Source organism: Roseivirga ehrenbergii (assembly GCF_001593005.1).
Lineage (GTDB): Bacteria > Bacteroidota > Bacteroidia > Cytophagales > Cyclobacteriaceae > Roseivirga > Roseivirga ehrenbergii.
The window spans coordinates 115,344-346,029 of sequence record NZ_LQZQ01000001.1 but is presented as its reverse complement, the minus strand read 5'-3'; the positions used below and the strand labels follow the sequence as shown (position 1 = coordinate 346,029).

211 protein-coding genes, 2 tRNA genes, 1 other RNA gene and 1 pseudogene (2 of these 215 only partly in view) are annotated in these 230,686 nt (G+C 39.4%); 117 read left to right on the top strand and 98 right to left on the bottom strand.

Annotation, left to right across the window (positions count from 1 at the left end; translation table 11 throughout):
• Together MB14_RS01580 and MB14_RS01575 are read left to right on the top strand one after the other, a co-directional pair.
• Positions 1 to 815, top strand: the 3' end of a protein-coding gene (locus MB14_RS01580) for a GMC family oxidoreductase N-terminal domain-containing protein (RefSeq protein WP_062587978.1). It extends 940 nt beyond the left edge of the window; only the last 815 of its 1,755 coding nucleotides appear in the window; its start codon lies off the left edge, out of view; the stop codon is at positions 813 to 815.
• Positions 816 to 818: 3 nt separating this feature from the next.
• Positions 819 to 1,442, top strand: coding sequence for a gluconate 2-dehydrogenase subunit 3 family protein (locus MB14_RS01575; protein WP_062587976.1), 624 nt, complete (start codon positions 819 to 821; stop codon positions 1,440 to 1,442).
• A gap of 42 nt (positions 1,443 to 1,484) precedes the next feature.
• On the opposite strand, the gene MB14_RS01570 is transcribed toward MB14_RS01575, so the two are convergent.
• Genes MB14_RS01570 through MB14_RS01560 form a run of 3 tightly spaced genes read right to left on the bottom strand, consistent with a single transcriptional unit; the run spans position 1,485 to position 4,373 of the window.
• Positions 1,485 to 2,132, bottom strand: coding sequence for a response regulator (locus MB14_RS01570; RefSeq protein ID WP_062587973.1), 648 nt, complete (start codon positions 2,130 to 2,132; stop codon positions 1,485 to 1,487).
• Complete coding sequence (locus MB14_RS01565; RefSeq protein ID WP_084375920.1) at positions 2,125 to 3,882, bottom strand: tetratricopeptide repeat-containing sensor histidine kinase; 1,758 nt, start codon at positions 3,880 to 3,882, stop codon at positions 2,125 to 2,127. Before MB14_RS01565 ends, MB14_RS01570 begins: the two co-directional genes overlap by 8 nt.
• Positions 3,882 to 4,373 (bottom strand): hypothetical protein, encoded by a 492-nt coding sequence (locus MB14_RS01560; RefSeq protein WP_062587969.1) that lies wholly within the window; start codon positions 4,371 to 4,373, stop codon positions 3,882 to 3,884. The genes MB14_RS01565 and MB14_RS01560 overlap by 1 nt, the downstream gene beginning before the upstream one ends.
• A 210-nt stretch (positions 4,374 to 4,583) precedes the next feature.
• Between MB14_RS01560 and MB14_RS01555 the strand changes: the two genes are divergently transcribed.
• Positions 4,584 to 4,799: a response regulator transcription factor gene (locus MB14_RS01555; RefSeq protein ID WP_062587967.1), complete on the top strand. Its 216-nt coding sequence runs from the start codon at positions 4,584 to 4,586 to the stop codon at positions 4,797 to 4,799.
• A 290-nt stretch (positions 4,800 to 5,089) separates the two neighbouring features.
• Here MB14_RS01555 and MB14_RS01550 read toward each other — a convergent pair whose 3' ends face one another.
• Genes MB14_RS01550 through MB14_RS01525 form a run of 6 tightly spaced genes read right to left on the bottom strand, consistent with a single transcriptional unit; the run spans position 5,090 to position 10,856 of the window.
• Complete coding sequence (locus MB14_RS01550) at positions 5,090 to 5,896, bottom strand: 3-keto-disaccharide hydrolase (protein ID WP_375596892.1); 807 nt, start codon at positions 5,894 to 5,896, stop codon at positions 5,090 to 5,092.
• A gap of 1 nt (position 5,897) precedes the next feature.
• Positions 5,898 to 6,947 carry a sugar phosphate isomerase/epimerase family protein gene (locus tag MB14_RS01545; RefSeq protein WP_062587965.1) on the bottom strand — a complete coding sequence of 350 codons (1,050 nt, stop codon included), beginning with the start codon at positions 6,945 to 6,947 and terminating at the stop codon, positions 5,898 to 5,900.
• Positions 6,934 to 8,091 carry a Gfo/Idh/MocA family protein gene (locus MB14_RS01540; protein WP_062587962.1) on the bottom strand — a complete coding sequence of 386 codons (1,158 nt, stop codon included), beginning with the start codon at positions 8,089 to 8,091 and terminating at the stop codon, positions 6,934 to 6,936. Before MB14_RS01540 ends, MB14_RS01545 begins: the two co-directional genes overlap by 14 nt.
• A complete protein-coding gene (locus MB14_RS01535; protein ID WP_062587960.1) occupies positions 8,088 to 9,326 on the bottom strand; it encodes a nucleoside permease in 1,239 nt (412 codons plus the stop codon). The genes MB14_RS01540 and MB14_RS01535 overlap by 4 nt, the downstream gene beginning before the upstream one ends.
• 32 nt (positions 9,327 to 9,358) lie before the next feature.
• Entirely contained in the window at positions 9,359 to 10,135 is a 777-nt protein-coding gene (locus tag MB14_RS01530; RefSeq protein ID WP_062587958.1) for a 3-keto-disaccharide hydrolase, read from the bottom strand.
• Positions 10,136 to 10,190: 55 nt separating this feature from the next.
• Positions 10,191 to 10,856 carry a 2-C-methyl-D-erythritol 4-phosphate cytidylyltransferase gene (locus MB14_RS01525; protein ID WP_062587956.1) on the bottom strand — a complete coding sequence of 222 codons (666 nt, stop codon included), beginning with the start codon at positions 10,854 to 10,856 and terminating at the stop codon, positions 10,191 to 10,193.
• A gap of 94 nt (positions 10,857 to 10,950) precedes the next feature.
• Here MB14_RS01525 and MB14_RS01520 point away from each other — a divergent pair, with 94 nt between their 5' ends.
• Positions 10,951 to 11,259, top strand: coding sequence for a hypothetical protein (locus tag MB14_RS01520; protein ID WP_062587953.1), 309 nt, complete (start codon positions 10,951 to 10,953; stop codon positions 11,257 to 11,259).
• Between the two features lie 89 nt (positions 11,260 to 11,348).
• Here MB14_RS01520 and queA read toward each other — a convergent pair whose 3' ends face one another.
• Positions 11,349 to 12,395: a tRNA preQ1(34) S-adenosylmethionine ribosyltransferase-isomerase QueA gene (gene queA / locus MB14_RS01515; RefSeq protein WP_062587951.1), complete on the bottom strand. Its 1,047-nt coding sequence runs from the start codon at positions 12,393 to 12,395 to the stop codon at positions 11,349 to 11,351.
• 299 nt (positions 12,396 to 12,694) lie between these two features.
• Between queA and MB14_RS01510 the strand changes: the two genes are divergently transcribed.
• The gene (locus tag MB14_RS01510; RefSeq protein WP_062587949.1) at positions 12,695 to 13,939 is read left to right on the top strand and encodes an ABC transporter permease; all 1,245 of its coding nucleotides are present in this window, start codon (positions 12,695 to 12,697) and stop codon (positions 13,937 to 13,939) included.
• A gap of 77 nt (positions 13,940 to 14,016) precedes the next feature.
• On the opposite strand, the gene recA is transcribed toward MB14_RS01510, so the two are convergent.
• On the bottom strand, positions 14,017 to 15,045 hold the full coding sequence (recA, locus tag MB14_RS01505) for a recombinase RecA (RefSeq protein WP_062587947.1): 1,029 nt from the start codon (positions 15,043 to 15,045) through the stop codon (positions 14,017 to 14,019).
• A gap of 109 nt (positions 15,046 to 15,154) precedes the next feature.
• On the opposite strand from recA, the gene MB14_RS01500 reads away from it, so the two are divergent.
• From MB14_RS01500 to MB14_RS01475, 6 genes are all read left to right on the top strand, one after another.
• Positions 15,155 to 16,189: an aminopeptidase gene (locus MB14_RS01500; RefSeq protein WP_062587945.1), complete on the top strand. Its 1,035-nt coding sequence runs from the start codon at positions 15,155 to 15,157 to the stop codon at positions 16,187 to 16,189.
• Between the two features lie 47 nt (positions 16,190 to 16,236).
• On the top strand, positions 16,237 to 17,046 hold the full coding sequence (locus MB14_RS01495) for a DUF3108 domain-containing protein (RefSeq protein WP_157716526.1): 810 nt from the start codon (positions 16,237 to 16,239) through the stop codon (positions 17,044 to 17,046).
• A gap of 82 nt (positions 17,047 to 17,128) precedes the next feature.
• Positions 17,129 to 17,815 (top strand): response regulator transcription factor, encoded by a 687-nt coding sequence (locus tag MB14_RS01490; RefSeq protein WP_062587941.1) that lies wholly within the window; start codon positions 17,129 to 17,131, stop codon positions 17,813 to 17,815.
• Positions 17,816 to 17,817: 2 nt separating this feature from the next.
• Positions 17,818 to 18,906 carry a sensor histidine kinase gene (locus tag MB14_RS01485; RefSeq protein WP_062587939.1) on the top strand — a complete coding sequence of 363 codons (1,089 nt, stop codon included), beginning with the start codon at positions 17,818 to 17,820 and terminating at the stop codon, positions 18,904 to 18,906.
• A gap of 26 nt (positions 18,907 to 18,932) precedes the next feature.
• Complete coding sequence (locus MB14_RS01480) at positions 18,933 to 19,640, top strand: RluA family pseudouridine synthase (RefSeq protein ID WP_062587937.1); 708 nt, start codon at positions 18,933 to 18,935, stop codon at positions 19,638 to 19,640.
• A 9-nt stretch (positions 19,641 to 19,649) separates the two neighbouring features.
• Complete coding sequence (locus MB14_RS01475) at positions 19,650 to 22,007, top strand: TonB-dependent receptor (RefSeq protein WP_062587934.1); 2,358 nt, start codon at positions 19,650 to 19,652, stop codon at positions 22,005 to 22,007.
• A gap of 1 nt (position 22,008) precedes the next feature.
• Here the strand turns inward: MB14_RS01475 and MB14_RS01470 are convergent, their stop codons facing one another.
• The 13 genes and pseudogenes from MB14_RS01470 to MB14_RS01415 all read right to left on the bottom strand — a co-directional run bounded on the left by MB14_RS01470 (position 22,009) and on the right by MB14_RS01415 (position 35,303).
• Complete coding sequence (locus tag MB14_RS01470; RefSeq protein WP_062587931.1) at positions 22,009 to 22,515, bottom strand: hypothetical protein; 507 nt, start codon at positions 22,513 to 22,515, stop codon at positions 22,009 to 22,011.
• Positions 22,516 to 22,557: 42 nt separating this feature from the next.
• On the bottom strand, positions 22,558 to 23,622 hold the full coding sequence (locus tag MB14_RS01465; protein WP_062587929.1) for a branched-chain amino acid aminotransferase: 1,065 nt from the start codon (positions 23,620 to 23,622) through the stop codon (positions 22,558 to 22,560).
• A gap of 239 nt (positions 23,623 to 23,861) precedes the next feature.
• Positions 23,862 to 24,416, bottom strand: coding sequence for a cob(I)yrinic acid a,c-diamide adenosyltransferase (locus MB14_RS01460; protein WP_062587927.1), 555 nt, complete (start codon positions 24,414 to 24,416; stop codon positions 23,862 to 23,864).
• A 7-nt stretch (positions 24,417 to 24,423) separates the two neighbouring features.
• Positions 24,424 to 25,176 (bottom strand): ABC transporter ATP-binding protein, encoded by a 753-nt coding sequence (locus tag MB14_RS01455; RefSeq protein ID WP_062587925.1) that lies wholly within the window; start codon positions 25,174 to 25,176, stop codon positions 24,424 to 24,426.
• Positions 25,177 to 25,361: 185 nt separating this feature from the next.
• The gene (locus MB14_RS01450) at positions 25,362 to 27,944 is read right to left on the bottom strand and encodes a tetratricopeptide repeat protein (RefSeq protein ID WP_062587923.1); all 2,583 of its coding nucleotides are present in this window, start codon (positions 27,942 to 27,944) and stop codon (positions 25,362 to 25,364) included.
• A 5-nt stretch (positions 27,945 to 27,949) separates the two neighbouring features.
• Entirely contained in the window at positions 27,950 to 28,237 is a 288-nt protein-coding gene (gatC, locus tag MB14_RS01445; protein WP_062587921.1) for an Asp-tRNA(Asn)/Glu-tRNA(Gln) amidotransferase subunit GatC, read from the bottom strand.
• A complete protein-coding gene (locus MB14_RS01440; protein ID WP_062587918.1) occupies positions 28,224 to 28,964 on the bottom strand; it encodes a lysophospholipid acyltransferase family protein in 741 nt (246 codons plus the stop codon). The genes gatC and MB14_RS01440 overlap by 14 nt, the downstream gene beginning before the upstream one ends.
• Before the next feature lie 152 nt (positions 28,965 to 29,116).
• Complete coding sequence (locus MB14_RS19255) at positions 29,117 to 29,515, bottom strand: hypothetical protein (RefSeq protein ID WP_425466533.1); 399 nt, start codon at positions 29,513 to 29,515, stop codon at positions 29,117 to 29,119.
• A gap of 27 nt (positions 29,516 to 29,542) precedes the next feature.
• A pseudogene (locus MB14_RS19250) lies at positions 29,543 to 29,814 on the bottom strand (KilA-N domain-containing protein); the annotation flags it as partial.
• Positions 29,815 to 30,024: 210 nt separating this feature from the next.
• The gene (locus MB14_RS01430) at positions 30,025 to 32,226 is read right to left on the bottom strand and encodes a PepSY domain-containing protein (RefSeq protein WP_062587916.1); all 2,202 of its coding nucleotides are present in this window, start codon (positions 32,224 to 32,226) and stop codon (positions 30,025 to 30,027) included.
• Between the two features lie 15 nt (positions 32,227 to 32,241).
• Positions 32,242 to 32,736, bottom strand: coding sequence for a DUF2271 domain-containing protein (locus MB14_RS01425; RefSeq protein WP_062587914.1), 495 nt, complete (start codon positions 32,734 to 32,736; stop codon positions 32,242 to 32,244).
• Between the two features lies 1 nt (position 32,737).
• Positions 32,738 to 34,243, bottom strand: coding sequence for an ankyrin repeat domain-containing protein (locus MB14_RS01420; RefSeq protein ID WP_062587912.1), 1,506 nt, complete (start codon positions 34,241 to 34,243; stop codon positions 32,738 to 32,740).
• A gap of 172 nt (positions 34,244 to 34,415) precedes the next feature.
• Positions 34,416 to 35,303 carry a LysR family transcriptional regulator gene (locus tag MB14_RS01415; RefSeq protein WP_062587910.1) on the bottom strand — a complete coding sequence of 296 codons (888 nt, stop codon included), beginning with the start codon at positions 35,301 to 35,303 and terminating at the stop codon, positions 34,416 to 34,418.
• A 169-nt stretch (positions 35,304 to 35,472) separates the two neighbouring features.
• Here MB14_RS01415 and hutH point away from each other — a divergent pair, with 169 nt between their 5' ends.
• The 4 genes from hutH (at position 35,473) to hutG (ending at position 41,098) form a co-directional block, all read left to right on the top strand.
• Positions 35,473 to 37,041: a histidine ammonia-lyase gene (gene hutH / locus MB14_RS01410; protein WP_062587907.1), complete on the top strand. Its 1,569-nt coding sequence runs from the start codon at positions 35,473 to 35,475 to the stop codon at positions 37,039 to 37,041.
• On the top strand, positions 37,019 to 38,689 hold the full coding sequence (hutU, locus tag MB14_RS01405; RefSeq protein WP_062587905.1) for a urocanate hydratase: 1,671 nt from the start codon (positions 37,019 to 37,021) through the stop codon (positions 38,687 to 38,689). Before hutH ends, hutU begins: the two co-directional genes overlap by 23 nt.
• 194 nt (positions 38,690 to 38,883) lie before the next feature.
• Positions 38,884 to 40,125, top strand: a complete 1,242-nt coding sequence (gene hutI / locus MB14_RS01400; RefSeq protein WP_062587903.1) for an imidazolonepropionase — start codon at positions 38,884 to 38,886, stop codon at positions 40,123 to 40,125.
• Positions 40,126 to 40,129: 4 nt separating this feature from the next.
• Complete coding sequence (hutG, locus tag MB14_RS01395; protein ID WP_062587901.1) at positions 40,130 to 41,098, top strand: formimidoylglutamase; 969 nt, start codon at positions 40,130 to 40,132, stop codon at positions 41,096 to 41,098.
• A 4-nt stretch (positions 41,099 to 41,102) separates the two neighbouring features.
• On the opposite strand, the gene MB14_RS01390 is transcribed toward hutG, so the two are convergent.
• Positions 41,103 to 42,488 carry an HTTM domain-containing protein gene (locus MB14_RS01390; protein WP_062587899.1) on the bottom strand — a complete coding sequence of 462 codons (1,386 nt, stop codon included), beginning with the start codon at positions 42,486 to 42,488 and terminating at the stop codon, positions 41,103 to 41,105.
• A gap of 148 nt (positions 42,489 to 42,636) precedes the next feature.
• Between MB14_RS01390 and MB14_RS01385 the strand changes: the two genes are divergently transcribed.
• Positions 42,637 to 43,551, top strand: coding sequence for a YihY/virulence factor BrkB family protein (locus MB14_RS01385; RefSeq protein ID WP_062587897.1), 915 nt, complete (start codon positions 42,637 to 42,639; stop codon positions 43,549 to 43,551).
• A 4-nt stretch (positions 43,552 to 43,555) separates the two neighbouring features.
• On the opposite strand, the gene MB14_RS01380 is transcribed toward MB14_RS01385, so the two are convergent.
• Together MB14_RS01380 and dxs are read right to left on the bottom strand one after the other, a co-directional pair.
• Positions 43,556 to 44,329: an alpha/beta fold hydrolase gene (locus MB14_RS01380; protein ID WP_062587895.1), complete on the bottom strand. Its 774-nt coding sequence runs from the start codon at positions 44,327 to 44,329 to the stop codon at positions 43,556 to 43,558.
• Positions 44,316 to 46,253, bottom strand: a complete 1,938-nt coding sequence (gene dxs, locus MB14_RS01375) for a 1-deoxy-D-xylulose-5-phosphate synthase (protein ID WP_062587893.1) — start codon at positions 46,251 to 46,253, stop codon at positions 44,316 to 44,318. Before dxs ends, MB14_RS01380 begins: the two co-directional genes overlap by 14 nt.
• A gap of 150 nt (positions 46,254 to 46,403) precedes the next feature.
• Between dxs and MB14_RS01370 the strand changes: the two genes are divergently transcribed.
• Complete coding sequence (locus MB14_RS01370) at positions 46,404 to 47,156, top strand: segregation and condensation protein A (protein WP_062588165.1); 753 nt, start codon at positions 46,404 to 46,406, stop codon at positions 47,154 to 47,156.
• Entirely contained in the window at positions 47,156 to 48,205 is a 1,050-nt protein-coding gene (locus MB14_RS01365; protein WP_062587890.1) for a lysylphosphatidylglycerol synthase transmembrane domain-containing protein, read from the top strand. The genes MB14_RS01370 and MB14_RS01365 overlap by 1 nt, the downstream gene beginning before the upstream one ends.
• A gap of 48 nt (positions 48,206 to 48,253) precedes the next feature.
• On the opposite strand, the gene MB14_RS01360 is transcribed toward MB14_RS01365, so the two are convergent.
• Entirely contained in the window at positions 48,254 to 48,673 is a 420-nt protein-coding gene (locus MB14_RS01360) for a nucleoside-diphosphate kinase (RefSeq protein ID WP_053223610.1), read from the bottom strand.
• A 194-nt stretch (positions 48,674 to 48,867) separates the two neighbouring features.
• Here MB14_RS01360 and MB14_RS01355 point away from each other — a divergent pair, with 194 nt between their 5' ends.
• Genes MB14_RS01355 through MB14_RS01345 form a run of 3 tightly spaced genes read left to right on the top strand, consistent with a single transcriptional unit; the run spans position 48,868 to position 51,340 of the window.
• Positions 48,868 to 49,890, top strand: coding sequence for a DHH family phosphoesterase (locus tag MB14_RS01355; RefSeq protein WP_062587888.1), 1,023 nt, complete (start codon positions 48,868 to 48,870; stop codon positions 49,888 to 49,890).
• A gap of 47 nt (positions 49,891 to 49,937) precedes the next feature.
• Positions 49,938 to 50,837: an FKBP-type peptidyl-prolyl cis-trans isomerase gene (locus MB14_RS01350; RefSeq protein WP_062587885.1), complete on the top strand. Its 900-nt coding sequence runs from the start codon at positions 49,938 to 49,940 to the stop codon at positions 50,835 to 50,837.
• A gap of 11 nt (positions 50,838 to 50,848) precedes the next feature.
• On the top strand, positions 50,849 to 51,340 hold the full coding sequence (locus MB14_RS01345) for an FKBP-type peptidyl-prolyl cis-trans isomerase (RefSeq protein WP_062587883.1): 492 nt from the start codon (positions 50,849 to 50,851) through the stop codon (positions 51,338 to 51,340).
• 185 nt (positions 51,341 to 51,525) lie between these two features.
• Here MB14_RS01345 and MB14_RS18885 read toward each other — a convergent pair whose 3' ends face one another.
• Positions 51,526 to 51,738, bottom strand: coding sequence for a hypothetical protein (locus tag MB14_RS18885; protein ID WP_132644098.1), 213 nt, complete (start codon positions 51,736 to 51,738; stop codon positions 51,526 to 51,528).
• Between the two features lie 111 nt (positions 51,739 to 51,849).
• Between MB14_RS18885 and MB14_RS01340 the strand changes: the two genes are divergently transcribed.
• On the top strand, positions 51,850 to 53,502 hold the full coding sequence (locus MB14_RS01340; protein ID WP_062587881.1) for a M28 family metallopeptidase: 1,653 nt from the start codon (positions 51,850 to 51,852) through the stop codon (positions 53,500 to 53,502).
• Between the two features lie 60 nt (positions 53,503 to 53,562).
• Here MB14_RS01340 and MB14_RS01335 read toward each other — a convergent pair whose 3' ends face one another.
• The gene (locus tag MB14_RS01335; RefSeq protein ID WP_062587879.1) at positions 53,563 to 54,093 is read right to left on the bottom strand and encodes an FKBP-type peptidyl-prolyl cis-trans isomerase; all 531 of its coding nucleotides are present in this window, start codon (positions 54,091 to 54,093) and stop codon (positions 53,563 to 53,565) included.
• 140 nt (positions 54,094 to 54,233) lie between these two features.
• Positions 54,234 to 57,353, bottom strand: coding sequence for an efflux RND transporter permease subunit (locus MB14_RS01330; RefSeq protein WP_062587877.1), 3,120 nt, complete (start codon positions 57,351 to 57,353; stop codon positions 54,234 to 54,236).
• 189 nt (positions 57,354 to 57,542) lie between these two features.
• Here MB14_RS01330 and MB14_RS01325 point away from each other — a divergent pair, with 189 nt between their 5' ends.
• The 10 genes from MB14_RS01325 (at position 57,543) to MB14_RS01280 (ending at position 73,469) form a co-directional block, all read left to right on the top strand.
• Positions 57,543 to 58,664: a DUF4934 domain-containing protein gene (locus tag MB14_RS01325; protein ID WP_062587875.1), complete on the top strand. Its 1,122-nt coding sequence runs from the start codon at positions 57,543 to 57,545 to the stop codon at positions 58,662 to 58,664.
• A complete protein-coding gene (locus tag MB14_RS01320; RefSeq protein ID WP_062587873.1) occupies positions 58,664 to 59,110 on the top strand; it encodes a hypothetical protein in 447 nt (148 codons plus the stop codon). Before MB14_RS01325 ends, MB14_RS01320 begins: the two co-directional genes overlap by 1 nt.
• Positions 59,111 to 59,252: 142 nt before the next feature.
• A complete protein-coding gene (locus tag MB14_RS01315) occupies positions 59,253 to 60,314 on the top strand; it encodes an efflux RND transporter periplasmic adaptor subunit (RefSeq protein WP_084375917.1) in 1,062 nt (353 codons plus the stop codon).
• Between the two features lie 3 nt (positions 60,315 to 60,317).
• Entirely contained in the window at positions 60,318 to 63,365 is a 3,048-nt protein-coding gene (locus MB14_RS01310) for an efflux RND transporter permease subunit (protein WP_062587868.1), read from the top strand.
• A 464-nt stretch (positions 63,366 to 63,829) separates the two neighbouring features.
• Positions 63,830 to 64,534 (top strand): hypothetical protein, encoded by a 705-nt coding sequence (locus MB14_RS01305; protein ID WP_062587866.1) that lies wholly within the window; start codon positions 63,830 to 63,832, stop codon positions 64,532 to 64,534.
• On the top strand, positions 64,531 to 67,323 hold the full coding sequence (locus MB14_RS01300) for a TonB-dependent receptor (protein WP_062587864.1): 2,793 nt from the start codon (positions 64,531 to 64,533) through the stop codon (positions 67,321 to 67,323). Before MB14_RS01305 ends, MB14_RS01300 begins: the two co-directional genes overlap by 4 nt.
• A 5-nt stretch (positions 67,324 to 67,328) precedes the next feature.
• Positions 67,329 to 69,551 (top strand): hypothetical protein, encoded by a 2,223-nt coding sequence (locus MB14_RS01295; protein ID WP_132644097.1) that lies wholly within the window; start codon positions 67,329 to 67,331, stop codon positions 69,549 to 69,551.
• Positions 69,538 to 70,788, top strand: a complete 1,251-nt coding sequence (locus MB14_RS01290; RefSeq protein WP_062587860.1) for a DUF4249 domain-containing protein — start codon at positions 69,538 to 69,540, stop codon at positions 70,786 to 70,788. The genes MB14_RS01295 and MB14_RS01290 overlap by 14 nt, the downstream gene beginning before the upstream one ends.
• Positions 70,789 to 70,885: 97 nt before the next feature.
• Positions 70,886 to 72,139, top strand: a complete 1,254-nt coding sequence (locus MB14_RS01285; RefSeq protein ID WP_172796093.1) for a DUF4249 domain-containing protein — start codon at positions 70,886 to 70,888, stop codon at positions 72,137 to 72,139.
• A 46-nt stretch (positions 72,140 to 72,185) separates the two neighbouring features.
• Complete coding sequence (locus MB14_RS01280) at positions 72,186 to 73,469, top strand: DUF4249 domain-containing protein (protein WP_062587855.1); 1,284 nt, start codon at positions 72,186 to 72,188, stop codon at positions 73,467 to 73,469.
• A 17-nt stretch (positions 73,470 to 73,486) separates the two neighbouring features.
• On the opposite strand, the gene MB14_RS01275 is transcribed toward MB14_RS01280, so the two are convergent.
• Positions 73,487 to 73,987 carry a DUF4293 domain-containing protein gene (locus MB14_RS01275; RefSeq protein ID WP_062587853.1) on the bottom strand — a complete coding sequence of 167 codons (501 nt, stop codon included), beginning with the start codon at positions 73,985 to 73,987 and terminating at the stop codon, positions 73,487 to 73,489.
• A 190-nt stretch (positions 73,988 to 74,177) separates the two neighbouring features.
• Here MB14_RS01275 and MB14_RS01270 point away from each other — a divergent pair, with 190 nt between their 5' ends.
• From MB14_RS01270 to MB14_RS01255, 4 genes are read left to right on the top strand one after another with little or no spacing between them, the layout of a single operon-like run.
• A complete protein-coding gene (locus MB14_RS01270; RefSeq protein WP_062587850.1) occupies positions 74,178 to 75,377 on the top strand; it encodes an acetyl-CoA C-acyltransferase in 1,200 nt (399 codons plus the stop codon).
• A gap of 42 nt (positions 75,378 to 75,419) precedes the next feature.
• Complete coding sequence (gene truA / locus MB14_RS01265; RefSeq protein ID WP_062587848.1) at positions 75,420 to 76,166, top strand: tRNA pseudouridine(38-40) synthase TruA; 747 nt, start codon at positions 75,420 to 75,422, stop codon at positions 76,164 to 76,166.
• A gap of 4 nt (positions 76,167 to 76,170) precedes the next feature.
• The gene (locus MB14_RS01260) at positions 76,171 to 77,943 is read left to right on the top strand and encodes an ABC transporter ATP-binding protein (RefSeq protein WP_062587846.1); all 1,773 of its coding nucleotides are present in this window, start codon (positions 76,171 to 76,173) and stop codon (positions 77,941 to 77,943) included.
• Between the two features lie 2 nt (positions 77,944 to 77,945).
• A complete protein-coding gene (locus MB14_RS01255; protein ID WP_132644096.1) occupies positions 77,946 to 78,476 on the top strand; it encodes a hypothetical protein in 531 nt (176 codons plus the stop codon).
• 14 nt (positions 78,477 to 78,490) lie between these two features.
• Here the strand turns inward: MB14_RS01255 and MB14_RS01250 are convergent, their stop codons facing one another.
• The gene (locus tag MB14_RS01250) at positions 78,491 to 80,275 is read right to left on the bottom strand and encodes an ABC transporter ATP-binding protein (RefSeq protein WP_062587842.1); all 1,785 of its coding nucleotides are present in this window, start codon (positions 80,273 to 80,275) and stop codon (positions 78,491 to 78,493) included.
• A gap of 152 nt (positions 80,276 to 80,427) precedes the next feature.
• Here MB14_RS01250 and MB14_RS01245 point away from each other — a divergent pair, with 152 nt between their 5' ends.
• The 7 genes from MB14_RS01245 to coaE all read left to right on the top strand — a co-directional run bounded on the left by MB14_RS01245 (position 80,428) and on the right by coaE (position 85,536).
• A complete protein-coding gene (locus MB14_RS01245; protein ID WP_062588163.1) occupies positions 80,428 to 81,531 on the top strand; it encodes a Glu/Leu/Phe/Val dehydrogenase dimerization domain-containing protein in 1,104 nt (367 codons plus the stop codon).
• A gap of 100 nt (positions 81,532 to 81,631) precedes the next feature.
• Positions 81,632 to 82,777 carry a transcription antitermination factor NusB gene (nusB, locus tag MB14_RS01240; RefSeq protein WP_062587840.1) on the top strand — a complete coding sequence of 382 codons (1,146 nt, stop codon included), beginning with the start codon at positions 81,632 to 81,634 and terminating at the stop codon, positions 82,775 to 82,777.
• Between the two features lie 6 nt (positions 82,778 to 82,783).
• Positions 82,784 to 83,089 carry a YtxH domain-containing protein gene (locus MB14_RS01235; RefSeq protein WP_062587837.1) on the top strand — a complete coding sequence of 102 codons (306 nt, stop codon included), beginning with the start codon at positions 82,784 to 82,786 and terminating at the stop codon, positions 83,087 to 83,089.
• Between the two features lie 10 nt (positions 83,090 to 83,099).
• The gene (locus MB14_RS01230) at positions 83,100 to 83,621 is read left to right on the top strand and encodes a DUF1573 domain-containing protein (RefSeq protein WP_084375911.1); all 522 of its coding nucleotides are present in this window, start codon (positions 83,100 to 83,102) and stop codon (positions 83,619 to 83,621) included.
• Between the two features lie 15 nt (positions 83,622 to 83,636).
• Positions 83,637 to 83,957 (top strand): preprotein translocase subunit YajC, encoded by a 321-nt coding sequence (gene yajC / locus MB14_RS01225; protein WP_053223637.1) that lies wholly within the window; start codon positions 83,637 to 83,639, stop codon positions 83,955 to 83,957.
• A gap of 6 nt (positions 83,958 to 83,963) precedes the next feature.
• Positions 83,964 to 84,941: a YbbR-like domain-containing protein gene (locus MB14_RS01220; RefSeq protein WP_062587833.1), complete on the top strand. Its 978-nt coding sequence runs from the start codon at positions 83,964 to 83,966 to the stop codon at positions 84,939 to 84,941.
• Entirely contained in the window at positions 84,934 to 85,536 is a 603-nt protein-coding gene (coaE, locus tag MB14_RS01215; protein ID WP_062587832.1) for a dephospho-CoA kinase, read from the top strand. Before MB14_RS01220 ends, coaE begins: the two co-directional genes overlap by 8 nt.
• On the opposite strand, the gene MB14_RS01210 is transcribed toward coaE, so the two are convergent.
• Together MB14_RS01210 and MB14_RS01205 are read right to left on the bottom strand one after the other, a co-directional pair.
• A complete protein-coding gene (locus tag MB14_RS01210) occupies positions 85,526 to 85,786 on the bottom strand; it encodes a hypothetical protein (protein WP_062587830.1) in 261 nt (86 codons plus the stop codon). The genes coaE and MB14_RS01210 overlap by 11 nt on opposite strands.
• Positions 85,787 to 85,822: 36 nt before the next feature.
• Entirely contained in the window at positions 85,823 to 86,197 is a 375-nt protein-coding gene (locus MB14_RS01205) for a hypothetical protein (protein WP_062587828.1), read from the bottom strand.
• Positions 86,198 to 86,640: 443 nt separating this feature from the next.
• On the opposite strand from MB14_RS01205, the gene MB14_RS01200 reads away from it, so the two are divergent.
• The 3 genes from MB14_RS01200 to MB14_RS01190 all read left to right on the top strand — a co-directional run bounded on the left by MB14_RS01200 (position 86,641) and on the right by MB14_RS01190 (position 89,302).
• The gene (locus tag MB14_RS01200) at positions 86,641 to 87,417 is read left to right on the top strand and encodes a hypothetical protein (protein ID WP_062587826.1); all 777 of its coding nucleotides are present in this window, start codon (positions 86,641 to 86,643) and stop codon (positions 87,415 to 87,417) included.
• A gap of 258 nt (positions 87,418 to 87,675) precedes the next feature.
• Entirely contained in the window at positions 87,676 to 87,870 is a 195-nt protein-coding gene (locus MB14_RS01195; RefSeq protein WP_132644095.1) for a hypothetical protein, read from the top strand.
• A gap of 112 nt (positions 87,871 to 87,982) precedes the next feature.
• Positions 87,983 to 89,302 carry a tetratricopeptide repeat protein gene (locus MB14_RS01190; protein WP_084375909.1) on the top strand — a complete coding sequence of 440 codons (1,320 nt, stop codon included), beginning with the start codon at positions 87,983 to 87,985 and terminating at the stop codon, positions 89,300 to 89,302.
• Here MB14_RS01190 and MB14_RS01185 read toward each other — a convergent pair.
• The 3 genes from MB14_RS01185 to MB14_RS01175 form a co-directional block, all read right to left on the bottom strand.
• Positions 89,299 to 89,625, bottom strand: coding sequence for a hypothetical protein (locus tag MB14_RS01185; RefSeq protein ID WP_062587820.1), 327 nt, complete (start codon positions 89,623 to 89,625; stop codon positions 89,299 to 89,301). The two genes, MB14_RS01190 and MB14_RS01185, sit on opposite strands and share 4 nt — an antisense overlap.
• A gap of 117 nt (positions 89,626 to 89,742) precedes the next feature.
• Positions 89,743 to 89,818 (bottom strand) — tRNA-His (locus MB14_RS01180).
• 61 nt (positions 89,819 to 89,879) lie between these two features.
• Complete coding sequence (locus tag MB14_RS01175; RefSeq protein WP_062587818.1) at positions 89,880 to 91,217, bottom strand: dihydroorotase; 1,338 nt, start codon at positions 91,215 to 91,217, stop codon at positions 89,880 to 89,882.
• A gap of 70 nt (positions 91,218 to 91,287) precedes the next feature.
• Here MB14_RS01175 and MB14_RS01170 point away from each other — a divergent pair, with 70 nt between their 5' ends.
• The gene (locus tag MB14_RS01170) at positions 91,288 to 92,613 is read left to right on the top strand and encodes a DEAD/DEAH box helicase (protein WP_062587815.1); all 1,326 of its coding nucleotides are present in this window, start codon (positions 91,288 to 91,290) and stop codon (positions 92,611 to 92,613) included.
• 51 nt (positions 92,614 to 92,664) lie between these two features.
• A complete protein-coding gene (locus tag MB14_RS01165) occupies positions 92,665 to 93,540 on the top strand; it encodes a DUF4097 family beta strand repeat-containing protein (RefSeq protein ID WP_062587813.1) in 876 nt (291 codons plus the stop codon).
• 49 nt (positions 93,541 to 93,589) lie between these two features.
• Here MB14_RS01165 and MB14_RS01160 read toward each other — a convergent pair whose 3' ends face one another.
• The gene (locus tag MB14_RS01160; RefSeq protein WP_062587811.1) at positions 93,590 to 94,501 is read right to left on the bottom strand and encodes a hypothetical protein; all 912 of its coding nucleotides are present in this window, start codon (positions 94,499 to 94,501) and stop codon (positions 93,590 to 93,592) included.
• Positions 94,502 to 94,555: 54 nt separating this feature from the next.
• The gene (locus tag MB14_RS01155) at positions 94,556 to 96,034 is read right to left on the bottom strand and encodes a M28 family peptidase (protein ID WP_062587809.1); all 1,479 of its coding nucleotides are present in this window, start codon (positions 96,032 to 96,034) and stop codon (positions 94,556 to 94,558) included.
• 188 nt (positions 96,035 to 96,222) lie between these two features.
• Here MB14_RS01155 and gcvP point away from each other — a divergent pair, with 188 nt between their 5' ends.
• Positions 96,223 to 99,126, top strand: coding sequence for an aminomethyl-transferring glycine dehydrogenase (gene gcvP / locus MB14_RS01150; protein ID WP_062587807.1), 2,904 nt, complete (start codon positions 96,223 to 96,225; stop codon positions 99,124 to 99,126).
• A 167-nt stretch (positions 99,127 to 99,293) separates the two neighbouring features.
• On the opposite strand, the gene MB14_RS01145 is transcribed toward gcvP, so the two are convergent.
• On the bottom strand, positions 99,294 to 99,881 hold the full coding sequence (locus MB14_RS01145; RefSeq protein ID WP_062587805.1) for a hypothetical protein: 588 nt from the start codon (positions 99,879 to 99,881) through the stop codon (positions 99,294 to 99,296).
• Positions 99,878 to 100,219 (bottom strand): PadR family transcriptional regulator, encoded by a 342-nt coding sequence (locus MB14_RS01140; protein ID WP_053223653.1) that lies wholly within the window; start codon positions 100,217 to 100,219, stop codon positions 99,878 to 99,880. Before MB14_RS01140 ends, MB14_RS01145 begins: the two co-directional genes overlap by 4 nt.
• Positions 100,220 to 100,414: 195 nt before the next feature.
• Here MB14_RS01140 and MB14_RS01135 point away from each other — a divergent pair, with 195 nt between their 5' ends.
• From MB14_RS01135 to MB14_RS01110, 6 genes are all read left to right on the top strand, one after another.
• Entirely contained in the window at positions 100,415 to 102,424 is a 2,010-nt protein-coding gene (locus MB14_RS01135; RefSeq protein WP_062587803.1) for a BatA domain-containing protein, read from the top strand.
• 1 nt (position 102,425) lies between these two features.
• Complete coding sequence (locus MB14_RS01130) at positions 102,426 to 103,682, top strand: dihydroorotase (RefSeq protein WP_062587801.1); 1,257 nt, start codon at positions 102,426 to 102,428, stop codon at positions 103,680 to 103,682.
• Entirely contained in the window at positions 103,675 to 104,208 is a 534-nt protein-coding gene (locus MB14_RS01125) for a DUF4199 domain-containing protein (RefSeq protein WP_062587799.1), read from the top strand. Before MB14_RS01130 ends, MB14_RS01125 begins: the two co-directional genes overlap by 8 nt.
• 119 nt (positions 104,209 to 104,327) lie before the next feature.
• Positions 104,328 to 104,837 (top strand): DUF4199 domain-containing protein, encoded by a 510-nt coding sequence (locus MB14_RS01120; protein WP_062587797.1) that lies wholly within the window; start codon positions 104,328 to 104,330, stop codon positions 104,835 to 104,837.
• A 6-nt stretch (positions 104,838 to 104,843) separates the two neighbouring features.
• Positions 104,844 to 105,809, top strand: a complete 966-nt coding sequence (locus tag MB14_RS01115) for a glycosyltransferase family 2 protein (protein ID WP_062587795.1) — start codon at positions 104,844 to 104,846, stop codon at positions 105,807 to 105,809.
• Complete coding sequence (locus tag MB14_RS01110; protein ID WP_062587793.1) at positions 105,806 to 106,786, top strand: glycosyltransferase family 2 protein; 981 nt, start codon at positions 105,806 to 105,808, stop codon at positions 106,784 to 106,786. The genes MB14_RS01115 and MB14_RS01110 overlap by 4 nt, the downstream gene beginning before the upstream one ends.
• Here MB14_RS01110 and MB14_RS01105 read toward each other — a convergent pair.
• Positions 106,765 to 107,532 (bottom strand): class I SAM-dependent methyltransferase, encoded by a 768-nt coding sequence (locus MB14_RS01105; protein ID WP_062587791.1) that lies wholly within the window; start codon positions 107,530 to 107,532, stop codon positions 106,765 to 106,767. The two genes, MB14_RS01110 and MB14_RS01105, sit on opposite strands and share 22 nt — an antisense overlap.
• Positions 107,533 to 107,857: 325 nt before the next feature.
• Between MB14_RS01105 and MB14_RS01100 the strand changes: the two genes are divergently transcribed.
• The 3 genes from MB14_RS01100 to MB14_RS01090 are packed head-to-tail and all read left to right on the top strand — an operon-like array spanning position 107,858 to position 112,291.
• Entirely contained in the window at positions 107,858 to 109,372 is a 1,515-nt protein-coding gene (locus MB14_RS01100; RefSeq protein ID WP_062587790.1) for an efflux RND transporter periplasmic adaptor subunit, read from the top strand.
• A 9-nt stretch (positions 109,373 to 109,381) separates the two neighbouring features.
• A complete protein-coding gene (locus MB14_RS01095) occupies positions 109,382 to 110,764 on the top strand; it encodes an ABC transporter permease (protein WP_062587788.1) in 1,383 nt (460 codons plus the stop codon).
• Positions 110,765 to 110,779: 15 nt separating this feature from the next.
• Entirely contained in the window at positions 110,780 to 112,291 is a 1,512-nt protein-coding gene (locus tag MB14_RS01090; RefSeq protein ID WP_062587786.1) for a TolC family protein, read from the top strand.
• 28 nt (positions 112,292 to 112,319) lie between these two features.
• Here the strand turns inward: MB14_RS01090 and purB are convergent, their stop codons facing one another.
• On the bottom strand, positions 112,320 to 113,663 hold the full coding sequence (gene purB / locus MB14_RS01085) for an adenylosuccinate lyase (RefSeq protein ID WP_062587785.1): 1,344 nt from the start codon (positions 113,661 to 113,663) through the stop codon (positions 112,320 to 112,322).
• Between the two features lie 204 nt (positions 113,664 to 113,867).
• Between purB and MB14_RS01080 the strand changes: the two genes are divergently transcribed.
• From MB14_RS01080 to egtD, 3 genes are all read left to right on the top strand, one after another.
• Positions 113,868 to 114,983: a ferredoxin--NADP reductase gene (locus tag MB14_RS01080; protein ID WP_062587783.1), complete on the top strand. Its 1,116-nt coding sequence runs from the start codon at positions 113,868 to 113,870 to the stop codon at positions 114,981 to 114,983.
• Positions 114,984 to 115,101: 118 nt separating this feature from the next.
• Complete coding sequence (egtB, locus tag MB14_RS01075; RefSeq protein ID WP_062587781.1) at positions 115,102 to 116,376, top strand: ergothioneine biosynthesis protein EgtB; 1,275 nt, start codon at positions 115,102 to 115,104, stop codon at positions 116,374 to 116,376.
• Between the two features lie 3 nt (positions 116,377 to 116,379).
• Entirely contained in the window at positions 116,380 to 117,345 is a 966-nt protein-coding gene (egtD, locus tag MB14_RS01070) for an L-histidine N(alpha)-methyltransferase (RefSeq protein ID WP_062587780.1), read from the top strand.
• Here egtD and paaD read toward each other — a convergent pair.
• The 5 genes from paaD to MB14_RS01045 form a co-directional block, all read right to left on the bottom strand.
• Positions 117,342 to 117,839 (bottom strand): 1,2-phenylacetyl-CoA epoxidase subunit PaaD, encoded by a 498-nt coding sequence (gene paaD / locus MB14_RS01065; protein WP_062587778.1) that lies wholly within the window; start codon positions 117,837 to 117,839, stop codon positions 117,342 to 117,344. The two genes, egtD and paaD, sit on opposite strands and share 4 nt — an antisense overlap.
• Positions 117,840 to 117,951: 112 nt before the next feature.
• Positions 117,952 to 118,707: a 1,2-phenylacetyl-CoA epoxidase subunit PaaC gene (gene paaC / locus MB14_RS01060; protein ID WP_062587775.1), complete on the bottom strand. Its 756-nt coding sequence runs from the start codon at positions 118,705 to 118,707 to the stop codon at positions 117,952 to 117,954.
• Positions 118,708 to 118,709: 2 nt separating this feature from the next.
• On the bottom strand, positions 118,710 to 119,327 hold the full coding sequence (locus MB14_RS01055; protein WP_062587773.1) for a 1,2-phenylacetyl-CoA epoxidase subunit PaaB: 618 nt from the start codon (positions 119,325 to 119,327) through the stop codon (positions 118,710 to 118,712).
• A 9-nt stretch (positions 119,328 to 119,336) separates the two neighbouring features.
• The gene (paaA, locus tag MB14_RS01050) at positions 119,337 to 120,323 is read right to left on the bottom strand and encodes a 1,2-phenylacetyl-CoA epoxidase subunit PaaA (protein WP_062587770.1); all 987 of its coding nucleotides are present in this window, start codon (positions 120,321 to 120,323) and stop codon (positions 119,337 to 119,339) included.
• A gap of 1 nt (position 120,324) precedes the next feature.
• Positions 120,325 to 120,909, bottom strand: coding sequence for a TetR/AcrR family transcriptional regulator (locus tag MB14_RS01045; RefSeq protein WP_053223671.1), 585 nt, complete (start codon positions 120,907 to 120,909; stop codon positions 120,325 to 120,327).
• Between the two features lie 69 nt (positions 120,910 to 120,978).
• On the opposite strand from MB14_RS01045, the gene MB14_RS01040 reads away from it, so the two are divergent.
• Both MB14_RS01040 and MB14_RS01035 read left to right on the top strand, forming a co-directional pair.
• Positions 120,979 to 121,473, top strand: coding sequence for a hypothetical protein (locus MB14_RS01040; protein WP_062587768.1), 495 nt, complete (start codon positions 120,979 to 120,981; stop codon positions 121,471 to 121,473).
• 26 nt (positions 121,474 to 121,499) lie between these two features.
• Positions 121,500 to 121,760, top strand: a complete 261-nt coding sequence (locus MB14_RS01035) for a hypothetical protein (RefSeq protein WP_062587766.1) — start codon at positions 121,500 to 121,502, stop codon at positions 121,758 to 121,760.
• Positions 121,761 to 121,798: 38 nt separating this feature from the next.
• Here MB14_RS01035 and MB14_RS01030 read toward each other — a convergent pair whose 3' ends face one another.
• The 6 genes from MB14_RS01030 to MB14_RS01005 form a co-directional block, all read right to left on the bottom strand.
• On the bottom strand, positions 121,799 to 122,746 hold the full coding sequence (locus MB14_RS01030; RefSeq protein ID WP_062587763.1) for a hypothetical protein: 948 nt from the start codon (positions 122,744 to 122,746) through the stop codon (positions 121,799 to 121,801).
• A gap of 30 nt (positions 122,747 to 122,776) precedes the next feature.
• Entirely contained in the window at positions 122,777 to 123,658 is an 882-nt protein-coding gene (locus tag MB14_RS01025) for an outer membrane beta-barrel protein (RefSeq protein ID WP_062587761.1), read from the bottom strand.
• Positions 123,659 to 123,669: 11 nt separating this feature from the next.
• Positions 123,670 to 124,437 (bottom strand): hypothetical protein, encoded by a 768-nt coding sequence (locus MB14_RS01020; RefSeq protein WP_062587760.1) that lies wholly within the window; start codon positions 124,435 to 124,437, stop codon positions 123,670 to 123,672.
• A complete protein-coding gene (locus MB14_RS01015) occupies positions 124,427 to 125,008 on the bottom strand; it encodes an RNA polymerase sigma factor (RefSeq protein ID WP_062587759.1) in 582 nt (193 codons plus the stop codon). The genes MB14_RS01020 and MB14_RS01015 overlap by 11 nt, the downstream gene beginning before the upstream one ends.
• Before the next feature lie 179 nt (positions 125,009 to 125,187).
• Positions 125,188 to 127,695 (bottom strand): PspC domain-containing protein, encoded by a 2,508-nt coding sequence (locus tag MB14_RS01010; RefSeq protein ID WP_062587757.1) that lies wholly within the window; start codon positions 127,693 to 127,695, stop codon positions 125,188 to 125,190.
• 10 nt (positions 127,696 to 127,705) lie between these two features.
• Entirely contained in the window at positions 127,706 to 128,041 is a 336-nt protein-coding gene (locus tag MB14_RS01005) for a PadR family transcriptional regulator (RefSeq protein ID WP_053223678.1), read from the bottom strand.
• Between the two features lie 239 nt (positions 128,042 to 128,280).
• Here MB14_RS01005 and MB14_RS01000 point away from each other — a divergent pair, with 239 nt between their 5' ends.
• Positions 128,281 to 129,480 (top strand): putative type IX sorting system protein PorV2, encoded by a 1,200-nt coding sequence (locus tag MB14_RS01000; protein ID WP_246032628.1) that lies wholly within the window; start codon positions 128,281 to 128,283, stop codon positions 129,478 to 129,480.
• A complete protein-coding gene (gene porU2, locus MB14_RS00995; protein ID WP_062587756.1) occupies positions 129,464 to 134,548 on the top strand; it encodes a putative type IX secretion system sortase PorU2 in 5,085 nt (1,694 codons plus the stop codon). Before MB14_RS01000 ends, porU2 begins: the two co-directional genes overlap by 17 nt.
• Positions 134,549 to 134,561: 13 nt before the next feature.
• Here porU2 and MB14_RS00990 read toward each other — a convergent pair whose 3' ends face one another.
• Complete coding sequence (locus MB14_RS00990) at positions 134,562 to 135,629, bottom strand: acyltransferase family protein (protein ID WP_062587754.1); 1,068 nt, start codon at positions 135,627 to 135,629, stop codon at positions 134,562 to 134,564.
• Positions 135,630 to 135,656: 27 nt separating this feature from the next.
• Complete coding sequence (locus MB14_RS00985) at positions 135,657 to 136,244, bottom strand: ankyrin repeat domain-containing protein (RefSeq protein ID WP_062587752.1); 588 nt, start codon at positions 136,242 to 136,244, stop codon at positions 135,657 to 135,659.
• 239 nt (positions 136,245 to 136,483) lie between these two features.
• On the opposite strand from MB14_RS00985, the gene MB14_RS00980 reads away from it, so the two are divergent.
• Entirely contained in the window at positions 136,484 to 138,568 is a 2,085-nt protein-coding gene (locus MB14_RS00980) for a helix-turn-helix domain-containing protein (protein ID WP_062587750.1), read from the top strand.
• A gap of 3 nt (positions 138,569 to 138,571) precedes the next feature.
• Complete coding sequence (locus MB14_RS00975; RefSeq protein ID WP_062587748.1) at positions 138,572 to 138,829, top strand: hypothetical protein; 258 nt, start codon at positions 138,572 to 138,574, stop codon at positions 138,827 to 138,829.
• Between the two features lie 106 nt (positions 138,830 to 138,935).
• On the opposite strand, the gene MB14_RS00970 is transcribed toward MB14_RS00975, so the two are convergent.
• The gene (locus tag MB14_RS00970) at positions 138,936 to 139,151 is read right to left on the bottom strand and encodes a (4Fe-4S)-binding protein (protein ID WP_053223683.1); all 216 of its coding nucleotides are present in this window, start codon (positions 139,149 to 139,151) and stop codon (positions 138,936 to 138,938) included.
• Positions 139,152 to 139,263: 112 nt separating this feature from the next.
• Between MB14_RS00970 and MB14_RS00965 the strand changes: the two genes are divergently transcribed.
• Positions 139,264 to 139,788 (top strand): hypothetical protein, encoded by a 525-nt coding sequence (locus MB14_RS00965; protein ID WP_062587746.1) that lies wholly within the window; start codon positions 139,264 to 139,266, stop codon positions 139,786 to 139,788.
• A gap of 204 nt (positions 139,789 to 139,992) precedes the next feature.
• Here the strand turns inward: MB14_RS00965 and map are convergent, their stop codons facing one another.
• From map to MB14_RS00945, 4 genes are all read right to left on the bottom strand, one after another.
• Positions 139,993 to 140,757: a type I methionyl aminopeptidase gene (gene map, locus MB14_RS00960; RefSeq protein ID WP_062587744.1), complete on the bottom strand. Its 765-nt coding sequence runs from the start codon at positions 140,755 to 140,757 to the stop codon at positions 139,993 to 139,995.
• A gap of 109 nt (positions 140,758 to 140,866) precedes the next feature.
• Positions 140,867 to 140,950 (bottom strand) — tRNA-Leu (locus MB14_RS00955).
• Between the two features lie 121 nt (positions 140,951 to 141,071).
• Positions 141,072 to 141,368: a putative quinol monooxygenase gene (locus MB14_RS00950; protein WP_062587742.1), complete on the bottom strand. Its 297-nt coding sequence runs from the start codon at positions 141,366 to 141,368 to the stop codon at positions 141,072 to 141,074.
• The gene (locus MB14_RS00945; RefSeq protein WP_062587740.1) at positions 141,368 to 142,135 is read right to left on the bottom strand and encodes an SAM hydrolase/SAM-dependent halogenase family protein; all 768 of its coding nucleotides are present in this window, start codon (positions 142,133 to 142,135) and stop codon (positions 141,368 to 141,370) included. Before MB14_RS00945 ends, MB14_RS00950 begins: the two co-directional genes overlap by 1 nt.
• 94 nt (positions 142,136 to 142,229) lie before the next feature.
• Here MB14_RS00945 and MB14_RS00940 point away from each other — a divergent pair, with 94 nt between their 5' ends.
• The 4 genes from MB14_RS00940 to MB14_RS00925 all read left to right on the top strand — a co-directional run bounded on the left by MB14_RS00940 (position 142,230) and on the right by MB14_RS00925 (position 148,347).
• The gene (locus MB14_RS00940; protein WP_062587737.1) at positions 142,230 to 143,201 is read left to right on the top strand and encodes a PhoH family protein; all 972 of its coding nucleotides are present in this window, start codon (positions 142,230 to 142,232) and stop codon (positions 143,199 to 143,201) included.
• Positions 143,173 to 143,607 carry a GNAT family N-acetyltransferase gene (locus MB14_RS00935; RefSeq protein WP_062587735.1) on the top strand — a complete coding sequence of 145 codons (435 nt, stop codon included), beginning with the start codon at positions 143,173 to 143,175 and terminating at the stop codon, positions 143,605 to 143,607. The genes MB14_RS00940 and MB14_RS00935 overlap by 29 nt, the downstream gene beginning before the upstream one ends.
• 137 nt (positions 143,608 to 143,744) lie before the next feature.
• Complete coding sequence (locus tag MB14_RS00930; protein WP_062587733.1) at positions 143,745 to 146,927, top strand: TonB-dependent receptor; 3,183 nt, start codon at positions 143,745 to 143,747, stop codon at positions 146,925 to 146,927.
• Between the two features lie 79 nt (positions 146,928 to 147,006).
• Positions 147,007 to 148,347: an alkaline phosphatase family protein gene (locus MB14_RS00925; RefSeq protein WP_062587731.1), complete on the top strand. Its 1,341-nt coding sequence runs from the start codon at positions 147,007 to 147,009 to the stop codon at positions 148,345 to 148,347.
• A gap of 89 nt (positions 148,348 to 148,436) precedes the next feature.
• On the opposite strand, the gene MB14_RS00920 is transcribed toward MB14_RS00925, so the two are convergent.
• A complete protein-coding gene (locus MB14_RS00920) occupies positions 148,437 to 149,036 on the bottom strand; it encodes a Crp/Fnr family transcriptional regulator (protein WP_062587729.1) in 600 nt (199 codons plus the stop codon).
• A gap of 149 nt (positions 149,037 to 149,185) precedes the next feature.
• Here MB14_RS00920 and MB14_RS00915 point away from each other — a divergent pair, with 149 nt between their 5' ends.
• The 10 genes from MB14_RS00915 to MB14_RS00870 are packed head-to-tail and all read left to right on the top strand — an operon-like array spanning position 149,186 to position 161,369.
• Positions 149,186 to 151,267, top strand: a complete 2,082-nt coding sequence (locus tag MB14_RS00915; protein ID WP_062587727.1) for a ComEC/Rec2 family competence protein — start codon at positions 149,186 to 149,188, stop codon at positions 151,265 to 151,267.
• The gene (locus MB14_RS00910; protein WP_062587725.1) at positions 151,255 to 152,037 is read left to right on the top strand and encodes an enoyl-CoA hydratase/isomerase family protein; all 783 of its coding nucleotides are present in this window, start codon (positions 151,255 to 151,257) and stop codon (positions 152,035 to 152,037) included. Before MB14_RS00915 ends, MB14_RS00910 begins: the two co-directional genes overlap by 13 nt.
• Positions 152,038 to 152,086: 49 nt before the next feature.
• A complete protein-coding gene (locus MB14_RS00905; protein WP_062587723.1) occupies positions 152,087 to 154,021 on the top strand; it encodes a RecQ family ATP-dependent DNA helicase in 1,935 nt (644 codons plus the stop codon).
• A 6-nt stretch (positions 154,022 to 154,027) separates the two neighbouring features.
• The gene (locus MB14_RS00900; protein WP_132644094.1) at positions 154,028 to 154,624 is read left to right on the top strand and encodes a hypothetical protein; all 597 of its coding nucleotides are present in this window, start codon (positions 154,028 to 154,030) and stop codon (positions 154,622 to 154,624) included.
• Between the two features lie 10 nt (positions 154,625 to 154,634).
• Positions 154,635 to 155,003, top strand: a complete 369-nt coding sequence (locus MB14_RS00895) for a hypothetical protein (RefSeq protein ID WP_062587720.1) — start codon at positions 154,635 to 154,637, stop codon at positions 155,001 to 155,003.
• Positions 154,993 to 155,547: an NUDIX hydrolase gene (locus MB14_RS00890; RefSeq protein ID WP_062587718.1), complete on the top strand. Its 555-nt coding sequence runs from the start codon at positions 154,993 to 154,995 to the stop codon at positions 155,545 to 155,547. The genes MB14_RS00895 and MB14_RS00890 overlap by 11 nt, the downstream gene beginning before the upstream one ends.
• Before the next feature lie 56 nt (positions 155,548 to 155,603).
• Entirely contained in the window at positions 155,604 to 158,444 is a 2,841-nt protein-coding gene (locus MB14_RS00885; protein WP_062587716.1) for a T9SS type A sorting domain-containing protein, read from the top strand.
• A gap of 52 nt (positions 158,445 to 158,496) precedes the next feature.
• Complete coding sequence (locus MB14_RS00880) at positions 158,497 to 159,213, top strand: tetratricopeptide repeat protein (protein WP_062587714.1); 717 nt, start codon at positions 158,497 to 158,499, stop codon at positions 159,211 to 159,213.
• Positions 159,213 to 160,169, top strand: a complete 957-nt coding sequence (locus tag MB14_RS00875; RefSeq protein ID WP_062587711.1) for an L-threonylcarbamoyladenylate synthase — start codon at positions 159,213 to 159,215, stop codon at positions 160,167 to 160,169. The genes MB14_RS00880 and MB14_RS00875 overlap by 1 nt, the downstream gene beginning before the upstream one ends.
• A gap of 15 nt (positions 160,170 to 160,184) precedes the next feature.
• Positions 160,185 to 161,369: a phosphoglycerate kinase gene (locus tag MB14_RS00870; protein WP_062587709.1), complete on the top strand. Its 1,185-nt coding sequence runs from the start codon at positions 160,185 to 160,187 to the stop codon at positions 161,367 to 161,369.
• Positions 161,370 to 161,457: 88 nt separating this feature from the next.
• Here MB14_RS00870 and MB14_RS00865 read toward each other — a convergent pair whose 3' ends face one another.
• From MB14_RS00865 to MB14_RS00840, 6 genes are all read right to left on the bottom strand, one after another.
• Entirely contained in the window at positions 161,458 to 161,943 is a 486-nt protein-coding gene (locus MB14_RS00865) for a hypothetical protein (RefSeq protein WP_062587707.1), read from the bottom strand.
• Positions 161,944 to 162,005: 62 nt separating this feature from the next.
• A complete protein-coding gene (locus MB14_RS00860; RefSeq protein ID WP_062587704.1) occupies positions 162,006 to 162,623 on the bottom strand; it encodes an ABC transporter ATP-binding protein in 618 nt (205 codons plus the stop codon).
• Position 162,624: 1 nt separating this feature from the next.
• Positions 162,625 to 163,407 carry an acyl-ACP--UDP-N-acetylglucosamine O-acyltransferase gene (lpxA, locus tag MB14_RS00855; protein WP_053223703.1) on the bottom strand — a complete coding sequence of 261 codons (783 nt, stop codon included), beginning with the start codon at positions 163,405 to 163,407 and terminating at the stop codon, positions 162,625 to 162,627.
• Positions 163,404 to 164,792 (bottom strand): bifunctional UDP-3-O-[3-hydroxymyristoyl] N-acetylglucosamine deacetylase/3-hydroxyacyl-ACP dehydratase, encoded by a 1,389-nt coding sequence (locus MB14_RS00850; RefSeq protein WP_062587702.1) that lies wholly within the window; start codon positions 164,790 to 164,792, stop codon positions 163,404 to 163,406. Before MB14_RS00850 ends, lpxA begins: the two co-directional genes overlap by 4 nt.
• A 24-nt stretch (positions 164,793 to 164,816) precedes the next feature.
• Positions 164,817 to 165,836: a UDP-3-O-(3-hydroxymyristoyl)glucosamine N-acyltransferase gene (gene lpxD / locus MB14_RS00845; protein ID WP_062587701.1), complete on the bottom strand. Its 1,020-nt coding sequence runs from the start codon at positions 165,834 to 165,836 to the stop codon at positions 164,817 to 164,819.
• Between the two features lie 17 nt (positions 165,837 to 165,853).
• Positions 165,854 to 167,083 carry an HD domain-containing protein gene (locus tag MB14_RS00840; protein WP_062587699.1) on the bottom strand — a complete coding sequence of 410 codons (1,230 nt, stop codon included), beginning with the start codon at positions 167,081 to 167,083 and terminating at the stop codon, positions 165,854 to 165,856.
• Between the two features lie 50 nt (positions 167,084 to 167,133).
• Here MB14_RS00840 and porX point away from each other — a divergent pair, with 50 nt between their 5' ends.
• The 3 genes from porX to MB14_RS00825 are packed head-to-tail and all read left to right on the top strand — an operon-like array spanning position 167,134 to position 170,352.
• The gene (gene porX, locus MB14_RS00835; RefSeq protein WP_062587697.1) at positions 167,134 to 168,699 is read left to right on the top strand and encodes a T9SS response regulator signal transducer PorX; all 1,566 of its coding nucleotides are present in this window, start codon (positions 167,134 to 167,136) and stop codon (positions 168,697 to 168,699) included.
• Entirely contained in the window at positions 168,699 to 169,133 is a 435-nt protein-coding gene (gene tsaE, locus MB14_RS00830) for a tRNA (adenosine(37)-N6)-threonylcarbamoyltransferase complex ATPase subunit type 1 TsaE (RefSeq protein WP_062587695.1), read from the top strand. The genes porX and tsaE overlap by 1 nt, the downstream gene beginning before the upstream one ends.
• Complete coding sequence (locus tag MB14_RS00825; RefSeq protein ID WP_062587693.1) at positions 169,126 to 170,352, top strand: alanine dehydrogenase; 1,227 nt, start codon at positions 169,126 to 169,128, stop codon at positions 170,350 to 170,352. Before tsaE ends, MB14_RS00825 begins: the two co-directional genes overlap by 8 nt.
• Here MB14_RS00825 and MB14_RS00820 read toward each other — a convergent pair.
• Positions 170,349 to 170,756 (bottom strand): BLUF domain-containing protein, encoded by a 408-nt coding sequence (locus MB14_RS00820; protein WP_157716524.1) that lies wholly within the window; start codon positions 170,754 to 170,756, stop codon positions 170,349 to 170,351. The genes MB14_RS00825 and MB14_RS00820 overlap by 4 nt on opposite strands.
• Positions 170,757 to 170,900: 144 nt before the next feature.
• On the opposite strand from MB14_RS00820, the gene MB14_RS00815 reads away from it, so the two are divergent.
• Complete coding sequence (locus MB14_RS00815) at positions 170,901 to 171,353, top strand: GreA/GreB family elongation factor (protein WP_062587688.1); 453 nt, start codon at positions 170,901 to 170,903, stop codon at positions 171,351 to 171,353.
• A 9-nt stretch (positions 171,354 to 171,362) separates the two neighbouring features.
• On the opposite strand, the gene MB14_RS00810 is transcribed toward MB14_RS00815, so the two are convergent.
• The 7 genes from MB14_RS00810 to MB14_RS00780 form a co-directional block, all read right to left on the bottom strand.
• The gene (locus tag MB14_RS00810; protein WP_053223712.1) at positions 171,363 to 171,572 is read right to left on the bottom strand and encodes an alkylphosphonate utilization protein; all 210 of its coding nucleotides are present in this window, start codon (positions 171,570 to 171,572) and stop codon (positions 171,363 to 171,365) included.
• 62 nt (positions 171,573 to 171,634) lie between these two features.
• Complete coding sequence (locus MB14_RS00805) at positions 171,635 to 173,230, bottom strand: M1 family metallopeptidase (protein WP_062587686.1); 1,596 nt, start codon at positions 173,228 to 173,230, stop codon at positions 171,635 to 171,637.
• Between the two features lie 44 nt (positions 173,231 to 173,274).
• Positions 173,275 to 175,185, bottom strand: coding sequence for a DUF3858 domain-containing protein (locus tag MB14_RS00800; protein WP_157716523.1), 1,911 nt, complete (start codon positions 175,183 to 175,185; stop codon positions 173,275 to 173,277).
• A 59-nt stretch (positions 175,186 to 175,244) separates the two neighbouring features.
• Positions 175,245 to 177,116, bottom strand: coding sequence for a DUF3857 domain-containing protein (locus tag MB14_RS00795; protein WP_062587681.1), 1,872 nt, complete (start codon positions 177,114 to 177,116; stop codon positions 175,245 to 175,247).
• Between the two features lie 98 nt (positions 177,117 to 177,214).
• The gene (locus MB14_RS00790; protein ID WP_062587679.1) at positions 177,215 to 178,417 is read right to left on the bottom strand and encodes a type IV pili methyl-accepting chemotaxis transducer N-terminal domain-containing protein; all 1,203 of its coding nucleotides are present in this window, start codon (positions 178,415 to 178,417) and stop codon (positions 177,215 to 177,217) included.
• Positions 178,418 to 178,461: 44 nt separating this feature from the next.
• Positions 178,462 to 178,914, bottom strand: a complete 453-nt coding sequence (locus MB14_RS00785) for a DUF1569 domain-containing protein (protein ID WP_062587677.1) — start codon at positions 178,912 to 178,914, stop codon at positions 178,462 to 178,464.
• Between the two features lie 25 nt (positions 178,915 to 178,939).
• Positions 178,940 to 180,364 (bottom strand): amidohydrolase family protein, encoded by a 1,425-nt coding sequence (locus tag MB14_RS00780; protein ID WP_062587675.1) that lies wholly within the window; start codon positions 180,362 to 180,364, stop codon positions 178,940 to 178,942.
• Between the two features lie 92 nt (positions 180,365 to 180,456).
• Here MB14_RS00780 and MB14_RS00775 point away from each other — a divergent pair, with 92 nt between their 5' ends.
• Positions 180,457 to 181,311: a sterol desaturase family protein gene (locus MB14_RS00775; protein WP_062587673.1), complete on the top strand. Its 855-nt coding sequence runs from the start codon at positions 180,457 to 180,459 to the stop codon at positions 181,309 to 181,311.
• Positions 181,312 to 181,869 carry an MOSC domain-containing protein gene (locus MB14_RS00770; protein WP_062587671.1) on the top strand — a complete coding sequence of 186 codons (558 nt, stop codon included), beginning with the start codon at positions 181,312 to 181,314 and terminating at the stop codon, positions 181,867 to 181,869.
• Here MB14_RS00770 and MB14_RS00765 read toward each other — a convergent pair.
• Entirely contained in the window at positions 181,793 to 182,104 is a 312-nt protein-coding gene (locus tag MB14_RS00765; RefSeq protein ID WP_062587669.1) for a hypothetical protein, read from the bottom strand. The two genes, MB14_RS00770 and MB14_RS00765, sit on opposite strands and share 77 nt — an antisense overlap.
• Positions 182,105 to 182,291: 187 nt before the next feature.
• On the opposite strand from MB14_RS00765, the gene ssrA reads away from it, so the two are divergent.
• Together ssrA and MB14_RS00755 are read left to right on the top strand one after the other, a co-directional pair.
• Positions 182,292 to 182,661, top strand: a transfer-messenger RNA (tmRNA) gene (ssrA, locus tag MB14_RS00760).
• A gap of 250 nt (positions 182,662 to 182,911) precedes the next feature.
• The gene (locus MB14_RS00755; RefSeq protein ID WP_062587667.1) at positions 182,912 to 183,145 is read left to right on the top strand and encodes a GIY-YIG nuclease family protein; all 234 of its coding nucleotides are present in this window, start codon (positions 182,912 to 182,914) and stop codon (positions 183,143 to 183,145) included.
• Positions 183,146 to 183,153: 8 nt separating this feature from the next.
• On the opposite strand, the gene MB14_RS00750 is transcribed toward MB14_RS00755, so the two are convergent.
• Genes MB14_RS00750 through MB14_RS00740 form a run of 3 tightly spaced genes read right to left on the bottom strand, consistent with a single transcriptional unit; the run spans position 183,154 to position 184,748 of the window.
• The gene (locus tag MB14_RS00750; protein WP_084375906.1) at positions 183,154 to 184,209 is read right to left on the bottom strand and encodes a type II toxin-antitoxin system HipA family toxin; all 1,056 of its coding nucleotides are present in this window, start codon (positions 184,207 to 184,209) and stop codon (positions 183,154 to 183,156) included.
• Positions 184,202 to 184,531 (bottom strand): HipA N-terminal domain-containing protein, encoded by a 330-nt coding sequence (locus tag MB14_RS00745; RefSeq protein WP_062587665.1) that lies wholly within the window; start codon positions 184,529 to 184,531, stop codon positions 184,202 to 184,204. Before MB14_RS00745 ends, MB14_RS00750 begins: the two co-directional genes overlap by 8 nt.
• A 4-nt stretch (positions 184,532 to 184,535) precedes the next feature.
• Positions 184,536 to 184,748: a helix-turn-helix transcriptional regulator gene (locus MB14_RS00740; RefSeq protein WP_062587663.1), complete on the bottom strand. Its 213-nt coding sequence runs from the start codon at positions 184,746 to 184,748 to the stop codon at positions 184,536 to 184,538.
• A 117-nt stretch (positions 184,749 to 184,865) separates the two neighbouring features.
• Here MB14_RS00740 and MB14_RS00735 point away from each other — a divergent pair, with 117 nt between their 5' ends.
• Entirely contained in the window at positions 184,866 to 185,198 is a 333-nt protein-coding gene (locus tag MB14_RS00735; RefSeq protein ID WP_132644093.1) for a hypothetical protein, read from the top strand.
• Between the two features lie 135 nt (positions 185,199 to 185,333).
• On the top strand, positions 185,334 to 186,596 hold the full coding sequence (locus tag MB14_RS00730; RefSeq protein WP_062588157.1) for a replication-associated recombination protein A: 1,263 nt from the start codon (positions 185,334 to 185,336) through the stop codon (positions 186,594 to 186,596).
• 162 nt (positions 186,597 to 186,758) lie between these two features.
• Here MB14_RS00730 and MB14_RS00725 read toward each other — a convergent pair whose 3' ends face one another.
• From MB14_RS00725 to MB14_RS00715, 3 genes are read right to left on the bottom strand one after another with little or no spacing between them, the layout of a single operon-like run.
• Positions 186,759 to 187,535: an SGNH/GDSL hydrolase family protein gene (locus tag MB14_RS00725; RefSeq protein WP_062587659.1), complete on the bottom strand. Its 777-nt coding sequence runs from the start codon at positions 187,533 to 187,535 to the stop codon at positions 186,759 to 186,761.
• Between the two features lie 3 nt (positions 187,536 to 187,538).
• A complete protein-coding gene (locus MB14_RS00720; RefSeq protein WP_062587658.1) occupies positions 187,539 to 187,796 on the bottom strand; it encodes a hypothetical protein in 258 nt (85 codons plus the stop codon).
• Entirely contained in the window at positions 187,783 to 188,292 is a 510-nt protein-coding gene (locus MB14_RS00715) for a DUF4494 domain-containing protein (protein ID WP_062587656.1), read from the bottom strand. The genes MB14_RS00720 and MB14_RS00715 overlap by 14 nt, the downstream gene beginning before the upstream one ends.
• Positions 188,293 to 188,448: 156 nt before the next feature.
• Here MB14_RS00715 and MB14_RS00710 point away from each other — a divergent pair, with 156 nt between their 5' ends.
• From MB14_RS00710 to MB14_RS00690, 5 genes are all read left to right on the top strand, one after another.
• Positions 188,449 to 189,645 carry a THUMP domain-containing class I SAM-dependent RNA methyltransferase gene (locus tag MB14_RS00710; protein ID WP_246032627.1) on the top strand — a complete coding sequence of 399 codons (1,197 nt, stop codon included), beginning with the start codon at positions 188,449 to 188,451 and terminating at the stop codon, positions 189,643 to 189,645.
• A gap of 45 nt (positions 189,646 to 189,690) precedes the next feature.
• Positions 189,691 to 191,832, top strand: a complete 2,142-nt coding sequence (locus tag MB14_RS00705; protein WP_062587653.1) for a patatin-like phospholipase family protein — start codon at positions 189,691 to 189,693, stop codon at positions 191,830 to 191,832.
• Between the two features lie 111 nt (positions 191,833 to 191,943).
• Entirely contained in the window at positions 191,944 to 195,324 is a 3,381-nt protein-coding gene (locus MB14_RS00700) for a methylmalonyl-CoA mutase family protein (protein ID WP_062587651.1), read from the top strand.
• Positions 195,325 to 195,398: 74 nt separating this feature from the next.
• On the top strand, positions 195,399 to 197,807 hold the full coding sequence (locus MB14_RS00695) for a hypothetical protein (protein WP_062587649.1): 2,409 nt from the start codon (positions 195,399 to 195,401) through the stop codon (positions 197,805 to 197,807).
• Positions 197,808 to 197,865: 58 nt separating this feature from the next.
• A complete protein-coding gene (locus tag MB14_RS00690) occupies positions 197,866 to 198,363 on the top strand; it encodes a hypothetical protein (RefSeq protein WP_062587647.1) in 498 nt (165 codons plus the stop codon).
• Between the two features lie 286 nt (positions 198,364 to 198,649).
• Here MB14_RS00690 and MB14_RS00685 read toward each other — a convergent pair whose 3' ends face one another.
• The 6 genes from MB14_RS00685 to MB14_RS00660 all read right to left on the bottom strand — a co-directional run bounded on the left by MB14_RS00685 (position 198,650) and on the right by MB14_RS00660 (position 204,116).
• Positions 198,650 to 199,519, bottom strand: a complete 870-nt coding sequence (locus MB14_RS00685) for a hypothetical protein (protein ID WP_062587645.1) — start codon at positions 199,517 to 199,519, stop codon at positions 198,650 to 198,652.
• Between the two features lie 305 nt (positions 199,520 to 199,824).
• Positions 199,825 to 200,724, bottom strand: a complete 900-nt coding sequence (locus MB14_RS00680; RefSeq protein ID WP_062587643.1) for a hypothetical protein — start codon at positions 200,722 to 200,724, stop codon at positions 199,825 to 199,827.
• A gap of 170 nt (positions 200,725 to 200,894) precedes the next feature.
• Complete coding sequence (locus MB14_RS00675) at positions 200,895 to 201,575, bottom strand: LytR/AlgR family response regulator transcription factor (RefSeq protein WP_062587641.1); 681 nt, start codon at positions 201,573 to 201,575, stop codon at positions 200,895 to 200,897.
• Positions 201,572 to 202,591, bottom strand: coding sequence for a sensor histidine kinase (locus MB14_RS00670; protein WP_062587639.1), 1,020 nt, complete (start codon positions 202,589 to 202,591; stop codon positions 201,572 to 201,574). Before MB14_RS00670 ends, MB14_RS00675 begins: the two co-directional genes overlap by 4 nt.
• On the bottom strand, positions 202,588 to 203,460 hold the full coding sequence (locus MB14_RS00665) for a hypothetical protein (protein WP_062587637.1): 873 nt from the start codon (positions 203,458 to 203,460) through the stop codon (positions 202,588 to 202,590). The genes MB14_RS00670 and MB14_RS00665 overlap by 4 nt, the downstream gene beginning before the upstream one ends.
• Positions 203,461 to 203,567: 107 nt before the next feature.
• Complete coding sequence (locus MB14_RS00660) at positions 203,568 to 204,116, bottom strand: D-glycero-alpha-D-manno-heptose-1,7-bisphosphate 7-phosphatase (protein WP_246032626.1); 549 nt, start codon at positions 204,114 to 204,116, stop codon at positions 203,568 to 203,570.
• 116 nt (positions 204,117 to 204,232) lie between these two features.
• On the opposite strand from MB14_RS00660, the gene MB14_RS00655 reads away from it, so the two are divergent.
• Positions 204,233 to 205,015, top strand: coding sequence for a polyprenol monophosphomannose synthase (locus MB14_RS00655; RefSeq protein WP_062587635.1), 783 nt, complete (start codon positions 204,233 to 204,235; stop codon positions 205,013 to 205,015).
• A gap of 17 nt (positions 205,016 to 205,032) precedes the next feature.
• On the opposite strand, the gene MB14_RS00650 is transcribed toward MB14_RS00655, so the two are convergent.
• Positions 205,033 to 206,247 carry an ABC transporter permease gene (locus tag MB14_RS00650; RefSeq protein WP_062587633.1) on the bottom strand — a complete coding sequence of 405 codons (1,215 nt, stop codon included), beginning with the start codon at positions 206,245 to 206,247 and terminating at the stop codon, positions 205,033 to 205,035.
• Positions 206,248 to 206,298: 51 nt separating this feature from the next.
• Here MB14_RS00650 and MB14_RS00645 point away from each other — a divergent pair, with 51 nt between their 5' ends.
• Genes MB14_RS00645 through MB14_RS00625 form a run of 5 tightly spaced genes read left to right on the top strand, consistent with a single transcriptional unit; the run spans position 206,299 to position 210,538 of the window.
• On the top strand, positions 206,299 to 207,465 hold the full coding sequence (locus MB14_RS00645; RefSeq protein WP_062587631.1) for an exo-beta-N-acetylmuramidase NamZ family protein: 1,167 nt from the start codon (positions 206,299 to 206,301) through the stop codon (positions 207,463 to 207,465).
• On the top strand, positions 207,462 to 208,277 hold the full coding sequence (locus MB14_RS00640) for a hypothetical protein (protein WP_062587629.1): 816 nt from the start codon (positions 207,462 to 207,464) through the stop codon (positions 208,275 to 208,277). Before MB14_RS00645 ends, MB14_RS00640 begins: the two co-directional genes overlap by 4 nt.
• Positions 208,274 to 209,191 (top strand): methionyl-tRNA formyltransferase, encoded by a 918-nt coding sequence (gene fmt, locus MB14_RS00635; protein WP_246032625.1) that lies wholly within the window; start codon positions 208,274 to 208,276, stop codon positions 209,189 to 209,191. The genes MB14_RS00640 and fmt overlap by 4 nt, the downstream gene beginning before the upstream one ends.
• Complete coding sequence (locus tag MB14_RS00630) at positions 209,188 to 209,691, top strand: dihydrofolate reductase (protein ID WP_062587627.1); 504 nt, start codon at positions 209,188 to 209,190, stop codon at positions 209,689 to 209,691. Before fmt ends, MB14_RS00630 begins: the two co-directional genes overlap by 4 nt.
• Before the next feature lie 55 nt (positions 209,692 to 209,746).
• Entirely contained in the window at positions 209,747 to 210,538 is a 792-nt protein-coding gene (locus MB14_RS00625; protein WP_062587625.1) for an SDR family oxidoreductase, read from the top strand.
• Here the strand turns inward: MB14_RS00625 and MB14_RS00620 are convergent.
• The 3 genes from MB14_RS00620 to MB14_RS00610 all read right to left on the bottom strand — a co-directional run bounded on the left by MB14_RS00620 (position 210,516) and on the right by MB14_RS00610 (position 212,996).
• Positions 210,516 to 210,935 carry an RDD family protein gene (locus MB14_RS00620; protein WP_062587623.1) on the bottom strand — a complete coding sequence of 140 codons (420 nt, stop codon included), beginning with the start codon at positions 210,933 to 210,935 and terminating at the stop codon, positions 210,516 to 210,518. The two genes, MB14_RS00625 and MB14_RS00620, sit on opposite strands and share 23 nt — an antisense overlap.
• Before the next feature lie 150 nt (positions 210,936 to 211,085).
• Positions 211,086 to 211,430, bottom strand: coding sequence for a YciI family protein (locus MB14_RS00615; RefSeq protein WP_062587621.1), 345 nt, complete (start codon positions 211,428 to 211,430; stop codon positions 211,086 to 211,088).
• Positions 211,431 to 211,523: 93 nt separating this feature from the next.
• Positions 211,524 to 212,996: an aminotransferase-like domain-containing protein gene (locus tag MB14_RS00610; protein WP_062587619.1), complete on the bottom strand. Its 1,473-nt coding sequence runs from the start codon at positions 212,994 to 212,996 to the stop codon at positions 211,524 to 211,526.
• A gap of 82 nt (positions 212,997 to 213,078) precedes the next feature.
• Here MB14_RS00610 and MB14_RS00605 point away from each other — a divergent pair, with 82 nt between their 5' ends.
• From MB14_RS00605 to MB14_RS00595, 3 genes are all read left to right on the top strand, one after another.
• Positions 213,079 to 213,750 carry a pyridoxamine 5'-phosphate oxidase family protein gene (locus MB14_RS00605; protein ID WP_062587617.1) on the top strand — a complete coding sequence of 224 codons (672 nt, stop codon included), beginning with the start codon at positions 213,079 to 213,081 and terminating at the stop codon, positions 213,748 to 213,750.
• Positions 213,751 to 213,775: 25 nt separating this feature from the next.
• A complete protein-coding gene (locus MB14_RS00600; RefSeq protein WP_062587615.1) occupies positions 213,776 to 214,252 on the top strand; it encodes a GNAT family N-acetyltransferase in 477 nt (158 codons plus the stop codon).
• A gap of 84 nt (positions 214,253 to 214,336) precedes the next feature.
• On the top strand, positions 214,337 to 215,755 hold the full coding sequence (locus MB14_RS00595; protein WP_084375904.1) for an amidohydrolase family protein: 1,419 nt from the start codon (positions 214,337 to 214,339) through the stop codon (positions 215,753 to 215,755).
• 622 nt (positions 215,756 to 216,377) lie between these two features.
• Here the strand turns inward: MB14_RS00595 and MB14_RS00585 are convergent.
• From MB14_RS00585 to MB14_RS00575, 3 genes are all read right to left on the bottom strand, one after another.
• Positions 216,378 to 217,181, bottom strand: a complete 804-nt coding sequence (locus MB14_RS00585; RefSeq protein WP_084375903.1) for an SUMF1/EgtB/PvdO family nonheme iron enzyme — start codon at positions 217,179 to 217,181, stop codon at positions 216,378 to 216,380.
• A gap of 81 nt (positions 217,182 to 217,262) precedes the next feature.
• Complete coding sequence (locus MB14_RS00580; protein ID WP_062587607.1) at positions 217,263 to 217,652, bottom strand: VOC family protein; 390 nt, start codon at positions 217,650 to 217,652, stop codon at positions 217,263 to 217,265.
• Between the two features lie 158 nt (positions 217,653 to 217,810).
• On the bottom strand, positions 217,811 to 218,344 hold the full coding sequence (locus MB14_RS00575; RefSeq protein WP_062587605.1) for a YfiT family bacillithiol transferase: 534 nt from the start codon (positions 218,342 to 218,344) through the stop codon (positions 217,811 to 217,813).
• A 90-nt stretch (positions 218,345 to 218,434) separates the two neighbouring features.
• On the opposite strand from MB14_RS00575, the gene arsC reads away from it, so the two are divergent.
• Entirely contained in the window at positions 218,435 to 218,776 is a 342-nt protein-coding gene (arsC, locus tag MB14_RS00570; RefSeq protein ID WP_062587602.1) for an arsenate reductase (glutaredoxin), read from the top strand.
• A gap of 127 nt (positions 218,777 to 218,903) precedes the next feature.
• Here the strand turns inward: arsC and MB14_RS00565 are convergent, their stop codons facing one another.
• On the bottom strand, positions 218,904 to 220,289 hold the full coding sequence (locus tag MB14_RS00565; protein ID WP_062587599.1) for a type III PLP-dependent enzyme domain-containing protein: 1,386 nt from the start codon (positions 220,287 to 220,289) through the stop codon (positions 218,904 to 218,906).
• A gap of 361 nt (positions 220,290 to 220,650) precedes the next feature.
• Here MB14_RS00565 and MB14_RS00560 point away from each other — a divergent pair, with 361 nt between their 5' ends.
• From MB14_RS00560 to hemN, 10 genes are all read left to right on the top strand, one after another.
• Positions 220,651 to 221,625 carry a deoxyhypusine synthase family protein gene (locus MB14_RS00560; RefSeq protein ID WP_172796092.1) on the top strand — a complete coding sequence of 325 codons (975 nt, stop codon included), beginning with the start codon at positions 220,651 to 220,653 and terminating at the stop codon, positions 221,623 to 221,625.
• Between the two features lie 16 nt (positions 221,626 to 221,641).
• A complete protein-coding gene (locus MB14_RS00555) occupies positions 221,642 to 222,592 on the top strand; it encodes an arginase (RefSeq protein ID WP_172796091.1) in 951 nt (316 codons plus the stop codon).
• A 2-nt stretch (positions 222,593 to 222,594) separates the two neighbouring features.
• On the top strand, positions 222,595 to 224,400 hold the full coding sequence (argS, locus tag MB14_RS00550) for an arginine--tRNA ligase (RefSeq protein WP_062587594.1): 1,806 nt from the start codon (positions 222,595 to 222,597) through the stop codon (positions 224,398 to 224,400).
• A gap of 1 nt (position 224,401) precedes the next feature.
• Positions 224,402 to 224,914, top strand: coding sequence for a glutathione peroxidase (locus MB14_RS00545; RefSeq protein WP_062587592.1), 513 nt, complete (start codon positions 224,402 to 224,404; stop codon positions 224,912 to 224,914).
• Positions 224,915 to 224,920: 6 nt separating this feature from the next.
• On the top strand, positions 224,921 to 225,814 hold the full coding sequence (locus tag MB14_RS00540; RefSeq protein WP_062587590.1) for a 1,4-dihydroxy-2-naphthoate polyprenyltransferase: 894 nt from the start codon (positions 224,921 to 224,923) through the stop codon (positions 225,812 to 225,814).
• 67 nt (positions 225,815 to 225,881) lie between these two features.
• Positions 225,882 to 226,601, top strand: a complete 720-nt coding sequence (locus tag MB14_RS00535) for a Crp/Fnr family transcriptional regulator (protein ID WP_062587587.1) — start codon at positions 225,882 to 225,884, stop codon at positions 226,599 to 226,601.
• A 98-nt stretch (positions 226,602 to 226,699) separates the two neighbouring features.
• Positions 226,700 to 227,491, top strand: a complete 792-nt coding sequence (locus tag MB14_RS00530; RefSeq protein ID WP_062587585.1) for a hypothetical protein — start codon at positions 226,700 to 226,702, stop codon at positions 227,489 to 227,491.
• Positions 227,488 to 229,899 carry a heavy metal translocating P-type ATPase gene (locus MB14_RS00525; RefSeq protein ID WP_062587583.1) on the top strand — a complete coding sequence of 804 codons (2,412 nt, stop codon included), beginning with the start codon at positions 227,488 to 227,490 and terminating at the stop codon, positions 229,897 to 229,899. The genes MB14_RS00530 and MB14_RS00525 overlap by 4 nt, the downstream gene beginning before the upstream one ends.
• Positions 229,900 to 229,901: 2 nt before the next feature.
• A complete protein-coding gene (ccoS, locus tag MB14_RS00520) occupies positions 229,902 to 230,072 on the top strand; it encodes a cbb3-type cytochrome oxidase assembly protein CcoS (protein WP_053223764.1) in 171 nt (56 codons plus the stop codon).
• Positions 230,065 to 230,686 carry the start of an oxygen-independent coproporphyrinogen III oxidase gene (gene hemN, locus MB14_RS00515; RefSeq protein ID WP_062587581.1) on the top strand. It continues 722 nt past the right edge of the window, so 622 of the gene's 1,344 nt are visible here — the first part of the coding sequence; it begins with the start codon at positions 230,065 to 230,067; the stop codon falls past the right edge of the window. The genes ccoS and hemN overlap by 8 nt, the downstream gene beginning before the upstream one ends.

Sequence of the window (230,686 nt, the reverse complement as noted above, 5' to 3'; positions counted from 1 at the left end):
TATGTGCTTCGGCCATTGCTTCGGCAGCCATTTTAATGCAATCGAAAAGCGAGCGTTTCCCCAATGGCTTAGGAAATGATAGCGGAGAATTAGGCCATAACATTATGGACCACCACCTTGGTGTTGGAGCGAGCGCAAGGGTAGAAGGCTATGAAGACAAATACTACAAAGGCAGAAGGCCTAATGGGCTTTATATTCCTCGGTTTAGAAATTTGGGAGGAAGTTCCGATGTTAAAAACTTTGTTAGAGGCTATGGATATCAAGGCAGTGCTTCTCGCCAAGGTTGGGGCAGAAACATTGCTGAAATGAACAATAAAAGAGTTGGAGGAGCGGTAAAAGATGCTTGGATGACTCCCGGAGGCTGGACGATTGGCTTTATGGGCTTTGGCGAAACGCTTCCGCAGCATAAAAACCATATGCGATTAGATTATGAAAACCTCGATGCTTGGGGTTTACCACAAGTGATTTTTGATGCGGGTAATTTTCATGAAAACGAATACGAAATGCGAAAAGACATGGCGGCCTCTGGCGCTGAAATGTTAGAAGCAGCAGGTTTTAAAAATGTAAGCACTTATGACAACGGGCCAAATATGGGCTTAGGAATTCATGAAATGGGAACAGCAAGAATGGGGCACGACCCTAAAACTTCGGTACTGAATAAGTGGAATCAGATTCATGCGTGTAAGAACGTTTTCGTAACGGATGGCTCATTTATGACTTCATCGGCATGCCACAATCCATCTTTGGGCTATATGGCCTTTTCGGCTAGAGCCGCCAATTACGCTGCAGATCAAATTCAAAAAGGAAATTTATAAACCATGGAAAGAAGAGAAGCATTAAAAAACTTAGGATTCGGATCGATGGCTTTGTTTACCTCTACGGTTTTCTTTGGCGCATTGCAGGGTTGTTCTTCTGCCGCTGAGCTAGATTGGAAACCTGTGTACCTCAGCCCCGAAGAGGCAAGCCAATTGGGGAAGGTTTGTGAAGGAATTATGCCCAAAACGAGTACGCCAGGCGCTATTGAAGCCGGAGTGCCAAGTCACTTGGATTCAGCTTTAGCCAATATTTACAGAAACCGTGAAGCGGAATATTTCAAGAGAGGACTCAATGTTTTTGTGGCTAATTTTAACGCAAATCAGGAGGTGAGTTTTGATAAGGCAACCACCGAACAAATGACGGAGGCTATTAATAGCTACTTTGACAAGTATGAGGCTGACAAGGATATTCTGAGAAACTACCGAGCTGAATTCAGAAAAGAAGGAGAGAAAGACGATGTATTTGTGGAAACCTATTTTGTGACGAACGTGGTGGATTCTACCATTTGGAGTTATTTTTCTTCAGAATTAGTAGGGAAAGAAGTGATGGCATATGATCCTATTCCTGGTAAATATGAAGGCTGTATTCCTTACGAACCCGGTCAAAAGGCTTGGTCGAATGTTTAAGAATTTAATTCCGCTCTTTTTGGGGCGGAATTTTTTATTCCATTAAAGCTCAATCACCTCGTTTTGAATCGCCCATTTTACAAGGCCGACTGAGTTTTTGAGTTCTAACTTCAGCATAATATTTCCTCGGTGACTTTCTACGGTGTGGGTACTGATAGAAAGCTCGTCAGCTATTTCAATTGTGGTTTTTTCTTGGCATATCAGTTGAATGATCTGAATTTCGCGCTTGGTGAGTAAGTCCTTTTTTGAAAAACTGCTCGATGTTTTTTTATTATCCGCATCAAAAAAGGTAGACATCAGCATAGGATCGAAGAAATTTCGTCCCTGCATTACTTCCGATATAGCTGTTAGAATATTGGCTTTGCTCGAATTCTTGAGCAGAAAGCCAAAGGCTCCATTTTTAATCATGCGTTTGGCAAGCCTAGGGTTGTCATGCATGCTCAATGCAATTACCCTAATGTTAGGGTAGTTTTTGCTGAGGTATGCTGTGCATTCCAAACCGTCCATTTCAGGCATGTTGATGTCCATCAATATTAAATCAACAGGCTGAGATTTTACTTTAGAAATCACTTCTTTTCCGTTCGATGCCCCGCCTATAAACTCAAGATGCTCGGTAGTGCTAATGATGGCTTCTAAGCCGTCAATAATTACTTGATGATCGTCTGCTACTAAGATTTTAATTTTATCCATGTTGTAACGGAATATTTATTTTGAAGCTTACGCCATTTCCTTCTGTACTATCAAATGTGAGCTTCCCTTTTAAAATATCAATTCGAGAAGCGATGCTCTTGAGTCCAATTCCATTTTTAACTTTGGTTTTGTCAAAGCCAATTCCGTTGTCTTTGTACTCAATAATATATTCGTCTTTGATTTTTTTCATTTCAATTTGAATGCTAGAAGCCTGTGCGTACTTAAGAGTGTTGTTTACTAGTTCTTGAATTACTCGATAAATTAGTACTTCACTAGACTCTTCAAAATCGCCTTCTTCATAACTTAACTTTTCTTGAATTTCAATTTGAGATGAAGCGGTTACATTGTCAAAAAGATCGAGCATGGCTTCTTCTAAGCCTAATTTGCTTAAGCTGGCAGGAACCATATTGTGCGAAATTCTGCGTACTTCCGAACAGGCATTATCAATTTGGCCTAGCGAGTTTTGAAAAGCATCTTTGTCTTCTACCTTATCTTCAAAATTACTTAAACGCATTTTTACGCTGGTAAGCAGAACACCGATTCCATCATGTAAATCTTTGGCTACACGCTTTCTTTCATTTTCTTCACCCAAAACCATTGCCCTTAGGTTTTCCAACTTTTTGCGTTGAATGGTTCTTAAGAAAAGAAGGTAGCTGATAATCAGAAGCATGATTAAACCGATGGCAATTCCTCCGAAAATTTTAGCCCTTTGGGTAGCCCATATGGCTGTTTCTTCTGCCTCATCCAGCTGTTTATCGGTTCTGTAATCTTCCGTGATTTTGGCTACGGACTCTGTTCTTTGTTTTGCTAAAAATCCTACTACAGTGTCGTACCGTAATTTTTGATATGCCAATGCATTTTTATAATCCTCTAGCCCTTCGTATGCTTTAGAAAGCTGTGAGTAGGCGGCCATGTATTTCTGCCAATCTCCGTTTGACGCTAGCAGCTTAATGTTATTTTCCAATAAAGGAATGGCTTCGGAAAATCGTTGCTCATTAATCATGGCTTGAGCAATGGAGTTTGCCGTATTGATTTGAGAAACTACCTGATTGGTTTGGTCATAAATGGTTTTGGCCTTAAGAAGAAAATATATGGAGCTATCATTTTGCTTCAATATGTTATAGGCGGTACCCATCATGTAGTTTAGGTTTGCCTGAAAATTGATATCGCTTTTCTCGTTTAATAGCGTTAAACTCTTACGGTAATTATCGACTGCTTCTCTGCTTTTTCCGGTTCTGAATAAGAAGTTCCCCAGCGAGTAGTGAGATTTGTAAAGTTCAGATGCTAGTCTGTTTTCTTCCCTGATTTTTTTAGCCCGATTGATAAAATCGAGTGATTGGTCGTTTTCTCTAAGGGTTAGGTAAACTCCACCAATATTATCTAAAATATCGGCCTCTAACCCTATGTGTTCCGGCTTTCCTTCCAGAATTCTCAATAAGCCAGTATAAACCAAAACAGCGCTGTCATACTGGCTAGTAACTGTAAAAAATCTGCCTTTTACCTTTTCGAAATGAATTCTGTCAACTTCAGAAAGCGATCTTTTATCTACCTGTTGTAGAAAGTAAAGTGCAGAATCGGTATTGGTTAGTGTAAATATTTCAGCCAATTCAATGGCGGTACTTGGCTGCTTATTTTGGGTGTAATTTTCCTTTAGGCTGTCGGTTTTTTGCGATTGGCCAAAAGAAAGGAAGGGTGTAATCACCATTAAAGCGATTACACCTATGAATATCCTATTTACAAATCTAGACATTAGGCTGTTGGTGGAGGGGGAATATTAACATCACACTCCTCTGTAAAGAACTCAGGCATAAATGCCATCGAAACGCCATTAGCTAAAGGCAGTCTGTTATCTCTATTGGCTAAGTTGTATTTGACTTTATCCGATTCGCTTATGTTCATCTTAAACTTTAGGGTTTCACGCCCAAGTTTTACATTGAAATAATAAGTCATTCTAATTACAGAATAACCTACTTCTTCATTAAATTTTGACTTAAAAGTTAGGGTGGAGTCAGGAGGCATTTCATCGAAAACATGGCCATTTTCATAACCTTCTTGACTAAATACATCTAGGTTTTTGAAAATGTACAAAAAATGCATTGGAACATAAACTTCACCGCCAATTACAGGTCTGTTTGGGGCGAAAATAATAAAAGGCATATGGGTGATAACATCTTTGGGCAAATCCTTGAATGTTTCCATTTCATACCCCATTGGAATTTTGGGTATTTTCTCAGCTTTCATGTTGAATAGTTTTGGTTGATTTTCAGTGTTTTAGCGAATGATTTTACTAGAAGATATTTTCATACACTTGATATACATACAAGTTGAAGTCATTCTTGAACCCAATATAAACTTCGTCTAGCGGAAAACCACTAGTTTTTTTTTCAGTCTAAAACCTTGATAGAATCGGGCAGAGGTTTGGTGTACTTTGAAATACTAAATCAGAGACTTATGCACCACCTAGAACTACGTTTGGATTTCACGGCCAGGGAATTCGAGATTATTAACCTTTTGGCTGAGGGAAATAGCGCTAAAGAAATTGCTGATGAATTGTTTGTGTCGGTAGACACGGTGAAAACTCATCGGAAAAATATTCTGAGGAAATCGGAAGCACGAAATACAACCGATTTGGTAGTGAAATGCATGAGGACAGGAATTATACAATAATAATATTATGACTGAGTCACAATCGATTTTTACGGGAAAGAAAACCAATAATTCCAATGGATCGAAGGAGTTGCGAAAGCAACTTGCTCCGTTTGGAAATATTATAAAGACGGTTAACGCCAATTTTGAACTGTTTTTATTAATAACAGTGCTTGTCTCAATCTTGGTGACTTCGATTTTTTAAGAAAACTATTCTTAGTAGTGTGAGAATAGGGAGCCGAGGTGTTTGACAGGACATCCTCAACCAATCAACCACAGAGGGCATTTTCTTCCGAAGATGCCCTCACTTTTTATAGTTCTCTTAGCCAAATATTTCGAAACCTTACTGGGTTTCCGTGGTCTTGCAGAATAATAGCGCCATCGCCATGGGCTGGGTTTTTAGGAAAGCCAATGTATTCTGTAGTGCCCAAAAGTCTTTGATGGTTTTGGATTACAACTCCATTATGGATAACGGTCACATAACCATCGGCCACTTTCATGCCGTCCTTATTGAACTGTGGAGCTTTATAGATGATGTCGTAAACATTCCATTCGCCTGGGGCTGCAGTAGCATTTACCAACGGAATGCTCTGTTTGTAAATTGAACCGGCTTGTCCATTTGAATAGGTTTTGCTTACGTAACTGTCTAAAATTTGCACCTCGTAGCGCTCCTGTAAGAAAACACCAGAATTTCCTCGGCCTTGGCCTTCGCCCACTATTTCGGTAGGAGCACTCCATTCTATATGTAATTGAATATCACCAAACGCCTTTTTGGTCATAATGTCGCCAGCGCCCCTTGCTACTTCCATATAACCGTTTTCTACTTTCCAGCCTGCTGGTTTATCTTCGTTGCGAGATTTCCATGCATTGAGGTTTGAGCCATCAAAAAGCACAATGGCATCGGAAGGAGCGCCTCCATTTTTTGCTGGGTTTACTTTTTGAGGAACGGGCTCCCACACTTCTGTGGCTTTTGGGTCGGTGATTTGCGCAGAAGCCGACATTTGTGTCAGTAAAAAGATAATCACTGCAAAGGCATGTGTTCCTACAAATGCTTTGGTAATCCATTTTTGAGAAAAAGCCAAAATAGGATAAGGAGCGTTGGTTTGGGTTCTTTTCATGTTATTCTAGACCTAATAGTTTTTTAAATTCTTCATCGCTAATTCCAGAATCTGCGAAATCATCAAAGTTTTTTTCTGTGGCTTCAATAATGAATTGATCAATGTATTGAGCGCCTTCTCTTGCGCCTTGCTCAGGCGATTTAATGCAGCACTCCCATTCTAATACTGCCCAGCCATCATAGCCATGTTGGGTCAGTTTGGAGAAAATGCTTTGGAAATCTACTTGTCCATCGCCAATCGAACGGAACCGTCCTGGTCGTTCTCGCCAATCTTGATAACCGCCATAAACTCCTGATTTTCCTGTTGGGTTAAACTCGGCATCTTTTACATGGAACATGCCAATGAACTCATGGTAATGGTCGATGTAAGTCAAGTAATCCAATTGCTGAAGCACAAAATGAGAAGGGTCGTAAAGCATTTTTACACGGCTGTGTTTCCCGGTAGCCTCGTAAAACATTTCGAAGCTAATACCATCATGAAGATCTTCGCCAGCATGCACTTCATAGCAAAGGTCGACTCCGTTTTCATCAAAATGATTCAGAATAGGCAACCATCGGTTAGCGAGTTCCGCAAACCCTTTTTCGATTAAACCAGCAGGACGTTGCGGCCAATTATAGAAATAGGGCCAAAGCAATGCGCCTGAAAACGAAGCATGAACTTTTAACCCCAAATTCTTAGAAGCCACAGCCGCTTTTTTCACTTGGTCTATTGCCCAAACATTTCGTTGTTTGGCGTTCATTCCTTTTGGTGCAAAGCCCTTAAAGAGTTCTTCATATGCAGGATGAACGGCCACCAATTGTCCTTGCAGGTGAGTAGAAAGTTCACTGACTTCTAAGCCATGGTTGGCCAAAGTGCCTTTCAGTTCGTCACAATAAGTTTTGCTTTCGGCAGCTTTGTCAAGGTCAATCAAGCGTGCATCCCAAGTAGGAATCTGAACGGCTTTATAACCTAAATCACTCGCCCATTTCGCAATGCTATCTAAAGAATTGAAAGGGGCTTTATCGTCTGCAAATTGTGCCAAAAAAATGGCGGGTCCTTTAATTGTCTTCATGCTCATCCACTATTTCTGTCCAACTATTTCCGTTTTGGGTAGATTCCAAAACCGCTTCTATAAATTTCATTCCTCTTACGCCATCATGAATCGTAGGGAAAGCACCTTTTTGATATGCCTCAGCTCGAATGGCTTTTGCTGCTCCGTTGTAAATATTGGCCATAGAATCAAAAATTCCTTCTGGGTGGCCAGGCGCCATTTTTGTGCTTTCTTTGGCGAAATCACTATTATAAACATGACCCGGTTTGAAAACCTGAACGGGCTTGTCTTCTTGTAAGAAGTAAAGGTAATTGGGGTTTTCTTGCTCCCATTTAAGCGCTCCTTTTCGACCGTAAACCGCAATTTTGAGATTGTTTTCTTCTCCCGTAGCAATTTGACTAGCCCTTACCATTCCTCGAACGCCATTTTCAAAACACAATAAAGCCGTTCCGTCAATATCTAAAGGGTTGTCGTTGTAGAGTGTGCTTAAGTCAGAAAGTACTTTGGTGGTTTTTAAACCTGTGGTGTATTCAATCATGTTGAAAGCATGTACCCCAATATCGCCCATGCAGCAACTTTGTCCCGCTTTTTCGGGGTCTAATCGCCAAACGCTTTTGCGTTTTTCCTTATCGTGGATGACAGGGTTGATCCAACCTTGGTAATATTGCGCATCTACTTTTTGAATGTCACCAATCATGCCTTCAGCAATCATGGTTTTCATTTGGCGCACCATAGGGTAGCCTGTATAAGTATGCGTTAAGGCAAAGACTACTTTATGTTTGGTTACCAACTGCTCTAATTCAATAGCCTGGGCAGCAGTATTGGTTACTGGTTTTTCGCAAATAACGTGAAAGCCCGCTTGAATTAATTGCTTGGCCATAGTATAGTGAAGGAAGTTGGGCGTGACAATCACAACCGCTTCAATTCTGTTAGACTTTGGTAAGGCGTTTTCACCCGCAATAAAATCGTCAATATTCGCATAGCACCTTGACAAATCAAGCCCTAAGGTTTTGGCAAAATCCAGTGCCTTATTATGGTCTCTTTCGAAGGCGCCCCCAACTAGAGTGAAATTTTCACCCATAGTAGCCGCTATTCGATGCGTAAGGCCAATAAAAGAGCTGCTACCGCCCCCAATCATGCCTAGTTTGATTTTATTTTGGCTCATTTTTCTTCGTAGTGTATTTCTTCGTTTTTGAAAGTGGCTGCAAAAATCAAGAATACCAATACGGCAAAGCCTGCTGGTAATAGCCAGATGTTCTTCCACTCATGCACATCGCCAACGGTATAGAATTCAGAGATTTGACCAGCCACCCAAAAGCCGATCAACATACCTACACCATAAGTGGCCAAGGTAATAAGGCCTTGCGCTGAACTCTTGAATTTCTCTCCCGCTTTTGAATCGGTATAAATTTGACCCGAAACAAAGAAGAAATCGTAGCAAATACCATGTAAGGCAATTCCAGTAATCAGCATGAAAACAAGCTCTTCTGAGTTGCCGAAAGCAAATAGCACATAGCGTAGCGCCCAAGCTAACATTCCGAAAAGTAAGGTCTTTTTGATGCCATATTTTTTAAGAAAAATCGGAAGCAGGAGCATAAATAATACTTCTGAAATTTGGCCAATGGTCATTTTTCCCGTTGGGTTACTTACTCCAATTTCGGCCAGAAACGGATTGGCGTTTTGATAATAGAAGGCCAGTGGAATACAGATAAGCACAGATGAAAAGAAGAATACAGCGAAGTTCTTATTCGTTAAAAGCTTAAGGGCATCTAGCCCGAGAATTTCTTTTAGGGTTATTTTCTCACCTTTTTCAACTCGTGGAGGTGTTTTAGGTAATGTAAAACTGAATACTCCCAAAATGGCCGATGCGATTGCCGTCATCAGAAAAGTGTTTTTCAACATGCCTTCAGCAATTGCTTCTTGCGAATCCCAAGAAAACACAAAGCTGATTACGAGTCCTGCTAAAACCCACCCAATTGTTCCCCAAACTCTAATTCTAGAAAACTGCTTTGAAGGATCACTCATAGTTCTGAAGGCTACTGAGTTTACCAAAGCCAATGTGGGCATGTATAGTACCATATAACCGAGTACATAAGGATAGAAAACTTCGAATTCGGTCGTTTCTGCCATTAAATACATTAATACGGCTCCGGCTAGGTGTAGCAGGCCCAGAATTTTTTCAGCATTAAAATATCGGTCTGCAATTAAGCCAATGATAAATGGAGCTATGATTGCTCCCCACGATTGAGTTGAAAAAGCTTGGGCAATTTGGCCGTCTGTGGCATTAATATTATTGCCTAAAAAAGTGCCGAGGGTCACAAACCAGCCTCCCCAGATGAAAAATTGTAGAAACATCATAACGCTGAGGCGTGTGGTGATGCCAGAATTGCTTGTATTCATAGTTGGTAAATTAGATTGAGTAGTACAAGGTATTAATCTTTCGATAAATCTTTAATGCTCACTTTCCTGAATTGAATGGGATGACTTTCGCTTTGTAGCGCGATATAACCCTTGGTCAGTGGAGTGTCATTTACTTTCGCTTCTGGTTTAAAGCCAGTCACCATTCCATCACCTACAATGGGCTTGGAGTATTGAATGACCGTATCGCCTTCCACAATATGCGCAATGTATTCATCGCCCATTACCAGCAAGTCTATGCTTACCCATTGGTCGCCATCAAATGTGGGGCCTTCTATGGTTTGGCAATGTCGAGTGATCAGCTTGCCTTCCATTTCTACATGAGTACCAGGAGTACAAAGGTTGCCGGTTGGGCGAGGGCCGTTGCCTAGGCCGCCCAAAAATTGGGCTTCTAAAGAAATCGGGAAATCCTGATTGAGGCCCATACTTTCGGCAGATTGAGAGTGGAGCATCACACCACTGTTTCTGGTGGCCCAACCTTCTCCCCCATTAGCTTGCTCGCCAATAAATCGGTATTCGATATGCAATAAATATTTTGAAAAGGGCTTTTCGTAGAACAGTACGCCAAATCGATTATTAAAAGTATCATATTCATCGTAGGCCACGGTTATCATTCCGTCCTCTACCCTAAAAGTATTTCCGAAATTGTCACCAGCCTCGTAGCCCCGAATTTTGGGTGTCCAGCCTGTTAAATCTTTACCGTTGAATAACTCGATCCATTCTTCTTCTTTTTGGCAAGAAGATGCGATGACAATAATGGCGAGTAAAAGTGTTAGTTGAAGGTGCTTCACATCGAAAAAATTAAGCCAATAAGTTAATGATTTTCTACACCATTTCAACCGGAAATTATCCGTTCAGAATGGCGTTTGCCATAATTAAATCTTCAGTGGTGGTGATTTTGATGTTCTTATAATCCCCCTCAATCAGGTTGATTTTTTCACCCATGTGTTCTAATACTGAGGCATCATCCGTAAATGCGTGGTCTTCTTTTACTTCGAAAGCCTTTTTAATCAGTTGAATCTGAAAAGTTTGAGGGGTTTGAATAAGTTGAAATTGGCTTCTATCGACAACCTTGTTGTTTTCACCTTCTATAAATCGAATGGAGTCTTTCAGAGGAACACTGGTTATTGCATTTCCTTTATCTGCGGCTACTTTGAATGATTCTTTAATGATTTCGGTGGAAACAAAAGGGCGGACTCCATCATGAATCGCTACCAAGCCATTACCGTGAATCGCGTTAAGCCCATTTTTTACAGATTGAAAACGGCTATTGCCTCCATTGACAATTTGATGCTTGATAGTGAATTTATGCTTTTCACAAAGCCCTCTCCAAAACGGAACTTGAATTTCGGGCAGCACTAAAATCAACTTTAAACTTGCAAAGGCCGAAACGTAAGCTTCAATGGTGTGCATCAGAATGGGCTTGTCACCAATATCAATAAACTGCTTAGGAATATCAGACTTCATTCGGGTACCACTGCCCCCAGCTACTATGATGGCGTATTTTTGCATATCTGAAATTTACGAAAACGAATTAATTGCTCATTAACTCAGAAATGTTTATCTCTGTATCAATGGGTTTATTCAAGGGCAGAATTTAGTGAATATGATTACAGATAAAAAACTTCGTCAATTACTTTTAGAGAAAAGGCAAAAGAGCAAATGGCCTTTGCAGTTGGTTGTGTTTACAATTGTGTTCGCTTTGATACTCGGATTAATAGAGTTTGCCTTTTACGGATTCACTATGGAAGGGCATACGGCCAATGATTTGTTGAAGGTTATGGCTAGGGGTGCGATTGTAGCTTTTCTTATGACAGTGGTTCGCTTTGGCAGAACCAATTACCAGCTCAAAAAATACAAAGGTGAGTTGGACGCCTTTGAAAAACAGCAAACCGAAGTAGACAAGCTCTTTTAATAATAGAAAAGCCTTCCTTGGTAAATACCAAAGAAGGCTTTCATGTTTTATCTAGAATCTAAAATCTAGCGTCTAATATCTATTTACTATCAAATAATCAACATGGCATCGCCATAGCTGAAGAATCTATACCCTTCTTTTTGAGCTACTTTGTAGGCGTTCATTGTTTTTTCATATCCGCCAAAAGCTGCTGCCTGCATTAGCAAAGTAGATTCTGGCAAATGGAAGTTTGTAATCAAAGCGTTACAGATCTTAAATTCATATTCTGGGAAAATGAATTTGTCAGTCCAGGCTTCATTGGCTTTTAATCGACCACCAGCTGAAACTGATGATTCCAATGCACGCATTGATGTGGTTCCTACTGAACATACCCTTTTCTTATTGTCTAAAGCCTTGTTTACTGCATCGGCTGTAGATTGAAGAATGGCATAGTTTTCAGAATCCATTTTGTGCTTTGTTAGGTCTTCAACATCAACTTGACGGAAAGTACCTAAGCCAATATGGAGTGTTATTGAAGCAATATCAACACCTTTAATCTCTAAGCGTTTCATTACTTGTTTTGTAAAATGCAAGCCTGCTACCGGAGCCGCTACCGCACCTATATTCTTAGCGTATATAGTCTGGAAACGCTCTCTGTCTTCAGGTTCCGTTTCTCTCGGAATGGTTCGCGGAAGCGGTGTTTCACCTAAAGTATCGATGGTTTTGTAAAACTCTTCATCTGTTCCATCAAAAAGGAAACGAATCGTTCTACCTCTTGAAGTAGTGTTGTCGATTACTTCGGCCACTAATTCGCCCTCGCCAAAATAGAGTTTATTACCTACTCGTATTTTTCTCGCAGGATCTACAAGAACATCCCATAGATGCATTTCTTGATTAAGTTCTCTTAGCAAGAAAACCTCAATTTTAGCCCCTGTTTTTTCTTTTTGGCCATAAAGGCGAGCAGGAAAAACTTTGGTGTCGTTGTTCACCAGCACATCACCTTCGTCAAAATAGTCCACAATATCCTTGAACATCTTGTGCTCGATCTCTCCTGTATCGCGGTGCAAAACCATTAATTTTGACTCGTCTCTGTTTTCGGTAGGATACTTTGCAATCTTATCTTCAGAAAGCTCGAATTTAAATGCTGATAACTTCATTCTTTATATACTAGCGTTAATTGCGTTTTTTCAAATAGCTGGCAAAGATAATAATAAATGGCTGAGTGTCATAGGTGAGGTGCGTATATAATTACGTAACCGTATATACGACCGAGAAGCAACTAGCTCTTTTTACTTTTGCTCAAATAGGTCTGGCCATTCAGGCGCACAAATGTCCGATCACTAACAAGAATGATCTTTTTAACCAAAATGCGTTGATAGCTGTTTACTTTTTTCGATTCTTTGCGTTTGTTAAGAAACTACAGAAGTCACTAATTTAAAATAAGCAACACGTGGGAATGTTTTTAAAGCTACTTGGGGAAAGCATTAGGTTCGCTTGGCAAGTACTGTCAACCAACTTACTTAGAACAATGCTCTCCTTATTGGGAGTAACTATTGGTATTATGCTGATTATAGCGGTGTTTACAGTAGTAGATTCTCTAGAGAAAAATATTAAGGACAGTTTTTCCTTTTTGGGTTCGAATGTAGTGAGTGTAGATAAAATGAATTTTGTGGAGCGCGACCCTAACGTTCCGTTTTATATCTACTTCAGAAGGCCTTCAAATACTTATGACGAGTTTGAGTTTTTAAAGTCGAATTTAAAGAACGCCAGTCATGTTACTTTTTATGGTACACGAAGTAGCACCATGAAGTATAAAAGTAGCAGTATTAATAGCATCAACATTTATGGAATTAGCAACGAATACAAAGATGTATATGAAGTTGATATTCTAAATGGGCGTTATTTTACTTCACAAGAAATTGAAGGAGGGCGGAATGTAACCATTATCGGAGATGAGGTGGCAAAATCGCTATTTCCTTATGAATCCCCCATTGGTAAGAGCATTACTACCCGAGGTCAGAAATTGGTAGTAATTGGTGTATTGGCCAAGGAAGGAAAGAGCCTTTTGGGTACGCCTAGTAGCGATGAAAGAATTTACATTCCTTATAAAATGTTTACCAAGATGTTTTACGTGGGAAGGTTTGGTGTGAGCCCAACAATAGCTGCCAAAGGGTATGTGGAAGATATTGGCTTGGTTGAACTTCAGAATGAAATGGAAGGGATGCTAAGAAAAGTAAGAGGTTTGAAGCCGAAAGAAGAATCTAATTTTGCGTTAAACAGGCCAGAAGCCATTGCCGATGCCATCGGTCAAGTATTTGATATTGTAGGGTATGCGGGCTGGATTATCGGTGGTTTCTCAATTCTGGTAGGAGGCTTTGGTATTATGAATATTATGTTCGTTTCGGTACAAGAACGGACCAAAATCATTGGAATTCAGAAGTCGTTAGGGGCAAAGAACTATTTTATCCTTTTTCAGTTTCTGTTTGAAGCCATTTTCCTCTGTCTGATTGGAGGAGTCACGGGGGTTTTAATTGTCTACCTGCTCACCTTTATTCCAACTGGTGGATTAGAAATTGCATTAAGCTTTAAAAATATACTACTTGGTGTAGTGGTGTCGTCTGTTATTGGTGTAGTGTCTGGTATTGTACCATCCGCCAAAGCAGCTCGATTAGATCCTGTAGAAGCCATGAGAGCTGGGTAGTCACTTGAAAATTAAGATATAAAAAAAGGCCGAATTGCAAGATGCAGTTCGGCCTTTTTACTTTTAGTTTTCTGATGTTATTTTTTTGTTGGAGCAGTTTCCTCTACATCTTCACCATTGATTCTAGCTTTGATTTTTCTTTCTAGCTCGTCCATTAACTCTGGATTATCCTCGATTAAGGCTTTAACAGAGTCACGGCCTTGTCCAAGTTTTTCTCCATTATAAGAGAACCAAGAGCCTGCCTTTTTAACAATCTCCATTTCTACGCCTATGTCGATAATTTCACCAGCCTTAGAAATTCCTTGGCCGTACATAATGTCGAATTCCACTACTTTGAACGGAGGCGCTACTTTGTTCTTCACTACCTTAACCCTAGTTCTGTTCCCTAGAATATTATCGGCACTTTCTTTAATCTGCCCAATTCTTCTAATATCAAGTCTTACAGAAGCGTAGAATTTAAGCGCGTTACCACCCGTAGTCGTTTCTGGGTTTCCGAACATTACCCCAATTTTCTCTCTTAATTGGTTAATGAAAATACAGCAGCAACCTGTTTTGTTAATTGCTCCCGTTAGTTTTCGCAATGCTTGAGACATCAATCTGGCTTGAAGCCCCATCTTGCTATCACCCATTTCGCCTTCAAGTTCTGCCTTAGGAACCAAAGCGGCCACGGAGTCAATAACAATAATATCTATTGCGCCAGAACGAATAAGGTGTTCAGCAATTTCTAAAGCTTGCTCTCCATTGTCTGGCTGCGAAATCAGTAGGTTTTCAGTATCAATGCCCAGCTTTTCAGCATAAGCTTTGTCAAAGGCATGTTCCGCGTCAATAAAAGCAGCAAGTCCTCCTTTTTTTTGCGCTTCTGCAATACAGTGCATTGAAAGGGTAGTTTTACCAGACGATTCTGGGCCATATACTTCAACTACTCTACCACGAGGAATTCCTCCAATGCCAAGGGCTATATCTAGCCCCAAAGAACCAGTTGAAATAGAAGGTAAATCAACCACCTTTTCATCACTCAGTTTCATTACAGCACCCTTCCCGTATGACTTCTCGAGTTTATCTATGGTTAACTGTAATGCTTTTAATTTTTCAGACTTATCACTCATTATTGATTGGGTATTTTGTTCAGAATAGTTTGTGAAGATAGTGGGAATGCTTTCAATTCACAACCCAACTTTTTAATAAATAAGGCTTATTTTCGTATGATTATTTGGTATGAAGAAGTGGCTAAAAAGGATTGGTTTAGGAGTGATCGCATTGATCATTGTTTTTTGTGTATGGAATTTTCAGTTGATCAGATATGGCTTATTTCAATTGAAAGGCCAATTACATGTAGTAAATAACACTGTTCCGCTCGATGAATTTATTGACAATCCACAAACCCCTGATTCTCTTAGGCAGAAGGCACTTTTGGTAAATCAAATCAGGTCTTTCGCTTTCGATTCACTTGGAATCAATTACTCAGAAAACTATACTGAAATATTTGACCAACAAGGCAAGGCGTCTATGTATGTGGTTACCGCTTGCGACCCTTACAGTTTCACACCTAAAACATGGAAGTTCCCAATTGTAGGTAGTTTTCCTTATAAGGGCTTTTTCGACCGACAAAAAGCAGTGGATTTGGCCAATGAAATTAAAGCGCAAGATAGTTTAGATGTTGGGGTGAGAACTGCAGGAGGCTGGTCAACCTTGGGCTGGTTTAAAGATCCCATTCTTTCAAACATGTTAAATCGATCTGAAGGTGATTTGGCCAGTTTATTAATTCATGAACTTACTCACGGCACCTTGTTCGTTAAAGACTCGGTTACTTTTAATGAAAACTTAGCCTCGTTCATTGGTGATAGAGGTGCAATAATGTATCTCAGTTCAAAATATGGAAAGAATTCTCCTGAGGTAAGTCAATATCAAAGCGAAATTGCAGACGAAGAACTCTTCAAAGCATATATTCTAAAGGCTGCAAAGGCGCTTGACTCTCTTTACACTTCCATCAAAGATTTACCGATTTCTGAGAAAAAGGAGCTGAAGAAAAATAGAATTGATCAGATTAGAACCGACTTTGATACTCTGGGTTTTAAATCGGAAGTATATAAAGGCTTTTTCGAGACATATGTGCCGAATAACACCTTTTTCATGTCTTATTTAAGGTATAATTCGCAGCAACAAGTGTTGCAAGACGAATTAAATTTGAAGTACAACGGTGATTTAAAACGTTATCTTGAGTACCTTAAATCAAAGTATCCCTCACTGTAATTAGAGTTTTTGGTATGGCCTTTGTCAAAGAGAGTATAAAACATGTAATGAAGCACTTTCTATTAATACTTTTCTTAACCACTTTTTCTTTACAGTTAGCCGCTCAAGGGTATCCTTTAGCTAAAGAGAAGCCCTTTAATTCGGGTGAAGAAATCGAATTAAAGGCCACAGTTGGCTTTATAAAAGCTGCTGAGGCGCAACTAAAAGTGAGTGACATAATTTATACAATGAAGGGCAGGCCAACTTTTAAAATAGATGTCTTTGCGAATACATCGGGTATTTTTGACTTCTTTTCCCCTGTGCGCGATAATTGGGGAACGTATTTCGATACCACTCGTTTTGTGCCGCATCAATTCTACCGCTATATTTCTGAAGGCCGATTCCGTAAAAACGAGATTCTTTATTTCGATCAGAGTGATAAGAGAGTGACCGTGGCCAAACTTGAGAAAGAGAGCAGGCAGCTCAAAGAAAAAATTGAGCACGACATGACCACTGATGAAATGCAAGACATGGTGAGTGGTTACTATTATTTACGGATGATTGATTTTGATAAAATCAAAGTAGGGGAAATTATTACCATCAACACGTTTTTTGATGACAAGGAAAAACCTTTTAGTATCAAATTTATGGGTAGAGAAGTGGTGAAAACCAAACTAGGAAAAGTAAATGCCTTGATCCTTGTTCCCATAATGAAAAAGGATGGGCTGTTTGAAGAAGATAACACTTTGAAGGTTTGGCTGTCGGATGACTATAATAAAATCCCATTAAAGTTTCAGGCCAAAATATTCGTTGGCTATTTAGAAGTTGACGTCAAGAGTGTAAAGAACCTGCGACATCCTTTGTCAATTGTTCAGTAAATCTGATTTTTTTAAGATTAGGCTCTTTTTTTTTAGATATATTTGCTCATATCGAACTGAGGTAAATACTAATTTTTGAATTATGGGTGCTAAGCAAAACCACCGAGTGCTAGTGGTAGACGATGATCCGGATATCCTTGAACTACTTAAATACAACCTTGTAAAAGAGGGCTACGAAGTAAAAGTAGCTGAAGACGGCAAAAAGGGAGTGCAAATTGCAAAGACATTTCAGCCAGAATTGGTTTTGTTAGACATTATGATGCCCCACCAAGATGGGGTTGAAACGTGTAGACAAATTAGAGAGCTACCAGAAATGGTAAATGCCCATATTACTTTTTTGACTGCTAGGGCAGAGGAGTATTCTGAAGTAGCGGCATTTGATGCAGGTGCTGACGATTACATTACCAAGCCTATTAAGCCTCGTGCTTTAATGAGCCGTATTAGTGCTCATTTTAGAAAGGAGAAAAAAGGAAAGTCTATTCCAAAAGTATCAATTGGAGATCTTACAATCGATAAAACCAGTTATACGGTAACCATATTAGATAATCAATTCACCCTTCCAAAAAAGGAATTCGAATTGCTTTATTTCCTTGCTCAAAATCCAAACAAAGTTTTCAGTCGTGATGATTTATTGCAGAACATTTGGGGGACGGATGTTTATGTATTGGCCAGAACGGTAGATGTACACATTAGAAAGGTACGCGAGAAAATTGGAGATGGATATATCACTACCGTTAAAGGGGTGGGTTATAAGTTTGAATCTAATTAAAAATGCTTTTTAACTCTAAGGCAGTTGCATTGCTTTTGGCTTTCGTTGTGGGACTTATTACCACAGCGTTTCTGTCTTTAGTTTCAGAAATACCTATTCAGGCGCTCATTATTGGGGGCCTGATTTCTTTTGCGGCCAGCTATATTTTTACCTACATAACTTTTGAGTTTTTGGTTTTTAGAGAAATCAGTAAAATTTATGAGGTGCTCAATAAAATCCGTAGAAAAAACTTTTCTTTTATTGAAGACGAAGAAGAACGCAAGTATCTTAATCCGCTAAAAAGAATAAACCAAGAGATTTATACTTATGCTGCGGGTCGTCAGCGCGAGATTGAAGAACTGAAAAAAGTTGAGGCATTTAGAAGAGAATTTTTGGCAGATGTTAGCCATGAGTTAAAGACTCCAGTATTTGCTGCTCAAGGTTTTGTTCATACGCTTTTGGATGGCGCTATTGACGACAGTAAAGTAAGGATTAAGTTCTTGAAAAGGGCTGCAAAAAGTCTGGACAGCCTAGATGCACTGATTCACGACCTATTAACACTCTCTCAAATTGAACTGGGTGAAACCAAAATGCACTTTGAGCATTTCGATATTGTTGAAATGGCCAATGAGGTTTTAGATCAGTTTGAAAACAAAGTAGAAAAGAAGGGCCTTTACATTGGTTTCGATCAAGAATACAACCATCCGATTTTTGTATATGCCGACTCTGAAAAGATTTACCGTGTACTTACCAACTTAGTGTCGAATGCCAATAAATACACAGATGAGGGCGACATAATCCTTGGTTTTACGGTTTCTTCGGGCGGCCATGTAACTGTATCGGTAAAAGATACGGGAATGGGTATTCCGCCAGAAGATTTAGGGAGAGTGTTTGAACGCTTCTTTAGGGTAGAAAAAAGTAGATCTAAAGGAAGAAAGGGCGGTACAGGGCTAGGTTTAGCCATTGTGAAACACATTATGGAAGCCCATAATTCTAAAGTATCGGTGATTAGTACCTTTGGTAAGGGGTCTACATTCAGTTTTAAATTACCTTTGTCGAAAGAAGAAGACTTAGATTCGACAGATGATGACGAATTCGAGTCTGAGGATTAATTCCATTATTCAGACTTTACCCATCCATGAAAATTAAATTTGAAGATTTAATCTGCTACGAAAACGATCATTTTTTGGTAATTAACAAGCCAGCACATATGGCTTCACTTGATGATCGGAATGACCCAAAGAATGTTCAAAAGCTTGCTAAGGACTATTCAGAGCACCTTTCGGTTTGTCATAGACTAGATAAAGATACTTCTGGTTGTCTGTTGCTGGCCAAGGGTGCAGAAGCATATCGCCATGCTTCTATTCAATTTGAGAAAAGAAACATCAATAAGATTTACCATGCTTTTGTAGACGGACTTACAGAGTTCAGGGAAGAGCGAGTAGCGTTATCAATTTTGCCTTTGGATAAAGGAATTGTGGTGATTAATAAGGAAAAGGGAAAGGAAGCTGAAACCTATTTTACTACGCTTGAAAATTTCAAATCAAACTCACTGATTGAGTGCAGGCCTATTACAGGTAGAATGCACCAAATCAGAATACATTTAGCCACTCTAAAGGTGCCAATTATTAATGATGAAATGTATGGTGGAAAGCCGTTGTACCTTTCGCAGCTCAAGAAAAAATTCAATTTAAAAAGAGAAGAGGAAGAAAGGCCAATTATACAGCGTTTCGCACTTCATGCTTACGCACTCTCTTTCAATAATTTTTCTGAACAAATTACCGTCAAAGCAGATTATCCTAAGGATATGCAGGTGTTATACAAACAGCTGAAGAAATACAGGTAACAGATTATTATGAAATCAGGTTTTTTTGCTTTCCTTCTTTTAGGAATAAGTTTTTCTATTCAACTTCTAGGTCAAACACAAGCAACAGTTCAAGGCTATGTTTATTCGGCTAAAGACCAACTGCCTTTAGTTGGGGCAACGGTAAGTTTGGCGGAAACTAGTTTGGGTGCGGTTACGGATGCCAATGGTTTTTTTAAAATAGAAAAGGTGCCCACACAAACCTATAAAGTGGAGGCTCGGTTTGTAGGCTTTCAACCTCAGGTTAAATTCAATGTGATTGTCCGTTCTGCTGGTAATGCCGAATTGATTTTTCAACTCGAAGAGATTCAAGATGAATTGGGCGAAGTGGTGGTTACGGCAAGTCCGTTTCCGTCAAGGATAGAAAACCCAAATTCAATTCAGAATTTATCTAGGGAAGAGATAGCTACATACCCTGGTGGCAATAACGATATCGCCAAAGTAGTTCAGTCTTTGCCAGGTGTTTCTGGTTCTGTAGGTTTCCGGAACGATATTATTATTAGAGGAGGAGCACCGAGCGAAAACGTCTATTATTTAGATGGTGTTGAGATTCCTAATATCAATCATTTTGCCACCCAAGGCAGTGCAGGTGGACCGGTAGGTTTGCTCAATGTGTCGTTTATAGAAGATGTAACACTGAGTACTAGCTCGTTCTCTGCCAAGTATGATAATGCCCTTTCTGGAGTTCTACAATTCAATCAGCGTAACGGAAACTCGCGAAACAGAAACCTTAATTTTAGACTTGGCGCTAGCGAAGCCGCACTAACTTTTGAAGGGCCACTGGTACTGCCAAAAGAAGATGAGCAAGCGAAAACTACCTTTATTGTTTCTGCTAGAAGATCTTACCTGCAATTCCTTTTCAAATTGATAGACCTTCCGTTTTTACCCGATTACTGGGATTACCAATACAAAGTCGATCATAAAATTGATGATAAGAATGAAATATCATTGATAGGCGTTGGTTCTATTGATGATTTTAGCGTAAATATTCCAGATGATATTACTGAAGAACAGCGTGCTACTTTAGATCAAATTGCCATCATCAAACAATGGACTTCAACTTTAGGGTTTAGCTGGAAACACAAGATGAATAATGGTTTTTTAAGAACCACGTTAAGCGCAAATGTATTGAACAATGATTTTGTGAGGTACCAAGATAATATCAACGAAACGGGTTTATTGTTCAGTAATAACTCTAGAGAAACCGAACAAAAACTAAGGATTGAAGCCACCAAGTTTTTAGGAGATTGGTCTTTGTCTTATGGCTTGAACCTTCAAAAGTCGGCTTATGAAAACACTACTTTTGACAACGATAATGGACTTAGTTTTAATTCTGAGATTGACTTCTTTAAGTATGGGCTTTTTGTACAAGCTGCTAAAGCATTCTTTGACAATAAGTTAGAAGCCTCATTTGGAATTAGGAATGATGCTGATTCGTTTACCGATAATGGCTTTAATAACATTGCGCATCTTTCGCCTCGACTATCCTTAGCTTATCGTTTGTCGGAAAAATTCACATTGAACGCTGCCACTGGGCGCTATTTTAAAATCCCTCCATACACCATTTTGGGTTTCCAGAATAATGCAGGTGAGTTGGTGAATCAAGATGCCGACTACATTCGAACAGACCATTATGTATTGGGTTTGGAGTATTTACCAAGGCTATCTACCCGATTTACGATTGAAGGCTTCTACAAACGCTATGCAAATTATCCTGTATCCATCAGAGATGGAGTTTCTTTGGCTAATTTGGGCGGTGACTTTGAGGTGTTTGGAAGTGAGAATATTTCTAGCATCGGGAAGGGGCGTGCTTATGGTGCGGAGTTTTTATATCAGCAAAAGCTGAACAAACGATTCTACGGCATTTTGGCCTATACGCTGTTTTGGAGTGAATATACTGACTTGAATGATACGGGTTATCGCCCTGCATTATGGGATAACCGTCATTTATTGACCTTTACTGGTGGTTATAAGCTTAATAACAATTGGGAACTAGGTATCCGAAACCGTTTTTTGGGTAGAGCACCTTTTGTGCCTGTAGATATAGAGGCAACGGAAGATTCATACCCCACTATTATAAACGATTACGATAGGCTTGGCAATGAACGCCTAAGGGCTTACAACTCTTTGGATGTAAGAATTGATAAGAAATGGAATTACAGTAAATGGTCATTGAACTTGTTTATTGAAGTAACCAATCTGTTAGGGAGTAGATTGCCTCAATCTCCTCAATACGGTCTTGACTTAGACGATAACGGTGAAGTGATTATGCCGCGAAACCTGATTGAAACTCCCGATACCAATAATGGTTCTACCATACCCACTTTTGGAATAGTGATTGACTTTTAGCCTATTTTAACCCAACAATGTAGACTTCAAACTTGGGGTTAGTGAGGTCTACTTTTTTTCTTCTAGCAATCTTCATGGTATATCCTGTGAGCATGAGTATGCCTGCTGTCGTTGTAGTGCTGCGGTCAAGAGAGAATTTTTGACCGTCTACAACGGTATGATTAAACAAATCAATGGCCATCAGTCCAATCCCTACCGTGGGTAATAATGTTTCGGATGCGCCTAGAAATTTTGAGCGATTAGATTCAGCACCTCTTACGTCAATCTCTGTAATTTGGCTTGTATGAAGAATATTGTTATCTAAAACTAAAGTGCTGTCTGCAAATTCTGTAATTCGGTCGGTAAAGAATACCTCTTGACCCTTCTGTTTGTACACAATCTTAGAGCCTACAAAGTACTCGTATTTACGCATCGAACCTTTCTTTCTCACTACAAGGTAGGTTTGAGAGAAGGCTGCCTCAGACAGAAGTAAAAGGCATATTATAAGGAATGGCCATTTTGCTTTCATAGGCCTGCAATTAAAGAAAAAAACTGGTTAAGGAATGTTAAATTAAACCTTTAGCATCCAATTAAATTTATCTTCTGCCTTACCTGTTTTAATTCTATCTAGTTCGAAAAGTACTTTATTTGAAAACTCTCTTTCTTCGATTGGCCCCAAATCGTAAACTTCATCTTCGAAACCAATGCGGGCTATATGAGCAATAGTAGCGGCAGTACCTACACCAAAAGCTTCTTGAAGAGTGCCGTTTTTAGCTGCCTCAACCACTTCTTTCACTGTTACCTTACGCTCTTCTACCTTCATGCCCCAATCGCGAGCCAGGGTCAATACACTGTCTCTAGTAATTCCTTTAAGAATAGTGCCGCTGGCTGGTGCAGTAATAATTGTATTGTCAATAATGAACATTACGTTCATGGTACCTGATTCTTCAATGTACTCGTGTGTTTCGGCATCTGTCCAAATCAGTTGATCAAAACCTTGAGCTTTGGCTAGTTTAGCTGGATAAAGGCTGGCAGCATAGTTTCCACCTGCTTTAGCAAAGCCAGTTCCACCAGGCATAGCTCTAGAAAATTTCGTTTCAATTTTTACATTGACAGGGGCAGAATAATAAGCGCCTACCGGACAAGTAATAATCATAAACTTGAAAGTGTCAGAAGGTCTAATTCCGATATATTCGTCTGTTGCGAAAATGAAAGGACGAATGTATAAAGAAGTGCCAGGTACTGATGGCACCCATTGGCTGTCAAGTTTAATTAAGGTTGTTAAAGCCTCCATGAAAAGCTCTTCGGGCAATTCAGGAATACACATTCTTTCTGCAGAAATATTCAACCTTTTCGCATTGGCCTCTGGTCTGAAAAGCAATACTTCACCAGCGTCATTTTTGTAAGCTTTCATGCCTTCAAAAACTGTAATAGCATAGTGCAAAGTGTTATTTGCTGGGCTTATTGAAATGTTTTGATAAGGTACAATTCTGAAGTTTTTCCATTCCCCGTCCCTGTAGTCCGCTTCAAACATATGGTCAGAATAAATCTTCGCAAATGGGATATTGTGAACGTCAAGAGTGCCAATATTTGATTGGTTTACCTTGTTTATCGAAATATCAATTGTATCTGTCATGTACCGATGGGTTAAGGGGAAATGAATTCAAATTTACGAAACTTCAGGGTTTGAGCAAACAAGTTGAAACCGTGAGATATTCTAAATACGAGAATTACGACTTCTGAATTCAGTATAATATTTCGTAAAATAAATTATTTAAGAATATTGTTTCAGTAAATGTAGATGTCTTCTAATAAGAAATCTGTCATTCTAAGTATTCTCAGAATGATGAGTAGGGTTATTTAATTGGTAAATACTTACTTGATTTTTCTAGGCTCCCACTTTACTTCTTCAATACCAAGCTCTTGTGCCATTTTCCTTCCCAACATAAAAAAGAAATCTGAAAGGCGATTGAGGTACTGAATCACTAAACCGTCCACGGGTGATTCGTCATTCAGGGCAATGCAAATACGCTCGGCTCTTCGGCAAACGCAACGAGCTACATGGGCGAATGAAACTGATGGATGACCACCAGGAAGAATGAAATTCTTTAATGGCTCAAGATGCTTTTCCATCTCGTCCATTTCGTTTTCAAGCAACTCAATGTCTGAAGGAAGAAGGTCGGGTTTTACCACTTTGTCTTTCCCTGGTTCTGTGGCCAGTTCGGCTCCTAGCGTGAAGAGCCTGTCTTGAATTTCTTTTAAAAGATCGAGTCTTTTTTCATTCACGGGCTGATCTCTCAGTACACCCAAGAATGAGTTGAGTTCGTCTACCGTTCCGTATGCTTCGATTCGGAGATGTGCCTTAGAAACACGAGCACCACCCAATAATGAGGTGGTGCCTGAATCTCCTGTTTTTGTATAAATTTTCACAATTCAATTAATGAGCAGCTGCTTCTGCTGCGGCCTTAGCAGCTGCTTCTTTCATAGGATTACCTCTTGTAGGGCTTTCGTTGATTGTGTCAGTTTCAACCAAACCATCTCTCATTCTAATAATTCTGTGAGAATATTGAGCAATATCGTCTTCGTGTGTTACCATGATAATGGTGTTGCCTTTGTCGTGTAGGTTGGCAAACAAGTCCATAATGTCATAAGAAGTCTTGGTATCCAAGTTACCAGTTGGCTCATCGGCCAAAAGGATTGAAGGGTTGTTTACTAACGCTCTTGCAATTGCAACTCTTTGACGCTGCCCTCCTGAAAGTTCATTAGGCCTGTGATGTGCTCTATCTTTCAAACCAACACCGTCAAGAGCGGCTAATGCTTTTTCTTCTCTTTCTGCTTTGCTATAGCCAGCATAAATTAAAGGAAGCGCAACGTTTTCTAATGAACTAGCACGTGGTAAAAGGTTGAACGTTTGGAAAACGAACCCAATTTCTTTGTTTCGAACTTCTGCCAATTCATTTTCGGTCATGTCACTTACGTCCATCCCGTTCAGAACATAGCGTCCACCAGAAGGTGTATCAAGACAGCCGATCATGTTCATCAAAGTTGATTTACCAGAACCAGACGGCCCCATGAAAGAAACATATTCTCCTTGCTTGATTTCAATGGTTACCGATTTTAGGGCGCGAATAGTTTCGCTTCCCATTTGATAGATTCTAGATAAATCTGTTGTACTGATTACTGTTTTCATATTCGTATGACGGATGTATGTTCAATAAAGTTTAAATCAAGACTAAAAAAATAATCAAAAGTTTAATCCCGACTCGATTTCTGTTGGGAATCAACAAACAAAACAACGCAATCTAGAGCGGCTAACAATATTTATTCCTTGAGCGGATACTCAAATGGATTGAAGGGTTTATTGGCGAGTCATTTTCAGTCGTTTAGGTTTAAAGCCCTTTGCTGAATTAGTTTTTCCTTTTGCTCAAATTGATTTTTAATCCTCTCAAACTCCTCTTCATTCGTAAACCTAGATAGCGTTTCTAAAGCAGATTTACCAAAAAATGGGAGCCCTACCTCTAAGGTTTGATAAATGTAGGCTTCATATAAGAGTACACTTCTTTTATTGACGGATATTGCTTCCTGAAGTAATTCATAGATTTCTAGGGGAGTGGTAGTGTCCATAACTCTAAGTGAGTCAACTGCCTTTAGAGTTCCTTCCTCATCAAAGCTGTTCTGGCGGGCTATGTCGAATAAGAATGCTTTTCTTTCTTCCTGATTCAGGTTTTCTCTTTCACTCTCATATGTTTTCCATTTTTGCAGAAGGCCGGAAGAGGGTTGATCAACGGTTTTTGCTAGAAAATCTGAATAGGTAGTAGAAATAATGTTTCTGTCGAAATTATAGGATTGTGCCTCGCCCAGAAACACGAAGCTGAGTTCATAGGCACCCTGTTGGTATGCCCAAATGGCTTTCATGTAACTGTAAAGCCCCGTATTTTGGCCATAGGAAGCAATGAGCTCATCTAATAAGTTAAAGGTTTCGTTCACTTCGCCAGAATTATAAAGTTGGACTACCTTCCCTAACATGAGGTAATCCTTTATGGCTATGTTTCTTGGGTAGGCAATGTATCTATCGAAAGTCTCGATAAGTTCTTTGTTGCTCGTTTTTGAGTTGAGCGCAGCGTTATACAAATAGTAAAGTTCATCGAGTAATAAGAAGGAGTCGGTTGGTGTTTTTAGCTTTAATTCAGGCTTTATGTCAACTGAGTTTGCAAATGCTTGACGGTTGGTAAGTGTATGAATATCTTCAAAATGAGCTGTGCTTTGTAAAACCGAATCGATATCAAGGTTATTCTTTATGGATAAATCTAAAGCCAGAAAATTACTGGTGTTTTCGGGAGTAGGTTTGTTTTGATATGCCTTTTCCAACAGTAGTAAAGCTGTATCTAAATGGCCGAATTCATAATGTGCTATGGCTAGGTTATTAAGAACTCTTTGGTCATCGGGCCCGTTTTCTATCTCTTTTAAGGAAAGTAATTTATTGAAGAGTTGATCCTGATCAGAATAAAACCTAGCCAAGCCTAATGCTGGTTTATGGTTTTCACTTCTTAAAATGGCCTCTTTAAATCTTTTAGTGGCCTGAGCAGGATTTCCGTTGGCTTTTTCAATCATGGCCAAGCCATAGTTTGCCCTAACTCCGTAGTAATCATAAAACAACGATTGCTTGTAGTATTGTTCAGCCAATAAATCATTTTCAACTTTTTCAGCCAGCGCTCCTAAAGTATTGTATTGCCCTGCTTTGATTTGGTAATAGGGGCGATAGTTTAAATAGAATAATACCCCTACCAGAAAGAAAATAACTCCTAGTCTAGCCGTCAATAATGGAGCTCTTTCGCCTCTAAAAAAGGATTTCCAGGCGGGAGCATTTGCCAATAAAGCAGGGGTGAAATTCATGAAGCAATACACATAGTACACCACAGCGAAAGCTAAGTGCGAGGCTACAATTGTCATTTTAATGGCCAATGTCAATGAGTCGTTAGCAGTGATTTCAGCATAGGCTATTACCGCCAATGAGATGGCGGCCAAGGCAGGGTAAAGCAATTTCTTAATCAACAGAATGGGAATTTGTGATTCTACAACCGCTAGCTTGGTTTGTAAAACGAAATAACCCGAGATTACCGAGACGAAAAGAATTGTGTAAGGGTTAATCAGGATGATATTTAATGAAATCTGACCCGTAAGATTCAAGAATAATAAGGCAAGCACGAGGATATATACAGCGCCAATCATTAAGAAATGGATTAATGCGTTTTTGCCAGAAGGTGCATTTTGTGTGGCAATCTTAAAGAGGTAGAAAAAGTTATCTCCAGCCACAAAGAAAATGAACAACGCTGCTAATATAAGCGGAGCAAGTATGCCATAAGAAAACCAAACTAGTGTAGGGCTTGGTACTGGTGAAAGAAGAGCGGCTGCAAGGGTAAAACTACTTATAAGAATGAGTATAGAAATTAGCCTTGTTGCAAAACCAATATTGGTTTTAATGCTTTGGAAATAGTAGCTCAAGAGCAAAAGGCCTCCAATAAAGGCGTATCCGAAGTACTGATTGCCTATGGCCAGTTCGTCTAAGCCAAAATTAATAGATATAAATACCAAAATTCCTGCGCAGACCAAGTACCAGAAGCGCTCCAAATAGGTAATGGTTACTGTACAAATTACAAAACCAATAAGTGTTAATGCAAAAAGTAAATATTCAGGCCATTCTAGAAAAAGGTAACGTCCTGTTTTAAATTGCTGCCAAATTAAGATTTGATCAAGCTCAAAACCCATTGGCTTTCCGTTAATTGAAAAGTACTCTAAAAACAGGGGTGATTTAACGTATTCTGTATCGGTAATCCATGGTAAAACCAAACTATCGCCTATAAAAAAAGTAGAAAGCAGCAGTAATCCGGCAATGGTTACAGTAGCCCAATTGAAAAGGCTAAAATACTTAATAAGAAGGTGCCTCTTTTGATTTTCCAAGGGTGCTATTTTAACACTTTGGGTACTTTGAAAAACTTAGAATCTTTTACCGCAGCGTTTTTTAGCGCCTGTTCCTGACTGATACTGATTTCCGCTTTGTCTTCCCTAAAAACGTTAACTTCTTCTGTAATATGAGTTAAGGGTTCAACGCCCTCAGTGTCTAGTTCATCCAGTTTCCCTACCCAAGTTAGTATTTCGCTCATGTCATTCAAAAGCTGAGTTTCTTCCTCGGGCTTAATGTTGAGTCGGGCTAAATGAGCCACTTGATGCAATGCTTTTTTATCTACCTGCATGGTGTGTCAGTTTCAGTTCTTCATCTATTACCAAACGTACTTTAGCCATTAAATCGTGCACTGCAAAATCATCGGTGCCTGTTGGCCAAATAGGTTTGTGCACTTTAAGCGAAATAAGGCCTGTGTGCATCATCAAAGGTTTTTTGTCAGGTAAAAGTAGATGATTGTTGTGAATTGTTACCGGTACAACTGGGATTTGTTCTTCCACAGCAATTTTAAAACTGCCCTCTTTAAAACGGGCCAATTCAGGTGGGCTTTTGCTTAAAATTCCACCTTCAGGGAAAAAGGTGATACTATAACCATTTTCAACAGCTTCTTTACACTTTAGCCAGCTTGCATGTCGATCTCTTAAACTATTACGATCTACCAAAATATGGAGCTTGCTGTACATATAGCCCCATAATGGAATTTTTCTCAATGAGCTTTTACCGATAAATTTGAAGTTATGGTTAATAAGCCCCATGGTTGGGATATCCAGAAATGAGAAGTGATTGGCGCAGAAAATATAGCGTTGTTTTCGGCTCAGTTTTTCTTCGTAAACAATCTTAGAACGGTTTAAAAAGAGAAAGAAGAAAAGCAGTCTGGCCCAAATATGATTGAGAAAACCAGCAGTTTTTTCTAAAGGCTTTACAAAAATAGCCAACAGAAAAAAAGGCAATAAGACAATGAAAACCAAGGCAAAAATAACGAGGCCGTAAGCGGAATAAATTTTGAGTAGTGTTTTCATCGCGTTTAAGCTGCGAAGATAAAATAAAATGAGTTGCTGCTTAGGTAATTACCGTTAAGATTAAAAGAATGGCTGAGGATTGGATGATGAGAGACGCGTAGAGCTTAATTGTCATTCTTTAATTTCTTGAGCGAGGTACTCTTAAGCAAAGATTACATTTGTGTAATGGCCATTTTATTTAGTTGAACCAATCGCTCGCTTTGGGATAAACCTTGGCTTATAAATACAGCATTTATACTCTCCATATTGCTTAATACTACCAGCTGCTCTATGGTGGCTTCATCCCTTATGTTTCCATCTGCAGTTGGGTTTTCGGTTCTCCACTGCTTAGCTGTTTTACCAAAGAGCGCCATATTTAATATGTCGGCTTCACTAGCGTATACCAAGTTAATTTGGTTTTTTGTTAATTCTGTTGGTAATAAGTTCGCCTTTATCGCATCGGTATGAATTACATAATTGACCTTGGCTAAGGTGCGCTGTAAGTCCCAATCAAGCTTTAGTCGGTTATTTTCATCAGCCTTTAGGCGTTGAAACTCTTTGATGATGTACAACTTAAATTCTATGGAAATCCAGGAGGCAAACTCGAAAGCAATGTCTTTGTGGCATAGGTGCCTCCATATCTACCTGCTTTTGAAATTAGACCAATAGCACCTGTGGTTTCTATCCACTTTTTTGGTGTAAGTACAAAACTGTTGAGCCCCGCTTGTTTTTTAAACCCCTCGAATTCGAGGGGTTTAAAATCAACATTGTACATGGTTTCCCAGAAGCCTAATAATTCTACTGTATTTCTGTTTCGAAGCCAATTTTGAATAATCGTATCTGTACTGTTAGCATCTTTATATCTCGCCATATCGGTGAGCGAGATATAATCATTGGTCGAATCGGAAATCAGTGCGATTTCTTTTCCCTGAACATTCAGCGTTTTTTTCTTGCACATCTCTCCTTATTGGTTTTTATGAATACCAGTATAAGTTAAATAGACTTCAGTTTTAATACAATTCCTGTTCTGAGTTTCTAGAGATAATTAGAAGGGTGAGGTTTTCGTCAGAGCGAAGTCAAACTAATAACAATCCAGCTTAATCTGCTTTCGGTTTTGGTAAAAGCTTAGGCTTTGATTATTATGCTTTTGGCAAATTTGATCGAGTACTTGGGTTACTCCTTTTTGCATGGTAATGGAGCCGCAAATCATAATTGTACCATTTTCTTTCAACGTTTTGGCAATAAATGGCGCATCTTTTTCTATGAGGCTTTGCACGTAAATCTTATCACAGCAACGTGAATAAGCTGGTTTGAACGCTGTCAATTGATTGTTGGCCAAGGCGTCTTCAATGGTTTCTTTATAAATGTCGAATGAGTTGCCTGTTCGCCCACCCCAATACAAGTGAATTTCATGTGCTTTACCTTTTCTGTTAATCATGCCCAAGAAAGGTGCAATGCCAGTTCCATTACTGATCATAATGGTGCGCTTTGCCTTTTGAGGGAAATGAAAGGCTTTATTCTGAAGTAGAAAACCTCCGAGTGAATCGCCTATTTTTAATTCGTGCAAAAGCGTAGAGCATAACCCAAGTTCATGTTTTTTTACACTGAGGAGGAGATTACCATCTTTAGATTTCCCCAGTGAATACAAACGCTCGCGAGTACTGTTTTGTGGGTAAATGGCCAATAAATCTCCCGATTCAAACTTCTTATTCCCTTCTTGCTTTAGCTCTATAAGTGCAGTGTTGTCTTCCACATTAGATGAAATGGCACGGTTGACGACTGTGAATTTCTGTGTCTTTTTTCGGGCAATAAGGTTATCTGGTTTGGGTAGTTCAATCGTTAGCCCCACTTTTTCTGCCCAAGGATTTACCCAGCTACTAAAAGCTTCAAAAGACTGATTATTGACCGTATGTACTTCCAGTAATTGAGTACTTAAAGGGTGTTTTCCTAGCAAATCATCAGTATCAAAAGCGAATTTGCAAAACTCTGGGTAGGCCAATGACCCAAAACCTACTACTGAAAAAGTGAAGTCATTTTTTGGTCTAAAATCTTTAATAAAAAGCTTCTTGAATTGAGCCGCATTGCTTGGTGCTTCGCCTTGGCCATAAGTAGCTGTAATCACCACCAAATGCTCCATTTGCTTGAAATGGCTCAGTTTGTTCATGTCTGTGAGGAAAGAAGTCTGCCTGGCAGCCAGTAGTTGATCGTGCAGTAACTTGGCATACTTGCGTGTGGTTCCTCCTTCTGAACCTACAAGAATTACATACTTACACTGATCTTTTGAATAAGGGTTTTTAATTCTGGCAGCCTTTCTTTTTAGGGTAATGGCAAAGCCAGAATAAATAAAGAAGGGCAGTGTTAAGCTGGCCAAACCAAGAACAACAGACCATAGAATTGTTCCTTGCCCAGTGTGCAATATCATGGCCAGTTCAGAAAACAAGGCCACAAAAGGGTAGGGCTGATCGCTTAACGTTTCACCCGTGAATTGATTTACAATAACTTCTTTTTTCTTCAGCTTTAAGAGGAAGTAATCTTCAACATCATCACTAAACGGAAATTCAATTGACCTGAAATTCTCTAAAGTGCTTTGATTGAAAATCTCAAAGTTGGCAGTGCTGATTTTTGGGCTGGCTTCAATGGCATCATAATCTACAGCATGACTAATGTTTTCTTCAGGAATTATAGAGAATCTAAGCAGCGATAAGTAAGTACCTGAAAGCGAAATAACGATTAATGGGATAAGTGCCAGCCTACCTAAAATTGTATGATAGTCATGGAGAAAACTGGTTTTTACCAGCTTGTTAAAGAACTGTTTAATTCCGCCTTGGCGCCTTAAAATTAGGGCTACGCCAGAAGTAGCCATGAGGAAAAGTAAGAAGGAGGCCAAACCGATAAAGAACCTACCTACCGTACCCAAAAAGAGCGAACGGTGTAGGCTGGTAGCAAAGTTGAAAATGGCTGCTTTTTCCTTCAGCTCACCAATTTTTTCTCCGGTAAAAGGGTCAATGTAGAAATTCTCACTTCCATTTTCTCCAATCACAGAGGCTGTGATAAAACCATTTTTGTCTGATGAAATACTGAGCACTTCTTCGTATTTCCCTTCTATATTACTGAGCAATTCTGCGATAGTAAGCTCAGAAGCCCCACTGGGTTGGTAAGGTTGCGCCTTTTCGATAATGGGTTCGAAGGCCAAAATTACCCCGGTAAGGGAAGTGATAAGAAGGAATAAAGATGAAGATATAGCCAGAACAAGGTGGCTATATCTCCAAAAAGAAATGGTCATAAAGACTTGTGGATATTAATTTGGGATGATACGCACGTAACGGATGTACCCTTTTCCCTCGATCTTACTGTTTACGCTTTCTGCATTTAAGCTCAGTTCTGCATCGGTGACATGATAATCCTGGTTTTCCACAGCCGACTCAAACCTGATTTTATAGCCTGCATCAATTTTTGTTTCGTCAATTTCGAAAGCCAAAACCTGACGCTCTCCATTACCAATGCTGGCGCCAGTAATGCCGTCTAGCTTTTCGTTTTTCCCTGAAGAAAAAGCCCACCAGTTTTTAATATCGCTGTACCATTCGCTATCATCGCCTTGAACGTATAGAGTGCGCTCGTATTCGCCTTTTGGGTTCATTAATGAAATAGCAACATAAGCGTCTTCACCAGTGTAGTTAATCATTTGCACCAAGCATTTGTACTTTACACTTCCAATATCTGAGGTGAAAGCCATTGCTAAAACTGACCCGGCAATCAATAATATTTTCGTTCCGAATTGCTGTATATTCAACATCTTACTTCGCTTTTAAGAATCCTAAATCCACTTTATTGTTGGCTAGCTTTTCGTTTTCCTGAGCCAAATCGAAAGCGGTTTCTTCAAATTCAGTAGTACTGTTCTTATCCGCTCCGATTGAAATTAGGTATTTCAAAATCTCGTCATCCGCAGCTTTCATCGCAGCAAGGTGTAAGACGGTTGCTCCTTCATTGTTTTTTGCGTTGACATCAATTTTCAAAGCATGTACCTTTTTCAGTAAAGCCAAGTCGTTTTTGTCAATCGCCAAATGGAAAAGGGTGCTTTTGTCACCTTGCTTTTTGCTAAGGTCAAGCCCTTTTGCTTGAAGTGATTTCAATTTTTTGTCGAAGTCAGCACTGTTATTTTTGCTGTACGCACTAATCAAGTATTGACCTAAGGTGTTGCCTTTTTCATCGGTTACCTTCACATCAGCACCTTTAGAAATAAGGTAATCTACCACTTCAGCATTATTGCGCATTACCGCCATTGTCAGGGCAGAATGTCCTTCTTTATTAACATGGTTAATGTCCTTAGTTTTTTCTGCCAAGAAGGTTACCATTTCTAAGCTGTTTCTGCCTGCCGTATTGATTAAAGGAGTGTTTCCGTTTGAGTCTGCATCGTTCACATTCAATCCTTTGCTTAAGAAGTAATTGTAAACATCTAGGTTGGTATTTGAAGCAGCGATTCTGTGTAAAGCAGAAACGCCTTCGTTTGTTTTTACTGCGGGGTTTAAGCCTAAGCTTTCAAGGTATTTGAAGTATTCCACCGTGTTTTCTCGGTTACTGCTCGCCATCAAAATGGCGTTTTCGCCTGTTACTTTGTTCTCACCGTATTTTACACCGCGGTCAACCAATTCTTCCAATAACTCGATGTTTCCGCTACGGGCTGCATAGTTGAACAAGCCGTTTCCATTTTCATCTAGGTCGTTCAAGTCAAAACCTCTCAATTGGAAGTAATCCAACATGCCATAGTTGGTCAAACGAGGGATAAGAATGTGAAGGATGTTTTTTCCTTCCGCTGTCTTCTGGTTTTTTAAATCTACGCCATTGGCTTCAAAGAAATCGTAGATTTCTGGTGACTGCTGACCGCCTGCTGCTGCAAATTGAGCTACAGTGTAATCATGTGAATCTCGAAGGTCGGTTTTTGCGCCTTGGCTCATAAAGTATTCCATGGCCTCAATATTGGCACGAGAAGCTGCCCAAAAAATGTAGGTTCTTGAATCGTGTGTTCTCTTGTTTACAGAGTTGCCTTGTTCAACCAAAAATTGAATTGTGGTCAATGGGTTGTTGTTCAGAATAGCATAAGTAGTGGCATCAAAGCCACCACTATTGGCTTCAAGTACTGAATGACCTTTGGCCATGTCGGCTTGAATCGTTTCTATACTTGGTTTGGCCGCCCAGTATTTAGATTGAATAAAGGGATTGTCATCTTGCGCAGCGGCAAAGTTTATATTTGCCATCAGCAGTATGGCCAAGGTGATGGCTTTTACTTTATTAAGGATTCTCATGGGTTGTATTTTTTGGTAGAAGAAATAAGCTTTCTTCTCCCTGTTCTTATTTAGACTTATTATAAATAGGTTGCAAATATAAAGTCCAGATTTGATGAACCAAGGAGAAACTGTGGCATAATTAAAATTTCACTAGTACTAGTGATTGGAACGGGCTTTGAATGTTAAAAAATTACTCCCCAAACCACAATTCCTTCGCCTTCCACATGGCGGGGTTGCGGTTTTCCTTTTTCCAGATTACGGACAGCGTAGTGCGTTGAGGAATGTTCTTCAATTCAATAAACTTCACCTTTAAATCGAAGCCATATTGTAATGAAGTAGGTATTATGGCCACACCAAGCCCACGCTCTACCAGTTTAAAAATGGTTTGGGCATGAACGGACTTATGAGATACCGTGGGGGTAAAACCTTGATCTTCGCAAATACTCATGATCATGTCGTAATAAAGCGGACTGTATTCGCTGGAGAAAAGAATGAAATGCTCGTCTGCTAATTGAGCTACATTCTTAAATTGCTTTTCATTCATGGGGTGGTTTTTGGGCAGTACGATAGAAAAAGTGTCTTCCAAAACGGGGTGCATATGAAACTCTTCAGGCACCCTGGAGAGCCGTACAAAACCAAAATCAAGCTCACCCTTTTCCAGTTTTTCTACCTGAACCTTATTCGACATTTCCTCCAAATTTACCTTTATTTCGGGCAACTGGGCATTCATTTTTACCATTAAGTCGGGCACTATGTTCTGCATGGCTGAGCCAATAAACCCTATTTTTATTTCGCCTTGTTCACCCGAATCAATTCTTTTTAATTCTTTTTTAACCCGTGCTAAATGGTTGTTTATAAATAGCGTTTCGTGCATTAAATGTTCGCCAGCAGTGGTTAAGCTAACCTTTCGTTTGGTGCGTTCAAATAACTTCACACCCAAAACTTCTTCCATTTGGCTGATTTGCCTACTCAAACCGGGCTGTGAAATAAACAATTTTTCTGCCGCCTTTCTGTAATTAAGCTCTTCGGCTACGGCCATAAAATACTTGAGGTGCCGAAATTCTAATTGATAACTCATGGTTATTAAGTGTTGATAAAAATGGTATTTCTAATTATTAAAAGTAAGGCTTACTTTCGTATTAGAAAACAGGTTTCTGATACGCCCCTAAGGATCTCCTATTTTACATTGCTCTAAACTACTAGCTGTGTAGATTCCTTAGCGGGTTTTTTTGTTTAACACATCATTCATGGAAAGAGGAATATTTTTATACGGTGAAGAACACTTGACCGTAGGCAAGGCGCTTGCCATTTGTGCTGGAGAAATTGCTGGAGATTTGAGTGCAGAAACTAGGGTCAAGGTGGTGAAAAGTCAGCAGACCGTTGAAGAAATTGTAGCCAAGGGAAAGGCAGTATATGGAATTAATACTGGGTTTGGACCGCTTTGTACCACTCTTATTTCAGAAGAGAAAACAAGGCTGTTGCAAGAAAATATTCTCAAAAGCCACAGTGTGGGTGTTGGCGAATCGGTGCCAGATGACATCTCAAAACTGATGCTCATTCTTAAAATGAATTCTCTAGCACAAGGTTATTCTGGTATTGCCGAAACTACTTTAGATCGCATCAAATGGCATATTGATAATGATATTATTCCGGTAGTGCCTAGTCAAGGCTCTGTAGGAGCATCAGGAGATTTGGCCCCATTATCTCACCTCTTCCTTCCCTTAATAGGTTTGGGTGAAGTAATGGAGAATGGCAAAAAGCATGATACGCTGAGTGTATTGCAAAAGCACGGTTTAGCACCATTAGAATTGGGCCCGAAAGAAGGTTTGGCACTGATTAATGGCACGCAATTTATTTTGGCCTATGCAGTGAAAGTGGTGGACAGGCTGCATAACTGCCTAGATCATGCCGATTTGATTGGTGTCATGATGGTAGAAGCACTGTTAGGTTCTTCGAAACCATTCAGGCCAGAGTTGCATGAATTGCGTCCGTTTAAAGGAAACCAACATGTGGCCGCCCGAATGACCGCTTTGCTCAGCGATTCCGAAGTAATGACTTCACACGCTAACTGCACTAGGGTGCAAGACCCTTATTCTTTGCGCTGTATTCCACAGGTACATGGGGCTTCGCGAAATGCTTGGTTGCATTTGAAAGAGTTAGTTGAAATTGAACTCAATTCAGTGACCGATAATCCTGTGATTTTCGATGTAGATTTGACCATTAGTGGAGGGAATTTCCACGGTCAGCCTTTGGCCATGGCTTTAGATTACGCCTGTTTGGCCGCTTCGGAAATCGGTAATATTTCCGACCGAAGGATCTACCTTTCTCTTGAAGGGACAGTAGACAATGTGCCGAAATTGCTGATGAAGGAAACAGGAATTAATTCAGGTTTTATGATTCCGCAGTACACTACAGCGGCTTTGGCCAGTGAGAATAAAGGTTTGTGCTTTCCTGCCAGTGCAGATAGTATTCCAACTTCTTTGGGTCAAGAAGATCATGTCAGTATGGGCTCTATTGGAGGAAGAAAGGCCTACCAAGTGATAGGAAATGTAGAAAAAATATTGGGCATCGAATTGCTTTGTGCTGCGCAGGCACTTGACTTTCATCGTCCGCTAAAATCAAGTAAAATTATTGGCGAAATGCACGGCTTGGTCAGAAAGCAGGTGACGCATGCTGCCGTGGACAGGGTTTTCGCCCTAGACATAGAAAAAACAATTAACATGGTGAAGGATGGCGTATTGCTTTCTGTCGTTCGCCAAGAAGAAAACTATAGTACACTCAAAACTAACCATCATGAATTATTCGAAGTTTATTGAGCAATACGCCAACCATCCGTATTATAAAGCACCAACTGGCAATCAGCTTCATGCTAAATCGTGGCAAACTGAAGCGCCATTGCGCATGCTTCTGAATAACCTGGATGCCGATGTGGCTGAAGATCCTTCAAAATTGGTGGTATATGGTGGGAACGGCCAAGCAGCTAGGAATCCAGAAGCACTGAAAAAAATTATTGAATGCTTGCTGAAACTGGAAGACGACCAAAGTCTTTTGGTGCAGTCTGGCAAGGCGGTTGGTATCATTCCAACCCACTCTCAAGCGCCTCGCGTGCTGATTGCAAACAGTAATTTGGTGCCAGAATGGGCCAATTGGGAGCATTTCAATGAATTGAAAGAACGCGGACTGATGATGTATGGCCAAATGACAGCTGGAAGTTGGATTTACATCGGAAGCCAAGGAATTCTTCAAGGAACCTATGAAACATTTGTGGCCTGTGGCATCAAGCATTTTCAAGGTGACTTGAAACATAAACTGGTGGTGACTGGTGGTTTAGGTGGAATGGGTGGCGCTCAGCCTTTGGCGGCTACTTTGGCCGGAGCCACTTTCTTGGGGGTTGACAAAGACCCTGTTCGAATCAAGAAACGTTTGGATACACGCTACATCGATAAAATGACCGATTCCTATGAAGAAGCCAGAGATTGGGCTTGGGATGCGAAGGAAAAAGGAGAGGCCATTTCAATCGGTTTGGTGGGGGATATTGGCGATGTGCTCGAAAAGCTTTTGGCTGATAACGTGATTCCTGAAATCCTTACGGATCAAACTTCAGCCCACGACCCAATCAACGGTTATATTCCTAATGGTTATACCTTGGAAGAAGCGGATCAGCTAAGAGTTGAAGATTCTAAAACCTACAAAGCCAAGTCGCTCAAGAGTATGGCTAGGCATGTTGGGTTTATGTTGGAAATGCAGAAACGAGGTTCAATTACCTTCGATTACGGTAATAACTTGCGTGAATTTGCGCGCCAGGGTGGAGAGGCCAATGCCTTCGATTTCCCAGGTTTTGTGCCTGCTTATATTCGTCCTTTGTTTTGTGAAGGAAAAGGCCCTTTCCGTTGGGCTGCGCTTTCTGGTGACCCGGAAGATATTTATACCACCGATCAGGCTTTGATGGAAGCCTTTCCGGACAATCATCATTTGATCAATTGGCTGAAGCAAGCCAGAGAACGTGTCGCCTTCCAAGGTTTGCCATGCAGAATTTGCTGGTTGGGCCTAGGCGAGCGTAAAAAAGCGGGACTTATTTTCAATGAATTGGTAAGAACAGGAAAGGTGAAAGCCCCAATAGTTATTGGTCGCGATCACTTGGATTGTGGCTCGGTAGCTTCGCCAAACCGCGAAACCGAAGGTATGCTAGACGGTAGTGATGCCGTATCGGATTGGACATTGTTGAACCTGATGGGCAACACCAGTGGAGGTGCCACTTGGGTGTCTTTCCATCATGGTGGAGGCGTTGGAATGGGTTATTCACAACATGCAGGTATGGTAGTTTTGGCCGATGGCACCGAGCGTGCAGAAAAATGTTTGGAGCGCGTGCTTCACATTGATCCGGCAATGGGCGTTATTCGTCATGCAGATGCAGGCTATGACCTCGCGCAAGAAAAAAGCGATGAGTTTGGCTTGACGCTTTAATCTTCAATTTTGGAGTGATGAAACTTAATATTTCAGCTTTTTATCCTGAGTGAAACGAAGGAACTCCTAGACCCTTCGTTCCTCAGGGAAAGAAAATAACTTAGAGTGAATTTGAACATAGAATCAATAAATATGGAGTGTTACTTTTTAAGAGTGACTCAAACTCAAATCGATTCGTGCCTAATTGTTTTACAATGAACACCTACAAACTAATCGGCCCATTTAAGCAGGTTTTGCCCATGACGGGTTTGCCTTTGAATGGTGCTTTGAAAGACGAGCAACTCAATGTTTTTGAAGGCAAAGTCGGAATTCTTCTGCAAGGAGAAACCATTGCCAAAACAGGAGATTTCGATACACTTTTAAACGAAACCAAAATTATTGGTGCCGAAGTGGTGGAACTCGATGGCGATTTTGTGGCCTTGCCAGGCTTTATCGATTCGCATACCCACATCTGCTCTTCGGGCAGTAGGGCACGAGATTATGCTTTTCGCAATTCAGGAAAAACCTATTTAGAAATGGCTGAACTGGGTGGCGGCATTTGGTACACCGTTACCCAAACGCGAAATGCTTCGCAAAAGGAATTGGAGGCTGGAATTGCCGAACGTGCCAGTCGCCATTTGTCGGAAGGGGTAACCACGATAGAAACCAAAAGTGGCTATGGACTTACGGTAGAAGAAGAGTTGAAAATGCTTCGCGCCATTCAGGCAGTGAATAAAAAACACGCAGCCGATTTGGTGGCCACTTGCTTAGCAGCCCATATGCATCCAAAAGATTTTGAAGGTTCGAAAGCAGAATATTTAGAAGAAATTGGTTCAAAGCTATTCCCAATTCTGAAGGAAGAAAAGCTGGCGAACCGCATTGATATTTTTGTGGAGTCGGGTGCTTTTTCACCCCAAGAAGCAAAGCCTTATTTAGAAAAAGCCAAGGCAATGGGCTTCTCCATTACCATTCATGCCGATCAGTTTTCAACGGGAGGAAGCCAATTGGCGGTAGAAGTAGGGGCAGTAAGTGCTGATCATTTAGAAGCCAGCACAGACAAAGACGTTGAAATACTCGCAAAGAGCAACACGATTGCCACCGCACTCCCTGGCGCTACTTTGGGATTGGGTTGTGCTTATACGCCTGCTCGTAAATTATTGAATGCGGGGGCTTGCTTGGCCATTGCCAGCGATTGGAATCCAGGCTCGGCTCCTATGGGTGATTTGCTCATGCAAGCTGCGGTTTTGGGCGCTGTAGAAAAACTAACCAATGCCGAAGTATTGGCAGGTATTACGGTTCGTGCAGCAGCGGCTTTAGAATTAACAGATCGTGGAACTTTAGCGGAAGGTGCATTGGCCGATTTGGCCATTTTCCCTTGTAATAATTATCAAGAAATTCTTTACCAACAAGGCAAACTAAAACCTGCAATGGTTTATAAAAGAGGTCAAAAAATCTGAACCTATGAACGCACTGAAGCCCGCAGACCTATCGCTTTGGAAAGGCCGAAAAGATGAAAATCTTGGACGACCTAACTATTGGTATGAAATGGTGGAAGCGTCCTCGTTAGAGAAGTTAAAGCCTTCTGTCAATAAACAATTGGCCATTTTAGGCTATGCGGTGGATGAAGGTGTAAAGCGAAATCAGGGTAGGGTTGGAGCGATTGATGGGCCAGATGCCATCCGTAAAATGCTGGCCATTCTTCCAAACCATTTTCAAAGCCCAACTGATATTCTGGATTTTGGAAATGTAGTCTGCGCTGACGAAGATTTAGACGCAACGCACGGCCATTTAAGCATGGCTGTAAGCCAGTTGTTGAACCAAGGTGTATTCCCTATTTTACTAGGTGGAGGCCATGACATTGCTTATGCGCATTATACCGGAGTTCGTCAGTTTTTAGATGGGCAGGGGGAAAACCAAACCATCGGAATTATCAATCTCGATGCACATTTCGACCTAAGAAATAATAAAAACGGGAATACTTCTGGAACGCCCTTTTTTCAAATTGCACATGATTGTAAGGCCAAAAATCAGGCATTCGAATATTGCTGTTTAGGTATTCAGCGGTCTGCGAATACACAAACGCTTTTCAGTACGGCCGATGAATTAGGGGTTACTTATTTAGAGAATACGGAATATACCACAGAGCATTGGGCTGAAGTAAAAAACTGCTTGAATAGCTTTCTTCAAAAGGTAGATAAGGTCTATTTGACAATCGACTTGGATGGTTTTTCATCGGCTTATGCGCCCGGAGTAAGTGCCCCTTCACCAATGGGATTCTCACCTGATATTGTACTCAAAACACTCGATGTATTGATTGAATCTCAAAAACTAATCAGTGTAGATTTAGCCGAATTGAGTCCAAAGTATGACCAAGATAACTCTACTGCAAGACTGGCGGCTAGGTTGGTGCATTATTTGGTTTCACGTTAACGACTTATCGCTGATTTTCTAAAGGAACCTCCAAGGGTAGAATCCATTCAGCGTGACCGAAGAATGGTTTTTCCTGCGCTGCTAAATCTACATTCGGATCGATGATGTACTGGTATGCTCTTCCGTTAAGCGAAGCCAAAGCTTGTGCGTAAACTTCAACATCTACACCCATTCGGCCATACTCTTCTTTCAAAAACTTAGCAAACTTCCAGATCATTTGTGGGTTTCCGTCCATTTTTCGCTCCTGCCAATCTTGTAGGTAACCTCCAATATTGACTTCAATGAGCTCATCAGTAGCCTTGTTTTTCACCATAAACTCGGTACTCCCATCTTTGCTTCTCAATTTCATGTGCCAAGCATATTTATGGCCTTCTTCCGTCCAGTGAACATTTCCTTTAATAAGCAAATGGCGCATGGGTAGAAAAACCTGAATAGCGAAGAAAATTCCCAATCCGTATAAAATTACTTTCTGGTATTTTGGGTTAGGATTGAAGGCATTGGTTCCCTGAGTTTCATCGCCTTTGAACCCGATTTTCTGAATAAGCTTTCTTGGCCAATTGGGACTAAAGTATAAGCTTGTAGCGGCAATCATAAACCAAGGGAAAATACCGATTTCGAATAGCTCTACATTCATTAAATGGAAGAGGCAAATGGCAATGAAGCCAATTACTCGGCTGCGTTTGAATAGTAGAACAGGCACAACTGCTAAATCGAGTATTAGGCCAGAGTACGACATAATCATGACCATCCAATGCTCTGTAAAGTACTGCCCTATGACTGGAAAATTCTGGTCGCCTAAAAGCCAATCTTTGAGCGGATAGCCCCTAAGCCAGTCAGGATTTATTTTAGCAATCCCACCGAAGAAGTAAGGAATGCCCACTGTAAACCGAATTAACCACAGATTCCAACTGGCATTGTAGGGGCTTTTTATGCCCTTAAATATTTTAGAATCAATAGAAAAGCTACGGTGGGCTGGAATAAAAATGAGAATAAAACTGACGATAATAACCAAATAGAAATGGTTGAGGTAACGTGCCTGCTCTAAAAGAAAAGTATAAGTAAAGAGCAAGAAGAACAGAACGGTGCTGATTCTATACAGAAAGCCTATAGTGATGAAAATGGCCAATGCACCCAAAACATACCAAAGTATATACATTCCATTTTCAGACAATGGGCTTAGGTTGAATGGTGTGTAAGCAAAATTGAAATAGGGAGTGACCCAATAGCGCTCAATCCAATTGTACCCAAAATAACGAGTAACTTCCCATAACATAATGAGTCCGAACATTATTCTGAAAAGCACAATCGAAGCATTATCAACGGGAGCGAAGAGGTTTTTGAGTTTTCCCTTTCCTATAATTTCGAATATTTCTCCTTTACAGATTTGCATTGAATGAGATTGGATTGTACTCGGAGAGCAAATCCTAAAATATGTTTTGGAACTCTAAAATACAGAAGCTTTTCTAATTCACCCATTTAACCACCGCTTTCTAACATTATGGGCGGAAACGTGTTTCTATTACATTATCTGATTTTTTATGATGGGAATAAAAACATGGTGGAAACTACTGAAGCAGGCATTTAAAGGCTGGAACGAAGATGAAGCTTTTCGTCAAAGTGCAATTGTGGCGTATTATTCGATTTTTTCTCTTCCGGGACTTTTGATATTGCTGATCTCGATTGGAGGTGCGGTGTATGGTCAGGAGGCTGTTCAAGGCCGTTTGGTAAATGAAATTTCTGGAATGATTGGTTATGAAGCTGCACAGAGCATTGAAAATATGGTTGTCAGTTCTTACAGGAGTGACTCAGGCTTTATTATGCGAGCTGTGGGAATAGCTATACTATTATTTGGTGCTACAACGGTTTTCTTTCAATTACAAAAGTCGCTCAATAATATTTGGCGCGTTGAACAAAAGCCTGGTAGTGGAATTAAGAGACTTGTTTTTGACCGTGCCTATTCTTTGGGGCTCATTTTGGCCATTGGTTTCTTACTGTTAATATCGTTGGTGATCTCTGCTGTATTGGCTGCCATTAGCGAATGGATGAGCCGTCAATTTCCGGAATACTTGCTCGTGTTGGTGAAAGTGACGGACTTTGCCATTACACTGGGGATGGCCACCATACTTTTTGCCTTGGTGTTTAAGGTATTGCCTGATGTTAGTGTGAACTGGAAAAGTGTTTGGTCTGGTGCGTTTTTTACCGCCATATTATTCATCATTGGTAAGTTTGTTTTGAGCTTTTATTTTGGTCAAGCCGAGCCAGCTTCATCCTATGGGGCGGCAGGAAGCGTTGTGCTTATCATGCTTTGGATCAATTATACCTGCTTAATTATGTTTTTTGGAGCCGAGTTTACCCAAGCTTTTGCCGAGCACAAAGGTTATCGATTTAAACCTGCAGAGCATGCCAGATGGAAAGCACGGTACGAGAAAGATAAAGAGAAGTCTGGCGATTAAAAGTTTAGACCACTTTTAATAAATAGTCTTGAATCATTTGAATCGTTTCCGTTGGACGTTCATGCATGGCCATATGAGCGGTTTCTGGTAAAATGTAACCGTCAACATTTACTCGTTCTTCAATATGTTTTTCGGCCATTTCTAAAGGAACACGATTGTCGTTAGCACCACCAATAAATAAAGTTTGAAAAGGAAGGCTCTTCCAAAGTTCAAACCTGTCTTTTCGGATCTTCATGGCTTCGGTGTAAGCGATAATGGTGTCTAAAGGGCTTTGTAAGCCAATTGAAGTGGACAAATCGATTTCTTCCTTTAGCTCCTCTTTTCGTTTAGAATAAAAAAGTGAAGGAATAAACGGTTCAATGAATTTTGAAACCGGATGCTTTTTCAGAAATAAAATTGATTTATTTCTTCTGTGCTTTGCTTCTTCATCATCGGCCATGGCGGTTGAGTTGAATAAGCCCAGTCCTTGAATAAGGTTAGGATGTCTTTCTGCCAAAGCCAAGGCCACATATCCACCCAAAGAATGGCCAACAACTACGCATTTTTCCACCTGGATTTCAGATAGAAATCCAGCTAATTCATCAGCGACTTCCTCTAAAGTAATGTCTTTCTTCGGTAGTGGAGATTCGCCAAAACCGGGTAAATTGGGACAAATGATTTGAAAGTGTTCTGTTAGCTTATTGGCATAAGGAAACCACATGGATTTGTTTTCGCAAAAACCATGAATGAGAATGACTGGAAAACCTTTGCCTTGTTTTGTTGTCTTAATTGCTGGCATGAACTGTTTTAGCAAGCTTAACACCCATCATTTCGCGCACTGCATTGGCAATTCCTGCCTCATCAAAATTACATTCGGCATGTAATTGCTCTTGAGTTCCATGCTCTACAATGGCATCTGGAATACCCAAACGCTTAATTTGAGCACTGTAGTTATTGTCGGCCATAAACTCTAAAATGGTACTGCCAAAACCACCAACCAAACAACCATCTTCTACAGTCACTACTTTCTTGAAGTTTCTGAAAATGTCGTGAAGTAATTCTTCGTCTAAAGGTTTTACAAAACGCATGTCGTAATGTGCTGGGTCTAAACCTTCTTTGCACAACATTTCTCTTACCTTATATACGTAGTTGCCAATGTGGCCAATTGTAAGTATCGCTATATCTTTGCCATCGGCTATTTTTCTGCCTGTACCAATGGTGATTTTCTCCATTTTGGTACGCCATTCAGGCATTACGCCTTGGCCTCGTGGATAACGAATAGTAAAAGCTTCACCCTCTCTAGGAAGTTGAGAAGTAAACATTAAGTTTCTTAATTCTGCCTCATTCATTGGGGCAGCAACAATCATGTTTGGAATGCAACGCATGTAGGCGATGTCATAAGCGCCATGGTGAGTTGGGCCATCGGCACCCGCAAAACCAGCTCTGTCTAAAAAGAAGTTTACAGGCAAATTTTGAATACAGACATCATGGATTACCTGATCGTAAGCGCGCTGCATAAACGAGCTGTAAATATTACAGAAAGGAATAAGCCCTTGTGTAGCCAGTCCAGCTGAAAAAGTAACAGCATGTTGCTCTGCAATTCCTACATCAAAAGCCCTGTCTGGCATGGCTTTCATCATAATGTTCATCGAAGAACCAGAAGGCATTGCAGGCGTAATGCCCATGATTTTGTCGTTCTTTTCAGCAAGTTCCACCAAAGTATGACCGAAAACATCCTGGTATTTAGGTGCTTCGGGCTTATCGCTAACTTTTTTGAAAACTTCGCCTGTTACTTTATCAAACTTGCCCGGTGCATGCCAGGTAGTGGCATTACCTTCTTCGGCAGGTTTGTAGCCTTTTCCTTTTACGGTTACGCAATGTAAAATCTTTGGACCTGGAATTTTCATCAGATCGGTCATTACACTGGTAAGGTGATGAACATCATGGCCATCTACTGGGCCAAAATATCTGAGGTTGAGCGACTCAAAAAGATTGCTTTGTTTTAAAAGCATGGTCTTCATCGAGTTTTCAACCTTAGAAATAATCTCTTGTGCACTTTTTCCGAATTTGGAGAACTTACTTAGTAACCTCCAAACGTCATCTTTTACCCTATTGTAAGTTTGAGAAGTCGTAACATCCGTCAAGTAATCTTTTAAAGCCCCAACATTTGGGTCGATTGACATGCAGTTATCATTGAGGATAATTAGCAGGTTACTATTAGAAACCCCAGCGTGGTTCATGGCTTCAAAGGCAAGGCCTCCTGTCATAGCACCATCGCCAATTACGGCAATATGATGACGGTTATCTTTTTTGTATTGGTTGGCCATGGCCATGCCCAAAGCGGCAGAAATAGAAGTAGAAGAGTGGCCTACTCCAAAAGCATCATACTCGCTTTCTTTTCTTTTTGGGAAGCCCGAAAGGCCTTTATAAATTCGGTTTGATTGGAAAGAATCTCTTCTTCCAGTTAATATTTTATGTCCGTATGCTTGGTGTCCAACATCCCAAATGAGCTGATCTTTTGGTGTGTTAAATACATAATGGAGAGCTACAGTAAGTTCTACCACGCCTAATGAAGCGCCAAAATGGCCTCCGTAAACAGATACGTTGTCAACAATAAATTGTCTTAATTCATCACAAACCTGAACAAGGTCAGCTTGATCTAATTTTTTAAGATCATCAGGTGAATCAATTTTACTAAGCAGCTTTCCCGGTTGTATCAGCATTTGATTTTGGACTAAATGAATTGAGAACTTAAATACGCACGAATTGTTTGAGCCGGATTTTTTTGAAGGAACAAAATTAGAAAATATTTTGAGTTAGTCGGCTTCATTCTCTTAATCCTTATATATTTGATTCACAACAATTCAGAATCTTTGAGTTTCGAAATCAAACTACCGCTTTTTGAGGGTCCATTCGATCTTTTACTCTTCTTTATTCAGAGGGATGAGCTTGATATTAATGACATCCCAATCCACAAGATAACCAAAGATTTTTTGGATTACCTCCATCATTTAGAACAATTGAATGTGGAGGTGGCGAGCGAGTTTATTTTAGTGGCGGCTACTTTAATGCGTATTAAAGTGAAAATGCTTTTACCACGCCCTGTATTAGATGAAGAAGGGAATGAGGTTGACCCTAGAGATGAGTTGGTCAGGCATTTACTTGAGTACAAAAAGTATAAGTCTGTGGTGGAAAGTCTGGCCCAAATGGAGAATGACCGCATGCAGATGGAGTCGCGAGGCAACGTTGTAGGTGAGCTCAAAAAATTAGCGGAAGGCAATAATGTTGAATCCGAAATGCAAGATTTGGATCTCTATAAACTGCTTAAAGTTTTCCAGAAAGTGATGAGCCGCTATGAGGTAGAGCAGAACAAACCTAAGCATGAGGTAATTCAATATCCTTATACCATTTCATCGCAGAGAGACTTTATCATGGCTAAGCTTACCGAAACTCCTCGAATTTCATTTGTGGATATTATCCAGTTAGAACCAAACAAAATCGCGGTAATTTTTAACTTCCTCTCCATCTTAGATCTACTTCAAATGAGAGAAATCACTATGCATTTGGGTGAAGGCTTCAACAATTTTTGGATTGAAAAGGTTGAAGAAGAGTTGGTAGAAAAATAATGGAAGTAGATTCTAAAAAAGCACTTCGCACCCTGAACCCTAGAAATGTCTGGCTTCCAGTAATCATCGGATTGGCAATCGTTACCTTTATTGCCTTTCGTGATGATAAACTCAATGACGAATCCTTGCAGTCCATGTTAAGGATATCTGTTTTGGCTATTGTTTTGGCTTTCGTTTTTCTAATTTCTAAAGACCTTTTAAATACAGCCAGAGTAAAGTTAGTTGGAGGAAAATCGTTTACCACTAAGAAAGCACTGCGGATTGTTTTTCTCTGGGAATTTGCCGTTGCGGTTGTCCCTCCCCTTATCGGCCCCATTGCTGTGGTGGTTTATATCATTCATAAACATGGTGTAGATGTAGGTAGAGCTTTGGCTTTTGCCCTGCTCTTGGCTATGATGGATAACATATTTTTTCTGACCGCTTCTCCTATTGTCTTACTCTTAACCAATGGTGCTGCCTTGCCTCAGTCCGAATTGATTCAAAATGAATTGGGCGGAAGTCTGTCGTATTTCTTTTACCTAAGTTATGGCCTCATTGCTTTTTATATATCGTTTAAAATTTCGGCTTTGCTTCTATTTCCTTCGGTAGTAAAAAATCTTTTACAGCGAATTGCTAAGTGGTCATTTTTAAAAAAGTGGGGAGAACGCTTATCGAATAGAGCCGATGAGCTTTATGAAGTATCAAAGGAATTAAGGGGTAAGTCTGTTGCCTTTTGGCTAAAATTAATTGGACTCACTTATGCCATTTGGCTTGTTAAGTTCGGGGTGTTGAATATGCTAGTGGTGGGCTTTGTTCCTATTAGTATAAATGAACATTTTATGCTTCTGAGCCGACATCTGATCATGTGGTTGGTGATGCTTGTTTCGCCAACGCCTGGCAGCGCAGGAACAGCCGAATACATTTTCCCTGCTTTTTTCGAGGAATTTTTAGGTGAATACACCTTTGTGGCTAGCTTGATATGGCGCCTGATCAGTTTTTATCCTTATCTAATTATTGGTGCTTTGATTTTGCCCGGCTGGATAAAAAAGTTAGTGGTGAAAACTAAATAAAAAAAGCGGCCATTAGCCGCTTTCTTATTCTGAATAGGAAGTTAAACCTTAGAATCTTTCGAATTGAGAGAAGAAGAAGCTTCCTTCAATTGCTGCGTTTTCATCAGAATCTGAACCATGTACTGCGTTAGCAGAAATTGATGTTGCATATTTTTTTCTGATTGTACCTTCTTCTGCATCAGCAGGGTTGGTTGCGCCTATTAGCTTTCTGAAATCGGCAACAGCATTGTCTTTTTCAAGAATAGCAGCTACGATTGGCCCAGAAGACATGTATTCGCAAAGCTCACCATAGAAAGGTCTTTCACTGTGTACTTCGTAAAATTTACCAGCGATTTCAGCGCTTAATTTTACATATTTCATTGCTACGATTTTGAAGCCAGCTTCTTCAATCATATTCAAAATTCCACCAATGTTACCTGCTTCTACAGCGTCAGGCTTAACCATTGTAAACGTTCTGTTTGTTGCCATTCTAATTATGTGCTTGTTGTATTTTCTTAATTTGGCTGCAAAAATAGAAGATTAATTCGGATGCTCTAACCTGATTCTTAATATTTTAACTTATTTAACAATAGGTTAATCACTGTTAAATCATTGTTTTAGAAGCTTATTCTTATCAACTTTGCCGGCTGACTGGTATACTGCTTTGGCAGTATTTGTTGTTAATGGGAGATATAAATTCTTTAATCAAACAGCTGAATACCTCGAATAAAATTGTGATTACTACACATCACAAGCCTGATGCCGATGCTTTAGGTTCTTCTTTGGGGATGGCTAACTACCTTATTAAAAAGGGACACAACGTTAAGGTGATCACGCCAAGTGACTACCCGGGATTCTTGAATTGGATGAAAGGGAACGATAACGTTTTGGTTTATTCTGATGAGAATTCAGAGCAAGTTCAACGCTTTATTAACGAGGCCGATACTATTATCACACTCGATTTTTCTGTGTTACACAGAATTAACGAAATGGGAGAAATGGTGAGGAATGCAAAAGCCTTTAAAGTAAATGTGGATCACCATCTAGAGCCTGAAGATTTTGCAGACTATAGACTGTGGGATACTAAAGCGGCTTCAACCTGCGAACTTTGTTTTGAGTTAATTGTGATGTTGGGCGATAAGGCCTTGATTGATAAGGATATTGCGGAATGTCTTTATGCGGGAATCATGACCGATACTGGTGGTTTCCGTCACCCAAATACCACTCAAAATGTTCATGAAGTGGTGGCTGAATTGATAGGTATAGGGGCCGATAATGCCAAAATTGCCAAGGAAATTTATGACACCAACTCTCTTAACAGGCTTAAGTTTTTGGGTTTCGCACTAAGTCAAAAACTTGAGGTTCTCCCCGAATTTCATACGGCCTACTTTGCCATTACAAATGATGAACTCAACCAGTTTGAGTCGAAAACTGGAGATACTGAAGGTTTAGTGAATTATGCCCTTTCTCTTGAAGGAATTGTTTTGGCGGTTTTGTTTAAAGATAGTGGTGATGGCATAAAAATGTCATTCCGATCCATTGGCGAGTTTCCTGCTAATGAAATTGCTTCTAAATATTTTAATGGAGGAGGGCATAGAAATGCGGCTGGTGGTAAAACCGAAGGAACATTAGAAGAAACGGTAGATAAATTCAAGTCGATTTTGAAAGATTATAAACCTTTGCTAGATAGCGAAAAGAATGAATAACCACTTAATTGAGGTAAAACACAAGGATAGAATTAGATATGAATAGGATGAATAAATACATTGTGGTAATGATTGCCCTTATTGGGTTCTCTGCCTGTAAGTCTGAGGTGAAATTTGTTGAGTCAGAGCCAGGTGTTCAGTACAGGTTAGTTGACGAACGAGATGGAAAAAAACTTGGGCCAAATCAAGCAATGTTACTTGACCTTAATAGTGTGTATAAAGACTCCGTAGTCATTAACCCTAAACCAGTTGGTGGTTTCTTCATCAACCCAGTAACGGGTGTTCCCCCTATGTTGGGTAAAATTCTTCAGCCTTTGGGCGAAGGAGATAGCGTACAAATCAAGTTTGATTTAGCACAGTACTCAATGTTGACTGGTATGCCTATTACTCCAGATTTAGATACTGCTGAATCTGTCTTCATGAATATTAGAGTTCTAGAAATCAACGATGAACAAGCTTTCGTTGAGCGAGCGCAGACTGAAATTGAAAGAGAAAGTGTAAAGCAGCTAGAAAAGGACAAAGCAATTATTGAAGAGTACTTAGCAGAAAATAACTTGACGGCTGAAAGTACTGAAGAAGGCCTTTATTACATTATTAAAAAGGAAGGTAACGGATCGAAACCACAAGCGGGTCAAACGGTTTCGATAGACTATGTAGTTCAATTATTGGACGGAACGTATATTGATACAAGCCATAAATCCGTTGCAGAAGAGCATGATTTTTACAATCCTCAAAGAGAGCCTTACGAACCATATACATTTCCTTTAGGGCAACAAGCCGTAATTGCGGGATGGGATGTAGGTATTCCTTATTTGAATAAAGGCGCAAGTGCCATTTTCTTTGTTCCTTCGGGATTGGCTTATGGCCCAGAATCAAGACCTGGTAGCCCAATTCCTCCAAATGGAATTTTGATGTTTGAGGTTGAGTTGGTTGACATTAAGAATTAAAAAATAAACTGATGAAAACGATTAGAATTTTCTTGGTGTTGGGCATTGTAGCCTTGGCTTTTAGCGCGTGTAAGCCAGAAGAGGTTTTCGATACAGAAGAGCAATTTGTTAGAGATACTGTTTTAATTGAGCAGTATTTAGCTGATAATAATCTTGAGGCAGAAGTAGATGAAAGCGGTATTCGCTATATAATTACCGAACAAGGAACAGGAGATAATGCCAAATTTGGATCAACTGTATTGGTAAAGTATACAGGTTACTTATTGGATGGTACCACATTCGATACCAATGTTGGTGGTGCAGATTCTTTTGATTTTGTGATTGGTCAAGGCGCTGTAGTGCAAGGCTGGGATATTGCTTTTAAGCTATTTAATAAAGGAACTGAAGCTACAATATTTATTCCATCAAAATATGGTTATGGAAATGTTGGAAACTTGTTCATTCCCGCCAATTCAGTATTAATCTTTGAGGTACGTGTAGTAGATATATTGGGCAACGATTAAGGTTTTGTTGCCGAAGAATTTGTAAACGGGGTCGCTTTCTAAAGGCGCCCCGTTTTTTATTTGTAGTGCTTAACTCTTCTTGAAATAGAGTTTCATAAGTTCATTTCCCATTGGGCGTTTCCAACTCATTTCGCTATTACTAACTTCTATTTCCCAATTGGTTCGAGTGTTCTTTTCATTGCTGATTATAGAAAGCGTAGGTAAGTAAACATCCCTTTGGCGGTTGGGCTTAGATTTTTGTCGTACACCAAAACCTTCTCAATTACCCATAATCCTGTAATGGGCGGAGGAGTGAATGAAATATTCTCTGTTTTCTCATTTACAATTTGTGAGACATTTTGTGCATTGCATGGCCTAATAAGAATAACAGATAGAAGCAGAGTCAATAAATATTTCATTAGTGCCAAGAGTAAATAGATGTATAAGTGAAATTAGAGGATTTGCCTTGTCCTTCAAAATCCATTTCATGCCTTTAAATTTTCTTATCTTCGTTTTCAAATTAAAAGAATATGAAAAGAAAGAATATAGCACTTTTCGCTTTGTTGGTCATGGGCTTTTGGGCTTGTCAATCGGGAGAAAATGTAACTGAAGAAAAAGTATTTATTGATACGCTCACCATTGATCGGCATTTGAGTGTATTGGCTTCCGATGATTTTATGGGCAGAAAGCCTTTCACCGAAGGAGAAGAAAAAACGATTCATTACTTAGAATCAGAACTAAAAGCGATGGGCTTAAAGCCTGGGAATGGCGATAGTTATTTTCAGGAAGTGCCTTTGGTGGAGATTACAGGAACGCAATCACCAACCATGACCGTAACAGGGCAAGGAAAAACGATGAGTTTCGAAACTGGTAACGATGTAGTAATCTATACCGAAAGGGTAGAGGAAGAGGTTTCTGTTAAAGATTCTGAGCTTGTATACGCAGGTTTTGGTATTGTGGCACCTGAATATGGCTGGAATGATTATGAAGGTTTAGACGTAAAAGGGAAAACGGTAGTCGTTTTGGTAAATGACCCTGGCTTTGGGTCGGGCGATAGCACCTTCTTTAAAGGGGATCAAATGACTTACTATGGCCGATGGACATACAAATATGAAGAGGCAGCCCGACAAGGAGCGGCTGGGGTTCTGATTGTGCACGAAACCGTTCCGGCTGGTTATCCATGGTTGGTGGTTCAAAGCTCTTGGACTGGCGCAAAGCTAAATTTAGACGATGCCAATCCTCCATATAAATGTGCAATTCAGGGATGGATTACTAGAAATACTGCCGTTCAATTGTTTCAAGCGGCTGGAATTAAGGATTACTCTAGCTTGGCCAAAACAAAAGGGTTCAAACCTGTGGCTATGGGCTTGAAAGCCTCTATGAGTGTTAAGAATGAAATCAAAAGAGATATGTCGCACAATGTGGTGGCCATGGTTGAAGGAACAAAACGTCCTGATGAATATGTGATTTATTCTGCCCACTGGGATCACTTGGGAGTAGGGGAGCCAGTAGATGGCGATTCTATTTATAATGGTGCCCACGATAATGCCAGTGGAACTGTAGGCTTGCTTACTATAGCCGAAACTTTTGCTAAAATGGAAACCAAGCCAGAACGTTCTGTGGTGTTTTTATTTGTAACGGCAGAAGAACAAGGTTTACTAGGCTCAGCTTATTATGCTCAAAACCCAATATTCCCAGCCAATCAAAGTGTAGCGAACATTAATATTGATGGACTTCCGGCCTATGGCGAAATGAAGGATTTGACCATAACGGGCTATGGACAATCGGAACTAGATAATTACGCCAAGGCCGAAGCTGACAAGCAGGGGCGTTATGTAATCCCCGATCCTGATCCAGCAAAAGGTTATTTCTTCCGTTCCGATCATTTTAATTTTGCCAAAATTGGTATTCCAGCCTTGTATGCTTCGGGTTCATATGAGTCGAAAGAAAAGGGAGTGGAGTTTATTGAAAGGAAAACGCAAGAGTATTTAGATATTCGATACCACCAGCAAGCCGATAATTATTTGCCTGAAGAGTGGGATTTGAAAGGGATTGCCCAAGATGCTGTGCTACTGTTTAATGTTGGCAATAAGTTGGCGAATGAGACCTACTTTCCTAAGTGGAATGACGGGTCGGAGTTTAAAGCGAAACGAGATGAGGATATGAGTTTAAAAAAGAAGTAATTCCTTTTTCACAATAAAAACGAAGGCCGATTGATTATTCAGTCGGCCTTTGTTTTTGCTTTACTTTTTCACTTCCAGCAGTTCAATTTTAAATTTTAAGTTGGAGTTAGGAGGAATTCGAGTCGACCCTATATTTTGATAACCATAAACAGAAGGAATAAAGAAAGTGCCACTGCCGCCCTCTGTTAGTATTTGTGTGGAAATATCGAAACCTAAAATCACCATGCCCCGGCCAGCTATAAAACCAAAACGTTCATAAGTTCTGTTTGGGTTAAAAATGCCATTGTTTGTGGCTACTTGTTCTAAATTGGTGTCTACAAGGGTGCCATCTAAAAGGTAGAGTTCATAATTAACATAGACAGTATCGTCTAGGGCTACTGTTTTTCCATTTCCCTCATTAATAATAATATACCTAATGTCCGTTTCGTGAATTTGAACGGTTAAATTATTGGTAGCAATATAACTGTCGATTGTAGCAAGATCGATTGGCAATTGTACATTGGGGTCGTATGAGGGGCCAAAATCATCTGAACACGATTGTGTTATGGCCATTATAGCAAGTGCTCCCAACAAAACTTTTATTCCTTTCATAGTCTGATTATTTGCTCAATTCGAGCGGTCATTAATTTTTGTGTTGTCTAAGGCCATTAGACCCCCAATTGAAATCAGAGGTTGGAATAGCGCTTGTTAAGGACGCACAAATATATTGGAAGCAAACAAATAAGAGGAGTTTATGCTGTTTTAACTTTTTTGGTAAGAAAAACTGGTAAGCATACAAACACCGCTATGGTAGAAAACATAAGTCCACCTATAGTGCCAATGGCCAATGAAAACCAGAAAGCCTCGTTTTCTCCTTCAAGTAAAAAAGGAATTAAGCCAAAACAGGTAGAAAGTATAGTGAGCATGATGGGCTGCGCTTTACCCATTACTGCCCTTAAAACTGCTCGGTTATATTTTTGCAACTTGGTGTTATTAAGGTCATTCACGATAAAAATGGCTGCGTTTACTACCAAGCCCCCAAGCATTACGAAAGATGCAAAACCACCTTGGTCGAAAGGGAAATCGAATAAAGAGAAAATTAGAAAAAGGCCAATGAAGGAAATAGGGATAGTGACAATAATGTAGAAGGGCTGTTTTAGGTTTTCGAACAAAATGGCACAAATCACAAAAATACCAATAATCAAATAGCCTAATAAACCATATTGCTTTGCTTCTTTATCGAATCTATATAAGCGATCTTGGGTGTCTATTTGATACCCAAGAGGAAGGGCCAACTTCATTTCTTCAATCATTTTGTCGCGGTATTCAGCGCCAAATTTTGCTGACCCTAAATACTTGAATCCTAACTGCCTTAAATATTGTCGGTCCACTTTATGGATTTCATTAGCTCTTTCTTCAAAAGCCATTGTAGCGTAGTTGTTGATTTTCACTAAACGACTGGTGTCAATAGGTAGCGCTTCTTCCATTAAATCATATTTGGAAAAGGCTTTGGCATTCATGGCCTTCACAAAAACTGGAGTGAGTTCGTTGTTTAGGTTGGCAAATGCCTCTGATCTGTCTGGTAATGTAAAGTCAGTAAGCACATTGGTAACAGCCCCTCTATTAATACCTGCCTTGGCCATTCTGTCCACATCAAAATAGAGTACATATTCATTTCCTTTTACGGCACTGCTATATCCATAGCTAATTTGCTCATTGGTTTTTACTTCCTGTATCCTCTTATGGTTTTCAAGTTTTTCAGCTAAAATGTCTGCTTGTGTACTTAACTGGTCGTAATTATAACCTCTCATTCGAATGGAAAACTCCTGATTCTCTCCATTTTCTCCACCTATACCAAAATATCGGCCTACACCAGAAATAGCCCACTTTACCCCCGTTAAATCAACCGATCGGGCTTGTAACCGCCCCTTGAGTTGATAAGGCAATGCAGAAAATTCATATTCTGGTTTAAAGGTAATTCGTACTGTGCCTGTTAAGTTATTAACACTGGTAATGTATTTGTCGATACCCTTCACTCCATCAATGTATTCCTCTACTTTTTTGATGACATCGTTTGCGTCTTCCAGTGTGGTGCCCATAGGGAGCGTGGCCTGTACTATTATTTGGGTTTGGCTATTTTCTCTATAACCTGATCTTCCGTATACTTCAGTTTTAAATTTGCGGTAGGCGCCACCTAAAATTTTATCCGTGATTGGGCGGATATCATCTTGGTATTTATCGCTACCAATGGTTTTGTTATACCATTCATGTCCTTCCCATTGCAGGGGAAGCTGGAAAACGGGTAAACCAAATCCTAAAATAATAACCACAATAAAAGCTTTTCTGTACCGAACCATAAAGCCTATGGATTTAGAATAGCCTCTAAACCATTTTACTTTTCTTCGCAGTTGACCTACATTAAATGACTTGCTCGCGCTCATTTCTTTTTTGAATAGCAGCTGATAAAGTGCAGGGGTGAAGAACAAAGCAATCACTAAGGAAACGGCCAAATTGATGGCTACCACAATCGAAAAATCAGAAAGGTTTCTCCGGTCTTCTTCTGGTAAAAGTAGCACCATTAAAAGTGCCATAATTGTAGTTAAGGAAGCCGCTAAAAGTGCTACAAAAATGCCTCGGTTTTTCTTACGGTACATATGATCCATCATTACAATGGCATTATCTACTATCAACCCAAAAGAAATGGTGAGCCCAGCAATTGAATACATATGGAGCTCAACATCAAGAACATATATAATGATGGCTGTAATACATAGGTTGACGGTAATGCCCATAAAAAGGGTGACTAAGTACCTTGGGTTACGGTTAATTAGAAAGATGAACAACAATAGAATAATAATTGAAAGAGAGGTTCTTTTGTAGATTTTGTCCATCTCTTCATTTAAAAACTCGGTGTCGTCTTGTTCTAAGAAAATAGAAATATCGGATTGCAGGGTAGCTTGTAACTCCTCAATTCGATCACGGATTTGCTTAGCGAGCACAATTTTATTCACACCCTCTCGGGCGTAAATGCGTAAATTAATCGCGTTGCGACCATTAATTCTGCTATACCTTGTAGGTTCTTGTTCTTCAATGTAAACCTTGGCTACATCTTTTAAGTAAAGTTCCTTGCCTTCAATATTGCTGATAACGGCTTGCTCCAAATCTTCCAAACTAGTAAGTTCAGACGAGCTTCTGAAGTAGAACTGCTGACCCGCAGGATTTTTGATCATTCCTGGGTAATTTCTGTCTTGAAAAAGCCTTAAGCTACTTACTATATCGCTTTTCGAAAGACCGTACCTCATTAATAGCAGGGGGTCAAAATCAACTGTTATTTGTAATTCGTTGGCGCCTGTTAACTCGGTACTCTTAATCTCATTGATGTACGATAGCGGCTTTAGGATGTACTCATCTACATCCTTTTTGATTTTGTAAGAGGCATAGGGGCCGTTGATGGAATAGAGTAATATCGGAGACTCAGTTTTGTTCTGTACTTCTCCGCCACGCTGCTCAACCATCGGGTAACTCATGTTTTCGGGTAACTTCTTATAGAGGTTCCGAATCAGTGAATTGATTTCGAACTTACGGAACTCCATATCTTCTCCTTTGTCAAAAGATAATTCGATGCTTCCGCTATTGTCTCTAGAAACACTGGTGACCTTGTTTACCCCTTCAATTTGAGAAATTGCGTTTTCAAGTGGTGAAGTGGCCAAACGTTCCACGATGTCTGGTGATGAATTTGGCAAAGTATAAGAGATAGTAATAGCCGGCTTTGTATAGCGTGGTGTGAAATTAACATTCAGCTTTGGGATAAAAGCGATACCGATCATCGCTAGAACCACAAATACTATTACCATTCGAAAAGGTCGCTTCATCTTGAAAAATAATAAGCTCTTAGATATTCAACTTTAAATAAGTCTTTATTAGGTTGAAATGAAAATAAAAAACATCTTAAATTTAATAAACTTTAATTTAAAGCAAATACAGACTACTATAAATTTAGGTGTATGACTTTTTTATTAGTTATAACTACTATATTTGGTTGAACCAACCTCAGCTACTCTATGATGCTCAAACTTAGATCACAATTATTGGCCATTAGCTTTATGCTAATGTGCATGATGTCTTGTAATTCGGTTAAAGATGAGAGCACCATTGTTTTTGGTGAATTAGAACCAGAAGAATTTAGTGCTTTTTTATCGAGTTCGGAACTCGAAGTTATTCCGTTGGCTACTGATGAGGTGGTGATTGGTGATTTCAGCATGGCGAGAAGTGCCGATAATGAATACTTTGTCTTTTCTGGTCAAGAAGGTAAAGTGCACCGTTTTGGTAGTTCAGGTAATTTTATAAATACCATTGGCCAAATTGGTGACGGCCCAACGGAATACAGAAGCCCAGCTGGTTTTGTGGTCTCTAACGATAGTTTGGTAATACTTACATATAAGAAAGGCTCATCCTTATTTTATTATTCAAAACAAGGCGATTTTCTTAAATCCATGGATTTTGAAGAAAGCAGTTATGTGTCTTTTGAGCTGACCGACTACGGTTACATGTTTTCTACAGGAGCCAATAAGGTGTTTGAGAATAAGCACAACTTACATAGCCGTAATTTTAAAGGCGAATTGATCAGTAAGTTCTATCCTATTATTGACAGAGCCATGTTTTCTACAGGAGCTAATAATTTCGGTAGAGGAGAAAATGGAAGTCTTTACTTCGAGCCATTTAATAATCAGGTATATAAAGTTGAAAAGGATAGCTTAATTCCTACCCATAAATTCGATTTTGGTGATTTCAACCTAAAAGAGAATGCCTTTGATAGCGAGGATCCTTTTGAGAATTATGAAAGAATTATGAATAATGGTACGGCCTTTATTCTGGCCTATTCTGAATCAGAAAACTATGCCTACTTCAATATAATGCTTCAGAAAAACCCTGATAAGCCTAAAGCATTTCATTTATTGTTGAATAAGAAAACAGGAGAGTCTAAGCTAATAATGAGTTTGGAAGAAACTGCTCCAGCCTTTCAGTTTATGGATGGAGATCGTTTGCTTTTTCTTTTTCATGAGGGTGACATGCTGAATTTAGAGAAGGGAAACCCTGGGCTTTTTGGAAAACATCAACAGGTGATCGACAACATTCAATCAGATGACAATCCAATAATCGTAATTGCTAAAATTGATTTCTGATGAAAAAATCCACGCCCTTATTTTTCGTAATTGTTGCCTTGATGTTGTCCTGCTCTTCAGGTCCAAGAAAGCTTGTGCTCCCAGAACTGCCTGTGGTTTCTACCCAACCCGAAGCCGAAAACGCAAAATCTCCTTTTGACCTCACACGAAAAACATATGTGGCTTACATTTATAAGAAGTGGCAAAAAGATAACCTTTATAGAATCGAGTTGGCAGTGGCTGATTGCATTAAGAAGAATATGGATTACCTCATTTATGTGGAAGCTGACTCAGAAACTGAGGTAAAACAGTGGTTGACAGAATTGGACTACAAATACTCGGTAGTTCTAGATAAGGAATCTCTTTTTAGAGAAGCCAATGGAGAATCCATAGAGGGGTACAATGGCTATATTATAAATAAGGATAGGGAAATATTAGGTAGCCCGACCATTCAGTACCGCAAATAAATTTATAGTTAATGTAAATCAAGACCAATTAGAGTTTGGTCGACACATGTCGACCTCTATTGAGAATTAATTTTTGTGAGAAACTTAAATAACTAGTCAATTAGTTTTTTGAAATCATATTTTAGCATTATTTTGGACTATTATGAAAAGATTTTTTTTGATATGCACCTGTTTCCTATTGTGTTTAGCTTGTAAAGACCAAAAGGTAGAGGTTGAAGAGGTAGACCAAGAAGCCTTAAGAAAACAAGTGCAACCTACTGAGGTAAAAGTGGCAACGGCAGAATACAGACCCTTCGAATTTTTAGTGAGCGCTACAGGTACCATCGAGTCCGACTATGAACTGGAAATTATTTTTGAAACGGGTGGTTACTTAGATAAACTCAGTATCGAGAATGGGCAAAGGGTAAAGAAAGGTCAAGTTATAGGTCAGCTACAAAATGAGAAAGAGAAGTTCGCTATTGAAAAGGCGCAGGCCGCTTACAATAAGGCTTTGGTGCAATACACAGATGACTCATTAGGTTATAGTAAGCATAATGAGGTGATGTTGAGAAATTTATCTTTGAAATCAGGTCTTGTTGACGCTGAAATTAATCTTCGCGAAGCTCAAATTAATTTAGATAATACCATTATTAAGGCGCCTACTGATGGTGTAATTGTTGATTTAGAAACTAAAGAAGGAAGCCTTGTTTCGGCAGGAAAAGTACTTTGTTCAATTTACAATGATAAAAACCTTACACTTACGGCTAAAGTTCTAGAGCCCGATTTCGGTTATATCAAACGTGGCCTTCTAGCAGACGTTTATCCGCTAGCGCGAAGAGATCAATCTTTTTTGGCCACTGTTAATGAAATTAACCCAAGGGTGAATGAAGAAGGAATGGTGCAGATAGAGTTAAAACTGAACCAATCAGAAGGGCTTTTACCAGGGATGAGTGCTAGCGCCATTATACGTGTACCTCAGGAATTACATATCATCGTACCAAGAGAAGCGGTGGTAATTAAGCAAGGGAAGCCAGTTATTTTTACTGTGGTAAACGGAATGTCTCAGTGGAAATATGTAGAGATAGGCCTTGATAACGGAACGGATGTAGAAGTGCTAGATGGTCTTAAAGAAGGCGACCAAGTAGTATTGACCAACAATATTCAATTAGCGCACGATGCTAAAGTTAGCATTGCCGAAGAAGACCTCACCAACTCTAACCAGTAAGCGATGGTTAAATTTCTGATCAATCGACCTGTTGCGGTATTCCTCAGCTTTATAGGCTTTTTGTTTTTTAGCTTTTTAGCCTTACAAAGGTTGCCGGTTTCTTTATTACCCAATATTGAAGTGCCTGCTATTATAGTTAAGGTAAACTATCCTAATAACCCGCCTAGTATTATTGAGAATAGCATCCTCAGCCCAATCCGTACTTCGCTAAACACGCTAAATAACCTAAAGTCTGTTGAAAGTATTGCTAATAGTGAAACGGGAATGCTCAAGTTGCAATTTGAGTTTGGCACTAGAATGGACTTGGCCTATATCGAGATCAATGAAAAAATTGATAGGCTTCAGGAAAATCTGCCGCGCGATATGGATAGGCCACAAGTGGTACGAATCAATACTTCAGACATTCCAATTGCTAGAATTCAGGTAATTCCTAAAGAAGGAAGTGACTACACACAAACCTCAGAACTAACCGACCGAGTTTTAAAGAAAAGAATAGAGCAAATTAGTGGGGTGTCCATTGTAGACGTTAACGGTTTTCAAGGTCAGTTCATAAGCATTACACCAGATTTAGACAAGATAAGAGCACTTGGTCTTTCCGAACAACAAATTGATCAGGTTTTACAGGGTGCCAATCGCGATTTAGGTAGACTTTCGGTAAAGGATGGTCAGTATCGATATTTTGTCCGAATTGCCAACCGCTTAGATAATATTGATGAGATTGAACAACTTCCAATTATCAATAGAGAAGGCGATGTAATTAAGTTAAGTGCAATTGCTGAAGTTAAGTTTCAGTCCGATAAAAGGCAGGGCTATCACTTGAGTAATCAAGAAGAGGGCTTGGTGGTAACCGTTCATAAGCAGGCCAAGGCCAAAATGACGGAATTGACACCATTGCTTTATGAAGCAGTGGAGGAGTTTAAAAAGGATTATCCGCAAACGAACTTTGAGCTTACTCAAGATCAATCAATTTTGCTCAATGCTGGAATCGATAACTTAAAAACCAGCCTTATCTATGGGGGCATCTTCGCCTTCGCAGTACTTTTCCTTTTTATGGGAAATGTACGCATGCCAATTATGATGGGAATTACACTTCCCATTTCACTTCTGATAAGCTTTTTGTTCTTCTATGCTTTTGGCCTTTCTGTAAATATTATTTCACTTAGTGGCTTAGCGCTTGGTTTAGGAATGCTGATCGATAACTCAATTATTGTGATCGACAACATTACTAGAAAAAGGAAGGATGGATTAGATATAGTTGAAGCCTGCGTGCAAGGAGTAAATGAAGTAATGACCCCACTTATTAGTTCTGTATTGACCACCTTGGCAGTATTCGTTCCCTTAGTTTTCCTTAATGGACTTTCGGGAGCATTGTTCTATGATCAGGCGCTTTCCGTGGCCATTATCCTAGGTACATCATTAATGGTAGCTTTCGTGCTATTGCCATTGCTTTATCGTAAGTTTTTTGAAAATCTGAAAAGGCCAATAAAGGAAGATAGTCTTTTTTTTAAAGGGATTTTGAAATTGTACAAAGCCATTTTTAGTGTGGTTTGGCGATTTAAAACCGTAAGCCTTATTCTACTGATTGCCTTAATTCCTCTGGCCTATTTTATGATTATAGGCGCTCATAAAGAGGGCTTGCCGGCCATCGAGAAAACAGAAACTTTGGTAACTATACAATGGAACGAACCGCTAGATGCTGAGGAAAATAAAAGAAGAGTGTTAGACCTCATAGCTAAAACGGCTGGTTCTACTCAAAGCGAATCTGATATTGGGCTCAAGCAATTTTTATTGGCCGAACAGAGTAATTCTATTGAAAGTGCTGAAGTGTATTTTAAGTCTGAGTCTACCGATGCTAAATTAGATTTGGAGAAAAAACTGACGGCTTTTATAACGAATAACTATAGAAATGCTTCCTTTCAAGTAGAGGATGCTCCAAACGCTTTCGATCAAATTTTTAGTTCAGATCAAAAATTCTTTATTGTAAAGTGGAAACAACTTTCTGGTAATGAACGTCTTGACGAAGAAATGCTTGCTAAGCTTGAAAACGATGTAGCAGAAATCGTAAATGAGCCACCGCGCCCTGGAAATGGTTTTCAGTTTGGTGAGTCTATGGAGGCCGTGATTGATAATAAAGCTTTGTCTTTTTATGGTATTTCTGAAAACGCCATGAAAGATGCACTTTCAAAAGCTTTGGATGGTTATATGGTTACTGAAATCAGACGTTTTGGTGAGGTGACACCAATTTGGATTCAACGCGGATCAGAGGATTTTAGAAGTAAACTAAATGGCATATCCGTACAAGGAAGAGGTAATCAATCGTATCCGCTTTCGAGCTTTGTTAAATTCGAGTACATTAAAGATATCAAGGCGGTAACCGCTGATAAAACGGGGATCTATCAGAGTTTAGAATGGGAGAACCTTGATGATGCTTCTATTGAAAAGCTACAAGCGCAATTGCCGGCAAAGGCAGCTCAATACGGTCTGTCTGTCGATTTTGATGGCGCTTATTTTCAAGGACGAGAAAACCTTCAGCAGTTGATTTTCATTTTGATGATTTCTGTACTCCTCCTTTATTTCATTTTAGCCGCCCAGTTCGAATCATTAGTTCAACCTTTAATTGTCATTTTCACTTTACCACTTGGTATATCGGGTGCGCTTTTGGTATTAATGATTTCTGGAGGAACGCTCAATGTAATGTCGGCCATTGGTATAATTGTAATGCTAGGAATTATGGTGAACGATGCCATTCTAAAAATTGATACCATAAACAGGTTAAGGGAAGAGTTTTCGTTAAGCGATTCTACAAATACCAAACGCCAAATATTACAGAATGCCATAGCAAAAACTGGTCAAATAAGGCTAAAACCTATATTAATGACCTCGATTACAACCATTTTGGCATTGTTGCCTGTAGTCTTCTCTAGTGGAATTGGTGCAGACCTTCAGCGGCCGCTGGTTTACACGGTCATTGGCGGTTTGACAATCGGTACTTTTACAGCCCTTTTCTTTGTTCCACTTTCTTATTGGGTAATCAGTAAGAAGAAAGATTAAGTTTTCGGTTACAACGATCAATTATCGAACAGTTTTTTTATAGCTAAGGGCTTAATATTCATTTTTAAACTCTCCTAACTTTTGGGGTTGCTCGCATTTCTCTCTAGTTCTCTTCAAGCTCAGTTTTCAATAGTGGGTTGAAAAATATCTAGACTTAGAAAGTAACCTATCTAAAGTTTAGCGTTTTGCTTTTATCTATCTAGGAATTCAAAGTTTGTAAAAAGACAGATAAGGCCGATCATGGAAAATTATGCCCACCTAACGCAACCTATTGAGGGTAAGCGGTGTCTTGATTGTTGAACAACAGATACCAGTAAGTAATTAATTAATAGAGCCCTCATAAATATACTTGCAATTGATCTTATATCTTTTATATATTTGGCGCGGCAGATTCTATTATTTAAATATTTGTAGTTAAAATATTAAATTATGAATAGTGGTCAGTTTTTTTTTAGCCTTACATTATGAAGCGTCTTACTCTTATAACTCTCCTTATACTTATTCAAATTAAGGTGTATGGACAGCAATACAGCCTAAAGGATTTTAACTTAGAAGGAGATATAAACTCTTGGTACAGTACACGTTTCGATTCGGTAAATATTAAACCGATGACAGGAGTACTTGCTAGTTTGGCTTCACAACGCCCAAAGGTCAATGCTTTTTTTACAGAGAATACGCTGGACTGGATGAAGGCCAGCATTATGTATGATAACCAGCGCTACGATAATGTTCGCATTAAGTATGATATAGAGCAGCAGCTTGCGTACATCTCGCATCCATTGAATAAACAAACCATTACCCTAGATCAAAAATTAGTTAACTGGGTTAAAACCCCTGCCGGAGTATTTAAACCAAAGAATGACGCAACAGGCTACTACCTGATAATCTTTGAGGGAGAACAGCTTTCACTTGTTAAAGAAAGCTCAAAGCGTTTGGTTATCCAAAACCGTGAGTTTGACTATGCACGTACGGATGAACTCTATTTATTGACTAATAATGAGAAGGTGCGCATCAAGAATAAAAAGTCTTATCTAAAACAATTCCCAACACACAAAAAGGATATAAAAAAGTTTATGCGATCACAAGAATCTCGTGAAATAAATAGAATGGGTAAGGAAAGTTTCCTGATCCACTTGGCCAAGTACTGTGATAACCTTTCTATCCAATGAGAAAAATAATCGCAATTAGCTTATTGGTATTAAGCCTCAATGGCTTTGCCCAGCAAAATCAACCAACTTTTTCTGGAACTTATGAAAGTGCTCCATTTGAGAAGGTTGTTTTGGATATGGAAGCCAGCTTGGCTTATACTTTTTTCTACAAAAAAGAGTGGATTGATTCGTTGCAATTCACTGGCGTATTTAGTCAAACACCTTTAGAAACTGCACTAAACAAGCTTGTTGAAAATACTTCTTTACGCTTTTACTTGGAGGGGCAAAAAGTATATTTAACTAACGGAATTACCATTATTACTACACCTGAAATAGTTAGTAATGTTTTGGCTCAAGCGAATAAGCGAAAGGAAGAGCCAAAGGCAGATGAAGCAAAAGAGCTTCTTTTTACCAAAGAGTTTAAGGGCGAAACACAGAACAGCAAAGACCTAGAAAATTATGTTTTTGAAGTGGGAAGTAGAGCCCAGTTCAAAGCGGGAAGTAATTCAACGCTGGTAGGTTATATTAAAGACAATAGTACTGGAGAACCTGTGGAAGGAGCGCTTGTGTATACCCCAGACGGAAATAAGGGGTCAATTTCGGGCAAGGATGGATTTTATTCTTTGAATATTCCGAATGGAAAACACGAGTTACAAGTGCAATTCACAGGAATGAAACGAGCCAGAAGAAATATTATTCTCTTTTCAGATGGTCAGCTTAATATCGGAATGGATGTAGATGTAATTGCTTTGAATGAAGTAATTGTAGAAGCCAATAGAGGAGCCAATATTGAGCGATTAACTACGGGGGTTGAGCGACTCAATGTAGAGCAGTCTAGAACAGTGCCTGTGGTTTTGGGTGAAAAAGACATTTTAAAAGTAGCCACTACCTTTGCTGGTATTCAAACTGTAGGAGAAGGCGCAGCAGGGTTTAATGTTAGGGGAGGAAAGTCTGATCAGAACCTATTCCTTTTCGAAGGCGCTACAGTATATAATGCATCACACTTTATGGGCTTCTTTTCAGTATTCAACTCTGATGCCCTTCAGGGAATGGATATTTTCAAAAGCGGTATTCCTGCCAGCCGTGGAGGAAGATTGTCATCAGTTTTTGAAATCGCAGCCAAAACAGCCAATAAAGAAAAACTTGTTGTGGAAGGCGGGGTGTCACCAATTACATCTAGAGTAACGGCTGAAATTCCTATAATAGAAGGTAAATCGTCTCTTTTGGCCAGTGGAAGGGTTACTTATTCTGATTGGATTCTTCAGAGTGTGGCCCATTCGGATTTCAAAGGTAACAAGGTTTCTTTTAGTGATTTTATAGTTAAGTACGATCATGAAATCAATCAAGAAAACAAATTGTCACTTTCGGCTTACCTGAGTAAAGATGACTTTAGGTTGAGTTCCGATACACTGTTTTCATTCTCTGATTTCTCTTATATCAATGAGATGGCTTCAGCCAAATGGCTACACAGAGTAAACGAAACTATGGATGCTTCTCTAATAGCTACATACAGCAAATATGAGTATGACTTCGAGTCAACTCAGCTGGTGAAAAATGCTTTTGGACAAGATTTTGGAATAAAAGAGTATGGAGCAAGACTTGATATTAATAAGGATTTGCAGGCTGCTCACCAGCTCAATTTTGGATTGGAAGCAAAAAGATATGACATCAACCCCGGTTCTAAATCACCTATTGGCGAAGAGTCTATAGCCGCTGCGGTTCAACTAAGTCCAGAACAAGGAATTGAAGGGGGGCTCTATGTTTCTGATAAGCACGAAATCAATGAAAAGCTGAGTTTTAATTATGGTCTTCGATATAGTTTTTTCACATATTTAGGCCCAGGAGTTACCAGCCTTTATTTGGAAAATGCTCCTAAGAATGCCGACACCCAGACTGGTCAAATAATCCATGGAAAAGGTGACTTTATAAAAACATATCAAGGCCCTGAGTTACGATTGGCCGCGAGGTATATGCTAGGCGATAGTCGTTCTGTAAAGCTCAGCTACGATAAAAGTAGGCAGTATTTACACGCGCTATCTAACAGTTCATCCTTGTCACCCACTGATATTTGGAGGCTTTCAAACAGTTATATAAAACCTCAAACTGGCGATCAAATATCGCTTGGTTATTATGAAGACTTCCTAAATAGTGAACTAGAAACTTCACTAGAATTATATGCGAAAAAATTAGATAACCTGCTAGATTTTAAAACAGGAGCTGATTTTCTATTAAATGATAGAATTGAATCTATTGCGCTTCAAGGCCCTGGAAAATCATACGGTTTAGAATTGTCTTTGAAGAAATCCACAGGTCGATTGAACGGTTGGTTTAACTATTCATATGCACGTACTTTTATAAAGTTAGATGGAGAGTTTGATGAGGAAACGGTCAATAACGGCAAGTTCTTCCCTACCAATTACGACAAACCGCACACCATCAATTTGGTGAGTAACTATGAAATTACGTCAAGGTTTACTGTATCGTATAACCTTGCTTACAGCACTGGCCGACCTATTACTTTCCCTACAGGACTTTATAAGTTGAACGGGGTTGAAATTCTAAACTATTCTAACCGGAATGAATACCGAATTCCAGACTATTTCAGAATGGATTTGGGCTTTACTTTAAAATGGGGGCATAGAATAACTAAAGGGGCTCACTCTTTCTGGTCTGTCTCAATTTATAATCTTGTTGGTAGGAAAAACCCATTCTCTCTTTACTTTGATTTAGAAGATGGGGTAGTAAAAGGCTATAAACTATCTGTATTTGGCTCGCCAATCCCGACCATCTCTTACAACTTTAAATTCTGATGGAGATGAAAATAACTCACATAAGAACAAACCGATTTTTGGCTATAATTACCCTGTTTTTAGTAGCCACTATAAATACTATTGCCCAAACGGAAAACGTAAGAGAGCGAGTGTTTATCGATGTTAATACTCACGATTTACTTGTTGGAGAAACTCTTCAGTATTCAACTTTCTGTTTAAGTAATACAACAAACAAACCTTCGGCTCTTAGTAAATACCTTTATGTTGAATTAATAGGTGAAGGAGGAGTTGTTTTTCAGCGGAAACACCAGCTGGAAAATGGAAAGGCCAGTGGAGAGTTTTTTATTCCATCCAATACGGAAACTGGTCAATATTACCTTGTGGCTTACACTCGCTGGATGCGAAACTTCGATGATGTAGCTCAAGCACCACTTGTATTTATTAATCCATATAAAGGGCATACAAATGCAGATGTTTTAACCGAAGATGTAACGGTAGATTTTAATACAGTTTCAGGTGTTTTAATAGCAAACGCTGCCAATAATGTGGTTTTTAAAGTGAGCCAAGGCAATAAACCGCTGATAAGGAAAGGCCGAGTAATTAGCGAAGATGGAAAGCAAATAGTAGATATTAATAGCGATGCCAACGGCTTTGGCGCTTTTGAGATTAGCCCTGAAATGGGAAAGTCTTACCAAATGCTTATAGAAAACCCTGAAGGAGGATTTAAGTTCTTTGATCTGCCATCTGCTACAGACACAGGTGTGGGGCTAAATATTTTGCATAGTGATGCTGAAATTGAATTGAAGCCGTATGGTGATGTGAAAGGTGGTAGGCTTTACATTGAGCATCAAGGAAACGTAGTTTTAGAGCGCGATGTACAGAGTACCTACCCAATTAGAATAAAAAGAACAGAATTACCTTATGATGTTTTAAGGGTTTCTTTCAAAGATAGCCGAGGAAGGTTAAGCTATTTGGTTCCTTTGTTCAATACAAAACTTGGTTTAGAAACATCACCAACTATTCTTGAAACCCGATCGCCAGCCGTAATTGAGCAACAGCTCGCTAAAGGAAATTATAGTGTTTCTATTCGTAAATCATATGGCAACCAAACACCGCAAATGTATGCGGCTTTCTCTAAAGAAGGCCTTAGTTTACCAGAAAACCTTGATTACACTGAACTACAAAATGCAGCAAGTTTTTATCAAATAGACGAAAAAGAATTACCTACCAGCATTTCATTTTTACCAGAGTACCGTTATCAATTGCTTGAAGGTGTCTTGAAAGCAGAAAGTGGTTCAGCTTCTGTGGAAAATAAAAATGTTATACTTAGCCTGACCGGTGAAAAAATTCTGAATATGTCTGTAGCAAGAACAGACAGTGAGGGGCGATTTTTGCTCGAGTACCAAACAATGAATCGAGGAAAGCAAACGGATGCTCACCTTACCATGCCTGAGTTTGAAAGCGAATATTCCTTTGAGATTAACGATAACTTTAAGAAGCAACATCAGTTGGATTTCTCTCCAGTGATTATTGATACAACTCAACTTGCAGAAATTAGAGAGCGTAGTATCATCAGCCAGCTAGAAAACGCCTATTTCACACCTCTTGTTGATTCTTCAGAAACAGAAAACAATATTTTACCAACAATGAGCGCCTTTAATGCTCATTACGAATTCGATGATTATGTAAGGTTCCGTACTCTCAAAGAGCATTTAGTAGAGTACATTTCTGTGGCGGGTGTAAGAGAGAAACGTGGCGTGAAACGTTTTGTGGTCTACGATTTAGATTCAAATTTTGATTTTGAGTTGGAGTCATTGGTGTTGCTAGATGGTGTGCCGGTTCACGCCCCCGATTTATTAGAATTCAGTCCATATAGAATAAAAAGTGTAGACATAGCCAATAAACGCTATTTTTTAGGCTCTTATATCGCAGATGGAGTACTAAGTTTCAAAACTATAGAGGGCAACCTTGGAGGCTTTGAAATAAAAAACAATCATATGGCTTTCAGTTTGTTGACGCCTGAAGCAGAACCAAAAACTGCAGGAGGAAACCACTTAGAAGACCTGAGAATTCCAGACGCTAGAATTCAATTGTTATGGGCGCCTGAATATGAGGTAGCCGAAGACGGAGTAGAACAAATTCAATTCAACACTTCAGATGTAGAAGGGGATTTTGAATTGGTGATTGAAGGTTTTACAGAAGAAGGAATTCCAGTTTCAATAATTAAAAAAATCAAGGTAAAAGAGCGTACGAATGAAAAAGGTTAATTACAAGACATTAGCCAAACTCTGGTTGTTAATGTTGGTGGTGTTTGCTACTACTTCTTGTATTGAAGAGATAGAAACAGCTTCTTTTACTTATGATAAACTTTTGGTAGTAGATGCCAATATATCTGACCAAGCAAAAGCTCATGAAGTACGTTTGTCTTATACTACTCCAGTAGATGGAGACGTAGATGATATTTTCAATGCAGTTTCAGGAGCAGAAGTTTGGATAGAAGATGACCTTGGCAGTCGTATTGATCTCTATGAGCAAAGTGCGGGTGCTTATTTTACCGCTGACACTTATGCTGGCGAGGCAGGCAGGAGCTATTCGCTGTTTATTACAACCAACGAAGGAAAGCGCTATCAATCCTCATTCGAAAAATTGGTGGCAGCACCAGAGGTGAGTGACATCTACAATCGTTTTGCAATTGAATCAACTGACCAAGAGGGGGGTGCTACACCTGGAGTTCAGTTTTTTATCGATGTTAAAGAGGCAGACCAAAGCACTCAGTTTTATAGATACGAATGGACTGATGCTCATCAAGTAATGGTTCCCTTTGTCAAAAAGTGGGAAGCCACTCCGTATTATGTAGGCTTAGCTATGTACTATAGAATTACTCCTTTTAATGAAGATGTGCAGGAATGTTACAGAGAGAATCAATTTAAGGAGCTGATACTGGCTACATCAGCTACGAATATTAATGGAGAGTTGAGTGAAATACCAATTAGTTTTTCTCCAGCTACTGATTTCGATGTCACCACCATGTATTCTATTGAAATTACACAGCGAGCTATAAGCCCGCAGGCTTATAGCTACTACCGAAAAATTAAACTCTTCAACGAATCAAACGGTTCGTTGTTCGATAAGCAACAAGGTATAATTGTAGGGAATATTCGGTCTATTGACTCTCCTGATGAGCAAGTGTTAGGTTATTTCGAAGTGGCTGGCGCAAGTAGCAAAAGGGTTTTTTTAGATCCTTTTGAGTTAGATCCTGAAGTTTATGAATATGTAACTAAGCCTTGCGAAACATATTCAGCTATGGATTTTGACGGATCATTGACCACCTTTTATGAAGCTACCGACCTTCCTGAAGATTTGAGAGGTACTGTAATTCCTATACGTGAACTTTATGAGCTTTACGATTACGATCAGTATACTGGTACTAAATTCTTGGCTCATCGCCTTTGTGCAGACTGTAGAAAGAGAGGTAGTCTTGGAAAACCAGAGTGGTGGCAATAATATGGATTGAAAGGAATGTAGTTATTCAATGTAGAGTTATTTCAATATGGCTCTTCCGGTCTTACATGATTTAAAGAAAATGGAAAAGAGGTTCAGAATGAAAGGAATAACACAATGGGCATTGACTCGCATTTACTTAATGTTGCTGGTGTTTTTTGCAACCTCCTGCATTGAAGAAATAGATACGACCTCTTTTACATATGAAAAACTACTGGTGGTAGATGCCAATATTTCTGATCAGGCAAAAGCCCATGAAGTTCGTTTGTTTTACACCTCGCCCATCGATGGAGATGTGGATGATACCTTCAATGCTGCAACAGGCTCCACAGTTTGGGTAGAAGATAATCTGGGAGTTCGTACATACTTTACAGAACAAAGTTCGGGTAATTACCTTTCTTCAGCCTCTTTTGCTGGAGAAGCAGGAAAAAGTTATACACTTTTTATTACTACTCGTGAAGGAAAAAAATATCAATCATCAGTTGAAAAACTTGTACCTGCGCCTGAAATCACAGAGATTTATAATCGTTTTGCTGTTGAACCTGTTGGTCAAGAAGCTATTTCCATCCCAGGGGTTCAGTTTTTTATTGATGTAGAAGATGACAGTCAAAGCACCCAGTTTTATCGTTATGAATGGACTGATGCCCATCAAGTTATAGTTCCTTTTCCAAAAAAATATGAGACAACAATTATATACCCTGGTGGAATGTCAGATCCCATTTATATTCTTGATCCCTTTAATACTGATGTAAGCGAATGTTATAGAGAAAGTAAATTTGATGAAGTGGTATTAGCCTCGTCTGCTAGCAACAGTAATAGGGAACTACGTGAAATTCCAATCTTCTTTTCAGAAGCGTCCAATTTCGATGTCACTACCAAATATTCTATTGAAGTAACTCAACGGGCTATAAGTGTTCAGGCATATGGTTACTATCGAAAAATAGAACTGTTTAATGAATCCAATGGTTCATTGTTTGATAAACAGCATGGTGCAATTGTGGGGAATATTTTATCAATGGATTCACCAGACGAAAAAGTATTGGGTTATTTTGAGGTTTCTGGAGCGAGCAGCAAAAGAGTCTTTCTAGAGCCTTTTCAGTTAGATGAAAAAGTAATGGACTATGTAGTTCGCACTTGTGAAGAGTATGATGTCCTAGAGTTTGAAGGAGACCTGAATTCATTTTATAAAGCCAATGGCGTTCCAGAGATGTTGTTGGGAGACGAACTGGTAAAACGAGCTTTTTATGAAGTTTATGATTATGACCCACTTAATGACACGAAGTTTCTTGCCCACCGCCTTTGTATAGACTGTAGACATAGAGGTAGCCTCGAAAAACCAGAATGGTGGCAATAATATGAATTGAAAGAAATGTAGTTTTTCAATGTAGAGTTATTTCAATATGGCACTTCCAATCTTACATGATTTAAAGAAAATGAGAAAGAGGTTGAGAGTCAGAAGGAAAGGGGCATTGACTCGCATTTACTTAATGTTATTGGTGTTTTTTGCAACCTCCTGCATTGAAGAAATAGATACGACCTCTTTTACATATGAAAAACTACTGGTGGTAGATGCCAATATTTCTGATCAGGCAAAAGCCCATGAAGTACGTTTATTTTACACCTCGCCCATCGATGGAGATGTAGATGATACATTCAATGCCGCAACAGGCGCCACCGTTTGGGTAGAAGATAATCTGGGGGTTCGTACATACTTTACAGAACAAAGTTCAGGTAATTACCTTTCTTCAGCCACCTTTGCTGGAGAAGCGGGAAAAAGCTACACGCTTTTTATTACTACTCGTGAAGGAAAAAAATATCAATCATCAGTTGAAAAACTCGTACCTGCGCCTGAAATCACAGAAATTTATAATCGTTTTGTAATAGAATCAACGGGGCAAAAGGCAACTTCAACACCCGGGGTTCAGTTCTTTATTGATGTAGAAGATGCACAGCAAAGCACGCAGTTCTACCGTTATGAATGGACTGATGCCCATCAAGTTATAGTTCCTTTTACTAAAAAGTATGATGCCGTGTTTGCGGGTTGGGCAGGTTATGTGATTTCTCCATTTAACGAAGACGTTAAAGAATGCTACAGAGAAAACAGCTTCGATCATCTAATACTGGCCAACTCAGCCAGTAGTTCTAATGGCGAGTTACGCGAAATACCAATTAGGTTTTCAGCAGCGTCTGATTTCGATGTTACCTCTATGTACTCTATTGAAATAACGCAGCGTGCAGTCAGTGCCGAGGCATATAGTTATTACAGGAAAATCAAACTTTTCAACGAATCCAATGGTTCACTTTTCGATAAGCAGCAAGGTATTATTGTAGGAAATGTTTCATCAATAGACACTCCTGATGAGCAAGTACTTGGGTACTTTGAAGTTTCAGGAGCAAGCAGCAAGAGAATCTATATAGGGCCTTCTGAATTGGATGAAGAAGTTCTGGAATATGTAGTCAGACCATGTGAGAGATATTCTGAAATGGGATTTGAAGGTTCATTAAACACTTTTTATGAGGCTGAAGATCTTCCCGAAGACCAAAGAGGAGCAGTGATTCCTATTAGGGAACTTTACGAACTATACGATATAGAGCAAGGAACTGGAATGAAATTACTTGCCCATCGCCTTTGTTCTGACTGTAGAAAAAGAGGTAGTCTTGAAAAACCAGAATGGTGGCAATAGGCTTTTGCTGTTTTCTGCTACCTAATTCTATCTACCGACTTTACCAATTTTTCGTCTTTACGAATAAAACGGTTGGCCAATGCATTTAAAATTAAGGCTCCAGCAGGCAACATAAAGCCAAGGTGAAAACCGCCCTGCACTTGTGGCATTACGATCTCTTCAAATTGGTTTACCTTAAAAAAGCAAACACCTAAATAACTAACCATTAAAAGTGAGTTAAGTGCTCCCAATTTCATTTGGTTTAACCTATTATTGAACTGGAAAATAGAAAACAAAGCCACTAAAGAAGCCGCAACAGCCAATGCTGCTAAATACCAAGTACTTTCAGTTTGCGTGATTACATCGTCAGAAGAATCTTGAGGCATTTCCCCCATGTCAATTACTTTCATTTCCATAGGTGAAAATAAAATTCCCGTTGAAGTTTCAGGGTTTACTTCGCTCCAAATGTAAAAGGCCAAAACCATACCCATACAAATAGAAACGCCTAATAAAAGAATGCTCTGAATTCGCTGTATCATGTCTTTTTTGAATTATGGTGCAAATATAACCAAATCACTTTGAGTTGGAAGCCATTTAATTCATGAAGAATTAGGCTAATGATCTCCATCTAAAAGAATGTAGTTGATTTGTCTATTCTGGTAAATCTTTTCCTTGCTATTTAATTTGAGTTAAATTCGTGTCTCGAAAATCACAAACCCAAATTTGTTTATGGAAACTGCTTATATCGTTGATATCGTAAGAACCCCAGTAGGAAAATTCGGAGGCACATTGGCATCAGTTCGCCCTGATGATTTAGCGGCTCATGTTATTAAAGCTTTGATGGCACGAAACCCTTCTTTCGATCCTAAATTTGTGGAGGATGTGATTTTTGGAGCAGCCAATCAAGCTGGAGAAGATAACCGAAACGTGGCTAGAATGGCGCTACTTTTGGCTGGCTTACCTATTGAAACAGGTGGAGTTACCGTGAACCGTCTATGCGCTTCTGGGCTTCAGTCAATTATGGATGCTTCTCGCGCGTTGATGTTGGGCGAAGCGGGTGCGTATATCGCTGGCGGTGTAGAAAGTATGACGCGCGCTCCTTTCGTTTTGGGCAAATCTGAAACAGCATTTGGTAGGGCTACCGAAATGTATGATACTACAATTGGCTGGAGATTCATTAACCCCAAGCTTTCAGAGTTACACTATCCATACGGTATGGGCGAAACAGCTGAGAACGTAGCTGAAAAATGGAAAGTGAGCCGTGAAGCACAAGATGAATTTGCGCACCATACACAGTTGAAATATCAGGCGGCTCATGAGGCTGGAAAATTTAAAAATGAATTAGCACCAGTAGAAATTCCGCAACGAAAAGGTGATGCTATCATCTTTGATAAGGATGAACATCCTAGACTTTCTTCTGTAGAAAAACTAAGTACTTTAGCGCCTGCTTTTAGAAAAGGGGGCTCTGTTACAGCGGGCAATTCTTCAGGAATTAATGATGGAGCTGCCGCAAGTTTAATTGTGAATGAAGCCACTTTAAAGCAATTCAATTTACAGCCAATGGCGCGAGTAGTTTCTATGGCCATTGCAGGTGTTTCTCCTGACTGCATGGGTGTAGGGCCAATTCCGGCTACTCAAAAAGCATTAAAAAGAGCAGGACTTACTGCAAACGATATTGATTTGGCCGAGGTAAATGAAGCATTTGCGGCACAAGCCATCCCTTGTGTTCAAGAACTCGGGTTGAATCCGGACATTGTGAATGTAAACGGTGGATCAATTGCCATCGGTCACCCTCTAGGCGGAAGTGGAACTCGTATTTCGGCTACTTTGCTACACGAAATGCAGAAACGTGAAAACGTGAAATACGGCTTAGCAACCATGTGTATTGGTGTAGGTCAAGGCGCAGCCATTATTTACGAGAAACTGTAATTTAGAACTACTTCTGACTTCGGTCTTCCGACTTCGTGCTCAATGAGATACTTCATCGATATAAGCTACAAAGGGACCAGCTACCATGGTTGGCAAATCCAAAAGAATGCTCATACGCTTCAGGTTGAGATTGAGAACGCGCTTTTCAGATTATTAGGTGTCCAAACCCCCATTATGGCAAGTGGTAGAACGGATGCTGGTGTGCATGCTAAACAGCAAATTGCTCATTTCGATACCGCAGAAGCAATTGATATTGAACGATTGAAATATAGGCTGAATCGTTATTTTGCCCGCGATATTGTGATTAACAGCATTGTAGAAGTCAAACCCGATGCGCATGCAAGATTTAATGCTACCGAAAGGGCTTATGAATACTATGTAAACCAAAACAAGAACCCTTTTTTACAAGAGTTGAGTTATTACTTTCCCAAACCATTGAATGTAGATTTAATGAACCAAGCGGCCTCTAAATTATTGGGAGTTCAAGATTTTGAAAGCTTTAGCAAAGTAAAAACCGATGTGAATAACTTTATTTGTAACATAACCAGAGCGGAATGGCAAATCGAGAACGTTTCTTTGGTCTTTCACGTTACTGCCAACAGGTTTCTTAGGGGTATGGTGCGAGCCTTGGTCGGTACTTTGCTCGAAGTAGGCCTCGAAAAAATAACAGTAGAAGATTTTAAAAAAATTATAGAGCAAAAAGATCGAACTGCCGCAGGTGATGCAGCTCCACCAAAAGGCCTGTTTTTGTCGAAAGTTACGTATCCTAGTTCTATATATAGCAACTAATCCTTTGGAAAAAGAACAAGTTAAAAGCGGTAATATTGTTGATTTTAAAGTGCTTAAGCGGCTTTTCCGCTTCGCTAAGCCTTATCTTAAGCAATTTTATTTACTCGTATTTCTTACCGTTTTGCTCGCTGTTTTGGTACCTATCAGGCCATACATCGTGCAGCTTTCCATCGATACTTATGTGCCGCAAGGTGATTACGCAGGCCTAATGACCATGCTGATTATTTTGGTCATCCATTTGGTCGTTTTGGCCATTGTACAATACGCCCATACCTATCTTTCGGGCTGGGTGGGGCAAACCATTATTAAAGACATACGGATAAAACTTTACGAGCACCTTCTAAAACTGAAGTTGAAGTTTTTTGATAAAACTCCAATTGGAAGGTTGGTAACTCGAAATGTTTCGGATATTGAAACACTTTCAAATGTATTTAGCGAGGGTATTGCAGCCTTGATTGGCGACCTGCTTCAGCTCGTTTTCATCATGGGCTTTATGTTCTACCTCGATTGGCGATTAACGCTGATCAGTTTAGCCACTTTGCCGCTGCTTATTTTCAGTACCTACATTTTCAAAGAGAAAATCAAAGTCACTTTTAACGATGTTCGGAACGCAGTTTCTAACCTTAATTCTTATGTACAAGAGCATGTAACGGGAATGAACATTGTTCAGATTTTTAATGCCGAAGAACGCGAATACGATAAATTCAAAAAGATCAATAAGGAGCATGAAAAGGCACATATTAAGTCGGTGCTTTATTATGCTATCTATTTTCCCGTGGCAGAAATTATTCAAGCAGCGGCCATTGGTATGGTGGTTTGGTACGGTGCAAGGGGCATTTTGAATGACTCTGGTATTGGGCCTGGCCTTATCATTTCTTTCATTATGTATCTTCAAATGTTCTTCCGCCCAATAAGGATGATTGCCGATAGGTTTAACACCCTGCAAATGGGAATTGTAAGTTCGAACCGAATTTTTACACTTTTAGATAGCAATGAAAACATTGCCGATGAAGGCACTTATATGCCTGAAAAATTCAAAGGAGATGTGAAATTCAAGAAGGTTTGGTTTGCTTATAATGATGAAGAATACGTTTTAAAAGATATTTCTTTCGAAGTTAAAGAAGGAGAAACCATTGCTTTGGTGGGAGCAACGGGAGCTGGAAAATCTTCCATCATTAATCTTTTGAGCCGCTTTTATGAAATCAATAAAGGCACCATTGAAATTGACGGTCATGATTTGAAAGAATATGACCTTTCTGCTTTGCGTGAAAAAATAGGAGTGGTTTTGCAAGATGTTTTCTTGTTTTCAGATACCATTCGCTATAACATTACCATGGGTAACCCTGATATTTCGGATGAGAAAATTCAGGAAGCAGCAGCCTTGGTTGGTGCAAAAAAATTCATTGAAAGGCTGCCTGGTGGCTACGATTATAATGTAATGGAACGTGGCGCTACACTTTCTGTAGGTCAGCGCCAATTGATTTCATTTGTTCGCGCCATGGTCTACGATCCGCAAATCATAGTGCTCGATGAAGCCACTTCTTCTGTAGATTCAGAAACGGAGGAAATGATTCAGCATGCCATTGAAAAACTGATGACAGGAAGAACAGCTATTGTGATTGCGCATAGGCTTTCTACCATTCAGAATGCAGATAAAATAATCGTGCTCGATAAAGGAGAAATTAAGGAAGTTGGTAGCCACCAAGAACTTTTAGACAAAGGTGGATTCTACGCCAATTTGTATAAAATGCAGTACAAAGAAGTGAAAACAGTATAGATATGAAAAAGTATGTCATAATCGCTTTAGCGGTGGTGGTAATGGGTTTAGGTGTATTGTATGTGTATTTGGGTGGACTCAACAGTATTGAATACACAGTTGAAAATGTAAACAATTACCATCTAGTGGGTAGAATGTTCCAAGGCCAAGCAGATGCCAAAGAAATTGAGGATTACTTTTTTGAGGCCAAAGATTTTGCCATTGGGGGCATTATTGACGGTGAATTGACCATTCTACATTACAACGATACCACTTTAGCGAAAAAGGAGATCAAACTTTTTATTGGGGTTTTACTCAATAACGCAGCCGATACACTTGATTTACCTGCTGGTTATGCCTTAGTAAAAGTGCCTGCCCAAAAAGCAATTCGCGCCACTATTCTTGCGAACAATGCGGTAATTCCTGGTCCAGAAACCATCGAGGCTAAATTGAAAGAAAAGGCAGAAAAAACTGGACTCACCCCTCAATCCTTTACAATCGAAAAATACCTTTCTGAAACGGAAATGGTAATTGATATGCCAGTGAAGAATTAAGCTTTCCGCAGCTTTTAATCCACCTCTTCCTGCTGTAACTGCTTATCGTAAAGCTCTTTGTACACCCCGTTTTTGGCAAGTAGGGTTTCGTTGGTGCCTTGTTCTATGATTTCACCATCGTCTAGTACAATGATTTTATCGGCCAGTTTGGCTGATGAAACACGGTGAGAAATAATGACCGAAGTCCTACCTTTCATTATTCGTTGAAGGCTATTAAGAATCGTGTTTTCGGTATTGGTATCCACAGCCGAAAGTGCATCATCCATAATCAAGATTTTAGGATTCCGCACAATAGCCCTGGCAATGGATGCCCTTTGTTTTTGTCCACCAGAAAGTGTGATTCCACGTTCGCCTAGCATGGTTTCAAAACCTTTCGGGAAATCCATAATGTTTTCATACAAATCAGCATCTTTAGCGGCCTGAATAATCTCTTCTTTAGAAATGTTGTCCGCACCAAAAGCAATGTTACTTCCAATAGAATCGCTAAAAAGGAAGACATCTTGTGGCACATAGCCCGTTTGAGACCTTAATTTCGAAAGGCGATAATCTTTAATGCTACGGCCGTCAATAGATATTTCGCCACCTGTGGCATCATACATTCTTCCAATCAAATTGGCAATGGTGCTTTTACCAGAACCCGTAGTGCCAATAATGGCAATCGACTCTCCGGCTTTCACCTCAAAGCTGATATTCTTCAAGGCCTTAGTGCCAGAATCTGCATAGGTAAAGCTTACATTTTCAAATTTGATATTCCCATTCAACTCTACATCTAAGTTCTTTTCAGAAACTATATCATTTTTCTCTTTCAAGAATTCGTTGATTCTCTTTTGCGATGCAGCAGCCATTTGGATAATACTGGTGATCCAGCCCAAGGCAGTTACTGGCCAAGTGAGCATGTTTACATAAATCACAAATTCGGCTATGTTACCATAACTGATCTTTCCATCGATAACTTGATTACCGCCCACATAAATGGTAAGGATAACGCTCAGGCCAATCAAAGCCATAATTAAGGGGTGAAAAAGCGAGTTAACGAAAACTAGTCGAAGCGATTTGTGCTTATAATTTTCGCTTTCTTTCAAGAAGTTTTTAACGGAATCCTTCTCGCGTACAAAAGCCTTGATTACACGTATTCCGGAGAATGCTTCTTGCGTAAAGGTAGACATACTCGAAAGGCTCTGCTGAATTTCTTCCGACCTTTTGTTGATCACATTATTCACGAAGTAAATGCTTACAGAAAGTAAAGGAAGTGGCAATAGTGCGTAAAAAGTGAGTTCTGCATTCACTTTCAGCATTTCGTAAATTACCATGGGGAAGAGCACGAGCAGGTTAATGCCATACATAATTCCAGGCCCCAAATACATGCGCACACGACTCACATCTTCCGAAATACGGTTCATTAAGTCGCCTGTATTATTCTTTCTGTAAAAGCTAAGCGGTAGATTTTGGTATTGAACATAGACTTCGTTCTTCAAGTCGTATTCAATTTTTCTAGACATTACAATAATGGTTTGCCGAACCAAAAAGAGAAAGAAACCTCTAAGTAAAGCCATTACAAGAATGATGATTCCGAGAATAACCACCCCAACTTCAAGCTTATTGAAAAGAGTACCGCCCAAGCTGCCCCCTTCAAAAACATGATAAAGCGCAAAACTCTCTGTAACATAATCAATTGCGTAGCGCACCACCTTGGCAGGCCAAATGGCGAAATAGTTAGATACGATCAAAAAGATGATTCCTAAAACAAGAAGCAGCTTATACTTGAGAAGGTATTTATTAAGGTGGCTTAGTTCTTTCACGTTTTGCTTAACAGAACAGGTTGCAATAAGGTTGCCTGTCGTCAGTTATTCTTTAGAATTCTTCACTTTTTCGCTTACTTTTGCCCACCAGTAGAAAAGGCCAAATCAGCGAAGGATGTGGCAAATATAACTTAAACTACAAATTGACAATAATGGTAGAGGTAAACGGAACAGAAAAAGTGGGGAGCATCTCAATTTTCGAACAAGCTGCCAAGCTAGGCCATGAGCAAGTGGTTTTTTGCCACGATGAACCAACTGGTTTAAAAGCAATCATCGGTATTCATAACACAGTATTGGGTCCAGCCTTAGGCGGAACCCGTATGTGGAACTACGCAACTGAAGAAGAAGCAGCCATAGATGTTTTAAGGCTTTCAAGAGGAATGACCTACAAGGCGGCCATATCTGGGCTTAATCTTGGTGGTGGAAAAGCTGTAATTATTGGCGATCCTGCTAAATTAAAGAATGAAGCGTTTCTTCGCAGGTTCGGTAAGTTTGTAGACAGCCTAAATGGTAAATACATCACTGCCGAAGACATGAATATGAAAACCAGCGATATGGAGCATATCGGTATGGAAACAAAACATGTAACTGGTTTACCTGTTGAAATGGGCGGTAGTGGAGACCCTTCTCCGGTTACAGCTTATGGTGTTTATGTTGGTATGAAAGCCGCAGCAAAAAAAGCATATGGTTCTGATTCGCTAGCGGGTAAGAAAATATCTGTTCAAGGTGTTGGTCAAGTAGGAATGTACTTGGTTGAGCATTTAACAAAAGAAGGTGCTCAAGTTTTCATGACAGACATCAACCAAGACAGGTTGAAAATGGTTTCTGAGAAAACAGGTGCAACCGTAGTAGGAATGGATGAGATTTACGGTTTAGACGTAGATATATATGCACCATGTGCTATGGGAGCAACCATTAATGACGACACACTTTCGAAACTTAAATGCTCAGTAATCGCTGGAGCAGCTAACAACCAGTTGAAAGATGAAGCACGTCACGGCAATATGCTCATCGAAAAGGGTATCGTTTACGCTCCTGATTTTGTAATAAATGCGGGTGGTATTATAAACATAACTGGCGAACTTAGAGGTTCGTATAGTAAAGACTTGGCTTATATGTGGACTGAGAAAATTTACGACACATGCACTAGTATTCTAGCGAAAGCCGATCAAGACGGAATCCCTTCTCAAAAAGCAGCCATGTTATTGGCTGAAAAGAGAATTGAAGACGTAGGTAGAGTTAAACTTTCATATTAATATAATGCAAGGGAGTTGTTAAAACTCCCTTCTACTTTTTATTTTTACCGTTCTTTAAAATTTTGAAATGCTTAACAGGAGATCACTAAGAGTAAAAGCGATGCAGTCATTATTCGCTTATGGTCAATGCAAAGAAGCTAACTATAACCTAGGTTTGGCTGAAATTGATGAGGCTTTCCTACCCGACTTAAACTCGATGGAAGTTCAAGACCGTGATTTACTAAAAACACAAAGGCAGCAATGTAAGCGTGTTTATGCCAATAAAATCAATGGTACGGCATTAGATCCATCTGAGGTAATCGCAGAGGTAGCCCAGAAAGAGGCAAACAAGGCTTATAAAAGCTATTTGGCAAGCCAAAAAAAGGATTTCGATCATATGCTGTCTTCTATGATTCTCGATGCAGAATCTTTAGTAGATCGATTCTTAGAAGTAGTAAGCTTGCTAATTGCATGGTCTGACTACTCAAAGGTAGAAGCAGATAAAAAATCTAAACTTTCTCCTGAAAAGCTCATTGTGGGCGATTATAACTTTTCTAAAAACAAGGTGATTGAGTTTTTTAGAAACTCTTCAAAGGTTCAGGTAGCCTTGGTGAAAAGAAACATCGGGTGGGAAGACGAAGAAGAGAATGTAAAGAACTGGTACAAAGAAGTTCTGAAAAAGGATGAGGTGTACAACGAATACCGTAGAACAGCCAATCCTTCATTTGAAGAGGATAAAGCAATTGTAGACCACATTGTTAAGCAGGAGGTTTTTAAAATTGATATGATTTTATCCTTCTTCGAAGAAAGAGATATTTTCTGGCAAGAGAACAAGGCAATTGCTCGTAGTTTGGTGAGTCGCTCCATTCGCGACCTCGAAGAAACCAGCTCGCCAAAAGAGTTTGACCTGCCAGATTTCTCTAACAACTGGGAAGAGGATAAATCCTTTTTCGAGAAAATATTTAGATCAGCTGTAGAAAACGATGAAGAATACAGCAAAATTATTGGTGCAAAAACAAAGAATTGGGAAGTTGACAGGTTGGCAATTACCGACCAAATCATACTCAAAATGGCAATTGCCGAAATGCTGAATTTCCAAAGTATACCTGTAAAGGTTACTATAAATGAGTATATTGAGCTTTCGAAAAACTACAGTACTCCAAAGAGTAAACAATTCATAAACGGAATACTTGATGTGATCAGTGTAGAACTAAAAACATCAGGAATGTTGAAAAAGAGTGGTAGAGGTTTAATGGATAATAAATAAACATTAATGGGTAAAGGATCAAGCAACGTATTAGCATTTGTAATTGGCGCAGCCACGGGTGCTATTTTGGGTATTTTGTATGCCCCAGATAAAGGATCGAACACAAGAGACAAACTTTCGTATCAGCTAGATAAGTATAAGAAACAGCTAGAGGATTTATTGGAAGATCTTATCAACGGAAAACATGAAATTGCCTCTGAAGCTAAAGCTGAAGGAGAAAAAGTGGTTTCTGAAGCACGTTTGAAAGCAGAACAATTATTAACGGATGTAGACAATCTGATAGGTCAGATTAAGTCTGGAGACAAAAACTAAATATAGAATTATGAAAACTAAATTATCTCTATTGAGTTTAGTAGCGTTGTTTTTTATCGCATCTTCTTGCGGTAATGCCGACATGGAAAAGCGACTGGCTACTTTGGAAAGAAGAGTCAATCAACTTGAGAATGGCGGTGTAGTAAGAAATAACGGTACGTTACCAGCTCAAACTGTAGTGAATAGCCCAGAACAAAACCTTAGTGCTAATGCAGCCTTTAAGTGGGATCAAACACTTTATAACTTTGGTACAATTCAGCAAGGAGAAGTGGTGAATCATACATTTAAATTCACAAACTCTGGAACTGAGCCATTGTCTATTCAAAGCGCGTCTGCTTCATGTGGTTGTACAGTACCTAGTTATTCTAGAGAGCCAATTGCGCCAGGAGGAACAGGTGAGATTGTTGTTAGATTTGACAGTAAAGGAAAAACTGGCCAGCAAAGCCCTGTGATTACCATTGTAGCCAATACCAATCCTAAACAAACTAGATTAAGCTTAAGAGGTTTTGTTCAAACATCTACAGCTCCATAATTTTTAAATAACACAATGTTAGAAGGTATTTTATTACAAGCCAACGCACCTGCTGGTGGAGGTTGGATGCAACAGTTGCTTCTTTTTGGAGGTATTGCTTTAGTGTTCTATTTCTTTATGATTAGACCACAACAGAAGAAGCAAAAAGACCAGAAGAACTTTATTAATGACATAAAAAAGGGTGATAGAATTGTTACTATTGGTGGTGTTCACGGAAGAATAGCCGAAATGGATGAAGACACTATTACCTTGGATGTTGAGAAAGGGGCAAAAATCAAGTTTGAAAAAAGTGCCATTTCTTTAGAAGCAAGTAAAAAAGTGGCCGGTAAAGCTTAAGTGTGATTGAAAAGTGCTGAAGAAATAATTGAAATTCTAAAAAGGTCTTTCAACACGCCCAGTACAAAGGACGAAAAATTGAAGGTGGTAGTATTATGCATAATAATATCTACCACCTTTTGGTTTTTTAGTGCCTTAAATAAATCAGATTACGTTACCCAAATTAACTACCCCATTAAGGTAGTTTACAACGACTCTCTTTACGTAGCCTTGTCAGAAATTCCAGATAAGCTTCCGCTTGAAGTTACTGGCGGAGGTTGGGACTTAATGACCCGTTCTTTTGGTTTTAGTATGAGTCCGTTGGTTATAGAATTAGACAACCCCATTCGAGATAATTACCGATTGGCCAATAACTTGAGGCAAGACATTGCTCCTCAATTGGATCCAGTTTCGATTAATTATATTCTTAAAGACTCGCTAATATTTAACCTTGATGAGCGCGCTACAATCGATGTGGAAGTGGTATTCGACTCCACCCAGATTAAGCTAGCTCCAAACAGGAAAGTCACTTCTCCCATTTTAGTGGAGCCCAATCGTTTGAGCATTACTGGACCTAAAAGTATGTTGGACACAATTAAACGACCTATCATAATCAGTGCTGGAGACTCAGAGTTTAGTAAAAATGTAGACCAAAAATTCAGCATAAAAAACTTTGGCACAGACTTAATATCTACCAACATAGAGGAAATAACGGTGAAGTTTGAGGTTACTGAGCTTATCAGAAGAGAAGTGGAGCTTCCTATAAGCTCAATTAATTTTAAGAGCACAAACGATTCAATTGAGCCTAACCGGGTGATTGTTTCTTACCAGATTTTGGCCAATGAAACTCGTAGCGTGGATTCACTCAATTTGATATTAGCTGCGGATTATGTAAATCTGAAAAATAGCGATAATACTATTCCTATTAGGGTTGCAAAGAAACCTCCTTTCATTCTGAATCTTGAGTTATCTCAAAGCAGTGTTAAATTGAAAGACAATGACTGATTCGCTGATTGTTGGAGTAACAGGAGGGATAGGCTCTGGCAAAACCACTGTGTGTAAAATTTTCCATCAGCTGGGTGTACCTATTTATTTCGCAGACGATCGTGGTAAATACCTCTTAAGCAATGATGAGTTGCTTAAGAGTCAGGTGATGGATTTGTTTGGTGCAGAAAGCTATTTACCTGACGGTTTGCTTAATAGAAGCTTTTTGGCAAATAGGGTTTTTTCAAATACAGAAGAGTTGAGTAAGTTAAATGGCTTAGTTCATCCGGCCGTGGCAAAGGATTTTTTACAATGGGCGAATAATCAAAATGCTAAGGTGCTGATTAAAGAAGCTGCATTGTTAATCGAAAACGGATCTTATACAGCATTAAATAAATTGATCTCTGTACTTGCTCCTGAGGATGTTCGAATAAACCGTGTGCTTATGCGTGATATACAAAGAGATAAAGCACAGGTGTTAGACATCATGAGTAATCAAGTTGATGATAAGGGAAGAAGAGAAGTGTCGGATTATTTAATTGATAATGGAGGTAGTAAATTACTAATTCCTCAGGTACTCAAAATCCATAAAGAACTTCAGCTTATTAAGAGTTGACAAAAGAAGGTAAGGAAATTTGATCCGCATAGAACTTCATTCTGCTATGCGAAAAGTCGAGTAAGTCTATTTTTTCAATCTTGTCTAATTTGTGGTTATAGAATACCTCTAGGTAATAATCTTGAAGCAAATAGAGGTTTACTTTGTAGCCATAATAGCGAATACCAACAATAAACTTACCATTTTGATAAAGTTCTTTTACCTGTTCATGGGTGTTCAATTGTAAGAAATCGAAAAAGGTATTTGCCATAACCCAATATAATCAATTCATAGAAATCGAATGATCTTAGGTATGTAAAGTGTGAAATAATCTACTGTCTTCTGGAATTATAGTTTTGTAGATAAACACATAGGAACCTTTCGATGAGTAATCATTATAAGGCGATTTAATAACGTTTGGAGACTTGTTTAACTTACGCAAGGTTTCCATGGCATCTTTAAAGCTTTCGTTGTTCCAGTATCGCCAATGCTTACATGTCATATCGTGGCGAACAGTAGATTCGATATTAAGTAGATTCTCGGCATTGGTAACTCCGATATTCCAAATTAGATGCTGTTTTGTATAGAACGTATTGCCGTCAATCCATTCCTTTATTTTTTGAGCACAGTGGAGGCTTTGAGGCGATTGAAAAACGTCCGATATAGTCAGAGCTGTATTCATAGGTTGGGCCTAATTAATGGTACTAATAAAATGAGTCTCTCTATGTTAGTAGTATGGGCACTAACATAATGGGAATTAACAGGTTAAAAAGTTAAATATCAACTATTTATAGACTTAATTTATAGGTGGTCTATTCTTTGAAATCCACCATCTGTTATCTGGGCTATGTTTTCAGCAAAGAATAGTTTCCCAATAACATTTAGTTGAGGGTATAAAATTCTAAAAATTGGATGAACGGAGACCTTCGACTTAAACTTTAGTTGTTTTTAACTATTTCCTTTTATACCTTCATATTCGTAAACAAAGTCATTTTCTGAGTTTACAAATGAACAGAGACACATCTATATTGAACTTCTTAGAGAAGTTGGCTTCCTTCCTTAATATACAAGGGTGCTTTTGGTATATACATGCCTATCCTTAATCTGTAGTTTAAACTGTTTTGCATGAGAGCTCTGAGCCAATCGAATTTTTTGAAAATAATCGAAGGAAAAGATTACGATTTTCTCATTAATGGATTTGCATTCAGCTTAAAGGAATCTGTTCATTTATCCAATGGCCAATTTCACTCTCCACACATATATCATTTTAAAAATTGTAGATTCCCTGAGTTGGTGGTCTCAGAATCAGATATTTCATCACACTGGATTTTTGAAAACTGTCAGTTTAATGAAGTGGCAATTGAATCTAGTAGAGTAGCCAATATTGAGTTTGAGAATTGTGTGATTAGTGATTTGGTGTACAAATTCAATCCAGATGCTGGAGCTTTAAGAATACATGCCTGTAAGATCGATCATTTAGAATACCTCTCAAATTCTAAATTCCACTCCCTCCATATTGGATGTAATAACCTCTTGGACAAGGTGAATATTCTAAATAATGGAATTGACAACACAAGCACATCGGAGTTTTATTTGTGCCCAGAAAAATTTAATGCCATAAGGGTTGAGAGGCTAACAGCATCTAAAATGGAAATAGGAACGTTTGGAGAGTATTCAAATTTGTTCTTGAATGAAATTCACGCAGATCATTTATTGTTGAGAAACTGTCACAGTAAAAATTCGAAGGTTGTTTTTAAAAAGATTAAGCCGAAAAGTGAGAGCGGAGGGCTACTTCAATTATTAGATTCAACAATTGGTGCTTCTGTGTTCGAGGATGACTTTTTTAAATCTTTCTTCTCAGTAGAATATAAGAACAGCACCATCGATAATTATGCTCTGTAAAACCCTTGATTTTTTGCACTTTGAATAATTCTTATTATCCAAGCTCTAATAATGAGTAAACTTACATGGATATTTTTAAGCCCTCTCTCTTCATTCGTACTGAGAATAATTTATCTATATATCGTTATAATTTCATTCAAACAAAGAGTTTTATAATATAATTCGGTTATACTAATAGTAGAATTAAAAATTGTTATACTATTGATGCTGAGTGGAATAGAAATCATATATTCGGGTCTAAACACTAAACCCTACATTATGAAAAAGTTAACCATTCTATTTGTGTTTGTATTATTTGCTATGGGCTGCGCTGACAACATGGACACTGTTCCACAACCTGTCGATCCAGATACTACTATTGATGTGAACTTGGATAGCCCTAAAAACTCAACTCCTGAAGAAGAAGAAGATAAAACTGCTAAGGGGCCAAGGCTACCTAAGACTAACGGTTAAGCCTTTTAATCAATAAGGCTTTTTGTATTTATGCCTTTTTGTTTTGTTTTGACTTGAAATAATACCGATATTGATGCGGTAAAATTTCTTGTCTGGCTTTTTTGTGCCTAAAATGAAAAGACTATTCCTACTGATAACTATGCTTTTTCCCTTGACTCTCACCGGGCAAGTAAAGGAGTATAATGATTTAGTGGGTAAGGCGTTCGATGCATTAAATAATGAAAATACGCCTGAGGCAATTGATTTTACCCAGAAGGCCTTTACATGGGCCTCAAAACGAGGAGATACGTATCGCATGGTGATTGCCAAAAGCACCATGGGGTATATTGGTATGCAGACAAGAGACTATGAAGCATCATACTTAAATTATTCCGATGCGTTGACTTATCTTCAAAAGTCTGATACTGTTGATCTTTACAATAAAATAGATATTCTTCAGAACTTAGCAATCATTAAATCTAGGTATTCAGATTATAGAATGGCTGCTGCTTTTTATAAGGAGGCCTATGAAACAGCAAGGACTTATGTGAGAAGGTATCCGGAACTAGCAAAGGAAAATGGGGATTTAAGCTTTTTAATTGATCTCCCATATTTCATGGCAATGCAAATGAAGAATAGTGGAGATTATCAAGGTGCTGGTGATATTTTACTGGATCTTTGGGAGGAATCAGAGTACAAGGGTGATACGGTATCTTTGGCTAGAGCACTCAATCAGTTGGGGATTATCAAATTGACCAATAAAGATTATCTGGAAGCCCAGAACTTCTTTTCCTATGTGGCCTTTAATGAAGCTATAGAACCAGATACTAGGGCTATGGCTCTTCAGAATTTGGGGGTTGCTTATATGGAGTTGGGAAACTTTGAAAAGGCTGAAAAATGGTACTCTGAGGCTTTGGCTTTAAAACTAGAACATTCTAGTGCGCGCTCGCAGTTTATTACCCTCTTGGATTACGGTGAATTAGAATTTAAAAAGGGAAATAATACCGCGGCAATTGAGAAATGGGAATTGGCATTGAATACTTTTGATAAGTTAGATGCGGAACCTGATTTTTTTGTAATCTATGATTGGTTACAAAAGGCGTATTTACAGATTGATATTACCAAAGCGGCTCGCTATGGGGATTTATATACCTCAAATATCCGTAACTGGATGGATATACAGCGTAACCAAAAGGACAACCCTAGTTTACAAGCGTTCAATACTAAAATAGATCAAGTCTTAAGTAGTAGAAGAGAAAAGGCTGAACAATTGGCTTTGATTAAAGAATACTGGCCATTGGGTTTGGGAGTGGTTTTGCTACTTACCTTTATATTGTATCACTTACAGTTATTCCTAACGAAACAACGTAGAGTGTTGATAGAAAAACGTGTTAGAGAAGTAAGAGCGGCTAAGGCTCAAGAGATCTTGGATAAAATCAGAAGAGATCTTTAATTGTTTCCTTCTACATAAACCGCATAAAGCGACTTAATACCCTCACGAAGTCTATGATTTTCTTCCAAAATGTCCAACTCATTATCTTGTAGTTCTCTCTGAATTGGACCTTGGTTTAGAATAAACCAGTGCAAATTAATTTGAGAGTAAACCCTTAGTATTGACTGAATAGCATCATATCCAGGTTTTGTTTTTTCGTCAATATATGATTTAACTGTGGGGCCAGATAATGCCACCTTTCGAGCAAACTCTGCCGAATTTCCTTTCTCATAATTGTCGATAATCCACTTTATCTTTTTGCCTGGGTGTTGGTCGAGATCCATCAATACGAATATAAGTTATTTATCCTGATTGATGGATTCACTTGTACATAAAATTGTTCTGAGTGATGCTAAGGCATAAAAAAAAGAGAGCTACTTAAGTAACTCTCTAAATTTTCTGGGTGGAAGATGGGACTCGAACCCACGACCCTCGGTACCACAAACCGATGCTCTAACCAACTGAGCTACAACCACCATTTAATTGGGTTTGCAAATGTAAGAGTTCGGTTTGAATTTGCAAATACTCTGAACTCATTTTATCGATCAAATTCTAATCTATTTCCTGAACCTACATTATTTATTTCTCCATTAGAGAATACCCTTTTGCCAGAAACGATAGTATTTGTAACACTTGATTTAAACTGATGCCCTTCAAATGGCGACCAACCGCATTTTGAAAGTACATTCTGCCTGCTTACTTGCCAAGGCTTATTCAGGTCTACAATAACAATGTCTGCATGATAACCTTCTCTTAAATAGCCTCTTTTATCAATATCAAATAAGTCTGAAACCGCATGAGAGGTTTTTTCTACAATCTTTTCTAAGCTAATTTTACCTTGATGGTACAGATCAAGCAATGCGACTAAAGAATGCTGTACCAATGGGCCACCTGAAGGAGCTTTGAAATAGCTGTTTTCTTTTTCCGCCAAGGTATGCGGAGCGTGGTCCGTAGCGATTACATCAATCCTGTTTTCTATTACCCCTTTTAAAATTGCATCTCGGTCCGAAGCCGTTTTAACTGCTGGGTTCCATTTAATAAAGGATCCTTTTTCAGCGTAGTCCTGATCTGAAAACCAAAGATGGTGAACGCAGGCTTCTGCTGTAATTTTTTTCTCCTTCAAAGGAATGTCGTTTCTGAAGAGTTCAAGTTCCTTAGCGGTAGAAATATGTAAGATATGGAGCCTTGCGCCTTTCTTTTTGGCTAGGTCAACAGCAAAAGATGAAGAAGCGTAACAAGCCTCTGCGCTTCTAATAATTGGATGTTCGCTCATTGGAACATCTTCGCCATATTTGGCTCTCGCTTTGGCTGTATTGGCCTGAATTATTTCTTCCGATTCGCAGTGGGTGGCAATAAGTGTTGGGGAATTTTCAAATATATTTTCCAGCGTCTTCTGATTATCAACCAGCATATTCCCAGTAGAAGAGCCCATAAATACTTTTACACCGCATACCTTTCTTGGGTCAGTTTTCAGAACTTCGTCCAAGTTGTCGTTTGATGCACCCATAAAGAAGGAGTAATTGGCCAAGCTGTTTTTGGCCGCGATCTGATATTTATCTTCGAGTAACTTCTGGGTCAAAGTGTTGGGTACTGTGTTGGGCATTTCCATAAACGAAGTAATACCACCCGCCACAGCTGCTCTTGATTCTGTATAGATTTCTGCCTTATGGGTAAGACCCGGTTCCCTAAAGTGAACCTGATCGTCAATTAGTCCAGGCAATACATATTGACCGCTGGCGTCAATCACTTCATCCGCATTTAAGTGTTGAAGATCCTTGTCGATTTTTTTAATCAAACCATTTTCTATAAAGATGTCGGCTTCGAAAATTTTGTTTTCATTGATCAACTTTCCGTTGAGAATCAGTATTGAAGACATGCTAGTGTTTTTTATTGTGTAATGGGTTAACGTAATTGCAAGTTATTACCAAATAACTCCTCTGCAATTTATGGCCGAAGAAAACATTTCGTTCGAAGAATTAAAATTGAGTCGCCAGTTCCTCAATGCCATAGATGATCTTAGGTATACCGAACCGACACCAATTCAAAAAAAGGCCATTCCAATCGCTTTGGCAGGGCATGACCTATTGGGCATAGCACAAACGGGAACGGGTAAAACTGCTGCTTTTGTACTGCCTATCCTTATGAAGTTAAAATATGCTCAGGGAGATCATGCAAGAGCATTAATATTGGCTCCAACTCGTGAGTTAGTCATGCAAATCGAGGATAACGCTAGGGAATTGTCTCGTTATACCGATTTAAGAATCGTGAGCTTATATGGAGGTTTGGGGCCAAAGCAGCAAATAGAAGCTATTGAAAAAGGTGTGGATATAATAGTGAGTACGCCACAGCGCTTTTTAGATATTTATTTAAAGGGAGTAATTCATACTAAGCTTATCAAAACGATGGTATTGGATGAAGCCGATAAAATGATGGATATGGGTTTTATGCCTCAGATCAAGAATGTGCTAGAAGTAGTTCCTAGAAAGCGCCAGAATATGCTTTTCTCTGCTACCATGCACGATAAAGTTATTTTGTTGACTGAAGACTTTCTGGAATTTCCTGAGAAAATTGAAATAGCTCCACAGGCTACCGTAATTGATACCATTGAACAACGGCTCTACGAAGTGCCTAACTTTAAGACTAAGATTAACCTACTAGAATATTTTCTGAAGCGAGAAGAGTTTCAGCGGGTGATTGTTTTTACCAAAACAAGAACCAATGCCGATAACGTTTCTAAATTCATTGAGCGAAAGCAGCTTGGGCCTGTTCGAGTGATTCACGCCAATAAGGGGCAGAACTCTCGAATCAATGCCATGTATGAATTTAAGGAAGGAGATATCAGGGTATTGGTTTCAACCGATGTTACAGCGCGAGGAATGGATATTAGTATGGTGAGCCATGTGATCAATTTTGATGTGCCTTTAATAGATGAAGATTATGTGCACAGGATAGGAAGAACTGGTAGGGCTAATAATTCCGGAATTGCCATCACTTTTGCCAATGAATTGGAAATGTTTTCGGTAGCTAAAATCGAAGCACTAATTCAAAACACAATTACTCGTCACAATCTTCCTTCAGAAGTATTTGTAGAAAAAACTCCTTTTATAGAGTCACAAGAAATTGCTCGGGCAATTGATGACCTTAAAAAGAAAGATGATCCAGATTTTAAAGGGGCATTTCATGAGAAAAAGAAGAAATTCTCAACCAAGGGTGGAAAGTCATCTTCGAGTAGAACGAAGGGAAAAGGACAGCGTAAAGGAAAGAGAAAGTAGAAGTCTGGTCGAATTCTATTAAATTTATATTACATCAAAACTCAAACAACAATGAAAAAAATGATTACATCTGTTGGAATAGGGCTGGTTTGCCTTATTGCAGCACCAAAGGCCAATGCCCAGAGGGATGGCGAATTCCATTTAGATAAAACTTATAGCATTGGTGCTTCGGGAACGCTCTATCTAAATTCAGAAGATGCTGAAGTAAGAATTACAGGAAGTAGTAGAACTGATGCTCATGTTAAGATTGACCGAACGCAAGAAGTAAGAGGCTTTTCTTCTGGTAGGTCAGAATTCAATGTGATTGTAGAAAATCGAGGTGATGACTTACATATCACTGAGCGTGAAAGAAGTGGCGTTAGAATTCAAATGGGTTCTATTAGAACAGATTATCGGATTGATATTGAATTACCCGAGTCGGTTTCTATTCGTGTGAAAGGCGAAGACGATGACTATGTAGTAAGAAATGTAAATGGTAAAATTTACATGGAAACCGAAGATGGAGATATTGAAATTATTGATTGCAAAAGCAGTGATTTAGAATTTAGACTTGAAGATGGAGGCCTTAGAATTGATGGAGGAAGTGGGGCTTTAACTGTCGAGTCTGAAGATGGTGATGTGGAAGTGAGGGCTGGAAATTTTAGCGACATTGATATTGATATTGAAGATGGAGATGTGATGCTAGAAACCTCATTGTCAGATAATGGAAGGTATATTGTTCGGTGTGAAGACTCTTCAATTGAATTTGTAGTCACTAGCGGTGGTGGAGAGTTTTCAATACTTAAGGATGATGGTAGTGTTCGCACTTCAAGTGCATTTGAAACTGTTAGAGAATCAGACCATCGTTCGGAATTCAAGTTGGCTGGAGGTAAGGCCAATGTGGAAATTAGAACCGAAGATGGTAGAGTGAGACTTAGTAGAAATTAATCTACTCACAAAAAATAGAATGACAGGCGTAGCGAGAGTTGCGCCTTTTTTAATTTAGTGGCCTTGGTTTTAATTCTTGGTCTTCTTCATTCCACTCCCAATCGCTTACTAATGCGCCCCCAAGAAGATAATTTCTGTCAATCTGTGCTGAACGGTAATTCTCTTTTATCGTGATGGTTTGATTTATGTCTAGTATTGCACTCAACCGATGCAGGTAATTTATATACTGAAGATCTCCAAATCCATAGTATTCTTGCCATTGAAGTAAAGCTCCAATGAGTGTTCTTTCAGTATCTTTTCCCGATTTAATAATTTTAATAATTTCTTGCTCGATCAAATTGAGCCCAGATTTTGAAGAAGGAAAACGCATTAAGTGTGCTTGAAGTGCTTTGGCCAAATAAGGGAATTCGTTGGAGGGAAGAAGAGTGAAGTTCTCCAAATCTCTAGGGTCATTGGAGCAAAAGGCTTGGTAAGCATCAGAGGCAAAATTGAAATCATTCCTACCTAAAATCCTTCTTTGTTCAAATAAGCTAGGATACATTTCAGCCGGTAATTCTCCCAACCCCATTAGTTTTTCATAGCCACTTACTTGCCCTACACAAACTAGAGAAATTTTGATATCACCTCTGTCTTGTTGTTTAAACCAATGAAGTAGTGCTATTAAATTCACTTGGCAGAATAGGTCGTATTCAAACCAAAGAACCACTTCATTATAGGTTTCGAATTTTTGGATTTTCTTAAACTCATCAATAACCTTTTCTTCATAGTCACTTGAACTGGTTTGAGTAAAAGAAGTCATAAAAGCTTCTCTGGCTCGCCAAAACTCATCTGTTCCGAAGGAATTAAGCGCAGGGCCATCGCTTAATACTTCGCGCCAAACCGCGGTGTCTCCGCTAATGCCAGACTTAGTAAGAAGATAAAGGCTGTTATCGCCATTGAGAATATGTAGAGTGCTAGGCATAAAAAAAGGGCTACTCTAAAGTAACCCTTTTCAATTAGATTTCAATCGTTAATCTTAACGATCGTAAGTCATATCATCTGTTCTATCAACAGGTACTCTTTGATCGCGGTTAGCCAAAATCCAAGCAGTATGGAATACCAACTGACCTCTTTGAGCCATTACGTCAAATTCAATTTTGTCAACCGTATCTGTTGGTCTGTGGTAATCAGCGTGAACTCCGTTGAAGTAGAAAATGATTGGAATACCTTTCTTAGCAAAGTTGTAGTGATCTGATCTGTAGTAGAAACGGTTGGTATCAGCCGGATCGTCAAATCTGTAATCTAGGTTTAAGCCAGTGTATGTAATGTTAGCATACTCAGAAATTACTTTTAAGTGGCTAGAAAGTTTTTCAGAGCCAATTGCATAAACGTAGTTTCTATCGTTTTCATGCTCAGGATCAACACGACCAATCATGTCGATATTTAGGTTAGTAACCGTTTTTTCAAGAGGGAAAATTGGGTTGTCAGCATAATAAGCCGAGCCTAAAAGCCCTTTTTCTTCACCAGTTACATTTAAGAAAAGAATGCTTCTACGTGGTCTGTTACCTTCTTTAGCTGCTTGAGCGAAAGCCTCAGCAAGTTCCATTACGCCTGTAGTTCCGCTACCATCGTCATCAGCACCGTTGTTGATTACAGTTCCATCTTCATTCTGACCAATGTGATCATAGTGAGAAGAGATTACAATAACTTCGTCTTTAAGGTCGGTACCCTCTAAATAAGCCATTATGTTCTCAGTAGCGATTTCAGCAAGTTTCTCTTTTACTTGAAAGCTTACACTTTTCTCTTTAATTGAAGAAGGAGAGCTAGCAGCTGCGTCCAATTTTGCAGGAGTTGACCCTAAAAGATCAGCAGCCATTTGCTTAGTGATGTTAAATACAATACTCTCGTTGCCAGTGTTTTCTTTGTTCGGACGAAGTCTTCCCTTCATTCTGAAAGCGGCCTGACGAGGTAAGGTTTGCATAAACTGCTCATCATCAGCGCTAACTACAAAAATGGCTTTTACACCAGCCTGAAGTAAGTTTCTTTGAACCTCTCTTGAGTTTCCTGTTACAATAACACCTTTGTCTTTAATGTCCATTCCAGAAATGGCAGAACCATCACCAATATAAACAGTAGGTAATTTTATTTCTTTGTCCATGTTGGCATTTCCAGAGAAGATGAAATCTTTACCATTCATTTTCTTTTTGCCTTTTACCTTCACATAAACATCAGACCAGTCTGACTGATACATGCTGAATTTCTGACGGTAAGTACCATTTACAGGCCCTACCAAACCAATTTTTTTGTAGAAATCCTCTAGGAATTTAGCAGCCATTTTTTGGCCTTCAGTTCCTGTTTCTCTACCCATAAACTCATCAGAAGCCAAAACGCTAAGCTTTGCCTTCATGTCTTGTGGAGTGATTGTATTCCCGTACTTCATGGCAGTTTTATCTTGCGCCACTAAGCCTTGCGAAAACAAACAAACCACCACCGAAAGTGTTAATAATCTCCTCATTGGAATGTATTGTTTAATGTTGCAGTTTTATTAATTCACCAAAGCTAAAAAAATATTTAAAAGTACGGCTTAACTGTTACTCAAATGGTATTCTTTTTTAGCTGTGAACTAAGGGTTTTCACAGCTAGACTCTTACATTTGTGCTTCTTTTCAAAAGTGAGAATTTACACCCTATTGGAATACTGGATATGACTAAGATTGATTTAAGGAAAACCCAAAAATTTGAAGATCGACACAATGGTCCTGATCAGCAAGATGTAGCGGAAATGCTTAAGGTAATCGGATTACCAAGCGTAGATGCATTGATTGATGAAACGGTACCTGCAGGCATTAGAATGAAGGAGCCGTTGAACCTGCCTCTCCCTAAATCGGAGTTCCAGTTTTTAAAGGATTTGAGACAGGTTGCTAGCCATAACCAACTGTTCAAATCTTACATTGGAATGGGTTATTACGACACCATTGTTCCAGGTGTAATTCAAAGAAATATTCTTGAAAACCCAGGATGGTATACTGCTTATACTCCTTATCAAGCAGAAATTGCTCAAGGTAGATTAGAAGCCTTGATCAACTTCCAAACTATGGTAATGGACCTTACTGGAATGCCTATCGCAAATGCTTCTTTATTAGATGAGGCTACCGCAGCGGCTGAAGCCATGTTCATGTTTTCAGGTTTGAAAAAGAAGGAAAAGAAAAATGCGAATACTTTCTTTGTAGACGAAAATACTTTCCCCCAAACCATTGATCTTTTAAAAACACGTTCGATTCCTGTCGGGATCAATTTGGTCATTGGCAAGATTGAAGAGCTTGATTTAACCAGCGAAGATTTATACGGTGTGCTTTACCAATACCCAGCAGGTGACGGTAGCGTAAGAGATTTCAAATCTTTTATTGAAACAGCACAAGCCAATAATGTATTTGTAACCGCTGCTGCCGACTTAATGTCGCTAGCGCTATTAACTCCTCCGGGAGAAATGGGGGCTGATGCGGTAGTAGGTACCACTCAAAGGTTTGGTGTACCAATGGGTTATGGTGGGCCACATGCTGCCTATTTTGCTACGAAAGACGAATTCAAGCGTCAGATTCCGGGTAGAATTATTGGAGTTTCTATTGATAGCCAAGGCAACAAGGCCTACAGAATGGCGCTTCAGACCCGAGAGCAACATATAAGAAGAGAAAAAGCAACATCTAATATCTGTACCGCTCAGGTTTTACTTGGGGTAATGGCCGGAATGTATGGTGTTTACCATGGCTCAAAAGGTATTAAGCATATTGCTCTTAAAATTCATGGCTTCGCGAAGCTATTAGAGAAAGGCTTGACTTCATTAGAGTTTAAGCAATTAAACGAAGTGTATTTCGACACTTTAAGAATTGAAGCAGAATCTTCTGTTTCAGATAAAATTAGAACGATTGCCGAAGTAAATGAAATCAACTTCAGGTACTTCGAAAACGGAGATATTGGTATTTCTGTAGATGAAACCACCAGAGTTGACGACATTCAACTGATACTTGATGTATTTGCAGAGGCAAGCGGTCAGGTAGTGAAATTTGATTTGGATGCTGAGGCAGCTGGTCTAGAAGTTGAACTTCCGAAAAACTTAGAGCGTACATCTGATTTCATGACACACCCAGTGTTTAATCAGTACCACTCTGAGCACGAAATGCTTCGTTACATCAAAAAATTAGAGAACAAAGATTTGTCATTGGTGCATTCCATGATTTCTCTGGGTTCTTGTACAATGAAATTGAATGCTACGGCTGAAATGGTGCCAGTAACTTGGCCAGAATTCGGTGGTATTCATCCTTTTGCTCCTTTAGACCAAACTAAAGGATACCAAATGCTCTTCAACGATTTAGTGGATTGGCTTTCTGAAATCACTGGTTTTGACGATGTTTCTTTGCAACCAAACTCTGGTGCGCAAGGAGAGTACGCTGGCCTTATGGTGATTCGAGCTTACCACGAAAGCCGAGGCGATATGCAGCGTAATGTGGCTATTATCCCAACTTCGGCACACGGTACCAACCCAGCCTCTGCAGTGATGGCAGGTATGAAAGTGGTATTGGTCGCTTGCGATGAGCGTGGAAACATTGATGTAGAAGACCTTAAATTAAAGGTAGAACAAAACAGCAATGAGCTTTCTTGCTTAATGGTAACTTATCCTTCAACCCACGGTGTGTTTGAAGAAAGTATCAAGGACATTTGTCAGATTGTGCATGACAATGGCGGACAAGTCTATATGGATGGCGCTAACATGAATGCTCAAGTGGGCTTAACTAGTCCTGGTCTTATTGGTGCAGACGTTTGTCACTTGAATTTGCATAAAACTTTCTGTATTCCTCACGGTGGTGGTGGGCCTGGAATGGGACCAATCGGAGTGAGATCACACCTTGCACCGTTTTTACCAGGTAGCCCAGTTGTAGAAAGTGGAGGAGAGCATGCAATTACTGCGGTTTCTGCAGCTCCTTGGGGTAGCGCTAGTATTCTAACAATTTCTTACGCTTACATCGCGATGATGGGCGCTGAAGGATTGACAAACGCTACCAAGTTGGCCATTTTGAATGCAAACTATATTAAGGCCATTCTTGAGAAGGAGTACAAAATTCTATACGCTGGATCGAAAGGACGTTGTGCACATGAAATGATTGTGGATTGTCGTGACTTTAAAGCTAGTAAAATTGAGGTAGGTGATATTGCCAAGCGTTTGATGGACTATGGTTTCCATGCGCCAACGGTATCATTCCCAGTAGCGGGTACTTTGATGATCGAACCAACAGAGTCTGAATCGAAAGTAGAATTGGATCGTTTCTGTGAAGCCATGTTGAGCATTCGTCAGGAAATCAGAGAAGTAATGGACGGAATTGCTGATGAGAGTGATAACGTTCTTATCAATTCACCACATACTCAAGCCATGGTATTGGAAGGAAACTGGGAAAGACCTTATTCGCGTGAAAAAGCAGTTTATCCTGCTGAATATGTGAAAGAAGCCAAGTTCTGGCCAACAGTAGCCCGCATCGATTCTGCCTATGGCGATAGAAACTTGATGTGTAGCTGTATTCCTGTTTCAGATTATGCTCCAGAAGAAGCTGCGGTATAAACCAGCTTTGATTTAAAACACAAACGACTCGTTACGAAAGTAGCGAGGCGTTTTTTTTGTGTGCTGAACAAACGAAATTTCACCCCTTAAAATCACAAACTTTTGGAGGGTTTTTGTAGCTGCTTCAGATTGGGTTGGTAACCCTCCAAAAGTTAAGCTAACTTCATTTATGCTTGCTGAAGCGATTCTTCGCTTCGTTGATACTTGCTATAGAATTGATAAGGGAGGTAAAGGCTTGCAAAAAGAATAAAAGAGATAATTAAGAAGGTCTCTGCTAGGTCAAACTTCAGGGATGACTCAACAGCATTTTCTAATCGTATGGTATTCATTTGTTGTTCCAAGCCGTATGGACTTATTGTGCCATCCGGATTGGCAGAGTAGTACTCTGCTTGTATGGCTTGCATTTTAAATTCAGAACCTTTAGAGCCTAATAGCGATTGACTGAAGAATAAAATGGCAAAGCACAGACAAACTGCACTTGCGTAGCCTCCAATAAATGCGAGTTTTTTGATCATAGTGTTATATTTTTTGGTGGTTAAAAATTTTAAGTCGTTTTCAATCTGAATAGCATAATCGGGCATTACTTTTTCCTTGGCATTTGAAAATGCCGTAGCAAAGTCCATTTGTTCATCCTCTATCAGTAATTCTATTTCGCACGAAAGGTGGTCTACTAAATCATCGATTAACTCGGGGTTTGTAAAGCCTTGCTGAAGCAAATAGCTTCTGATTTGCTGTGTTTGGCTAGCATTAATCATGATACAGCTGGTTTTTGTTTTCCAAAAAGTAAGGATAGTGTAGACTGAAAGTCAGATAACTCTTGCATGGTGGGAGCCACTAATCCAGTTCCCTTCTTTGTGAGTGAGTAATATTTTCTGGTTCTATTGCCCACTAGTACGGATTCAGTGGTCAGAAAACCTTCCTTCGTTAATGCGTGAAGCGTAGGATAGAGTGAACCTTCCTTAATTAAGATTCTGCCCTCCGTTTTCTCTTTTACCTTCTGCACAATCTCATAACCATACATTCTTTCTTCTTCCGAAAGCAGCTTTAGAATAATGGGTTTGAGTATGCCTTTTAATAATTCTCTTGAATACATAGAACAATAATACATCATAATACAATGTATTCAAAATTCTTAGAGATTTTTTTGGAAGAGGGTGGTTATTCTGACCAAACGAGGCTCCACTTCTTGTATATTAGCAACCATTCGAATAAATTTTGAGCAGAACTACATATTCAAATCAATTTTTACGTAGTTATGTTTTTGAAGCCATAGAATAACAAATCCGCTTTGACGATATTCACTGTTTTAACATTTGCCAATCCAGCAGTACTGTGGGGGCTTTTAGCTTTGGCTATTCCCGTAATCATTCACCTTTTCAATTTCCGAAGGGTGAAGCGTGTACAGTTTTCCAACATCGCCTTGCTGAAAAGGGTGAAGGAAGAAAGTTCTTCTAAACGCAAACCAGTAGAATTGCTGATTTTACTTTCAAGGCTCTTGTTTCTTGCCTTCTTAATTCTTGCTTTCGCGCAGCCCATTTTCAAAGACAACGCCAACGATCAGGAATTGTCTGATGAAGTGCTGATCTATCTCGATAATTCACTGAGTATGGATATGCCAGTAAGTTCGCAGCAAAGTGCCTTCGATCGTGCTTATTCATTATCTGCTGGTGTGGTGGATGCTTATCCTGAGTCGGCCAAGTTTAAATTCCTCGAAAACGGCTATGGAAATTCTTTAAACACCAGTTATACGGCTTCTACTATTAAAGACAGGTTTACCGAATTGGAATTATCTGGGGTAGGAAGAAGTATGAATGAGATTCAGTCGCGAATTGCGGCCAGTGGCTTCCGTGGAGATGTCTACTTGATTTCCGATTTTCAGAAAAGTAAGGGAAATGAATTGAGTAGCATTGCCAGCGATAGTCTTCGCAACTATTATTTAATGCCTATTGAAGGTGAAAATAACAGCAACCTTTATTTCGATACGGCCTATTTAGAGAATAGCTTTTTGCTAGGGGCAATGAAAAACAACCTCAAGGTGGTGCTCAGAAACGAAGGCACAGAGGATTTTGAAGATGTGAATATTAGGTTGTTTTTTGACGACCAACTGTCCAGTACTGCTTTGGTGAATGTGCCTGCCAACGGAATTAAAGAACATGTTTTTGAGGTAGAACAATCTGCCACTGGACTTAATAAAGCAAAGGTCACGCTTGACGACTCCAAAGTTCTATTCGACAACGAATACTTTTTAACCCTGAATAATATTGAAAGGGTGATTGTGCATGAAGTGAAAGGGCCTGGCTCTAATGACTTCATAGAACAGCTTTATGCAGATAATGAGTTGTTCAATTATCAGGCTTTCAACGCCAATAACATTGACAATAATGAATTACTGCAAAGTGATATTATTATACTGAACCAACTTTCAGATTTTTCAAATCAATTGATTTCAGCACTAAAAACCTTTTTGGAAAGGAATGGTACAGTGTTGATCATTCCATCTGCCGAAAGCAACTTTCAGACTTTCTCTCAATTAGGCCTTACCATAAGGTTTGATTCTGATGAGCGTTTAGGCTTGGGACAACCTAATTTCCAAAACCCATTTTTTGATGGCGTTTTCGAAAACACAAATGAGGCCATCGCCATGCCAGAAGCTTCTATTACTTACCGATTGATCAATAGCGAATTGGGTATGCTGAATTTTAAGAATGGGAGAGAATTCCTTTCTAAGGCCGAATTACCTTTAGGAAACGCCTATGTTTTTTCAAGTGATTTCAGTGCAGAAGCTACAAGCTTCCCGAGTCACTCCCTTTTTGTACCCGTCATGTATAAGCTGGCTTTGGGCAGTAAAGTCAATCTTTCCAAACTCTATTATCTCACAGATGAGCAAACTATGGTATATCCATTGGAAGAAAATTTAACTGCTAACGATATTGTAACACTAGCGGATGGAGAGAATAGAATCACACCAGACCAACGTATTTCTGGTAAAAACTTGATGATGGAAATCCCTAAAGATGAATTGAGTGCTGGGCATTACACCATTATGAAGGGGGAAACGGAATTGGGCACCATTGCTTTCAATCAATCAAAAGCAGAATCGTCTGTGGAACGCCATTCTATTGATGAATTGGAAACCATAGCGCAAGCGAAGAACATCAATGTAATTCAGGCAGAAGATGGAATAGAAGTGAACCGCGAATTGACAGCAGGAATTAAAGGAATCAATCTTTGGAAATATGCTTTAATGCTTGGGCTTCTTTTTCTTTTTGCGGAAGTAATTTTAATCCGATATTTGTGATATGGAAATTTTAATCCGTGCTGCCAAGGTAATAGACCCTTCCTCTCCGCATCATAATTCGATCAAAGACATCCTTATTCAAGATGGTGTCATTAAAAAAATTGAAAACCAGATTAGTTTTGATGGAACTGTAATTGAACATGAAAACCTGATGGTTTCACCAGGTTGGTTCGATATGCGGGCTCACTTTACTGATCCGGGAAAAGAACACAAAGAAGATTTAGAGTCGGGTTCTGCGGCTGCCGTTGCTGGCGGTTTTACCGATGTATTGCTACTGCCCAACACCGATCCGGTCACTTCTAATAAAAATAGCATTAGCTATTATTTAAAGTGGAACAAAGGTGCGGATGTGAATTTACACCCCGCTGCTGCAGTAACTTTGGGTTGCCAAGGCAAAGAGCTTACAGAAATGATCGACTTGCATACTGCTGGTGCAGTCGCTTTTACAGATGGCATTGAACCGATTTGGCATACGGACATCCTTTTAAAGAGCTTACAATACCTTCAAACTTTTGATGGAGTATTGATCAACCGACCTGAAGACAGAATGCTAACCGCTTTTGGCACCATGCATGAAGGACAGGTGAGTACCATCTTGGGAATGAAGGGCATGCCTGAATTGGCAGAAGAAGTAATGATCGACCGAGATTTGGAACTGTTGAAATATGCAGGAGGAAAAATCCACTTCAGTTTGATTTCTTCAGCTGGAGCAGTAGAAAGAATTAGAAGAGCTAAGGCCGAAGGGCTAAAAGTAACAGCCGATGTCGGTATTCACCATTTACTTTTCACAGATGAAAACTTAATGGATTACGACACTAGCTTCAAAGTAAACCCTCCTTTCAGAAGCGAAAAAGATAGACTTGCCCTAATCGAAGGTTTGAAGGATGGAACCATCGATGTGATAGTAAGCGATCATCAACCGCACGACCAAGAGAGTAAGCAGTTAGAATTTGATTTGGCTGATTTTGGAATTATTGGGCTACAAACTTTTTACCCCGCTTTGCTTAGTGTTTTAGGAAAAGAAACTGAGAACTGCTTAGAAAGTATAATTGCAGCTCCCAGAAAGATTTTGGGTCTTAAGCAGGCATCCGTTAAAGAAGGTGGTGATTCACTAACTATTTTCTCACCAACTGTGAAATGGACTTACAACGGAAAAACGAATAAGTCTAAATCAGTAGCTTCTCCATTCTTCAACCAAGAAATGACAGGAAAAGTGGTTGGAATAGTGAATAACGGAAAGTTTATTTCTAATGATTAAAGTAAATCCAAAGCTTACCCGTTTATCGTTTAAATATGGTGCTGTAACGGCTCTTTTCACCATTATCGCATTTTTGGTGTTCTACTATATGGGGCTTCAACCATGGCGAAATTTGCTTTCTTTCCTATTGGATATCATGGTTATCGTGATTTTCCTTTTTTTGGCATTAAAGGACTATAAAGATAATGTTGGTGGTGGGGAGTTTAGATTTTACCACGGAATGACCATCGGGTTTATTGTTTACGTTACTACTGCGGCCATTTTTGCCCTTTTCTATTTGGTTTTTATTTACTGGGGAAATCCAGATTTTTTAAGCGAGTTTATTATTACCGCTCAAGAAGATTTAGTGAATAGAAAGGATATGATTGTAGCTGCATTAAGCGAAGAAAGTTATTTAGAGCAATATGAAATGATCACAAATACCACAAGAAGTACGTTGGTATTCGATGTTTTTATTAAGAAGTTATTGATTGGTTTAGTGGTTACGCCAGTGTTCAGTATTATTTTAAGGTCTAGTCGAGCTTAAAATAGTTCGCTAATCCTCAAAATGATTCGCTTAAGTAAATTGAATCTTAACATTCATTATTTCTCTATTACTTCCTAAAAATTATTAATTTCAATTCATCAACCTTAAAATTAGAAATTATGGAAGAACAAGTAACAGGTCGCCAGATAGGGATTAAGTTCGGAGTTATCTTTGGCCTTGTAAGTACGTTATACACCTTAGCCATGGCGATGGCACGAATACAGTTGCCATTTGTAGGAATGTTTATTCAATGGGGTATTGTAATTGGAGTCTTTGTTTTTGCTTGTAAGGAATTCAAAGCAAACAATGGCAACATTATGTCATTCGGAAAGGGTTTTGGAATTCTGATGATGGTGTCTCTTATAGGTGGGTTAATTCGCTCTGTAGCCAGTTATGTTTACTTTATTGTAGACCCTGCGTATTTAGACTTCATTAAAGACGCACAACAAAACAGCCCATTCGGTCCTCCGCCAGATCAAGGAAATGCCGCGGATGTTGAAGGAATGATGGCATTCTTTACAAGCCCAGAGTTTATGGCCATCATGTCTTTTATTATGGCTATTTTCGCAGGATTGATCTTTGGCTTGATTGTTTCAGCCATAATGAAAAACGAAGAAGACGAATTCTAGAAAACATTGGTACAAGTTTCAGTAGTAATACCGCTTTATAACGAAGAAGAGTCGTTGCCTGAACTAGTAAATTGGATAAGCCGTGTCATGATTGAACACGGCTTATCTTATGAACTGGTAATGATAGACGATGGCAGTAGCGATAGTTCTTGGGAGCAAATCCAAAAGCTGTCTCCGAATTTCCCCATCAAAGGATTGAAATTCAATCGCAATTATGGAAAGTCGGCTGCCTTGAATGTAGGCTTTAAGCATTGCGAAGGTGATGTGGTAATTACTATGGACGCTGATTTGCAAGATAGTCCTGACGAAATTCCAGGCCTATATACCATGATCAAAGAAGGATATCATTTGGTGTCTGGCTGGAAGAAAAAGCGCCACGACCCAATTTCTAAAACCATTCCTTCTAAATTTTTTAATCGAATTACCCGAATTTTATCGGGTATCAAACTCCATGATTTTAATTGTGGTTTAAAAGCTTACGACCATAAACTGGTTAAAACGCTTGAGGTGTATGGCGAAATGCATCGTTACATTCCAGTAATCGCTAAGCGCAATGGCTTTACTAAAATTGGTGAAAAAGTAGTAGAGCACAGGGCGAGAAAATACGGTACTACCAAGTTTGGTTTGGAACGCTTCATCAACGGTTTCCTCGACCTAATTTCTATTTCTTTTGTGTCGCGTTACAAGAAAAGGCCAATGCACTTTTTTGGTACTTTGGGTACACTTTCTTTCCTCATTGGGTTTGTTTTTGTGGGGTGGATCTCATGGCAGAAAATTCATGCGATTTATATTCAAAAGAGTAATGTGTATAGAGATGTGGTGGATCAACCACTTTTCTTTTTAGCCATTGCGGCTATCATTATAGGTGTCCAGTTGTTTTTAGCAGGTTTTTTAGGCGAAATGATGACGATGAACTCGCAAAACAAAAACGACTATATTCTTGAAGACCAAATTGGTTTAGATAAGAAATGAGGTTTTATTCGGTAATCATTCCTGTTTACAATCGTCCCGATGAAGTAGATGAACTGCTCAAGTCTTTGACATTTCAAACCTACACTCAGTTTGAAGTAATTATTGTAGAGGACGGTTCGACTGAGAAATGTGACCAAGTGGTTGAGTCATATCAAAACCAACTTTCTATTCAATATTTCTTCAAAGAGAATTCAGGACAGGGCTTTTCAAGAAATTATGGTTTCGAAAGAGCCAAGGGAGATTACTTTGTAGTTTTTGATTCAGATTGCCTCATTCCCGCAGATTATTTTGAAAAAGTAAATCAGTTTTTAGATCATACTCCATTAGATGCTTTTGGTGGCCCTGATAAAGCGCACCCTTCATTTTCCCCATTACAGAAAGCCATTAGTTATTCTATGACTTCGCCTTTTACTACGGGTGGAATTAGAGGGAATAAGAAACATGCTGGCACTTTTCATCCGAGAAGCTTTAATATGGGTATTTCCAAAGAGGTGTTTGAAACTACAAAAGGCTACAAAATCACCCGAATGGGGGAAGATATCGAGTTTAGTATTCGAGTAATTGAAGCTGGTTTTAAAACAGGTTTAATTCCTGATGCCTTTGTTTATCATAAACGCAGAACCAGTTTCTCTCACTTTTATAAACAGCTACACTTTTTTGGCAGGGCACGGATTAACGTAAATCGTTTCTTTCCGGGAGAACTAAAAGCGATTCATGCTTTGCCTGCTGTTTTTGTGCTTGGGTTGTTTGTTTGGCTGACTACTATTTTCTATTCAACACTTCTATTTACCCTAGGAGGGGCACTGCTCACCTTATTTATATTCGCCATTTTCATCCATTCTTCTATACTGAATAAAAGCATGGATGTAGGTTTATTAAGTGTAACGGCAGCTTTCACCCAACTTACAGGTTATGGTATGGGTATGATTTCAGAAATATTGAAGCCTAGAGGCAATCAACCTTTCTCGCAGAAATAAATAATTTCATTAGCTGGAAGCGCATATTTTTTCACAGTTTCAGCTGGTAATTCCATCACAAATCGATCTTCTGTTACTTTAAAACCGGCCTTTTCCAATCGCTTGCCATAATCTAAACCAAATAACCGTACGTGGTCATTTTGCCAATAAACACGTTCACGCTCTTTAGGGTCGGTAATGGTGGGGTCTTCTAATGTTTCTTCTCGGCTATAATCTTGCGGAGACTGAATAATAGCCCAGCCGCCTGGTTTTAATACCCTATGAATTTCGCTCATGGCTTTGATGTCATCATCCACGTGCTCCATTACATGATTACAAAAAACCACATCAAAGGTATTGTCTTCAAAAGGGATATCATGAACGTCCATTTTCACATCGGCCAAAGGGGACTCTAAATCCGCAGTGGTATAATCAATATTTGACATTGCTTTAAATTTGTCGATAAAGCATAGTTCTGGGGCAATGTGCAGAAGTTTATGAGGGGCGGTAAAGAAACTCGTTCTTTCTTTTAAGTAGAGCCACATTAAACGATGCCGTTCTAACGAAAGCGAATCGGGGCAGAGGGCATTTTCTCTGGGGTTTAGTCTTCCGTATGGTAAAAATTTACGGTAGCTTATTTCACAAATTGGGCAGGTAACATTGTTGCCACGCATAAAAATGCTCACCACCTTTAACAGGTGATGACTAAAGAGCTGGAGGTATTTTCTAGGTACCTTTCTAATAACAAAACTGATGAATCTTTTCATTCGAACGATTTGCGCAAAGATAGAAGATAAGATTAAAAGCATGGCTTGCCACTGAAAGGAACATGCTGTTGTCTGCACTGAATATTTACCGTTTTTATAATTGAACCGTAGTCCGGTTAAACTAAACGTGTGTTAAAATCATCTAAGATCGACAGAAGGGGTTCGAGAAACTCATTGGTTTAAATAAACGTAATTCAGTGATTTTTAAACATATCGAGCCTTTTTGGCTTTTACTTTAGTGGCTGCATATTTCTATATATGGAATTGCAGAGACAGTTAATAGCCCTAGTTTTGCACATATTTTAAAACAATTATAAAAAGAGTCATGAGAAAAAAACTCATTATTATCGGTTTGGTTGTCGTTACAGCTATCGTTGTTGCCCTCACCGTATTTAAGACGGATGCCATTGAGGATACAGCATCATTATTTGCTACTGCTGAAAAAGGAGATTTTACTGTAGAAGTAACTACTACGGGAGAACTATCTGCCGAAAAGTCTACGAAAATCATGGGGCCAACTGCCGCAAGAGATTTCAATATTCGAAATATGACCATTACAAAATTGGTTGAAGAAGGCACCATTGTAAAGCAAGGCGATTACGTTGCTGATTTAGATAAAGCTGAACTTTTCGAAAAAATTCAATCAGAGAAGGATCAATTAGATGCTCAAATTGCCGAGTATGAGAACGCCAAGATAGATACGGCTCTTACTTTAGGTAGTGAAAGAGATAAGTTGATCAACTTAGATTACTCAATTGAAGAGAAACAATTACAAATTGAGCAATCGCAGTATGAGCCACCAGCAACGGTTAAGAAATATCAGAATGAATTGGAGAAGCTTTTGAGAGATAAAGAGCGAGCAATTGATAACTACGAACTTAAAGTTTCTCAGGCTAAGGCCAATATGATTGAAGAGACTGCGGATTTGAACAGAAGGAGAGCACGATATAATAGCGGATTAGAGTTATTAGAAAGCTTTACCATTTATGCACCACAAGATGGAATGGTGATTTATACAAAAGGATTTGGAGGAGAACGTATCGTTGAAGGATCTTCACTTAGCGGCTGGAGTCCTGAGGTTGCTGAACTTCCGGATTTATCGAGTATGATTTCAACTACTTATATTAATGAGGTTGATATTAGAAAAGTAAAAATTGGACAGCCTGTTCAGATTGGCTTAGATGCATTTCCTGATAAAAGACTTACTGGGAAAGTAACTAGAGTGGCTAGAGTGGGGCAGCAAAATCCAAATTCAGACGCTAAAGTGTTTGAGGTAATTGTAAGGGTAAATGAAAGTGATACTGAATTGAGACCATCAATGACCACTAGTAATGTTATTGTAACTCAAAAACTTACAGATGTAATACATGTGCCTTTAGAATGTCTACATGTTTACAATGACTCTATCAACTATGTGATTAAGAAAAACGGTACGCTTCAAGAGGTTAAGGTTGGTTTGACCAACAGTAACGAGGCCGTTATTGATTTGGGTGTTGAAGAAGGTGATGTATTATATTTAAGCAAACCAGAGTTTGCTGATGGAAAAGAGCCAGAATTAATTCCTGAGTTGAACGGTACAAGAATGCAGAAGTATGAAATCAATCCTAATGAAAACACTTTAGAAGATAACAGTAAATGGGTAATGCCTGACGGAACTCCAATGAGCCCAGAGATTATCCAAAGATTGAAAGATCAAGGAATAACAGATCCTTCTCAAATGCAAAACATGCAACGTGGGAATAGAGGAGGAGGAACTCGTGGTGGTGCAGCAGGAGGCGCTCGTGGTACTGGCGCTGAAGGAGCTACTAGAGGTGGGACTCCAAGTACATCACAGAAGTAATTATCCGATATGAACAAGCAAAGTTTATTATCTAATTTCTATATCGCACTGGAAGCAGTGCTTGCCAATCAGTTGCGCTCTTTGCTCACTGCCTTGGGGATCATCTTTGGGGTAGCCGCTGTAATCGCTATGCTGGCCATTGGTAATGGTGCCCAAAAGGAGATCTTAGAGCAAATTGAGCTGGTAGGGGTGAATAATATCATTATTCAGCCAGTAGTAGAGCAAACTGAGCAACGAATAGGAGAGTCTGATGAGAACGATAAAAAGAAATTCTCGCCAGGTTTAAAGTTGCTTGACGTTGAAAGCATTCGTGAAAGTGTTCCAGGTATTTCAAGGCTTAGCCCTGAAATTCTTTTAGAAACATACATTATTAAAAACGGGATAAGAAGGTCTTCAAAATTAGTTGGGGTAGAACCTAGCTATTTTCAGGTTGCCAACTTTGAATTAGATGCGGGTGATGTTTTTAATGAAAAGCAATTGAGAGTAGGTGCCCCAGTAGCTATTATTGGTAAAGGGATTCAAAGTAAATTCTTCCCTCAAGAAAACCCTATTGGCCAAAAGATTAAGGTAGGCTCTCAGTGGTTAGAGGTAATTGGCGTGCTTAAAGAAAGATTTATTTCAGAAAAAGCCATCTCTAACCTTGGTATTCGTGATTATAACATGGATGTATATGCTCCAATACAAACAGTTCTGGTGCGGTATATTAACCGAGACTTGGTGACGGGCTCTGGTTTGAAGAAGAGTTTTGGAGGCATAAGTGCTATGAATTTTGGAAGAGGTGGGCCGAGTATTACTATCTCTGGTGCTTCAACTGAGTCTGAAGATTCAGCACCTAAAAACTATCATCAAATTGATCGTTTGGTAGTTCAGGTTAGTGAGTCTGCTAAATTGAGCTCCACGGCTGAAGTACTTTCGAGGATGCTAGAAAGAAGGCATTTTGGAGTGATTGATTATGAAATTACTATTCCCGAGTTGCTCTTAAAACAACAACAACGGACACAGAATATTTTTAATATCGTGTTAGCAGCCATTGCCGCTATCTCACTTCTAGTAGGAGGGATTGGAATTATGAATATCATGTTAGCATCTGTAATGGAGAGGATCAAAGAAATTGGTCTGAGACTTTCAATTGGTGCAAAATCTACTGATATTGTTTCACAATTTTTATTTGAAGCTGTGTTAATTTCAGTAACAGGTGGTATTATAGGTGTGATTTTGGGTATTGCATTAGCCTTTGCGGTCTCATCCTTAGCTGACTTCCCAACCGAAATTAGCTTTGCTTCTATTGCAATATCATTTGGTGTGGCTGCTACTGTAGGACTTATTTTTGGGATTACTCCCGCTAGAAGAGCTGCAAGTCAAGATCCTATTACATCATTAAGACACGAATAAGATTCTAAAAACATTATGAAGAAGGTCATATTATTATCATTACTATTTATAGGTCTGTCTCAAGTATCCTTTTCCCAACAAAAAAGAGTCTTAACTCTGGAAGAGGTGATTCAGTTGGCAAAGGAAAACTCTAGAAGTGCTAAGAGAGCAGAAACACAGAGAACTTTAGGCTATTGGAGTTACAATGTTTATAAATCCCAATTAAAACCTCAATTGAGACTACAAGGGACATTACCAAATTACACTAATAGATCTATACCAGTTACACAGAATGATGGTTCTGTAGTATTTCGTAAGGTAAATCAGAATAATTCGGATTTAAGTCTTGGCTTAGAGCAAGTGTTGCCTTGGACTAACACTACAGTCTCATTCGAAACTAACTTAGCAAGGTTTGATGATTTTGATGGTGACAATAAATACTATCAAGGTGATCCCGTTGGTATTTCAATTACTCAGCCTTTGTTTAATGTAAACCCTTTTAAGTGGGATAGTAAGATCCAACCGTTGGAGTATGAACAATCAAAAAGGTCGTATGTCCAGTCTATGGAGCAAGCATCTCAAACCGCAGCGAACCTGTTTTTTAGATTGCTTGTTGAGCAGAAGAATCTACAGATCGCTTTACAGAATGCTCAGGCCAATGATACTGTTTTTAAAGTGGAACAAGGTCGTTATAACATTGGAACCTCGACTGAAGATCAATTATTACAAACAGAGCTTGATTTGTTAAACTCAGAAAGTGATGCTCAGCAGGCACAGTTAGAAGTTCAATCACTTTCACTTGAGTTAAGAAACTTTATTGGTCTTACGGAAAATGTTGATTTGGAGCTAATAGCACCCATGGAAGTCCCAGTTTTTGATATTGACTATGAAACGGCTTTGCAGTATGCTAAGGATAATAGAGCGGAGTATTTAGACTTTCAATTGGATAGACTACAGGCTGAACGTAATGTCGCGTCTGCACGGGCAACTCGCTTTAACGTGTCAATATCTGCTTCATATGGCTATAATAGTGCGCAAAGAGATGAGCTAAATGAAGTTTACCAATCAAGTAATGTAGCTGCTGGTTCACAATTCAGGTTGAGTTTTAATTTGCCTATCCTTGATGGTGGTAGAAATAAAGCTAGAATGAATCAGGCATATGAGCAGCAGAAGCTGACTGAGTTTACGATAGATCAAAATATGATTACTTTCGATCAGGAAATTGCAAATGCGGTAAGAAACTTCCAGCAAATTATTGAGCAAATAGAGTTGGCTAAAAAGAGTGAGGAAATAGCCTTGAAGCGTTTTGAGATTACTAACGGAAGGTATTTGGCGGGTAAAGTTGATATTCTTACGTTGACCAATGCTAGAACCAGCAAAGATAGTGCGATACGAAACTATGTTGCTGCTTTACAACAATACTGGGATGCTTATTATGAGTTAAGAACATTGACCTTGTATGATTTCAAAGACGATGTGCTTCTTTATAATGAACTATTGGAATACGATCCAAAAACAGATTCAGTAATAGAGAGAGCGAAGAAATAAAAAAAAAGCCCCGTAAGGGGCTTTTTACTTATAGGCCAGTATAATTAAATGGACTGATTTGTATCAGTTCATTTTTTATTTCTGCTGAAACTTCTAAAGTTAGAATAAACTCTTTCATTACTTCAGCAGTGATTTTTTGATTGGTTCTGGTCAAGCCTTTTAGCGCTTCGTAAGGTTTAGGGTAACCTTCTCTTCTAAGTATGGTTTGAATAGCCTCGGCAACAACTGCCCAGTTATCATCCAAGTCTGCATCAATAGCCGCTTGGTTTAACTCTAACTTCTTAATTCCTTTTTCAAGCGATTTTAAAGCGATAAGCGTATGGCCTAATGGCACTCCAATGTTCCGTAATACCGTAGAATCCGTTAAGTCTCTCTGTAGCCTTGAAATTGGTAGTTTGGCAGAAAGGTGTTCGAAGACTGCATTGGCAATTCCCAAGTTTCCTTCGGCATTTTCAAAGTCAATTGGGTTTACTTTGTGTGGCATGGCCGAAGAGCCTACTTCACCTGCTTTAATTTTTTGTTTGAAGTAATTCATAGACACATACTGCCAAACATCACGAGAGAAATCGATCAAAATGGTGTTAATCCTTTTCATATTATCGAAAAGGGCTGCAATATGATCGTAATGCTCAATTTGTGTGGTAGGGTGGCTGCGCTGTAAGCCAAGTGATTCTTTCACAAACTCATTACCAAAGTCAATCCAGTCGATGGCTGGGTAGGCCACGTGATGTGCATTAAAATTACCAGTAGCACCACCAAATTTTGCCGCAAAGGGTATGTCACCCAACAGAATCATTTGCTCTTCAATACGATTGCTAAACACCTGTATTTCTTTACCTAACCTGGTTGGAGAAGCAGGTTGACCATGCGTTTTGGCAAGCATAGAAATGTTTTTCCATGTTTCAGCCATTTCATTAATAGTGTTCTTCACCTCCAAAATAGAAGGTTCAATCACCTCGTGCATGGCCCTTTTTAAAGACAAAGGAATTGCGGTGTTATTAATATCCTGCGATGTTAACCCAAAATGAATGAATTCGATGTGTTTTGTAAGACCAAGTGCTTCAAACTTGTCTTTCAAAAAGTACTCAACCGCTTTTACATCATGATTCGTGGTTTTCTCAATTTCTTTGATGCTCAAGGCATCTGCCTCGGTGAAATTTATGTAGATAGCCCTAAGCGCATCAAAAACTTTGGGGTCCACATCTGATAATTGCGGAAGAGGAATTTCGCATAGAGCGATGAAATATTCTACTTCTACTTCAACGCGGTATTTAATTAGCGCAAATTCAGAAAAATATTCTGTGAGCGCATTGGTAACTCTTCTATAGCGACCGTCAATTGGCGAAATTGCCGTGAGTGTATTCAAATCCATTTTTTCGGTTTAAAAAGAAAGGGCAAAGATACTAAAATGTACTGGCTTGAACCTCCATTTTTGTAACTCTTCCATGGTTTCTGCATCTAAATTGGCAGAACAATTCATAGTTCAGCAGATGATGATTACTTTTGCATTCTTTTAAACTACTTTCTACGCATTGGTGTTGTTACACTGACAATTTCTATAAACAGAATTTAAAGCATGGCATTCGGATTATTCAAAAAAAAGCAGACAGAGAAAAGTGAAATTCCTTCGGTAAAAGCCGGACATTTAAACTTAACAGTAAAAGAAGTAGTAAACGAAACTGCTGATGCCATTAGCATTTACTTTGAACAACCAGCTTCTGGAAATATTAAGTACAAATCAGGTCAGTTTTTCACGCTTATCGCCAACATTAATGGAAAGCAAGAACGAAGAGCATATTCACTTTGTACTTCACCATTTGTAGACGATTACCCAGCTGTAACAGTAAAGCGTGTTGAAGGTGGTTTGATGTCAAATCATTTGGGTGATAACTTGAAAGCAGGTGATGTAATGGAGGTCTTAGAGCCTATAGGAAACTTTACTACTACTTTCGATTCCAATAACGAAAGGCATATTGTTCTTTTTGGTGGCGGAAGTGGAATTACACCTTTAATGTCGATTGCTAAATCCGCGTTGAATCAAGAACCAAAATCAAAGGTTTCTCTTATTTATGCCAACAGAGATGCTGATTCAATTATTTTCAAATCTGCTTTGACGCAAATGGAAATTGATAATCCAGAGTGCTTTAAGGTAGTACATGTGCTAGGCGAAGCACCACCTGAATGGAAAGGTTACAAAGGCTTGCTCACTCAAGAAATTATTAAAGAAGCGCTGGATATGTTGCCTAAAATGGAAGAAGGGCAAACAGAATTCTTTATGTGTGGCCCAGGTCCAATGATGGATATTGTAGAGTCATCATTGTCTAATCTAAATATTCCGAAGACTCAAGTTCATAAAGAAAGTTTTACTTCGGATGCGGCTAAGAAGAAGGAGAATGAGCCTGTGAGCAATGAGATTATTGCGCGCGAAGTAACCGTCATTTATGACGGTGAAGAATTCAAATACATTGTTGAACCTGGCGAGACTATCCTTGAAAAAGGTTTGGATGAAGATATTGATTTGCCTTTCTCTTGCCAAAGCGGATTATGTACAGCATGCCGTGGTAAATGTGTGTCTGGAAAAGTGAAAATGGATGAAGATGAAGGGCTTTCTGAAGCCGAACTGAACGAAGGTTATGTGCTTCCATGTGTGAGTCACCCGCTTACCGATGATGTTGTTATTGAAATTGGTTAGTCCTTTCTGAAATTTTTCAGAACTTTTAGCAGGGGTTATTGGTCTTATATTAGTGCGGATTGAAAAAAGTAAATGCGTACTATTAAAATGATTAATTAAGAAACGCCCTTGCTTCATTATGAGTTCTTCAACAGATCAGGTTTTACTTCTTAATACTCTTTTAGACAATTACCTAAAGGTAAGAGCACTAACCAACGAACTTTGCGAGCCTTTGCAACCAGAGGACTTTGTGGTGCAGCCTGTGGTAGATGTTAGTCCTCCCAAATGGCATTTGGCGCATACCACTTGGTTTTTTGAAAACTTCGTTTTGAAACCTAATATGGTTGATTACAAAGTCTTCGACAAAGATTATCATTTCCTGTTCAACAGCTATTATGAAACTGAAGGCGAGCGCTGGATTCGTTCCGAACGAGGAGCATTATCACGTCCTTGGGTAAACGAAATTATGGCTTATCGTTCGTATGTAGATGAGCACATGAAACATTTTCTTTCTGCAGAAGAGGAGGTTGATGATGAGGTTATCGAAGTATTGAAAATTGGTCTCCATCACGAACAGCAGCACCAAGAATTACTGGTTTACGACCTCAAACATATTTTGGGGATCAATCCATTATTTCCAGTTTATAAATCCTTTCAGGCGGAAAAACATCAGCCGAATCTTGCAGAGAATTTTCTTGAAGTAGAAGAAGGTGTTTATACCGTTGGCTATCAAGGGAATGATTTCCATTTCGATAATGAGAAAGGTGTGCATAAGGTTTTTCTTCACCGCTATCGAATTCAAGATCGGTTGATCACCAATGGTGAGTTCATGGAATTTATTGAAGCTGGTGGTTACCAAGACTTCAATCATTGGTTGATGGAAGGTTTTGAATGGGTGAAGAGGGAGAATATTCGAGCTCCATTTTATTGGCTTAAGCAAGGTGGGGCTTGGAAGCATTATACCTTAGCGGGCTTAGAAGATATTAACCCAGATGAACCTGTAAGCCATGTGAGCTTTTATGAGGCAGATGCTTTTGCCAAATGGAAGGGCAAACGTTTGCCTACAGAGTTTGAATGGGAAGTAGCTTGCAAATTGCACGAACCTGAAATTCCAAAATCGGCCAATTTTGTGGACGACCGAAATTTTAGGCCTATGCCTCGCCAGGGTAAAAACACTCAATTCTACGGAGATGTCTGGGAATGGACAAATAGTGCTTATTTAGCTTATCCGTTTTACGAAAAGCCAGAAGGAGCGCTAGGGGAGTATAATGGTAAGTTTATGATTAATACCATGGTACTCCGAGGTGGTTCATATGCTACAAGTCGTAACCATATCCGTCCCACATACCGAAACTTTTTTCATCCACACCTACGTTGGCAGTTCACAGGAATCCGACTAGCAGAAAACTTTTAACCTATGAGCGATACTACCGCTACACTTTCCACCTTTGCAAAGGATATTCATTCAGGACTTGCTTCAAACCCGAAATATCTTTCCTCAAAATACTTTTATGACGAAAAGGGCGATCAGCTTTTTCAGTCTATTATGAATTTGGAAGAGTATTACCTGACCCGTTGCGAATTCGAAATATTTGATCAGCAGAAGGCAGAAATTCTAAAAAGTTTCTTGGCTAATGATACGAGTTTCAAACTTGTAGAGTTAGGCGCTGGAGATGGTACAAAGACGAAAATATTACTAAAGCATTTTACAAACGAAGGGGTAGATTTTTCCTATTCACCAATTGATATCTCGCAACATGTGCTGGATATTCTCTCAGATGATTTAAAGAAGTCAATTCCAAAACTACAGGTAAATGCTATTCAGGGAGATTATTTCGATGCCTTAGCTAAACTTAATGAAAACCATTTTCAGAAAGAGGTGGTATTATTTCTAGGCTCAAATATTGGGAATTTCTCCAACGGGTCAGCACCGAAATTTCTAAAAAGGTTGGGTGATAACTTAAGTTCTGGAGACCTTCTTTTTATTGGGTTTGATTTAATGAAAGATCCTAACGTGATCTTAAGTGCCTATAATGATAAGTTAGGGGTGACTAAAGAGTTCAACATTAATTTACTCAGAAGAATCAACAACGAACTTGGTGCTAATTTCAATTTAGAGAGTTTCGAACATTTTCCAACCTATGACCCCATAACAGGCGAAACTAAGAGTCATCTAATCAGCAATAGAGCACAAGAGGTTTTTATTGAAGCTACAGGCGAAACTTATTCATTCGATGCTTGGGAAGCAATTCACACGGAAGTGTCACAGAAGTATAGCTTGAAAAGTATTCGTCAGTTTGCTGAGCAAGCAGGCTTTAAGGTAGTGAGGAATTTTACTGATAAAAATAATTACTACGTAGACTCGCTTTGGCAGAAAATCTAAAGTGGTTTAAACTGTTCAAAAGCCTGATTACAATTGTGACAGAAATGTAAGGAACGACAAAGCGCTGGGCCAAAAGGCGTTTTCATTTCTGTATTGGTGCTATCGCAATAAGGGCATTTTGAGTGCTCTAATAAATCAATATCGACAATCAAATTGTGTTTTGGAGGAGGAGCAAGACCGAACTTCTTTAGGGCAGCTCGGCCTTTATCAGAAATCATGTTAGAATTCCACTGAGTTTCAAAAGAAAGATGGACATCGAAATCGTCAATTCCATTTTTTTGGAGTGTTTCTTCAACGTCCCGTTTCATGTAGTCCATGGCAGGGCAACCTGAGAAAGTTGGTGTCATATTTACTTTAACTTTCCCAGATGCCTGAATTTCAATTCCAGTAATTACTCCCAAATCGTTGAGCGAAAGCACAGGGATTTCAGGATCCATAACTTCATCTAGCCATGTCCTAATTTCTTCCACTGATATGTCCTTCGTTTTGCTCATTGTGCTTTCACAACATTATGTCCGATCAAAAGTTTCTCCAAATGACAAATGACAAATGACAAATGACAAATGACAAATGACAAATGACAAATGACAAATGACAAATGACTTCTTACCAATCAGCCGTAGGATCCATTTTAAATACTTCCGACATCTCGTCTAGTAAAGGCTGAAGGTGCTCGGTGTGCTTCCCATAACGGCCGCCATACACTGGAGTGATGCTATTTAAATCCGGCATTTTTAAGCTTGTTTCTTTCAGAATCGCGCTAATCTGTTCGATCCACTCTTCTTTGATTACTTCTTCGCCACGGAAAATATCTTCCTTAATTAATTCGGCTTCGAACTTAGAAGGTTCAAAAATCCCCAAAGCATAAGGCATGGCTTCTTCTAGCGAATTCTGAAGTCTAGAAACACTTTCTTCAGTAGCAGAACCCAATTGCTTCATCCAAATTTTGGCGTGCATCGTATGATACTTGATCTCGCCCTTAATCTTCTTGGCTAATAGCGACAATGGCTCATAAGATGAACTCGCCAAATGTGTAAACCTGATTTGCTCGGCCATATCAAATAAGAAATGCCTGATTAAGCTAAAATCATATTCACCGTTCGGTAATTCTACCAACTGGCAATTGTGGAACTGGTCGGCATTTCGCATAAAAGCAACCATGTCTGGTTCTGATTCTCCCAACTCTTCGAGTAGTTTATAAATCTGCCAACTTTGACCCACCTTATCTTGTGCCATAGAAGAAAAAGCAATGTCTTCTTCTAACAGAGGACCAAAACCTGTCCATTCAGAGTTACGATGACCTAAAATGAGCTGATCGTCAGCGATTTTATAAAGTAAATCTTTTAATGCTTCTGTGTTCATCTCTAAGCTTGTTGTTCTTTAAATGCTTTGATTTTGTCGCTTGCTTTATAGTCAATCGCGTCACGGTATTTTTTCTCTTTCAGGGTATCCCAAATGTCACGATCGTCTTCGTCAGAAGCTAAAACATGTTCAGACTTCACTACCCAAACATTGAATACTGGTTTGTCCGATTGAAAGTCTTCTTTCGCTTTCGCTAATGCATCTTCATAGTCCTTGGCCATTACGCTTCCCGCATACTTATGCTGCTTGCCACGTTTAGCCAAATGGAAAATCTCGAAACTTTCGCGTTCTACTCCAGAGGCTCTATTATTTACCAGATTGTAAACATCCTCATTGTTATCAGTATACTCCGACACCTTTATGTTTTCGGTTTTAATTACGCAAAGCGCATTGCAGAACATGCCTCTTCGGCTAAACTGTTCTTTCGCGAATAGGAAAGCCATTTCCTCGTTAGGTGCGTGAACAGGGCCAGCGTGCTCAAAAGGCTTGCCTTCTTTGGTTTCTATAAAAGCCTCATAGGTCTCAAACTGGTCGAGGTTTCCTTTTTCAATAATTTGAGTGTCGGTGGATTCGTCAATACCAAGACGGGTTACCCGTGGGTCTAATGATTTCAAATTCATAGGAATGTATTAAGCTAACGGAGCTACGTATTTGGTTTTTGGAGCCAATAAAGCTTGACGCACCCAAGCACCTCTTTCTTCGGCTACGCGCCTAACCGCCAAACGCTCTTTGTTACATGGGCCATCTCCATTAATTACTCTTTTGAATTCCTCCCAATCAGGCTCGGTAAACTCCCACTGACCTGTTTCAGGATCTTTTCTCAACTTATCATCAGGTACGGTTAAGCCAAGTTCCCAAATTTTAGGTACATACATGTCTAAGAATTGCTGGCGACATTCATCGTTAGACGACATTTTCACTTTCCAGCGCATCAAAATTTCTGAATGAACCGAAATTTTATCTGAAGGACCAAAGAAGTGCATCATTGGCACCCACCAGCGGTTAAATGCAGCTTGCATCATTTCGCGCTGTACTTTTGTGCCTGTGGCCAAATGTATTACACAATGGTGACCGTATTTTAAGTGGAAGGATTCTTCGGCACAAATTCTTTCTAAGGCGCGGCAATATGGGCCATAACTTCCTTTAGAGTTTGCTATTTGATTTACAATTGCTCCTGCATCTACCAACCATGAAATAAAGCATGAGTCGGCCCATGTAAAGGCTGGGTAATTAAATATATTCGAGTATTTCGATTTGCCATTAATCAAATCGGCAATCATATCCTCTCTTGATTTGCCTAGCGTTTCAGCCGCTGAATATAATAATTGAGCATGGCCTACTTCATCTTGCACCTTTGCCATAAGGGCAAGTTTTCTTTTAAAACCAGGCGCACGGGTAATCCAAGTACCTTCTGGTAAAGCTCCGATAATTTCTGAGTGAGCATGCTGCTCAATCATTCTAATCAGTTGCTTTCTATACAATTGAGGCATCCAATCCGAAGGCTCGATTTTCTCGCCTCTGTCGATTCTTGCTTCAAATTCTGCCAATTTCACTGGATCCTCGTCAGTGAGGGCAGTAGCTTTCATGGCTTCGAATGAGTTTCCACCTCCGTACATATCAATTCTTTTTTAGTCCGTTTAACAATAGGCCCGATAGTCTTTTTCCTACTTCTTCTGGACTCAAGCTACCATCAGGCTTATACCAATTGTGAGTCCAGTTTAACGAAGAGAGAATGGTAAGCATCATGAATTTTTCATCTACTAGCTTGAATTCGCCAGAAGCCATACCATCTCTTAATATTTTTTTGAACCGCCCTTCGTAGTCATCGCGCATGGCTAAAAACTCACTCAGGTGGGGTTCGCTTAAATGCCTCCATTCATTGAAGAAAACGGCAGAGGCGTTCGTATCTTTTGTAATTACTTTTACATGAGCGATCATGGCTTTTTCCATTTTCGCTGCATTACCACTGGTTTCTTCGTCTACTTCCTGCCAAGCGCTATAAAATTCTTCGGCCATACGAAAGCATATGCGTTGCAAAATTTCTTCCTTTGACTTGATGTGAGAATAGAGACTTGCGGCCTCAATGCCCAAATCTTGCGCTAAATTGCGCATTGAAGTAGCAGCGTAGCCTCTAGACTGAAAAAGAGTGGTTGCTTTTTCTTCTATTTGTTGCTTTCTGCTTTTCTTTACGACAGTTTTCATTTGCTGCGAATATAAACATACTAACGTTCGTTAGCAAGAGATTGTTATTAGCTACAATTTACACAAACCATGCAATTGAACGACCCTAATTTTAATAAAAGTGCATTCATCAAAAAGCTTGAAAGTATAATCTATTTAATGTTTGTGTTGCCTCTCGCGTTTTTTGGTTATGCTTTTTTAGAACGTGAAGCCAGCGGTGAACTTCGATCTGTATTTTATGAGGATCCTGATATTATGTTTCATGCAGTAATGGCTGCTGGTATTGGGTATGTGCTGTTGAGAACCTTAGCTACTTGGAAAAAGGACGCGCTTAAAGTTTTGAAGCAGGTGCCTGAGCTTGATCTTAAAATGATTAAACTAAAGAAGTCAATTATTTATAGAAATCTGATGTGGTCTTTTGGGGCTGCTATTGGTGCTTTTGGTTTGTATGAAAAAGGGGACATGGTGTATGCACTTGTTTTTAGTTTGTTCTTGATTTTAATTACTGCTAATCGCCCTAGCCCAAAATATTTTTCTAAGTTCTTTGGCTTGAAGGGGGAAGAGAAAAAGTGGATGGAGGAATAAACTTGAGAAATCCTTATATTTAATTCATGAGCGAAACTAATACCACTCAAAAGCTTCGATTTTCTAGTAGTACTTTAATGACTACTTTTCCCAGCTACATTTTTTTTGCTGGCATTAGCTTTATGGCAATCCGTGTCATTCTTAATAATTATGGAGTAGAAGGCGAAGAGTGGAGGGTTGTTTGTGCTTCTATTGCTTTGGCTTTGTTCTCCTTGTTCTTTATAGCTCCTTTTTGGGCCAAGGCTTATGTGAAAAGGAAGTTTGAAGCACAAAAAAAGGCCGAATAAATCTCTTCATTCGGCCTAGTAATAATTTATATTTTCTTTTAGAAAGTTACGCCAATCGTAATTGGGTTGAGTTCTGGCCCTTTTCCGTTTTCAAAAAGCTCGTTGAAATCATAAGTCATAAACATATCGAAACCGTTGATGCCTATTTGAAGTCTGGCGCCATATCTAAAGTCATTTACAAAGAAACCACCTTTGCTTTTTACTTTGTCGCGGTCGCCATCGGTGCGGTCGATGTACTTTGCTTTGTTGCCTAAGCGCAGGCCAGCATAAGGGCCAACGCCAATTCTGAAACCTGTTTTACGGCTAAACGCAACGCGTACATCGTCTTCTTCATACTTTCTTACAATTCTCTTTCCTCTGCTAAAATCGAACATAGGTACGGCTTTTACATTGAGGTAAGAAACCTTGAGCTTGCTTTTAAGTGCGCTTCCAATGTTGGTTTCTTCTACAAAATTGAGCTGACCACCATTCGGATCTAAACGAGTTGCTGCGTTTTCGAATTTATAGTTATACCAGCTAAAACCTCCGCCCCAATCTAAGTACAGCGGACCGCTCACATAGGTCGTATGGTTCCAGTTTAAACCTACATAAACAGAGCCCAAGGGTTTTACTTGATAAAGGTCGCTAGATGAAGGAAAGTTACCTTTGTTTAAATAATTGTTGAAACCAATTTCGAAATCAAGGCTTTTTAATGTGCCGTGATCGTGTTGTTCGATGTATTCGAAATTTCTAGGTCTGTTGCGGCTCGATCTCCAATCTGAATCCCAATCATCTTCTATTTCAAGGTTGATTCCTAAGAAACCCATGCGTAGGTAAAAGTCATTGTCGTTAATGAAGATGCTGTTTGAGTTCCTTTTAGGAATACTGACCACGGTATCTATTCGCTCGAGATCGTCTTGTTTCCCCCATGTCCATTGGGCGCTGAGACTTTGATTTACCAATAGGAGTGCCATGGCAATCAATAGTATGTTGAATTGCTTTTTCATTTTTGTTGTATTTTATTTTGAGTTGTTGTTTTAGAAAATCACCCCGAATGTTACAGGGTTAAGTTTTGGTGCGTTTGCTTCTTCTTCAAATAACTCTGAAATGTCATAGTTAAAGAAGATGTCGAAAGAACTCCATCCCATTTGGGCACGCAAACCATATTTGAATGGGTTAATATAAAGGCTGTCTTTAAACTTATCTTTCTGACTATCGCCAGTCAAATCATCATATTTGTATTTAGTATGGCTGCTAATTCTGTAGCCAGCATATACTCCCGCGCCTATTCTGAACGAGTTATATTTCCCAAATGAGAAGGTTGGAACCATGTGCACATTCAGGTGCATCATATTGATTTTGCTTTTCTTGCCTACACGATCCATACGCTCAACAAAATCTACAGATTGGTTGGCGCGGTCTACTACTACTTCGACCCTGGTGTTTTCAAAGCTTAAATCTTGGATGCTTGCACCAATTCCCCAGTCGAGATAAAGTGGACCTAAAATGCGTGTTGCATGATCGAAGTTGAGGGCTGCATACCAAGAGGTGAGTGGGTTTAAAGTGAATAGTTCGTCACTGCTTGGTAAGTCACCATCTTGCAAATAATTGTTTAAACCAATGTAGATGTTCACAAAACTCTGTGTTCCTTTTCGTGGGTAGTACCTGTCGAAATCATACCTCTCATGGTTTTCTTCTAGGGTGTTTTCTGAAGCTTTCGGGCTGTATTTTGCTACGGGAACTGATTTTGAAAAATCCCATATTGAGTTTTCAGTTTCTCCTAGATTGAAAGTTGAGGTTTTGGACTCAACTTTCAAGTTCTGGTTGAGATAAGTTTCACTTTGAGCTTTGGCTAGGTTACTGCTCAATACGACCAATAAGAGCATACCTATGACTTTTGTTGTAGTTATTGTTTTCATATTTCGAGTTGTTATTTTTCTTGTTTGAAGTTAGGAGTGTTCTCTTCTTCCTCTTGATCAACCGATCCGTATTTGAGCTCGTTGGCTACAAATTCATTTTTTGCGGTTCTCAAATCAGATATGGTTTCTTTGGTTTTACTCACTCCTTTTGCAATACTGATCAGCCCATCCATCATGCTGAATTTCTTCTTGTTTTGCATGTCTATTTCGAAAGGTTCATCAGTATAATCTTTTAATGTTAGAGGCATTAATTTCAAATAATCGAAATCAACGGAGGTATTGACAGTCAGTGTTTGCGCAATGTCAATTTTATTTAGGTTGATCATCACGCGAGACTGATCAACAGTTTCGATCATATCTACTGTTGGTTTTGTGTCTATCTGAGCAGTCAATTTGCTTGGTGCTGCGATTTGCCGCGGCTGAACATATTGAATACTTGGTGCAGCTTCTTTTTCTTGAGATTGATCTTTGGTATTTTCTTTCTCTTTTGAAGGAGTGTCAATGTTGTTTTGGTCAGGTGTTTTTACAGCTTCATTCTCCACTTCTTTATTGGCTTGAAGCTGCTCAAGATGGGCTCCTGATTTTTCAGATTGATTGATATATAAAGCACCGGCAGTAAGGATGATTACAACACTTGCTGCTATCCTTAACCAGAAGAAAGCACCCTTTTTCTTTTTGGCGAGATTGCCTTCTATTTGACTCCAAGCATTTGCTGGAGGGGTTATTTTATGGTTGCCTAGTTTTTCTCGAAAGAGATCATCTATTGGGTTACCCTTCATTGCTCATTAATTTAACTTCTATACTATCTTCTGCTTGAACTAACATCTTTTGAAGATGTGCTCTTGCTCTGCTCAATTGGGATTTCGAGGTGTTTTCGCTAATGCCCAACTTCTCTGCTATTTCCTTGTGAGAAAAGCCTTCGATGGCGTAAAGGTTGAAAACGGTTTTGTAACCCGTTGGCAGTAAGTCGATCATTTTGTGCAAATCTTCAACCTCTAATTGATTGTGGAGTTGCTGATAATCGGGTTCTCTTTCTGCTTTTTCAATCTCTACTTCCAAAAACATGCTTTTGTTTCTTCGAATGTAGGTCAGCGATTCGTTGACCATTATTCTTCGAATCCAGCCTTCGAAACTTCCTTCGCCAGTAAACTGATCGATTTTTCGAAAAACTTTTGTGAAACCACAAACCAAAACGTCTTCTGCTTCTTGCAGCTCAATCACATACCGTCTGCAAACAGAGTACATCAATGGAGCGTACTTTTCGTACAGTTCGCATTGCGCCTTTCTGTCGCCTTTACGGCAAGCTTCTATAAGCTTTTCTTCAGATTTTGACTTTTTGATTTGAAGCATTTTTTGGTTGATTCACAAGGTAGATGTATGAATGTTAAACTTGGTTGCATGGCCCTGATAAAAATTTCTACGCTAGGGCTTGATTGTCTTTTAATGAGGTGTAAAGTTCTTGATTTATAATGAATTAACCCAATGCATAATTTATGCATTGGGTTAAGATTAATTGGTTTGGGCCGTAATTAAAATTTGGTGATTGTTGCTGAACGGCCTTTATCTCGAACGTTTAGCTGGCCTTTGCCTTTATAGCTTATGGAAGAAAAACCTTCGGCTGTAACGTTCAGCTCTTGGTTTACATTGATGCGAACTCGGCTTTCGTTGTCGGTTTCTATTTCGGCTATTTCTACATTGGCATCATAACCATAGAGTCTTGCGCTTTTTTGCAAAAGCGCATCTAGCTTACCCACATTGTTTGATAAATTCACTCTTGCCTCACCTGTAAGGAAAAGCACTAGCTCTTCAATTTTGCTGTCTAAGTTTACGATGGCGTTGTCGTAAATCCTTATGTTAATGAGCTCTGTATGGAAGTTCTCAACGTTCAAGTCAACATTATTGGAAATCTGTATTCTGTTCAATTGGGGAACAGTGATGGTAATTTCCATATTTGAAGTTTCTTCTTCGTCAAATTTGAAGTCTACTCTCGATAAACTCAGTTCGTTATTGAAAACACGCAAGTCGGGAGATGAAAATTTCGTTTTGCTCGATACTTCCATTTCGTACTTTTCTCCCTTAATTAAATTTACTTTGAAGCTGCTACTTAGTTTTAGACTAGAGAACTCATCAAGGTCGAATTTTTGAGTGTTTGATTGACTGCTATTGCTCAACGCCTCTTCTGATTCACAGGTAAGGCATACAAGATCTCCATCCTGAAAAACCCAAGTATTGTTGTAAGCTTGTCTCCAGCTGTATCCATATCTGAAGTATTGCAAGATGGTACGCATTCCCTCATTTATTTTGAATGGTCTGCCTTCTGGAATAAAGAATGTAATATCAGCTTCTTGGGCTCTGAATTCTACTCTTTCAGGGAATGTCATTTCCGAATCAAAAGTAATGGTGCTGCCGTCAACCTTGTATCCGTAACTAAGCTCTTGTGCTCTTTTTTCAGCGTCATCTAAATCTCTACCTCGTGCTCTGAACCTTTTCTCTACTCTAAACTGATCAGAATCACTCATGCGAATATCTAAATCTGTAAAGTCAGAAGTGTAAGTGTCATTGTAAGCATAGTAAGAATCATCATCCCATCTGTAGCCTCTTCTGGTAAAGCGACCATTTCGAACTTCGTTCATGTTGAGCGTTATGGTGTCGGCTTCTATTTCGAAATCATCGGCAACTCGATAAATGCCTTCGTCTCTGAAATCACGAACTACATTTGGTAGGGTAGCGAAAGTGCCAATAATGGCAATGAACCAGATACCTAAAATACTCCAGCCTACTGCAGGGCTCATTACTCTGCGTTTTGCAATAATGGTTATACCAGCAATAAACAAATAGAGCACAGGAATAAAGGCTGTGGCGAGTAAGAAAATGAGGCCAATTTCCGGAACGGTGTTTCTGAACATCTCTATTGGAAAATAAGCTAGGTCACTGTCCCATAAAAACCAATCACCATTGTAAAGCCCCATGAATACACCCGCAGCTATTAGTAAAGAAACCATTACAGATAATGCCGTAGTGGCAATTATTGCACCTGTGGCAATGCGAATTACCGCTACCAGAAATAGCATTAATGGAGCGAAAGCACGTCCTAGCCCAACGAATATTTTGCCGATTAGTCGGAAGGGGAAAAGTAAGATTTTGGTAAATGTGCCTTCTCCCTTTGGTTCAAAATCAGTGGTTTTACTTTTCTTGTAATTGGTGTCAATGTTCGATAAAGTAACAGCCTCGCCCTTCATTTGCATTTTGTCTGTGAGCGAGTTTGCTTCTGGAGTAATTATCCATAAGATGATATACAGCACCAAGCCAGTACCGAAACCAAAAAGCAATACCAAGAATATAATCCTCACGATCATTACATCAATATTGAGGTAATTGGCCAAGCCAGACGAAACTCCTCCGATTACCCTTTGGTCTGGGTCGCGATAGAGTTTTTTCAAATTTTTGTTTTCAACCAAATTTGAACTTCCAGGTGTAACTGCCCACATGATGAAGTACGCTATAAAAACAATAGCACTCAGTGGTCCTGCGAACACCAAACCAAAGGTGATAGCAAGTATTCCTATTCTCATCCATAAAGGATCGAAATTGTAATAATGAGCAATTCCGGAAGCTACACCACCTAAAATTTTGCGGTTCAAATCACGGTAAAGCCTTTCTGTTTTTTGATAGCCAGAAGTGCTACGCTCAGATGATGTGCTTTGACGATCTTCTTTAGCCTTCTTTTTCTTTTCCTCTTTTTTAGGAGCAGGCTCAAAGTCATCTTCTTCTTCAATAGCTTCAAAGTCCGAGATGTTTCCCATTGTTTTAATTAGGGCGTTTACATCTTCGGCAGAAACAACCTGATTGCCATCTTTAAGTTTTTCTAAAAATATTTCAGCTATCCGGCCTTCTATGTCGGCTATTATTTCTTCACTGTCTTCGTAAGAAGAGAAGTATTTATTGATGGAGTCGAGGTAGTGTTTGAGGGTTTCGTAACCGTCTTCCTCGATATGGAATATGATGCCACCTATATTTATGCTTATGTTCTTTTTCATGACGGCAGGATTATGAGTTGTTTTTTGTGATGATTTGAGATGTTGATTCTACCAGTTGGAGCCAAGTGTTACTTAAGCTTTCTTTAAATTCTTTGCCCTCTTCAGTAATCGTGTAATATTTTCTTGGCGGGCCAGAATTAGATTCTACCCATTTGTACTCTAGCAATCCCGCTTTTCTGAGGCGGGTGAGCAGTGGGTATAATGTGCCTTCAACGACAATGATTTTCGCTGAGGTGAGTTCTTCGAGCATGTCTGAAGCATAAACTTCACCTCTCGAAATAATATGCAGAATGCAGAATTCGAGAATTCCTTTTCGCATTTGGACCTGAGTGTTTTCTAAATTCATCTCTCAACCTTTAAGATGTTCGACCTTTTCATACACAAACATACGCAATAAGGTACTATGTGTTGCATAGTACTGTATAAAAAATATTACTATGCTTAATATTTTGTTAAAAACGGCTGTTTTGAGGTAGTCCGAATGTTTTTTGTTTACTTTGTAAAAGGGCATTAAAATATTTATGCTGGAGTTGAGTTCTAGCTATGACCTCAGCTCCTGTTAATAAATATGTTGAATTTTGATTATTGGAGGGATACGATTTACTCGTGAGAAAAAACCTTAAAAAACTACAATGGGGGATATTACTAATTCCTCTATTTTTATATACACCTAGACTACAAGGTCAAAACACGCCCAAATACAGCAATGAGTTTTTGGCGATTGGCGTTGGTGCCCGTGCATTGGCCATGTCTAATGCTATGACCTCTGTAGCTGATGACGCTACCGCTGGTTATTGGAATCCCGCAGCCCTTACCGATATTGAATACCGTCACCAATTTACTGCACAGCATGCCGCCTATTTTGCTGGAATAGCCAATTACGATTACATTTCTTACGCTAGAGCTATTGATACCGATAGTCATTTTGCATTGTCTGTTATTCGGTTGGGGATTGATGATATTCCCGATACGCGTTTTTTGTTTGATGATAACGGCAGGCTCAATTATGACAATATTGATTTTTTTAGTGCGCAGGATTACGCCTTTATTTTTTCTTATGCGCGTTCCGTTGGTTTAATTTTCGGAAAGCCGTTTGGTCGTGGGTTGACTTTTGGGATGAACTTTAAAGTAATCCGTAGGAAGGTAGGCGACTTTGCTGATGCCTGGGGCTTTGGGCTCGATGCTGCCATGAAGTACCGCCACTATGATTGGGATTTTGGTATTATGATTCGTGACGTTTCTACCACCTTTAATTCTTGGGCAATCAACCAAGAAAATTTAGCAGCCGTTTTTTCTCAAACAAACAATGATCTACCCGGTAATTCCGTAGAGCTCACTTTACCTAAACTGATTGCTGGCGCTTCAAGAACTTTTCCTATCAGTGATAAAATCGGGTTGCTTACCTCGGCAGACTTGGTATTTACCTTTGACGGCCGAAGAAATACCTTGGTTAAAACAGGTTTTGCTTCTTTCGAACCGCAGTTTGGTTTTGAGTTCGATTACGAGGATAAGTTTTTTGTGAGAATGGGGGTTGGGAATTTTCAGAGGATCAAAGAATTTTCAAGAGCGGCTGGAAGTACGGATCAAATGTATTGGACTTTTCAACCCAATATGGGCTTAGGGATTAAGCTCGATGATTTGGTGATTGATTATGCACTAACGGATATCGGAAATGTGGCCGAGTCACCTTATTCTCATGTATTTAGTTTGAAATATTCATTAGAAGCCCTTCCGGGAATGTTTGCTAAGGATAAAAGAAAGGAGAGAGATGAGAAGAGTAAGTAAAATCGGGTTTCTTGCAATAGCCAGCCTGATGATCATATCTCAGGTTGCTCATGCTCAGCTTATTGGTAATGAGTGGATTGATTATAGCCGATCTTATTTCAAAATAAAAACGGGTTCGGACGATATTCATCGTTTGACTTATGAATCACTTTTGGCATCGGGCTATGATTTTTCTGAAGCGGGGGCCAATAACTTTAAGTTATTTCACAGAGGAAAAGAAGTAGCGATTTCGGTGAATGATGGGGGAGATGGTGCCTTTGGTGCTGGAGATTATATTGAGTTTTTTGGAAAGAAGAATGATGGAACCCAGGATACAGAGCTTTTCAATTTTCCAACCGACCAAATACACAAGTTCTATAATTTGTTCTCTGACACCACAGCATTTTTCCTAACTAATTCAGAGGGAGCAGCGGGAAAAAGAATGGAAGTGCTGAACGAATCTACTGCTGGACTTACTCCTGTTCAATCTCATACAAACGAAATTCTTCAAGTATATACTTCTCAGTTTTCCTTTGGTCAATACTACCAAATCGGAAACCCCAGCGGAGAGGTGAAATTGTCGCGCTATGATCGCGGCCAGATGTTCGTGAGTGATACCATCATGAGAAATGAATTCACCTTGCGCAGTGGTAAAACATATCGAGACTTTGTAATCAATAATGCTACACTCGGTGTTCAAACTGAAGGTACCCCAAGGCTAACAGTTCAAATTGTCGGGTTCAATAACCGGTTGCATAATACTTCTATTCATGTAGGGCCAGACACAGAAAACTTAAGAACAATATCTCAAGACATTCATCTGAATTATAGCAATTTCGGAACAGATACTAAGCAAATTGAGTGGTCTGATATTTCATCAACAGGCAGACTTATTGTTCGTGTAGAAGCAGTAGGTTTTCCTGAAATTCCAGATGATAGGGTGGCGGTTGGCTACATCAAACTTTCCTTTCCGCAAGAAGTAGATGCTCAAGCCAGAGATAAACTGATTTTTAACTTGCCAACCAAGGCTGGAAATAGCCTTGTAGAAATAGAAAATGTGGTGGGTGAATCGGACCTGTATGATATTACTGACTATAGAAACATCAGAAAATCGACTACTACTTTAACTGGGAGTACCTTGAGCGGTGTAGTAAAGTCGAATAATGAAATCAGAAAAGTTTTTATGAAGAGAAGGAGTGCGTTTGTAACTCCGAGCATAGAGAAGGTAACGTTTAATTATGAAGATGTTACTGACAATAACTACCTCATTATATCGCACCCCGAGCTTCGAAAACCAGTGGCTGGCCGCTATGATGACCCCGTTCAGGCCTATATCGACTACCGAAGCTCAATTGAGGGAGGAAATTTCAATGTGCTTTATGCCGATGTAACCAAGCTTTATGATGAATTCAGTTATGGCGAATACACGCCATTGGCCATTCGTAGGTTTGTTAGGCATGTATATAATAATAGTGATCCAGAATATCTATTTATTATTGGTAGAGGAAGAAGGGTTGATAATCAGGTACAAAGGCTGCCCAACCCTCTAGCAGTTTCTAGAAGAGATTTAGTACCAACCATGGGCGCACCCGGATCAGATATTCTTTATACACAGGCATTAAACGGAGTGGCCAATATCCCAACAATCCCTGTCGGGCGATTGTCGGTAAATGTTTCTACCAGCGTGGCCAATTATTTGGATAAGGTTAAAGAAAAAGAAGCGTCATTAAAAGACTCTCCTTGGACCAAGAACTTTGTTCACTTAAGTGGAGGCTTAACCAGTGATGAATTGGTGCGGTTTAAAGGCTTTATTGAAGGCTTTGGCGATCAGGTAAGTGCTGATTACTTAGGAGCAAATGTTAATAATGTTTCCAAAAACACGAATAACGCAGTTCAAAAATTTAATATTTCAGAAGAAGTAAATAAAGGAGTAGGGCTAATTACCTTTTTCGGACACTCATCTTCTAGCTTTACCGATATTGATATAGGAACAGTGTCGAACCCTAGTAACGGTTACAATAATCAAGGTAGATATACTGCTTTTATCGTAAACGGCTGCCGAGGAGGTGAAATTTTTGATCGTACCTCTTTCGGAGAAGATTGGCTTTCTGCCGAAGGAAAAGGAGCCGTTAATTTTATAGCTCATTCCGATGTAGGTATTCCAAACTCTTTACGCGATTATACTGCGGAGTTTTACAAATTACTGGCCGATACTTTATGGATGACACAATCCATTGGTAATATTCAGAAAGAAACCATTAAGAATTATTTGGCCAACAATTTCCAGATTGACCAAACTGACATTGCAGCGGTTGAACAGATTCTTTTACAAGGAGATCCTGCAATTCCTTTGTTCGGTCACGATAAGGTAGATTATACTGTAAGAACAGAAGATGTTTTCTTAAGATCGAAAGACGGTAGGGAAATTACAGCCGCTTCACCTTTCTTCGAACTTGGAGTAATTGTAAATAATGGTGGAAGAACCAGTACCGATTCACTTTCTGTTACTGTAAATAGAAAACTTGATGATGGAACCGTGGTTAACCTTCCTTCTGTCAAAGTAAAACCAGTTCGCTATCAGGACACTGTTTTCTATGAAATCGCAAATCAAGGATTGGACTTCTTTGGTGAAAATCGTTTTGAAGTAATTCTCGATGCTGAAGGAAGTGTAAACGAAGGAAGTGAATTGAACAATAGCGCAGAAGCTTCTTTCTTCTTTCCGGCAAAAGGAACATTCAATACAGCTCCATTTAACTTCCAAACAATCAATACCACCTCTGTTGACCTTGTGGTGCAGTCGGCTGACCTAAAGCTAAATGATCGTTCTTTTGTAGTGCAGATTGATACTGTTAATACTTTTGATAGCCCTTGGAAGAAAGAACAGGTTTTAACGGGGAAAGGAATTGCCACATGGAGCCTAGATTTAGTGCCAGCTACGGTGAATGATACCATACAATATTACTGGAGAAGTGTTTTTCAAGATGAATTAATTGTAGACCCTATTCCGTGGGAAAACTCTTATTTTACTTACATAGAAAATAGTGTGAGAGGTTGGGCACAAACCGAATTTGACCAGCTAACCAATTTGAGACTAAGCTCTGTAGCTAAAAGTGAAGACAATGAATCCTGGGTATTTGCAGGTACCACTACGAGCATCGAAATAGAAACTTATGGTTCAGAACATGCAAGTGGCCAGCGCGCTTCTGATGTGGTGGTGAATGTAAATGGACAAGCCATTATTCCAGCAAACCCCTGCAACTTGAGTACTTTTAATGCGATAGCCTTCAACAAGGATAGCGGCCAACCATATTTCGTATTACAAACCGATGGTGTTTTTGATGAAAACGATCCATTGAAATGCGGTAGGTCTCCTAGCTATATCAATTCATTTACCAACGAATCATTATCTGATGTGAATATTGCGCCAGCTCAAAGCTTAATGCGTCAATATGTAGATGGGGTGGATGATGGTGACTTTGTGCTTTTCTTCTCCGTTGGCCAGTTAAATTATGACGATTGGAGAACAGATGTAAGAGACGACATGGAGAGAGTTGGAGCCAGCCGTTTTACCATTAATGCCCTTCAAACAGGAGAACCATATATTATGTACGGCCGAAAAGGTCAAGTGGCTGGGCAAGCGCAAGAAGTAGTTGGCGAACCTATTGGGGCTGACGATAATGCTAGAAAGGCCAGAATTACTTTTGATGCTGCCATTATTGCCAGTATAGATAGCGGTAGTGTTCAGTCGCCAACCATTGGCCCAGCTAGTGCTTGGGGAAGGTTCACAAAAGATATTGAATTGGGAGCTACCGATCAAATCACCTTCGATATAGTAGGGGTAGCACCCAACGGAACAGAAACTGTTTTATTCCCCAATATTGCTTTTGATGATGCGGATTTGAGCGGTGTAGACCCTGTTCAATATCCATATTTACGATTCTATGTGGTGATGAAAGACAAATCTTTGGCCACCCCTCCACAACTTAAAAATTGGTCGGTTTCGTTTGCAGGCGTTCCAGAAGGAGTGGTTTCATTACAGAATGATAAGAACACGAATATTGAATTAGATGAGGGCGAACCGTTTAATGCCCAATTCAGATTTACTAATATTTCAGAATACAGCTTTCAAGGGCCGCTGGAAGTACGCTACATTCTCTACAATCAAAACACCAGAGAAGAGATAACTGCTACCATTGAGATTCCAGCCGTGGCAGCAGGTGAATTTGTAGACTTTACAATACCTGTAGACACCAAAGGAAAAGTAGGGTTGAATGATATGGAGGTTTTTGTAAACAACGGAGGAGAACTTGAGCAGTACTTCAATAATAATGTAATTAGGCTCGAAGGCTTTTACAATGTGTTAAGAGACGAAACCAATCCCGCCATTGATGTTACTTTTGATGGAGTTAATATTCTAGATGGAGATATTGTTTCTCCACGTCCGTTGGTGGCGCTCGAATTACGAGACAATAACCCATATCTTTTGAAAACCGATACCCTTGGCGTTGAAATCAAATTAGGCGCTGCTTGTGATGGTTGTCAATTACAACGAATCAATTTTTCAGACCCGAATGTGACTTTCACACCCGCCACTGAAAACTCTAATTATCGTGTGCAGTTTCAGCCAGATGGACTGGAAGATGGTGTTTATTCTTTGCAAGTAGAAGCTACTGATGCTTCTGGAAACCAATCAGGAATTGGTCCTTATACCATCACTTTTGAAGTGATTAATGAGGCTACGGTTACTAATTTTTACCCGTATCCAAATCCATTTTCGAGCAGTACAAGGTTTGTGTTTACGCTTACCGGAACAGAAGTTCCTGATCAGGTAACCATCCAGATTTTCACGGTTTCGGGCAAAGTGGTAAGAGAAATCACACAAGATGAACTTGGGCCAATCCGTATCGGAAATAACATTACCGATTACGCTTGGGATGGTAAGGATGAATTTGGCGACCAACTGGCTAACGGCACTTACTTATATAGAGTAAAGTTAAAAGCCAATGGTCAGGATTTGGGTGCTCGAGCTACCAAAGGCGACCGAGGGTTCAATAAATTAGGATTTGGTAAGTTGGTTATCCTGAGATAACCAACTTTTTAATTCATTCAGCTTTGGCTTTTATTTTAAGCCCAAAAAGTGGCCTCAAAAACCAAACTCTTCTAATAATCAATTCATAGAATCCGAAGCAGCCTACAAAAGTAAAGGTTACGACCAACACAAATTGTAATTCTACAGGAATGTCCAACGGGAAAATCAATGACGACCCTAAATACAGAAATGCCATATGGATAATGTAAATCGGATAAGCTGCTTGACTCAAATAGTTCAATGCTTTACTCGGTTTGTTTAGGTATTTATACCCAAATGCGAAAACCGAAAATACCCAGAAACAGGTTTCTGCTGCTACTAAATAGTTTTGTATTTGGGGTTGAAGCCCTAAAATGCGGATGGAATAAAGTGCCACAGCAACCAAAATGAGCAACCATCTCCATTTCAGAATAAAGCCCCAAAACTCTTTACCACTATAAACGCAGCAAAAGCCAAAGAGAAAAGCCAAAAGCCCTAGAAAGAAGCCATGCCAAGTCTGAGCATATAGTTCATAAGGATTAGGTTGAACTATCAGTACCTCGGCAGTCAATGATAATACAATCACCATAAATCCAAAGGGACTTTGGAATACCTTTTTGATTAGAAGGCCAATTCTTCCGTTTTCATGTTTCTTTAAGTAGAAGAAAAAGGGTGAAAGCAGCAGTACGTACACGAAAATATTTCCTAAAAACCATAAGTGACCAGAGTTTAAGATATATGTCATTTTTTGACCATAGTAATGCTGAAGAATGATAATGTGCAGAGGAGCAATACAGGCTATTCCGAATAAATATGGAATTAGTATTCGACCTGTTCTTTCCTTAATCAGCGCTTTCCAACTTCTTCTTTGTATGGCGAAAAATACTCCCATGCCACTTACAAAGAATAGAAGCGGAATTCTCCAAACATTTAACATCGACATGGGTGTCCAAATGGCGCTAATCGAATTTTCGCTTTGAATAAAGCCGATGAAAAGGCCCCATGGCTGAAACCCAATTGCGATATGGTAGATCAGGAGTAAGCCAATGGCGATTACCCTGATCCAGTCTATATCGTACCTTCTTGTGTTGATTGCTGTCATGTTTTTGAGTTTTTGACCTTTGTATTTTTATTTAAGTATTTCAGCAATGATAGGGCGGGTCTTTTCGATGTGCTCCAAATCAACTTTCAGCCCCATAGGCGCCAGTTGTTTTCCGAACATCTCATAAATCCCTTTCACTTCGCTAAATGGACCAGAAATAGATTCTAAGGCAGTCTGTTTAAAATTGTTTTTAATGGTTTTGTCGGCATTATTTGCCAGAAGTATTTCAACCACTTCGGTATTGCAGAAATAGGCTGCTGAATGCAATGCTGTGGAACCATCATTATTTACTTGGTTGATGTCGGCCTTTGCTTCAATTAAAGCCTTAACTACTTCTGGCTTATTAAATAGTGCGGCTGTAATCAATGGGCTTGAACCGCCAAAAGCCTCCTTTTCATTTAGGTTCGAACCTGCTTGAATGTGTTGCTTTATGGCTTCTAGGTCTCCAGAAATTGCGGCTGTATGAATGTCTATTTTAGGTGCTTTTACTTTTTCTACAACCGAACTGTTTTCTGTGGTGTTTTCTTTTTTCTGAGCACAAGAAGTGCTTACAAACATTAAGCAGATAGCGCTAAGGAGTAATGCTTTGCGGAGAATTGTTACTTGAGTTTTCATGATTTTTGTTTTTCCTTTAATCGTTTGATTTTGTTCTCTGCAAAGGTGGTTAGAAGCCAGAAATGGGGATTAAAAGCTATGCGGATTAAAATATCAAGTTTGCGGACATCATAGTTTTTATGATGCATGAGTATAAATTATGATGCAAAAGGTGGTTTTCCCTCCTAAATTGAAGGGTTGAAGTCGTTTTTCGCTTCGAAGAATATTGACTTCCTTTGTAAGCGTTTCTATTTCTGTTTATGACCGATTTCAATCAACATGAAAAGGATTTTTTGAATCAAATCACTAGGGTGGTTGAAGAGAATATATCCGATGAAAATTTTGGTGTCTCAGAACTCGCAGAGGCCATCAACATGAGTCGCTCTAATCTTCTGCGCAGACTTAAAAAATCCACGGGGCTTTCCGTCAGTTTATTCATTCGTCAAGTTCGGTTGAAGCGCGCCATGGAATTGTTGGTGAATTCTTCTCAAAATGTAACCGAAGTCTCTTATGCCGTTGGCTTCAGCAGCATCTCTTATTTTATAAAGTGCTTTCGCGAAGAATATGGTTTTCCGCCAGGAGAAGCCAGTAAAAGATGGCAACCTGAAGAACCGACCAGCCCAATTGAAGGTAAACCTGTTCATGAAAAAAGTAAAATTGCATGGGGCTTAGCCGTATTAACCGCGCTTGTTCTTGTGATTGCTTATTTCGCCTTTAAACCCTCAAGCCAATCGGCTCCATTGCAATTAGAAAAATCAATAGCCGTGTTGCCCTTCAAAAACGACAGTAGCGATTCTACTAATATCTATTTGATCAATGGTTTATTGGAGTCTACTTTAAATAACCTTCAGAAAATTAATGACTTACGGGTGATTAGTCGAACATCTTCTGAAAAATATAGAAACACCAATAAGTCAATTCCAGAAATAGCGAAGGAATTGAATGTGAATTATTTTGTAGAGGGTAGCGGGCAGAAAATTGGAAACCAAATTCTGCTCAATATTCAGTTGATAGACGCAGTTACCGATAAACAACTTTGGGCAAAGCAGTATACCCGTGAAGTAACCAGCATTTTTGAATTGCAGCAAGAAATAGCAATAAGCATTGCCTCTGAAATTCAGGCAGTGATTACCCCTGAAGAGCAAAATAGAATTGAGAAGATTCCTACTGATAATCTTGAGGCTTATGATTACTTTTTGAAAGGACAGAATCAGTATGTTATAGGCAATACCGAAAGTTTACAAGAAGCGATAAAATACTTTAATAAAGCGATTGAGTTAGATGAGCAATTCGCCTTGGCCCATGCAGGCTTGGCTATGAGTTACTATTACTTGGATATATTTAGGGAAGACAAGCGATATACTGCTGAAATCAATAATCATTCGGATAAGGCGCTGTTATATGACCCTAAACTAGCAGAGAGCTTAATGGCGAAGGCTATGTATTATATGCATAATCAAGAATACGCCTTGGTTGTGCCATATTTAGAACGGGCCTTAGAGTACAATCCGAACTCCGCTTTTGTTATCAATACCCTTTCTGATTTTTATGCCAACGTAAGGCCCAATACTGAAAAGTACTTGGAATATGCTCTAAAAGGAATTCAACTGAATGAAGCAGCCAATGATTCGGTAATGAACAGTTACATTTATTTGCATTTAAGTAATGCGTTAATACAAACTGGTTTTGTAGATGAAGCCCTAATGTATGCAGATAGATCGCTTGAGTATTTCCCAGGGAATGCCTATACCAACTACGCAAAAGCATATATGCTCTATGCTAAGAATCATGATTTAGATGAAACATCGAGTTTGCTTGTAAGGGAGTGGAAAAAGGACACTACTCGATTAGATATTCTACAAGAGGTGGCGAAGGTCTATTACTATAAGCGAGATTATGATAGCGCGTACTTCTATTATCAAAAGTTTATAAATCAACGTGAGGCAGCTCATCTTAATATTTACGTACATCAAAATGCCACCATTGGGGTTGTTTTTGAGAAGACAGGGCATAAGGAAGAAGCAAAAGCTTTTTTTGACGAATATCTAGATTTTGTTAAACAGGATGAGTCCATTTATAAAAACATAATGCTTTCCGTTTATTATGCCTATCACAATGATTTTGAAAAGTCGCTTGAGTATTTAGAACTGTTTTCAGAAGAAGATAATTATCAATATTGGTTAGTGCTGTTTGATGACGATCCGCTGACCGAGAAAATCAGAAATTTACCAGAGCACAAACGTTTAATGAAAAAGATTGAATCAAAGTTCTGGAAAAATCACGAGCGCATACGAGCTTCTTTAGAGGAAAAAGGATTGCTTAAGCCACTAACTCAATTGAAATAACATATGTTCGATAGCAGAGAATACCCCAAATCTTTAGAAGAAACTACGTTCGAACGATGGCTTGAAGAGGGGCGTGAAAGCAAAATGCGTTACGAATACATGCTTGTAGTTTGGGACGACCTAGAAAGTGATTATCATCCCGAATATGTAGAAAACAGAACCTTGATTAACAAACACCCTTTTTGGGGAAACGCCACAGGACACAGCACCACCGTGGCTGTTTACGATTTATATTCTGAAGCTCGGATTACAATACAGTAATCAACCCTAAATCTGGCGAAACCCTACAAAGGTTAACGCAATTACCTCACCGGTGGTAAATCACTTTATTCAAAGCCCAAATAGGGAAACTTTTGGAAGGTTCTTCCTACATATAGTAACTCAAAGCACCAGAAGGGCATTTAGCGATTTGGTCTTTTAGCGCTTGGGTTGAAGCATTTTCAGCTTTAATCCACGGTTTCTCTTTGGGGTTATATACTTCTGGTAATGCCTTTACGCATTCGCCAGCATGAATACATTTTTGCGGCTTCCAAACCACAGTGAGTTCACCGTTTGAATATTCCTTTACGATCTCCTTTTCCATACTGTAAGATATGATAATTGCATTAAAATTATTCAGTATTGTTTCATGTTTATCAAATCCTTAGCTTCAATACTATTATTTCAAAAGAGATAATCGTTATGTAGAAGAACACATGTTTGAGGCAAAATCCATTCAAGAATATAAGTATAGGCAGTCGAATAAAAACCTGAATAGAAAAGAGACTTACTTAAAAGAGCATATTTATGTCTTTTTTTTAAGGAGTGAGTATAACAGGTCGAAATATGTTGTGACGATTAAGGAATATGCAAACGGTTTGCTGACGATTGATTTCTATAGAAAAGTAAGTACTTCTAATAAATTCAGAATCCTCAGCAATGAATTTAAATTTGGCCATTTAGGAGCCACAATTCTTGATATTATGAGAGATATACAAGAGCGCTGTAAAGTCAATACTTTCGGTATACTTGCCTCTAACTTACTTAGTGAAGATAAGAACGAGAATAACAAAAGGTTCAGAGTGTACGTTGAGGTGTTGAGAAGGAAGGTTGATAGTGATAAATATCAAGTTTTGGGTTCCGATACATTCAGCACTATATTTGTCATTCCTTTAGAAAGAAAAAAAGAAGAAAAAGAAATAGTTATCAGCTATGGAAGCATATTCAAAGAAACAAGCTAAGCTAACGAATAACTCATCTGTTAAGAATACAGAGGATAAATTCAATATGGAAAAATATGTATCCTCTGTAAAGAAAGTGAAGCCTCTTACAATTAAAGGTTATACGAAAGCCTTCTAATTAAAAGAGTGATGTAAGAAATTAAAAGGAGCGTTTAGCTCCTTTTTTTTTTAGATAATTCTAAAGATTCAGGCTCTAAAAAGGATTTAATCCCAAATACCATTACATGCAGTAAGAATTACGGGCTGATCGTCTGTAATTAAAATGGTGTGTTCGTGCTGGGTAATGTATCCTCCTTTGTTGCCTACCAATGTCCAGCCATCTCTAAGTTCTTCGGCTAAGTTTGATTTGGTTGAAATAAAGGTCTCAATAGCCACGGTGGTGTTTTTCTTAAACCTTTGATGATTGCTTTTTACCCTGTAATTTAAAATATCATCAGGCAATTCATGTAAACTTCTGCCTACCCCATGACCGGCTAAGTTTTTAATAACTCTAAATCCTGATTTTTTTGCTTCGGTTTCAATGATTTGGCCAATGTCCGCTATTTTTACTCCTCCTTTAATGCTGTGAATGGCTTTATGGAGAATGTTTTTAGAGGCATCTACCAAGGGCTGATGATTATGAATATCCTTCCCTAAAACAAAGGAACCGCCATTATCGGCCCAGAATCCGTTGAGTTCTGCGGAAACATCAATGTTAATGAGGTCACCTTCTTTGAGTATTTTGGATTTGGAAGGAATTCCGTGGGCACCTTCTTCATTTACACTGATACACGAATAGCCAGGAAAACCATAAGTTTCAAAAGGTGCTGATTTGGCACCATAGCTTTTTAAAATCGCTCCTCCGTAATCGTCTAATTCTTTGGTAGACATCCCCACTTGGGCATGTGCTCGCATTAGCTTTAAAGTAGTACCCACTACTTCGCTAATTTTTTTCATTCCAATTAATTCAGACTCTTTTGAAATTGACATATTTTAACCTTTTAGCTTAGAAGATAAGCTGCAATTTACGGAGAAATCAAGAGTAGGCTAGGGGATTGTAACCAATAAAAAAAAACCTCCCGAAATTCGAGAGGTTTTGTACCCAGGGCCGGGGTCGAACCGGCACGATCCTGAAATCATTGGTGTTTGAGACCAACGCGTCTACCAATTCCGCCACCTGGGCATTTGTTTGCTCCAGCGGCTACCTCCCGAAACTTCGGGATCGCCACCTGGGCAGGTGTTGTATTGGGGTTGCAAAAATGAGTAAAGATTTTTTATGAAACAATAGCTTCAGCCAGTAAATTTTAGTCTACCTGAATAAAGCCTTTAAGCGAAAAAGCAACGGGTTTATCAGCAAATTTAGCCTTTGTAGCTTTCCATACTTCGCCAAATAGTTCTGAATGGCGATAGCGGTTCAGTGCTTCTTCATTTTCCCAATGACTATAAGTAGCAAAAATGCATTCGTCATTATAATCTCGCATTAATTCAAGGTATTGGCAGCCTTCAAAATGGCGAATACGGTCTTTGGTTTCGTTGAACAATTCGATAAAAGCTTCAACTTCTTCGACCTTAAAAGTCATTCTTACAATTCTTGTTAACATTATTCTTCAAATTGAATGATAATTGGGCTGTCGTAGCTCAAGCCCAAAAGGGTAGAGGCATTGCCCTGATTGATTCCAATTTCCAAAACGTTCAGGCTATTGAACACGAAAAAGACTTCGCCCGGATCTACATCATAATAATGTGAATGAATACTAGGAGCAGATTCTCTTCCGAATACCAGTTTGTAACTTCTGTTTTTACTCAGAATGTCGAAATCCACTTTACTGATATTGGTGATGAGGTTGCCGTAATGATCCACTCGAATGACATGGCCAGAAATTTCTTTTCTAGTAGCACGAGGCTTTCTTAACATCAGTTGGGTGTATTCTGTAACTGCCTCACCCAGAGCTGAAATTTTTTCATTCACTGCCAAGCGCAATACAAAATCGGCCAAAATACCACGCTGAGGAAAAGTAGAATTATCGTTAATAGATAACTTTACAATGGTTTCTGGAGTTTTATCACTAATCAAACTTAATATTCCGTTATCAGGGGCAACAAAAAAATGATCTTCAATTTTAGCCGCTAAATAAGAATCTTGATTAGCTTGTGCTACGTTAGTGCTAAGCAAGTGTACGGTACCTTTGGGGAAATCTCTGAAAACGGAACTAACCACAAAAGCCATATGGGCAATATCGAAAGGTTCGATATCGTGACTAATGTCAATAAGTTTTAGAGTACTGTCTTTAGAAATCAAAGAGGCCTTTAACGCGGCCACGTAATGGTCGGTGTGTCCAAAATCAGAAGTTAAAGTGATAATGGCCATAAAAGACTATTCGGTTAAAATTTCTAAGTTTGTGAATAGCAAAAGTATCGAAAATTTTGAGGCTAAATCAATCAAATAAAACATAGTTAAGCGTTTGGTAGAAAAATTAATTATACTCGAAAACATAGCCATGGTCGACTTTTTGGGCGTGGCAAATGAGAATATCAAAGAAGTGGCCTCTGCTTTTCCTAAAAGCAAGATTGTATCAAGGGGCAACGAGATTCTCATTCAAGGAAATGCCTCGGAAATTATCCAAATCAACGATATTCTGAACTCCTTGGTACAGCATTATCATAAGTATGGTAAGGTGACGCATGATAATGTGAAATCGTACATCAAAAGTGAAGCTGAATATATTAATGGCCAAGGTGATGATGGCGTTTTGGTGTATGGTAACCGAGGAAATACCATTAAACCAAAAACAGCCAATCAAAAAGCATTAGTAAAAGCGGTTGAAGAAAACGATTTGGTTTTTGCTGTGGGGCCAGCTGGAACAGGTAAAACCTACATTTCTGTAGCCATGGCAGTACAAGCCTTAAAAAATAAAGAGGTTAAGAAAATCATCATTACGCGTCCGGCAGTAGAGGCAGGTGAAAACTTGGGCTTCCTTCCGGGAGACCTTAAAGAAAAGATTGACCCTTATTTAAGGCCGATTTATGACGCACTTGATGAAATGATTCCTTCAGAAAAACTGAAATTTTATCAGGAGAATAGAGTTATAGAGATAGCACCTTTGGCCTATATGCGAGGCAGAACGCTGAATCATGCATTTATTCTTTTAGATGAAGCTCAGAACACCACGGCCATGCAAATGAAAATGTTTCTGACGCGTATGGGACCAAACTCGAAGGTGATTGTTACAGGAGATATTTCTCAAATCGATTTGCCTCGAAATCAAAAATCAGGTTTGGGAGAGTCACTTAAAATTTTGAGTGGCGTTAAAGGAATAGCAAGAGTAGATTTAGATGCCAAGGATGTGGTGCGCCATAAATTGGTAAAAGAAATAATTTCGGCTTACGATAAACATCAAGAACAAAATGATAAGAGTAAAAAAAGTGGAGAATAAGGAAGAGCTTGACTTAGCTTTTGCCGTCCGTGAAAAAGTGTTTATTGAAGAGCAACTTTGCGATCGCGAGGAGGAATTCGATGAATTTGATCCGGAATCCACGCACTTTATTGCTTATTATCAAGGTGAACCAGCAGGTACATCCCGTTACCGAACGACAAAAAAAGGCGTGAAACTAGAGCGTTTTGCGGTGTATGAAGAATACAGAGGTAAAGGAGTAGGGAAACGTTTGGTTCAAATTGTTTTAGCCGATGTTGAAAATAATGTAGCTCAGCCTGGTACATTAATTTACCTACATGCCCAGCTCACTGCCATGCCATTATACAGTAAATATGGTTTTACGAAAGTGGGTGAAAAATTTATTGAGGCGGGTATAGAACACTTCGAAATGCAGAAAACTCTTTAGTTTTCTGTTTCCCTAATATTAAGAAAATGTAATGCTACCCTGCCAAATGGTTAGGGTATTGTTAATCTTTTTGCAGATGTTAAAATCTAACATTTGCCCGAGAATGGTAGCCATAGTTTTGTGCAAAAAACATCACTATGAGACTTAAATTCTACCTAATCAAAACCAATAGTAGGCAACTGGGGATAGCCTTACTATTGATGACCTGCATGGTCTTTCAATCCCTTGCACAAGCAACTGATGCTACAATTCAGGGCGTTATCACAGCTACAGATGGTAGTACTTTACCAAGTGCCACCATTCTTGTGAAGAATACAGCTACCGGTTTTCAAACTGGAACAATAACTAATGCTAATGGTGAATATCGTTTTATTCAGGTGCCATTAGGTGGTCCTTACGAGATCACCGCTTCTTTTGTGGGTTATGGTTCAAAAAAGAAGGAAGGTTTTATGGTAAACCAAGGCGACCAGTTAAAACTCAACTTTGAATTATCTGAGGCAGTTACAGAAATGGAAACCATTGTAGTAACTGGTGATCAAATTCGCTCCTCTATCGATAGGCAAGGGGAGGCAACTATTGTAAGCACGCAGCAAATTCAAAACTTACCTTCTGAAGGAAGAAACTTTACTCGTTTAGTGAGTTTGTCTCCATTGCAAGGTGGAGGAAGTTTGAATTTGGGTGGCCAAAGAAGTACTTCAACAAATGTTACGATTGATGGTTTGAACGCTAGAAATACATTGACAGCTGGAGAAATTGGCAGGGGGCCATATACTATTTCTCAAGAGGCAATTAGAACTTTTGAAATTTCTACAAATGATTATGATGTAACGCAAGGCCGTCAAGGCGGTGGTGCGGTAAAGGCAGTAACCAAATCAGGTACGAATAATTTGCAAGGAAGTGCTTTTGTTTATCACAGAAACGATAAGCTTCAAAACGATCTAGACATTAGAGAAAACCCAAGAACTGCTGATTTTAATAATACACAATACGGTATGAGTTTAGGTGGGCCAATCATTAAAGATAAAGTTCACTTTTTTGCGGTGTATGAGCAGCAGGATGCTACCGATCCACTTTTTATAGCAGATATTCAAACTGCTGATGACGAGAACAGATTGGGCTTGACCAAAGCTAATTTGGATCGCTACCTTCAAATTGCAAGAGCAAAGTACGGTGTTAGTAACGACCAACAAGTTGGTCAGTTTGAGAGAAAATCTGAGGCTAGAACTTTTTTTGCTCGTGTCGATTGGCAGCTGAATGATATTCACAGATTGACAATCAGAAATAACTACAACAAGTACACGAATCCGTTTGGTACCAGCGATAACTCTAGTTTTGAACTGGCAGAGAGTTACTCAGATTTCGAGGCAATGGAAAACACTTTGGGCGTTTCATTGCGATCGGCTTTTAATCCTAACTTCACAAATGAGTTTAAATTGCAGTATCAACATGCTGAAAGGTCTTATAACCCAAGCGCTCTGTTACCTTCTTCAAACATTCCAAGGGCAATTGTAAACGTTCAATCTACACTTCCGAATGGATCTTCGGCCAGTAGAACTGTTCAGTTGGGTGGTCAGCGTTATTCTCCTGAAACTAACTTGGAGAACATGATTCAGTTCACCAATACGGCTTATTTGTCAAGAGGAAATGTGAATTTCACTTTCGGAACAGACAACATGATTACCTATTTAGAGACCTTACTTTCAAATGAGCAAAACGGTCGTTTCTTTTTTGATTCACTTGATGATTTTGAGAATTTAACACCAAGTCGTTATGCTAGAGAAGTGCCATTGCAAGGTTTGCCAATTGTAAAACAAACCGTATTGGATTTGTCTCTTTTCGCGCAAGCAGAATTTACATTACATCCGGATTTTGAAGTGATTGCCGGTGTAAGATGGGACGGTACAATCTTTACTGAGGCTGCTGAATTCAATCAAACGGTATTCAATGAGCTAGGAATTAGAACAGACAATCGTCCGCAAGATTTAGACAATATCCAGCCAAGACTACAAGGGATTTGGAACATTGGAGGTAAAGATTCAGACATCATTAAATTAGGTGGTGGAATTTTCAACTCTCAGCCACATTACTATGCTCAGGTAAACAATATTCAAAACTCAGGAACTCTGCTTGGTGCAATTGATGTAACGGGTGCTGATGTTCCAACACCTGATTTCAACGCCTATAGAAATGACCCAAGCACAGTGCCAGGAGTACCTGCGGGTCAAGTACCATTCAGCACCATTAACGCAGTAGGTAACAACTTTGAAGTGCCAACTACGGCTAAATTCAATATTGATTATACACACTACTTTGGTGACAAATACTCTGTTTCTGTAAACTATTTGGCAAGTAAAACCACCAACAACTACGTTTATCAGGAAGCCAATTTGGTGAAAGATCCATTCTTTGTGACCAATGAAGGCAGAGAAGTATTTGTACCAGCAAACACCATCAGTGCAAGCGGTATTACCGATTGGACGAATAGTAGAATTTCGAATCAAGTAGGTAGAGCTTTGGTGTTAGAATCTGACGGTGAAGTAAAGCAGCATGCGATTATTATTTCTGGTTCTGCTCAGGTAGGAAAAGATGGATACTTTAATATTTCATACACAAGAAATAGTACCAAAGACAACTCTTCATACAACTGCTGTGTGGCCAATACTTCTACTTTCTTGCCAGTTACTGGCGATCCTAGAGATTTGAACTACGGTTATTCTGACAACAACTTCCGTTCGAAATTTGTAGTGAACACTGCTTCGCCTTCTTTCTACGGTTTCGTTTTAGGAGCTACCATAACGGGTTCAGGCGGAAGTCCTTTCAACTTTGTGGTGGATAACAACAATAGAAGTGCGAACGGTGATTTCAACCTTTCAAACGATCAGGCCTACATCTTCGATCCGAATGATTCAAATACACCGCAAGCCATTAAAGATGGTTATATGGATATTTTGAATAATCCAGAAGTGTCTCAGAATTTCAAAGATTACTTGCAAGATAACTTCGGTCGTTTTGCAGAAAGAAATGGTGGTGTAAACGGTTTCTACGCCAACATCGATCTTCGTTTGTTGAAGAAGATTAAGTTAACGAACGGTCATGGTTTAGAACTTTCTGCCGACCTATTCAATTTTGCAAACTTCTTAGATAGCTCAAAAGGTAACGGTCACGAATATAGCAGAAACTTAGAGTTGATGAGAATTACAGGCTTTGATCAAGTAGCCAAGTCTTATGATTACTCAGTGCAAACTGGTGCTGGTAATGAGCCAATCAATGGAACACCGTGGAGAGTTCAACTTGGTTTGCGTTATACTTTCGGCCAATAATGGTTTTTCAAAATAGATAGATTATAGTGCTAGGAGTGGGGGCGAAAGCGCCTGCTCCTTACTTTTAAATAGATATAACATGAGAAAATATACAGTATTAGTATTAGTGATGCTTTTAGGTTTATGTCTAAAAGCACAACAATCAGAACATGTAGTTTTGATCTCAATTGACGGGTTTCGCCCCGATTTCTATATGGAGCCTAAATGGCCTGCGCCAAACATGAAATGGATGGCCGAACACGGAACAAAAGCGGAAGGCGTTCGTGGTGTTTATCCTTCGGTAACCTACCCGTCTCACACGACTTTAATTACAGGAGCAAAGCCAGCCCGTCATGGTATTTACTATAATTCCCCATTTGAAGAAAAGGGTCAAACGGGTGCTTGGTATTGGTATGAGAACGAAATCAAAGTACCAACCCTTTGGGACGCAGTTCGAGCAAAAGGAATGAAATCGGCAGCCTTTATTTGGCCTGTTTCAGTAGATGCGCCTATCGATTATAATATTCCTGAGTATTGGTACTTGAAAGAAGGAACAGATCGTATTGAGCCGATGCGCGATAAGGACATTCCTAATGGCTTTTTCGAAGAACTTGAAAGAGAGGTTTTAGGAAAAATGAGCAACACTACATTTAATGGTGAGTTTTTTAATAGAGAAGATAGAACAGGAGAAATGGCTGCTTATGTGTTAGAAAAGCACAAGCCAAATTTTATCGCATTACACTTAATTGGTACCGATCATTTTCAGCACCAAGGCGGAAGAGACGGTGAATTGGTGCCTTTTGCTGTAGCCGCAGCCGACAGGGCGATTGGCAAAATCAAGGAGGCTGCAGAAAGAGCTGGAATTCTTGATAAAACTACTTTTATCATCTCAGGGGATCATGGTTTTGTGGATGTACATTCACTTTTGAGCCCTAATGTTTGGTTGGCAAATGCAGGCTTAATGTCTGCTGCCCAAGATCGAGGAAATTGGAAAGCTGCTTTTCACACTTCTGGCGCAGCTGCTTTTTTAATGTTGAAAGACCCTAAGGACACTAAAACCTTAAATCAGGTAAAGCAGATTTTAAATGATCTACCGGAGAAAACTAAAAAGCTTTTTAGAGTAGTGTCGAAAGAAGAATTGGCTCAAGTAGCTGCCGATCCAAATGCGCTTTTGGCCATAGCACCAATACCAGGCGTGGCGATGTCAGGTTCAGCTTCTGGAGATGATTTGAAAAGAGGTTCAGGCGGAACGCACGGATATTTCCCTGACTTCAAACAAATTGAAACTGGTTTTGTAGCTTGGGGAGCAGGTATTACTAAAGGTAAACTCGTACACAAAATGGGCTTGGAAGATGTTGCCCCTGTAATCGCAGCTTTATTAGGGCTAGATTTTACAGCACCTGACGGGGTTCTGTTTCCAGGTATTCTCGAAAAGAAATAAGTCTTTTGGTTTGTTTGTTTTGCTAATTGGAAATGCTGCAGTAGGAAGGGGGTCGATACGATCCCCTTTTTTACGATACAAATAATACGTTATGCAGTTTTCTTTAACCTAGTAGGTTTTAACTTTTTAATGATCTGACTTACGGTTTGGCGTGTCATACCTGTCAAATCACCGATTTCCTGTTTGGTGAGTAATGAGAAGAGGTGGTGTTTTTTCTTTTCTGAATCTAAAACCTCTCTGTCAAAATCATTGTAAATTACTTGCAGTCGTTCAATACTATTGGCCGACCGAATACTGAATAAACGCGCTTCAGCAATACTCCATCGCCTTACTGCATTTTTGTTGAACCACTCGGAAACAGCGGAGTCTTCAACAATAATTTGTTTGAAAAAATCGAGAGGATAAACGCGTAAATGGCAAGGAATGATTGTCTTGGCAAATTCAAAAAACTGTCCGTTTAGGTATTTCAAATTACCAAAGGTGTCGGGCGCGCTGAGGATATCATATGTAATATCTTGCCCTTGGCTTCCGTAACTGCCCAATTTTACGGCACCAGATACAATCTCATAAATAGAATTGGTTTGTTGGCCAGGTTGGTAAATCTGTTGATCCTTAGCAACATAGATTTCCTTTATCAATCTATCTAATGGATAAGCATTAGACGAACGCAGAAGCTCGATCAAGTTCATAGTTTAGGCTGTTGAGTTGGGTCAAATTTAGAGATAGGAAAAGAGCAGAAGTAAATTTTAGTGTTATGCTTTTTTTACTTTGGATGAATGGCTTCAGTATTTTTCAGTAATTACTTCATTATAATAAACCAAATATTTATTTTAATTGTGTGAATTTTAATTCATTTCCATTTATTCGATTCTCTGCTGCCTTTATCCTTGGGGTGGTTGTTTACCATTATGGTCATGAATGGATTGATATTAAGATTTGGTTACCTATTACACTTTTCATTGTCTATGTTTTTCTGGCGCTCCGCAACTCCAAACGCTTTCAGTATGTGCTCTCTGTTTTTGCTTTGGTCATCCTTTTTTGTTCTGGTTTTCTTAGGTTGAAGGAACATCGGTTAGATAATTCACCCGATCATTTGCTACACTTCAACCAAGAGATTGAAGCTTACCGGGCGGTGATATATGAAGAGCCAGCCGTGAAGGCCAACTCGATCAATGTTCGGCTTGAGGTCACCGATGTATTTACCGAAAAGTGGCAAGCTGCTTCGGGTTATGTGAATGCTTATGTAGGTAAAGAGGTGGGCGAAAACCTTCAGTATGGCGATATACTTTTGGTGAAAGGTTCGCCAAACCTTACCGAAGCTCCAGCCAATCCGGGTGAATTCAACTTCAAGAACTATTTAGTTTATAACAATATCTTCCATCAGCAATTTATTGGAGAGAGTTTTCAATGGCTTGGCCATGATGTTCCTTGGTGGGAATGGCCGATTTCCGCTTCAATCCGAATTAGAAATCAATGTGCCGAATTACTCAAAGCTAGAATTTCAGACCCTGATGCCAGGGGAGTTTTGTTAGCCATTACTTTGGGAGTGAAAGATGAGCTGGATACTGAGCTTCAAACCTCATTTTCAGCAGCTGGCGCCATGCATGTTTTGGCCGTTTCGGGTTTGCATGTGGGCATTATCTACGGAATTATTCTCCTGATTTTTAAGCGGCTTAAACTGAATGCTTGGAAAAGACGCTGGTGGATGGCCATCATTAGTATTGTGCTTTTGTGGTGCTACGCATTTATTACTGGCCTTTCACCTTCTGTGCTTCGGGCTGTTACAATGTTCTCGTTTGTGGCCATTGCCAAAGCTAAAAATACCAACAGCAGCATTTATAACACCTTGGCTGCTTCGGCTTTTGTGCTGCTTTGTTGGAATCCCTATTTGATCATGAGCGTAGGTTTCCAGCTTTCTTATTTGGCCGTTTTTGGTATCGTATACCTTCAACCTAAGTTTTACAACTTATTCGATATTCATAATTATTGGCTTGATAAAATATGGGCAATTAGTTGTGTTTCTTTAGCAGCTCAAATTGCAACAGCCCCTTTGAGCATTTTGTATTTTCATCAATTTCCGAGCTATTTTCTATTCTCCAATTTGTTCGTAATTCCTGCCGCTTTTGCCATGCTTATTATGGGTTTGGCGGTACTGGCCTTGGGTGGAATCCCATATTTGGGTGAAGCCATAAATTGGCTCACAGAATCCTTTGTTCGAATCGTCAATTGGCTGGTGCATTGGGTAAGGTGGCTTCCTGGTAGCACCCTAGACGGCATTCATCTAACTACAGGTGAAACATGGCTGATTTATGCTGTCATTATAATGCTTATCATTTTATTGACAGAAAGGCAATTCAAATACTTGATGTGGGCATTGAGCTTTTGCCTGTTGTTTGTGTTTAGTCAGGTCAATCATTGGGGTAGTTACAGAAATGCAGAGTTCAGTGTGTTGAATGTTTCGGGAGAATCGGTTTTGGATTTTAGGGTAGGAAACAAAAGTAAGCTGGTGGCCGATACTTCATTCTCTCAAAATTTAGATCGAATTCAGTTCCATTTAGAACCTAAAAGACAATTAGCAGGGAGCAGCCTTCTTCCTTCCGAAGATCAATTAGAATTAGCGATCGAAGACTTGAATGGACATCAGCTGATTGTTTTTCAAGGCCAGCGAATTTTTAAACTTAATCAAAAAATCGAGGTTGAATTTGAAAGGCCAGTGGAGGTAGATTACCTCATTCTTTCAAATGAAAGTGTTTATGATCTAGCTGATTTAGAAGGGGATTTTGAGTTTCAAGAATTAATCATCGACAAATCAAATCGGAAGTTCTTGGCCGATAAGCTCACAAATCAGGCAGAAACGCTAAATTTGAAAGTGCACTCCATCTATCGCGATGGCTATTATTCAAGAATATGGAAGAAATGACTTTAGTGAAATACCAAGTGGCCAACCGCGTTGCCACCATTACCCTCAACCGTCCCGAAAAAAGAAATGCCTTAAATGCCGAAATGGTAACACAACTCAAGCAGGCATTTACTCAAGCAGAAGAGGATGAAAACGCCAAGGTCATTGTATTGGATGCCGCTGGTGATTCCTTTTGCGCGGGTGCCGACTTGGCTTATTTACAACAACTTCAGAATAACACTTTCGAAGAAAACTTAGCCGATTCAAATCACTTGAAAGAGCTTTTTCTGCAAATCTATCAGCATCCCAAAGTGGTGATTGCCAAAATTCAAGGGCATGCCATTGCTGGCGGTTGCGGTTTGGCTACGGTTTGCGATTTTTCATTCACTGTACCCGAAGCCAAATTTGGTTATACCGAGGTGCGGATTGGTTTTATCCCAGCCATTGTAAAGGTCTTTTTGCTTCGAAAAATAGGAGAAGGAAAGGCGAAATCACTATTGCTTACCGGAGAGTTAATTCCAGCCGAACTGGCCGAATCCATGGGTTTGGTAAACACCGTAGTGGAAGCCATTGATTTGGATATGGAAGTGGCCAATTTTGCTCAAATGTTGGTTCAGAAGAACTCAGGTCAGTCTATGGCTTTCACCAAGCAAATGATTGCGGCTGTACAAAGTATGGATGTGGAAGAAGGCCTAAGTTATGCTGCCGAAATGAACGCGAAAGCCCGAGCCTCGGAAGACTGCCAAAAGGGAATTGCTGCTTTTCTGAATAAAGAAAAGATTGTGTGGTAGAATGAAACTAAACAGGTCTCGTTCAAATTAATCTTTATCTTCACTCTTAATGAACCAAGGGCTAAACATTCTAAAAAAATACTGGGGCTATAATGCCTTTAGGCCTTTGCAGGAAGATATTATTAATGCTTCGCTGGAAGGCAACGATGTGCTTGCTTTGTTACCTACGGGCGGAGGTAAATCTATTTGCTTTCAGGTTCCTGCCTTAGTGAATGATGGACTTTGTGTCGTCATTTCTCCCCTCATCGCCTTGATGAAAGATCAAGTGTATCAGTTGAAAAGGCGGGGTATTACGGCCGAATCCCTTCATGCGGGAATGTCCAAGCGCGAGATCGATTTTGCGCTAGATAATTGTGTCAATGCCGATATCAAATTTCTTTATGTTTCTCCCGAAAGGTTGAAAACCGAGCTTTTTCAAGAACGGATCAAGATTGTTCGCGATACTCGTGGTGTTAATTTAATTGCCGTAGACGAAGCACATTGTATTTCACAATGGGGCTATGATTTCCGCCCAGCTTACTTAGAAATAGCTGCCATACGTGAGTTGCTGCCAGAAACGCCAATTATGGCTTTGACTGCAACCGCAACTGAAAAGGTAAAAGCTGATATTCAGGAAAAACTTGAATTCCGAAATAAGAAGGTCTTCACCAAGAGTTTTGCCAGAGCCAATCTTTCTTATTCAGTTCGGTTTGAAGAACATAAGGAAAGAAAACTTTTAGAAGTACTGAATCGAGTGCGTGGATCTGCGGTGGTGTATGTAAGCACCCGAAGACACGCCAAAGAATTGGCGCTAATGCTGCAAAGAAGCCACATCAGTGCTGATTTTTATCATGCCGGCTTAACGCATGAGGAACGAAGCTTGAAGCAAGAAAACTGGATTCATAACCGTACGCAAGTCATTGTTTCTACCAATGCCTTTGGAATGGGAATTGACAAACCAGATGTTCGGTTAGTGGTTCACATGGATTTGCCAGGAAACCTAGAGGCCTATTACCAAGAGGCAGGAAGGGCTGGTCGTGATGAGAAGAAAGCGTATGCGGTAATTATATGCCACCAGAAGGACATCGAAGAACTACGAAAGAAAACGAAGAATTCATTACCCGATGTGAAATTGATCCGAGAGGTATATCAAATGTTGGGCAACTATTATCAGTTGGCCAATGGCAGCCATCCACAAGACAGCTTCGATTTCGATTTCCAAACCTTTTCCAAAAACTTCGATCGACACCCGATGGAGATTTTCAATGGCATTAAAGTATTGGAGTCTCAAGGAGCGATTTTATTGAGTGAGTCTTTTTATCAGCCTTCACGATTGATGTTTGGGTTGAACCAAAAACTCATGTATGAGTTTCAGATTGCCAACGCCCAGTTTGACCCGCTAATCAAAGCCATTCTTCGACTTTACGGTGGAGAAGTTTATAACAACCTGATCATTATTCAAGAGAATAATCTAGCGGCCAATTTAGGACTTACAGTAGATGCTTGCCGAAAAATGCTGAAACACCTTCATGAGCGCGAGGTGCTGGAATATATTCCTCAAAAGGATCAGCCTCAGTTGTCGTTTTTGATGCCAAAATATCCAGCCGATAAGTTGTCGATTGATAATCATCAGATTGAAAGCAGGCGCAAGTTGATCACGGCTAAAATGGAATCGGTCATTGCTTATTTACACAATGAAGAACGCTGTCGAACGCAACAGTTACTTGAGTATTTTGGTGAGGTGAATTATGATCCTTGCTTGGTCTGCGACAATTGCGTTCAGAATAAAAGAAAGGCTGAAGAACTAAAATTGAGAGCCAAATACGAAACACAAATTTTCTCTCTATTAGACCAATCTACCGAATTTGATGTTAATGGTTTGGTGAATGCTATAGCGCCTGAAAACAAAAATGTATTGACAACGCTTGTAGCTGAACTGGTCGATCATGGAGTTTTGAAGTTTGACGAATTTGGGAAGCTAGAAAAGGGCAGGAAGAATACATAAATATTGATGATGAGTTTTTTTGACGACATATATAATAAGATTTTTAAAGGGAAGGCCGAAGGTCCGGCTGAGTTAATCCATGAAACATTGGAAAGAACCAGTCGAGAATCTGAGAGTTTTCTAGCTTGGGTGGATAGCCATAAAAGGGCTGAATTACTGACTGAAATCTATAATGCTTACCATCTGAAAAAGAAAGGTATAGTAGCAAAACTCAATCTTCACTTGCTAGAAACCAAGTATTCAAACGGTTTTGCGGTTACTTATGACCATGAAATATCAAGTGATGACTTCAGAAACTTATTCGATTATTTGAAAGAGAAAACACTTGAGTTCGATTACAGACTGGCACAAAACGACCGTAGAATCATTGATCGGGAGTCTTTTGAAGAAATAATTGAGAAATGGTATTTGAAACCGCAGGGTTTAGAACTGGAAGAAAAAAAAAACAACCAACTTTATGGCAATATTCTTATCGAATACGTTATGATCGATCGAAAGCCCAGTTATATAAAATTGATGGCCAATATCTATCAAGATCGTTTATATTCCGAGGCCTTACCTTTCGAGGAGTTTATTGAAAAATTGTTTGACCGAAACCTCTAATTTAAAAAGAATGAAATCTGTATTGATTACCCTAACATTGATTTTTGGAAGCTTATTTACACCTTCTGAGCAGCCAACTCAAATTTTTAACACCAAACTTAAAATCACAATCTTAGATGAGCTTGGTAATATTGTAGAGGGAGCTAAAGTGACAATCTATAAAACTCAAGCAGATTATAACGCTGAGAAAAATGCGGTGCAGCCCGCGCAATTGACCAATAACAAGGGGCAAGTTACTTTCAAAAAACTAGACGCCATTCCTTACTATGTTTTGGTTAGAAAAGGCGATATGGACAATGCTGGTGGCGGAGAGATTGTGAGCAAGCTTGAGAAAAAGAAGTTGAATAAAGCCAATATTGTGATTTCGGATGGAGTTTAATTTAAGAGAAAAACTCCTTACAGAAATTAAGGAATACCAATCTGAATATAAAGAAGAGCAGGCTTTCAAACCTAGGTTTGAAAACCTGCTTAGTAATTATGAAAATTGCTTTGAAAGGTCTCTATTGATGGGGCATATAACGGCCTCTGCCTGGATTCTGAATCAGAAGCGAGATTCCATATTGTTGCTACATCACGCCAAATTAAACAAATGGCTGCAACCGGGTGGTCATGCCGATGGCGATGAAAACGTGAGGGCAGTGGCCTTAAAAGAAGCTGAGGAGGAAACTGGTATTTCAGGTTTCGTTTTCGCTTCAAACCAAATATTTGATTTGGACATTCATACCATTCCTGAAAGGAAGGAAGTGCCTGAACATGAGCATTATGATGTTCGGTTTTTGCTTGTAGCGCCAGAAAGGGCGGTTCCACAATTGAATCACGAATCAAACGACTTAAAGTGGATTCATTTCAGTAACCTGAAGGAAAAAATAAGTCACGAGCCTTCTTTAATGCGTATCTATGCCAAAACAAAGCAATTTATTTAGTTGAAAATCATACTCCTATGCAATAAAATTGCTTGAGTGCCCTATATTTATCTTTGATGAAGTTTAGCAAAAAATCCACTTTAATTCTGAGTCTTGTCGTACTCTGGTCTCTTGTGGCCTTGGTGTTCGTGTTTGTTCCAAAGTCGAACGATAAGGAGATAACGGTAGAGCCTCCCACGGCTCGAGCAGAATTCTTTTCAAGAGAAAACGTACAGCAAAGAAGTGAATATATTCATCAGATGCTGGCTAACCCAGAAACAAATGAAATTCCAGTCAATATGCGTGAAATGGAAAATGAATTTGTTCAGGATTTTAAACTGAAAGCCAATCTCAACCGATTGAAAATGAGCGCGGCAGGAGCGAATTCTCAAAATGCCCCTAGCTTGCTTACATGGAATTCTCTAGGTCCTAATAACATAGGTGGAAGGACAAGAGCTGTAGCCATAGATGTTACTAATGAAAATATAATTTTGGCCGCAGGAGTTTCCGGAGGCGTTTGGCGATCTACCAATGGCGGCCAAAGCTGGACAAAAACTACTAAATCTGATCAGTTGCACAGTGTAACCTGCATTGTTCAAGATACCCGGCCAGGAAAGGAGAATGTCTGGTATTATGGTACGGGCGAATTAGTGGGGAATTCAACGCGTTCACCGGGAGCACCATTTCGCGGAGATGGAATTTATAAATCTACCGATGGAGGACTTAATTGGCAGCCTTTGCCTTCCACCCAAGTGAATAATCCAGAAAAATTCAACTCTCCTTTTATGTATGTTTGGGACATCACCTTAAACCCAAATAGTGCTAATGATGAAATTATTGCTGCCATTTATGGAGGAATCGTACACTCAGCCGATGGTGGCCAAACTTGGGCTACGGTTTTGGGAAATTCGCTGTATGAAGTGGGGAATAATGTTGATTTGAATGATGTTCCAGCCATTTTTTATACCGAAGTGTATAGAGCTGCCAATGGAGTTTTTTACGCTTCATTAAGCCGTTCTACAAATACAGCCAGTGCTTTTTCTCCGCTTGCGGGAATTTATAAATCTGATGATGGGGTGAACTGGACGAGGATTGTGGTTCATTCAAACTTGGCATATAGACGTACAGAAATAGGAGCCTCATTGAGTAATCCGAATATCGTTTACTTCCTTTCCGATACAGGGCAAGGCCACAAGCTGTTAAAATATAACAATGCTACTGGCGCTATTGACGATAGGTCTGTGAATTTACCCGATGGCACGGATGAAGAAATAGAGTCATTCGACTCTCAAAGCTCTTATGATTTATTTGTGCGAGTACACCCAGCAGATGAAAATACTGTTTTTATTGGTGGCACTAACATTTATAGATCTACCGATGGTTTCTCTACCAAAGCAAATGTTACTTGGATAGGTGGATATAACCCAGATGTGGAAGGAAATAGCAGTTACCCAAATCATCACCCCGACCAACATGATTTGGTCTTCCTTCCTTCTAACCCAAATGTGATGATTTCAGCCAACGATGGTGGGCTTTTTAAAACAACTAACAATTTGGCCAGTCCTGTTGTCTATGAGTCGCTCAACAATGGTTATATCACTACGCAATATTACACGATAACTATGAGTCAATCTCCAGCCGATAACTTTGCGTTTGGAGGCTTACAAGACAATGGCAGTATTCTTTCAACCATTGGTACAAATAATAATGGCGTAAGATTGATTGGGGGAGATGGTGGCTTTACTGCGTCTACCAGATTTGGGATTAACTATTACACTTCTTTTCAAAATGGGCAGGTGTATAGGCTTACGCTAAACCGTAATTACTCACTTTCTTCTTTTGCTCGCGTAGACCCTTCAGGTGCTGGAGCTGACCCTTCTCAACCTATTCTTTTTATCAACCCTTATGTGCTCGATCGGAATAATGGAAACAGGATGTTTTTTGCAGGAGGTAATTATTTATGGAGAAACAGAAATTTAAGTCAAATTCCTTCAGGTGAACAAACCAAAACTGATGTAAACTGGGAAAGGCTGGAAATAACAAAGATTGCTTCTGGTTCCATTTCTGCCATCGAAACCTCTTCTGACCAAGAGAATATTCTCTATTATGGAACATCCGTAGGACAGGTATTCAGAATGGATTTTGCGAACTCTAATGGCTATACGGTAAGTGAAAGAACTTCAAATATTTTTCCTTCGGGTGCTTATGTTAATTCTATAGTGGTAAACCCAACCAACGCCAATGAAATCGTGGTAGTGTTCTCGAATTACCAAGTAAAAAGTGTTTTTAGGTCGGTAGATGGAGGCGCAACATTTGAAGACATTTCTGGGAACTTAGAAGAATCCCCCTCTGGATTAGGAGGAGGCCCATCGGTACGCTGGGCAGAAATTGTTCCGAAAAACGATGGGGTAACAGAGTATTATTTAGCCACCAGTGTGGGGGTTTTTAGCACCACCGCCTTAAATGGTGAAAGCACTATTTGGTTACAAGAAGGTGAACAGTCCATAGGAAATGCACCTGTAAATATGCTTGATTACCGTAGGTCGGATGGAAGAATTGTGGCCGCAACGCACGGAAATGGGATATACCAAAGCCAAATTAACGGAGTTGTTCCAGAGCCTGCTATACAGAGCGGTAGTGGTTTGATGGTCGAAAATGCTTATCCAAATCCGTTTACAGACGATATTGCTATAAACTATACATTGCCCGAAACCGATATGGTAAGGGCCAGGGTTTACAACACTGATGGAAAGCTGGTGAAAACAATTGCTTTAGGGCTAGGCTTTCAAGGTGAGAACGAAATTTTTTGGGATGGAACAGACGTTAAGAATAGTCCAGTTCCTCCCGGTATCTATTTGATTCGTATTGAATATCAGGGCGAAATCAAAGTTCAGAAGGTGATATATTCTAGGGAATAATTCATTTTGGAAACAACCTGTGGATCGTATCTTTGCAGCCTAAATTACAATCATGAAATCTATACTTAAGGGAGTTATCTGTTTGTCTTTTTTACTTGCTCTGTCTTCTTGCGGAAAAAGCGAAGAGCAGTTAGTAGAAGAGGGAAGAAATTTAATGGGGCAAGAATCTTATGCCGAAGCCATAAAATTATTCAACAAAGCACTTGAGAAAAACAGCAATAATTACACTGCCCTTAATGCCAAAGGAGTAGCCTTGCTAAGAATTAATGAGTTAGACGAATCAGCAATTACATTTGGCCAAGCCATAAGAGTAGATAGCACAGATTATAGAGCCTATTATAACAGGTCGAATACAAGGCGCTTGCTATCTGATGACCAAGGAGCAATGCTAGATTTAGACCGAGCGATTTTACTTCAACCCAATGTTGCAGATTTATACATAAACCGAGGAGCAATTCTTTTTAAGTATGGGGAATTCGATCGTGCGCTTTTCGATTTTGAATTTGCTTTAAGATTTGATGCCAATAATCCGTTGGTTTATTTGAATAAAGGGAAAGCTGAACTTAGAATTAATAATTCTGATGATGCCATCTATGATTTCAAAAAGGCTATTGAGTTGAATCCTCAATATGGCGAAGCTTATTATTGGTTGGGTCTTGCCGAATTGGCTCTTGAAAATAGGGCCGATGGTTGTAGTTATTTATCAACCTCTGAATCCTTAAATTTTGAAGGAGCATCAGAAGCCATCAGCCAAAACTGTATGCAGTAGTGGCAATCATTGGTGTCGATATTAGTGCAGCCAAAGCTATTTTAGAACAAGGAAATTTAGTGGCTATTCCTACAGAAACTGTTTACGGTTTGGCTGGGAATGCTTTTAATATTGATGCTGTAACTAAAATCTTCAAAACCAAGAACAGACCTACATTCGATCCGCTTATAGTTCATGTAGACAGCTTTGAAAGGTTAAGCGAATTCACTGAAGAATTGCCAGAAAAGGCAGTTCAATTAACGAATGCATTTTGGCCTGGGCCGCTTACAGTTCTGCTAAAAAAGAAAGCAATAATTTCGGATTTGGTAACGGCTGGGTTAGACACCGTGGCGGTTAGGATGCCGCGCCACGAGCTCACTAGAGAATTATTGAAAGGCCTAGGTTTCCCTTTGGCTGCTCCTAGCGCCAATCCTTTTGGCTACATCAGTCCAACTTCTGCCCAGCATGTGCAACAGCAATTGGGAGATAAAATTGAGTATATATTAGATGGTGGAGAATGTGGCGTTGGAGTGGAATCTACTATTGTGAGCTTTGAGGATAAGTTGCCAAAAGTTCTCCGTTTGGGCGGAATCTCAATTGAAGAAATTGAACAGGTGATTGGTAAGGTGGAAGTAAATTCGCACTCTTCTTCTCAACCTCAAGCGCCAGGAATGCTTAAAAGCCATTACGCACCTAAAAAGAAAATACTATCAATAGACAACCTTGATACTGAAGCCAACGATTTATCTGCTTTTGGATTTTTAGGATTCAGTAAACCAGATCATCGGTTTAAGCTTGAAAATCAGATAGTATTATCTAAAAATGAAAATTTGAATGAGGCGGCTAAAAACTTATTTGGAAGCTTACGGACATTAGATCAGAACCCAAATATCCATACCATTGTGGTTAGTTTTGTGCCAGAAATGGGGCTAGGCAGAGCCATTAACGATAGATTAAGAAGGGCAACAGCAAAATAGAAAAGAACAGAAAATATGAAGAACATTACCGACTTTGACTTTAAAGGAAAACGAGCACTAATTAGAGTGGATTTTAACGTTCCACTAAACGACAAATTCGAAATTACTGATGATACCCGAATCAGGGCTGCCATTCCAACCATTCAATATGTATTAGATAATGGTGGAGCTGTAGTATTAATGTCGCATTTGGGCAGACCGAAAACTGGGCCAGAGGATAAGTATTCGTTACAGCATTTAGTTTCTCATTTAAGCGAAGTATTTGATAGAAAGGTATTGTTTGGAGACGATTGTGTTGGCGAGCAGGCAAAATCTTTATCTGCTAACCTAAAGAGCGGTGATATTCTGTTGCTTGAAAACTTGAGGTTCTATACCGAAGAAACCAAAGGTGATGTTGACTTCGCAAAATCATTAGCTGAACACGGTGATGTATACATTAACGATGCATTTGGAACAGCTCACAGGGCTCATGCTTCAACTTCTATTATTGCTCAATTTTTTAATGAAAAGGGCTGTGGTTATGTAATGCAAGCCGAGCTTGAGAATGCACAGAAAGTGCTGGATAAATCAGAAAAGCCATACACTGCCATTATGGGTGGAGCAAAAATTTCTGATAAAATCATGATTATTGAAAGGTTGTTGGAGAAAGTAGATCACCTTATTATTGGTGGTGGAATGTCTTATACCTTTTTCAAGGCCATGGGCGGAAACATAGGCAATTCATTAGTAGAAGAAGATAAATTGCCTCTTGCGTTAGAATTGATTCAAAAAGCAAAATCACTAGGTGTTGACCTCATGCTTCCAATTGATTCTGTGATTGCCGATGCCTTCAGCAATGATGCTAATACCGAAATTGCTATGAACAACGCCATTCCTTCTGGGTGGATGGGCTTAGATATTGGGCCGCAAGCGGCTGAAGTTTTTTCTCGCACCGTAAGAGATTCTAAAACCATACTTTGGAATGGCCCAATGGGCGTTTTTGAAATGGAGAATTTCGCCAACGGTACCAAAGCGGTGGCCGAGGCTATTGTTGAAGCGACTAAGAATGGGGCTTTCTCATTGATTGGTGGTGGTGATTCTGCAGCAGCAGTAAATCTATTGGGCTACGGAGATGATGTCTCTTATGTCTCAACTGGTGGAGGGGCCTTGCTTGAGTATATGGAAGGCAAAGAACTTCCAGGTGTTGTGGCATTAGGATAGTCAATTACCACCTTGAATTAAATGAAAAGAGCCGTTTTAGAATTTCTAAAACGGCTCTTTTATTATCGTTAGGGTTGAATTCTGTTTCTTATTGTTTCACCAAGTTGAAAACATATTCACCATTGGTGCTGGCTGTTCCTGCGGCTACTCCTCCGTTGGCTACAAAATCAACAGTTAAGGTAAAGGTGCCAGCACTTGCGTTAAAGTTAGTTATCACAAATGTGTTATTTGAATTGCCATCAATCAAGATTTCACTGATACTAGTGCCTTTGAATGCCCATGTACCACCAGTGAGTTTGAAAACTGGTTCTCCATCTGTAGTTGAATAAGTTTTACTTGATGCTGTTCCTTTTAAAGTGAGCGTAAAATCATCAAAACCTGTAGCAGGAGCGTTTTCAAATGTGATAGAACTGGCTTCGTAAGTAACACCAGTGGTGCCTACTAAGTCTAAAAGTCTTTGTTCCTCAGCAGTAAGTGCTGGAGTGTCATCTCCGCCTCCTCCACCACCGCATGAAGATAAGGTGAGTGCACAGATTGCGATCAATAGAAATGAGAGGTGTTTGATTCTGATCATAGTTCTTTAATTGTAAAACCAATAATAATTATAAAATGGGGAATTTCAACCCTTTCTCCATTTTATTTAAAATCTGGAATGCTAACCACCTTGTCACAGAAATCGTATTCGTATTTCTGATTTGAGCTAATAATGACCAGTTTTTTGTCGAGGGCTTTTTTTACATGCGTTAGGTACCAAGCAGTACCTTGTTCATCTAAATTGGAAGTGGGCTCATCTAAAAAGCAGATGGGGCTTTGCGAATAAAAGGCCAAACCTAGTTTAAGTCTTTGCTTCATACCGGATGAAAAGTTCTGAAGCTGCTTATCTCTGTCTTTTTCTAAATAGACATGCTGAATAAAGTCATCAATGGAAACGCCATCTGACAATTGCTTGAACTTGAAATGAAATTTCAAAAACTCATCTAGGGTAAACTCTTCGATCAACTCTAAATATGGAGTGACTATGTCTAAATGTTTATAGAAGTCTTCTTCAAGTATGGTTTCATCTCCTTTAAAATAGGAGATGGTGCCTTCAGTGGGTAAGAATACGCCCGTAAGAATTTGAAGTAAGGTTGATTTTCCGCTACCGTTCGGGCCAGTAATGGCATAAGAAAATTGAGAATCGAATTGCATATCCAGTTTCCTGAAAATCCATTCCTTCGCATATTTTTTCCCTAGGTTTTCAACCTTAATTCTCATTTCATCTAGCCGTATAGCCTTTCATTACACCTCGGTCAGAGCTTCTAAAGAAATTAATAATTTCATCTCTTTCTCTTGATGGCGGCATTTCTACTTCTAAAAGGTCAAGTGCTTTTGAGTTATTTAAGCCTTTGAGGAAGATGTAACGATATACCTCTTGAATTTCGGCTATCTTCTCGTTTGCAAAACCTCTTCTTCTTAAACCAACAGAATTGATGCCTGCATAACTTAATGGTTCGCGCCCTGCTTTTGTATAAGGAGGAACATCTTTTCTTACCAACGAACCACCAGAAACCATGGTGTGTGCTCCAATTTTCACAAACTGATGAACAGCTGCAGCACCTCCAATAATAGCCCAATCCTCAATAGTAACATGCCCAGCCAATTGAACAGCATTAACTAAAATGCAATTGTCTCCAATATGGCAATCATGTGCTACGTGAGTGTAGGCCATCACCAAGCAATCTTTGCCTATAGTTGTTTTTTTTGTGGCGTGTGTGCCTCTATTCAGTGTTACACATTCTCGTATTACTGTGTTGTCACCAATTTCAAGAGTTGTCTCTTCTCCACCAAACTTTAAGTCTTGGGGAACTGCTGAAATAACCGCTCCGGGAAAAATTTTAACATTTTTACCAATTCGTGCACCCTCCATGATGGTGACATTGGGGCCTATCCAACTGCCTTCATCAATCGTTACATTTTTACTTATGGTCACAAAAGGCTCTACCACCACATTAGGGGCAATTTTTGCTTCTGGGTGAATATATGCTAAAGGCTGATTCATTGATTTTTAACAATTCTAGCGGTCATTGCGGCTTCACAAACAAGGGTGTTCCCTACGTAAGCGGTACCATTCATTTGAGCAATCCCTCTTTTAATCGGGGCAGTTAGCTCACATTTAAACTTAAGCGTATCTCCAGGAATCACCATCTTTCTGAATTTGCATTTGTCGATTCCGAGGAAGTAAGGAGTGTAATTTTCTGGATCAGGTACAGTATTGAGTACCAAAATCCCACCGATTTGCGCCATTGCTTCAATTTGTAAAACACCTGGCATGACAGGGTTACCCGGAAAGTGTCCTAAGAAGAAATGTTCGTTCATTGTAACGTTTTTTATCCCTGCCACCATTGTTTCGTCCAAATGAATGATTTTATCAATCAAAAGGAATGGGTAGCGGTGCGGAAGAATCTGCATGATCTGGTTAATGTCCATAACCGGATCTATTTTTGGGTCGTATTGAGGAGCCGAATTTCTTGCCAACTGCATCTCCTTTTTTACTTTTTTAGCAAAAGCTACATTGGCTGCGTGGCCTGGTCTTGCTGCTAAAATTTGAGCTTTCAATGGTCTTCCAATTAATGCTAAGTCCCCCACTACATCTAATAGCTTATGTCTAGCGGGTTCATTTTTGTGTCTTAGCTCTACATTATTGAGAATACCCTCATGTCTAACTTCAACTTTTGGTTTGTTGAAAAGCTCAGCTAAATAATCGAGCTCATTTTCTTTCACTACACGATCTACAACCACAATGGCGTTGTTCAAATCTCCACCTTTGATAAGGTTATTTTTGTGCAGCATTTCTAACTCATGTAGGAAGCAGAATGTTCTACTTGAAGAGATTTCTTTTTTGAAATCACTGATATGGTTCAGTGACGCATGTTGACTACCCAATACCGGAGAATTATAGTCTACCATTACCGTTACACGGAAATCGTCTAAGGGCAGTGCAGCAATTTCTACATCTCTTTCTGGGTCTTTGTAGCGAATACTCTCCGTAATTTCGTAGAAATTTCTCAGTGCATTTTGTTCTTCAAAGCCTACAGTTTCTAGGGCATCGATAAACATTCTTGAGCTACCGTCCATAATAGGAGGCTCAGGGCCGTCTAACTGAATAAGTACGTTGTCTATTTCTAAACCGACTAGAGCCGCCAGTGTGTGTTCGACCGTGTTAATTCTAGCGCCATTATGTTCAATGGTAGTTCCTCTTGAAAGATCCACGACATAATCTACGTCTGCATCAACTATAGGCTGGGTTTCAAGGTCTATTCTTTGAAACTTGATTCCGTGATTTGCAGGGGCGGGGTTAAAGGTCATGTTTGAAATTACCCCAGTGTGTAAACCTACGCCTGATACCGTTACCGGTTTTTTGATCGTATGTTGTTTGTTCTTCATTTTCTCCTCAAAAATTCGACAAATTTAACCCTTTTTTTCGAGTTGGCTGACTCTTCTTAATAACTCTGGAAGTTTTCTTATCGCGATACTTGCCTTAAGAAATTCCCTGTGATCCATAATTGGGGTTCCTGTGTAAATACCTTGGTCTTCAATGGTTTTTGGAACACCAGACTGAGGGCCAATAATTACTTTGTCGGCAATTGTTAAATGGCCAGTAATTCCTGCTTGCCCACCAATCATTACATTTTTGCCAATTTTTGCACTGCCCGAAATACCAGCTTGTGAGGCAATGGCTGTGTTTTCTCCAATTTCAACGTTGTGGGCTATCTGTACTAAGTTGTCTATTTTAGCTCCATTTTTAATAACAGTAGACCCCATCGTTGCACAATCTACAACAGTATTTGCACCAATATCTACATGGTCGTGAATGACTACATTGCCGGTTTGTGGAATAGCTTTAAATGTGCCATCGGGTTGAGGAGCATAACCAAAGCCTTCGCTGCCAATCACCACCCCCGAATGGATTTTACAATGGTTGCCAATTTTGCAGTCGGCATACACTTTCACTCCAGCAAATAAAATGGTGTTTTCTCCAATGGTTACATTGTCGCCAATCACGCAATTGGGGTATATTTTTGTGCCCTTTCCAATTTTTACATTTTCACCTAAATAAGAAAAAGCACCTAAGTAAACGTCTTCTTCAATTTGGCTTGTGATGCTTTGAAATGAAGGTTGTTCAATGCCCGATTTCTGAATTTGAGTGAGCTTTTGGTACTCCTCTAAAAGTTTAGAAAAACTTGAGTAAGGATCGGTAACTCTTATTAGGGCCGCACTTATTTCTTTTTTTAACTCTAAATCTTCTTTTACAATTATGGCCGTAGCGCTAGTTGTATAGATGTAATCGGTGTATTTTGGGTTGGCTAAAAAGGCAATACTTCCAGCGGTGGCTTCTTCAATTTTTTCTAGCCGACTGACCATCTGGCTTCCATCTCCATCTACCTTTCCTTCAAGAAGTTGCGCAACTTGTTGTACTGTTATTTCCATTCATAAAATTTTGAGTGTCACAAAGATATGTCTTTTGGCCAGCATCGATAATATTTACGGACGATTTTGCTCATGGCTTTGATGTTCGGTAAGTCGGCTGCTTCTGTTACTCCTCTTACTTCGCCTGATTTAGAAAGAATTAGTATCTCCTTATCTGAGGCCATATAAGCACTGTTCGTCAATTTGCCGTGTGAGAAGTAATATTTCACATCTTTAGCTTCCAATTGGTAGGCTTCCGCAATTTTCGCTTCATCTGCTTTAATTTCTTCTTTGGAAGGTGGCTCGTTTGAAATCGTAATTCTAAAGAGTTCTCGATCTAAGAGCATTCTACATAGTTTTGATAAAATAGGATCTTCATGATTTACCCAAACCTTAATCGCTGCCCAAACATCATAATCGTCTAGTTGTAAAAAGGCATCTAAAATGGCGGGTTCAGTAGCAAAACGATCAATCCCAACTTGTTCTTTCAGGAAAATGCCTAAGGCTGGCGTGTAGAAGAGTGGTTTCTCCTTTTTAACTAATTTTCTTGCTCGCTTAATAATAGCAATGAGCATTTTTTCTGCACTCACGCTAGTTTTGTGCAAATACACTTGCCAGTACATTAACCTTCTGGCACTCAAGAAATTTTCAATACTGTAAATTCCTTTTTCTTCAACTACCAATCTGCCTTCATGTACATCGAGCATTTTAATGATTCTGTCAGCTCCAATTGTGCCTTCTGAAACGCCAGTAAAGAAACTGTCTCTTTTGAGGTAATCCAGTCTGTCGATGTCGAGCTGACTGGAAACAAGTTCGGAAAGGAATTTCTTAGGGTAGCTACCATTGAAGATTTCAAGCGCAAGATCTAGCTGACCATTGAATTCTTTATTCAGTTTAGAAATGATCATCCTAGAAATTTGCTCATGCGGCACGCCTTCTAATAAACTAAATTCTAGAGCATGAGAAAAAGGGCCATGACCAATGTCGTGTAAGAGAATGGCAATCATTGCGCCTTCAAATTCAGCATCAGAAATTTCAACGCCCTTGTTTCTGAGGTTTTCTAAAGTGGCTCCCATCAGGTGTTTAGCACCCAATGCATGGTGGAATCGGGTATGGTGTGCACCAGGGTAAATCAGGTCTGTAAGACCCAGTTGCTTGATTCTTCTAAGCCGCTGAAAATAGGGGTGATCGATGATATCGAAAATCAGTTCGCTTCTAATTGTGATAAATCCGTAAACCGGATCATTGATTATCTTTTTTTTGTTCAAAGTTTGTGCGTTAATTCCTTTAAATTCGGGCTTGTTGCTAAAGCGAAGCTATGCAAAGATATAATATTTTATGGGCAGACGATGAGATAGACCTGCTTAAACCACACATCTTGTTTCTTACCGATAGAGGATATGACATCACTCCAGTTGCGAGTGGGGCAGATGCTATTGAGGCGGTTGAAAACCAGCAGTTTGATGTGGTTTTTTTAGATGAGAATATGCCTGGTATGACGGGGCTAGAAACCCTCAAATACATTAAGAGTAAGCGGCCTACTTTGCCTGTGGTAATGATTACTAAAAGCGAAGAAGAAAGCATTATGGAAGAAGCCATTGGCTCTCATATTGCTGATTATTTGATCAAACCTTTGAACCCAAGTCAGATTTTACTTTCGGTAAAGAAAATTCTTGATAATAAAAGGCTAGTAACAGAGCGCACCAATATTGAATACCAGCAGGAGTTTAGAAACATCAGTATGGCCTATAATGAATATATGGACCATAAAGAGTGGGTGGAAATCCATAAAAAGCTGGTGTATTGGGAACTTGAAATTGATAAAACTGAAAACAAGAGCATGGCCGAAATTCTGGATATGCAGAAGATTGAAGCCAATAGTAATTTTGCTCAGTTTGTAATCGATAATTATGAAGATTGGTTGAATGATCCCAATATCGATCGGCCACTGCTTTCGAATAACTTGCTGAAAACAAAGGTCTTTCCTCAAGTAAAGGATAAACCCTTATTTCTGATTGTGATTGATAATCTGCGTTACGACCAATGGAAAACCATTGAAGGTGAGTTGACAGATTACTTTAACATACTAGAAGAGTCAGCCTATTATTCGATTTTGCCTACCACTACAGCTTATGCCAGAAACTCTATTTTCTCAGGTCAAATGCCTTTAGAAATGTCGAAAAGGGAAAGTGATTTATGGGTAAGCGATAATGATGAAGATGAGGAAGGTAAGAATAATAATGAAGAGGAGTTCTTAAAGCGGCAGATTCAAAGATTAAGGTTGAACATAAAAACGAGCTATAATAAAATCATTCATTCTTCACAAGGAAAGCAGTTGAACGACCAATTCAATAACCTGCTTCAGAATGATTTGAATGTGGTGGTCTACAATTTTGTAGATATGTTATCTCATGCCCGAACGGATATGCGAATGATTCGTGAATTGGCAGCCGATGAATCGGCCTATCGTTCATTGACCAAATCATGGTTTCTGCATTCGCCTTTGTTCGAGCTTCTGAAAATGATTAGCGACAAAGGCTTACGGGTAATGATTACCACCGATCACGGTACATACCGAGTTAAAAAGGCCTTTAAAATTGCCGGAGATAAATCGGTGAATACCAATTTAAGGTATAAGCACGGAAAGAATTTGGGCTATAAAGAAAGTCAGGCTATTTATACGGTGCGTGACCCAGAGAAAATTCACTTACCAAGACCAAATGTCTCTACATCCTATGCATTTGCCACGGAAGACCTCTTTTTCGCTTACCCGAATAACTTTAATCATTACGTAAAGTACTATAAAGACACGTTTCAACACGGAGGTATCTCTATGGACGAAATGATTATTCCTTTTATTTCGCTAAATTCGAAAAGGGCATAATGACTACTGAATTGCGCTTGGAATCAAAAGGGCTAAACGATTTGGAAAACGTAGCCCAACAAATAACAGCTTTTGGTAAGGAGCATAATATTTGGCTGCTAATGGGGCAAATGGGAGCTGGTAAAACCACGCTCTCAAAAGCAATTTGCAATAATTTAGGTGTAATGGATTTAGTGCAGAGCCCAACTTTTTCGTTGGTAAATGAATACCTGACTAATAGCGGGCGAACCATTTACCATTTCGATTTTTATAGAATTGAAGACATTGAAGAACTGGCCAATATTGGAGTGGAAGAATATTTCGATTCTGGTAATTTGTGTTTGATCGAATGGCCTGAAAAAATTAGTGAATTGATTCCTGATGAGTATATGAAGATATTCATTGAGGTATTAGACGATAGTTCCAGAGTAATTAAACTGACTAAACATGACTGAGGGTAAGAAATCGGGGTTTGCTGAATTGGCCAAGGAGAGTAGCCTTTACCCCCAAGAAAAGTTAATGAAAGTGAAGTCTGGGAGTAAGTCGCTTAATATTTCAATCCCCAGCGAAGTATCGTATCAGGAAAGTCGGATTGCGCTTACCCCTGCTGCTACTGGTATTCTGGTTAATAATGGGCAAGAGGTATTGGTAGAGCAAAGTGCAGGTAAAAAGACATTTTTCTTAGACAACGACTTTAGCGAACAAGGTTCAAAAATAGTCTATTCGAATAAAGAAGCATTTGAGGCTAATATTATCGTAAAAGTTGAACCGCCTACCTTAAAGGAGATTGCTCTAATGAAACCAGGTTCAACCCTTTTCTCCGCTTTGCAATTGGGTAGCTCATCAGCTGAATATTTTGAAGCCCTAAATAGAAAGAAAATTACCGCCATTGGCTATGAAATGTTGGAAGACAAAGTAGGTGGACTTCCGATTGTGAATGCCATGAGCGAATTGGCAGGGAGTATGGCCATTCCCATCGCATCTGAATTAATGAGTACCGTAAGTGGGGGGAAGGGTGTAGTTTTAGGTGGAATTACAGGAGTTCCGCCTAGCAGAGTTATAATTCTAGGAGCAGGCACCGTAGGCGAATATTCAGCTAGGGCGGCTTTGGGTTTAGGAGCTGAAGTTCGAATTTTCGATAATGAGCTCTATAAACTTCGAAGAATAAAACATAAGCTTGGAAGCCAGGTTTTCACCTCCACCATCGACTCGGTAACACTGGCACAATCTTTAAAGTCTGCAGATGTTGTTATTGGAGCCTTGCGTGCAGAAAAAGGCAGAGCTCGTTGTGTGGTGACAGAGGAAATGGTGTCTCAAATGAAATCTGGTGCTGTAATCATTGATGTTTCTATTGACCAAGGTGGCTGCATAGAAACCTCTGAATGCACGAGTCACGATAAGCCTACTTTTACGAAATATGACGTGATTCATTATTGTGTTCCAAACATCGCTTCGAGAGCCGCACGTTCTGCTACCACGGCTTTGAGCAATATACTAACACCCGTTCTTTTAAAAATTGCGGAAGTAGGTGGAGTAGATGATATGATGTACCAGTATGGGTGGTTTAATAAGGGGGTTTATGCTTATAAAGGAAGTACAACTAATTTGGCAATCGCTAGAAGGTTCAACCTTCCTTTTAAAGACTTGGGTCTTTTGCTGGCCGCCCGTTTTTAATTTGATGCAAGGATAATCTGACTCATATAAATAAAAATCTCTTTTGAAGTACTACCAAAATCATTCTTATCAAGAATATCATTAAACTCTCTGATTCCCAAAGTATGTTTTATTGAGTCGTTAGAAAATTTTTGATATGCCATACTCCAGTTTCTGTAAGAAAGATTCTTTATTTCCTGCATATGAAGAGTGATCACATTTTTGTGGCGCGTATCGGTTCTTATTTTCTTATATAGTTTATTTACCTTATCAAAATCGCCCTCCAAAATCTGTAGAAACTGATTGTTATGAAAAAGTAGGCAACCAGTGATGTTATTTGTTGTATTGAACTTACGTGCAGTTTTGAGAATATTTTCAATCTCATAGTCTTCAATATTAGACGTAGTTTTGCTATGGTAAATCAATTCAAAAAGCATTTGAGTCTCTGTTATGCTAGAAAGTTAAGAATACTTTTGGGCTTTGGATATGATAAATGGGATAAGAGGCATTAGTAGAGAATTTTCTTGAACCGATTTGTTACCATGATTTTCTTAAGCCATTTTGCGTGAATGCTAGAAACCAAAAATAAACTTTATGATTCATGCAAGAAACTTGTTGATCAACGAGTGACACATATCGAAGATGCTATGCGTAATGCGCAGGCTTCGGCTAATGAGGAAACAAAGAGTAGCGCTGGTGATAAGTATGAAACTGGACGTGCTATGATGCACCTTGAAAAGGAGAAATTAGCTACCCAGCTTTCAGAGGTTTCTAAAATGAAAATGGGCTTATCTCAAATCAATATTGATAAGAGGAACGAAGAAGTTGAACTTGGCGCTTTGGTTATAACCGCAAGCGCTAAATATTTTATTTCAGTTTCGTTAGGGCAAATTATAGTGGAAGGAGAAGCCTTTTTCGCTATTTCTCCAGCTTCACCAATCGGCAGGGCTATGCTGGGCAAAAAGAAAGGAGATTCATTTGATTTCGGAGGAAGGCAAATCAATCTCCTTGAAGTTTTCTAAAAATGAGATTTAAGCCTTCTTCAAAAACATTGTTTTTAGAACAATCTGGCTTTTACCTACTCTACATTCCACTTCTTCCGGACTTCCGGTTAGTCGAATGCCCTTAATAAGGTTACCTCTCTTTAAGGTAGTGTTCATTCCTTTTACTTTTAAATCTTTGGTTACGTGAACTGAATCACCGTCTTCAAGAATGTTGCCGTTGCTGTCTTTCGTTTCCATTTGTTATTGAATAAGCCGCAAAGATAAGGGTTTTGTTGAAAAGGGTTTTCGGTTCAAAAAACCTACTTTTCCTTTAAAGTAGCTTCAAAAAGTAACCATGCATCTGGGTCAAGAATTACCTTAACGGGCTTATTGTTTAGCTTTGGAGTCCATTTTTGGTTTTTTGAGTTAACTAGAATGGTTTTTCGTTCTGTTGAACCGTCCGAATACACCAATTGAATTTCTAAATTGAAAGTGAAATCTTCTTTCTGGGTTTGGTTCAACTCTAAGTTTAGTTGGCCATTAGAGTAACTCCATGTGGCTTCTATTTCTGGCTGACCAGCTTGATACACCCATTGTCGGAAAAAGGTATCAAAGTCTTTGCCCGAAACGGACTCAAAAACCTCTTTCAAATCGTCAGATAGCGCATTCGAGAGCTTGTATTTGTTGTAGTATTGGCGAATGGCCTCCCAAAACATTTCGTCACCCACTTCTTTTCTAAGCATATGCAGCACCCAGCCACCTTTTTGGTAAGTATTGGCATTCAGAATTTCCATATAGTTTTCTACAGAAGTGTCTACAATAGGTACTCGGTTCTTTTTACTAAAGGCAATTACTTGATTTCTATTTCCTAAAACAGTTTCCCAGGCTTTTGCTCTGCCATACTTTTGTTCCATATATAGAATGGTGAAATAGGTAGCAAAACCTTCGCTCAACCAAGCGTGGTGCCAGTTGCCTTCTGATGCCGAATTACCAAACCATTGGTGTGCAATTTCGTGTGCGAGTAGTCCTTCTACACTTCGTTTTCCCGTCACTGAGTTTTCAGAATAGAAAATATTACCTGCGTTTTCCATTCCACCAAACTGCGTTTTAGATTGAACATTGGCCAATTTAGCAAATGGGTAATCACCCACATGGTTAATAAACCAATCTAAAATTGGAGAGGCAGGAGCGTAATCGTAAAAGCCTTTTTCTCTGTCTTGAGGGTAAATCCAACTTGAAACCGTTGCGCCATAAACGTTCGCTACGTTTTGAGTGGCAAAACGCGCTACGCCAATCACCATTACTTTGGTGGGGAGTTCAACTTCTGTTTTCCAATGTGTTAGCATGGTTTTATCATTAATGTTGGTGCGCTCTACCAAAAGTCCATTGCCCACCACCTGATAATGACTTGGAGCAGTAACAACCCATTCTACAGTGGCTTTGTCAGAAGGGTGATCTACAATGGGCAGCCAGTGTTGACCACGATCGGGGTAATTATCTCCGAAGAAAGTGCGGTCGCCATATTTGTTTTTTGAAATGATAAGGCCAGTTTCTGGAATTCCTTCATAAGCAATCGTGAAAGTTCGGCTTTGGCCGGCTTTAGCTGCGAAATTGATAGTTAATTTATTTCCAGAATGTTCAAAAGGTATTCTTTTATCATCGGACATTAAGGCAACTACCGTCATGCCCTTGTCATTTGGTTTTGTTCTAACGAGGTCTAAATCGAACTGTTGAAGGTCCTTCTTGAACTTCACTGTAACCAAAGCAACTCCATTGATTTTGTCAGACTCATCCGTCAATTGAATTTCGAACCTGTAATGCTGAACATCAATTGCACTGAACCTTTCTTGGTGTTTTTGGGCAAATATTGAGAAGCATGCAAATAATGTAGTTATGGAAAAGATTATTCTTTTCATATCAAAGTTGGTGTTGAATTTTGAAAACTGAATTTACATTTAAATCATTGTTTTTCCACTGTGATTTGTTTAGCGTAAGCTTCAGTAACCTGTGCTAAGTAACTTTTAAGCTGTTTGTATTCATTGGGTTCGTAGACGGATTTTTTTAAAACATAGGTTGAAATCGCAATGATCTTCCGCTTGGAAGGGTCTAAAAGCACTTCAAAAGAGAAATCAATTAAGGGGTTTGAAAATTGAACACTCTCAGGTATTACTGAAAAAGAATAGCCATCTGGAATTTCAATAATTGTATTAAACTGTTTCTTCTGACTATAAGTGAAATCTACGGGGTAAGTTCTGTGCTCGGCTTTTAGTGGGTTTATTGTTGGAGCCTTGTTCAAGAATGGGTGAAAATAAATTTTCCCTTCAAAAGTTGAGACTGGGTACGTTGCTTCATACTTAATTATATAAGGTACAGAAGGAGAATTTGTTTCGGAATACTGAATATCACCAATTAGGCCATAGCTATCGGTAAGCTCTCTATGAATCAATTTTTTGTTTCTCTTGTACTGGAGCGCATCGTAATCGGTTAATGTTTTTACAAATTCACCTTCGAGTTTAAGGGTGGATGGATTTAGTTTAAGTTTCATATCCTCACTTTCTAAAGAAGGTAAGGTAATATTTAAATCTACCCAGCCTTGTTTTTCTTCATCTACAATTAGTCCTTTTTCATTAAGATATTCAGCTGGTAGTTTGCCAAACTCTAATTCTTTTTCAGTGGCTTCTGTGAGATAAAATTGCTGATCTATCTCTAATAAAATAGCCAAAGTGTTAAAGAAGCTTTCAAAAGGATAATCGGTTTTTATTTTCCCATGATCGCGGGTGCTGAGTACAACTGGGTAGGCTTCAATGTCAAACGCTCTTAACATTCCTATTAAGAAAAGGTTGAGCTCCGCAGTAGATCCTGTAGTTTCATTTAGAAACTCCTTTACATTTTTAGAGGCATATTTCCCTCTCATTCGATTCCAGTTGTAGTTTTCTTTTACATATCGAGTGAGTTGTTTGGCTTTTTCGAAATTTTCCAATCTTGAAATTTCTTGGAGGCGCTGATCATCTTTGATCATTTTCTCTACACTTTTCGAACTCGATTTGATGAACTTCCCGAAATTATCAGACTTGAGCATGCTCTCAACCATCTGAGCCCATGTTGTTATTATTTCTTCTTTTGAGCCATTAGGGCGGATAATTCTAGCCAACTGCCAATCCATTTTGATTATGTAATCATTCATTGAAGTGATGTATTGAATATCAGTAAATGCTGGAGTGTCCTTCATAGCAAACTCATACACCATCTCTTTAAAGTCTATTGTGGCAAACCTTCGACTACCAGTTCCAATATATGAATTTGTATAATCAAAGTTCTTAACCCCCTGTGCTAGGTAGGTGTATTCGTAAAATGGTACAACATGAACTTCGTACTCACTGTACTGTGTTGGTATTTTACTTTGAAACTCCCAATCGGGAAGGTTAAACATGAAAGGTGATTTTAATGTATAAGAATACTCGATCACAGATCCCTCCTTAACTCCTGGAATAGCAAATTTTTTCTGATGCCAGTTGTTATTGATCTTTTCGTCATATATATCGGCTTTATTCAACACACTTTTCTGATCTACCCCATTTACTAGTGTATGACTGATTGCTTGAATATCATTAATAAGTTCTGTATTTCGCATATCCTGTTGATAGTACGGAATGTTGATATTTGAAAAATCTAAACCTGCTTTGGTAAGTATTTTGATTCGTCTTGTTCTTTCAAAAACGATAATAAATCTACCTTCTTCCTCTATAAAGTTGGTAACGCCCCCGTCAAAGAGAACTACCGCTTCAGCGTCATCATATTTTTGAAATTCATTATTTTCGAGGTCAGATAAGCTAACTGACCCAAATTTGATTTTTTCTCTCTGAGCATTCAAACTCAAGCAAAAACAAAAAATGAGGGAGACGAAAAGAGGTTTGAAATAAACTGTCATAATTATTTTAGCGTTATTAATGTTTTGGCTCTTGATTCATTCATAGAAGATATAAACTCGAAGAATTTTGTGTAATCTTCGGTACTATACCTCCCAGAGTTGATGATAAATTCTCGGGTTAGGATGATCTTATTATTGATCTTTTCAGATACAACAGAAAAGCTTCCGAAAATGGATTTTATCATATTAGTGCCATTCGAAAGAGTAACTTCAATATTCTCATCAACTGAAATTTCAAATTGATCTTTGTAATGAATTGGGTAAGGGAAGAAAAGTGGAGTTTTTCTTTGACTTGGCCTTTCAATTTTAGGGAAATCTAAGCTAGGTAAATTCAGAACTTTGGCTTCCCCAAACTGCTGGCCATAGTCGGATAAATTCATTTCAGCTTCCACTATTATTTCTTGAGAATCACGCGTTTGTTGGTTGATTTTAGTGATGGTTGATGGAGATTGTTGATAGGGTAACTTTGATTTTGCAAAATGCTCTATCTCACTTTTAGATCCATTTTTCATGTAGTATAGTAAAGTTTCAAAGTCATCGCCCCTGAACTTGCTATTTACTTGCGCCTGTATTTTATTTTTAGCTTGAATGGAAATATCTATTCGTGTGTCTCTTCGCGTTTCTACATTGGTCATTGCAGGAATCTGGATGATTTTGCTTTGTGAAGAGTTAACAAAAAGCGCTTTACGGTTCTGTGTAAATGTTCCTAGATAACCAAAAGGGTTGATGTTACTTGTGGTCTCTAACCAAAGTGTGTCCGTTTTGGTTGGAATGGCCAAAATGACATGATTAAACTGCTGACTTGGGAAATTAATGTCGAGATCAACAGGTATTTCATCTGCATAAACATCAGTACAAAAAGCTTCAATACCCGCTTCTGCTAAAAGAGCCTGCATGTAATTGGTTAATGCCTTACAGTCACCATATCTATTTTGAGCCACGTAACTAGCAGGGTAAGGAAGCATTCCTCCAATACCAATTGCAACATTAATATATCTAATATTATCCTGTAAGTAATGATAGAGGGCATTGGCCTTTGATTCTACATCTGGCAAATCCCGAGTTAAATTTCTCACAATCTGTTTCTCACTTTCAGGTAAATCATGAAGGCCATGGCTTAATTGATTGAGCCATTCTCCATAAGACTGCCAAGACTGGAAACTTCCAGATGGGCCATACTCAAAGAATAGAGGTACTATTGATACTTTTGGAATCAGCTCATGAATAGGAGGAGCGAATACTTCTTTTATAATGCTTTCAGCGGTATAAGTTCCTGTCCATTCATAAATCAATTTACCATCTTTAGTACTTTTAATGGCCTGATTTATATTCTGTTCCCTTACAGATAATTGAAAGTTAGTTGGGGTTGTTAAGGTTAAGGAAGCCTTTTTAGTATTTGTATGTAGTGATATTACAGGAGTCCATTCATCAATAGAAAGAAAGCTATCGTAAGAAATGGAATAACTATAGTTTAGTACATATGGGTATTGATTGTGGCTTAACTCAAATACTTTATTGAAATCATCTTCATATAACGAGTAGCCAGAAATGCTACTTACATCTGTTACATCTCTTTTTTTTAACTTTTTAATCTCATTGCCAGAAGCATCAATAATTGAGGCACTAAGTTCTTTGATCTTATTCGATGATGAATAGGGTATAGCAACTTGGGTCATATGCTGACCGTCACGATTATTAATTTGAATGGAGATGTCTACCCAAACTGATAGCTTGTTGTTGCTAACTTCAATTTTTTTATCATAAAGTATCACCTCAGCATTGTTCTCATTTATTGATTGCGCATATAGAGGAGTGTGGTAGAAAAAGTATATAAATAAGAAAATGGTCTTTAATATAGTGAAACGGTATGCCATCAGGGACAGTGTTTTGTATTTAAAGTGAAGATAGAAAATAGAATGTTTTTGTAATCAATTAAATTTAAAGTTGTGATAAGGTTAGGCTAATTTCACTTCTAATCAACTGTGTTATTGGTTATTCTCTCCACAATTTCATCTAATTGATGGGCTGATTGAGATAGGTAATCCAAGTACTCTCTCTCTCTTTCTTGATCCGCTTCTTTGTCGGAGTTTAACAGATTGATAAAAATCAAGATATTGGCTAATGGTCTCCTAATTTCATGAGAGTGTTCCCATGCAATTTGTTTGAGTTTTGAGTTTTGTTCAGCCAAACGCTCATTCTGCATCTTTATCTCCCTCTCCGCCTCTTTGCGTCTGTCGATATTTGTCGAACTGAATGTAACCCCAATAAGCTTATTGTTTTTACCATAAGCAGGTAAATAACTGATTTCAAACCACTGAGAGGTGTTATTAAAATGAGTTTCTATTTGATGAGAGGCGCTTTGTTCAGAAAGAGCTATATCTGCATTTTTTTTAAAAAGCTCTTTTTCTATATCAATTAGATATTCCCAGATTTCACTGCCTTCTTTCAATTCTTTGTGAAGTAGTAACACGCTGTTTTCCTGTGCTTTTTTATTGAAGGAGAGAATACGGAAGTCGGTACCGACAAGGATATGACTGTCATTTGTGCTGTTCATAATTGCACCTAGCTTATTTTCTGAGGAGGAAAGTAGCCTCACTGTATTCGATAGCTTTCTTTCAATAGGAAGATAAATATATATAACTTCCAAAGAGATAATAATAATGGACAACACTGCCAGAAATATTTCAATAAGTACAATGAACCGAAGCTTTTTGTCTGATGATAGTTCTAGGTTTTTTACTACCAAATCCATTGCGTTTAAAAATGTTTCTTGATTTTCATCTACTGCATTAATGTCTATGTCGCTAGGTAGAATACTATCATCAAACAAGGTAGAAATGTACTCTATGTTACTACTCAACTGCAGCAAAAGGTTTCTGGCGGTTTCATCTTCTACCGCATTGATTTGGATTTCCTCGTTGCCATTCAGTAATGCGTAATGAACTTGATTCCACTCCTTGTAATATTCTTTTATCTGTTCAAGTGTGCTCTTTCTTTCTTTAAGTTGATAAAATTCTAAATTTATTTTTTGACTTAGCATTCTTTGGCGACCCGAAAGATTCAAGACTCGAGCATCTTGGTTTTTTTTGTGTAACCAGTATTGAATGAAGCTTTGATTTACAGCGATAACAGCGACTGCCAAAAGAATTCCTAAAACGTATTTCTTTCTATGCATTTTGCGGCTATTTGGTATTAAAAGAGGTGAAATTTGAAGTGGGTTTAGACGCCAAATTGGGTCAAGTGATGGTCTAAATGCTTATAAAACATATTATTCCATTCGGTGATACTTAGTCGCCCAAAGGAAAGAGACTCCTTATTGTCGAAATGCGATTCGCCAAGTACTTGCGTTTTGGTAAGGTAGTCAATAAGCCTTTTTTTCTCAGTTTCGAAGTCCTTTTCGGCAGTCATTAAAAATGCGGGAGCAGTTCTTAAATTCTTTTTATATGGCTTCTCACTTGTCACCATTCCTTTCACGAAAAACTTCAGCATCAATTTCATCATGCCTTTTGGCGGCTGATGTGTGCCGTCATAAATCATTTCGTAAGTAACGCTGCAATGTGCTAGCATTTGTCCCACATTCATTTTACCCCAAAGTGGTTGGCTCTCTGGTGTAAGTTTGTTGATTCTGTCAATGACCTCTTGAGTTACTTCTGGCTTAAAAATGTTCTTCACGACTGTTTATTTAAAAAGTTGAAATCTAATACATGCCTACTTTGCCATTCATTGATTTAAAAATGGCCGGAGAGTTAAACCCTACGCCATCTTTAAACACAATTTCCATTTTTCGAATATTGCTTACGTCCGCTTCTAAATCTCCACCGATGATTAGAATATCGGCTTGTTTACCAACCTCTAATGAGCCTACTTTATCGGCACGTTCTAAAAATTTAGCACCATCCAAAGTTGATATTTTTATTGCTTCTGTTAGCGAAAAGCCTGCCTCAATAAAAAGCTCAATCATGCGCTGATTAGCATAGCCTGCAATGGTTCTGCCCGCCCCAGTGGGGTCGGTGCCTGCCAAAAGTTTTCCACCCATTTCGTAAAACATTTTCTCCCAAGCCATTTGCTTTTGAAAGTCAAGCATGGCAGTTTCGTCTCGCCCTTGCTGACGCTTATGGCTAGTTTCAAGGCTCTCACGAATTTCTGGACTAATGGCGTCTAAACCACCACCCAAGACTACTTCTCTATCGGTATAAGGCTCAAAAACGGTGAGGGTAGAAGTTACCGCTACATCTTTTTCGATCAAGAACTCCATGAGCTCCTTCATTTCAGGGGCGTCTACTGGTAAGGCGCGTAATGCTTGTCCGCGTTTAAAAGCAGGACAGAAGTCATCTACCTTGTCTCCTACAAAATCAGAGCTTTGGAAGAAACCATGCTCAATATTGTCTATGCCAATTTCAGCTGCTTCGCGATAAGTCACAGAGCAGATATGGCCAGTTACTTTTTTTCCTTTGGCGTGCGCAGCGTTTACTACACTTTTTAAATCTTCTTTTGTTATGTTCTGATAAACCTTAAAGGAATTAATGCCTCTGTCTGCCCAATAATTCACCATTTCTGCAGCTTCGTCTGAACTTTCAATCACACCCACTTCTGGTACTGATGTGCCTTCTCTTTCTATAAACGGACTTGTTAAGTCCATTTTTGGACCCAACATTCTTCCTTGTTCAATCCATTTTCTAATGTTCAAATCAGTTTGCGGTTCAATACTACCTGCAGTACGAATGGTGGTTACACCTCCCGCCAAATACAGACGCGGAAAAGTAAATGTCATTTGTGAAACGCTAAAAATGCCATCGAAAGGTTTTGGATAAAAAATATGTTCGTGGAGCATGACCATTCCGGGCATTATCGTTTTGCCAGTGCAGTCAATTACCTTCACGCCAGCGGGAATCGGTACTTCACCAGTGTTTCCCATGGCGGTAATAATTCCATTTTCAAAAACCAAAGTTTGATTCGTTTTGATATCTGCACCAGTGCCGTCAATGGTTTTAGCATGCGTAAGGGCGACAACGTTTTCTTGCACAGCCACATAAGGCCGCACTGCCCTTGAAAATTCTTGAGCTTTCAGTATTTGGGTTGAAAAGAAAATAAGCAGAAGGAGGACTGAGTTTTTAAAAGACATAGTATTGGTTTGAGTGTTGAAAGTTAAAGAATTATGCTTTCTAAATTAAGCTCGAACGTTGCATATGTTAGGCAAGCAGAATAAATTGTAAGATGGAAAGTTTGGTAAATTTCTTTGATAATATCCCCACAGAGTTTCGGGCGGGGATTTTAATTGGCGGAGTGGTGGTTTTCTGGATCATTGAAGGAACACTTCCGCTTTTTGCTTTTCAATATAAAAAAGTAAGGCATGCAGGGCTCAACCTCTTTTTCACCTTAACTACAGCCATTATTGGTTTTGGTTTGGCAGGTGTGCTTTTGGCTGCTTCAAATATGGTAGCTAATAATCAGTTTGGGCTGCTGTATGTCGTTGATCTACCACTTTGGGGGCAATTGATTGTTGGTGTTTTACTGCTCGATTTTATAGGCGCTTATTTAGTGCATTATACCGAGCACAAAGTAAAATGGATGTGGAAATTTCATTTGGTACACCATAGCGATACCACAGTAGATGTTACTACGGGTTTGCGGCATCATCCAGGAGAAACCATTTTCAGAATTGGATTTACCATTCTTGCCGTAATTATTGTAGGCGCACCTATGTGGCTCATTATGGTGTATCAGAGTCTTTCTGTGCTCTTCGCTCATATAACTCATGCTAATATTCGCATGCCGAAATCAGTAGATAGAGTGCTTTCTTGGTTGTTTGTTACGCCATTAATGCACAAGGTGCATCATCATTATACGCAACCTCTAACCGATACCAACTTTGGAAACATCTTTTCTATATGGGATCGCATTTTTGGCACTTTCGCCCAAGTGGAAGATACGAAAGAGTTGATTTATGGGATTGATACCCATATGGACCCTAAAGAGAATGATGATATGGTGAACCTGCTCAAAATTCCTTTTCAACCTTACAGGGTTGCGGAAGAAGCACAAGTTCAAAATCTTGTTCCGAAAAAATAGATGAAGCTTTCTCTCGAGCAAAAGTCGATTCCTTATTTAACCAACCAGTTTGCTCAAGTTGGCAAGGTGGTTTTTATTTCTATTCGACCTCAAAGAGGAGAGCTGCCGCAAACTGTGCAAGAAGTTTATGCTATTGAAGGAATCGGTTTGGAAGGTGATCATTATGCCTCGAAAGGAGGAAAGCGGCAAGTAACGCTGATTCAAGCGGAGCATATAAAGGCTGTGGCTTCTATGATTGGTCAAGCTGAAGTTGATCCTTTATTGTTGAGAAGGAATATTGTTGTGGAAGGGATTAATCTTCAAGCCTTAAAAGGAAAGAAATTCCGAATTGGGAATACTGTGTTGGAACATACTGGCGATTGTCATCCTTGTTCCCGAATGGAAGAAAACTTAGGAAATGGCGGCTATAACGCCATGCGTGGGCACGGAGGAATAACCGCCAGAATCTTATCTAGTGGTCGAATTTCACTTGATGATGAGCTTAGTCCAATGGAGCAGCCTCAGGAATTTCCTTCACCAACTCTACATTCTGCGACTGATCAGGACCTCCAGCCATAATTAATGTACCTCTAGTACCATCATTGGCTTCGATTACAAAAATCTCTTCCTCATCACCTGGGTTCGTCATGCCATCAAAGCGATACGTTTTCACGATTTTTAGTTGGTAAGGTGTGTATTCTTTCTTGCTGGCTGTGGCCACAATATTCTTTTCCTTGGCTGTAAATTGTTCCTTAAAACCTTGTTCGTTTAACTCTGCCAATATCTGTGAAAGTGTTCTATCTGTAGTTTTCATAATGCGTTTTTTAAATTTGTTCTTACATAACCTTTTTTGGGGCATAGGGTTTTAAAGAATAAGTATAAGTGCGGGTTTTGAAACTTTCTAGCAACATTCTTTTGTTCAAGATGTTTCAGAAGATGTAGAAAAGACCGTACTTTCGCAGATTCAATGGAAAGGCAAACGGCCTTTACTTATATAACATGGGGCCGACTGGAATTGACAGTAGGTGTAATGCAAGTGTAAGCATGCAGGGAGTTGTGAGTATTTCCCTTAAATAAAACTTTCACATTTATAATTGGCGAAAGACAATACGCCCTTGCTGCCTAATTAAGAATTAGTAGCAATGTGTCTCTCTCACCCCCTGGTCTGCCGGGTGGGAAATCGAGGCATCACACGCAGACCTGGCTACTTCTAGGTATCGTGATAGAAGCGGTAAGATCAATTGCGAATAAGGTGTAGATTAGGTTGGTTGCTGACCTTGCTACACTCGAAAACTAATCAGCGAATAAGCATGTAGAAGGCGCTTAGTGTTCCTTATCTGGACGAGGGTTCGAACCCCTCCGGCTCCACCTATGCCCGCTGAAGCCTTGTGCGTAAGCGGGCTTTTTTTTATCCACCGAAGCCTTGGCGTAGGTGGATTACCTCAGTACATGCGGGCTTCGGTGGAAAAACTCCACCACTGCGTCTACCGTAGCTTTAATGAAGGTGGAATGTCTATTATAGCTCTTGGTGAAGGTGGGCTCCTTACTATATTTAAATTCACTTTCCTTATGTGTAAGTAGTCTCGTAAATTTTTATCTTGAATGATAAGAAATTTCACTCATGCACACCGTTTACATCCTCAAGTGTTCAGACGGCTCTCATTATATGGGCTGTACTGGTAATCTTGAAGAAAGATTAAAAAGGCACAATAAAGGAGAAGTGAGTTACACAAAACTCAGATTGCTTTTCGATGTAGTGCTCACCATCAATTTTCCTGAAAAATATAAGGCCTTAGCTTTCGAGAAGTTGAAGTCTGGCAGAGGCAGGGCATTTATGTATAAAAGATTTATTTGATTTGGCTTTCAAATCCTTTTCTCAAAAGAATAATTAATCGCCTTCAACCTGTCTTGATAAAAAGCATAGTAACGGCTTTTGTTCTTTTCTGAAAGAAAGCTTCGGTCAATAAAGGTTTTGATCAATTCGTGTTCGGTACGGAAGTTCTGGAGTATTCTAATGGCTCTTTTCTCGTTTAGACCTATCCGCTGCGCGAACTCAAAAAAATCATCGTAGGCGTAAAAACCATTGGCCTTAAAGCTTTTGGTTTCATAATCATCAATAAAAAGGCCGTCCTTTAAAGCCATGGCCGTATCGTTTTCGATATGGATTCGTGTGTTCAACAGGTCGTATGCCGGAGCAAGAATGTGGTCTCCTTGTGGTGTTTGTTGTAACGAGAAATTTTTGAGGTGGGCATCGCCATTTGCAAAAAGATAGTTGAACAGCACTAGTGAAAAGAACTTTTCAATTTCTACCGAATAAGCAGGTACAAACTTTCGCATTAATAATGCGATATTTTCATAAGCCCCTTCATACTTAAATGCTGCTCCTCTGTTTTCGCTGGTATAACCCGATAGGGCAGCAAAATCCTCTTGACCTATTTTCTTGAAAACGCTTTTCCCTGAAATGTCCTGATTGGGAGCAATATCGAAGCGTTTGGTGATATAAGCGGGTTCGCCATTGTTAAAGAAAATAATTGCGCATTCGGCCACATTGAGTTTAAAAACCTGTCGGGCAATTTGCATAGTGAGGTGTTCATTGGCAGGAAGGTCGAGTACCTGTCCAATGGTTTCTCTATGAGGGATAGGCTTTAAAATGTAAAGTCCCTGCTGACCTTCTTCTACAAGTTGCAATTGGTTTTTCTCCAGTCGCATCGACTGCTTGATTTGCACCCCCGAAATCGACATTTGCTTACGGTTTTGTCGAAAATCTTCCGCTACTTTTTCGTCCAGCTGTGGAGGTGAAAATGGTAAAACATGATTTACCTTCTTACCATAAAAAACACGCTTTAAGGCCGTAGAGCTATAAGTGTTATAGCCTTCGGAAAGTGTAGACGGGCAATATTTGATAATCGAATTACTCATCTGTAGTCACCTTTAATGTAACAGGGCCAATGGCGTCATACTGAGTGGTGGCACACAATATTCCGAAAAAATCTTGTTTGTCTATTTTTAAATATTTGCTCTGTAGACTTAAGTTGGCACCTTCAGCGATTAGGTTATAAAAAAATGGGAACAGCGTATCAGAATTATACTCTTGTTGGTTTTTGGGTAATGTGAGGCTTATGGCTGGCTTTTCAGGGTTGGCAAAATATGAGTCTGAATAGCGGAAACGATATTTTTTATCAGAGCTCTCGGAAAGCACCCCCGCTTTTTCTTCATTGTAGAAAACATCTGCCTGTCTCATTTGATTATGCGTTTAGTTGCTTGATCACCAATTTGAGTTCCATGCCTAGTACATTGGCCAAATCGTAAAGCGTTTGTAGCGTTGGGTTTCCTTTGTTCGATTCTATCGCTTTTATGGTTCTCAAGCTTACGTCAGACAATGAGGCCAAGTCTTCCTGACTAATTCCTAGGGCTTTTCTTCTCTCTTTTATATGCTCAGCTATTTCTTGAAGGTGCATTGTATTGCTCTTTACGATATAAATGTAGGCAATGTTTTATGAAGAATACTAAAAAGTGCGGTATAATACACTATTCAGTGGTAAAGCATAACATGAAATACGATTCTTATGTGATAAGTGCAGTATAATACACTATTGAAGAGTGAGGATTTAGCCATTGCCGATTACTTTAAACCAATTCCTCTTCAGTATCTTTGCGCTATGCGTTGCTCCTCAGGTAAAATTCAATACGATTCTCAGCAGTTGGCCGAAGATGCCCTGATCGATCAGCATATCTATAAAGGTTTTGCCGAACATCAAGGGCCACAGAATGTATATGAATGTCGTGACTGCGGTTACTGGCACATGACCTCTAAAAATGCGGAACGTTTGCCTCGCCTTCAAGAAATGATTGACTCTGGCGAAATGCGTAAAAAGCAACAAGCCAGCCAGTGGGAGCGAAGGTTTTGATGCTCTTGATAAACTCTCCAAAAGTTTAGCTCGTAATAAAACCGACTTATATAGAACCATAAAAAATTGTTGAATAACTTTTGGAGAGTTGTCATCACTCTTCTCACATAACCTTCCTAATTTCGTTGCATGGAAATGTCTCAAAAACCCCTTGCCGAACGCATCCGTCCCCAAACCTTAGACGACCTGATTGGTCAAGAACATTTGGTAGGAAAAAACGGGGTGTTACGCAGGGCCATAGAGTCGGGCGGAATTCCATCCATGATTCTTTGGGGGCCTCCGGGCGTGGGTAAAACGACCATTGCCAATATTATCGCGAATACAGTTAAAGCACCTTTCATCCCTTTGAGTGCCATCAGTTCTGGCGTAAAAGAGATAAGAGTGGTAATTCAAAGAGCCAAATTTCAATCGAAAACCATTCTTTTTATTGATGAGATTCACCGCTTTAATAAGTCGCAGCAAGATGCCCTTTTGGGTGCGGTAGAAAAGGGAGATGTTACCTTAATTGGTGCCACCACAGAAAATCCTTCGTTCGAAGTCAACTCGGCACTTTTGTCGCGATCGCAGGTGTACACACTCAAAGCGCTCTCTAAAGAAGACCTGCTTCGCTTGGTGGAAAGCGCCATTCAGAAGGATAAGATTTTGAGCCAGAAAACTATCCATTTAAAGGAAACCCAAGCGCTGTTCAGTATTTCTGGTGGAGATGCCAGAAAGCTGCTGAATTTACTCGATTTGGTGGTGGAAAATCTTGGTGGCGAAGAAGTAGAAATCACAGACGATAAAGTGATCGACATTGCGCAACAGCGGGTGGCCATTTACGATAAGTCGGGTGAACAACATTACGATATTATTTCTGCTTTCATCAAATCCATTCGCGGCAGCGACCCGAATGCAGCGGTGTATTATTTAGCGAGAATGATTGAAGGCGGTGAAGACATAAAGTTCATTGCCCGCAGGTTGGTCATATTGGCTTCCGAAGATATTGGCAATGCAAACCCCACTGCTTTGGTGATTGCCACCAATGCATTTCAGGCGGTGAGTATGATTGGTTATCCTGAGGGTAGAATCATTTTGTCCCAATGCGTTACTTATTTGGCGGCTTCTGCTAAAAGTAATGCGGCCTACATGGCCATAAATGAAGCCCAAGCTTTGGTGCGTCAAACGGGCGATTTACAAGTGCCGCTGCCCATCCGTAATGCGCCAACCAAATTGATGAAGGAAGAGGGCTATGGCAAAGGCTACAAATACTCGCATAACTTCCCCGGTAACTTTGTAAACCAAGAATTTATGCCTGCGGAAATTAAAGGAACCAAACTTTACGATCCGGGTAAAAACCCACGCGAAGAAGAAATGCGCAAGCGTCTACAAGCCATGTGGAAAGAAAAGTATGGGTATTGAAGTAGTATTGAGTACCTAGTACTTAGATAATAGACTTTAGCATTCTGTACTAATGGTCGGAACCCTCCAAAAGTTGATGTCCCTAGATCAGCAGGAGCTAATGGCTTCATTCAATCTATAAAAGAGAACTTTTGGAGGGTTTTTCCAGATATAAAGTAAAAGTCAAACCTTGATCAGCGAATTCTGAACCGCATAATTAGCGGTTTCCTTTGCCCAAACCTGATAGGTAAGTTTAGAAGGATGAACGCCATCACTAAAGAAATCTGCGCTGGTCATAGATGGATCTATTTTATCGATCCAATTTTCAAAACTGATTTTCTGGGCATCGTAAAAAACATTTTCATGTTTGGCGATGGTTTGCTCAACCCTTTCGCCCAGCATTTCAACCAAGTTCCCCATAGAAAACTTAATGAGGCTTGTAAAAGCTGGGAATAGCTTGATTGGGGGCATGCTGGTGAAGAGAATCGGAGTGTTTCTGAATTTTCTCTTCAAAGCAATAATCAATGCGTCAATATCTTTTGCCCACTGATTTGGGCTGTTGAAAGTAAACGAATCGTTTCCGCCAAGGCCAACCACGAGGAGATCGGCTTCCGTTTCTTCAATTTTTGGGATTAACCTTTCCGTTACGCGTTTAGCAGTATAGCCGCTTTTCGCATAGACCTTCCAGCTGATATTTGTGCTGAGTTGAGTGGCCAAGTGATTGGCAAAAGTTCCGGTAAAGCCTTCTTCGTGCGTTTTCACACCCACTCCAGCAATGGTACTTTCACCAAGGGCAATGATTTTAAGTGGTTTGGAAGAAGAAAATGATAGGATACTTCCTTCCGTACCTTTTGCTTCTGGCAAAGAAGGCACGCTGGCGCGTATTCTTTTGCCTTGAAAGTACATAATGGGCAGCATTGGAATAGTAATCAGTGCGCCAAAAATGTACTTGCTGTTCATCTTTTATCCTCTACATTCAGAAATGGCCTTCTCCAAAATACCGAGTACTTTGTCTTTGTTCATGCCAATCATTGAGGCAGGAAAACCTACTTCTAGGTTTGAAATGGTAAGGCTTTCCTCGGCTTCAGAATACTCGAAATCGAGTGAAATTCCGTTTTTAGACAGATAACCACTAATGCCTTGAAGTTCGATGCCCTGACTTTTTAACTTGGCCCTTAAGCACTCGAATGCAGCGGGATTTACTTGATCAAATTTCGTCATCTTCTTCGTTTTCTTCTGGTGAACCCTGAACTTCAGCAATAGGCTTAAATCCTTCTGGTACTTTTTGCTCAGCAGTATGATGGAAAATCTCCAAAACTGGCGATTCCTTCACTTCAGGAATGGTAAAGGTAACCAACATATTGTTCAAGCTTTCGCGAATACGTTCATAAGCTTGCTTTACATCGCTGGCGGTTACCATCATCAAGTTAGAAATCTTCTTTTCTTTTCCAGAATCAGCATCTGCAGCCATGTATACTACTTTGCAGTTAAAGAATGTATCAGCATCTGGGTATTCAAAAACATCAGTAACTCTGCTTTTTGCTATGCCAGTTACCTGAAATTCGCCCATTACACGCTGGCCAATTTCTTCATAGATTTTAGCTTCGGCTTCGGTAAAAGAAAGGGCATCGGCCAAGTAAGTTTCGCTCACGCTTTTAGTACGACCTTGCTCGTCTTCCTTCATATATTTCACCTTACAGGTAAACCAAGTCTTCATAATTCCATTCTTTAAATGAGGGGTCAAAAATACAATTGATATTGATGAAAACAGTAGAGATTTGGAATTTCTATCGAAGAAACTTGCTCAAGTTTTAGGTAGAATTATCGCTGGTTTATAAGTTTTATATCAGCTATCTTCTCGAAGTCGAATAATTTGTTAAAAATTTCGGTACTTCACGCCAATATGAGTCAAGTATTCCCTTACCCCAGTCAAATTGTTGTCACTTGTTTTCCAAAACAAAGCCCTTGGCTTGCTCAAGAAATTGAAGCGCTAGGCTTTAAAATTGAAAGCCAGAGTATTACAGAAGTAGAAGTAAACGGCTTTATGGACGATTGTTTAAAGCTGAACATGTTTTTACGTACGGCCGGAAGGGTGCTTTTTCAAATCAGAAGGTTTAGGGCGAAAAACGCGGATGAGCTGTACAGAGAGCTGTCTAAGATACCTTGGGAAGACTATTTCGACACAGATGATTATTTTTCGATTACCTCTTATGTAAAGAATGACACCATTACAGATGATCGTTTTGCTAACTTAAGAGCGAAGGATGCAATTGCTGATCGATTTGTAAAGAAAAAGGGTGAACGCCCAGATTCTGGCTCAGATAGAGATGGTGCTGTTGTTCATTTATACTGGAAGGAAGACAAAGTACGAGTTTACTTCGATACTTCAGGGCAAACCATTGCCAAGCACGGTTATAGAAAAATACCAGGCAAAGCCCCAATGATTGAGTCTTTGGCGGCCTCGGCTATTATTGCCAGTAATTGGGATAGGAAGAGCACCTTTGTAAACCCAATGTGTGGAAGTGGCACTTTGGTCATTGAAGCAGCTTTGCTAGCCACCAATACCGCCCCGGGTTTATTCCGCGAAAACTTCGGTTTTATGCATATTAATGGATACAGCGAAGACTCATGGCAAGGCTATATACGCCTAGCAGAATTGCAGCGTAAAAATCAGCTCGACTTTAAAATTATTGCATCAGATTTGAGTAGTAGTGCGGTTACAGCCGCTAAAATGAATGCTCGAACAGCGGGTGTTGATCACTTAATTGATTTTCAGGTTTGTGATTTCAGAGAAACTGAAATTCCTGAAGAAACAGGTGTAGTAATGTTCAACCCCGAATATGGAGAACGACTTGGGGCCGATAAAGACTTGGAAGAAATCTACTCTGCCATTGGTGACTTTTTCAAACAGCAGTGTAAAGGGTATATGGGCTATGTGTTTACCGGAAATTTAGACTTGGCCAAGCGAATTGGTTTACGTACCAAGAGAAGGGTAGAGTTTTACAATGCAAAAATCGACTCACGTTTGCTAGAGTATGAGTTATATGCAGGAACACGTAAAGAAAAGTAATTGAAAATATTAAAGAAGATATGGTCCAGTTTTCCTGTGCAACTAATGGTTGTACATGTTAAATACAACCAATTTTTATTGGTGTACTGGTTCATTTTGTTTTCGTCAGTAGGAGGCAGTTTTGGCGAAAATTTAGGAATACCATATCTGTTTTTAGATCCTGTTTATTTAGATGAAGTTTCCATTTGGGGCTTTTTTATCATGGGTATCGCTGTGGCTGGATTTGGTATGGCCTTTAATATTACCAGCTATATTCTAGATGGGTTCAGGTTTCCTTTTTTGGGTACTTTACCCAAACCATTGGCTCATTTTTGCATTAATAACTCCATAATTCCTTTTAGCTTTTTGGTGTTTTATGTGATTAAAATAATTCAGTTTCAACACGATGCAGGAGGAGGGGCTGGTCAGGGAATTGCGATTAAAGTAGCTGGAGTGTTGTTGGGATGTATTGCCTTTTTGATTTTCCTGTTTGCCTACTTCTTTAAAACCAATCGAGATATTTTTAAGGTATTGGGAATTAATCAGCAACTAAAAATAAAAAGAACCAACAGCCAAAAACTCAAAGCCTTTAGGAAATTACAATCCTTGAGAAGAAGTAGGGTGAAGGTGAATTATTATTTGAGCCTCAATTTTAAATTTTATTCTACCAGACGTTTCGAGGAATATTATGATAGAATGGCAATTTTGAGGGTTTTTCTTCAGAATCAGCGAAATGCCATAATCATAGAATCACTGGTGCTTTTGATCATTTTTGGTTTGGGGCTTTTTCAAGATGTAGCCATTTTTCAAATACCAGCAGCAGCTTCTGGAGTGCTTTTGCTTACTATGATCGTGATGCTTACCGGTGCTTTAAGCTTTTGGTTTAGGTCATGGATTATCAGTGGAATTGTGGGGGTATTTATACTGCTGAACATGGTTTTTGCTACGGATTTTCTTAGCTACCAGTATCCGGCTTATGGTTTAAATTATGAGAGTGCTCCGGCAGAATACACATTAGAAAATCTTCAAGAATATGCATCAGAAAAAAACGTGGAGGCTTCTAAAGCATACATGTTAGAAGTACTTCAAAACTGGAAAGCAAAGTTTAAAGAAGATAAGCCTAAAATGGTTTTGGTAACGGTGAGCGGTGGTGGGCAGCGTTCGGCTTTATGGACGACCAATGTACTACAACATGCAGATTCTGTATTTGAAGGTGAATTAATGAATAACACCTTTATGATTACTGGTGCTTCGGGAGGATTGTTTGGAGCCGCTTTTTACCGAGAATTAGCCTGGAAGAACTTTAATCCACAAGCCCATGAGCATTTGGTCGATATAAGTAAAGATGTGCTCAATCCTGTCATTTTTACGCTACTGGTAAACGACCTTTTCGTAAAGTTCAGAAGTTTTGAATACGGTGGGTTCAAGTATAAAAAAGAAAGGGGTTATGAGTTTGAACAGCGACTAAAATCTAACCTTCATGGCTTATTGGATCGGCCTATTTCTGCTTACCGAGCGCCAGAATATAATGCTGAAATTCCTTTGCTGATTGTAGGCTCAACCATTACAAATGATGGACGAAAATTGTATGTTTCTCCTCATCCAACCGCCTTTTTTAATACAGGCGCAAACAAAGATCATTCGAAAATTCAAGGAGTAGACTTTAATTTGCTTTTGGCTCAACATCAGCCCGATAGCCTAAGATTTTTAACCGCGCTGCGAATGAGTGCTACGTTTCCGTATTTTTCTCCTTCCATATCTTTGCCGACTACTCCTAAAATGAGTATTGCCGATGCTGGGATTTCCGATAATTACGGAATTTCTGATGCCACCACATTTCTGCATGTTTTTAAAGATTGGATCAAAGAGAATACTTCGGAAGTGGTGATGATTACCATCCGAGACTCAAGCAAAGAACCGCCAGTAGAAGAAGATCATTCAAAGAACTTAGTTCAGAAATTCATTTCCCCTATTCAAGGTGCAGTGAGAAGCTGGGATCAAATTCAGACCATTAAAAACGAACAGCGCTTCGATATGATTTCATCTGATTATGGAAATCATTTAAGACGTGTGGAATTCGAATATCAAAATCAGAAGTCGAACCGCGCTTCTTTAAGTTGGCGATTGACAGACCGTGAAATCCAGAATATTCTGGATGGAATTAAAGACGACATCAACCAAAAGGCTTTGAAGGAACTGGAGAAGTAATTCCATTTCAGTTCTTGATAATTATTTAGTCTTTCCTTTCCTCCTAACAACTGTTAGGAAACTCATTGCTTTTGCTTAAATTCGCAATCCAATAGCTTAGAACACCATTTTATGCAAGAAGTAGCACCATACAAACCCAAAAATAAAGTAAGATTAGTAACAGCCGCCTCGCTTTTCGATGGCCACGATGCCGCCATCAACATTATGCGGAGAATCATTCAAGCCACTGGCTGCGAAGTAATCCATTTGGGGCATGATAGAAGTGTAGAAGAAGTGGTTAATACTGCCATTCAAGAAGATGCACAGGCCATTGCCATGACTTCTTACCAAGGTGGACACGTGGAGTACTTCAAATACATGCACGATTTATTGAAGGAAAAAGGTGCTGGTCACATTAAGATTTTCGGTGGAGGTGGAGGTGTAATTCTGCCTGAAGAAATCAAAGAATTGATGGATTACGGCATTACCCGAATTTACTCTCCAGATGATGGACGTAAAATGGGTTTGCAAGGCATGATTAACGACATGGTGCAGCAGTGCGATTTTCCTACAGGAGAAAACCTGACCGATGAGGTAGACCACATTGTTGAAAAGAACATAAAGTCGATTGCACGAATGATCTCTGCTGCGGAAAACTTCCCTGAAGAATCGAAAAGCCAAATGGACAAGGTGCACACCATGGCGGACAAAGTAGAAACGCCAATTCTTGGAATTACAGGAACAGGTGGCTCTGGAAAATCGTCTTTGGTTGATGAATTGGTACGTAGGTTCTTAATGGACTTTGAAGATAAAACCATCGCTATTGTATCGGTAGATCCTTCGAAAAGAAAAACAGGCGGAGCTCTTTTAGGCGATAGAATTCGAATGAATTCAATTAACAACTCAAGAGTTTATATGCGTTCGCTGGCCACCCGTCAATCGAATTTAGCACTTTCAAAACATGTGCGCGAAGCAGTTCAAATCTTGAAAGCCGCTCAGTACGACCTTATTATTTTAGAAACTTCTGGTATTGGTCAGTCCGATACTGAAATATTGGACCACTCTGATGTTTCGCTTTATGTGATGACGCCAGAATACGGTGCCGCAACACAGTTGGAAAAAATTGACATGCTCGATTTTGCCGATGTGATTGCCCTCAATAAATTCGATAAGCGTGGTGCGTTAGATGCACTGCGTGATGTTAAAAAGCAATTCCAACGTAACCACGGACTGTGGTCTGCTAAGGTGGATGATATGCCAGTTTATGGCACCATCGCTTCGCAGTTCAACGACCCAGGAATGAACTCGCTTTATCGTGTAATCATGGATAAAGTGGTAGAAAAAACAGGTGCTCAACTGGAATCTACCTTTGAGATTACCAATGAAATGTCGGAGAAGATCTTCGTGATTCCTCCGCATAGAACGCGTTACCTTTCAGAGATTTCTGAATCAAATCGTTCCTACGATGAGTGGGCGTTAAACCAAGCTGAAGTGGCCGATAAACTTTACGGTTTACACACCTCAATGGAAACGCTTAAAAATTCGACCATTGCCGATCGCGACCGATTGATTAAAGGTTTACAAGAAACTTACGAAACCGTTAAGTTAGATCTTGATCCAAGAAACTGGATTGTGATTGAAGAGTGGGAAGCAAAGAAGAAAACCTATACCGACCCCGTTTATTCCTTCAAGGTTCGTGACAAAGAAATTAAAATCAAGACACATACCGAGTCGCTTTCTCACACGCAAGTGCCGAAAGTGTCTTTGCCAAAATTCAGAAGTTGGGGAGATATTTTAAGATGGTCGTTGCAAGAGAATGTACCGGGCGAATTTCCTTATACTGCCGGAATCTATCCTTTTAAAAGGGAGGGCGAAGACCCAACCCGTATGTTTGCAGGTGAAGGCGGGCCAGAAAGAACCAACAGACGTTTCCACTATGTGAGCTTAGGAATGCCAGCAGCTCGTCTGTCTACGGCTTTCGATTCAGTGACACTTTACGGAAACGACCCTGGTTACCGACCAGATATTCATGGTAAGATTGGTAACTCTGGGGTAAGTATTTGCTGCTTAGACGATGCCAAAAAACTGTATTCAGGCTTCAACTTGTCTGATCCAACCACATCTGTTTCAATGACCATCAATGGCCCTGCGCCAATGTTGTTAGGTTTCTTTATGAATGCCGCCATTGACCAACAATGTGAGATTTACATCAAAGAGAATGGATTGGAAGCTGAGGTTGAAGAAAAAATCAAAGCGATTTATAAAAAGAAAGGCGTAACGCGTCCGCAATACCAAGGCGAACTTCCTGAAGGGAATGATGGTTTGGGGCTGATGCTTTTGGGCGTTACGGGCGATCAGGTTTTACCTGCCGATGTTTACCAAGAAATTAAAACCAGAACACTTTCAGTGGTGCGTGGTACGGTTCAGGCCGATATTCTAAAAGAAGACCAAGCGCAGAATACTTGTATTTTCTCTACAGAATTTGCCCTTCGTTTGATGGGGGATGTTCAGCAATATTTTATCGATAAGAATGTAAGAAACTTCTATTCCGTATCCATTTCTGGTTATCATATTGCCGAGGCGGGCGCAAATCCAATTTCGCAATTGGCCTTTACTTTGGCGAATGGCTTCACTTATGTAGAATACTACTTGAGCCGCGGAATGGACATTGATAAGTTCGGGCCGAACCTTTCTTTCTTCTTCTCGAATGGAATTGATCCTGAATATGCGGTGATTGGCCGTGTAGCCAGAAGAATTTGGGCGAAAGCCATGAAGCAGAAGTATGGGGCCAATGCTAGGGCACAAATGCTGAAATACCACATTCAAACTTCGGGTCGTTCGTTGCACGCACAGGAGATCGATTTCAACGATATTAGAACTACGCTTCAGGCTTTGTATGCGATTTACGACAACTGTAACTCGTTGCATACCAATGCTTATGATGAGGCGATCACCACTCCAACCGAAGAGTCGGTGCGTAGAGCAATGGCCATTCAGTTGATCATCAACAAAGAATTAGGTTTAGCTACTAATGAAAACCCACTACAAGGTTCTTTCATTATTGAAGAGCTGACAGAATTAGTAGAAGAGGCTGTTCTTTTAGAATTTGATAGAATTACGGAACGTGGAGGCGTTTTGGGTGCTATGGAAACTATGTACCAGCGAGGTAAAATTCAGGAAGAATCACTTTACTACGAAACGCTTAAGCATACGGGTGAATTCCCAATTATTGGGGTGAACACTTTCTTGAGCTCTAAAGGCTCGCCAACAGTATTGCCAAAAGAGGTGATTCGTGCTACGCCTGAAGAGAAAGAATATCAGATTAAAATGCTTGAGCAACTTCAAAAAGGAAATGCAGATAAAGCAGAAGAACTGATTAAGAAAATTCAAACGGCAGCAGTTCAGAATCAAAATATTTTCGAAGAATTGATGGAAGCTTGTAAGTATTGCTCACTTGGTCAAATTACTTCTGCCTTATTTGAAGTAGGCGGGCAGTATAGAAGGAATATGTAGATTTTGACGTATTTTTAGACACCTTTTTTGTTTTCAACAACTTGAAAGGTGTCTATTTATTTAATGTGTGAATATTGAAAAAGCTCATCAGTCTCTTATTTTTTATTGTTGGGCTTCAAATATCTCTTAAGGGATATTTGGCTGCGCAAACCTCGTCTAATGAACAGTCCATTTATCTTCAACTCAATAAATCGGTTTTTGAACTGGGGGAAGATTTATGGTTTAGCGCTACTGTTTTAAACGCGCAGAATTTACTTCCTTCAAGACTAGACTCTTCCTTGTTTGTAGAGTTAAGGAGTAAGGCTGAAAATCAAGTTGTTTTTAAAGAGATTTTCGAAATAAGCAATGGTTTTGCAGAGGGGCATATCTTCTTAGCCGACACATTAAAACAGGGTGAATATAGTCTTTTTGCCTTTACTCGAAACTCCTTTTCCGATGAGGTGAAAAAGACCAAAAGCATTCTGCTTAAATCAAGAATTACTCCTTCAATATTAGTGGATGTAAATTTCGATAATGCTTTAACGACTGAAAGCAATACGTTGTCACCCAAAATTAAAGTGGTGAGAAGGTCTGGGGACTTGGTGAAAAAAGCAAAAATTAACGCTGAAATATGGAGTGAAAATAAGCGTGTAGCTAGAGTCAAAACTACCACCGATAGTTTAGGTATTGCCTTGCCCAGTTTCAATAAATTGAAGTCATTCGAAAATCTAATATTGAAGATTGACGTGGATTCCGATTTGGGTGAAGAGCAATTTGAACTTCCAGTTACCTTGCCAACAAATACCCAGCGTATCCAATTCAATTTAATGCCAGAAGGAGGAAATCTCGTGGAGGGAATTTCTTCTCAAATTGCTTTTAAGGCGGTTCAGCAAAACGGAACACCCATTAATATTGACTCTGCTGTTGTTATAGATGAAAAAGGAGCGGTGGTTACCTCTTTTAAATCGCGCCATAACGGAATGGGTAGCTTTTACTTTTTACCGCTTCCCTCCAAGCAATATTCAGTTTCTATTATTTCCCCTAAAATCGATTCGATTTATAGTTTTCCGAAAATTTTTGATTCGGGTTTTGTTTTAAATGTGTCCAAACAAACCGAAAATGAAGTTCTTTTTGCTGTTAAGAAAAGTGAAGGTTTTGAAGGAGATTCATTGACTTTTAGGATAGAACAACGTGGCCAGTTATTTTATGAGTCCAAAATCATTATGTCGGGTGATGGAACCTTGGTGAAAATACCAACACAATCGTTGCCAAAGGGGATTCTTAAAGCAAATCTGTCTAATAACACAGAGCAAATATTGGCGGAGCGTTTGGTTTTCGTAAACAACCAAAATAGTCTGAATATTACTTATGAGCTCAATAAGGCCAATTATACTACAAAGGAAAGGGTTGATCTCAAACTAAAGGTGACGGATAATGAGGGTGCCTCAATTCAGGCTGTGCTTGGTCTGTCGGTTGTGGATGAAATTTTCAAATCTGTTTTTGATGAAGATAATATTGTTTCCTTTTTCTATTTGTCGAATGAAATTAGGGGGCAAGTGCATAACCCCAAGAGCTATTTTTCTGGTGATTTAAAAAGAGATAGAGATAATTTAGATTTGCTTTTGCTTACCCAAGGCTGGCGTTCTTACCGTTGGCCTAGAGTTCAATCAGAAAATTTAACTGATTCAGACTTACAAGTGTCTGTAAAGATTAATCCTAATTCAGTATCGAAAAAGGTGCTTAAGGCCCTTGACCAACAAAAAATACAGGTGGTATCTATGTTTGGAGCTTCAATTTTAAGCACAGACAAAAATGGAGAACTGATGTTAACAGATAATATGCTGTATTGGTCAAAAGGCGGTAAAATGTTTTTTAAAACCGATCAGCTTGAAGGGGCTCTTTTAAATTTCCATACACCTTTCGATGCTACCGTCAAATGGAGTTGGGATATGCTTGACCAGCAAAAGAGAATATTTGCTTCGACCAAAAACTGGAATGTTCTTCCTCAAATAGAAAATGATGTAAAGAGGCTTGACGACTTTGTAGTTGAAGCGACTCAAGATCAATATGGGGTTGCTGGTGGGCATGCAAGGAATATAATTGAAGGTAAGAATACCGACTATGTTTGCACATTTGACATTCTTAACTGCCGTAACCATTCGTTTGGCAGAAGGCCTAGGGACGGTGAACGGCTATATATAAATGGAGTTCTAAAAACCTATAGAGCACCTAAAGAAGCAAACTCTACTACTTACTTTAATGGCTATTATGGGATTCCTGAAGTGTATGAACCAGATTACGATAAAGTACCAGAAGACAGGGTTTTTACAGATTACAGAAATTCCTTGATTTGGAGACCAAGTATTCTTACTGATGAAAAGGGTGAAGCTGAGATTTCATTTTTCACTTCAGATATCCGGTCTATTTTTAATGTTCATATTGACGCTTATGGTGATAACGGTCAAATGGGAGCGCTCAAGTTTGATATTAAAGTGTTAAAGTAAGGAATACATTTATGTCTACGGTTATGTATTTGGCAGGTGAATGTTTATTTTTCTAGTCATGTCAAGCCTTCATATCAGACCACGGTTTAAAGAGACTGTAACCGGAACCGCCAAAGAATACATTAGTACTATCAAAGAAGCCATGGATCAGGATCAAGAATTCATAGGGCTTGTTTCTGAACAATATTGTGTGATTAAAATTTGCCTTGAAGAAAGGCATTATTGGTCGCCAGAACTGACGCTTACTTTGGAAGAAACATCAGAGGGGAGTTTAGAGGTGAGAGGTCTGTATGGGCCGAAACCAAGTGTTTGGGCTGTGTTTTTTATGTCCTATGCTGCGCTTGGGGTGCTTTCTTTGTTTGCTGGAGTATACGGGCTTTCTCAGATAATGCTTGAAAAGGAAGCTCCTATTTTATGGGTTATCCCAATATTGGCCGCTATTGCAATAGGCTTGTATTTAGTGGCTCAAGCTGGCCAAAAAGTAGGTGCTGAGCAGATGTTCAGAATCCATCATTTTTATGAGCAAATCATAAAGCACAGGGTGACTTTGGAATAAAGAATCCTAACCTCTGTCGAAGGTTATCCTATTTATCTGCCTTTGCTACTGTCGAAGGTTCTCCGAACCTGTGACTCATTATGAGCTCTAGGACCCTGTCCGTATAACACAGTAAAACTTTGCTCTCGCATGGTTTATTCCTATTGATGATGGTGAGGGCTGTCTGCTTGGCGGTAAGCTAGCTCCGGAAATACAATCTGTTGGTTAAGGCTTCTGCTGTTTTGATCGGGACAGAGTCCCTTTTTAATAAGTAGTCGCAGGTTCGGAGTACCTGCGACAGAGTAAGTCAATTAAAGGAATTGAGCCAGTTTAATATCTCATACTCACTCACGTCACTTGCTAAATACTTTATTTTAGATAATCGCCCCTTCTTATACTTAAGTGTTGCTATATGTTCATTCAATTCATTATAGTACGGCCAACTTCCTATTAAGGTATAATGATGGAAAGTGTCTTCGAAGTTATCATTTGAAGAAATGACATATTTACCTTTTGTTAGCACTCGGTTTTTCTCTTGATAAAAGGTTATAAAACCTTCCTTTTCATTGTCGACTGGATGAGTGTCAGTGAAGATTTTGAATCCCTTTTCATTATACGTTGTGGTACAGTCAGTAATCTTATTTGATATTGAGTCTTTTATTATTCTAGTTTCAGAAGATAAATAATTGTCTTTGTAAACTCTCGATATATTCCATAGTCTTTCATCAATTGTATTGGGAGGATAGCTTAATTCCCAAAGTGGCAGGTCGTTTTGAGTTTGATATAGAACGGATTTTAAAATGAAACCTTCATTGTAAAGTATTTCCCTGCCTTTATAGACTTCAGCTTTTGTAAATGTATGAGTTGAAATGGATTCATCGTCTATCGCTAGACATAGGCTTTCGTTCCATTCAATCCAAAGACCATCTTTTACGCCCTTTTTGGAGAATTCAGCTTGCCTAAGAGTATCAGTTCCGCAATCATGTTTGCGTATTTGATAATATTTCCCAGGTGGAAGGTGATCTTTGAATACCCAAATATCTGGGGAGAAATTGTCGAATTTCATTTCCTTTTTCAAGTACAAAGTATCGTTTCCTTCAAAGGTAATTACCTGAGAATTTACGATTGTACTTATAAAAAAGCACAGCAAGAGGGTTGGAAAGAATTTGTGCATCATTTTAATCTAAAATAGCTAAAGTAATTAAGGAATGAAAAGAGACTTCTATGTGCTCAACGGAGAGGTATTCAACTATTCCTACTGTAGCAGGTTCTCCGATTTATGATCAGTAGGACTCTGTCCGTATAACACAGTAAAACTTTGCTCTCGCATGGTTTATTCCTATTGATGATGGTGAGGGCTGTCTGCTTGGCGGTAAGCTAGCTCCGGAAATACAATCTGTTGGTTAAGGCTTCTGCTATTTTGACCGGGACAGAGTCCCTTTTTAATAAGTCGTCACAGGTTCGGAGAACCTGCGACAGAGGTTACCGCCAGAAACTTTCGCTTTTAATCAGTGAGTCAAGTCTTAAATCTTCTCCAGTTTGATACTTCAAAGTATTGTATACATTATTTAAATTCTCGGAGTCATCCCAATAGCGGTAGTATAGATATTTTAAATAGAGGCTTTGGTCGTACTCAAATTCGGTTTCTAATACTTTCCCATAAGTGCTGTCGGAAACGCCCAAAGCAAGATTCAGTTTCCTGAGGCTGAGTCCATTTCCAACCCAATGCGTTTTAGGTATATCATAAAGGTAGTATAACGCACTTAATGTGTCTCTTTTCTTAAGTTCTTCATTTGAACTTCTCATGGCCAAATTTGCTGCCCTTCTTTCTTCTGAAAACATGTCATATCTAGAATTCAGATTAATGACATTTTTTATGGTCTCGCTATACCATAGGCCACTTTTAAGATCAAAAAGATCGCATAAGTAAGGCTTGTTATTAATTATCTCAACACGGTATTTGATGAAGTTATAGCTGTCATCAAAAATGGAAAGGAAGGTGATTTCAGAGTGGGAGTTAAAATGTTTAATATTAGAAGTATGTATTTTCCCTTGCTCTAAATTTACATGATTCACGAGTGAAATATTGTTGAATTTGATCTCGTCCTTTATTTCCTTGTCAAAAATATAATTGAATACATTTCTCTGAACCTTGTTAAGGTTTTTCACTCTTTTGGCAAAAGCCTCATTACTCCATGAGTTTCTGATTAGTGCGTGATCATAATCATTGATACTTTTCGCCAATTGTTGGGCATATAATTCTATTGCCTTTTTGTTTTCAAGCGTTAAGGCAATGTTGTTCTCAGTCTTACTCTTTGAGCAACCAACTACTAATAATAAAATGGCAATTAAATAGAGACCTCTAAACATTAATATTCTCATTTCTGAATTTCAATTTGAGAAATGGTTTTCAAAAATGATACGATTTGATACGGTAATGATACGATCCAGTATTCAAGGGTGTGATACGATTTGATACGAAAATAGACGATTATGATACGGTTTTCTACTCAAACCAGACCTATAGGTTTTTTAAAACCTTATAGGTCTCATTAACCCTCCAGCTTCTTTAATACTTCTTCGCGGTAAGATTGGCCAATGGGAATTTTGTGTTGCGGAAGCTGAATCTGATTTCCTTCTAAGTATTCAATTTTACTTTTGGCAATGATATAGGACTTATGGGTGCGCATAAATGCAGAAGAAGGTAATTCTTCCATAAGCTTTTTTAAGGTAGTAGTGACAATGAGCACCTTGTCCTGCAAATGGGCTTTTACATAATCACCGAGGGCTTCAAAAAAGAGAATTTCTGAGAAGTCAACCTTGTAGACTTTTCGGTCGGCTTTGAGTAAGATGTACTTTTCGTCCGTGTCAGTTTGGTAGATGCTTTTCTCCTTTACCTTATTCACCGCTTTTACAAAGCGCTCGAAAGAGAAGGGTTTTAGTAAATAATCGGTGGCGTCAAGTTCAAAGCCTTCTACGGCAAACTCAGGATAGGCCGTGGTAAATACCACCATCGGTTTTTGGTTCAGCGACTTGTAAAAGTTGATGCCTGATAACTTGGGCATGTTAACATCCAGGAAAATTAGATCAACGCTTGATTTGCCGAGGGAATTCATGGCCTCAAAAGCATCTTTGCAGATGGCCGTAATTTCCAAATCAGGATGATCTGTGCAATAGGTTTTCAGTACATCGCGTGAAAGCGGCTCATCGTCTACTATCAGGCATTTAATCATAGCTTAATTGTTAAATGGACAGAGAATTTGTCTTGCTCGTCTTCTACTTTAAACTCGTGTTTTTTCGGGTAAATCAAGGCCAAGCGAGAAGATACGTTTTGCAAACCAATTCCGCCATATTGTCCCGCTTCCATGTCATCAATTTCACCTTTGTTGTTCACAATGCTAAAATCAATTTGATCATTGCTGCACTTTAAATGCATATGCACAAAAGCCGAATCTGAAACCCCTTTTACGCCATGTTTAAAACTATTTTCAATCAGGGGAAAGAACAAAAGTGGAGCAATCATTTTTCCTTTGAGGTCACCTTCGATTTGGAAATTAACCTCGGTGCTGGCATCGGAACGTAGGCGCTGCAAATCAAGGTAGCCCTGAATAATTTCTACTTCTTTTTCCAGGCTCACGCGTTTGTCGCCCACTTCGTAAATCATGTAGCGCAATAGGTTAGAGAGTTCTAAAACCGAAGTCGCAGTTTTCTCGCTTTTCACCAAAGCCATGGCGTAAATGCTATTCAGGCTATTGAAGAGAAAATGAGGATTGATCTGCATTTTCAATGACTTCAATTCCAGCTCTACCTTTTCTTTTTCTACCTGCTGCAAAGTATACCATGATTTGGATAATTTGAGCAAAGTGGTGAGCACAAGGTAAATGATAAAAATATTGACCAAAACCTGCCATTCCGTAAAGGAAACCATATAGAATTCCGTTGGCAGAACAGGCAAAAGAATTTCAAAAGTGAATTCGTGAACGAGGTAAGCCAAAGCAATGTCTACCGCTACGAAAAGCACATAAAGCAGATATTTGCCCTTCTGAAGAAACCTTGGAATTAACAGGCGCAAATTCACATAGACCAAGAAGACCAATGGAATGTGAAATAGGATAGCGTAGAAATAATCGATGAAAGCAAAAAGTGCTATGGCAATGGAGAAATAACTCCCAATTGCGTAAATGGACAGCATCCAAAACACTGAATGCTGTAACCATTTTAAGCGTATAAGTTTGTTGAGGAACTTCATTGCGCTACACGTGTGTAAGTTTCGGGATCATCGAAAACGCTTTCATCATCAGAGTATTTGTCCAAAAATTTCTGAAGTTCTTTGGGCTGGGCAGTGATCAAAATGGTGCCGTCTACATTTTCGTGTCGTAAACGAATTAAGTTGCTTTTAAAGAGCTTATTGAGCTTGTCTAAATCGAATTGAGTAAGCTTGAGCTGATCTCCGTTCAGGTCCATTTTCATAAAGGTATGCACTGGGAACCATACTCTCGACTCAAAAGCAGCATCACTATAATCGCTATCCGTGGCGGCCAAGTCCATAAAAATATCGTCTCCAATTTTTACCAAATGCAGCTCATATTTAATGGGTTCGCCATCATCAACCACTGTCATTAAATAAGACTTCTCACCAATGGTATAGCTTTTTGGTTTGTTTGGTTTACCCAAATCGTTAAGCCTATTTCCAAATTCACTTAGGTTTTCACCGAACTTCCTGAAGTTATTTTTCATTTCCTTACTTGAGATGAGAGAGTCGAATTGCTTTTCGTAATAGGCTTGAATTTTTGCTTGATCTCTGACTGTATCACCTTCGATAATGGCATAATCACCTTCATCAATGGTTACCGAAAAAGTGGGTTTGCTGATTTTAACTCCACTTTCTTTAGGAGTTTTGGTGTCAGACTCTGTAACAGTAACGGTTCCTTCCACCGAAACCCCATCAGAAATTAGAATGTAATCTTCTTCATCGCTGCCGCTTTGCCATTTGCCTACGATTTCAGGCAAATACACCAGTGTGTCATCCGTGTAAATTGGGAATAATGAATAAACGCAGGAGCTTAAAAAGAAGCACAGCAGTAGGAGCGTGGCGAATACTTTAGTTTTCTTTCTCATGTGTTAGATATTTTGAGTTTTTGATTGATTCAAAAGTGATATTTGAACCTAACCCGGCCAAAAAATATCGGTGAACACCTAATTTCTCAGGATGAAACCTGAAAAATTTAGCCCTCACCAAGAATGGCATCCACTACTTCCGTAAAAGTATGGGCTACCACTTCGGCCAACTCACTTTTTTCCACCATGGCCATCAGCTGAATTCTTTTGATGCCCAGTTTCTTTGCTGGAATTAGATCACGCTCTTTATCACCCACCATCCACGATTGGGCGGGATCCACATTGAATTTGGCCATTCCTTTCTCTAGCATAAGCGAGTCTGGCTTGCGCATTAAAGATTTACTTACGCTATCCACCAAAGGCGCATAATAAAATTGATCAATTAAATTTCCACAAGCTTCTTGAAGTAAATCATGGCAGTCGTCTACCAATTTATCGTCATAGTATTTTCTGGCAATTCCACTTTGGTTGGTGACTACAACTAGTTTATAACCAGCTTCTTTTAGTCTTTTCAAACCATTCGGAACGTCTTCAGGAATTATAAATTCTTCAATTTTTAGAATGTGTCGGCCTAACTCTTTGTTTAACACACCATCCCTATCCATGAAAACACATTTGCTCATTTTATTCACTTGCTTTTCTTTTGTGATTAACATTTAATTAACTTCCCCGTTCTAAACTTTACGGGGCTCAACTCCCAGACCGATAAAACTAATGAATTTAACTGCTTTGAAGGAATTATTCTTTCAGAGTAGATTTTTTGAACCATGTAATGAAAGATAGCCTAGTCATTATTCCAACTTATAATGAAAAAGAGAATGTCGCGGAAATTGTTCGTGCTGTTCTTTCTCAACCTTCTGGATTTGAATTGCTTATTGTGGATGATAATTCGCCAGATGGCACGGCCGATATCGTAAAAAGCTTAATGTTGGAATATCCTGATCGCTTACATTTAGAAGAGCGGGCAGGGAAATTAGGTTTAGGCACCGCATATATTCACGGTTTTCGTTGGGCTTTGGCTCGCCATTACGAATTCATTTTTGAAATGGATGCCGATTTTTCACATCCTCCAGAAGATTTAAACAACTTATATCACTCTTGTAAGACCGATGGAAACGATGTGGCCATTGGATCGCGCTACGTAACGGGAGTAAATGTGGTAAACTGGCCCATGAGCCGTGTAATGCTTTCGTTTTTCGCCAGCTACTATGTGCGCATGGTGACGGGAATGCCTTTTAGAGATACCACTGCAGGTTTTAAATGCTATAGACGTTCGGTGCTCGAAACCATAGATTTAGACAAAGTACGCTTTATGGGCTATGCTTTTCAAATTGAAATGAAATTCTTGGCTTGGAAATTTGGCTTCAATATTACAGAAGTGCCTATCATTTTCACCGACCGCACTAAAGGCAAATCTAAAATGAGTGGTGGAATTGTGAAAGAAGCAGTGTTGGGCGTTATGCAAATCAAAGTGGGAAGCCTTTTCAGAACTTATAGAAGAGAGACAGAAGCGGGTTTGGAGCAGTCGTTCAATTACGCAGAAAAGGAAGCCTAAACTCTTAAGAATTCAGCTTAATCAAACCTAATGGCCGTTACTGGTTTTATTCTGGCGATGATTGCCGTTGGAATAATCAGCACAAAGGATACTAAGATCAACGTTAGCAAATTGAGGCCAATGGTCACCGACCAATCCCATTCAATGGGCACATACTCCATATAATAGTTGGCGGCATCTAGGGGGATGATATGGAAGAAATCTTGAAGTAAAGCAAAACCAATGGCTATCGCATTTCCCACCAACAAACCTTTGAGTACTAATCTAAAACCATTGTAGGAAAATATTCTTCTAATGAGGCTATTCGAAGCGCCTAATGCCTTGAAAGTGCCAATCATTTGGGTGCGCTCCATAATCAGGATAAACAAAACCGAAACCATATTAAATGAGGCGACCAATAGAATGAGCCAAATGAAAATGCTTACGTTTTTGCTGAGCAGGTTGAGCCAGTCAAAAATCTGAACGAATTTTTCGTCTACTCTTTCTGTGTAATGCTCTACGCTTAATTCGCCAATAATGGCGTCATCCGCAGCCGCAATATCATCTATGTTTTTGAGGTAAACTTCATAGCCTCCCACCTCATCATTCTTCCAGCCATTTAAACTTCGAACTACATTGATATCACCAATCATCATTTGGTCGTCAAAAGTATCGAGGCCAGTGCTATAAATCCCTTTTACGGTTACCCTACGCGTTTTAGGCGGATCCATAATAAAGTAATTGATCACCTTGTCCCCAATCTTCAAACCCAAGTTTTTGGCCATTTTAGAACTGACCATCACATCGGTGGAAGTGCTATCGTTAAAACTGATGAATTCGCCTTCCACCATGTATTTATCAAACAATGCTTCGTTAAAGCTCGGTGCTACCCCCTTAAAAAGAACCCCGTATACTTCACCATCTTTTGAAATTAGCCCCGGTTTGTGGGCATATTCCTGTACATGAACAACATATGGGTCTGTTGCTACTGCCTTCAAACGATTAGGTTCCACAACAATCGGTTCTTCCTCATATGAATTATTAAGGGAGAATTTTTTGATTTGAATGTGGCCGGAAAAGCTGAAAATCTTGTCTTTGATATTCTCTTGAAAACCACCAAGCACGAAAAAAGCAATCATCATAATGGCCAAACCCAGCGCAACACTGGCAATGGCAATTTTATGGATCACGGCCGAGAAGCTGTTATCGCCCGGATTGCTGATTCTTTTTGCTATGAAATAAGGGAGGTTCAAGAATATGGTTAATTTTGATGCTACCGTTAAATTTCAAAGATAACGAACCGAATGAATAGACTGCTATTTGCCCTTTTTATTTTAATGACATGTTTTGGCTGTCAATCGCAAACCGAGCAAAAAGAAGCCCTTCAAGTAGGGGCCGAAAGAATACAGGAATATCTCCCATTGCTGGAAGGAAAAAGAGTGGCTTTGGTGGTCAATCAAACTTCTATGGTGGGGCAAACGCATTTGGTAGATACCCTGCACAGCTTGGGCGTTGATATTAAAAAAGTAATGGCACCTGAGCATGGCTTTAGGGGCGAAGCGCCAGATGGTGAAAAAGTCAACGATTCGAAAGACGAAAAAACAGGCATTCCAATCGTTTCGATTTACGGCAGCAATAAAAAGCCAACGCCTGAAATGTTGGAAGATGTGGATGTGCTCATATTTGATATTCAAGATGTGGGGGTGCGTTTTTATACCTTCATCAGCACCATGCATTATGTTATGGAGGCCGCAGCTGAAAATAACAAACAGGTCATTGTGTTTGATAGGCCAAATCCGAACGGCATGTACATTGACGGTCCCGTAAAAGAGGATAGCGTCAGTGGTTTTATTGCCATGCACCCAATTCCGGTGGTTCATGGCCTCACTGTGGGCGAGCTGGCGCAAATGATTAATGGAGAAGGGTGGTTAGAAAATGGCGTAAAAGCTGATTTAACCGTCATTAAAATGAAAGGCTGGGACCACAATGCTACTTATTTATTGCCTGTAAAACCTTCGCCCAATTTACCGACCGATAATGCCATTGCGCTTTATCCTTCCCTCGGTTTTTTTGAAGGCACGGTAGTAAGCGTAGGCCGAGGAACTGATTTTCCTTTTGAAGTGATTGGCCACCCTGATTTTAGTTTGGGTTCTTACACTTTTACTCCGCAACCCAATGAAGGCTCTAAATATCCGCCACTAGAAGGAAAAGAATGCTTTGGACAAAACCTTTCTGGTGCAGGTCAACCCAGAGAATTGACTTTGCGCTACTTGATTACTTATTACGAAGCCTTAAAAGACAAAACCGAGTTCTTCAAAGATTACCTCACCCTTTTGGCTGGAACTACCGAACTGCGAAAGCAGATCGAGGCTGGAATGACCGAGGAAGAGATTAAAGCGACTTGGCAAGAGGGTTTGAACGCTTACAAGGCCAAGAGAAAACAATATTTGTTGTATAAGGATTTTGAATGAACGAGCAGAGGCTTATTGATAGAGCTATTAAGCGAGGACAATTAGTGATTATCTTACCTGGTATAATCATTCTAATCTTAACCTTCTGTGTCTTCTTGTATTTTCAAAGAAGATTTGTGTATCCAGAATATTTCTCTCTGTTAGGCCTGCTTTCTGGTTTTATATTAAGTTGGCTTTACTGGAGTTTATCGGTAGCAAGGTGGAAGGTTTGGGCGTATTCCAATGTGAATGACCTTGAGCTACTTAAAAATGAAGCTGTAAAGGCTAACATAATATGGCCCGGAGGTAATTTCTTTAACAGTACGATTATTTATAGTAGAAGTCAAAGGAATCAGCTGATTGAACTAGAAAACAAGAACTACAGAATACCGTTTCTCAAAATTGATCAAACAGACCTACCCAAGACAACAGTTCTTAAATATCCTATTGTAAATACTGTTTTCAACCTTATTTTGCCTGTTTTTATGGTTTCGGTAGGGGTGTATCTGATTCTGTCAGACAGAAATATAATTGGGGGAATAATTGTTTTATTTAGTTTACTGAGGTTTGTAAAGGCTCTAAAAAACCTGGTTAATAAAAATGAAACGATTATTACACTGCATGAAATGGGGATTACCATAGGTAAGGACAGATTTGGTTGGAACGAAATTATTGAAATTGAAGCTACATTTGGAGTAGCGGGTAGGGAAGATCAAGAGTTGAAAATAAAGACCTTAAACAATGTTTTTAACCTTAGTATAGGAGATTATAACCTCCCTGCTGATAAAATAAATGAGCGAATTTACAGCTATAGAAATAAAGCTCACATATGAAAGACTTAAGAATTATATATATGGGCACGCCTGAGTTTGCGGTGCCTAGCTTACAAATTTTGGTAGAGAATGGCGTCAATGTGGTGGCCGTGGTGACAGCGCCTGACCGTCCGAAAGGCAGGGGGCAAAAATTAACCACTACGCCCGTGAAGGACTATGCCGTTTCGCAGGAGATTCCTGTGTTACAACCTACCAATTTAAAGTCGCCAGAGTTTTTAGAAGAGCTGAAAAGCTACAATGCCAACCTGCAAATTGTGGTGGCCTTTAGGATGCTGCCAGTAGCCGTTTGGGACATGCCCGAAATTGGCACTTTTAACCTACATGGTTCTTTATTGCCACAATACCGAGGTGCCGCGCCCATCAACTGGGCGATTATTAATGGTGAAAAGGAAACAGGCGTAACCACCTTCTTCCTGAAACATGAGATTGATACGGGGAATGTTATTTTCCAAGAAAAAGAACCCATTGGCGAAGAAGACAATGTAGGCGATGTATATGAAAGATTAATGCATCGAGGTGCCAAATTGGTGCTAAAAACGGTTCGTGCGATTGAAGCAGGTGATTATCCGCAACTGCCACAAGACGAGTCGGTGGAGATTAAGCATGCGCCTAAAATATTTAAAGAGACCTGCGAAATTGACTGGAAGAAACCGACCGAAGAAGTCTATAATTTCATTCGTGGTTTATCGCCTTATCCTGCAGCTTGGACATGCATCAACGATAAAAATTTCAAAATCTTCGCTACCAAAAAAATGGACTCAGGTAAAAAAACTGAGCCGGGCGAATACAAAACAGACAACAAGACTTTCCTTCATATTCAAACTGGAACGGGCGCTTTGGCCATTACCGAATTGCAAATGGAAGGGAAGAAACGAATGGATATTGAATCGTTTTTAAGAGGGACACAATTATGATCAGGACCATTGTAGTAGCCATTTCAGAAAATTATGCCATTGGCAAAGACAACGATTTGCTTTGGCGATTGCCCGATGATTTCAAATTCTTCAAGACGGTGACCTCAGGGAATCATATTCTCATGGGCCGAAAAACTTACGAATCCCTTGGTAAGCCCTTGCCCAACCGTACTTCGGTGGTGATCACTCGCAATAAGGATTTTGAACTGCCTGAAGGCCATGTGGTAACGCATAGTTTAGAAGAGGCTTTGGCTTATTGTGAAAAGCAAGGGTTGAGCGAATGCATGATAATTGGCGGTGGAAAAATTTATACCGAAGCCATTGAAAAGGGATTGGTGGATAGAATGTTGATTACCGAAGTAGAAGCGGTAATCGAAGGTGCAGATACTTTCTTCCCTAAATTCGATAAAAGTGAATGGAAGGAAGAAGGAAGAGAACATCATGAAGCGGATGAAAAGCACAAATATGCTTTCGACTTTGTAACTTATGTTCGGAAGTAATTAGGTTATCCTCCTCTTTGGAGGAGGTGCCCGAAGGGCGGAGGAGGATTGAAACATGAAAAGCCTTAATAACAAAACCATCTGGATTACAGGCGCTTCTTCAGGAATTGGAGAAGCTTTGGCCATGCAGCTTTCTTCGGAAGGCGCTCAATTGATTCTCTCTGCCCGTAGACTAGCCGAATTGGAAAGGGTAAAGTCCAATTGCTCTAATCAAGACAATATAAAAATCCTTACCCTCGATTTAGCCGAAGCCGATAGCTTGACCACGAAGACCAACGAAGCCATTGCTCTTTTCGGGCAGGTGGATATTTTGATCAATAATGGCGGTATCAGTCAGCGGTCTTTGGTAAAGGACACTAAACTTGAGGTAGATCGAAATTTGATGGAAGTTAACTACTTCGGGAATATTGCTTTGGCCAAAAACCTGCTGCCGCATATGCTCGAAAAGGGGAGTGGCCATTTCGTGGTAGTGACAAGCTTGACTGGAATTTTTGGAACGCCTTATCGGTCTGGCTATGCAGCTACAAAACATGCGCTTCATGGCTTTTACGATAGCCTTCGTGCCGAACTGGAAGATGACGGAATCAAAGTAACAATAGCCGCACCGGGTTTCGTAAAAACCAATGTGTCGGTAAATGCCTTGGTAGGCGATGGCTCAAAAGCCAATGTGATGGATGATGCTCAAGCCAAAGGGATTTCTGCAGAAGATTGCGCCAAAGCCATCATTAAGGCGATCAAAAAGGAAAAGCGCGAGATTTATATTGGCAAAGAATCTTACGGAGCTTACGCCAAACGATTCGTTCCGGGTTTATTTGCTAGAATGATTAAGAAGGCGAAGGTGAGGTAATACGAGCTGACTTTCTATAAACAACTATCGAATCACATATTAAATCATGTATACATCGGTTATCTTCTCTAGTATAAGATACTAACACTGAAAATATTCCTAAAACGAACTTGAGAATACTCCTTACTATGGCAATCGGTAGGCTTAATCGTTGTGTTGAGTCTGATGATTTTCTAACTTCTACACCAAGAATCCTATGGCCAATTGTTCCTCCATTGGTGGCCACCATCATTGGTTCATAAGCAATAAAAAGTAAAGCCATGATCATGATTCTCACCCAGTCGGGGACACCACCAATACTGTCAATGGCAAAAGCGGTGATTATCATGACGGCTAAAATGAGAATGGCATCAACAATAGCGGCTTTAATTCTGAAACTTGTTTTGGGATATTCCATAAAAAAATATTGTTCGTACTAAACTAACAAATTTCAGAATTGGGCATGTTGCCAACTATGTAAATTTTTCAATATTTTATTTACTGAATCTACAAAAGGGAAGAAGGAAAAATAGGCCACTTTAAGTATAAAACAGCCTATTCACATTATTTACATACTCGCAATTTCTCTTACTTCGATATTACCGTCTTCTGCATTTAAAATCGGGCAACCTTTCGATAATTCTACTGCTTGGTTCATATCGGTAGCGTTTACCATCAAGTAACCACCAACAATTTCAGCACCTTCGGCAAAAGGGCCATCGGTAACCAATTGACCACCTTTTGATACTTGCATGCCTTCAGCCTTTAAAGGCAAACCATCAATCAATTGACCTTTTTCGGCCAAACTTTGCATCCATTTGCCCCATTCGGCCATTTCAGCTTGCACTTCTTCTGGAGACATTTCGGCCATTCTTGCATCGCCACCTCTAAACAGGTATAAAAACTTTTTCATCGTGTTAAAAAATTATGGTTTAAAATCGAGTTCTCTTTTTGAGATTCACCCTATTGACGAAAGCCATTATGAGCAGGGGACAATTTCGCGAAATTAATTTTGACTTTCTTTTTTCATGGCCGATTTCAGAATGAGAACGGCTTTGGTTTGTTCTTCAAAATTTAGAGAAGCAAAGCCTAAACGGATACCATTATGGCCTGAATTATGGCTGTCGTAGTTTTTGCAATCAGGAATTACCATTTCATTTTCCAAGCAAGTTTTGGCAATGGCTTCCCAATTCATTTCTTTCTTTAGCATCACCCAAAAGGCCATTCCGCCTTCGGGAACACTAAAACTGATGAATTCTGAAAGGTGGTCAGTGAGTAATTGATGGAAATGATCTCTCCGTTCATGATAAAGTTTGAGTGCCTTTCTACTATGTCGCTGAAGATCGCCTTGCTCAATCATTTGTGCCAAAGCCCTTTCTAATATGGTGTCGCCTTGGCGGTCAATCGTTCTTCTTAAATGCGCTGCTGCTGCGATAAAATCAGTTGGCCCAACCATGTACCCGACACGAATGGCTGGTGCAATAATCTTACAAACGGCCCCCATATAAATCACATGGTTTCCTTCATCGGCACTGGCCAAGGGCAAAAGTGGAGCCCGTTGATAATGAAAGTCGTAATCATAGTCATCTTCCAAAATGGCAAAGCCATATTGATGTGCTAGTTCGATCAAGTGAAGCCTTCTTTCGGGGCTAAGCGTTACTGTAGTGGGGTGATGATGATGGGAAGTAACATATACCGATTTGATTTTATGCTTTTCGCAGAGCGCTTGAATGTCGTTGGTATTCAAGCCGTTTTCATCCACCCTTACCCTAAGCAGAGAAGCGCCAGCATCGGTCAAAGTTAGGCTTGCGGCAATGTAATTTGTTTCCCCTACAATACTAAAACCTCCTTTTTGGTGAATCAATTGCGAAGCCAAGTACATTCCCATTTGGCTCCCCCGCGTGATAAGTATATTTTCTTTTGAGCAGGTAATTCCTCGCGTTTCCTGAAGGTAATTCGCTAAAACTTCACGCAAAGAGTCATCGCCAAAGAAGGAACCATAACTCAAATACTTAGCATTGTAACTGCGAGATACAATGCTGCGGTAATGGCGCAAAATCTCAACGATGGGTGCAATCCGAACGTCTGGGATTCCTTCATCAATCGTTAACATTGAAGGCAACTGCGCATAAGGTCGGTGGAGGTGCTTTCTCGCTTCGAATGAAAAGCCAGCTTCAAGTTTTAGTCCTTTTCCAACGCCTTGACCTCGTGGTTTTACTTCAGGAAGTTTATCGCTTACAAAAGTGCCTTTGGCTGGAATAGTGGTGATCCAACCTTGCCCCATCAATTCGTCATAGGCCGCAATCACTGTTTTTCGGTGCAGGCCAATCTGTAAGGAAAGACTTCTTGTGCCGGGTAGTTTTGCGCCACTTTTAATCACTCCCGATTTGATCATGCTAATAATGGCGTTGTGCAACTGAAGATAGATGGGCGTTTCAGCGCTGCGATCTATGTGGATTAAATTCTTGAATGAAATCATAGTGGACTACTCAGTAGCGCTAAAGTGGATTACATTAATAGTCCGATCAATTTAGATATTCGTAGCATATAACAACAATATTATGGCTGAATTTTCTAAATCTACTTACAATAAGGTGATCCGAGGAAGCAAGAGAGCACTCTACGATAAGGCTTTGGTCTACGAAATCCTCGATTCACACTTCCTTTGTCATGTGCCTTATGTGCATGAAAACGCTGTTATTGTAATTCCAACGGCCTATGGTCGAAAAGGAGATCGATTGTTAATTCATGGTTCAATGAAGAACAGAATGATGCTTTCACTTTTGGAGCAAGAGAAAGTGAGTTTGTCAGTCACTCATCTGGATGGGCTTGTGCTGGCGCGTTCGGTATTTCATCATTCGGTGAATTATAGGTCGGTGGTGGTTTTTGGTTCGCCTGTATTGATTGAAGATCCTGCCGAGAAAATGGAGGCATTAGAGATCATCACTGAAAACATTATCGCTGGCCGCTGGGCAGAAGCTCGCGAGCCTAATGAAAAGGAATTGAACAGTACCCTGATCATTGGCATTGACATCACAGAAGCTTCTGCCAAAGTACGTGACGAAGGAGCGGTGGACGAAGCCTTTGATCATGATTTGGACGTTTGGGCAGGAGTGTTGGAAATTGAAGCCCATCCTGGCAGAGCAGTAAAAAACGAAGATTGCAAAGCAGGTTTAGATACTCCCGCTTCTGTATTGAATTTTAAGTTTCAGAATAAGGGGGTGAAGCGTTAAATTTCCTCTCTCATCAGAAAGTCATATGATCGAAATTGTTCCATACGAATCAAAATATCAGGCTGGTATTGACCTCATGATTCAAGAAATTGCAGAAGAGTTTATCGAGCCTATTATGGGCGGACAAAAAAGCAATTCGGTTACTTTTCCAGATAAATATTGGGTGGCCACGTACGATGGTCATGTGGTTGGGACTGCTGGCTTGATGATCATTAAACATGAGTATGGGATTCTAAAGAAGATGATGCTCAAAAAGGAATTTAGGGGCACGGTTCATAATGTTGCAAAACTGCTACTTCAAACTGCCATCGATGAATCCGAGAAAGATCAGCTTGCGTGTGTCTATTTAGGCACTATGACTCAATTTAGGGCCGCTCAAAGCTTCTACCAAAAACACGGATTTCAGCAAATCCCTGAAAAAGAGCTCCCAGCTGACTTTTTGAGAAACCCAATCGATACGCTGTTTTATAGGTTGGGTTTGGCGGTGGACAGATTACAATAGCCCCAACTGGCTACCACTCAAAAAATTAACATTTCAGAGCTTCTTAATAATGAATAGGTTAGGCTATTAATCGGAAGCCTGACTATGAAAAAACTCTCTCTATTACTCTTTACTGTCTTTCTCTTTTCTTGTTCCACTTCAGAAAGGATGAAGCTTGATTTGCTGATCGATCACGCCAATGTGGTGGATGTAAAAACGGGTCATTTGATGTCTGATCAGCAAATCGGGATTCGAAATGACACCATTATTTTTGTTCGCGAAGCTGGAAACAATAGTGACTACACCGCTGCCAAAACCATTGACGCTACAGGTAAATTCGTTATTCCTGGGCTTTGGGATATGCATGTGCATTTTAGAGGCGGGGAAGAACTGATCCGAGAGAATAAGAATCTACTTCCTTTATTTATTGCCAATGGCGTTACGGGTGTTCGCGAAGCTGGTGGTGATATGACTTCTGAAATTTTTAAGTGGAGGAATGAAATTAAGTCGGGTAAACTTACTGGTCCAGTGATTTTTACTTCTGGGCCAAAGTTAGATGGCCCACGCGGAACATGGGCGGGTTCAATTCCTGTGACAACCAAGGAAGAGGTAATTCAAGGCGTTGATTCACTCGAGAATATGGGCGTGGACTTCATCAAAATTTATGACAGTACTATTTCTAAAGAAGCTTACATCTGGATTATTGAGGAAGCCAAGAGGAGGGGAATTACCACTTCGGGCCATATGCCTTTTACCGTAATGTTGGAAGATGCCGTAAATGCGGGCTTGGGTTCTGTTGAACACCTTTATTACATTCTTAAAGGGGCTTCGACCCAAGAAAAAGAAATAACACAAGATGTAATTGATGGCAAGGCTGGCTTCTGGGGTTCTATGGATAAGCTGATTGCCACCTATGATGAGACTCAAGCACAAACCGTTTTTGACATGTTGAAAACGCACAATACTTATGTGGTACCTACCAAGCATATTGGAAATACCCTTTCCTATTTAGACAGGGATAATCACGAGAATGACGAGTACCTTAACTATGTAGGTGATGGGATTATAAAAACCTATCAGGGGAGAATCAGAAGTGCCATGCGGGCGAATGAAAAAGCCATTGCAGAGCGGCATGAGCTGAACAGTACTTTCGAAAAGTTGATCCCTAAAATGCAGGCTGCTGGGGTTTCGCTTTTGGCGGGTTCCGATTCGGGCGCGTCTAACTCCTATGTATACCAAGGTCTTTCACTTCACCAAGAATTAGCGGCTTTGGTGGCGGCTGGTTTAACACCTGCCGAAGCACTTCGTACCGCGACTATCAATGGGGCTAGATTCCTTAAGGTTGAAAATTTTTACGGATCGGTGGAGGCTGGTAAATCTTCTGATTTACTGATTCTTGATGCCAACCCTTTGGAAGATATTTCCAACACTCAAGGCATCAGTACACTAGTGTTAGGGACACAAATTTTCTCTGGGCAAGATTTAAAAGGGATGTTGGAGCAGTTGAGGAAGACTAACAAATGAGTTTAATACATTATTGGTTTAGCATGGATGCGCACAACTGCGCTTGTTCACTGAGAAGTGAAAAGTAAATGTGTTGACTTGGTTTTTCTTCTTTGGTAGAGTCAAAAAGATAAATTGTTTGAATAGAAACAAGAACAGTTGCGTATTGGCATTTCCCATACCTATAGCCAGTTCTGGTTGACCCAATTCGATTGCCTAATTCATTTATCACTTTAATTTTTAGGTCAATATCTTTGACTGAAGATGAGGTTCTAAGAATATATGTTGAATCTATTTTTAGCTTTTTCGTCCATTGAAAATGTGAATGTATTTCAGGAGCATTTGGTACATCCGTTAATATATAGATCTTGGTGGGTTCCCCTATAACCTGAACTTCGATTGATCTAGAGCTATATAGAAAAAAGAGAAGGGTAAAACTCAAGGCTACAATACCAATTTTATTTTTAGTACGGTTAGTCTTCCTCCTAAAAAGAAGAGCTAGTAAGGAATAGATTAAAGCGTAGCCTAAAAACCTAAGAGAGCCACCCCATGTTGGTAAAAAAAGTAGAATTGAGAAGATAAAGAAAAACGAAGCCGTACCCGATAATAGGTTGCTGAATGCCCGTTTTACAAAACCCTTCATTTACTCAATAATTTCAAAAATACATCTGAAACCAAGCCAAGCCTGAGGGGTGCTGTATTCTGATTTTTTATTGAAGTCGGCTCCAGTGCTTTTGTTATTCCAGCTTCCGCCCATGGCTATACCTTGTTCAGAAGTCATTTCAGCTACATTGTCGTGTAAGCCGAATAAGCCTAGCTTTTGATCCATGGCTGAGAAAACATCGTGGACTTTGCTACTGCTGTTGAGTACATCGTTCTTGCTTGTTTTAAACTCCTTTTCATAAGCCGCAGCAATTTTTTCTACTTGTTTGAGCATTCCTTTTTCTTGGGTCATAAATCTCATTCTAGACCACTCGGCTGGAGTGGGTAATCTGAATTCAAATTCTTTTGGGAAATCCACTCTATCCCTTTCGTCCATTTTATCCAGCTCCTTTCTGAAAGCTTCCGTCCTCCAGGCTGCAAACTTTACCGCTTGGTCGTAGCTAACGCCCACCATTGGAGCCAAAGCAAAAGTGGTGGTTTCAAAGAATAATTCAGAAATTTCAGTAGCCGTTTTCCCCGGGTAAAGCTGCTCCCAAAGTTTCCAATCGGGTAAGCTGGAAGTGTATTCAGTCCCAGTAACACCATACTCCTTTTTCAGGTCTAGCAGATAAATTTTATACATCCGTCCAGATACTTCGGCCATGTCCATGCATAACTTGAAATTCATGGCCAAGGTGTTTGAAGCACATATGTACTGTCGGTCTTGATCACATTCTATGCAGTTGGGTTCAGGACTGATATTCGAACCGAAGAAGAGAAATAGGAGTGGGAAAAGAGCTTTCATAGGTTGGTTTTGGAAAAATAAACTTACGAAGAAATTTCCTTTTCAGATCGAAGGCTTATTTGGTGATTTTGTTTTGTGACCTTAGGCCTCGCTCGGCTCAAAAAGTGCACAAACTGCGCCCGCAGGGTCTTCAATAAAACAGTAGCGGCCCATACTGCCAGCACTCTTGATATTCGTAACCAATTTTCCGCCATTGGCCGTGCATTCCGATCTGCTTTTGTCCAAATCTCTTACATTGATGTACATCATCCATTGCGATGGGATGTCACTGTTGCCCCCACGCTTATGGCATACCCCAGCTTTAGGTTCACCATCAACTGTCATGTTGTAGTCATCATAATCACCCATCGAAACGGGCTCGGGCTTCCATCCTGTTACTTTGGCGTAAAAGTCTTTTACTTCTGTGGCGTTGGGTACGGTTAAATCAAACCAGCCGATGGTTCCGTAAATTGATTTTTTACTATCGCTCATTTTCTTTTTTTCTTAAAACTGTCTATTTGTTTGGGTTTGATGGTTGTACTAAAGTACCAAATTCTAATTTTCCCTATTAAGGAACTCTCCAAGAGTTTGTACTTTATGGTGCATCAAGCTGATAAGTCCTTACTAACTCTTGGAGAGTTTTTGTGCACCTATTTCCAGCCCATTCTTTCTCTTAATGAAGTAATATGTGCCGTATGGTGGTCGCCATGCCAAGCATACATGGCCGCTACTGTTCTAAGTACATAAACCTTGTCTCCTTCTGGATGAATGTATTTCCGATTGAAATCTTCTTCCGACATGTTTTTTAGTAAATGAACCCAACGCTCATGTAAGTTTGCAAGAAGGTTTAAAGAAACCTCTAAAGGCACATGATTTTGATAGGATAGTTCCGCCCAAGCTTTCTCATCATAGGCTTTTATTCGAGGAGAGTTTTCGGTTAAAGCCCAATGGAAGCGGATATAAGCATTCATATGGCTATCTGCTACATGGTGAATTACCTGCCTAACCGTCCAGCCTTCAGGTCGATAAGGGCTATTGAGTTGCTCTTCTGTTAAACCTTCAATCGCTTTTTTGAGTTTTTCAGGCGTGTCTTTTATTCTGTTAATGTATCCGTCAATATCAGAAAGCGTAATATTGGAAGGAGGATCAAATTTTCCGATTGGATAACGTAAGTCAGCGGTCATATTTCTATTTTTGAAGTATTAGTTCAAGCTGATTTTTGAATAAGCAGCATACTTTAAAATTGCTCAATTAGAAATTTAAAACCTTAAAATATGTTGAAAATATATCATAACCCACGCTGCCAGAAAAGCAGGCAAACACTTCAGTTAATTGAAGAAAGTGGTGAAATGCTTACCATAGTAGAGTATTTAAAAGAAACACCCTCAGAAGATCAATTGCGTGAAATTCTAAAAAAGCTAGGAATGAAGGCTGAGGAAATTGTGCGTAAATCAGAGGCTGTTTATAAAGAGCAGTTCAAGGGTAAAACCCTAAGTGAGGATGAATGGATTGCAGCGATGGTGGAATACCCAAGCCTTATTGAAAGACCAATTGTGGTAAAAGGAGATAAGGCTGTTCTAGGTCGCCCACCAGAAAATGTAAAGAGTTTGCTTTAGGCCAATCATAAAAGAAAACGGGAACTAGAATGTACAAACACTCTAGTTCCCGTTTCTATTTTTTCAATGAGAAGATGAGGACTTCTGTGCAGTTAAACACTTCCGCACTTCAACACTTCAATACCTTTTAGTATCCCAAAATCTTCAACATACTTTCTTCGATTTGCTCTGCGGCAAACACTCTGCTTCTTATTTTTCCATTTTCATCATGGTCAATCAAAACATGTTTAGGCGCAGGAATCAAGCAATGCTGAATACCACCATAACCACCCAATGATTCCTGGTAAGCACCAGTATGGAAGAAGCCAACATAGAGGTTTTCGTCTTCTTCAATCAGCGGCATAAACACTTCAGAAGTATGGGCTTCGGAGTTATAGTAATCCATACTGTCGCAAGTAAGCCCACCCATATTTACCTTATGGAAAGGATGATCCCATTTGTTGATGGCCAGCAGAATATACTTTTGGCTCAAGCCCCAAGCATCAGGCAAATGAGTAATGAATGAACCATCAATCATGTACCAAAGCTCTTTATCGTTTTGTAATTTCTGATCAAGAATAGAGTAGATAAAGGCACCACTTTCACCAACGGTAAAGCTTCCAAATTCAGTAATGATATTCGGAACAGGCACATTGCTCTTATTACAAATCCATTTGATGTTTTCTACAATTTGATCTACCATATACTGGTAGTCATATTCGAACGTAAGCGAAGTCTTAATTGGGAAACCACCACCAATGTCAACGGTATCTAGCGTTGGGCAAATCTTTTTAAGCTCGCAGTACTTGTACATAAAACGGCTTAATTCGCTCCAGTAATAGGCGGTGTCTTTAATTCCAGTATTAATAAAGAAGTGAAGCATTTTTAATGATGCTCGGCTTCCTTCAATATGTTCTTTGTAGTAATCAGTAATGTCGCCATAGCGAATTCCCAAGCGTGAGGTATAGAATTCAAAATTCGGTTCCTCATCGGCTGCTACACGAATGGCTACCTGAAAATCCTCATTGATTAAATCTTTATACACATCCAATTCATTCATGTTATCCAAAACAGGAATACAATTGGTAAAGCCGTCATTAATCAGCTCAGAAATATATTGGGTGTAAAGTGGCCTTTTAAAACCGTTACACACAATTAGAATGTCTTTGTCAATTTTTCCTTTAGCGTGTAGACTTCTAACAATTGGAATATCGAAAGCCGAAGAAGTTTCTATTTGACAACCATTCTTGATGGTTTCGTCTAACACAAAGCTAAAGTGAGATGACTTTGTGCAATAGCAATAAGTATAGCTCCCTTGGTATTTGTGTTTCTTAATAGAAGTTTCAAACCACTTTTTAGCTTTCTGTATATTTTCTGAAATCTTGGGTAGATAAGTTAACCTTAGTGGCGTTCCGTGTTCTTTAATAATGTCCTTTAGTGGAACATCATGAAATTCTAAGTATTTGCCATTCACCTTAAATTCTTCTGTTGGAAAATCAAAGGTCTGGTCAATAAGGTCAAAATAACTTTTCATCTACCGCTTTTACAAAATTCGAAAGGTGCAATATTAGAAATTTCTAAACTTTTAAAAGAAAGCTTGCCAATCAAATGTTAATTCTTAAGTCAAAAAAAATATGCTTGGGCTTACGAGAGACTATATTCTTTTAAATCTTTGTTTGACGTTTAAGGCTAATAAATTGATAATAAATTACTTGTAGGCCTGTTTTGCTTTCCCCACTTCTTTTTCTGAGCTTGTATGAAAAAGATAGATTAACGGGCTTTCAGAGAATGGTTTTTGAATATGAAATAGTCAGCGAATTTTAGCAAATTGCAGGCCGTTCAGTGACAAAATTTAATCTGAATAGAACTAGAACGTGTATAAAAATTAAATGAATATGTCTCAGAAACCGATATCCGATTTTATTGAAAAGCATTACCTACATTTTAACGCTGCCAGTTTGGTTGATGCCGCCAAAGGCTACAATACTCACTTGGCCGAAGGCGGAAAAATGATGGTGACACTTGCTGGTGCTATGAGTACTGCTGAATTAGGGAAATCGTTTGCTGAAATGATTCGTCAAGATAAGGTAGCCATCATTTCATGTACAGGGGCTAACCTAGAAGAAGATATTATGAACCTTGTAGCGCATTCGCATTACAAAAGGGTTCCGAATTATAGAGATTTAACCCCTCAAGACGAGTGGGATTTATTAGAGCAGGGCTTGAATAGAGTGACCGACACCTGTATTCCAGAAGAGGAAGCATTCAGACGTTTACAGTCTAAAATTTTTAAGCAATGGAAAGGTGCCGAAGAAGCAGGAGAGAGGTTTTTACCTCATGAGTACATGTATAAAATGTTGCTTTCTGGTGACTTAGAGCAATACTATGAGATAGATCCAGCCAATAGCTGGATGCTAGCCGCGGCTCAAAAGAATATTCCAATCATTGTTCCGGGCTGGGAAGATTCTACTATGGGAAATATTTTTGCTTCCTATTGTATTAAAGGTGAGTTGAAGCCTTCCACCATGAAGTCGGGTATTGAGTACATGACATTCTTAGCTGATTGGTACGTGAAAAATTCAGAAGGAAAAGGAGTGGGCTTCTTCCAAATTGGTGGAGGTATTGCTGGTGATTTCCCTATCTGCGTAGTGCCAATGCTTTATCAAGATATGGAAATGGATAAAATTCCTTTCTGGAGTTACTTCTGTCAAATTTCAGACTCTACAACAAGCTATGGTTCATATTCTGGCGCTGTTCCAAATGAGAAAATCACATGGGGTAAACTAGATATGGATACCCCAAAGTTTATCATTGAATCGGATGCTACAATTGTAGCGCCATTGGTTTTTGCATACGTATTAGGTTGGTAATTAAAGTATTAAGATCATGAGAAAGATTCGCTTAGTTGAGGTAAGATCGGAGTTAGCGGCTGGTACACGAGGAGCGAGTTTGGGAATTGATGCCATGAAAGTGGCAAGCTTGAGCAAGCATTCCGACTTCTTTTTACGTTTTCAGCCCATAAGGGTGAAAAACGAAAATGAGCTATTGTTTCAAGAGCCTAAGTTTAAGAATGCAAAATACGGAGAAGGTGTTTATACAGTTCTCAAACGTGTTTGTGATGCGGTAAGCGATCTTCGTTCTGAAGGTTTATTTCCTATAGTTTTGGCTGGCGACCACTCTACTGCTGCTGGTACAATTGCAGGCATAAAAAAGGCTGATCCTGATAAACGTTTAGGCGCCATTTGGATTGACGCACATGCCGATTTTCATTCGCCTTATACTACTCCTTCTGGCAATATGCACGGCATGCCCTTGGCCATGGCTACGGCTATTGACAATATTGAGTGCGAGCAAAACGACATTGAAGAAGAAACAGAAGCCCTTTGGGAGCGCATTAAATCTATTGGAATGCGTGGTCCAAAAATGAAGCCTGAGGATGTCGTTTTTATTGGCGTTCGCGATACTGAATCTCCTGAAGACTACTTAATGGAAAAGTATGGAATCAAGAATTTCACCACTGCCGAAGTAACCGAAAAAGGTATTCAGCAGGTTTCGAAAGAAGCTTTGGAGATATTGAAAGACTGCGACCAAATCTACATTTCATTTGATGTAGATAGTTTAGACACCTCCGTTTCTATGGGTACAGGAACTCCAGTTCCAGAAGGGCTTTCAAAGGAACAAGCCTTAGAATTGAATATCGAATTAATTAAAGATAAGCGTGTTTGTTGTTGGGAAATCGTGGAGGTTAACCCAACTTTGGACACCGAAAACAGAATGGCCAATAATGCCTTCGAAATACTCGAAGCCACAACTGCGTCATTGATCCAGAATTTCTAGGAATGGAATTACAAATTAAAGAAGGAATCTCGGCTGCGTTTGCAGCACTATACAATCATACAATTTCTGCTGAAGAAATTGCTCTACAAGCCACACGAAAAGATTTTGCCGGAACTTATACCTTGGTCACCTTTCCTTATGGAAGGATTTCTAAGCTGAACCCTGAGCAAACAGGGCAGGCTATTGGAGAGTATTTAAAAGCAAATCTTTCTAATGTAGTGGCCGATTATAATGTGGTGAAGGGATTTTTAAATCTAGAGCTTTCAGAAGGGTCGCAGGTAGATTTGTTTGGCAAAATTTTTAATGGAGCAAATGTTGCCGATTCTCCAGTTTTTAAAATTGAAGATAAAGACAAAACTGTGGTGGTGGAATATTCATCACCAAACACCAATAAACCACTTCACTTAGGTCATCTCAGAAATAACTTCTTGGGTAATTCGGTAGCACGAATTTTAAAGGCTGATGGAAACAAAGTAGTGAAAGTGCAGATTATCAATGATCGCGGAATACATATTTGCAAGTCGATGGTGGCTTGGCTCAAATTTGGTGAAGGCGAAACACCAGAAGCAGCAGGCATTAAAGGCGACCACTTGGTAGGTAAATACTATGTGGCTTTTGATAAAGCCTATAAAGAAGAAATTGCTGCATTTGTTGCCGATGGAATGGAAAGAGAAGCTGCTGAAAAGCAGGCTCCTATTTTTGTAGAGGCCCAAGAAATGCTATTGAAATGGGAGGCCAAAGACCCTGAAGTTTATGCCCTTTGGGAAAAAATGAACGGTTGGGTGTATGCTGGCTTCGAAGATACTTATCAGCGCATGGGCGTTGATTTCGATAAACTTTATTACGAAAGCGAAACTTACCTGATAGGCCGAGATCGCGTAATGGAAGGCCTGGAAAAAGGAGTTTTCTATAAGAAAGAAGATGGCTCTATTTGGGTTGACCTAACGGACGAAGGTTTAGACCAAAAACTATTGCTCAGAAGTGATGGTACTTCGGTATACATGACGCAAGATATTGGTACAGCCATTATGCGCTATGAAGATTACCCGGACCTTTCTCAACTCATTTACACCGTAGGAAACGAACAAGAATACCACTTCAAGGTACTTTTCTTGATTCTGAAAAAATTGGGTTATAAATGGGCAGAAGCCTGTTATCACCTGTCTTACGGCATGGTAGACCTTCCTTCAGGAAAAATGAAATCGAGAGAAGGAACCGTAGTAGATGCTGATGACTTGATTCAGCAAATGGCGGATACCGCCAAAAGCCGAACCGAAGAATTAGGTAAGATTGAAGGTTTTACGGAAGAACAAGCAAATGCCTTATACGAGACTTTAGGTTTGGGGGCGATCAAGTACTTCTTGCTAAAGGTAGATCCTAAGAAAAGAATGCTTTTCAACCCAGAAGAGTCTATTGAATTTCAAGGCAATACTGGTCCATTTATTCAGTATACATATGCTAGAATCAGTGCTATTGTCCGCAAAGCTGTTCAGCTCGATATTGATATTGCGGCCATTGATTACAGCCAGATTACCGATTTGCACGAAACTGAAAAGGATTTAATTTATGCTATTAGCCAATACCCAGAAAAGTTGGCTTTGGCAGCAAATGAATACTCTCCAGCCGTGGTTGCTCAGTACGTTTACGATATTGCTAAAGAATATAATCGCTTTTATGCCGAAGTGTCTATCTTCAGTGAAGACGATGTAGAAAAGCGTAAATTCCGTGTCGGACTTTCTGCTTTGGCGGCTGAAACAATAAAAGTAAACATGAACTTATTGGGAATAAACGTCCCAAACCGCATGTAATATGAGTTTCTGCTTAAGCCTAATTTTATTCATCAATATTTTCAACCCAAAACCAGAAGAAATGAGTTTCTACGACTTTAAAATGAAAACCATTGAGGGAAAAGAAATTTCCTTGAGCGAATTTAAAGGTAAAAAGGTGTTGGTGGTGAATGTAGCTTCTGAATGTGGCTTTACTCCTCAATACGAAGACCTCCAGAATTTACACGAAGCATACGGAGATAAAATTGTGGTTTTGGGCTTTCCTGCTAACAACTTTGGCGGTCAAGAGCCGGGTTCAAACCTAGCGATTCAGCAATTCTGCACGGCTAAATTTGGTGTTACTTTTCAAATGTTCGAGAAAATTTCAGTGTTGGGGAAGGACAGAGCACCACTTTATGCGTGGTTAGAGAAAGAATCAGGCAAAGCACCCAATTGGAATTTCTGTAAATACTTAATTGATGAAAAAGGGAAAGTGATTGCTTTCTTCCCCTCATCAGTAAATCCATTGGACGAGGCTATTACAGGAACTTTATAATCAAAAATGAAGCATTGGGTTAAAGCTTTTAGGCTACGTACGCTCCCTTTGGCCTTGGCCAGTATAGGAATGGGCGCTTTTTTAGCTGCTTCTTCTGGTCAGTTTAACGGAGGAGTTTTTACGCTTTGTGCATTAACCACCATTCTACTTCAGGTATTGTCAAATTTGGCCAACGACTATGGCGATTCAGTTCACGGAGCTGATGGAGCTAAAAGAACAGGGCCATCAAGAGCGGTTCAGTCGGGTGTTATTTCATTGAAAGCCATGCGAAATGCGATTATTCTATTTTCTGCCTTATCGCTTCTTTCGGGCATTGGTTTGATTTATTTGGCTTTTGGCTGGTCGCCTCAAGTGTTTGGCTTCTTTTTGGGATTAGGAGTTTTGGCCATTCTTGCTGCCATTACTTACACTGCTGGCTATAAACCTTATGGTTATATGGGCTTGGGTGATATCAGTGTCTTAATTTTCTTTGGGCTTGTTGGTGTAATGGGGTCGGCCTATTTGTATGAGCAAGAATTGAAGTGGGAGTATTTGCTTCCAGCTATTTCTACAGGGTTATTCTCAGTAGCTGTGTTGAATGTAAATAACATCCGCGACATTGAATCCGACAAGGAAGCGGGTAAGATTTCCATTCCCGTTCGAATAGGTAGAAAAAAAGCCGTGATTTATCATTGGTTTTTATTGGTTACTGGCTTTGCATTAGGACTTACTTATGTCTTAATGAACTATACTAGCTATTGGCAATTGATTATTGTCTTGGCTTTGCCGGGCTTAATTAAGAATGCCAGAGCGGTTAAAATGCACACCGAATCATCCAAAATCGACCCATTTCTAAAACAAATGGCCTTAACTACTCTGCTCTATGTCATTCTTTTTGGAGTGGGGCAATTGGTGGGCTAGAATGTTAAAAATGGTGTTTGTTTATCTTTTAATACTTCTATATCTTTAAGTGTAATAGTTGTCCTTTATGTCGGTAAAAAACTCGAAAATTCAGCTTCAGTGTATAGCATGTAAGTCTAGAGGAGAATCTCATTTCTCTGATCTAAAGGATGAAGATTTAGAGATTCTGAGTGAACATAAATCGTGTGTTACCTATAAGAAAAACCAAACCTTATTTTATGAGGGAACCCGGCCAATGGGGATTTTCTGTATCAATAGCGGAAAGGTGAAGGTGTTTAAAATGGGGTCTAACGGCAAGGAGCAAATTCTTTTTATTGCTCAGAAGGGTGATTTTTTAGGTTATAGGTCTTTACTGAGTGAGGAGTTTTATGGCGCATCTGCAACAGTGTTGGAACCCGCAGCAATATGCTTTATTCCTAAAAGTGATTTTTTAAAAGTACTCCATTCTAACCCAGAATTTTTTGGCAAACTTATGAAAGCTGTTTGTCACGAATTGGGAGTAATGGAAACCAAGCTTGCACAGCTTTCGCAAAAATCGGTGAGAGAAAGGCTGGCAGCTACCATACTTATGCTCAAGGAAACTTACGGCATGGAAGGAGAGGGCAGCGAGGTTATCGATATTGTATTGAGTCGAGAGGATTTGGCTAATATTGTAGGTACTGCTACAGAAACCGTAATTCGTTTACTTTCCGAGTTCAAATCAGATAAAATGATTGCGTTGGAAGGAAAGAAAATCAAGGTGCTTGATGCCGATAAACTAATTCATGAGGCCGATTTCTATGGCTAGAAAACATGACATTTGTCATGGTTTTCGCTGATGCGCATCAACACAATCTCAGCTCCTTAAATCTACCTTTGTTTCAGTGGTAATCTGAATTAAAGGTTTTGAAACAGAAGATTTTAATCGGGGCGGGAATTCACAGTGATTTAGAAGCACTTTATCATAGGATAAGCGCTTTTCTGAATCCTCAGAATGAATATTTTTTTACTTTCTTATGTGTAGATGAGGGGGTAGGTAATGAGTTGTTAGAAGCGGTTGCATACGGAAATAAATCTGCGCATTCTTTGAATTTACTGAAGAAGGTAGAATTTGAACTAAAAGTTGAGGGCCTGACAGTTTCGGGCAATGTAAATGTAGAAGCGTTTAAGTCTGAACTTAATGACAGTAGTTTAGCTGGACTTTCTGGTGTAGCCGATTTATTTATCATTGATTCTTCTAGCTATATGAATCAAAGTGATTGGCACGAATTAATTGCCCTGGTGCATAAAGTGAATTGTCCCGTATTGGTGCTGCCAAGAAATGCCACAGTAAATCGTTTAATCATGGTGCACGAACCAGAGCACCATTCTCTACACATTGTAAAAGATTTCCTGAAAATCTTTAAACCAGATTTGACTGAACTTCCCCTTTCGGTATTATTCAACTTTCCTGAAGACGAAGGTCAAACTGAAAACGAAAAGTTTTTTGTCGATTATCTGAAAATGGCTTTTCCTAATATTGGAATGCAGCTGATGGTTGATGAACCGATTAATGAATTTTTTAATGAGCTTAATGCAGACACCGACAGAGCTCTTATTCTGACAGGTGCTAATTTGGGAGAAGAAATATTGGCCTGTCCAAAAACAATTGCTGATTGTACAGCGAAAAGTTCGCCTTTATTCATCTATAAGAAGTGAATTCCGTAAGGACTATAGTGAAAAATGAAACCAAGTGCTATCACTGTGGAGAAGATTGCCTAGAGGGCAAACTGACCTATGATGAACATAACTTTTGTTGTAATGGCTGTAAAACGGTTTATGAAATTCTAAGTAGTAATGATCTGTGTGATTATTACAGTATGGAAAACACTCCAGGCTTTACGGTAAAGGATAAAGCAGAGCATTCCATCTTCGATTATTTAGATAATGAATCAATCAAAAGAGAAGTGCTTGATTTTGAAGGTGAAGGCTTTCAAAGAGTCACTTTGTACATACCAAATGTACATTGCAGTTCATGTATTTGGTTGTTAGAAAATTTGGATCGGCTGAATCCTGCTGTTTTAGATTCTGTCATTAATTTCTCTTCGAAAAAACTTACAGTCAATTATAAGTCAGATGAAATGAGCTTGCGCCAATTGGCCGAAATGCTCGATTCAATTGGCTATGGCCCGCAGATTAATCTCAAAGATGCCGATGATTCTAAAAAGCCACAGAAGGCTTTCGATAAGCAGTTGCTTATTAAAATGGGAATTGCGGGTTTCTGTTTCGGTAATGTAATGCTACTTAGCTTTCCCGATTACTTGGGTATTGCTGGGGTTGAAGAAGAGTATAGCAGTTTTTTTAGGTATTTAAGCTTGGCGCTTTCCTTACCTGTAGTTTTTTACTCGGGGAGTGAATATTTTACATCTGCCTTAAAGAGTGCGAAGCAAAAATTCGCGAATATTGATGTGCCCATAGCGATAGGTCTGTTGGCACTTTTTGTTCGAAGTACCTATGAAGTAATTGCCGATGTAGGCCCAGGCTATTTCGATTCACTCGTAGGTTTGGTGTTTTTCCTTTTGATAGGGAAATGGTTCCAAAGCAAAACTTATGCAGCCCTTTCCTTCGATCGCGATTATCAATCCTATTTTCCTTTGGCGGTTCAAAAAAGGATTAATGACGATTTCGAGCCAGTACCTGTTAAGGAATTGAAAAAGGGCGATGAAGTACTGCTTCGAAATGGTGAAGTGCTTCCTGCCGATGCTATTTTAATTGATGATCACGCTTCAATAGATTACAGCTTTGTAACGGGTGAATCTGTACCTGTGGCGCGTAAAAAAGGAGACTATGTATATGCTGGCGGAAGGCAGGTAGGTAAGCAGGTTCGCTTTGTTATTCAAAAAGAAGTTTCGCAGAGTTACCTTACTCAACTGTGGAATAATGATGCTTTTGGAGAAAAGGAACACCATACTAAGCTTATTGACAAAGTGAGTCGATACTTTACTGTGGTGGTGCTTTTAATCGCACTTTTTTCAGCGGTTTATTGGCAGTTTACAGATCCAAGTCAAACTTGGTTGGTATTTGCTGCGGTACTTATTATTGCCTGCCCTTGTGCATTAGCACTTTCTACCCCTTTTACTGTGGGCAGCGTTATGCGTGTTTTTGGAAGAAATCATTTCTACCTAAAAAATGCAGACGTCATTGAAAAATTGAACGCTACAAATACAATTGTATTCGATAAAACGGGAACGATTACCGAAACGCAAGGAGAGGCTTTGAAATTCTGTGGTCCAGTACTTTCCGAAGCTGAAAAGGCCCTAATTAATACTGCGGTGGCCAGTAGTACTCATCCCTTGAGCAGATGGATAAAGCAGTTTACTGAAGTTAAAGGCTTTGATTATACCATAGAGTCGTTTGACGAGAAAGAAGGCAAAGGTTTTATCGCTATCGTTAGTGGCTTAAGCATAAAAGTGGGTTCTGCAAAGTTTTTAGGTGTAGAAAAAAGTAATATAAATAATGCTACCCAAGTGCATGTAAGCATTGGAGGCGATTATAAGGGCTACTTCAGTTTTGAGGCTACTTATAGAAAAGGCCTAACCAACTTGCTTGATGCTTTGAAGAGTAAGTTCAAGTTTCAGGTGCTCTCTGGCGACAATGATAAAGAAGCCGAACGCCTTGAGTCGATGTTCCCAGAAGGTTCTGTTTTACGTTTCAATCAAAGCCCAGAAGATAAGCTAAAGGCCATTAAAGAAATTCAAACCAAAGGTAATGCTGTAATTATGTTGGGTGATGGTCTTAACGATGCGGGTGCTCTGCAGCAAAGCAAGGTAGGCATAGCTATAACTGAAGATGTATCGCTCTTTTCACCTGCCAGTGATGCCATTTTAAAGGCATCAAACTTAATGGACTTGAATAAATTCATTAAGCTGGCGCACGAAGGCCGAAAAGTGGTAGTGGCCAGTTTCATCTTGTCTTTACTTTATAACTGTGTTGGAATTAGTTTAGCAGTAGCCGGAGAGCTAACCCCTCTTTTTGCTGCCATTCTTATGCCTTTAAGTAGTATTTCGGTAGTGGTTTTCACCACTGTTTCCGTAAATCTGATTTCTAAAAAAATAAAACTCAAATAAATATGTCGGTCATTCTCGTGCTCATATTGGTCAGTTTGGTTGTCGCTATTGCGTTTTTAACCGCCTTTTTCTGGGCAGTTAAATCTGGGCAGTTCGATGACACTTATTCGCCTTCTGTGAGAATGCTGTTTGAAGACCGCGTGAAAAAAGAAAAGGAGGCCAAAAATGATTGATTTAGTGAAGAAATACGATGTGCCAGTTCCAAGATACACCAGTTACCCAACAGTGCCGGCTTGGGATGTAAACGCTTTTCAACTTGAGGAATATAAAGGGCGGTTGAAAGCTTCTTTTCAGCAAACAAAAGAAGAAGGAATAAGCTTATATCTTCACTTACCTTATTGTGAATCCCTCTGTACTTATTGTGGTTGCAATACGCGTATTACGATCAATCATAAGGTAGAATTACCTTATATCGAATCTTTACTCAAAGAGTGGAAGTTATACTTAGACCTTTTTGGTGAAAAACCGCTGGTAAGAGAAATACATTTAGGCGGAGGAACTCCAACGTTTTTCTCTCCTGAAAACTTACGGTACTTAATGGAGTCCATCCTCGATACGGTAGATGTTCACCCCGATTATCAATTCAGTTTTGAAGGTCACCCAAACAATACCACTTACGAACATTTGGTAGCACTTTACGAAGTCGGTTTTACCCGTGTAAGTTATGGTGTGCAGGATGTAGATTTTAAAGTACAAAAAGCCATTAATCGACTACAGCCTTTAGAAAATATTGAAAAGGTAACCAAAGCAGCCAGAGAAATTGGATATACTTCCGTGAATTTTGACC

Excerpts from the sequence above, each read along its gene's own strand:
- MB14_RS01575 (WP_062587976.1), top strand. The coding sequence starts at position 819 with ATGGAAAGAAGAGAAGCATTAAAAAACTTAGGATTCGGATCGATGGCT.
- MB14_RS01570 (WP_062587973.1), bottom strand. The coding sequence starts at position 2,132 with ATGGATAAAATTAAAATCTTAGTAGCAGACGATCATCAAGTAATTATT.
- MB14_RS01565 (WP_084375920.1), bottom strand. The coding sequence starts at position 3,882 with ATGTCTAGATTTGTAAATAGGATATTCATAGGTGTAATCGCTTTAATG.
- MB14_RS01560 (WP_062587969.1), bottom strand. The coding sequence starts at position 4,373 with ATGAAAGCTGAGAAAATACCCAAAATTCCAATGGGGTATGAAATGGAA.
- MB14_RS01555 (WP_062587967.1), top strand. The coding sequence starts at position 4,584 with ATGCACCACCTAGAACTACGTTTGGATTTCACGGCCAGGGAATTCGAG.
- MB14_RS01550 (WP_375596892.1), bottom strand. The coding sequence starts at position 5,896 with ATGAAAAGAACCCAAACCAACGCTCCTTATCCTATTTTGGCTTTTTCT.
- MB14_RS01545 (WP_062587965.1), bottom strand. The coding sequence starts at position 6,947 with ATGAAGACAATTAAAGGACCCGCCATTTTTTTGGCACAATTTGCAGAC.
- MB14_RS01540 (WP_062587962.1), bottom strand. The coding sequence starts at position 8,091 with ATGAGCCAAAATAAAATCAAACTAGGCATGATTGGGGGCGGTAGCAGC.
- MB14_RS01535 (WP_062587960.1), bottom strand. The coding sequence starts at position 9,326 with ATGAATACAAGCAATTCTGGCATCACCACACGCCTCAGCGTTATGATG.
- MB14_RS01525 (WP_062587956.1), bottom strand. The coding sequence starts at position 10,856 with ATGCAAAAATACGCCATCATAGTAGCTGGGGGCAGTGGTACCCGAATG.
- MB14_RS01520 (WP_062587953.1), top strand. The coding sequence starts at position 10,951 with ATGATTACAGATAAAAAACTTCGTCAATTACTTTTAGAGAAAAGGCAA.
- queA (WP_062587951.1), bottom strand. The coding sequence starts at position 12,395 with ATGAAGTTATCAGCATTTAAATTCGAGCTTTCTGAAGATAAGATTGCA.
- MB14_RS01510 (WP_062587949.1), top strand. The coding sequence starts at position 12,695 with ATGTTTTTAAAGCTACTTGGGGAAAGCATTAGGTTCGCTTGGCAAGTA.
- recA (WP_062587947.1), bottom strand. The coding sequence starts at position 15,045 with ATGAGTGATAAGTCTGAAAAATTAAAAGCATTACAGTTAACCATAGAT.
- MB14_RS01500 (WP_062587945.1), top strand. The coding sequence starts at position 15,155 with ATGAAGAAGTGGCTAAAAAGGATTGGTTTAGGAGTGATCGCATTGATC.
- MB14_RS01495 (WP_157716526.1), top strand. The coding sequence starts at position 16,237 with ATGAAGCACTTTCTATTAATACTTTTCTTAACCACTTTTTCTTTACAG.
- MB14_RS01490 (WP_062587941.1), top strand. The coding sequence starts at position 17,129 with ATGGGTGCTAAGCAAAACCACCGAGTGCTAGTGGTAGACGATGATCCG.
- MB14_RS01485 (WP_062587939.1), top strand. The coding sequence starts at position 17,818 with ATGCTTTTTAACTCTAAGGCAGTTGCATTGCTTTTGGCTTTCGTTGTG.
- MB14_RS01480 (WP_062587937.1), top strand. The coding sequence starts at position 18,933 with ATGAAAATTAAATTTGAAGATTTAATCTGCTACGAAAACGATCATTTT.
- MB14_RS01475 (WP_062587934.1), top strand. The coding sequence starts at position 19,650 with ATGAAATCAGGTTTTTTTGCTTTCCTTCTTTTAGGAATAAGTTTTTCT.
- MB14_RS01470 (WP_062587931.1), bottom strand. The coding sequence starts at position 22,515 with ATGAAAGCAAAATGGCCATTCCTTATAATATGCCTTTTACTTCTGTCT.
- MB14_RS01465 (WP_062587929.1), bottom strand. The coding sequence starts at position 23,622 with ATGACAGATACAATTGATATTTCGATAAACAAGGTAAACCAATCAAAT.
- MB14_RS01455 (WP_062587925.1), bottom strand. The coding sequence starts at position 25,176 with ATGAAAACAGTAATCAGTACAACAGATTTATCTAGAATCTATCAAATG.
- gatC (WP_062587921.1), bottom strand. The coding sequence starts at position 28,237 with ATGCAGGTAGATAAAAAAGCATTGCATCAAGTGGCTCATTTAGCCCGA.
- MB14_RS01440 (WP_062587918.1), bottom strand. The coding sequence starts at position 28,964 with ATGAAAACACTACTCAAAATTTATTCCGCTTACGGCCTCGTTATTTTT.
- MB14_RS01430 (WP_062587916.1), bottom strand. The coding sequence starts at position 32,226 with ATGACCATTTCTTTTTGGAGATATAGCCACCTTGTTCTGGCTATATCT.
- MB14_RS01425 (WP_062587914.1), bottom strand. The coding sequence starts at position 32,736 with ATGTTGAATATACAGCAATTCGGAACGAAAATATTATTGATTGCCGGG.
- MB14_RS01420 (WP_062587912.1), bottom strand. The coding sequence starts at position 34,243 with ATGAGAATCCTTAATAAAGTAAAAGCCATCACCTTGGCCATACTGCTG.
- MB14_RS01415 (WP_062587910.1), bottom strand. The coding sequence starts at position 35,303 with ATGAGTTATCAATTAGAATTTCGGCACCTCAAGTATTTTATGGCCGTA.
- hutH (WP_062587907.1), top strand. The coding sequence starts at position 35,473 with ATGGAAAGAGGAATATTTTTATACGGTGAAGAACACTTGACCGTAGGC.
- hutU (WP_062587905.1), top strand. The coding sequence starts at position 37,019 with ATGAATTATTCGAAGTTTATTGAGCAATACGCCAACCATCCGTATTAT.
- hutI (WP_062587903.1), top strand. The coding sequence starts at position 38,884 with ATGAACACCTACAAACTAATCGGCCCATTTAAGCAGGTTTTGCCCATG.
- hutG (WP_062587901.1), top strand. The coding sequence starts at position 40,130 with ATGAACGCACTGAAGCCCGCAGACCTATCGCTTTGGAAAGGCCGAAAA.
- MB14_RS01390 (WP_062587899.1), bottom strand. The coding sequence starts at position 42,488 with ATGCAAATCTGTAAAGGAGAAATATTCGAAATTATAGGAAAGGGAAAA.
- MB14_RS01385 (WP_062587897.1), top strand. The coding sequence starts at position 42,637 with ATGATGGGAATAAAAACATGGTGGAAACTACTGAAGCAGGCATTTAAA.
- MB14_RS01380 (WP_062587895.1), bottom strand. The coding sequence starts at position 44,329 with ATGCCAGCAATTAAGACAACAAAACAAGGCAAAGGTTTTCCAGTCATT.
- dxs (WP_062587893.1), bottom strand. The coding sequence starts at position 46,253 with ATGCTGATACAACCGGGAAAGCTGCTTAGTAAAATTGATTCACCTGAT.
- MB14_RS01365 (WP_062587890.1), top strand. The coding sequence starts at position 47,156 with ATGGAAGTAGATTCTAAAAAAGCACTTCGCACCCTGAACCCTAGAAAT.
- MB14_RS01360 (WP_053223610.1), bottom strand. The coding sequence starts at position 48,673 with ATGGCAACAAACAGAACGTTTACAATGGTTAAGCCTGACGCTGTAGAA.
- MB14_RS01355 (WP_062587888.1), top strand. The coding sequence starts at position 48,868 with ATGGGAGATATAAATTCTTTAATCAAACAGCTGAATACCTCGAATAAA.
- MB14_RS01350 (WP_062587885.1), top strand. The coding sequence starts at position 49,938 with ATGAATAAATACATTGTGGTAATGATTGCCCTTATTGGGTTCTCTGCC.
- MB14_RS01345 (WP_062587883.1), top strand. The coding sequence starts at position 50,849 with ATGAAAACGATTAGAATTTTCTTGGTGTTGGGCATTGTAGCCTTGGCT.
- MB14_RS18885 (WP_132644098.1), bottom strand. The coding sequence starts at position 51,738 with ATGAAATATTTATTGACTCTGCTTCTATCTGTTATTCTTATTAGGCCA.
- MB14_RS01340 (WP_062587881.1), top strand. The coding sequence starts at position 51,850 with ATGAAAAGAAAGAATATAGCACTTTTCGCTTTGTTGGTCATGGGCTTT.
- MB14_RS01335 (WP_062587879.1), bottom strand. The coding sequence starts at position 54,093 with ATGAAAGGAATAAAAGTTTTGTTGGGAGCACTTGCTATAATGGCCATA.
- MB14_RS01330 (WP_062587877.1), bottom strand. The coding sequence starts at position 57,353 with ATGAAGCGACCTTTTCGAATGGTAATAGTATTTGTGGTTCTAGCGATG.
- MB14_RS01325 (WP_062587875.1), top strand. The coding sequence starts at position 57,543 with ATGATGCTCAAACTTAGATCACAATTATTGGCCATTAGCTTTATGCTA.
- MB14_RS01320 (WP_062587873.1), top strand. The coding sequence starts at position 58,664 with ATGAAAAAATCCACGCCCTTATTTTTCGTAATTGTTGCCTTGATGTTG.
- MB14_RS01315 (WP_084375917.1), top strand. The coding sequence starts at position 59,253 with ATGAAAAGATTTTTTTTGATATGCACCTGTTTCCTATTGTGTTTAGCT.
- MB14_RS01310 (WP_062587868.1), top strand. The coding sequence starts at position 60,318 with ATGGTTAAATTTCTGATCAATCGACCTGTTGCGGTATTCCTCAGCTTT.
- MB14_RS01305 (WP_062587866.1), top strand. The coding sequence starts at position 63,830 with ATGAAGCGTCTTACTCTTATAACTCTCCTTATACTTATTCAAATTAAG.
- MB14_RS01300 (WP_062587864.1), top strand. The coding sequence starts at position 64,531 with ATGAGAAAAATAATCGCAATTAGCTTATTGGTATTAAGCCTCAATGGC.
- MB14_RS01295 (WP_132644097.1), top strand. The coding sequence starts at position 67,329 with ATGAAAATAACTCACATAAGAACAAACCGATTTTTGGCTATAATTACC.
- MB14_RS01290 (WP_062587860.1), top strand. The coding sequence starts at position 69,538 with ATGAAAAAGGTTAATTACAAGACATTAGCCAAACTCTGGTTGTTAATG.
- MB14_RS01285 (WP_172796093.1), top strand. The coding sequence starts at position 70,886 with ATGAAAGGAATAACACAATGGGCATTGACTCGCATTTACTTAATGTTG.
- MB14_RS01280 (WP_062587855.1), top strand. The coding sequence starts at position 72,186 with ATGGCACTTCCAATCTTACATGATTTAAAGAAAATGAGAAAGAGGTTG.
- MB14_RS01275 (WP_062587853.1), bottom strand. The coding sequence starts at position 73,987 with ATGATACAGCGAATTCAGAGCATTCTTTTATTAGGCGTTTCTATTTGT.
- MB14_RS01270 (WP_062587850.1), top strand. The coding sequence starts at position 74,178 with ATGGAAACTGCTTATATCGTTGATATCGTAAGAACCCCAGTAGGAAAA.
- truA (WP_062587848.1), top strand. The coding sequence starts at position 75,420 with ATGAGATACTTCATCGATATAAGCTACAAAGGGACCAGCTACCATGGT.
- MB14_RS01255 (WP_132644096.1), top strand. The coding sequence starts at position 77,946 with ATGAAAAAGTATGTCATAATCGCTTTAGCGGTGGTGGTAATGGGTTTA.
- MB14_RS01245 (WP_062588163.1), top strand. The coding sequence starts at position 80,428 with ATGGTAGAGGTAAACGGAACAGAAAAAGTGGGGAGCATCTCAATTTTC.
- nusB (WP_062587840.1), top strand. The coding sequence starts at position 81,632 with ATGCAGTCATTATTCGCTTATGGTCAATGCAAAGAAGCTAACTATAAC.
- MB14_RS01235 (WP_062587837.1), top strand. The coding sequence starts at position 82,784 with ATGGGTAAAGGATCAAGCAACGTATTAGCATTTGTAATTGGCGCAGCC.
- MB14_RS01230 (WP_084375911.1), top strand. The coding sequence starts at position 83,100 with ATGAAAACTAAATTATCTCTATTGAGTTTAGTAGCGTTGTTTTTTATC.
- yajC (WP_053223637.1), top strand. The coding sequence starts at position 83,637 with ATGTTAGAAGGTATTTTATTACAAGCCAACGCACCTGCTGGTGGAGGT.
- coaE (WP_062587832.1), top strand. The coding sequence starts at position 84,934 with ATGACTGATTCGCTGATTGTTGGAGTAACAGGAGGGATAGGCTCTGGC.
- MB14_RS01210 (WP_062587830.1), bottom strand. The coding sequence starts at position 85,786 with ATGGCAAATACCTTTTTCGATTTCTTACAATTGAACACCCATGAACAG.
- MB14_RS01205 (WP_062587828.1), bottom strand. The coding sequence starts at position 86,197 with ATGAATACAGCTCTGACTATATCGGACGTTTTTCAATCGCCTCAAAGC.
- MB14_RS01200 (WP_062587826.1), top strand. The coding sequence starts at position 86,641 with ATGAGAGCTCTGAGCCAATCGAATTTTTTGAAAATAATCGAAGGAAAA.
- MB14_RS01195 (WP_132644095.1), top strand. The coding sequence starts at position 87,676 with ATGAAAAAGTTAACCATTCTATTTGTGTTTGTATTATTTGCTATGGGC.
- MB14_RS01190 (WP_084375909.1), top strand. The coding sequence starts at position 87,983 with ATGAAAAGACTATTCCTACTGATAACTATGCTTTTTCCCTTGACTCTC.
- MB14_RS01185 (WP_062587820.1), bottom strand. The coding sequence starts at position 89,625 with ATGGATCTCGACCAACACCCAGGCAAAAAGATAAAGTGGATTATCGAC.
- MB14_RS01175 (WP_062587818.1), bottom strand. The coding sequence starts at position 91,217 with ATGTCTTCAATACTGATTCTCAACGGAAAGTTGATCAATGAAAACAAA.
- MB14_RS01170 (WP_062587815.1), top strand. The coding sequence starts at position 91,288 with ATGGCCGAAGAAAACATTTCGTTCGAAGAATTAAAATTGAGTCGCCAG.
- MB14_RS01165 (WP_062587813.1), top strand. The coding sequence starts at position 92,665 with ATGAAAAAAATGATTACATCTGTTGGAATAGGGCTGGTTTGCCTTATT.
- MB14_RS01160 (WP_062587811.1), bottom strand. The coding sequence starts at position 94,501 with ATGCCTAGCACTCTACATATTCTCAATGGCGATAACAGCCTTTATCTT.
- MB14_RS01155 (WP_062587809.1), bottom strand. The coding sequence starts at position 96,034 with ATGAGGAGATTATTAACACTTTCGGTGGTGGTTTGTTTGTTTTCGCAA.
- gcvP (WP_062587807.1), top strand. The coding sequence starts at position 96,223 with ATGACTAAGATTGATTTAAGGAAAACCCAAAAATTTGAAGATCGACAC.
- MB14_RS01145 (WP_062587805.1), bottom strand. The coding sequence starts at position 99,881 with ATGATTAATGCTAGCCAAACACAGCAAATCAGAAGCTATTTGCTTCAG.
- MB14_RS01140 (WP_053223653.1), bottom strand. The coding sequence starts at position 100,219 with ATGTATTCAAGAGAATTATTAAAAGGCATACTCAAACCCATTATTCTA.
- MB14_RS01130 (WP_062587801.1), top strand. The coding sequence starts at position 102,426 with ATGGAAATTTTAATCCGTGCTGCCAAGGTAATAGACCCTTCCTCTCCG.
- MB14_RS01125 (WP_062587799.1), top strand. The coding sequence starts at position 103,675 with ATGATTAAAGTAAATCCAAAGCTTACCCGTTTATCGTTTAAATATGGT.
- MB14_RS01120 (WP_062587797.1), top strand. The coding sequence starts at position 104,328 with ATGGAAGAACAAGTAACAGGTCGCCAGATAGGGATTAAGTTCGGAGTT.
- MB14_RS01110 (WP_062587793.1), top strand. The coding sequence starts at position 105,806 with ATGAGGTTTTATTCGGTAATCATTCCTGTTTACAATCGTCCCGATGAA.
- MB14_RS01105 (WP_062587791.1), bottom strand. The coding sequence starts at position 107,532 with ATGAAAAGATTCATCAGTTTTGTTATTAGAAAGGTACCTAGAAAATAC.
- MB14_RS01100 (WP_062587790.1), top strand. The coding sequence starts at position 107,858 with ATGAGAAAAAAACTCATTATTATCGGTTTGGTTGTCGTTACAGCTATC.
- MB14_RS01095 (WP_062587788.1), top strand. The coding sequence starts at position 109,382 with ATGAACAAGCAAAGTTTATTATCTAATTTCTATATCGCACTGGAAGCA.
- MB14_RS01090 (WP_062587786.1), top strand. The coding sequence starts at position 110,780 with ATGAAGAAGGTCATATTATTATCATTACTATTTATAGGTCTGTCTCAA.
- purB (WP_062587785.1), bottom strand. The coding sequence starts at position 113,663 with ATGGATTTGAATACACTCACGGCAATTTCGCCAATTGACGGTCGCTAT.
- MB14_RS01080 (WP_062587783.1), top strand. The coding sequence starts at position 113,868 with ATGGCATTCGGATTATTCAAAAAAAAGCAGACAGAGAAAAGTGAAATT.
- egtB (WP_062587781.1), top strand. The coding sequence starts at position 115,102 with ATGAGTTCTTCAACAGATCAGGTTTTACTTCTTAATACTCTTTTAGAC.
- egtD (WP_062587780.1), top strand. The coding sequence starts at position 116,380 with ATGAGCGATACTACCGCTACACTTTCCACCTTTGCAAAGGATATTCAT.
- paaD (WP_062587778.1), bottom strand. The coding sequence starts at position 117,839 with ATGAGCAAAACGAAGGACATATCAGTGGAAGAAATTAGGACATGGCTA.
- paaC (WP_062587775.1), bottom strand. The coding sequence starts at position 118,707 with ATGAACACAGAAGCATTAAAAGATTTACTTTATAAAATCGCTGACGAT.
- MB14_RS01055 (WP_062587773.1), bottom strand. The coding sequence starts at position 119,327 with ATGAATTTGAAATCATTAGACCCACGGGTAACCCGTCTTGGTATTGAC.
- paaA (WP_062587770.1), bottom strand. The coding sequence starts at position 120,323 with ATGTACGGAGGTGGAAACTCATTCGAAGCCATGAAAGCTACTGCCCTC.
- MB14_RS01045 (WP_053223671.1), bottom strand. The coding sequence starts at position 120,909 with ATGAAAACTGTCGTAAAGAAAAGCAGAAAGCAACAAATAGAAGAAAAA.
- MB14_RS01040 (WP_062587768.1), top strand. The coding sequence starts at position 120,979 with ATGCAATTGAACGACCCTAATTTTAATAAAAGTGCATTCATCAAAAAG.
- MB14_RS01035 (WP_062587766.1), top strand. The coding sequence starts at position 121,500 with ATGAGCGAAACTAATACCACTCAAAAGCTTCGATTTTCTAGTAGTACT.
- MB14_RS01030 (WP_062587763.1), bottom strand. The coding sequence starts at position 122,746 with ATGAAAAAGCAATTCAACATACTATTGATTGCCATGGCACTCCTATTG.
- MB14_RS01025 (WP_062587761.1), bottom strand. The coding sequence starts at position 123,658 with ATGAAAACAATAACTACAACAAAAGTCATAGGTATGCTCTTATTGGTC.
- MB14_RS01020 (WP_062587760.1), bottom strand. The coding sequence starts at position 124,437 with ATGAAGGGTAACCCAATAGATGATCTCTTTCGAGAAAAACTAGGCAAC.
- MB14_RS01015 (WP_062587759.1), bottom strand. The coding sequence starts at position 125,008 with ATGCTTCAAATCAAAAAGTCAAAATCTGAAGAAAAGCTTATAGAAGCT.
- MB14_RS01010 (WP_062587757.1), bottom strand. The coding sequence starts at position 127,695 with ATGAAAAAGAACATAAGCATAAATATAGGTGGCATCATATTCCATATC.
- MB14_RS01005 (WP_053223678.1), bottom strand. The coding sequence starts at position 128,041 with ATGAATTTAGAAAACACTCAGGTCCAAATGCGAAAAGGAATTCTCGAA.
- porU2 (WP_062587756.1), top strand. The coding sequence starts at position 129,464 with ATGAGAAGAGTAAGTAAAATCGGGTTTCTTGCAATAGCCAGCCTGATG.
- MB14_RS00990 (WP_062587754.1), bottom strand. The coding sequence starts at position 135,629 with ATGACAGCAATCAACACAAGAAGGTACGATATAGACTGGATCAGGGTA.
- MB14_RS00985 (WP_062587752.1), bottom strand. The coding sequence starts at position 136,244 with ATGAAAACTCAAGTAACAATTCTCCGCAAAGCATTACTCCTTAGCGCT.
- MB14_RS00980 (WP_062587750.1), top strand. The coding sequence starts at position 136,484 with ATGACCGATTTCAATCAACATGAAAAGGATTTTTTGAATCAAATCACT.
- MB14_RS00975 (WP_062587748.1), top strand. The coding sequence starts at position 138,572 with ATGTTCGATAGCAGAGAATACCCCAAATCTTTAGAAGAAACTACGTTC.
- MB14_RS00970 (WP_053223683.1), bottom strand. The coding sequence starts at position 139,151 with ATGGAAAAGGAGATCGTAAAGGAATATTCAAACGGTGAACTCACTGTG.
- MB14_RS00965 (WP_062587746.1), top strand. The coding sequence starts at position 139,264 with ATGTTTGAGGCAAAATCCATTCAAGAATATAAGTATAGGCAGTCGAAT.
- map (WP_062587744.1), bottom strand. The coding sequence starts at position 140,757 with ATGTCAATTTCAAAAGAGTCTGAATTAATTGGAATGAAAAAAATTAGC.
- MB14_RS00950 (WP_062587742.1), bottom strand. The coding sequence starts at position 141,368 with ATGTTAACAAGAATTGTAAGAATGACTTTTAAGGTCGAAGAAGTTGAA.
- MB14_RS00945 (WP_062587740.1), bottom strand. The coding sequence starts at position 142,135 with ATGGCCATTATCACTTTAACTTCTGATTTTGGACACACCGACCATTAC.
- MB14_RS00935 (WP_062587735.1), top strand. The coding sequence starts at position 143,173 with ATGATAAGAGTAAAAAAAGTGGAGAATAAGGAAGAGCTTGACTTAGCT.
- MB14_RS00930 (WP_062587733.1), top strand. The coding sequence starts at position 143,745 with ATGAGACTTAAATTCTACCTAATCAAAACCAATAGTAGGCAACTGGGG.
- MB14_RS00925 (WP_062587731.1), top strand. The coding sequence starts at position 147,007 with ATGAGAAAATATACAGTATTAGTATTAGTGATGCTTTTAGGTTTATGT.
- MB14_RS00920 (WP_062587729.1), bottom strand. The coding sequence starts at position 149,036 with ATGAACTTGATCGAGCTTCTGCGTTCGTCTAATGCTTATCCATTAGAT.
- MB14_RS00910 (WP_062587725.1), top strand. The coding sequence starts at position 151,255 with ATGGAAGAAATGACTTTAGTGAAATACCAAGTGGCCAACCGCGTTGCC.
- MB14_RS00905 (WP_062587723.1), top strand. The coding sequence starts at position 152,087 with ATGAACCAAGGGCTAAACATTCTAAAAAAATACTGGGGCTATAATGCC.
- MB14_RS00900 (WP_132644094.1), top strand. The coding sequence starts at position 154,028 with ATGATGAGTTTTTTTGACGACATATATAATAAGATTTTTAAAGGGAAG.
- MB14_RS00895 (WP_062587720.1), top strand. The coding sequence starts at position 154,635 with ATGAAATCTGTATTGATTACCCTAACATTGATTTTTGGAAGCTTATTT.
- MB14_RS00890 (WP_062587718.1), top strand. The coding sequence starts at position 154,993 with ATGGAGTTTAATTTAAGAGAAAAACTCCTTACAGAAATTAAGGAATAC.
- MB14_RS00885 (WP_062587716.1), top strand. The coding sequence starts at position 155,604 with ATGAAGTTTAGCAAAAAATCCACTTTAATTCTGAGTCTTGTCGTACTC.
- MB14_RS00880 (WP_062587714.1), top strand. The coding sequence starts at position 158,497 with ATGAAATCTATACTTAAGGGAGTTATCTGTTTGTCTTTTTTACTTGCT.
- MB14_RS00870 (WP_062587709.1), top strand. The coding sequence starts at position 160,185 with ATGAAGAACATTACCGACTTTGACTTTAAAGGAAAACGAGCACTAATT.
- MB14_RS00865 (WP_062587707.1), bottom strand. The coding sequence starts at position 161,943 with ATGATCAGAATCAAACACCTCTCATTTCTATTGATCGCAATCTGTGCA.
- MB14_RS00860 (WP_062587704.1), bottom strand. The coding sequence starts at position 162,623 with ATGAGAATTAAGGTTGAAAACCTAGGGAAAAAATATGCGAAGGAATGG.
- lpxA (WP_053223703.1), bottom strand. The coding sequence starts at position 163,407 with ATGAATCAGCCTTTAGCATATATTCACCCAGAAGCAAAAATTGCCCCT.
- MB14_RS00850 (WP_062587702.1), bottom strand. The coding sequence starts at position 164,792 with ATGAAGAACAAACAACATACGATCAAAAAACCGGTAACGGTATCAGGC.
- lpxD (WP_062587701.1), bottom strand. The coding sequence starts at position 165,836 with ATGGAAATAACAGTACAACAAGTTGCGCAACTTCTTGAAGGAAAGGTA.
- porX (WP_062587697.1), top strand. The coding sequence starts at position 167,134 with ATGCAAAGATATAATATTTTATGGGCAGACGATGAGATAGACCTGCTT.
- tsaE (WP_062587695.1), top strand. The coding sequence starts at position 168,699 with ATGACTACTGAATTGCGCTTGGAATCAAAAGGGCTAAACGATTTGGAA.
- MB14_RS00825 (WP_062587693.1), top strand. The coding sequence starts at position 169,126 with ATGACTGAGGGTAAGAAATCGGGGTTTGCTGAATTGGCCAAGGAGAGT.
- MB14_RS00815 (WP_062587688.1), top strand. The coding sequence starts at position 170,901 with ATGCTAGAAACCAAAAATAAACTTTATGATTCATGCAAGAAACTTGTT.
- MB14_RS00810 (WP_053223712.1), bottom strand. The coding sequence starts at position 171,572 with ATGGAAACGAAAGACAGCAACGGCAACATTCTTGAAGACGGTGATTCA.
- MB14_RS00805 (WP_062587686.1), bottom strand. The coding sequence starts at position 173,230 with ATGAAAAGAATAATCTTTTCCATAACTACATTATTTGCATGCTTCTCA.
- MB14_RS00795 (WP_062587681.1), bottom strand. The coding sequence starts at position 177,116 with ATGGCATACCGTTTCACTATATTAAAGACCATTTTCTTATTTATATAC.
- MB14_RS00790 (WP_062587679.1), bottom strand. The coding sequence starts at position 178,417 with ATGCATAGAAAGAAATACGTTTTAGGAATTCTTTTGGCAGTCGCTGTT.
- MB14_RS00780 (WP_062587675.1), bottom strand. The coding sequence starts at position 180,364 with ATGTCTTTTAAAAACTCAGTCCTCCTTCTGCTTATTTTCTTTTCAACC.
- MB14_RS00775 (WP_062587673.1), top strand. The coding sequence starts at position 180,457 with ATGGAAAGTTTGGTAAATTTCTTTGATAATATCCCCACAGAGTTTCGG.
- MB14_RS00770 (WP_062587671.1), top strand. The coding sequence starts at position 181,312 with ATGAAGCTTTCTCTCGAGCAAAAGTCGATTCCTTATTTAACCAACCAG.
- MB14_RS00765 (WP_062587669.1), bottom strand. The coding sequence starts at position 182,104 with ATGAAAACTACAGATAGAACACTTTCACAGATATTGGCAGAGTTAAAC.
- MB14_RS00755 (WP_062587667.1), top strand. The coding sequence starts at position 182,912 with ATGCACACCGTTTACATCCTCAAGTGTTCAGACGGCTCTCATTATATG.
- MB14_RS00750 (WP_084375906.1), bottom strand. The coding sequence starts at position 184,209 with ATGAGTAATTCGATTATCAAATATTGCCCGTCTACACTTTCCGAAGGC.
- MB14_RS00745 (WP_062587665.1), bottom strand. The coding sequence starts at position 184,531 with ATGAGACAGGCAGATGTTTTCTACAATGAAGAAAAAGCGGGGGTGCTT.
- MB14_RS00740 (WP_062587663.1), bottom strand. The coding sequence starts at position 184,748 with ATGCACCTTCAAGAAATAGCTGAGCATATAAAAGAGAGAAGAAAAGCC.
- MB14_RS00730 (WP_062588157.1), top strand. The coding sequence starts at position 185,334 with ATGTCTCAAAAACCCCTTGCCGAACGCATCCGTCCCCAAACCTTAGAC.
- MB14_RS00725 (WP_062587659.1), bottom strand. The coding sequence starts at position 187,535 with ATGAACAGCAAGTACATTTTTGGCGCACTGATTACTATTCCAATGCTG.
- MB14_RS00720 (WP_062587658.1), bottom strand. The coding sequence starts at position 187,796 with ATGACGAAATTTGATCAAGTAAATCCCGCTGCATTCGAGTGCTTAAGG.
- MB14_RS00715 (WP_062587656.1), bottom strand. The coding sequence starts at position 188,292 with ATGAAGACTTGGTTTACCTGTAAGGTGAAATATATGAAGGAAGACGAG.
- MB14_RS00705 (WP_062587653.1), top strand. The coding sequence starts at position 189,691 with ATGGTTGTACATGTTAAATACAACCAATTTTTATTGGTGTACTGGTTC.
- MB14_RS00700 (WP_062587651.1), top strand. The coding sequence starts at position 191,944 with ATGCAAGAAGTAGCACCATACAAACCCAAAAATAAAGTAAGATTAGTA.
- MB14_RS00690 (WP_062587647.1), top strand. The coding sequence starts at position 197,866 with ATGTCAAGCCTTCATATCAGACCACGGTTTAAAGAGACTGTAACCGGA.
- MB14_RS00685 (WP_062587645.1), bottom strand. The coding sequence starts at position 199,519 with ATGATGCACAAATTCTTTCCAACCCTCTTGCTGTGCTTTTTTATAAGT.
- MB14_RS00680 (WP_062587643.1), bottom strand. The coding sequence starts at position 200,724 with ATGAGAATATTAATGTTTAGAGGTCTCTATTTAATTGCCATTTTATTA.
- MB14_RS00675 (WP_062587641.1), bottom strand. The coding sequence starts at position 201,575 with ATGATTAAATGCCTGATAGTAGACGATGAGCCGCTTTCACGCGATGTA.
- MB14_RS00670 (WP_062587639.1), bottom strand. The coding sequence starts at position 202,591 with ATGAAGTTCCTCAACAAACTTATACGCTTAAAATGGTTACAGCATTCA.
- MB14_RS00665 (WP_062587637.1), bottom strand. The coding sequence starts at position 203,460 with ATGAGAAAGAAAACTAAAGTATTCGCCACGCTCCTACTGCTGTGCTTC.
- MB14_RS00660 (WP_246032626.1), bottom strand. The coding sequence starts at position 204,116 with ATGTTAATCACAAAAGAAAAGCAAGTGAATAAAATGAGCAAATGTGTT.
- MB14_RS00655 (WP_062587635.1), top strand. The coding sequence starts at position 204,233 with ATGAAAGATAGCCTAGTCATTATTCCAACTTATAATGAAAAAGAGAAT.
- MB14_RS00645 (WP_062587631.1), top strand. The coding sequence starts at position 206,299 with ATGAATAGACTGCTATTTGCCCTTTTTATTTTAATGACATGTTTTGGC.
- MB14_RS00640 (WP_062587629.1), top strand. The coding sequence starts at position 207,462 with ATGAACGAGCAGAGGCTTATTGATAGAGCTATTAAGCGAGGACAATTA.
- fmt (WP_246032625.1), top strand. The coding sequence starts at position 208,274 with ATGAAAGACTTAAGAATTATATATATGGGCACGCCTGAGTTTGCGGTG.
- MB14_RS00630 (WP_062587627.1), top strand. The coding sequence starts at position 209,188 with ATGATCAGGACCATTGTAGTAGCCATTTCAGAAAATTATGCCATTGGC.
- MB14_RS00625 (WP_062587625.1), top strand. The coding sequence starts at position 209,747 with ATGAAAAGCCTTAATAACAAAACCATCTGGATTACAGGCGCTTCTTCA.
- MB14_RS00620 (WP_062587623.1), bottom strand. The coding sequence starts at position 210,935 with ATGGAATATCCCAAAACAAGTTTCAGAATTAAAGCCGCTATTGTTGAT.
- MB14_RS00615 (WP_062587621.1), bottom strand. The coding sequence starts at position 211,430 with ATGAAAAAGTTTTTATACCTGTTTAGAGGTGGCGATGCAAGAATGGCC.
- MB14_RS00610 (WP_062587619.1), bottom strand. The coding sequence starts at position 212,996 with ATGATTTCATTCAAGAATTTAATCCACATAGATCGCAGCGCTGAAACG.
- MB14_RS00605 (WP_062587617.1), top strand. The coding sequence starts at position 213,079 with ATGGCTGAATTTTCTAAATCTACTTACAATAAGGTGATCCGAGGAAGC.
- MB14_RS00600 (WP_062587615.1), top strand. The coding sequence starts at position 213,776 with ATGATCGAAATTGTTCCATACGAATCAAAATATCAGGCTGGTATTGAC.
- MB14_RS00595 (WP_084375904.1), top strand. The coding sequence starts at position 214,337 with ATGAAAAAACTCTCTCTATTACTCTTTACTGTCTTTCTCTTTTCTTGT.
- MB14_RS00585 (WP_084375903.1), bottom strand. The coding sequence starts at position 217,181 with ATGAAAGCTCTTTTCCCACTCCTATTTCTCTTCTTCGGTTCGAATATC.
- MB14_RS00580 (WP_062587607.1), bottom strand. The coding sequence starts at position 217,652 with ATGAGCGATAGTAAAAAATCAATTTACGGAACCATCGGCTGGTTTGAT.
- MB14_RS00575 (WP_062587605.1), bottom strand. The coding sequence starts at position 218,344 with ATGACCGCTGACTTACGTTATCCAATCGGAAAATTTGATCCTCCTTCC.
- arsC (WP_062587602.1), top strand. The coding sequence starts at position 218,435 with ATGTTGAAAATATATCATAACCCACGCTGCCAGAAAAGCAGGCAAACA.
- MB14_RS00565 (WP_062587599.1), bottom strand. The coding sequence starts at position 220,289 with ATGAAAAGTTATTTTGACCTTATTGACCAGACCTTTGATTTTCCAACA.
- MB14_RS00560 (WP_172796092.1), top strand. The coding sequence starts at position 220,651 with ATGTCTCAGAAACCGATATCCGATTTTATTGAAAAGCATTACCTACAT.
- MB14_RS00555 (WP_172796091.1), top strand. The coding sequence starts at position 221,642 with ATGAGAAAGATTCGCTTAGTTGAGGTAAGATCGGAGTTAGCGGCTGGT.
- argS (WP_062587594.1), top strand. The coding sequence starts at position 222,595 with ATGGAATTACAAATTAAAGAAGGAATCTCGGCTGCGTTTGCAGCACTA.
- MB14_RS00545 (WP_062587592.1), top strand. The coding sequence starts at position 224,402 with ATGAGTTTCTGCTTAAGCCTAATTTTATTCATCAATATTTTCAACCCA.
- MB14_RS00540 (WP_062587590.1), top strand. The coding sequence starts at position 224,921 with ATGAAGCATTGGGTTAAAGCTTTTAGGCTACGTACGCTCCCTTTGGCC.
- MB14_RS00535 (WP_062587587.1), top strand. The coding sequence starts at position 225,882 with ATGTCGGTAAAAAACTCGAAAATTCAGCTTCAGTGTATAGCATGTAAG.
- ccoS (WP_053223764.1), top strand. The coding sequence starts at position 229,902 with ATGTCGGTCATTCTCGTGCTCATATTGGTCAGTTTGGTTGTCGCTATT.